Origin of the sequence: Neorhizobium galegae (assembly GCF_017877135.1) — a bacterium.
Lineage (GTDB): Bacteria > Pseudomonadota > Alphaproteobacteria > Rhizobiales > Rhizobiaceae > Neorhizobium > Neorhizobium galegae_A.
The window spans coordinates 1-226,846 of record NZ_JAGIPH010000005.1 but is presented as its reverse complement, the minus strand read 5'-3'; the positions used below and the strand labels follow the sequence as shown (position 1 = coordinate 226,846).

The window sequence follows — 226,846 nt, the reverse complement described above, 5'->3', positions numbered from 1 at the left end:
TGCTTGCCAATCATTGGCCCCGTTCGACATGCGCCTTGAAGGCCTCGGCATAATCCTTGTGCCAGCGCGACAGCGGCGGGCGGTTCTCGATGATGTCGCCGGCGGCCCAGGCGATGCGCTTTTCGTCGAGCGCCCGGTCCACGTCGTTGTCGGGGCACAGAATGTAGAAATCCCCGCGCGAAAGGCTTTCCAGCATGAAGTCGACGGTCTGCTCCGGCGTCCAGGCGGCGGCCGGCTTTTCGGTGCGGCCATTGGCGGTGAGGCCGGTATAGACAAAGCCCGGGATCAGCAGATGGGCGGTCGCATTCGCGCCCTCTGTGTTGCGCAACTCGTGCTGCAGCGCCTCGGTGAAGGCTTTGACGCCGGACTTTGCGACATTGTAGGCCGGATCGCCGGGCGGCGTGGTGATGCCCTGCTTGGAGCCGGTATTGATGATGAGAGCCGGATCGCGGTGCGCCACCATGCCCGGGCCAAAGGTGCGCGTGCCGTTGATGACGCCCATCAGGTTGACGGCAAACACGCTGTCCCAGTTGGCCTGCGGGCCGAAGAGCGCGCTGCCGGGCTGGATGCCGGCATTGTTCATCAGCACATGCACGCGCCCGAAACGCTGGATGACGGCCCGCTCCAGTGCTTCCAGCTCGTCGAGGCGTGCGACATCGGCGCCGATGGCCACGACGTCGGTCTCGCCGTTTTCCGAAACGGCCGCCACGTCAATGGCTGCCTGCGCCAGTCGGTCGCCTTCGAGATCGACGAGGACGACGCAAAGGCCGAGACGGGCGAAAGCCTTTGCCGCGGCAAGTCCGATGCCGGAAGCCGCGCCGGTAACGACGGCCACATGGCCCTTTGCCAGTGCGGGGTGCTGAAGTGTCATGGCCGAACTCCTCGATGCGTTTCTTCTAACGTCGTGCGGGATATGGTATCGTGGCCCTATGTCGTCAACACGACGCCACAGGATGAGGACGATCATGGGCAGGGTTGCAACGATTACCGTCGATGAGGAACTGGCTCAGTTCATCGACCACAAGGTCAGCGCCGGCGACTACGCCTCGGAATCCGATGTGGTTGCCGCAGCCCTTGAGCTGCGCGAGCAGGAGGAGGAAGGCTTTGCCGCCATTCGCGCCGCAATAGACGAAGGGGAGGCGTCGGGCGAGCCGCAGCCTTTTGATCCGGAACGGTTTCTCAAGCGAATGCACGGCAAATATGGCGCCTGACGCGCGCACCTATCGTCTCTCCCCAGGGCCGAGAGAGACTTGGAAGACATCTGGCGTTTCTCATTCAAAAAATGGTCCCGAGCGCAAGCCGATGCCTACTATGGAAATCTGATCGAGGCTTTCGAGAGCCTGGCAAAAGGCGATCGCAAAGGTCGACCCATCAATGGCATAAAGCCCAGGTATCTGAGCCTTGCCTGCGGTTCCCATTTCATCATTCATGTTGAGCGTGGGCGCAGGATCGAAATCATCCGCATCCTCCACCGCCGCATGAACATCGGCCGTAACCTCTGACGTTTTGGCGACCGCCCCGCCCTTGCGCCGCGCGGCAAACTCGCTAAAAGTGCCGCCATTCAAGATCTCAGGCGGGTTTTCGGCCCGCACTCCCAGACGGAACTCATTGCCATGGCTCTCCCCAAAGACGTGAAGAAAGTCGTTCTCGCCTATTCCGGCGGTCTCGACACATCGATCATCCTGAAATGGCTTCAGACCGAACTCGGCGCCGAAGTCGTCACCTTCACCGCCGATCTCGGCCAGGGCGAAGAGCTGGAGCCGGCGCGCAAGAAGGCCGAGATGCTCGGCATCAAGGAAATCTTCATCGAGGACGTGCGCGAGGAATTTGTGCGCGATTTCGTCTTCCCGATGTTCCGCGCCAATGCCGTTTATGAAGGCGTCTACCTGCTCGGCACTTCGATTGCCCGTCCGCTGATTTCCAAGCACCTGATCGATATCGCCAAGAAGACTGGCGCCGATGCGATTGCCCATGGCGCGACCGGCAAGGGCAATGACCAGGTTCGTTTCGAACTGTCGGCCTATGCGCTGAACCCCGACATCAAGATCATCGCGCCGTGGCGCGACTGGGCCTTCAAGAGCCGCACCGATCTTCTGGCCTTTGCCGAGCAGAACCAGATCCCCGTCGCCAAGGACAAGAAGGGCGAGGCACCCTTCTCCGTCGACGCCAACCTTCTGCACTCCTCGTCCGAGGGCAAGGTTCTCGAAGATCCGTCCCAGGAAGCTCCGGAATACGTGCATATGCGCACGATTTCTCCGGAAGCGGCTCCCGACAAGGCCACCGTCATCAAGGTCGGTTTTGAAAAGGGCGATGCCGTCTCGATCAACGGCGTGCGCATGAGCCCGGCCACGCTGCTTGCCGAACTGAATAATTATGGCCGTGACAATGGCATCGGCCGCCTCGATCTCGTGGAAAACCGCTTTGTCGGCATGAAGAGCCGCGGCGTCTACGAAACCCCCGGCGGCACGATCCTGTTGTCGGCGCACCGCGCCATCGAATCCATCACGCTCGACCGCGGTGCTGCCCACCTGAAGGATGAGCTGATGCCGCGCTATGCAGAACTCATCTATTACGGCTTCTGGTTCTCGCCGGAGCGCGAAATGCTGCAGGCGCTCATCGACAAGAGCCAGGAACATGTCGAAGGCGAAGTGACGCTGAAGCTCTACAAGGGCAATGTCATGGTCATCGGCCGGGAATCAGCAAAGTCGCTCTATTCCGACCAGCTCGTCACCTTCGAAGACGATCAGGGCGCCTATGACCAGAAGGATGCGGCCGGCTTCATCAAGCTGAACGCGCTGCGCCTGCGCACGCTCGCCAAGCGCAATCTCGGCAAGTAACAGGCCTTTTTCGTAAAAGCTTCGACAGCCCGTCTGCCCCCGGCAGGCGGGTTTTTTGCGTGCGTCAGGCGCGCCGTTCCAGCATGTGCAGCGCAATGAAACCGGCAACGGCTGTCAGTTCCATGATCGGGATAATCGTTCCGAAGGCGGTCAATGGGTCGCCTATGGCAGCGGCTGCAAGGCCGCCGAGAAAGCCCGCCGTCATCTGGATGAAGCCTGTGAGCGCCGAGGCGGAGCCTGCGACATGCGGGAAGGGCGCCATGCTCGCCGTCACCACATGCGGGGTGAGGAAGGCCAGGCCGAAGGTGCAGATCGCGACCGGTCCCATGATGGACAGGAAGAACGGTGGCACGAAGGCGACCGACAGCGCCATGATGACGCCGCCTGTGCCGCAAAGGCTGATGCCGGTGAGGGCCGCCCGCGGCCCGCCAAGGCGCTTCACGACGAGTTTGAGCGTCAACGAGCCCAGAAGATAAAAGCCGGATTGCATCAGCATGCCCACGCCGAACTGGGTGGGCGAGAGCCCGACCTTGTTGATCAGCACGAAGGGCAGCATGGTGGCCTGCGCATAAAGTGCCCCGATGGTGCCGGCCAAAACCACGCAGGCTGCGAGAAACTGTAGATTGCCGGCAACTTCCGCGTAAGCCCGCAGAAGCCGTGCCGGCTGGAGGCGCTGAAGATCCGGCACGACGGTCTCGCGCAAGAACAGCAGCGTGCACAGCCCCGCCAGCACGCCGAAGCCCACCATCAGCAGAAACACCGCATGCCAGTTGAAGGCGGCTAGCGTCAGGCCGCCAAGCGTCGGCCCCATGGCCGGCCCGACCGCCAGAAAAATGCCGATCGTATTGAGGATGCGCGCCGCATCCGCCCCGACGAAGAGATCGCGGACAATGGCGCGCCCGACAACGACGCCCACGGAGGCACCGATACCCTGCACGAGGCGCGCGGCCAGGATGAACTCCACGGACGGCGCAAGCACGGCCAGCATCGAGCCAATCAGATAGATCGAGAGGAAGATCAGCGTTGCCGCCTTGCGGCCCAGCGCATCCGATAATGGTCCGGCCACAAGCTGCGCCAGCGCAAAGCCGGCAAAGAACATCGACAGGCTGAGCTTGATCGCCGCTTCCGTCGTTCCGAAGGCGCGCACCAGTTCCGGCATCGCGGGTGTATAGATCGCCATCGAGATGGGGCCGAGCGTGGTCAGAAGCGCGCCGAGAAAGGTCGTGCGCCCCTCGCTCATGCGGCGGGCGAGGAAAGGCTTTGGCATTACGGACATTCCGGGGTTTCGGGAAGAGGGGCGGTTTCCCCTTGGAAACTGGCGTTCATGCGTTCCAAGAGGCGGCACAGCAGCAATGCCTCGTCGGAGCCCATGCCGGTTGTGGCCTTCAGGATCACGCTATCCAGCTCCTTGCGGATGGCAAGAATGAGCGGAGCGCAGGACGGCGTCAGCGTCACCCGCTTGGCGCGGCGGTCGGCCGGGTCCGGCTGTCGTTCGATGAGGCCAAGCGCCTGCAGCTTGTCGAGGAAGGCGCAGACCGTCATCGGTTCGATGCCCATGCGGGCGGCGATGTCGAGTTGCCGGCAATCTTTCAGGGCATGGATGTTGAGAAGTGTGCGCGCTTCGGCGGGCGTGATGCCAAGGCCGGCATCGGCAATGCGCCGTTCGAAAGCTGCGCGCAGGAGGCGCGCACCGTCGGTGACGAGAAATCCCAGTCTGTGGATGTCCGCTTCTTTATCCATGATGCCCTGCCGCTTGCTAAGGCACCCTTACTATCTTTCCCGCGCGAGGCAACTGCCAAGAGAGGGATTGGCGGGGCGTGGAAGGGCCGGGCTGAGGATTTGTCGGATCCTCGCCGTCACGCCTCGATGAAGTCGAGCACCGAGGCGAAGGTGAGCGCCTTGTCCTCGTCGCCCAGCGACTGGGCCAGATCGTGCTGCTGGCGGAAATAATCCTGGAAGTCGAATTCGGTATCGTCGGTGACGCCCGAGAGATCCAGCACGCGGCCGCTGGTATCAACCGCCTGAACGGGCAGTTCCTGGGCAAGGGCGATATACACGTCCTGTTGGATCGCGCCGGAAATATATCTCTGGAGGGCAAGTTCACGCAGAAGACGCGGTGAAATGGCGGAAAAGTCGATGGCGCCTGCAGACACGTCGATGCGATCGAAAACGCGCTGCGCTTCCGGGCTCGGTATGAACTGCGGTTTCTCATGTCTGGTATTGAAACCCTGCTCTTGTTGAAGCAAGCTCCCGGACCAGTTGAAGGAAGTGATTTCCACGGCCACTATCCACGCTCATCGGATATGGTTGCAGAAAATAACGAATGGTTGCAGGGCGTCAATTATCAATAATAAGCTAATACTTCTTGTAGTTGAGGGTTAGCCTTCACAGACCCGCCATCTTCCCCTGCTCGGATGGCGCTCTATCAATGACCCAGAGGACAGTGAGATGACAGTGCAGACGACAATCACCCCGGCGCTCGTGGACTGGAACGGACAGAATGGACTGCCGATGTTCGAGCGCGTCGAGGACGGCGATTTCGCAGCCGCATTCGATGCTGCCCTGACGCTGCATAATGCGGAAATCAAAGAGATTTCCGAAAATCCCGAAGCACCGGACTTCAACAACACCATCGTTGCTCTGGAAATTGCCGGTGATGAACTGTCGCGCATTTCAGCACTGTTCTGGAACAAGGCCGGTGCCCATACCAATGACGTGATCCAGTCTCTGGAGCGTGAGATCGCGCCGAAAATGTCGCGCCATTACTCGCGCATCGCCATGAACGTAGACCTCTTTGCCCGCGTCGATACGCTGTGGCAGGCCCGCGAAACGCTCGAACTGACGGTTGAGCAGGTCCGTGTCCTGGAGCGGCACTGGAAAGGTTTCGTGCGGGCAGGCGCCAGGCTTTCAAGGGACCAGCAGGAGCGGCTGGCGAAGATCAACGAGACGCTCGCAGGCCTCGGCGCCCAGTTCGGCCAGAATGTCCTGTCGGATGAAAAGGCCTGGTCGCTGATCATCGCCGACGAAGCCGAGCTTGCAGGCTTGCCGGCCTTCCTGCGGGACGCGATGGCCTCTGCCGCGCGTGATCGGGGCGAGCCGGAGGGACATTTCGCCGTCACCCTGTCGCGCTCGATCATCGAGCCTTTCCTCACCTTCTCCAGCCGTCGGGATCTGCGCGAACAGGCGTTCCGGGCCTGGGTGAAGCGCGGCGAAAATGGTGGCGCGACCGATAATATTGCCATCGTGCGCGAAACGCTGTCGCTGCGCGCCGAAAAGGCAAAGCTGCTCGGCTATGACAGTTTTGCCGCTTACAAGCTGGACGAGACGATGGCCAAGACCCCGGCGACCGTCAACGACCTCTTGATGAAGGTTTGGGAAAAGGCCCGTACCAAAGCGCTGGAAGAAGAAGCAAGCCTTGCAGGCCTGATTGCCGAAGAGGGCGCCAATCATCCCGTCGCCCCGTGGGACTGGCGCTACTATGCCGAAAAGCTGCGCGAACGAATGTTCGATTTTTCCGAATCCGAACTGAAGCCCTACCTGCAGCTCGAAAAGATCATCGAGGCCTGCTTCGACGTCGCGAACCGCCTGTTCGGCGTCACCGTCACCGAGCTGAAGGGCGTGACGGCCTATCACCCCGATGTGCGGGTGTTTGAGGTGCGCGATGGCGAGGGCAGTCTGAAGGCGATGTTCCTCGGCGATTACTTTGCCCGCTCCTCCAAGCGTTCCGGGGCCTGGATGAGTTCGTTCCAGAGCCAGCACAAGCTGACGCTGAAGAACGGCCTGGTGGGCGAACTGCCGATCATCTACAATGTCTGCAACTTTGCAAAGCCTGCTGCCGGAAAGCCGGCTCTTCTGTCGCTCGATGACGCGCGCACGCTGTTCCATGAGTTCGGCCACGGCCTGCATGGCATGCTGTCGGATGTCACCTATCCGTCCGTATCGGGCACCGGTGTTTCGCGCGATTTCGTCGAACTGCCCTCGCAGCTTTACGAACACTGGCTGACGGTGCCGGAAATCCTCACCCGCTACGCCGTGCATTACGAGACGGGCGAAGCCATGCCGAAGGCGCTGCTCGACAAGGTTCTGGCGGCGCGTACCTTCAATGCCGGCTTCAACACGGTGGAATTCACCTCCTCCGCGCTGGTCGACATGGCGTTCCACACGCGAAGCGAACCGGTGGAGGATCCGATGGCGGTGCAGGCAGAGGTGCTGTCGAGCATCGGCCTGCCGTCCTCCATCGTCATGCGCCACGCCACGCCGCATTTCCAGCACGTGTTCTCCGGCGACGGCTATTCGGCCGGCTACTATTCCTACATGTGGTCGGAAGTTCTGGATGCCGATGCCTTTGCAGCCTTCGAGGAAAGCGGCAATGCCTTCGATCCGGTCATGGCGCGCAAGCTGAAGAACAACATCTATTCGGTCGGCGGCTCCATCGATCCGGAAGAGGCCTATGTGGCCTTCCGCGGCAAGCTGCCGGATCCGTCCGCCATGCTGAAGAAGAAGGGGCTTGCCATGGTGGCGGAACTGTCGGGCAGCGACGCCTGAGCGGATAGGGGCGGCCTTCGCCCTCCACCCCTTTCGTGGTGGGGGGCGTCGCAGGAATGGATGGTCGTCTGAGCGGGTGTCGCATAAGCTTCATGCGACTCTCCTAGGGAGGTTCTTCTTGAGGGGCATCCGCCATGACTGCGATCATCCGCGCCGAACATGTTGCCAAAATATTTCGCCAGCAGGTGCGCCGGTCTGGCATGCTCGGGCCGCTCAAGGACTTCGTGATGCCGGTCACGCGTCCGGTCAACGCTGTCGATGGCATTTCCTTTGATATCGAACCGGGAGAGGCCGTCGGTTACCTCGGGCCGAACGGCGCCGGTAAATCCACCATGATCAAGATGCTGACCGGCATCCTGGCGCCGTCTGCCGGCACGGTCAGCGTTCTGGGGCGAAATCCGCAGGCGCAGCGCGTGCTCAATGCCCGCCAGATCGGCGTTGTCTTTGGTCAGCGCACGCAGCTCTGGTGGGAGCTGCCGCTCATCGAAAGCTTCGAGCTGCACCGGCGCATGTACCGCGTGCCAGCGTCTGTCTATCAGCGCAACCGTGCCGATCTGGTCGAGATGATGGAGCTATCGGCCTTCATCGAGAGACCGGTTCGCCACTTGAGCCTTGGTCAGCGCATGCGCGCCGAGATCGCCATGGCGCTGATGCATGACCCGAAGATCCTGTTTCTCGACGAGCCGACGATCGGTCTTGACGTGGTGGCCAAGGATGTGGTGCGCAAGTTCCTCTCCCGCATCAACCGCGAGCGCGGCACCACCATCATCCTGACCACCCACGACCTGCAGGATATCGAGGAGATCTGCCCGCGCCTGATCATGGTGGATGACGGCAAGCTGCTGTTTGACGGAACGATTGCGGCGCTGCGCGTGACCTTTGGCGCAAGGCGCCGGCTGACGCTGGAATTCGCCCAGGACCCCGGCCATGTCGAACTGGACCGGGCCGAACCGGCCGGCGGCGAGGGCGTGCAGCGCCTGTTCCTGCTGCCGGATGATCAGCGACCGCTGTTGCACATCCTCTCGGCGCTGAAGGCGGGGGCCGATCTGCGCGATGTGCGGCTGCATGAACCGGGCATCGAGGAAATTATCCGCACCCATTACCAATCCAAGGTCTCGGCATGAGTGCTTTTCTGGCGCTCGTCACGGCGGCGTTCCGGCGCGAGGCCGAGCATCGCTCCCGCATCCTCATGCGCATCCTGGGCGGCCTGGTCGAAATCCTTGCGCGCATTTCCATCTGGAAGGCGGCTTTTGGCGGGCATGGCACGCTCTCTGGTATCAGCCTTGATGAGATGATCACCTATTCGCTGATCGGCGGCACGATCCTGTCCAGCTGGGATGCCACGATGATCGTGCGCGATGTCGGTGCCACCATCCGCACCGGTGCCATCGGTAGCTCGCTGCTTCGCCCCATGCACTATCCGGTCATGCTCCTGGCCGAGCAGATCGGCGTGCGCCTGTTCGACTGGCTGCTGATTTCGCTGCCCGTCATTGTGATCATGGGTTCGATCTACGGGCTGCAGCCGCCGGAAAGCCTTGCCCATGCGCTGCTGTTTGTGGGTTATGTCGTGGTGTCGCTTGCCATCCTGATGGGGTTTGCCATTCTCGTCGGGCTCCTGTCCTTCTGGGTCTTCGATGCCCATGCACTCGAATGGTTCATGCGCGGTCTTCTGGCGGTGCTATCCGGCGGACTGGTGCCAATCTGGTTCTACCCGCAGGGGCTGGCGGAGGTGGCGCATGCTTTGCCTTTTTCCTGGATCGCCTATCATCCGCTTGCAGCTTATCTCGGCCAGCGCGATCTTACGGAAGAGCTGTTAATTCTGGCAGCCGGCGCCGGATGGGCCGCGGTTCTCGCTTTCGCCGTCGCCTTCGTCTGGTCGCGTGCCTGCGCCCAGGTCGTCGTGCAGGGAGGCTGAGATGCGCGACACCCTCTCGCTGCTCTTTTATCTCATGCGGCTTCGGGTGCGCACGCGGCTGGAGTTCCGCGCGGCGCTTCTGATCACCTGGCTCGCGCAGGCCTTCGGCTATGCCGGCATCTTCGCCTCCATCTGGCTGATCCTCACCCGGTTTGGCACAATCGGCGGCTGGACCTGGCCGCAGATGGCCTTTCTTCTCGGCTTTCACACGCTCGGCTATGCGCTCGGCGCCTGTTTCACGCTGGTCCAGCTGCGCCGCATGGAGGACATCGTTCTCGGCGGCGAGTTCGACACACTGCTGGTGCGGCCGTTGAACCCATGGGCCTACCTGGTCTTTTCCGGCTTCAACATCGAATATGGCGGCCATATCGCGCTCGGGGCAGGTCTTGTCGCCTGGGCCTGGCCTCAACTGTCCATTGCCTGGACCACCGATACCTGTCTGCTGCTGGCCGGCGGGCTGGTCAGCGCGGCCCTCATCACCGCCTCCATGATCACCATCATCGCCGCCTGTGCCCTCGTGCTCGGTCGCGCCCGCTATCTGTTCGGCATCTATTTCGACTTCTGGGAACTGTCGCGCTATCCGGCAAGCATCTTTGCCGCGCCGTTCCAGGTGGCTCTGCTTTCAATCATTCCGCTGGGCTACATGGCCTATGTGCCCGTCGCCGTCCTGCTTGGACGGCCCGTTCCCTATCTTGGCGCGTTTGCAGAAATTGCGGCCCTTTCTGCGGGTCCTCTCTCTGCCGTTGCCGCCTTCTTCTTCTGGCGTTTCTGCCTGAAACGCTACCAGGGCGGCGGCGGATGACGCGTTTTCACGGCCTCTCTCACCCCCGCGCCCTCGCTCCCCCTTTCGCGTTTGCGAAAAACAGGGTATGGGGGCGCCAACGAAAATTGGCGCGGTCTGTGGATCATGTGCGCCACAGCCCAGAGAACCCACTATGAAAATTCGCAATATCGCGATCATTGCGCACGTTGACCATGGGAAAACGACCCTTGTTGACGAGCTCCTGAAGCAGTCCGGCTCGTTCCGCGAAAACCAGCGCGTTGCAGAACGCGTGATGGATTCGAACGATCTCGAAAAGGAACGCGGCATCACCATTCTTGCCAAGGCGACCTCGGTGGAATGGAAGGGCGTGCGCATCAACATCGTCGACACCCCCGGCCACGCCGATTTCGGCGGCGAAGTCGAGCGTATCCTCTCGATGGTGGATGGCGCGATCGTTCTGGTCGACAGCTCCGAAGGCCCGATGCCGCAGACCAAGTTCGTGGTCTCGAAGGCGCTGAAGGTCGGTCTTCGCCCGATCGTCGCGATCAACAAGATCGACCGTCCGGATGGCCGCCACGAGGAAGTCATCAACGAGGTCTTCGACCTCTTCGCCAACCTCGATGCCACCGACGAGCAGCTCGATTTCCCGATCCTTTACGGTTCGGGCCGCGATGGCTGGATGAACTTCAACCCGGAAGGTCCGAAGGATGAAGGCCTTTCACCGCTTCTCGATCTCGTGCTGAAGCACGTGCCGGAGCCGACTGTCGAAGAAGGTCCGTTCCGTCTGATCGGCACCATTCTCGAAGCCAACCCCTTCCTCGGCCGCATCATCACCGGCCGCATCGCCTCCGGTTCGATCAAGCCGAACCAGGCCGTCAAGGTTCTCGGCCAGGATGGCAAGCTGATCGAAAACGGCCGCATCTCCAAGATCCTCGCCTTCCGCGGCATCGAGCGCACGGCAATCGAAGAAGCCCATGCCGGTGACATCGTGGCGATCGCCGGTCTCTCCAAGGGCACCGTTGCCGATACCTTCTGCGACCCCTCCGTCACCGAAGCCATGACCGCGCAGCCGATCGATCCGCCGACGGTCACCATGTCCTTCATCGTCAACGACAGCCCGCTTGCCGGCACCGAAGGCGACAAGGTCACGAGCCGCGTCATCCGCGACCGTCTGTTCAAGGAAGCCGAAGGCAACGTCGCGCTGAAGATCGAGGAAGCCGAAGGCAAGGATTCGTTCTTCGTCTCCGGCCGTGGCGAATTGCAGCTGGCCGTTCTCATCGAAACCATGCGCCGCGAAGGCTTTGAGCTTGCCGTCTCGCGTCCGCGCGTCGTCATGCACAAGGACGAGACGACCGGCGAGACCATGGAGCCGATCGAGGAAGTCGTCATCGACGTGGATGAAGAGCATTCCGGCGTCGTCGTGCAGAAGATGTCCGAGCGCAAGGCCGAAATGACGGAACTGCGCCCCTCCGGTGGCAATCGCGTGCGCCTGAAGTTCCTGGCCCCGACCCGCGGCCTGATCGGTTACCAGTCGGAACTTCTGACCGACACGCGCGGCACCGCCATCATGAACCGCCTGTTCCACAGCTACCAGCCGTTCAAGGGCGCCATTGCCGGCCGCAACAACGGCGTGCTGCTGTCCAACGGTTCGGGCGAAGCCGTGGCCTATGCCATGTTCAACCTGGAAGATCGCGGTCCGATGATCATCGAGCCGGGTGAAAAGGTCTATCAGGGCATGATCATCGGCATCCACTCCCGCGACAACGATCTGGAAGTCAACGTGCTGAAGGGCAAGCAGCTCACCAACATCCGCGCCGCCGGCAAGGATGAAGCCGTGAAGCTCACCCCGCCGATCCGCATGACGCTCGACCGCGCGCTCTCCTGGATCCAGGACGACGAGCTGATGGAAGTCACGCCGAAGTCGATCCGTCTGCGCAAGATGTATCTCGATCCGAACGATCGCAAGCGCTTCGAAAAGTCGCGCGTCGCCTGATCTTCCGATAGTTGATCTGCTCAAGAGCCCCGGCAAAACCGGGGCTTTTTTGTGTGCGCCATGTCTCCTGCGGGCTTGTTCGGGGCGTTAAAAAAGCGTTAACTCGGACATGGCCGGTTGCAGGCAGACGTTGTGCGCCGGGCATCCGCTCCAAATGAGCGGGTTCATCGGCGGCGAGACCAGAGTGTTGTCATGAAGACAGTGTCCATCGACGTGCGTCGTGCCACGACGGGAGATGCCCGTGAGGTCTCCGAGGTTCACCGCCTGGCCTGGCAACAGGCCTATGCAGGGCTTATCCCCCACAAACCGCTGACGGAGATGCTGGAGCGGCGGGGAGAGGCCTGGTGGCGCCGTGCGGCCAAGGGGCCGGCGACGCTGCTGGTGCTGGATGTGGAGGGCACCATCGCCGGTTATGCCACCATGGGGCTCAACCGCGCGCGGGCGCTGCCGCAGGAAGGCGAGATCTACGAAATCTACCTGCGTCCGGAATTTCAGGGCATCGGTCTTGGCCGGCGCCTGTTCGGCGAAACCCGACGCCTTTTGAAGTCGCTCGGCTGCAGCGGTCTTGTCGTGTGGTGCCTCGAAGACAGCGAGCATGCAACCCGCTTCTTCCGCCGCCATGGCGGCCTGGAACTGGCCGAGGGCATCGAGGATTTTGCCGGCGCTGAGCTTCGCAAGATCGGCTTTGTCTGGCCCTGATCACGGCTGAGCGCAGCCTGTGCCGCAGAGTGATCGTTGAGGCGAAGATGCTGATGTTCCTGGCCTTGAGGCATGTTGCAATGCACCGGTTTTCCCAGTATCGAGACGGGTACAAGCAACGCTCTTGGGGAGAAACATGCGTATCGATGCGATCAAGATCGGCAAGAACCCGCCGGACGACGTAAACGTTATCGTTGAAGTTCCGGTCGGCGGTCATCCGATCAAGTACGAGATGGACAAGGACGCCGGCGCGCTGATCGTCGACCGTTTTCTCTATACGCCGATGACCTACCCCGGCAATTACGGCTTCGTGCCGCATACGCTGTCGGAAGATGGTGATCCGGTGGACGTCCTGATCTGCAACACGCGCCCGCTCGTTCCCGGCTGCGTCATCAACGTGCGCCCGATCGGCGTTATGATCATGGAAGACGACGGCGGCAAGGACGAGAAGATCATTGCCGTTCCTGCTCCGAAGCTGACGCAGCGCTACGACAAGATCAACAACTACACCGACCTGCCGGAAATCACGCTGAAGCAGATCGAGCACTTCTTCGAGCACTACAAGGATCTGGAGCCCGGCAAGTGGGTGAAGATCGGCGGCTGGCAGGATGTGACGGTTGCCAAGCGCCTGATCGTCGAGGCCATCGAGCGCTACAACGCCCAGAAGTAAGCTGAGTGGCGAAGCCGCCTATCGGGCAGCAAGCGCGTCCAGCCTTTTCATCAGATCCTCCGGTTCGCCCTCGAGCCGGAGGATTTTTTTGCGCGCTGTTTCGCCGGACTGGAAGGATATGGAGGATTTGGGCAGGCGCAGGCTCTTGGCGAGAAGCTGGATGAGCGCCTTGTTGGCCTTGCCGTCTTCCGGCACTGCCGTGACACGCGCCTTCAGCCAGCACTCGCCCTCTGCCGACATTTCGATACCCTCGATCGCGTCGCGAGAGGCATTCGGCGTCAGGCGCACCGCCAGCCGCACATGATCGCCAAAGGGCGTGCAGGCCCGGTTCACATCAGGGCCGGAACGATCGTCGTCCACATCAGCGAGCGGATGAAGAAGATGATCAGCAGGAGAATGATCGGAGAGATGTCGATGCCGCCGAGATCCGGCATGATGCGGCGGATCGGGCGAAGCGCCGGCTCCGTCAGGTTGTACAGCATCGTGCCGATGGAGTTGACGAAGCTGTTGCTCGAATTGATGACGTTGAAGGCATAGAGCCAGGAGAAGATGGCGCTGGCGATGAGCACCCAGGTATAAAGGTTCAAGGCCAGATCGATGGTCTGAAACAGCGCGATCATCCATAACTCCATATCTTTGGTTGACAGACATGTAGACATTGGCGACTTAGGCGACAAGTGCCGTTTCAAGGCCTATGGCGAATCATGTTTAACGAGCGGCCGCCTGCCTGGCGGCACGTCGAAAGCGTCTCTAATGTCCCTGCCTGCCGCTGATGACCGTTTTGCCGCGTTCCGGCACTCCTCCTATGTGCGTTTCTTCTTCTGCCGGTTTCTCGCCGCCTTTGCCACGCAGATCGTCAGCGTTTCCGTCGGTTGGCAGATGTATGATGTCACCGGTAACGCGCTCTATCTCGGCCTGATCGGTCTCTTTCAGTTCCTGCCCTCGCTGTTGCTGATCCTCGTTACCGGTTCGGTCGCCGATCGCTACAATCGGCGCGCGATCGTGGCCGTCTGCCTGCTGCTTGCCGCTCTTTGCACGGCAGCGCTTCTGTTCCTTACGGTGACGCACAGTTTTTCGCCCTGGCCGGTATTCGGCATCCTCATCGTCTTCGGCATCGAGCGTGCGTTCATGGGGCCGGCCGTGCAGTCGCTTGCGCCGAACCTTGTCCCGGAAAAGGACCTGCCCAACGCCATTGCCTGGAATTCTTCCTCCTGGCAGACGGCCTCCATCCTTGGACCGGTGGCTGGCGGGCTGCTTTATGGCGCCAGTGCGGTGGCTGCCTATTCGGTTGCACTCGCCTTCATGCTGGGTGCCGCCGTGCTGATCGTCAGCATCCCGAAACCGTCCCAGCGGACTGCAACCTCGAAGGCCGTCAGCTGGACGACGATCCTTGCCGGCTTCCGCTTCATCTCCAGCGAAAAAGTGGTGCTGGGGGCGATTTCGCTCGACCTGTTTGCCGTCCTGCTCGGCGGCGCTGTTGCGCTGATGCCGGTGTTTGCTCGCGACGTCCTGGAACTTGGACCCTGGGGGCTCGGGCTCCTGCGCTCGGCACCGGGTATTGGTGCCATCGTGGTGGCCGTGCTTCTGGCGGCCTATCCGATCCGCAAGCATGCCGGCCTTGCCATGTTCGGCGGCGTGGCTCTGTTCGGCGTTGCCACGGTTATATTCGGCCTTTCGCAGACCGTCTGGCTGTCGATCGCCGCCCTGATGCTGATGGGCGCTTCCGACATGATTTCGGTCTATGTCCGTGAAAGCCTGATCATGCTGTGGACGCCGGACGAGGTGCGTGGCCGCGTCAACGCCGTCAACATGGTGTTTGTCGGGGCATCCAACGAGTTGGGTGAATTCCGCGCCGGCACGATGGCGCATGTGGTGGGTGCGGTACCCGCCGTCGTCATCGGCGGGTTCGGCACGCTCGCCGTGTCCATCATCTGGGCGCTCGGCTTTCCGAAGCTGCGCAAGATCGACAACCTCGACGCACCCTCCAATCCGTGACCTGGACTAACCGGCGACCGGCGCATCCAGGGTCTGGTGCTTTCCGGCGTCGCCCGCGGAGGAGCGCTCGAAGACAAGGTCGAGAAAGTCGTAGAGCCAGGCCTTCAGCGGCGCATCGAAGATCATGCGCCCTTCCAGATGTTCACGTCCCTGCTGGGCGTTGGGCATGACAAAGCGCGAGGCGCCGCGCACCACCCAGCTGTGCATCATGGCGCGCGTCAGTTCGGCGTGGAACTGCACGCCCCAGGCATTGTCGCCATAGCGAATGGCCTGATGTGGATAGGCATCGCCTTCCGCCAGAAGCTGGACCCCGCGCGGCACGTCGAAACCTTCGCGATGAAAATGATAGACCATCTTCGGCCAGCGCATCAGCAGCCGGCCATGCTCGGTGGCGCGCAGCGGGTACCAGCCGATTTCGGTGAGGCCATTGCCTTCGGCCGCAACCGTGCCGCCGAGGTTCTTCACCATCATCTGGGCACCAAGACAGATGCCGAGGTAAGGCTTGTTTTCGCGAAGCGGCACCGAAATCCAGTCGATCTCGGCCTTCACGAAAGCATCCGGATCATTGGCGCTCATCGGACCGCCAAAGATCACGGCGCCGGCATGATGGGCGAGCGTATCGGGCAGAGGATCGCCCAGCACGGGGCGGCGAATATCGAGGGGAAAGCCTTTTTCGATAAGAATTTGTCCGACGCGGCCGGGGGAGGAGCGTTCCTGATGCAGCACGACCAGGATCGGCTGTTTATTCATGTCCGTCGGGCGGCGTGAGCCATTTTGGCGGGTCTGTGGTGCAATATGGCTGGCAGGGGTCATCAGCATCCGGTTTTCCTCAGTCTCCTCCCTGATCTCCTCCGCCATCCAAACCAATCGTGCGCGCCGCAACCTTCTGGCGCTCCAGCACCCGGTCCCTTGCCGAGACGCCGAGAAGATCCGCTATCCTCCAGATCACGTGATCTTCCATCTCGCTGCGCTCGCCATCGGCATAGACGAGATCCCAAAGGACCCCCACCAGGCTCACGCAGTCCTCGGGACTGAGATGCCGCTTAAGATCGGAGGTAAAGCGATAATAGTCAACCGCTTCGGAGCCCGCCGTGCGCCCGGCCTCGATCAGGCTCGACAGATGACTGCTGTCCAATTGATAGCGATCGCGCAGCAGCAGCTTCAACTTCGACTTTTCCGCTTCCGAGACACGTCCGTCCGCTTCCATGACCTGAAAGCAGAGGGCGGCAAAGGCAACGCGCGGATCGTCCGGCGCAAACTCGTCGTCCGCCCGGTCGTCGGTCAGCGACTGGAAGAAATCCTGGATACGGTCAAACATCATCATACTCAAAAAATGCGCAGGCGCGTGGCAGGTTCCGGTTGCGCATTCTGATCCTTCACGCCGGGATCATCCGGTGGTCGACCGTTGAAGGGATCGGGTGCCGTCTGACCACCTTTGATCGGGTCTTCAGCCTGCGCCTTCGGCGCAAGGGACGGCGTGTCCACAGGCTTCAGCTTTTCGACTGAAGGCACGGGGGCTAAAGGCGACGGGCTGGGGGTCACGGTCGGTTCTGCCGCAGCCGGGCTTGATGTCACCGCAACGACCGGCTCCCGGGCCGGTGTCGGCGCTGTCTTATGAACCGGCGGCAGGCTGGCAATCGCGCTTTCGGCGGCAAGCGTGCCTTCCTCGATCGGGCCTTCCAACTGGCCGAAGGGCTGCTTCCATTCAAACGCATCCAGGCGCCCGGTCACCGGCGACATCGGCAGCCAGCGTTCGGAGACGACGCCATCGGCCACCCAGGCTGCGTCGCGCGGTGCGCGCAGCGCCTGCGCCATCCAGTGACGAATGCGCCCCTGGTCGCCCGTCTCGCTTTCCTCGATATCGGCCAGAAGCAGATAGGCACTCTCACGCGGCGCCATCCGCAGCGCAGCTTCGGCCTTCTCCCGCGCCCTGGCGAAATTCTTGGTGTCGAGGGCGGCCTGGGCAACGGCCAGCAGCGATTCCGGGTTGTTGGGCTTCAGCGCTTCCAGCTTTTCGGCACGCTTCAGGCGGTCGCTCGCGCTATCGCCGCTGCGCGCACGCACGTAAGTTTCAGCCACCTGCGGGTGCGGGGCGATTTTCCAGAGGCTTTCCAGCACGGAGGCCGCCTTGCGCAGATTGTCTTCACGCATATGGGCGCGCGCTGCAATGATGCCGGCCGGCACCAGATCCTTGGCAAGCTTCAGGGCAGCGGTTGCATCGTCGCGAGCGCCTTTCGGATCGCCCTCCAGACGCTCGGTGGCCCGCGCCGTCAACAGCACGGCCTTCCAGCGGTCTGCCTGCTTCCTGTCGATGACATTGGCGATTTTCTGCTGGTCGAGAAGCCGGATGGCATCTTCCCAGCGACCGGACTGACAGCGATATTCCAGCGTCGCCTCGGCCGCCCACGGCAGGTACGGCGCATGCTCTACGGCCGTCTCGGCATACTGGCGGGCGGCCTCATTGGCGCCGAGCCGGCGGGCTTCCATATAAAGCCCGCGAAGACCGAGTTCCCGGGTTTCGGGATCTTCCGCCATCTTTTCGAATTTTTCGCGTGCTTCTTCGTAGCGGCCTTCGATGAGCGCGGTCTGGGCTTCCAGAAGCTGGATCAGCGGTTCCTGATCGGCGCGCAGAAGGCCGCGAGCGCGGGCGCTCATCTTGCGGGCGAGCAGCGCATTGCCGGAGCCTGCGGCAATCATGCCGGTCGACAGCGCCTGGTAGCCACGATCCCGCTTGCGGGCGCGAAAATAGCGACGCACGGAATGCGGCGAGGTCCAGATCGTCTGGATCAACCACCAGACGAACATCACCGCGAAGATGAGCGCAACCATGGCCGTTGCCGCCACCATGATGCTCGTCTCGATGAGATGGTTCTGCCAGGTGATGGAGATGAGGCCGGGCCGTTCGGCAAGCCACGAAAAGCTCCACCCGAGACCAAGCGTGACGACGGCGAAGATGAACAGACGGATCATGCAGGGTTCTCCTCAACCAGCCGTGCCGGTGCTTGTCATGGCGCGGGTCAGGGTGCCGCTTGCGAGTTCGTCCACCTTGATCCGGGCATCCAGAGCGCGCCGGAAGTCCTGCGACGCCTGCTTTGCCGCTTCAGGAAGCGCATTCCATTCGGAAACGGCCGCCTGCAGATTGCCGGCCTTGACCCGATCCTCGATCCGCGCCACCACGGCTTCCGGCGTCTCACCCGCCACATCACCGACCGGGCGCACCTTGACGACGCGCATGGCGCTCGACAGAAGCCGGCTTGCAATGCCTTCACCCTCTGCCGGCTGGTGCAAGGCGTCCATCATCGCGTCGGTCGCGGCCGGCAGGCGGCGCACGAGATCGGCCCGTGTCGGCACACCGTCAACGGCAAAGGCGCGCAGGCCCTCTACGGCCGGATCATCGGCGGCAACGTCGGCAAAGGTCTGCAGTTCGGCGGCAAAGGATCCGCCGCGCTCGGTGGCGGCTTTAAGGGCGGCGGCTGCCAGCGCACGCGCGATCGCCTGTTCGGGGCCGGGCTTGTTCAGCCGGGTTTCGATGCCGGAGAGGCGCTGGCCAAGATCGGCCGCAGCTGCATCATCGTTCTTGGTCGAAGTGCGCAGGGCCTCGATGTCCCGCTGCAGGGACGAAAGACGTTCCGTCACCTCCGGGGCAGTGCCATTATTGCCGATCGAGGTTTCAAGCGCGCTCACACGGGCGGCAAGATCACTATCGGTGCCCGTAGCCGGCGCATTGCGCAAGCTTGCAAGCTGCTGGCGCAGATCGGCAATCTCGGCCGAAACAGCGCCATTGCCGTTTGAGGCGGCGGGGCCGGGCAGGTAGCCGGCATATTGCATGCTGCCGGCCAGCAGCAGGGCAACAAGGCCGCCGACGATGCCCGCTGCGGCAAGGCTTGCGCCGGAGGCGCCGCGTGCCGCTGGCGGAACTGCCGCCGAAGCCCTCGATGAAGAAGGCGAAGCCGAAGCACCGGATGAGGACGAACTAGCGCCGGGGAAAACAGAGCTTGCGGGTTTGCCGCCGGGCGGCACCGAAGTTGGGCCGGCGCTGCCGGCGATTTTCGGCGCGGGATCCTCAGGTTTTGCGTCCGTTGCACTTGTCTTGGGAGCGCCCGTTACGAAAGCCGCCTCCTTGGCTGTGTCTGTCTTCGTCGTATCCAGCTTGGTGGTGTCCGTTTTTGCCGCCGTGGCTGCCTTTTCCGCATCAACGGGCACGCTTGCAGCGGCAGAGTGCGTGATCTTGTCCGCGAGTGGCGCACCGCTTGCAGGGGATAGAGACGGCGCGGCATTGCCATCGGCCGGCACGCTCTGAGCGGGCGATTCCGCTGTCACCGGCTTCGCATTGCTTTCCCCGAGCGAAGGAGCGGCAGGCTTGGAGCCAGTCGGTGCCAGCGATCCCGCATCCGCCACGGTCTTCGGCAGTGTGTCGTCGGTATCGTCGCTGCGCACCGGCTCCGCAATCGCAGAAGGATCCGCCTGATCGACAGCCTTGTCGGCCGAAAGATCCAGTGTGACCGGTGTCTTTCCCGAACGGGAGCGGCGTGGCGGCTTGTCGGAAACCATGGCAACCTCATTTTGCGACTGTCTCTTTTGAAACTAGTCAGCCGGAAGGAGGATGGAAAGAGGCGCGACCGATTTTGGTTCCCGCCTGCGACCAAAGAAAAATCGCGTCAGCTCAGAAGCGACAGAAGTTCGGCCTCTGACGGGGCGGGCGAAATCACCCGTTCCACGGTAAAATCATCCGGAATGGCATCGGCGATGGCGCGGCTGAGGCAATAGACCCGCAGGCCCGCGAGCCCCTGCCTGCGCGCGCGGACCGCAGGATGGGTAAAGAAAAGCCGCGCTGCCTCGCGCGAATAGAGCAGCAAGCCATCGGGGGCGGGCTCAAGGAGCGCGATTTCCTTCGTCGTCCACGGCCTCGGCACCATGGCATAGCATTCCGCCACATGGCATCTCACCCCTTGCCGCTGCAGCTCGTCTTCAAAACCCGGTGAGCGTGGCGTTCCGGCAAGGTAGAGCAGCGGATCAAGGCCCGTCTCGACGATCCGCTTCGCCAGATCCTCACCGGTTCCGCTGCCTGCCGTGACACGGCGAAAACCCGCCTTGCGAGCTGCTTCTCCACTCGCCTCGCCCACGGTGAAAACCGGCGTTTCGGCATGGCGCGCAAGATCGGTGCCTGCGAGCGCGCGAATAGCTTCGGCGCTGGTAAAGACGATGGCGCGGTGTGGCCGGGCAAGTGCGGCAAGGCCCACATCCGTCCGATGCTCGGCCTGCGTCAGCGGTAGCAGCAGTGCCTCGTGACCGAGGGCTGCCAGTTTGATCGCTGTCCGGCGGGCACTTTTAAGCGGGCGCGTCACGATCACCCGCATGGCGTCAGGTCCAGTCGGCAAAGAAATCGGGGCCGGCGGCGGTGCGCACAAGCGTGCCGGCCTTGGCGCCGAGTTTTCCTGCTTCGCTGCGCAGCCCTTCCATTTCCACCGCATGTTCGCGGCTTCCGTCCGGTGTGAGGATCAGGCCGGAAAATTTCAGATGCTCGCCCTCGCAGATCGCGTAGCCGGCAATCGGCGTGCGGCAGGAGCCGTCAAGGGCTGCCAGGAACGCACGCTCGCAGGAGACCGCATCGAAGGTCGCCTGGTGGTTGACCGGTTCCAGCAGGTCGAGCACGCGGCGGTCGCCAATGCGGCTTTCGATGCAGATCGCGCCTTGCGCCGGTGCCGGCGGGAAATCGGTTGGGTCCATCAGTTCGGTTGCCACATCCGGCATGGAGAGCCGGTTGAGGCCGGCAAGCGCCAGAAGCGTTGCATCCACCTGTCCCTCTTCCAGCTTGCGCAGCCGGGTTTCGACGAGGCCGCGAAAGGTGATGACGGAAATATCCGGCCGGCGGCGGCGGATCAGCGCCTGCCGTCGAAGCGACGAAGAGCCGATGGTGGCGCCGTCCGGCAGCGCCATCAGGCTTGGCGCCGTGCGGCCGATGAAGGCATCGCGAAAATCCTCGCGCGGCAGATAGGCCGACAGTTCAAGCCCGGCCGGAAGCGCCGTCGGCATGTCCTTGGAGGAGTGCACGGCAAAATCCAGCTCGCCGATCAGCAGCTGCGCCTCCAGTTCTTCCGTAAACAGCCCCTTGCCGCCAACCTCCGACAGGGCCCGGTCCGTGATGCGGTCGCCCTTGGTCGACAGGACGACGATCTCGAACATCTCTTCCGGCAGGTCGTGCGCTGCCATCAGCCGGGCGCGCGTTTCGGAAGCCTGGGCAAGCGCCAGCGGGCTGCCGCGCGTGCCGATCCGGAAAGGTTTTGTTTGCATCTCTCGTCATCCATTGTTACGCGATAGCTTCGTAACCGGCTTTCACCGGCATCGCAATTCGCCCCTACCGTTTCAGTCACCATGACCCGCGCCTTACGCATTCTCGGCATCGAAACCAGCTGCGATGAAACCGCCGCATCCATCGTGGTTCGCCATGTCGATGGGACGGGCGAGATCGTCTCCGACGTCGTTTTGTCGCAGCTCGATGAACACAGCGCGTTTGGCGGCGTCGTGCCGGAAATTGCCGCCCGCGCCCATGTGGAAGCCCTTGACGGCCTGATCGAGGAAGCCTTGACCCGCGCCGGCGTCGGCCTGCAGGATATCGATGCGGTGGCCGCAACCGCCGGCCCTGGCCTCATCGGCGGCCTTCTGGTCGGCCTGATGACCGGCAAGGCGATTGCGCGTGCGGCAGGCAAGCCGCTGTACGCCATCAACCATCTGGAAGGCCATGCGCTGACAGCGCGGCTGACGGATAAGCTGTCCTTCCCCTACCTGATGCTGCTCGTCTCCGGCGGCCACACGCAGCTGGTGCTGGTGAAGGGCATTGGTGACTACGAGCGCTTCGGCACGACCATCGACGATGCGCTGGGCGAGGCCTTCGACAAAACGGCAAAGCTGCTCGGACTGCCTTATCCCGGCGGTCCGGCGGTCGAAAAGGCCGCCAAAGCCGGCGATCCGAACCGATTTGCGCTGCCGCGTCCGCTGGTCGGCGAAGCACGTCTCGATTTCTCCTTTTCCGGTCTGAAGACGGCGGTGCGCCAGGCGGCGACCGCCATCCAGCCGCTCACCGATCAGGATATCGCCGATATCTGCGCCTCCTTCCAGCATGCCATTTCGCGCACGCTGAAAGACCGCATCGGCCGTGGCCTTGCCCGCTTCAGGGAGCGCTATCCGGCACTTGCCGAACCGGCGCTGGTGGTAGCCGGCGGGGTTGCGGCAAACCAGGTGATCCGCGCGACGCTCAAGGATCTGTGTGACGCCAACCGGTTCCGCTTCATCGCGCCGCCCCTTCAGCTCTGTACGGATAACGCGGCGATGATTGCCTGGGCGGGTCTGGAGCGCATGGCAGCCGGCCTGCCGGACGATCCCATCTCCACCGCCCCGCGGTCCCGCTGGCCGCTGGATGCAGCAGCAGCAGCTCTCATCGGATCCGGAAAACGAGGAGCCAAGGCATGAGCGAACGGGAAAACATCGTCGTCATCGGTGCCGGAGCCTTCGGCACGGCGCTTGCGACAGTCATGGCGCTGGAGGGCAAGGCGAACGTCACCCTTATTGGCCGCGACACGGCGTTGATGGCGGATTTGCGCAATGACCGGGTGCATGATGCGGCGCTTCCTGGCGTTCCGCTTCCCGACATGCTGCAGTTTTCCGCAGAACCCGATGCGCTGGAAAAGGCAAGCATTGTGCTGTTTGCCATGCCCTCGCAGGCCCATGCCGATGCTGCGCGCCATTACGGCCCCTATCTCAGCGCTGAAGCCGTCATCGTCACCTGCGCCAAGGGCATCGAGCGCGCCTCCGGGCGCCTGCTCACGGACGTTCTGGAACAGGAACTGCCGCATCATCCGGTCGCAGTCCTCTCCGGCCCCGGTTTTGCCGCTGATATTGCCCGCGGGCTTCCCACAGCCATGTCTATTGCGGCGAACGATATGACGCTTGCCGAGCGGCTGGCGCATGCGATCTCGGGGCGCACCTTCCGCCTCTATGCCTCGAGCGACCGCATCGGCGTGCAGCTCGGCGGGGCGCTCAAAAACGTGCTGGCGATTGCCTGCGGCGTCGTCGAAGGGGCGGGGCTCGGGGAATCCGCCCGTGCCGCGCTCATCGCCCGCGGCCTTGCCGAAATGTCGCGGCTGGTGGCTGCCATGGGGGGCGGTGCCGATACGGTGCGCGGACTGTCGGGCCTTGGCGATCTGGTGCTGACGGCCACAAGTCACCAATCGCGCAACCTGCGTTTCGGTATTTCGCTCGGGCAGGGTGCGCCGGCGGATATGTCCGGTGGGTCGCTCGTGGAAGGAGCCTATACTGCCGGCATCGCAGCAAGCCTTTCCGGACGCCATGGCGTTGAACTGCCGATTACGCAAGCGGTTGCAGCCATCATGGAAGGGCGGCTTGACGTCCGCACCGCCATGGAACAGCTGATGACCCGCCCGATCACCACCGAATAACCTGAGACAGGAGACTGATGTCATGGCTCTTTTTGCCTTCGTCTGCGCCGACAAGCCCGGCCACCTCAATGTCCGCATGGACACCCGTCCAACGCATCTGGAGCATCTGAATGCTTTGAACGACAAGGGTATCCTCAAGATGGCAGGACCCTTCCTGGATGGCGATGGCAAGCCGAACGGCAGCCTTGTCATCGTTGAGGCAGAGAGCATCGAGGACGCGCGGGCGATTGCCGATGCCGATCCTTACGCCAAGGCCGGCCTCTTCCAGTCCGTCGAGGTAAAACCCTTCAACTGGGTCTTCAACAAGCCGGAGGCTTGAGGCGCGCATGGCATATTGGCTTTATAAATCCGAGCCGTTCAAATGGTCCTGGGAGATGCAGAAGGCCAAGGGCGCGGTCGGCGAGGAATGGACCGGCGTGCGCAACTATCTGGCGCGCAACAACATGCGGGCCATGAAGATCGGCGACAAGGGCTTTTTCTACCACTCCAACGAGGGGCTGGAAGTGGTCGGCATCGCGGAAGTCTGCGCGCTGTCGCATCCGGATTCGACGGCGGAAGGCGATCTGCGCTGGGACTGCGTCGATATCCGCGCTGTCTGCGACATGCCAAGGCCGGTCTCGCTGAAGGATGTCAAAGCCAATCCGAAGCTTGAAAAGATGGCGCTCGTCACCTCCATGCGGCTGTCCGTGCAGCCGGTGACGGACGAGGAATATTTCGAGGTCTGCCGCATGGGCGGCCTCGACAATCCTCCGCTCTCGCCGTCGGAATAGGGGCCCTCCCTGAAAACCGATCCGCGCGCCTTTATTCTTGCCAATACGCTGGTCACAGCGCCGCCGCATGTGCCGGAAATCCGTCTCCATCTGGCCGACGAGGCGCATGACCTCTGGCTGAAGACCGAGGAGGACCTGGAGGCAATCGGGCTTCCGCCGCCCTTCTGGGCCTTTGCCTGGGCGGGCGGGCAGGGCGTTGCGCGATACGTGCTTGATCATCCGCATCTGGTTGCCCGCAAATCGGTGCTGGATTTTGCAACCGGCTCCGGGCTTGTGGCAATTGCCGCAAGTCTTGCCGGCGCCCAATCCGTCCTCGCCGCCGATATCGATCCTTGGACGGCGTCTGCCGTCGAACTCAACGCTGAAGAAAACGGCGTGACGATCGCCTTCACGCAAGAGAACCTGGTGGGCGGACCTGTCGCGGCCGAGGTGATCCTCGCCGGCGATGTCTTCTACGATCGCGATTTTGCCGCAGCCCTCATCCCCTGGTTCAGCCGTCTGGCAGAGGAGGGCAAGCAGGTCATCGTCGGCGATCCCGGCCGCAGCTATCTTCCCAAGGACCGGCTTTTCCCGCTCGTCACCTACCAGGTGCCGGTGACGCGGGCGCTGGAGGACAGCGACGTGAAGAAGACCACCGTCTGGCGCTTCGTTTGACTGGCGGCCAATGCCATCAGCCTTGTTGAAGGATAGGCAGATCGGCCTTGGCGAATCGCAGGCTGACGCTGCGTTTTCGGCGCAAGCAGCTGCCTTTTTGCGCTGCACTCCTCAATGGCACGACGATACGGGGCGCGGCGGTGCCTCTTTGGCAGCCGTTATCCCGTCATAAGCTTCACCGTACATTAACATATTCTGTATCCAATGGGCGCTAACACGGTGAAAAACTGATATAATTTCACCTGTACAGACGAATGCGGGTCATGATGCACCCGACCGTCGTGTGATCTGGCCGGCCCCAATCGATTAAATTTAAAATCCTTCTTGATTTGGCTTGTGGTCTTGCCGCACGACGATTAAATCACCCCATGATGCAATGCACATTTCTTCGGCATCGTGCATTGCCGGACGCGCGCCCGCGTGAATGCGCCCCGAACGCCGCGAGGATATGATGGCGAATGTGACAAAGAATCGGCCCTTGTCGCCGCATCTGCAAATTTATCGTTTCGTCCCCACCATGGCCATGTCGATCGTGCACCGCATTACCGGTGGTGCGCTGTATTTCGGCACGGTGCTTGTGGCGGCCTGGCTGATTGCAGCAGCGTCTGGCGAAGAATATTTCAACCAGGTGAACTGGTTCTTCGGCTCCATCGTAGGGCAGGTTATCCTGTTCGGCTACACATGGGCCATGCTGCACCACCTGATCGGCGGCTTGCGCCATATCATGTGGGATCTTGGCTACGGCTTCGAGAAGGAATTCTCCACGATGCTGGCCAAGGCCAATCTGGTGGCCTCTGTCGTGCTGACCGTCCTTGTCTGGGCCGTCGTGCTGATCATTCGCTGAGGAGATTGTAGATGGATATGCGCACTCCCCTCGGCAAGGTTCGGGGTCTTGGTTCGGCAAAGAGCGGCACGGAGCACTTCTGGAAGGTCCGCACCACGTCTGTGGCGCTGGTTCCGCTCCTTCTTTTTTATCTCGGCTTCCTCGTCATGTATGCCGGCCGCCCCTATGCGGACGTGATCTCGGCGCTGTCGAACCCCTTCATCGCCACGATCAATGCCCTGACCATTATCGCCAGCATCGTCCACATGCGGCTTGGCATGGAAGAGATCCTTCAGGACTATATTCACTCTGAAAAGATGAAGCTGGCGCTCCTGATCCTCAACTCGTTTTTTTCGCTTCTGGTCGGCGGGCTCTGTCTTTTCGCCGCCTTGAAGATCGCATTCTGAGGTTAAATCCGTCATGGCATCGATCACACCCATCGCGCAGACCGGCAAGGCCTATACCTATGTCGACCATTCCTACGACGTTATCGTGGTGGGTGCCGGCGGCGCGGGCCTTCGCGCAACGCTCGGAATGGCCGAGCAGGGCTTCAAGACGGCCTGCATCACCAAGGTTTTCCCGACGCGCAGCCACACGGTTGCAGCCCAGGGCGGCATTGCCGCCTCGCTGAAGAACATAACGCCGGACAGCTGGCAGTGGCATCTTTACGACACCGTGAAGGGCTCCGACTGGCTGGGCGACGTGGACGCCATGCAGTACATGGTCATGGAAGCCCCCAAGGCGGTCTATGAGCTGGAACATTATGGCGTGCCCTTTTCGCGCAACGAGGAAGGCAAGATCTACCAGCGGCCCTTCGGCGGCCACATGCAGAACTTTGGCGCCGGCCCGCCGGTCCAGCGCACCTGCGCTGCAGCTGACCGTACCGGCCACGCCATCCTGCACACGCTCTATGGCCAGTCGCTGAAGAACAACGCCGAATTCTTCATCGAATATTTTGCGCTCGACCTCATCATGTCGGATGACGGCCGCTGCACGGGCGTCGTGGCATGGAACCTCGATGACGGCACCATCCATCGCTTTGCGGCAAAGATGGTCGTTCTGGCAACCGGCGGTTACGGCCGCGCCTATTTCTCGGCAACCTCTGCCCATACCTGCACCGGCGACGGCGGCGGCATGGTGGCGCGTGCCGGGCTTCCGCTGCAGGACATGGAATTCGTGCAGTTCCACCCGACCGGCATCTACGGCTCCGGCTGTCTGATTACCGAAGGCGCGCGTGGCGAAGGCGGTTATCTGGTCAATTCCGAAGGCGAGCGCTTCATGGAGCGCTATGCGCCGTCGGCCAAAGACCTGGCCTCGCGTGACGTTGTCTCGCGCTGCATGACGATGGAAATCCGGGAAGGCCGCGGCGTCGGCAAGAACAAGGACCACATCTTCCTGCATCTCGACCATCTCGATCCGGGCGTGCTGCATGAGCGTCTTCCGGGCATTTCCGAAAGCGCCAAGATCTTTGCCGGCGTGGACGTCACCCGCGAGCCGATCCCGGTCCTGCCGACCGTTCACTACAACATGGGCGGCATTCCGACGAACTACTGGGGCGAAGTGCTGAATGCCGACGCCAACAACCCGGAACGCCTGCTGCCCGGCCTGATGGCCGTTGGCGAAGCCGGTTGCGCATCCGTGCATGGCGCAAACCGCCTCGGCTCCAACTCGCTGATCGACCTCGTGGTCTTCGGTCGTGCCGCCGCCATCCGCGCCGGCCAGGTCATCGACCGTGCCTCGCCGGTACCGGCGCTCAACATTGCTGCCTGCGACAAGATCATGAATCGCTTCGACGGTCTTCGCCACGCCTCCGGCGGGACGCCGACGGCTGTGCTGCGCGACAAGATGCAGCGCGCCATGCAGGAAGATGCGGCCGTGTTCCGTACGCAGGAATCGCTGGAAAGCGGTTGCCAGCGTCTGTCGGCCATCTGGGGCGAAATGAAGGACATCAAGGTCACCGACCGTTCGATGATCTGGAATTCCGACCTCGTCGAAACGCTTGAGCTGCAGAACCTGATGGCCAATGCCATCACCACTGTCTACAGCGCCGAGGCCCGCAAGGAGAGCCGCGGCAGCCATGCGCGCGAGGATTACACCGAAGGTGCGTTTGCCGGTCGTGATGATGTGAACTGGCGCAAGCATTCGCTGGCCTGGGTCAGCGAAAACGGCGACGTCAAGCTGGACTACCGTCCGGTCCACACCGACCTCATCGCAGACGGCATCGATCCGGTAAAGATCGAGCCGAAGGCACGCGTGTACTGATCCATGGTGGCAACCTCCCTTCAAGGTGCGATGAAAAGCGTCCCCGGGGGGAGGCCTCTTGGCCTGTTTGCGATCAATCTCGACCGGTCGCCGGACCGCTGGCGGCAGATGGAACAAGGCTTTGGCGCGTTGCCCTGGCCGCTTCACCGGGTGGTGGGGGTCGATGCGCGCAAGGAGCCGGAGGCGGTTCTTGCCGTGCGCGGATCGACGCTTGAATTTCCGCCGGATGCGGTGGGATGGAACGCACACCGCAACCGCTTGTTCATGTTGACGGAGGAAGCGTGCCTTGCGGGCCATGTGATGGCCTGGCGGCAGTTTCTTGCAAGCGACTTCGACCTTGCGCTTGTGCTGGAAGACGATGCCGAGCCGCAGCCCGGCTTCGCGCACGTGGTGGAGGACCTTCTGGCGCTCGGTTTTGATGCCGATATCGTCAAGCTCGAAGGCATTTTTCGCCCCGGCGGGCGAAAGGCTCTGCCGGTGGCAGCGCTTGGTGCGCACAGACTGGTGCGGTCGCTGAGACCCTGCTCGGGTGCGGCCGCCTATATCGTGACGCGAAGGGCAGCCGAACGGCTGCTGGCGCGGATCGGGAAGGCCTGTATTCCGGCCGATGATTTTCTCTGGGCGCCGTCGTGGCATGGCCTGAGGATCGTCGACCTGTCGCCCTGGCCGGTCATGCAATCGGGCGCCGAAAGCGTGATTGCGACGGCGAAGGCCCAGAAGCGCGCACGGCGGCGGGCCCCTTTCGGGCGTGGTCTTGCCGTTGCCCTGCGCCGGGCGAGGGAACGTTTTTCTCTTCTGTGGGCGGCGGCCGATGGTCGCCCTCACGCACTCTTGAATGCGACCGTGGCGCAATGGGCGCCGGATGTTTATAACCTAGGTAACAGAACGGCGGCTGACGCCGAGGATCGAAGGTCCAGCAATGGTTGAACTTGCTCTCCCGAAGAACTCCAAGATGACCGAAGGCAAGGTCTGGCCGAAGCCGGCCGGTGCCGCCAATGTCCGTGAATTCCGCATCTATCGCTGGAACCCGGATGATGGTCAGAATCCGCGCATCGATACCTATTACATCGATATCGACAATTGCGGCCCGATGGTTCTCGATGGCCTCCTTTACATCAAGAACAATATCGACCCGACGCTGACGCTGCGCCGCTCCTGTCGCGAAGGCATCTGCGGCTCCTGCGCCATGAACATCGACGGCGCCAATACGCTCGCCTGTACCAAGGGCATGGACGATGTGAAGGGGACCGTGAAGGTCTATCCGCTGCCGCATATGCCGGTGGTGAAGGATCTCGTACCGGATCTGACCAATTTCTACGCACAGCACCGCTCGATCGAGCCCTGGCTGAAGACCGTTTCTCCGCCGCCTGCGACCGAATGGAAGCAGAGCCACGAGGATCGCATGAAGCTCGACGGGCTTTACGAATGCATCCTGTGCGCCTGCTGCTCCACCTCCTGTCCCAGCTACTGGTGGAATGGCGACCGCTATCTCGGTCCGGCCGTTCTGCTGCAGGCCTATCGCTGGCTGATCGACAGCCGTGACGAATCCAAGGGCGAGCGCCTCGACAACCTGGAAGATCCCTTCCGGCTCTACCGCTGCCACACGATCATGAACTGTGCGCAGACCTGCCCCAAGGGTCTCAATCCCGCCAAGGCCATCGCCGAAATCAAGAAGATGATGGTCGAGCGCCGCGTCTGATCGGTCTTGTGAAGGTCTTGACCTCGCGCAGATGTGTTCCATCTGCGTGGGCTCGGGGCTGAATAGGCACGGTTGACGGGCGGACCGGCTTGATTTGGCCTGTCCTTTGGCGATAATTCAGCCCTCCAGTCCAATAGCGGGATGGGCATTGAGCGGTTTTAGGAGCTTTGTGATGCAGTTCAGATATGTGGTGACCGGCGTTGTGGTTGCTCTTGCCTTGGCCGGCTGCCAGCGTACCTCCTACAATCCCTATAACGCGCTGCCCGCTCCCACCAATCCCGCCCCACTGCAGGCACAGCCGGTGCCTTCCGTCCAGTCCGGATCGCTCGATGCACCGGGCGCCGGCGGTTCGCAGTTCCCGGCCGCACCGCAGGGCCAGAACATGGCGTCCCTGCCGCCGGGTGGCGGCGATGGCCAGGCGCCGGCGACGGCTCTCGATGTGACGAAGGAATCCATGGTCGGCAACTGGCGTGTCAACGCATCGGGCGCCACCTGCGACATGTTCCTGACGCTCACCAACCTCGGCAGCGGTGCACGCGGCGGCACCCGCGGTTGCTCGGGTGAGCTGACCACGATGGGCTCCTGGGAAGTCAACGGGAAGACCGTTCTCTTCAAGAACCGCAGCGGCGATGTCATTGCCCGCGCCTATAAGAGCGCCGACAGCCGCTTCGACGGCACGACCAATTCCGGCCAGTCGATCAGCCTCAGCCGGTAAGCTGACCGCCGGGAGATGCTGTCTCCCGGCTCACCGAGGCGCCTCATGGCTTCACTTCCCGACTATAATCACAGCGTGAGCGACACGCTGAACTCCATGGCGGCTGCCGGCACCCTGCTGCTCGACACCGCTCAGATGGCGGTGGCGGCCCGTCTCGATCGCGTCCTGTCTGCCCTGCGCGACAAGGCACCGGCCAAGAAGACCAGTGCGCTCGGCTGGCTGTTTGCCCGCAAGAGCAAGCGCAGCGAAGGCGATATTCGCGGCCTCTATGTCCATGGCTCCGTCGGCCGTGGCAAGACCATGCTGATGGACATGTTTTTCGAAAAAGTGTCCGTGGCTGCCAAGCGCCGCTGCCACTTTCACGAATTCATGGCCGATGTTCATGCGCGCATCCATGTCCATCGCCAGAAGCTGAAGGCGGGCGAGACGAAGCAGGCCGATCCGGTTCCGCCGGTCGCCGCTGCCCTCTATGCCGAGGCGCAGATCCTCTGCTTCGATGAATTCTCCGTGACCGACATCACGGATGCGATGATCCTTGGACGGCTGTTTACTGAATTGTTTTCGCTCGGCTGCGTCCTCATCGCCACGTCCAACGTGGCGCCGGACGATCTCTATCGCGAAGGCCTCAATCGCAGCCTGTTCCTGCCCTTCATCGATCTCTTGAAGCAGAACGTCGATGTGGTGACCCTTGATTCACCGACCGATTACCGGATGGAGAAGCTCGCAAGCCTGCCCGTCTATCTGTCGCCGCTTGATGCGCGCAACAAGGCGGCGATGGAGGCTGCGTGGCGCAAGGTGACCGGGGGGGCGAAGGCCGAGCCGGCGGAGGTTGCAAGGCCCGGCCGCAGCATCCGCATCCCGTGCGCCCACGGACGGGCAGCGCGGTTTTCCTTTGCGGATCTCTGCGACGCGCCGCTCGGTGCTGCCGACTATCTCGCCATCACCGAGCATTACGACGTGATCTTCGTGGAGGACGTGCCGCTGCTGGGTCCGGAAAAGCGCAATCAGACGAAACGCTTCATCAATCTTGTTGATGCACTCTACGACCGCAGCATCCGCCTGTTCGTGAGCGCTGCGGCCATGCCTGACGCACTTCTGACAGAAAAGCGTGGTACCGAGGGCTTCGAGTTCGATCGCACCATTTCCCGCCTGTTTGAGATGCGCAGCCCCGATTATTTGGCTCTGCATGATGAGAAGCATCGCGGAAGCTGACTTTTTTACGACACATTGTATTACGTTTACGTAAGAATTTTGTCTTCTAACCGATTGAAAATCCTTCATCCAAAAGAATCGATTGCCATTTTTCTCCATTGGGTCTAAGCGAATGGCCGATATCGGTCGACAGCTATAATGCCGGCCGCGCATCCGAATGGAGAGGACGCTTCAATGGCTCGCAAGAAGATTGCACTTATTGGTTCCGGCATGATCGGTGGTACGCTGGCGCATCTCGCCAGTTTGAAGGAGTTGGGCGACATCGTCCTCTTCGACATTGCCGACGGCGTTCCGCAGGGCAAGGGTCTGGATATTGCCCAGTCCGGCCCGGTTGAAGGCTTCAATGCCAAGCTGTCGGGTGCAAGCGACTACGCCGCCATTGAAGGCGCCGATGTCTGCATCGTCACCGCCGGTGTTGCCCGCAAGCCCGGCATGAGCCGCGACGATCTGCTCGGCATCAACCTCAAGGTCATGGAGCAGGTTGGCGCCGGCATTGCAAAATATGCCCCGAACGCTTTCGTGATCTGCATCACCAACCCGCTCGACGCCATGGTCTGGGCGCTGCAGAAGTTCTCCGGCCTGCCGAAGAACATGGTTGTCGGCATGGCCGGCGTTCTCGACAGCGGCCGCTTCCGCCTGTTCCTGTCGGAAGAATTCAACGTTTCGGTTCAGGACGTCACGGCCTTCGTTCTCGGCGGCCATGGCGATACCATGGTGCCGCTTGCCCGTTACTCCACCATCGGCGGCATTCCGCTGACCGACCTCGTCAAGATGGGCTGGATCACCGAGGAGCGCCTCGAGCAGATCATCCAGCGCACCCGTGACGGCGGCGCCGAAATCGTCGGCCTGCTGAAGACCGGCTCGGCCTATTATGCGCCGGCCGCTTCCGCCATCGAGATGGCCGAATCTTACCTCAAGGACAAGAAGCGCGTTCTGCCCTGCGCGGCGCACCTGACCGGCCAGTATGGCGTTAACGACATGTATGTCGGCATTCCGACCATCATCGGTGCCGGCGGCGTCGAGCGCATCATCGAAATCGATCTCAACAGCGAAGAGCAGGCGGCTTTCCAGAAGTCCGTCGGCGCCGTTGCCGGCCTCTGCGAAGCCTGCACCGCCATTGCCCCCGCCCTCAAGTAATCGCCCAACGGCCTAGAGACCTAAGGACCAGACGATGAACATTCACGAATATCAGGCCAAGGCTCTTCTGAAGAGCTATGGCGCACCGGTCGCTGAAGGCGTGGCGATCTTCTCCGCCGAAGAAGCCGAGGCCGCCGCAAAGCAGCTTCCCGGCCCGCTTTACGTAGTGAAGAGCCAGATCCATGCTGGCGGCCGCGGCAAGGGCAAGTTCAAGGAACTCGGCCCCGACGCCAAGGGCGGCGTTCGCCTGGCTTTCTCCATCGATGAAGCCAAGTCCCATGCCAAGGAAATGTTCGGCAACACGCTGGTGACGGCGCAGACCGGCGAAGCCGGCAAGCAGGTCAACCGCCTCTACATCGAAGACGGCGCCGACATCGCCCGCGAACTCTATTGCTCGCTGCTGGTCGACCGTTCGGTCGGCAAGGTTGCCTTCGTCGTTTCGACGGAAGGCGGCATGGATATCGAAGCGGTCGCCCACGACACGCCGGAAAAGATCCACACCATCGCCATCGACCCGGAAACCGGTGTGACGGCTGAAAACGTCGCTGCCATCTCCAAGGCTCTCGAGCTTTCGGGTGCGGCGGCAGAAGATGCCAAGTCGCTCTTCCCGATCCTCTACAAGGCCTTTTCCGAGAAGGACATGGCGCTGCTCGAGATCAACCCGCTGATCGTCATGAAGAATGACCATCTGCGCGTGCTCGACGCCAAGGTCTCTTTCGACGGCAATGCCATGTTCCGTCACGACGACGTCAAGGCGCTGCGCGACGAAACGGAAGAAGACGCCAAAGAAATCGAAGCCTCCAAGTGGGACCTCGCTTACGTGGCGCTCGACGGCAATATCGGCTGCATGGTCAACGGTGCAGGCCTTGCCATGGCAACCATGGACATCATCAAGCTCTACGGCAAGGAGCCGGCAAACTTCTGCGACGTCGGCGGTGGCGCCGGCAAGGAGAAGGTCGCGGCTGCCTTCAAGATCATCACGGCTGACCCGAAGGTCGAGGGCATCCTCGTCAACATCTTCGGCGGCATCATGAAGTGCGACGTCATTGCAGAAGGCGTCGTTGCCGCTGTGCAGGAAGTCGGCCTCAAGGTTCCGCTCGTCGTGCGTCTCGAAGGCACCAATGTCGAGCTTGGCAAGAAGATCCTCAACGAATCGGGCCTGGCGATCACGGCTGCCGACGACCTGGACGATGCTGCCAAGAAGATCGTCGCGGCGATCAACGCCTAATCTGAAGGACCGGAAACAATGTCTATTCTCGTCAATAAAGACACCAAGGTCCTCGTTCAGGGCCTGACCGGCAAGACCGGCACCTTCCACACCGAACAGGCTCTGGCCTATTACGGCACGCAGATGGTCGGCGGTATTCACCCGAAGAAGGGTGGCGAAACCTGGACCGGCTCGAAGGGCGAAAGCCTGCCGATCTTTGCCTCGGTTGCCGAAGCCCGCGAAAAGACCGGCGCCGACGCCTCGGTCATCTACGTTCCGCCGGCAGGTGCTGCCGATGCGATCATCGAAGCCATCGAAGCGGAAGTCCCGTTCATCACCTGCATCACCGAGGGCATCCCGGTCATGGACATGGTACGCGTGAAGGCCAAGCTCGACAAGTCGAAGTCGCGCCTGCTCGGCCCTAACTGCCCGGGTATCCTGACGCCGGAAGAGTGCAAGATCGGCATCATGCCGGGCTCCATCTTCCGCAAGGGTTCGGTCGGCATCGTCTCGCGCTCCGGCACGCTCACCTATGAAGCCGTGTTCCAGACGTCCAACGAAGGCCTTGGCCAGACCACGGCTGTCGGCATCGGCGGCGATCCGGTCAAGGGCACGGAATTCATCGACGTCTTGGAAATGTTCCTCGCCGACGAAGCCACGACCTCGATCATCATGATCGGCGAAATCGGCGGTTCGGCGGAAGAAGACGCCGCCCAGTTCCTGATCGACGAAGCCAAGAAGGGCCGCAAGAAGCCGATGGCAGGCTTCATCGCCGGCCGTACCGCTCCGAAGGGCCGCACCATGGGCCATGCCGGCGCTGTCGTTTCCGGTGGCAAGGGTGACGCGGAATCCAAGATCGCGGCCATGGAAGCGGCCGGCATCAAGGTTTCGCCCTCTCCGGCGCGCCTCGGCAAGACGCTGGTTGAAGTCCTCAAGGGCTGAACCACATAAGCGTTGCATGATAAGCTTCGGGCAGGCGAGCCGTGAAAGGGTCGCCTGCTTCGGTCGCAAGGGGCAAGACTCTCTCGCGGCAAAGACACTGAAAGCGACGGTCGGCGCTTCAAGTTCCGGCCCCCCATTACGTCAGGAGGCGGGCGTCAAAGCCCGCATGAACATCATGGCACGGCAAGAAGCCAACGAGCAGTTTCTCATCACTTCGTTCCTCGATGGCGCGAATGCCAGCTATATCGAGCAGCTGTATGCCCGGTATGAAGAGGACCCGAATTCCGTCGGTCCCGAATGGCAGTCCTTCTTCAAGGCGCTGGCCGACAACCCGGAAGACGTGAAGAAGGCCGCCCAGGGCGCCTCCTGGCAGCGCAAGAACTGGCCGATTGCGGCCAATGGCGATCTCGTCTCGGCGCTCGATGGCAACTGGCCCGTCGTGGAAAAGGCGATCGAGAAGAAGGTTCAGGCCAAGGCTGAAGCCACCGCTGTGTCCGCCGGCAAGACGCTCGATCCGGCCGAAGTGCTGCGCGCCACGCGCGACAGCGTGCGCGCCATCATGATGATCCGTGCCTATCGCATGCGCGGTCACCTGCATGCCAAGCTCGATCCGCTGGGCCTTGCAGCCCCGGTCGAGGATTACAACGAACTGTCGCCGACCGCCTATGGCTTCACCGAGGCCGATTACGATCGCAAGATCTTCATCGACAACGTGCTCGGCCTCGAATACGCGACCATTCGCGAAATGCTCGAGATCCTGCAGCGCACCTACTGCTCGACGCTCGGCGTCGAATTCATGCACATCTCCAATCCGGAAGAAAAGGCATGGATCCAGGAGCGGATCGAAGGTCCCGGCAAGGGCGTCGAGTTCACGGCCATCGGGAAGAAGGCGATCCTGTCCAAGCTGATCGAGGCCGAAGGCTTCGAGCAGTTCATCGACGTCAAGTACAAGGGTACCAAGCGTTTCGGTCTCGACGGTGGTGAATCGCTGATCCCGGCTCTGGAACAGATCATCAAGCGTGGCGGCCAGGACGGTCTGGAAGAAGTCGTTCTCGGCATGGCCCATCGCGGTCGCCTGAACGTTCTGACCAACGTCATGCACAAGCCGCACCGCGCCGTCTTCCACGAGTTCAAGGGCGGTTCGTTCAAGCCCGACGAAGTCGAAGGTTCGGGCGACGTGAAGTACCATCTCGGTGCCTCCTCCGACCGCGAATTCGACGGCAACAAGGTTCACCTGTCGCTGACGGCCAACCCGTCGCACCTGGAAATCGTCAACCCGGTCGTCATGGGCAAGGCCCGCGCCAAGCAGGACATGCTGGCAAAGTCCTGGGATGGCGATGTCATTCCGCTGAAGGAACGCGCCAAGGTTCTGCCGCTCCTGCTGCACGGCGATGCCGCCTTTGCCGGCCAGGGCGTGACGGCTGAAATTCTGGGCCTCTCCGGTCTGCGCGGTCACCGCGTTGCCGGCACGCTGCATTTCATCATCAACAACCAGATCGGTTTCACCACCAATCCGGCCTATTCGCGCTCGTCGCCCTATCCGTCGGATGTGGCCAAGATGATCGAAGCGCCGATCTTCCACGTCAACGGTGACGATCCGGAAGCGGTTGTGTATGCGGCGAAGATCGCCACTGAATTCCGCATGAAGTTCCACAAGCCTGTGGTCGTGGACATGTTCTGCTACCGCCGCTTTGGCCATAACGAAGGCGATGAGCCCGCGTTCACGCAGCCGAAGATGTACAAGGTCATCCGCGCCCATCAGACGGTGACCGAAATCTACGCGGCCCGCCTGATTGCCGAAGGCCTGATCACCGACGGCGAATTCCAGAAGATGAAGGCCGATTGGCGCGCTCATCTGGAGCAGGAATTCGAAGCCGGCCAGAGCTACAAGCCGAACAAGGCCGACTGGCTGGATGGCCAGTGGTCCGGCCTGCGCTCGGCAGACAATGCCGACGAGCAGCGTCGCGGCAAGACTGCCGTGCCGATGAAGTCGCTGAAGGAAATCGGCCGCAAGCTGTCGACCATTCCGGAAGGTTTCAACGCGCACCGCACGATCAAGCGCTTCATGGATAACCGCGCGCAGATGGTGGAAACCGGCGAGGGGATCGACTGGGCCATGGCGGAAGCCTTCGCCTTCGGATCGCTCGCACTCGACGGCCACAAGGTTCGCCTGTCCGGTCAGGATTGCGAACGCGGCACGTTTTCGCAGCGTCATTCCGTTCTCTACGATCAGGATACGGAAGAGCGTTACATTCCGCTGGCGAACCTCTCGCCCACCCAGGCCCGCTACGAAGTCATCAACTCGATGCTGTCAGAAGAGGCCGTGCTCGGCTTCGAATACGGCTATTCGCTGGCCCGCCCGAACGCGCTGACCCTCTGGGAAGCCCAGTTCGGCGATTTCGCCAACGGTGCACAGGTCGTCTTCGACCAGTTCATCTCGTCGGGTGAGCGCAAGTGGCTGCGCATGTCCGGCCTCGTCTGCCTCCTGCCGCACGGCTATGAAGGTCAGGGTCCGGAACATTCGTCCGCCCGTCTCGAGCGCTGGCTGCAGATGTGCGCCGAAGACAACATGCAGGTGGCCAACGTCACGACGCCGGCCAACTACTTCCACATCCTGCGCCGCCAGATGAAGCGTGACTTCCGCAAGCCGCTGATCCTGATGACGCCGAAGTCGCTGCTGCGCCACAAGCGCGCCACCTCGACGCTTGCCGAAATGGCCGGCGAAAGCTCGTTCCATCGCCTGCTGTGGGATGATGCCGAAGTGATCAAGGACGGCCCGATCAAGCTCCAGAAGGATGCCAAGATCCGCCGCGTCGTGATGTGCACAGGCAAGGTCTATTATGACCTTCTGGAAGAGCGCGAAAAGCGCGGCATCGACGATGTCTACCTGCTGCGTCTGGAACAGCTCTATCCGTTCCCGGCCAAGGCGCTGATCAACGAGCTCAGCCGCTTCCGTCATGCGGAAATGGTGTGGTGCCAGGAAGAGCCCAAGAACATGGGTGCCTGGGCCTTCATCGATCCGTATCTGGAATGGGTGCTGGCGCATATCGATGCCAAGTACCAGCGCGTGCGCTACACCGGCCGCCCGGCAGCTGCGTCTCCGGCAACGGGCCTGATGTCGAAGCATCTGGCGCAGCTCGAAGCCTTCCTCGAAGACGCGCTCGGCGGCTGATTTCAGCCGCCCCGTCTGAAGTTCAACGATATCTGTTAGAAAACGGAAACACATCATGGCCACCGAAATTCGCGTCCCCACCCTTGGCGAGTCCGTCAGCGAGGCAACCGTCGGCACCTGGTTCAAGAAGGTCGGCGACACGGTCAAGGCCGACGAGCCGATCGTTGAACTGGAGACCGACAAGGTTACCGTCGAAGTCCCGGCTCCGGCTTCGGGCGTCCTGACGGAAATCATCATTGCCGCCGGCGAAACGGTCGGTCTCAACGCGCTGCTCGGCCAGATCGCCGAAGGTGCCGAAGGCTCTGCCGGCGCCTCCGCCCCGGCTCCGGCTGCAGCCTCCGCACCGGCCGCAGCACCTGCTGCCCCGGCTCCTGCTGCTGCTCCGGCTTCGGCTGGCACGTCGATGCCGGCCGCGCCTGCTGCCGCAAAGCTTGCTGCCGATAACAACATCTCGACCGCCGACGTCGATGGTTCGGGCAAGCGCGGCCAGGTGCTGAAGGGTGACGTGATCGCCGCCATCGCCAAGGCTCCGGCTGCTGCCGCCGCAGCGCCTGCCCCGGTTGCAGCTGCCCCGCGCGCACCCTCCGCCACCCAGGACGCCGTTCGCGAAGAGCGCGTGAAGATGACGCGTCTGCGCCAGACGATTGCCAAGCGCCTGAAGGATGCCCAGAACACCGCCGCCATGCTGACCACCTATAACGAGGTGGACATGAAGGCCGTGATGGATCTGCGCAACCGCTACAAGGACGTGTTCGAGAAGAAGCACGGCGTGAAGCTCGGCTTCATGGGCTTCTTCACCAAGGCCGTCACGCATGCCCTGAAGGAACTGCCGGCCGTCAACGCCGAAATCGACGGCACCGACATCATCTACAAGAACTACTGCCATGTCGGCATGGCCGTCGGCACCGACAAGGGCCTGGTCGTTCCGGTCATCCGCGACGCCGACCAGCTGTCGATCGCCGGCGTCGAGAAGGAACTCGGCCGTCTTGCCAAGGCAGCCCGTGACGGCTCGCTCGGCATGGCCGACATGCAGGGCGGCACCTTCACCATCACCAATGGCGGTGTCTATGGTTCGTTGATGTCCTCGCCGATCCTGAACGCCCCGCAGTCGGGTATTCTCGGCATGCACAAGATCCAGGACCGCCCGGTCGTCGTCGGCGGCCAGATCGTCATCCGCCCGATGATGTATCTCGCGCTCTCCTACGATCACCGCATCGTCGACGGCAAGGAAGCGGTTACCTTCCTGGTCCGCGTCAAGGAAAGCCTGGAAGATCCGGAACGTCTGGTTCTCGATCTCTAAGACCTGAAGAAGGAGGACGAGATGGATACGATTGCGCCGCATGCGACGCCCTATATGGCGCTCCTGGTGCTCAGCGTCGTGCTTCTCGTCTTCCAGATCATGCTGCAGGGCTTTCTGGCCACGCGCGAGCTGGGCTCCAAATGGAATGCCGGGCCGCGGGATGAGAGCCTGAAGCCAAAATCGGTTCTGGCGGGGCGCGCCGAGCGCGCCTCGGCCAATCTGCGTGAGACCTATCCGGCTTTTGTCGGCCTGGTGCTGGCGCTTGCCTTTTACAGCGATGTGAGCGGCTGGGGCCTCCTCGGCGGCTGGCTGTGGCTGCTGTGCCGGCTTGCCTATATTCCGCTCTATCTGGCCGGCATCCCCTATATCCGTTCGCTCGTCTGGATGGGCTCCTTGCTCGGCCTCCTCGTGATGATTGTCGGGTTGCTGGTATGATTGAAGCCTATCTCCTTGAGCTTGCCTCGCTGATGGCGATCTTCTCGTTCGCCATCATTTCGCCGGGCGCCGATCTTGCCATGGTCATGCGCCAGTCGCTGGTGCATGGGCGCCGTCAGGCGATCATTACCAGCTTCGGTATTGGCACGGCGCTGATGTTCCACGTCAGCTACACGATCCTCGGCCTGGGACTGATCATTTCGCAGTCCATCACCCTGTTTAACATCATCAAATGGTGTGGTGTCGCCTACCTCCTGTATATCGGGGTGAAGGCTCTGCGGGCGGGCAAGGCCGATCTGTCGGTCGCGGCGGAGGCGGATGGCAAGGATGCGCCCGGCCAGTCGGCGCTTCGGGCCTATGGGCTGGGCTTTGCCGCCAATGCGCTCAACCCGAAGCCGGTGTTTTTCTTCCTGTCGATCTTTTCCACCGCCGTCAGCGCCCACACTCCGATCCTGGTGAAGTTCAGTTATGGTGCGGTCATGGCGAGCTGCCTGATTGCCTGGTTCGTTGGCGTCAGCATCTTCATGACCACACCGCGCATCAAGGCGGGCTTTTCGAAGGCAAGCCAGTGGATCGATCGGGCAAGCGGCCTGGTCTTCATTGCGCTCGGTCTGAAGCTTGCGGTGCAGAAGGCGTCGTAAGAGAGGAAGGCCATGTCGATCGATCCAAAACCAGTCCTGCTTGTGACCGGCGCCAGCCGCGGCATCGGTGCGGCGGTCGCCGTGAAGGCGGCGAAGGCGGGATGGGGGGTTGTTATCAACTACCTGTCGAATGCCGCAGCTGCCGAGGCGGTGGCAAAGACCATCACCGAAGCCGGCGGCTTGGCGCATCTCGTTCAGGGCGACACCGGAACGGAAGAAGGCATTGCCGCGATATTTGCGGTCATCGACCGAGATTTCGGCCGCCTCGACGGTCTCGTCAACAATGCCGGCGTCGTCGACCAGACGGCCCGCGTCGACGAAATGTCGCGTGAGCGGCTGGAGCGGATGTTCGCCATCAACGTGATCGGCAAGATCCGCTGCGCGTCCGAGGCGGTGAAGCGCATGTCCACCCGCCATGGCGGCAAGGGCGGCGCCATCGTCAACATCTCGTCCATGGCTGCCGTCCTCGGCAGCGGTGGGCAATATGTCGATTATGCCGCGGCCAAGGGCGCCGTCGATACGTTCACCATTGGCCTGTCGCGCGAAGTGGCGGCCGAAGGCGTGCGCGTCAACGCGGTGCGCCCCGGCATTATCGATACGGATATCCACGCATCCGGCGGCCTGCCGGATCGTGCAAGAGACCTGGCACCCTCGGTGCCGATGCAACGCGCCGGTACGGCCGAGGAAGTGGCGGAGGCGGTTCTTTACCTCCTCTCGCCGCAGGCTTCCTACGTGACGGGCGCAATCATGAACGTGAGTGGCGGCAGATAGTCGCGCAGGAACGAAGGACTTTTTCCATGGCATATGATCTGATCGTAATCGGCACCGGCCCCGGCGGCTATGTCTGCGCCATCAAGGCGGCACAGCTCGGCATGAAGGTGGCCGTGGTCGAAAAGCGCTCCACCTTCGGCGGCACCTGCCTCAATGTCGGCTGCATCCCTTCGAAGGCGCTTCTGCACGCCTCGGAAGTCTTTGCGCACGCCAAGCACGGCATGGAAGAGCTGGGCGTAGAAGTGTCCGGCACCACGCTCAACCTTGAAAAGATGATGGGCCACAAGGACGCGACGGTGAAGTCCAACGTCGATGGTGTTGCCTTCCTCTTCAAGAAGAACAAGATCGAAAGCTTCATCGGCACCGGCAAGATCGTCGCCGCCGGCAAGGTATCCGTGACCGCTGAAGACGGCACGGTGCAGGAACTGGAGACCAAGAACATCGTGATCGCCACGGGTTCCGACGTGGCCGGTATTCCGGGCGTCGCCGTCGAGATCGACGAGAAAGTCATCGTGTCGTCCACGGGCGGCATCGCGCTTGAAAAGGTGCCGGGCCAGATGGTTGTCGTCGGCGGTGGCGTCATCGGCCTGGAACTCGGTTCGGTCTGGTCGCGCCTCGGCGCCAAGGTGACGGTTGTCGAATATCTCGACAACATCCTCGGCGGCATGGATGGCGAAGTCTCCAAGCAGTTCCAGCGCATCCTCGCCAAGCAGGGGATCGAGTTCAACCTCGGTGCCAAGGTCACCGGCGTTGAGAAGACGGAAGCGGGCGCCAAGGTGACGTTCGAGCCGGTCAAGGGCGGCGAGGCCCAGACGATCGAAGCCGATGTTGTGCTGGTTGCCACCGGCCGCAAGCCCTTCACGGCGGGTCTTGGGCTGGAAGAGGCCGGCGTCGTGCTCGACAATCGCGGCCGCGTCGAAATCGATCATCATTATGCGACCAACGTTGCCGGCATCTATGCCATCGGTGACGTCGTCAAGGGCCCGATGCTCGCCCACAAGGCGGAAGACGAAGGTGTGGCGCTTGCCGAAATCCTCGCCGGCCAGCACGGCCATGTGAACTATGACGTCATCCCGGGTGTCGTCTACACCCAGCCGGAAGTCGCCTCCGTCGGCAAGACGGAAGAAGAGCTGAAGGCAGCCGGCGCTGCCTACAAGGTGGGCAAGTTCCCCTTCATGGCAAACGGCCGCGCCCGCGCCATGCAGGCAACGGAAGGTTTTGTGAAGGTTCTGGCCGACAAGGAGACCGACCGCGTTCTCGGCGTCCACATCATCGGCTTCGGCGCCGGCGAAATGATCCACGAAGCAGCCGTGCTGATGGAATTCGGCGGCTCGTCCGAAGATCTCGGCCGCACCTGCCATGCGCACCCGACCATGTCGGAAGCCGTGAAGGAAGCGGCCCTCGCCACCTTCTTCAAGCCGATCCACATGTGATCTGAAGCGATTCTGGTCGTTATGGGGCCGTCGTCTGTGTTGTCAGGCGGCGGCCTTTTTCGTGACGCCCGTGACGGCGTGCTGCGGGGGCGGTCTGGCGATTGTTGTCGCGGGTCTGCGGCGCCGATTATAGGGTTTGGCTATGACAACAGCCGCGCAAGACGCTCTCCGACCGATCCTCTCTCCACCACAGCTGCCTCATCCGGCGCTCTTGCGGGCCGATTGGGCCGATTGTTATCGGCTGCGCGTTCCGGCCCGTGCGGATCTGACGGCTGAGGATGTCGCGCGGTTGGCGCTGTGCTGGTTTCCGCCCTGGGCCAGGCTGCTGCTGAGGCTGCGCGACACGCTGATGAAACCTTTCGGCCTGCACTCCACCCGGGAGCTCGCCGCAAGCCATGCGGATCGCATCGGCTTCTTCCCCATGATCAGCCGGACGGACCGACAGGTCGTGGTCGGCCTTGACGATCGGCATCTGGACTTTCGGCTGGTGATCGATGTTCTTGACGAAGGGGCGGGGGAGGTTTTGGTATCCTTCACCACCCTCGTTTATCGCAAGGTCCTGCTGGGACGCATCTATATCGCAGCGATCACGCCCTTTCACCGGCTGATCGTCCAGGCGTCGCTGCGCCAGGTGAGGCAATGCCTCTTGGCGCAACGGGCCTGACCCTCATCTCACACGGTTGCTGACGGTGGCTCGCCGAAATTCGGCTGCACATCTGTGATTGATCAAGTCCTTCATTAAATTCTCGACATGAACACGGGGGCCGCTTGCGTGCCGGCTGCGAAGTCTTACTGTGGGTCATTCTTAACCCTTTGAAAAGGTGACGAAATGTCTCCGCTTTCCTATTCGGTGCCGCAACGGATCCTGCATTGGGGCATGGCGTTGCTGATCTTGTTCAACCTCCTGTTCACCGATGGCATGGAGCACTGGTATCGGCTTGTCCGGCGCGGCCAGCCGGTGACGCCGGATGATGTCGCCTCCGCCAACATCCATGCCTATGTCGGTATCGCGATCCTGGTGCTTGCGGCGCTCCGCCTTGGCCTGCGGTTCGTGCAGGGCGTACCGGCCGCTTCGGAGGTGGAGCCCGCGCCGCTGCGGCTGCTTGCCCACATCACCCACGGCCTTCTCTATGTCCTGCTGTTTGCCATGCCGCTTGCCGGCATCGGGGCTTACTATTTCGGCAACACGACGGCCGGCTTCGTGCATGCCGATGTCTTGAAGATCCTGCTCTGGCTCCTGCTCGGCGCCCATGTTGCAGGAGCCCTCGTTCACCAGTTCATCTGGAAGACCGATGTTCTTGCCCGTATGACGCGCGGGGTTTGACCTTCTCCGCGTAAAGGCGGTTAAGGAACGGCCGTCACGGTAAAGCCGTCGGCCCGCAACAGGGAGACGAGGCCTTCCTCTCCCACCAGATGCATGGCCCCGACCGCCATGAAGGCGCCGCCCGCCTCCAGCAGCGGGCGGGCACGTTCGGCCATGATATGGTTGCGGGCCGTGACGATCCGCTGTTCGAATTCGGCATAGCCCTCTTCGTCGCTGCCATCGGGCGAAACGGCCTTCAGCATCGGCATGGTCAGCCCGATATCGCCGGACAGGTAAAGCTCGGTCATGGTGTACATGACATCATCCATCCGGTCGCCAAGCGCCAGCATTTCCATCAGCGATTTCAGGTGGAATTCGGTCGGGATGGAGGCCATTGCAGAGAGTTGTTCTTCCATGGTTTCCAGCCCCTTCACCGGCTGTCCGGCCCGAATGGCATCCTTGGCGAGCTGCATGTCGAGAAAGGCCGCACCCTTGGCCTTGCGCACCAGTTCGCAGGCAGGCAGTGCAACAAAGCTGGACAGCATCCAGGGCTGCATGCGCGACACGGCGCCGAGAGGAATACCGCGCGCTTTGAGCGCCGTCTGAAGCTTTTCGGTGTCGGCGGGGGTGAGATAGCTCTGGATCGTCTTGCCATCCATCATCATGGTCAGCTGTGGCTTCGTCATCAGCCTGGCCATTGCCTTCTGCTCGTCAAGGATCTCGTCCGATTCGATGATGAGGACCCTGGCCTGGGCTTTCGCCTCCGGCGCGCCTTTCGGCAGCGCAAGAACCCGGGGATCGGTCACATGCATGGTGCCAAGCAGATAGGAGGGGGCAAGCCCTGTCTTTTCGATCTTCCAGAACAGGCCCTTGCCGTTCGGCACGGCATCGCCTTCGGCAACAATCCGGCGGTAGGCGTCCGGATCATCCTTTTGCATCTCCGTGAGAAGATTGTGGCCTGCGCAGGCGCCGTCCTCAGCCCGCGCGCCCGATGCAAGGGTGACAACAACGAGGAATGACACAAGCAGCAGCCCATGCAGGCCGGCAAGCAGCCACAGACCTGCATCCACGGCGAAAGCGAGGCGGCGCGACAGGAAGGAGAAGGCGGAAATCGTCATCGGTCGGGATCCTTCAAGTCTTGATGCTTTGCGCACACGGGTCGCGTACGGTCATGCGCGCGCCGTCAGGCCCGTGGATGAGCGCGGTCGTAGACGTCGAGCAGCCGCGCCTGGTCGACGCCGGTGTAGACCTGCGTCGTCGACAGGCTGGCATGGCCGAGCAGTTCCTGAATGGAGCGCAGGTCCCCGCCAGCCGACAGCAGATGCGTGGCAAAGGAATGGCGAAGCGCATGCGGCGTGGCGCTGTCGGGCAAACCGAGGGCGCCTCGCAATTTCTGCATCTCGCGCTGGATGATCGACGGATTGAGCTTTCCGCCGCGTGCGCCGCGAAACAGTGGCTGGTCGGCCGGCAGGTCATAGGGGCAGAGCCTGCGATAGGTCTCGATCACCTGCGGAATGACCGCCAGAAGCGGCACCATCCGTGTCTTGCCGCCCTTGCCCGTGACGCGAAGCGAGGTGGCGCCGGCGGCAATATCGTCCGGCGTCAGATCGAGCGCCTCGGAAATGCGCAGTCCGCAGCCATAGAGCAGCGTCAGCACGGCGGCATCGCGCGCGGCAATCCACGGCTCTTCGTTGAGCTGCGCTTCAGCGCTCACCACGTCGAGCGCCTGCCGGTCCGACAAAGGCTTCGGCAGCGATTTCGGCTGGCGGGGCGCCCGGATGGCGCCGGCGGCGGCAGCATTCACCAGCCCCTTGCGCTCCAGATAACGCAGGAAGGAGCGCAGGCCCGCCAGATGCCGCCCGAGCGAACGGGCGCCCGATCCGTCGCGCCGGCGTTTGGCCAGAAACGAGCGCAGATCGGCCGTACGCAGCGTATGGATGTCGGAAAGCTTTGCCGGGCCGCCGAGGTGACCGGTGAGAAAAGCCAGAAACTGGCGGGTATCCCGCTCGTAGGCCTCCAGCGTATTGGCGGCCAATCGTCTCTCGGTTTCAAGACTTTGCAGCCACTGACGCCGCATTTCCAGAAGCTCCGGGCAAGCCAGGATCAGGATCTCGTTCACAGCGCGTCCGTTGAATGTGACAGGATGAGATCCACCTTGCGCAAGGAGCGTTACCAATTTGCTAAGACGTCTCTTCTCTCGCAGGTTCGATCATCATGCGCTGTGAGAAAATGCCTGTGCTTATCAGGCAGCGCCAAAATACCTTGTCTTTCCACATCCGCTCGGCACGTCTGAACAAGAAGGGCGACCTCTTCGATTTTTACCATCGGCCAGATGATCGAGCCCGACGAACGGGAGGGGATCCTGCCGAGGTGACGAAGGCGCCGGAGCAGCCTTGCATGTTTGAACCGGCCGCCGATCAGGATGTCCTGCTTCATTTCATCGCCACGGGTGGAGGTAGCGGCCTGATTTCGGTTCCCTTTTGTTCCGCGCCGAGGCATGGTCCCGCGCCATGGGAAAAGATTCGTCCGATCTCTTCGGCGCTCTCTTCGATGCGCCCAAGTTGAGCCGCGTTGTGCCGGTTCTGGTGCCGCTGCCGGTGCCGGAAGCCTATAGCTATGCCGTCCCGGATGGCATGGCGGTGGAGCCGGGCTCTGTGGTGCAGGTGCCGCTTGGTCCCCGCCAGGTAATCGGCGTCGTCTGGGATGGCGACGAGGATCTGCGGCTTGACCCGAAGAAGCTGCGCCCTATCACGCTTGCCTTCGATTGCCCGCCGCTGACGCGCGACATGCGTGCCTTCATCGACTGGGTCGCCTCCTATACGCTCTCGCCCCCGGGGCTTGTGGCGCGCATGGCCGTGCGGGCGCCGGCAGCGCTCGATCCCGAACCCATGGTGGAGGCCCTGCGCTACCGGGGCGGTGAGCCGGAACGGTTGACGCCGGCGCGTGCTCGCGTGCTGGACCTCACCCGCGACGAAATGCCCTGGACCCGCAGCGGCCTTGCCCATGCGGCGGGCGTGTCGGCAAGCGTCATCGACGGACTGGTGAAGCAGGGACTGTTCGACACCGTCTTTCTACCGCCACCGCCGGTGGTGGCCAGGCCCGATCCCGATTACACCGCGCCGCGCATCGAAGGCCCGCAAAAGCAGGCGGCCTCGGAAATCGTGGAAAACATGCAGGCCGGCGGCTTCTCCGCCTCTCTCATCGATGGCGTAACCGGCTCGGGCAAGACGGAGGTCTATTTCGAGGCGATCGCCGAAGCGCTGCGCCAGGGGCGGCAGGTGTTGATCCTGCTGCCGGAAATCGCGCTCACTGCAAGTTTCCTCGAGCGCTTCCAGGACCGGTTCGGCGCAAAGCCCGCCGAATGGCATTCGGACCTGTCGCCGCGCCTGCGCGAAAAGGTCTGGCGCGGCGTCGTGACGGGGGAGGTGCGCGTGGTGGCCGGTGCCCGCTCGGCGCTCTTCCTGCCCTTCGAGGAACTCGGCCTGATCATTGTCGATGAGGAGCATGACCCGGCCTACAAGCAGGAAGACCGCGTCTTTTACAATGCCCGCGACATGGCGGTTGTGCGCGGCCGAATTGGTGATTTTCCCGTCGTTCTGGTCTCGGCCACCCCCTCTGTCGAAAGCCAGGTGAACGGCCAGAGCGGCCGCTATCACATGGTGCATCTGCCGACGCGCTTCGGTGAAGCGGCGATGCCGGACCTCCATCTGGTCGATATGCGCCGGCATCCGCCGGACCGCGGCGGCTTCCTGTCGCCTGTCTTGCTGCGGGCGGTAAAGAAGACGGTCGAAAATGGCCATCAGGCGCTGCTGTTCCTCAACCGTCGTGGTTATGCGCCGCTGACCTTGTGTCGCGTCTGCGGCCATCGTTTCCAGTGCCCGCAGTGCTCAAGCTGGCTGGTAGAACATCGCTTCAAGGGGCAGATCCAGTGCCACCAGTGCGGTTATGCGGAAAAGACGCCGGAAGCCTGCCCGGAATGCGGCACGTTCGATCATCTGGTCGCCTGCGGTCCCGGTGTCGAGCGCATTGCCGAAGAGGTGGAAAGGCATTTCCCCGACGCCCGCACCATCGTCATGTCTTCGGATCTTCTCGGCGGCGTCAAGCGCATGCGGCTGGAACTGGAGGCGATTGCCAGGGGCGACGCCGATATCGTCATCGGCACGCAGCTTGTCGCCAAGGGGCACAATTTCCCGCTGATGACGCTGGTCGGCATCGTGGATGCGGATCTGGGCCTTGCCAATGGCGATCCGCGGGCGGCCGAACGCACCTTCCAACTGCTGAGCCAGGTGACCGGCCGTGCCGGGCGTACAGGCTTGAAAAGCCACGGACTTCTGCAGACCTACCAGCCGCAGCACCCGGTGATGCAGGCGATCGTGTCAGGCGATGCCTCGGCGTTCTACGAGCGCGAAATCGGTGAGCGGGAAAAGGCACTGCTGCCCCCCTTCGGCCGGCTTGCCTCGATCATTGTCTCGGCCGACAGCCGCGCCGATGCGGAAGGCCATGCGCGGGGGCTTCGCGCGGCAGCACCCAAGGTCTCGGGCATCGCGGTTCTCGGGCCGGCGGAAGCGCCGCTGGCTTTGGTGCGCGGTCGCCATCGCTTCCGGCTTCTGGTGCATGGCCGGCGCAACAGCGACATGCAGGCCTATCTGCGCCAGATGCTGGCCCATGGCCCGAAAGTCCGCGGCAGCGTGCATGTGCAGCTCGATATCGACCCGCAGAGTTTCCTCTGACAGCCGGCGAGCTTTGAAAAGCCGCCGCCCGCTGCTATGGCCGATCGCGTTTGAGAGACCATCCGAATCAGGAGCCCCCGCATGGAACTCTATTTTCCGACCGAACTGCCGGAGCAGCTCGCATTCCTCGGCGCGGCCCTGTCGGCGCTCGCCGGTCTGTTCATTCTGCTGCTGCCGGCCTCTGCGCTGAGGCTCTCCGGTTTTGCCATCGGCGAGGTGACGCCCGAAGGCTATGGTTCGGTCCGCTCAACCGGCGGGCTCTATCTCGGGCTCGGGGTCATCGCCATCTTCCTGGCGCAGGACTGGACCTATCTGGCGCTTGGAGTTGCGGCCGCCATGGGCGCGTTCGGCCGCCTCGTCTCCATGGTTGCAGACCGCGGTTTGACACTGCGCAATGGGACGCTTCTGCTGCTTCAGGTTGTGGTTGCGGTGCTGCCGCTCGGCTATGTGCTCGGTTACTTCTGACAGGCAAGATTGCGCCGGAAACTGTGTATAGGAGGCAATCGCACGCAAGTTGACATAAAATCGGTTCAAGCCCTTGCACAGAAGGCTCTTTCCGCCGTCACGCGTGTTGCGAGTCCCCACGTCCTATGCTAGACGAACCCCGAATTTCGGAAAAAGGCTGGAGGGGTCCTCCGGTCGAAATGAGAAAAAGAAGCAAATTCAAGTGTTTGTCTGAACTCCGAAAACAGGCGTAAGACTTGGATGATAATCAGGGAAATTGTGCCCGTGGCAGACACATCCCAGCAGACTTCCGGCATGGCTTATCGCTACGCCAGCTCGCTGTTCGAGCTTGCGCTGGAGGCCGGTTCGGTCGAGCAGGTGCGCTCAGATCTTGACCGTTTTCAGGCAATGATTGACGAAAGCGATGACCTGAAGAGGCTGATCGCAAGTCCGGTGTTTTCGGCTGAAGAGCAGAGCCGCGCGGTTTCGGCGCTCGCTGCCAAGGCTGGCATCCAGGGCCTCGTCGCAAACTTCCTGAAGGTCGTTGCGGGCAATCGCCGGCTCTTCGCGCTGCCGGACATCATTCGCTCGTTCCGTGCCACTTATGCTCGCCATCGCGGCGAGGTTACTGCCGAGGTTGTCTCGGCCCATGCGCTGTCGCAGGCGCAGGAACAAGAACTCAAGTCGGCGCTGAAGGGCGTGAGCGGCAAGGACGTCAATCTGGACGTGTCTGTCGATCCGTCGATCCTCGGTGGCCTGATCGTCAAGATCGGCTCGCGTCAGATCGATACGTCTCTTCGCACCAAACTTTCCACCCTTAAGCTTGCACTGAAAGAGGTTGGCTGATGGACATCCGCGCCGCGGAAATTTCCGCAATTCTGAAAGATCAAATCAAGAACTTCGGCCAGGAGGCTGAGGTCTCCGAAGTTGGTCAGGTTCTGTCCGTCGGTGACGGTATTGCTCGCGTTTACGGTCTCGACAACGTCCAGGCGGGCGAAATGGTCGAGTTCCCGGGCGGCATCCGCGGCATGGCGCTGAACCTCGAATCCGACAATGTCGGCGTGGTTATCTTCGGCTCCGACCGTGACATCAAGGAAGGCGACACCGTCAAGCGGACCGGCGCGATCGTGGAAGTGCCGGTTGGTCCGGAACTGCTCGGCCGCGTCGTCGACGCGCTCGGTAACCCGATCGATGGCAAGGGCCCGATCAACACGGCGCGCCGTTCGCGCGTTGACGTCAAGGCTCCCGGCATCATTCCGCGCAAGGGCGTGCATGAGCCGATGTCCACCGGCATCAAGGCCATCGATGCTCTGATCCCGGTTGGCCGCGGCCAGCGCGAGCTGGTCATCGGTGACCGCCAGACCGGCAAGACCGCCATCATCCTGGATACCTTCCTCAACCAGAAGCCGATCCACGACAACGGCCCGGACGGCGACAAGCTGTTCTGCGTCTACGTCGCCATCGGCCAGAAGCGCTCGACGGTTGCGCAGTTCGTCAAGGTGCTCGAAGAGCGCGGCGCCCTGCAGTATTCGATCGTTGTTGCGGCAACCGCATCCGATCCGGCGCCGATGCAGTATCTGGCTCCGTTTGCCGGTTGCGCCATGGGCGAATACTTCCGCGACAACGGCCAGCACGCGCTGATCGCCTATGACGACCTGTCCAAGCAGGCCGTTGCCTACCGCCAGATGTCGCTCCTGCTGCGCCGCCCGCCGGGCCGCGAAGCCTATCCGGGCGACGTTTTCTACCTGCATTCGCGTCTTCTCGAGCGCGCCGCCAAGATGGGCGATGCGGCTGGTGCCGGCTCGCTGACGGCTCTGCCGGTCATCGAAACCCAGGGCAACGACGTGTCGGCCTTCATTCCGACCAACGTGATCTCGATCACCGACGGCCAGATCTTCCTCGAAACCGACCTGTTCTACCAGGGGATCCGCCCGGCCGTGAACGTGGGTCTCTCGGTGTCGCGCGTTGGTTCTGCCGCTCAGATCAAGGCCATGAAGCAGGTTGCCGGTTCCATCAAGGGTGAGCTGGCGCAGTACCGCGAAATGGCGGCCTTTGCGCAGTTCGGCTCCGACCTTGACGCCTCCACGCAGCGCCTCCTGAACCGCGGCGCACGCCTGACCGAACTCCTGAAGCAGCCGCAGTTCTCGCCGCTGAAGACGGAAGAGCAGGTTGCCGTGATCTTCGCCGGCGTGAACGGTTACCTGGACAAGATCCCGGTTGCCCAGGTCGGCAAGTTCGAGCAGGGCCTGCTCACCTATCTGCGCAACGACGGCAAGGCCGTGCTGGATGCGATCCGCACGGAAAAGCAGGTATCCGACGATACCCGCGCCAAGCTGAAGGCTGCGCTGGAGTCTTTCTCCAAGTCTTTCGCCTGAACGGATAAGCTCAAGGACCGATAACGGATGCCTTCACTTAAGGATCTGAAGAACCGGATCGCCTCCGTCAAGGCGACGCAGAAGATCACCAAGGCGATGAAAATGGTCGCCGCGGCGAAGCTGCGCCGTGCGCAGGAGGCAGCGGAAGCCGCTCGCCCCTACGCCGAACGGATGGATCGCGTTCTGGCCAGCCTCAGTGCTGCCTACAAGGACAGCCCGGAGGCTCCCCTCCTGCTGTCCGGCACGGGCCGTGACCAGACGCACCTGCTCATCGTCGCAACGGGGGAACGCGGATTGGCCGGGGGCTTCAACTCCTCCATCGTTCGCCTCGCCCGCGACCATGCGCTGAAGCTTCTGGCCGAAGGTAAGACCGTCAAGATCCTGACCGTCGGACGCAAGGGCAACGACGTTCTGCGCCGTACCTTCCGCGATAACATCATCGACTACGTGACGTTCCGCGAAGTCAAGCAGCTTGGTTTTGCCAATGCCAGCGACGTTGCGCAGCGCGTCCTGTCTCTCTACGAGGCCGGCGAGTTTGATGTCGCGACGCTGTTCTATGCGCGGTTTGCCTCGGTGATCTCGCAGGTCGCGACGGCCCAGCAGATCATCCCGGCGAAGTTTGCCGAGACGGAAGTGCCGGCAGCGGCCGCACTCTACGAATACGAGCCGAGCGAGCAGGAAATCCTGGAAGACCTTCTGCCGCGCAATGTCGCGCTGCAGATCTTCCGCGCACTGCTGGAAAACAACGCTTCCTTCTACGGCGCGCAGATGTCCGCAATGGACAGCGCAACGCGCAATGCCGGCGACATGATCAACAAGCTGACGCTGTCCTACAATCGCCAGCGTCAGGCGCAGATCACGAAGGAACTTATCGAAATCATTTCGGGCGCTGAAGCGCTCTGAATGCCCAAGAAAGAAGGGTAAGACAACATGGCTAGAGCAGCGACCCTGAATACCTCCACGACGTCCACGAGCACGTCCGTTGGCCGCGTTACGCAGGTCATCGGCGCCGTGGTTGACGTCGCCTTCGACGGCGAACTGCCCTCGATCCTGAACGCGCTGGAAACCGACAACAACGGCAACCGCCTGGTTCTCGAAGTAGCCCAGCACCTCGGCGAAAGCGTCGTGCGCACCATCGCCATGGACTCGACCGAAGGTCTGGTTCGCGGTCAGAAGGTGGTCAACACCGGCGCACCGATCTCGGTGCCGGTCGGCGACGAGACTCTCGGCCGCATCATCAACGTCATCGGCGAACCGGTTGACGAACTTGGCCCGATCCCGACGGAAGCCCGTCGCGGCATCCACCAGCCGGCTCCGGAATATGTCGAGCAGGCAACGGATTCGCAGATCCTCGTCACCGGCATCAAGGTCGTCGATCTTCTGGCGCCTTACGCCAAGGGCGGCAAGATCGGCCTGTTCGGCGGCGCCGGCGTCGGCAAGACGGTTCTCATCATGGAACTGATCAACAACGTCGCCAAGGCGCACGGTGGTTACTCGGTATTTGCCGGCGTGGGCGAACGCACCCGCGAAGGCAACGACCTCTACCACGAAATGATCGAGTCCAAGGTGAACGTCGATCCGCATGAAAACAACGGCTCTGCCGCAGGTTCGAAGTGCGCCCTGGTCTACGGCCAGATGAACGAGCCCCCGGGTGCCCGCGCCCGCGTCGCGCTGACCGGCCTCACCATCGCTGAAGACTTCCGCGACAAGGGCCAGGACGTTCTGTTCTTCGTCGACAACATCTTCCGCTTCACGCAGGCCGGTTCCGAAGTGTCGGCTCTGCTCGGCCGCATCCCGTCGGCCGTGGGTTACCAGCCGACGCTTGCCACCGACATGGGCGCCCTGCAGGAGCGCATCACCACCACCACCAAGGGTTCGATCACCTCGGTTCAGGCCATCTACGTGCCCGCCGACGACTTGACCGACCCGGCACCGGCAACTTCGTTCGCCCACCTGGACGCAACGACGGTTCTGTCGCGTTCGATCGCCGAAAAGGGTATCTACCCGGCCGTTGACCCGCTCGACTCCACCTCGCGTATGCTCGACCCGATGGTCATCGGCGAAGAGCACTACGAAGTGGCCCGTAAGGTTCAGTCGACCCTGCAGCGCTACAAGGCCCTGCAGGACATCATCGCCATCCTTGGCATGGACGAACTGTCGGAAGAAGACAAGCAGACGGTTGCCCGCGCCCGCAAGATCGAGCGCTTCCTGTCGCAGCCCTTCCACGTGGCTGAAATCTTCACCGGTTCGCCGGGTAAGCTGGTTTCGCTGGAAGACACGATCAAGGGCTTCAAGGGCCTGGTCAATGGCGACTACGACCATCTGCCGGAAGCAGCTTTCTACATGGTCGGCTCCATCGAGGAAGCCATGGAAAAGGCAAAGAAGCTGGCCGCTGCCGCTTAACACTGATCGATGGAACGGCGCGCCCTCGTGCGCCGTTCCTTACCGCATAACGCCTTGAAGAAGTGGACCGTCATGGCCGACGCTTTCAAATTTGAACTGGTTTCGCCCGAGCGCCTCCTCGTTTCCGAACAGGTGACGGAAGTCATCCTCCCGGCAACGCTGGGTGAAATGACCGTGCTTGCCAAGCATGCCCCGACCATGACGACGATCAAGGCGGGCGTGGTCACGGTCAAGAATGCTGCGGGCCAGGTTCACAAATACGTCGTGTTCGGCGGTTTTGCCGATATCACGCCGACCGCCTGCACGCTGCTGGCGGAATCGGCCGTGCCGCAGGCAGAAGCCGATCGCAGCCTGTTCGAGAGCCGTATCGAAGCCTTGCGCGCCGATATCTCCGGCGCACCGACGGACGAGCATCGCACGCGCTTCGAGCACATGCTCGCCGACATGACGCATCTGCACAACGCGGTTCATCCGGACTGAGACGACCTCGCGCTTGAACGGTTCAAGGCGGCTTCAGCCGCCTTTTTCGTGTCCGTCATCTCCTCTTGTCGCTACGCGATATCAGACGGAGCAAGGCCCGACAGCAGATGCTGGTGCAGTTGCAAGGCAGCCGCAGGCAACGGCCGGGTACGCGGCATGCCGAGATAATAGCCATACCCCGTTTCCAGCCGATGCGAGCCAAGCGTGACCAGCGCACCGGACACCAGTTCCTCCGCAATGAGGCCGAGGCTGCCCAGTGTTACGCCTTCGCCGCGGATCGCCGCATCGACGGCCATCGAATAGGTGGAAAAGGACAGTCGTGGCTGCACCTTCATCTGTGGCGAAAGCTGCATGCGGGAAAACCACTGTCGAAACGAAATCCAGTTGGCATTGAAACGCTCGTAATCGATGAGATCGAGCCCCGCGATTTCGGCTGGAGAAACGGCATGCGGATCAAAGCCCCGCCGTGCCAGATACGTCGGCGATGCGACAGGCACCAGAACCTCCGGGATCAGCAGGCTGAGGTTCCAGCGGGGGTGGTCGCCACTGGCATAGAGGATGACGAGGTCGTTGGCCTCCGATGCAAGTTCCGCCGGCGCATCCGTCGTCAGCAGCCGCACAGACACGGTGGGACTGGCATGGGAAAAATCGCGCAGCCGCTTGGCAAGCCAGAGATGCGAAACCGATCCGCTCGCGGCAATCGAGATGATTTCGCTTTGTCCGCCCCGGAACGGTTCGAGACTTTCATCGAGATAGTCGAGCGTTGCGCGCACCCTTTGCCCCAGCCGTTCCCCCGCAGGGGTCAGTGCAAGATTGCGGCCACGACGGGTAAAGAGTTGCGTGCCGAGCTGGTCTTCCAACCCCTTGATGCGCCGGCTGACGGCGGCCTGGGTGATGTGCAGCTCGCGCCCGGCGCCTGAAAAATTCATATGGCGGCAGGCCGCATCCAGCACGCGAAACGCTTCCAGCGGAATTTTGTCCAGCATCGCATCCTCCATGATCTCAAGTCATGAAACTGCCCGATTATTCACCGGATTTGAAGATCTGGTCTTGTGATGCAGAGTGCTGTTCTTCGTAACGGATGCTCGTGCCCCATGCGCTTTTCCACCGCCTTCATTCCCGATATTCACTTTGGCGCCGGCGCGGTGGGCGAAGTGGCTATGCTTGCCAGAGCGTTGGGGCCTGTCGAGTGCGCCTTGCTGGTCCTCGATGGCTTTCTCGCGCGAGGCGGACTTGCCGAAGCGCTCGTTGCGGATCTTTCCTCCGTCGGTATCCGGTCGCGTATTTTTTCAGAGTTTTCCGGCGAGCCGAAACTTTCGCATCTGCGGGCGGCTGTTGCGGCCGCTGAAGGCTGCCAGCTGGTGATCGGCATAGGGGGAGGCTCGGCGCTGGATATCGCCAAGATTACCGCCTGCTGCGCCGCCTCCGGAAAGGATCCGCTGCATTATGCGCTGGCGGCCAATCCGCTGCCTAAGAACCCGCTGAGGAAGATCCTCGTGCCGACGACGGCCGGCACCGGATCGGAAACCTCCGCTACCACGATTTTCACCGGCGAAACAGGCAAGAAGCTCTGGATCTGGGGGGCGGAGACAAAAGCCGATCAGGTGATCCTCGATCCGCAGCTGACCGTGACACTGCCGCCGTCGCTTACCGCCTGGTGCGGCATGGATGCCTTCATCCATGCCTTTGAAGCGGCCACGAACCGCAACGCCCATGCCGGTGCGGCCCTTTATGCGCATCAGGCCATGCGGTTGATCATTGAAGGCCTGCCCGTCGCCGTCGCAGACCCGAGCAATCTGCCGGCGCGGGAAAAGCTGCTCCTGGGTTCCTGCTACGCCGGAATTGCCATCGACAATTGCGGTACGGCGATTGCGCATAATATGTCCCATGCGCTTGCGGGCCTTGCGCCGGTCCATCACGGGCTTGCGACGGCACTCGCCTTCGAGGCAACGCTGCCTTGGCTCGTTCAAACGGAAACACCCGATCTGCAGGCCGCGGCCCGCGCCTGTGGTCTGGAGCAGATACAAGACTTGCCGGCCTTTATCTCGGACCTGATGGATCGCTGCGGCATCCGGCGGGCGCTTCCGGCCGCCTTTGCCGCCTTCACGGCTGAGGATCTCGCTGCTGAAATGAAAGCGCCGGAAAACCAGCCTATGCGCCGGGCGACCATTTTCGAGGTCACGGATGCCGATCTCGACCGTTTTGCCGAAAGCCTGATGGCCCTGCCGAGGACACTTTGATGACCAGGACCCGTGCCGACTGGGAAGCGCTCGATGCACGCACGGTGCCGGAGGGGCGGCATTTCATCGACGGCGGTTTTCGTGCTGCTCTCTCGGGGAAGACCTTTACCCGCACCCGCCCGATGGACGGTCGCCTAGGGGCAAGTCTTGCCCGCGGTGATGCGGCCGATGTCGATGCTGCCGTGAGCGCTGCACGGTTAGCCTTTTCGAGCGGCGTCTGGCGCAAGAAGGATCCGTCGGACAAAAAGAGGATCATGCTCGCCTGGGCCGATCTCATCCGGCGCAATGGCGAGGAACTGGCGCTGCTTGAAACGCTGGATGTCGGCAAACCGGTGCTTGCCTCGCTCAATGTCGATGTGAGGCTGTGCGCCGACGGCATCCAGTTCTACGCGGAAATGATCGACAAGCTCTATGACGAGATTGCGCCGACCGGGCCGATGTCGCGGGCGCTGGTGCGCAAGGTGCCGCTTGGCGTCATCGGGGCCATCACGCCGTGGAACTACCCGATGATCATCGATGCCTGGAAGATCGGACCGGCCATTGCTGCCGGCAATTCCGTCGTGCTGAAGCCGGCAGAGCAATCCTCGCTGTCGGCCTTGAAGCTTGCGGAACTTGCGGTGGAAGCAGGGCTTCCGGCAGGCGTCTTCAATGTCGTGACCGGTTTTGGCGAGGAGACAGGCAAACCGCTCGCCTGCCATATGGATGTCGACATGATCGCCTTCACCGGCTCGACCGAGGTCGGCAAGCTGATCATGACCTATGCCGCACAATCCAACGTCAAGCGCGTGGCGCTGGAGCTTGGCGGCAAGTCGCCACTGGTGGTGTTTGCCGATGCGGATCTGGATCTCGCGGCATCAGCCGCCGCCTGGGGCTGTTTCTACAATTCCGGCGAAACCTGCCATGCCGCCACCCGGTTGATCGTCGAGCGGTCGGTCGAGGCGGACCTGATCGAGCGCATTCGCAAGGTGACCGAGAACGAGATCATCCTTGCACATCCCTTCGATCCAGAAGCCCAGATCGGCGCGCTGATCGAGGAGGCGCATATGGACAAGGTGCTGTCCATGATTGCCGCCGGTGAGAAGGAGGGGGCCCGTCGCGTGTTCGGGGCCGAGCGCGTGCTGTCGGAAACCGGTGGCTATTATGTGTCTCCCGGCGTCCTCAAGGGCGTAACGAACGACATGAACATTGCCCGCGACGAAATCTTCGGACCGGTGCTTTGCTCGCTGTCCTTCGAGACGGAAGAAGAGGCGCTCGCCATCGCCAATGACACGATCTATGGCCTGGCGGGTGCGGTGTTTACGCGCGACATGAACCGGGCGCATCGGTTTTCGGAAAACCTTCATGCCGGCACGGTATGGATCAATACCTATGACATGGCCAGTTTCTCCACCCCCTTCGGTGGCTTCAAGCAGTCCGGCTTCGGGCGGGACCGCTCGGTGCACGCCATCGACAAATACTGTGATTTCAAGACGATCTGGCAGCAGTTCAGTTAAGGTGGGTGTGCGATGAAGATTGCCTCGATCGAGATCAGCCATCACCGCCTGCCGCTCGATCCGCCGTTCAAGGCGAGCTGGGATGGCCGCCCCCGGCATCATTTCGATGCCACCGTGGTGCGCGTGCGCGACACGGATGGTCGCGAGGGCATTGGTTCCGGTGATCTGATGAAGGGCTTCGAAGGGCACGAAGACCTGTTTGTCGGGCATGATCCCCGCTATCTGGAGCGGCACTACGAAGTGCTCTCCCATATCAACTTTCATTATGGCCGCTGCTGGCCGCTGGATCTGGCGCTCTGGGACCTTTCGGGAAAGATCACCGGAGAACCGGTCTGGCGCATGCTGGGGGGGCGGGCAGACACGGTGCGGCTTTACGCGTCCTCCGGCGTGCTGCGCGATGCCTCTGCCATGGCCGATCAGGCGGAACGTTATCTGGAGGAAGGCTTTTCAGCCATGAAGGTGCGCTTTTCCTCCTCCGCCGGCGGGCGGGCGAGCTGGCGCGAGGATGTGAAGGCCCTGGAAGCAATCCGCGCCCGGCTGGGCTCTCGGCTTGAACTGATGGTCGACTGCAATCAGGGCTGGCGCATGCCCTGGGATACGACGCTTGCCTGGACCTTCAAGGACGCGCTCATGGTGGCGCGAGAACTGGAAAGGCTGGACATCTACTGGATGGAGGAGCCGCTGCACCGCGCCGATTTGAAGGGCATGCGGCTTCTCAAAGAAGCAACGGCGGTGCGCATCGCCGGCGGTGAGATGACGCGGGAACTGAGCGAGTTTCGCCAGATCATCGAGGAGCGGGCGCTCGATGTCATCCAGCCCGACGTGGCGCTGGTGGGGGGCATTACCGGCTGCCGGCGTCTGGTTTATCAGGCGCGCGAGGCGGGCATGACCTTTACCCCGCACAGCTGGACCAATGGCATCGGCGTGCTGGCGAATGCGCATCTGACGGCGGGCGTCGGCGATGCGCCCTTCCTCGAATATCCCTATGACGGGCCGGAGTGGAGCGAGGCCCGCCGTGATTTTCCGATGGCAGAACCCTTGCAGCACCGCAATGGCTGGCTGGACCTTGGCGAAACGCCGGGGCTCGGCGTGCACCTGGATGAGGAGCGGCTTGCAGCCACGCGCCTCTGAGGAGGCGGCCCCGCAAGGGAGCGGCGGCCATGCCTTGCCTTAAATCAATTTCCGCCTTGCCCTGAACGTGTAGAGTGGTCCTGTCATTCAACAGGAGTTGCGCATGAAGGTGGGGATCGTAGGCGCCGGCATGGTCGGCAGTACGGCAGGCTATGCGCTGGCGCTGACGGGCACGGCAAGCGAAGTGGTGCTGGTGGATAAGAACGGCTCGCTTGCGCTGGCGCAGGCGGAGGATATCGCCCACGCCACGCCCTTTCATTCCGCCACCAAGGTGACGGCCGGCGGTTATGAGGCGCTGGAAGGGGCAGGCGTGGTCATTCTCGCCGCCGGTGTCAGCCAGAAACCCGGCGAAGACCGGCTCTCCCTCCTGGAGCGCAATGCCGATGTTTTTCGAAGCATCGTGACGTCTGTGCTGTCCGTGGCGCCTGACGCCATTCTTCTGGTCGCTTCCAACCCCGTCGATATCATGACCGATATTGCCACCCGCCTGTCCGGCCTTGCGCCGCAGCGGGTGATCGGCTCGGGCACGATCCTTGATACGGCGCGGTTTCGCACGCTGCTTGGGCGCCAACTTGGCATTTCCGCTCAGTCCGTCCATGCCTATGTGCTGGGTGAGCATGGCGACAGCGAAGTGCTGACCTGGTCGAATGCCCTGGCCGGGTCCGTCTCCGTCGCCTCCTTTGCCGAACAGGTGGGCAAGCCGTTGACAGCGGAGATCCGCGCCTTGATCGACGACAACGTGCGCAACGCCGCCTATCGCATCATCGAAGGCAAGGGCGCCACCTATTATGGCATCGGCGCCGGCCTGCAACGGATCGTCAAGGCAATCGCGCTCGATCAGCGGGCAGTCCTGTCGGTATCCATGGTGACACAGCTTGTGGAAGGTGTGGCCGACGTTGCGCTGTCTGTGCCGCGCGTCATCGGGGCGGCGGGTGTGCTGGCGGATCTTTTCCCGGATCTTGATGATGGGGAACACAAGGCGCTCGCCCGCAGCGCTCACATCATCAAGGAGCGGACCGGCTCGATCCGCCTCTGATCTCAGCCATGGCGCAGCTGATCGGTCGACAAGGTGTAGCGAAGGCCAGACGGAACATAGGCGAGCAGGGCTGTTCCGCCGAAATCATGCGGAACGACACGCTCCATCAGCGTTGTCCCGAAGCCGCGGCGCGAAGGAGGTGCGACCGTAGGGCCGCCATTTTCCTGCCAGGTGAGGCGGAAGCGACCAAGACCGTCACCCTCCCAGGTAATCGCCACTGTCCCGTTATCGGCATGCAGCGCGCCGTATTTGATGGCATTGGTCGCCAGTTCGTTGATGGCGAGCGACAGCGAAAGCGCCTGCTTTTCATTGAGCATCACCTGAGGGCCGCTCATCAGGATGCGCTCGGCCGTCATCCGGTGCGGGGCAAGGCCGATGTCCAGAACCTGGCGCACAAGCACGTCGCCCTTGCCGGTTTCGGTGAGGAGCGCATGGGCGCTCGCAATCGCGGAAAGCCGCTGCAGGAGCAGCGGTCGGATTTCCGCAAGAGGCCGTTCCGAGCGCAGGGTCTGGCTGACGATCGAATTGACCGTCGCAAACATGTTCTTGATCCGGTGCTGCAGTTCCGACGTCATCAGCCGGGCCTGCCGCTCGCTCGCCACCCGCTCCGTTGTCTCGATTGCGGTCGCCAGAAGTCCGGCAATCTGGCCGGCATCGTCGCGCAAAGGATTGTAGCAGAAGGTGAAACAGGCCTCTTCTGGATAGCCTTTGCGCGACACCGTCAAGGGCACGTCTTCCCTATAGGAGGCTTTGCCCGCCTGCGCTGCGGCGGCGATCGGCCCCATTGTATCCCAGACGTCCGACCAGACGTCCGAAAATGGCCTTCCCATGGATTCCGGTTTCCCACCGAGGATCGGGCGAAACGGGTCGTTATAGAGGGTGATCAGTTGCGGCCCCCAGGCAATGGCGGCTGGAAAGGCCGAGGTGAGAATGGAGGCAGCAATGGTGCGCAGCGAAATCGGCCAGGTCTCGAGCGGCCCAAGCGGTGTGGACGTCCACTTGGTATCGCGGATCAGCGCGGCCGAAGCACCGCCGCCTTCCAGGAATGAGAATGTATCCTTTATCGTCACGGTTCCTCCCGCCACTGCCTCCGAAAAAGTCGAGACGCCGCGCCCCGATGTTCGCATCTAGGGCAGGAAGCGAACGAGACAACTTTGTCGTGCCTCTTTCGTATACCGCGTCGGTTGCCATCCGGGCCAATGGTTGACCTTTGCCCCCGCAATTGGCCACAAGAGAGGGTGCGAGTGCCGACAGGGAATGTCGGCGCCCAAATCTTTCCGCGAGGGCGCCATGATCGACAAGCTGGAATTCTTCATTGCGCTTGCCGGGGCCGGTCATTTCGGCCGTGCGGCGGAAGAATGCGGCATTTCGCAGCCGACGCTCTCGGCCGCGATCCGCCAACTGGAGGATCAGCTCGGCGTGGTGCTGGTGGTGCGCGGCTCGCGTTTCCAGGGGCTGACGCCGGAAGGGCAGCGCGTGCTGGAATGGGCGCGCCGCATCGTCGGCGATACCCGCACCATGCGTGAGGAAATGCGCGCCGCCCGCAAGGGCCTTGCCGGCCATATCCGGCTGGCGGTCATCCCGACCGCGCTTGCCATGGTGCCGCGGCTTACCGAACCCTTTCAGGCCCGGCATCCGAACGTCACCTTTTCCGTCACGTCGCGCACCTCGCTGCAGGTTCTGAGCCAGCTGGAAAATCTCGAGATCGATGCCGGCATCACCTATCTCGACAATGAACCGCTTGGCCGCGTCACGACAGTTCCCCTGTATTCAGAGCGCTATCACCTGATTGCCGCTGCCGGCACGCCGCTTGCGGATTGTCAGAGCGTGACCTGGAAGGAAGTCTCGGATCTTCGGCTTTGTCTATTGACCCCGGACATGCAGAACCGCCGGATCATCAACAAGCACATGGCCGAAGCCGGGGTCCGGGCCAAGCCGACGCTCGAATCCAACTCCATGATCGTGCTGTTTTCCCATATCCGCACCGGCCAGTGGGCCTCGATCATGCCGCGTAACGTTGCGGAATCCTTCGGTTTTCCCGAGGAGATCCGGATGATCCCGATCAGCGAGCCGGAGGCCGAGCATCTGGTGGGCCTCGTTGCCACGCATCGCGAACCACACACGCCGCTCGTCTCCGCCCTGATGCACGAGGCGCGATCCCGCGTTGCAGCATCCGCGTTTGATAGTTTTTTTCTATCGCACAACGAGACGGCGATATTGACCTGATGTATGCATCTTCGTCATCCTTCACGAACAGGCAGCGTTGCCGTTTCGGATGACGGCGCCCGGATCGCTTGCGATCCATGACAGCAACCGGCGATTTGTGCCGGAAGCGTGCCGGGTGTCGGTTTGGGAGGACTGACCATGAATGTTCGGGTGGTTGCCGTGGATGAGGCAACCCGTATTGCGGCCATCATCGAGGACTGTCGGCATCTGGAAGGTCCGATGCTGCCGATCCTGCACAAGGTGCAGGCCGAATTCGGCTATATTCCCGAGGGCGCCAAGCAGATCATTGCTGAGGCGCTGAACCTGTCGCGCGCCGAGGTGCACGGCGTCGTCACCTTCTACCATGATTTCAAGGATCATCCGGCCGGCCGCCACACGCTAAAACTCTGTCGCGCCGAAGCCTGCCAGTCAATGGGCGGCGATGCGCTGGCCGAGCGGGCGAAGGCGAAGCTCGGCCTCGGCTGGCATGAAACGGCGGCAGATGGCTCGGTCACGCTCGAACCGGTCTTCTGTCTCGGGCTCTGTGCCCAGGCGCCGGCAGCCATGTTCGACGGTGAACTCTATGCGCGTCTCGACGAAGACTGTCTGAACGATATTGTCGCGGAGGTGCGTGCATGAGCGTGCCCGAAACCATCACTGTTTTCGTTCCCCGCGATGCGGCAGCGCTTGCTGTCGGTGCCGACAAGGTCGCCGCCGCGATCGAGCGCGAGGCAAAGGCCCGCAATCGCGATGTGCACATCGTCCGCAACGGCTCGCGCGGCATGCTGTGGTTGGAAGTGCTGGTCGAGGTGCGCACTGATCACGGTCGCGTCGCCTATGGCCCCGTCAGGGCTGCCGACGTGCCGTCGCTGTTCGAGGCCGGCTTCCTTGCCGGCGGCGATCACCCGCTCTGTCATGGGCTGACCAGCGAGATTCCCTTCCTCAAGAACCAGACACGGCTTACCTTCTCCCGCTGCGGTATCACCGATCCTCTGTCGCTGGAGGATTACCGGCACTACAAGGGCCTCACGGGTCTTCAAAAGGCCGTGGCCATGCCGCCAGCCGACATCGTCAAGCAGGTCACCGACAGCGGGTTGCGCGGTCGCGGCGGCGCAGGCTTCCCGACCGGCATCAAGTGGAAGACGGTCGCGGACGCGACGGCCGACCAGAAATACATCGTCTGCAATGCCGACGAGGGCGACAGCGGCACCTTCGCCGACCGGATGATCATGGAGGGCGATCCTTTCGTCTTGATTGAGGGCATGGCGATTGCCGGCATCGCGGTCGGCGCCACAAAGGGCTATGTCTACACCCGCTCCGAATATCCGCATGCCATTGCCATCATGGAAGAGGCGATCGCCATCGCCCGCCGGGAAGGCATTCTCGGTCCGTCCGTGTTGGGGTCGGCTTACGCATTCGACATGGAAGTGCGCATGGGTGCCGGCGCCTATGTCTGCGGCGAGGAAACCTCGCTGCTGAACAGCCTGGAAGGCAAGCGCGGCATCGTGCGCGCCAAGCCGCCGCTGCCGGCGCTGCAGGGCCTGTTCGGCAAGCCGACGGTGGTCAACAACGTCATGTCGCTCGCCTCCATCCCCGTCATCATGGACCGCGGCGCTGAGTTTTATCGCGATTATGGCGTCGGCCGTTCGCATGGCACGATCCCGATCCAGCTTGCCGGCAATCTGAAGCATGGCGGGCTCTATGAAACCGCCTTCGGCCTGACGCTCGGAGAACTGGTCAACGAGATCGGCGGCGGCACTGTCAGCGGCCGCCCGGTCAAGGCGGTGCAGGTCGGCGGCCCGCTCGGCGCCTATTTCCCGCCGGCGCTGTTCGACACTGTGTTCGATTATGAGGCCTTCACGGCCGCCGGCGGTCTCATTGGCCATGCGGGCATCGTGGTGTTCGACGACAGCGTCGACATGCTGAAGCAGGCGCGCTTTGCCATGGAATTCTGCGCCGTGGAAAGCTGCGGCAAGTGCACGCCCTGCCGCATCGGCTCGACGCGCGGCGTCGAGACCGTGGACAAGATCGCCCGTGGCATCGAGCCGGAGAAGAACAAGGTGCTGCTGGAAGACCTCTGCAACACCATGAAGTTCGGCTCGCTCTGTGCCCTCGGCGGCTTCACGCCCTATCCGGTGATGAGCGCCATGACGCATTTTCCGCAGGATTTTGCGCCGGCCCCCGTGAGGGAGGCTGCGGAATGAGTGTCAGAGAAAGACCCCTCCCGCTCGCTTTGCTCGCCGCCCTCCCCACAAGGGGGAGGGCTCGGCGCGCGGCACCGTCCCGCCCAACGCAAGCGAATAAGGCAGCTGCACCGTCGCTAACCCACTCGTTTGGCTACCGGGAGCACACGGCCGCCACGAGTTATCTCCCCCCTTGTGGGGGAGATGGCCGGCAGGCCAGAGGGGGTCTCATCTCCCGTTCGTCCCGCGTTCTCGCCCATTGCGCACAGGAGGCCCTTCATGCCCCTCGTTCCTGAAATCGATTACGGCACGCCCGCCTCGCGTGCCGAAAAACTGGTGACGCTCACCATCGACGGCCGGCAGATCACCGTGCCCGAGGGCACCTCGATCATGCGCGCCTCGATGGAGGCCGGCATTCAGGTGCCAAAACTCTGCGCGACCGACATGGTCGATGCCTTCGGCTCCTGCCGTCTCTGTCTGATCGAGGTGGAGGGCCGCAACGGCACCCCGGCCTCCTGCACCACACCCGTTGCGCCCGGCATCGTCGTCCACACCCAGACGGAGCGGCTGAAGGCGATCCGCAAGGGCGTGATGGAGCTTTACATCTCCGACCATCCGCTCGACTGCCTGACCTGCGCCGCCAATGGCGATTGCGAGCTGCAGGATATGGCCGGTGCCGTCGGCCTGCGCGATGTGCGCTACGGCTATGAGGGCGAGAACCATGTGAAGGCGCGGTCTGCCGAGGGCGGGATCAATGCGCAGTGGATGCCGAAGGACGAGAGCAATCCCTATTTCACCTATGACCCGTCGAAATGCATCGTCTGTTCGCGCTGCGTGCGCGCCTGCGAGGAGGTGCAGGGCACGTTTGCGCTGACCATCGAGGGCCGCGGTTTCGACAGCCGCGTCTCGCCCGGCGCGCATGAGGCCTTTCTCTCTTCCGAATGCGTTTCCTGCGGCGCCTGCGTGCAGGCCTGCCCGACGGCGACGCTGACGGAAAAGTCGGTGATCGCCATCGGCCAGCCGGAGCATTCGCTGGTGACCACCTGCGCCTATTGCGGCGTCGGCTGTTCGTTCAAGGCGGAAATGCGCGGCGAGGAGCTGGTGCGCATGGTGCCCTGGAAGGATGGCCAGGCCAATCGCGGCCATTCCTGCGTCAAGGGTCGGTTCGCCTATGGTTACGCAAGCCACAAGGACCGCATCCTCAACCCGATGATCCGCGAGAAGATCACCGATCCCTGGCGCGAAGTGACCTGGGAAGAGGCCTTTGCCCATGTCGCCTCGGAATTCCGCAGCATCCAGTATCAGTACGGCCGGGAATCGATTGGCGGCATCACCTCGTCGCGATGCACGAATGAAGAAACCTATCTCGTGCAGAAGCTGATCCGCGCCGGCTTCGGCAACAACAATGTCGATACCTGCGCCCGTGTCTGCCATTCGCCGACCGGCTATGGTCTCGGCCAGGCCTTCGGCACCTCGGCCGGCACGCAGAATTTCGATAGCGTCGAGCATTCGGATGTGGTGCTGGTCATCGGCGCAAACCCGACGGACGGGCATCCGGTGTTCGGTTCGCGGCTCAAGAAGCGCCTGCGCCAGGGCGCGAAGCTGATCGTCATCGATCCGCGCCGTATCGATCTGGTCAAGACGCCGCATGTGGAGGCTGCCTTCCACCTGCCGCTGAAGCCCGGCACCAATGTCGCGGTGCTGACGGCGATTGCTCATGTCATCGTCACCGAAGGCCTGTTTGACGAGGCCTTCATTCGCACCCGCTGCGACTGGTCCGAATTCGAGGACTGGGCGGCTTTCGTCGCCGAGCCGCAGCACAGCCCGGAAGAAACGGAAAAGTTCACCGGTGTTCCGGCGGAAGACCTGCGCGGCGCGGCGCGTCTCTATGCCAGGGGCGGCAATGGCGCGATCTATTACGGCCTGGGTGTCACCGAACACAGCCAGGGCTCGACCACGGTCATGGCGATTGCCAACCTGGCGATGGCGACCGGCAATATCGGTCGTCCGGGCGTCGGCGTGAACCCGCTGCGCGGCCAGAACAATGTGCAGGGCTCCTGCGACATGGGCTCCTTCCCGCACGAACTGCCGGGCTATCGCCACATCTCGGATGATGCGACGCGCGAAACCTTCGAAAAGCTCTGGGGTGTCACGCTCAACAACGAGCCGGGGCTTCGCATTCCCAACATGCTGGATGCCGCCGTCGAAGGCTCGTTCAAGGGCATCTACATCCAGGGCGAGGACATTCTCCAGTCCGACCCGGACACCAAGCATGTCTCCGCCGGTCTGGAAGCCATGGAATGTGTCGTGGTCCACGATCTCTTCCTGAACGAGACCGCCAATTACGCGCATGTCTTCCTGCCGGGGTCCACCTTCCTGGAAAAGGACGGCACGTTTACCAATGCCGAGCGTCGCATCAACCGCGTGCGCAAGGTCATGACGCCGAAGAATGGCTATGCGGATTGGGAAGTGACCCAGAAGCTGGCGCAGGCCATGGGCTTGGCCTGGACCTATGGCCATCCGTCCGAAATCATGGACGAGATCGCCGCAACGACACCGAGCTTTGCCGGCGTGTCCTACGACTATCTGGAGAAGAAGGGTTCGGTGCAGTGGCCCTGCAACGAAAAGTTCCCGGATGGCTCGCCGATCATGCATATCGACGGCTTTGTGCGCGGCAAGGGTAAATTCATACGAACGGAATATGTCGCGACTGACGAACGCACCGGCCCGCGCTTCCCGCTGCTGCTCACCACCGGCCGCATTCTCAGCCAATACAATGTCGGCGCCCAGACGCGGCGTACGGAGAATGTCGTCTGGCACGAGGAGGACCGGCTGGAAATTCATCCGCACGATGCCGAACAGCGCGGCATCAAGGATCGCGACTGGGTGAAGCTCGCAAGCCGCGCCGGCGAGACGACCCTGCGCGCGCTGATCACCGATCGAGTGGCGCCGGGCGTGGTCTATACCACCTTCCACCATCCGAACACGCAGGCCAACGTCATCACCACCGACTTCTCCGACTGGGCGACGAACTGCCCGGAATACAAGGTGACGGCTGTGCAGATCTCGCCCTCCAACGGTCCGACCGAATGGCAGGAGGATTACGAGGAACTCAGCCGTCGCTCCCGCCGCATTGCCGGCAAGCTGGAAGCGGCGGAGTAGGGCAGGTTAATGGCAGAAAACACCAGCCGCACGGTTCGGGAATGGCGCTTCCGGCAGGGGCAGATGGTGGATGGCCATCGCATCGTGCCGGAAGAGGTGCCGATCGCCTTTTCCTATGGCGGTTCCACCCATGCCGTGATGATGGCGACACCGGCCGATCTCGTTGATTTCGCCTACGGCTTTTCGCTGGCCGAGGAGATCATTGTGTCGGCCGCGGATATTCTGGATGTTGAACCGGTCGAAGCCGGTGCCGGCATCGATGTGCAGGTGACGCTGAAGGATCAAAGCGCGGACGCTCTCACGGCGCGGCGTCGCCGCATGGCGGGGCCGGTCGGATGCGGCCTCTGCGGCATCGAATCGATCGAGCAGGCGGCGCGGGCCGTGGCCCGCGTGCCGGAGGGGCGCCTTCATCTGACGCCGGCCATGGTGGCGGATGCGGTGCGTGAGCTCGGCGACGGCCAGACCCTCAACCGCGAAACGCGCGCCGTGCATGCCGCCGGCTTCTATCGTCCCGGCCGGGGCATCGCCGCGATCCGCGAGGATGTCGGCCGCCACAACGCGCTGGACAAGCTCTGCGGCGCCGTGATCCGCGCCGGTCTCAAGCCCGCGGACGGCGTGGTGGTCGTCACCAGTCGTCTCTCGGTGGAAATGGTGCAGAAGACGGCGCTGCTCGGCTGCTCCTGTCTCGTGGCGGTCTCCGCCCCGACCGCGCTTGCCATCGAGACGGCGGAGGAGGCGGGCATCACGCTGATCGGCATTGCCCGCGGCGATGAATTCGAAGTCTTTACCAGGCCTGATCGTCTGACGACGGGAGAAAGCAGCCATGTCGCTTAGCCACACCGATGAAAAGCTTGTCCGCATGGCAAACCAGATTGCCACCTTTTTCGGCTCGCAGCCGGAGGCGGTACGCGTGGATGGCGTTGCGACCCACATCAACAAGTTCTGGGAGCCGCGCATGCGGCGTCGTTTCTTCGAGATGATCGATGCCGGCATCGGTGGCTTCCTGCCGCTGGTGGTTTCGGCTGCGGCAAAGATCAGGCGCCCGGAAAACCCGACGACGGAGGACGTCGGTCTCGGCGCGGATGCAGCAAAGGGCGCGCCGGGCGGCAAGGGCCCGGTCGCCGGCGAATCCCTGTCGGAACCCAGCGTTCCGGCCGGCGTCACGTAAACGACGCTTGGTTCGGAACAAGCCGGATCGGTCCGTTTCTGCCTTGCATGACCAGAAAGCCGCCGATGGGGAGATCGTCGGTCTTCTGGAGTGTGAAACCGCGCTTCCGTTGCGCGGGCAATGAATTTCATTTTCCTGACAGCCCAAGAGGAGGAGTTCGTCCATGGCAGTTGCAGGTGTAAGTGGAGGGGATCTTGCCGGCATCGGCCTCCTCGACCGGGAGCGCATCATTGCGAGACCCGGCTTCAATCGTTGGCTGGTTCCGCCGGCCGCACTCGCCATCCATCTGTGCATCGGCATGGCCTATGGCTTCAGCGTGTTCTGGCTGCCGCTTTCCAAGGCGCTGCCGGCCACGGATCCGAGCTGCTCGAGCCTGACGCTTGCCGGCGCCTTGTTCACAACCGCCTGCAACTGGCGCGTGGCGGATCTGGGCTGGATTTATACACTCTTCTTCGTGCTGCTCGGCTGCTCGGCCGCCATCTGGGGCGGCTGGCTGGAACGGGTTGGGCCGCGCAAGGCGGGCTTCGTGTCCGCCTGCTGCTGGTGCGGCGGCATTCTCGTCGCCTCGGTCGGCGTCATGACGCATCAGCTGTGGCTGATGTGGCTCGGTGCCGGCGTGATCGGCGGCATCGGCCTTGGTCTCGGCTATATCTCACCGGTGTCCACGCTGGTCAAATGGTTCCCCGATCGGCGCGGCATGGCGACCGGCATGGCGATCATGGGCTTTGGCGGTGGCGCGATGATCGGCGCACCGCTTGCCAATCTGCTGATGACCTACTTCAAGACGGATGTCTCGCCGGGTGTGTGGCAAACCTTCGTGGTGATGGCGCTCGTCTATTTCGTCTTCATGATGGGCGGCGCCTTCGGCTATCGCATCCCGCCGTCCGGCTGGCGTCCGGAAGGCTGGACGCCGCCGGTGGCAAAAAGCAACATGATCACCCACCGCCACGTGCATCTGCGCGATGCGCACAAGACGCCGCAGTTCTGGCTGATCTGGGCCGTGCTCTGCCTTAACGTGTCTGCCGGCATCGGCGTCATCGGCATGGCCTCGCCCATGCTGCAGGAGATTTTTGCGGGCTCGTTGATCGGCCAGCCGGGTGTCGCGTTTGCGCAGCTCGATGCCGGACAGAAGGCGCAGATCGCCGCGATTGCCGCCGGCTTCACCGGCCTGCTCTCGCTGTTCAATATCGGCGGTCGCTTCTTCTGGGCCTCGATGTCCGACAAGCTCGGCCGCAAGAACACCTATTTCTGCTTCTTCATCCTCGGCATCGTGCTCTATGCGCTGGCGCCCACGCTCGCGCTGATGGGCTCCAAGGCGCTCTTCGTGCTCGCCTTCGGCATCATTCTCTCGATGTATGGCGGCGGCTTTGCGACCATCCCGGCCTATCTCGCGGATATTTTTGGCACGCAGTTCGTCGGCGCAATCCACGGCCGGCTGCTGACGGCCTGGGCGACGGCCGGCATCGCCGGGCCCTTCGTGGTGAACTATATCCGCGAGGCACAGATCGCCGCGGGTGTTGCACCGGGACCGGCTCTCTATACCAGCACGATGTACATCCTTGCCGGCATGCTGGCGGTCGGTCTCATCGCCAATGCCTTCGTCAAGCCGCTGTCGGACAAGTGGTTCATGTCGGATGCGGAGGTTGCGGCGCTGCAGGCGAAGACCGCCGCCGCCAATGCCGGCCCGACGGGCTCTTTTGGTATTGGCAAAGGCGGGTTCGATGCGAAGGCTGCCCTTGCCTGGGCCGTCGTCGGCATTCCGCTTATTTGGGGCGTCTGGGTAACCTTGAGAAACAGTCTCGCGATCTTCGGTTGATCACTGCTGAAAGCCATGGCTCCATAATGTGAAAGGCGGTCTTCGGGCCGCCTTTTGTCTTTCCGGCCTCCGGCCGATGCGGTCAGTTCAGCCAGAGATGAATAAGGGCTGCTTCCGGCGTTTGGCGTCCACCGTTTTCAACGCCCGTGCTCCAAAGGCCGGCACCGGCTGCATAGGCGCCGGGCTCCAGGCCGCCGGCCTCGCACTGGCTGACGGCCCGGATGCGCTTGCCGGATGCCACGGCCTTCTGGAGGGCAGACAGGATCGCCGGATTGTTCATGGCGGTGCCCGATCCAAACACCCTGAGCACGGCGCCATCGAGAACGGAGAGTGAGGCGGCAATGAGGTCAGCCGGCATGCCCGGCGAAAGCGTCAGTACGCCGAAGCGGCGGGTGTCGAAGCGGCGCGAAAGGGGAGGGACGGCTGCGTCCTGCGGCAGCGATCGGAAGGCGTCATGGGCATGGCTGTCGTGCTTTACAAGCCCGCCTGCCGGCATCAGGCGTCCGGCAAAGGCAAGCGTGACGCCTGAGCCTCCCGCACAGGCGGCCGTGATTGCAAGCGTCAGGTTCTCCTCTGCATCGCCGCCCTCTCCAAGCGGGACCATCGAGCCGCACAGAATGATGCACCGGTTCTCGCCTGCCAGAGCCTGAGCCAGGGCCGCACCGGTAAACGCCATCGTATCGGTGCCATGCGTGATGATCACGGGAAGGTCCGGATGGGCGGAAATCACGTCCAGCATCTCGTTCCAGTGCTGAGGGCCGACATCGGCGCTGTCGAGGAGGGGGCTGAACACATGCGTCAGGAGCGTCGTTGCCTCTGGCAGGCGATCGGCCACGGCCGCCTCCACGATACCCGGCTGCGGTTGAAGTCCGTCCGGCCCTTCTGCCATGCCGATCGTTCCGCCGGTGTGGATGAGGAGCAGGCGCATGGGATGTCCCTGAACTTTGAAAGATGATCCGTCTGGTAGTTCAGCCGTCCGCCAAGATCAAGAAGTCTGGAGCGCGGCGTGGCGGGCGATCATGCAAAAGGGCAGCCGCGGTCTCCCGCGCTGCCCCTGCAAAGACGTACCTGCTGCCTGAAAAAATCAGGCGGCCATATCTTCCAGATCGCTGCCCTTGAACATCTTGGAGAGGTTCAGGAAGCAGATCATGCCGTTTTCATTGGCAATGATGCCTTCCGAAAAAGACTTGTCGAAGGAGGCCGAAACTTCCGGCACAGGCTGCACCTGATCGGACGGAATCGTCAGAATGTCGGAGACGCGGTCGACCAGCATGCCGATGACCATGTTGTGCACTTCCGCAACGACGATGGCCGAACGCTCGTTGGCAACCGTGCTCTTCATGCCGAGCTTGTAGGCGAGATCGATGATCGGAATGACCGAACCGCGCAGGTTCATCACGCCGATCACGTCGGACGGGGCATGCGGGATCGGCGTGGACGGTGCCCAGCCGCGGATTTCGCGGATCGTCGTCGTCTTCACGCAGAATTCCTGATCGTGGAGGCGAAACGCGATGATCTCGAGCATCTCACCGCTGTAGCTTGTGGAATTGATCATCGTCGCCATCAAAATTCTTCCCAACTTTCCGATGCCTGAGCGGCCGCGGCACCACCGGAATTGGTGCGTGCAACCTTCGCCATGAGTGAGCGTGCCGGGGATGCGACGGGGCGTGCATCGGGTCGCGCAAGACTTACCTTAGCGGAATATTGTTTCCCAAAACTGAATCGCGAAATCAGATTTCTGAGCGATTCTGCCTCGCGTGCCAGATTGTGGCTGGCGGCGGAAGACTCCTCCACCATCGCCGCATTCTGCTGCGTGTTCTGGTCCATCTGGTTCAGTGCCTTGTTGATTTCTTTGAGGCCGCCTGCCTGTTCGCGGCTGGCTTCGACGATGGCGGCCACATTGCCGTTGATGTCGCCTACCTCTGCGATGATCGATTGCAGCGCCTTGCCGGTTTCGTCGACTAGGGAAACACCCTGGAGCACCTGCTGGCTGGACGTATTGATCAGGGCCTTGATTTCCTTGGCGGCTTTTGCCGAACGCTGGGCAAGCTCGCGCACTTCCTGGGCGACGACGGCAAAGCCCTTGCCGGCTTCGCCGGCACGCGCGGCCTCGACGCCGGCATTTAGCGCCAGAAGGTTGGTCTGGAACGCGATATCGTCGATGACGCCGATGATCGAGGAGATTTCGCCGGCGGAGTTTTCGATCTGCCCCATGGCGGATATGGCGTTCGAGACGACTTCCCCGGAACGGGTTGCGCCGGCGGTGGTGCGGCTGACCAGCTGACCGGCCTCTTCCGCCCGCTTGGCGCTGGTTGCCACCGTCTGTGTGATCTGGTCAAGGGCGGCTGCGGTTTCCTCGACGGCAGCGGCTTGCTGTTCCGTGCGCTTGGCAAGGCTGTCTGATGCCTGACGGATCTGTTCGGAACCGGCAGCGATCGCTTCGGCATTCTCTCCCACCACCTGCATCGCCAGGCGCAGTTTCTCCATCGACTCGTTGAAGTCGGTGCGGATCTGTTCAAGGCTCGGGATGAAGGGCTGTGTGATGCGGTGCGTCAGATCGCCCTGCGACAGCGCGGTGAGGCCGCCTGCGATATCGTCCACGGCGCGCACACGCTCGGTAATGTCGGTGGCAAACTTGACGACCTTGAAGACGCGCCCGTTGCTGTCGAATATCGGATTGTAGGAGGCCTGGATCCAGACAGCCTTGCCGCCCTTGCCGATGCGCTTGAATTCCGCCGCAATGGCCTCGCCTGCGGCCAGCTTCTTCCAGAAGGTGGTATAGTCCGTGCTGTCGCGAAAGGCTGGCTCGACGAATAGGCTGTGATGGCGGCCGGTGATCTCGCTGAGGCTGTAGCCAAGACAGGTGAGGAAGTTCTCGTTGGCGGTGAGGATGTCGCCGGTCGGTGTAAATTCGATGACGGCCTGGATCTTCGAGATCGCAGTGATCTTGCCGGCGTCTTCAACCGCCTTCAGCTTGGCGGCCGTGATATCGGTCGCGATCTTGACCACTTTGACGACCTTGCCCCGCACCGTGACAGGATTGTAGGAGGCCTGGATCCAGACCTCCTTGCCGCCTTTGCCGATACGCTTGAATTCGGCAGCCTGGAACTCGCCGCGCGCAAGCTTTGCCCAGAAATTCTTGTAATCCTCGGACCGTGTATAAGCGCCCTCGCAGAACATGGCGTGCTGCTTTCCCTTGATCTCCGCCAGTGTATAGCCGAGCGCACGGCAGAAGTTCTCATTTGCCGAGAGGATCCGGCCCGTAAGGTCGAATTCGATCAAGGCCTGCGAACGGCCGATCGCTGAAAGCAGGTTGCTGGCGTTGCTTGTCGGCAGGAAACTGGGGGGCATTCTATTACCTCTATCGGATCGAAAGACAGCGCTGCGTCTGCAGCGGTCACTGCCCAGCGCACGAGCAATTGCACTGAATGTAGCTGTCGTCCGTTAAAGATACGTCAAATCTAATAGGCCGGTGAACGCACCAGATATCCGTGAAGGCGGATCAGATTTCGGGGCTGCTGGGGCGTGATCTGATGAACGTGCCGAGGGGGCTGTCGCCTAACGTGTCAACGCTCTTAATATTCGCGCTCGTAGAACACGCCGGCAGAGCCGCCCTCGCTTCCGGCCGATCCTTTGAGCTTTACGCCGCGGCCGACATCGAGATTGATCGAGGCCTTTGCGCCGCCACTGCTGCCACCCTGTTCCAGCTGGAAATAGGTTCGGTTGTTGATGTAGCGCCCAACGGAGACCGATGTCTGGCCGCTCTCATCCGTGTTGATGTCAAGATCATCGACGCCGAGGCCGCTGCGCAGCGTCTGCAGGAGGGAGTTGGAGCCACCGCCGGCAAGCTGGGTGACCGCATCGGCAAGCTGAGCGATCTGCAGGGCCGAAAGGCGGGACATCGACTGGCCGAAAATCAGCCGCGCCAGAACCTCGTCCTGCGGCAGGGAGGGAGAGGAGCCGAAGCCGATGTCCGGATTGTTGGCCGGTCCTGTCACCGTGATATTGATCGTCGTCTGGTCGGAGGCGGTGCTCGCCACCAGATCAAGAACCGGCACGAGACTGCCGCCAAAGGTGATCTTGCCGGTCGAAAAATCGAGCCGCTTGGTCAGAATGATGATCCGGCCGCGGCGCATTTCAAAGCCTCCGGTCACCACCGGTTCGGCGGACGAACCGCGAATGGTCAGCGAACCGCCAAGCTCCGCGTCAATGCCGCGTCCGCGCACGAAAATGCTGTTTCGGGCGGTCATCGTCAGATCGAGCGCGATCCCGGCACTGGTCTTCGACCCCTCCTTCGGCTGAAGGCTCGCAAGGAGGGCTCGCACATCGGCAGGCGCGTTGCGATGCTTGACGTTGAGTTCGGCCAGCGACGAGGGAAGGCTGGCGGGAACCGTGATATCGGCTTTCAGCAGCGTCACATTGCCGGACAGTTTCGGGCCTTGCAGCAACGGGCCTGACAGGTTGAGCGCACCGTTGACCGTTGCCGTCACCAGGTTGCCGTCGACATAGGTGGCATTGGCAAGGGCAATATCGAGGTCTGCCGCAAAGCCCTCGTTAAGCCCGACGGAGCCGTTGACGGTGACGGTGCCTCCGGTCGACAACGTGCCTGACAGACGAGAGATGACGGCCCGGTCACGGCTGAACTCCACCGAGCCGGCAATGCCGTTCACCGCAAGATTGCGCGTCACATCGACGAGCCGTGCGGCAGAGGTCGAGGCCCTGCCGGTCACGGAGGGAGCGGCGGCTGTTCCGCCGACGGCCACGTTCACATTTGCATTTCCCTCCAGCACCAGTCCCTGCGCGGAGAGCTGCGCGGCAAGTAGAGCAAAGGGCACGGTGCCATCGACGCGCAGATCGAGCGGCCGGTTGCCCGTAAGCCCTATGCTGCCGCTTCCGCGCAGGGAAAGGCCGCTTGCGCCGCCAAGCTGTGTTTCGAAGGCGACCCGATTGTTTTCAAACGTGCCGTTTGCGGTGATGCGGAAAGGCGGAACCCCGGCGCTCGTCGTCTGGGCAAGGGCCGCGTCGGCCCAGGTGAGATCGAAGCGCGCGCCGTTTGCACCTCCGCCGGGCAGGGCGGACACCTTGCCGGACACTGTGCCTGCGGCACCAAGACCCGGAACAAAGGCATTGGCAAGGCGTGCGGGAACGGCGGCAATATCGGCGTTCAGATTGAGGATCGGCGGCGCATTTTCATTGGTGGTGACGGTGCCGCTCGCGCTGATCGACAGGCCCTGCGGTCCGGTCAGGCGGGTCGTGCCGAGGGTCAGGCGGCCGCCCTCGAAGCTGCCGGCAGCCTTCAGCGTCAGGTTGGAGATCCCGGCATCGCCCTGGCGGCGGATGACGCCGTCTGCCCATTGCAGATCGTATTTGACCGCGGGTGCCGCGACCGTGCCGCTCAAGGCTGCTGTCCCCGACAAAGTGCCGCCTGCATCGACATCCGGAACAAAGCCGCTGATCAGGCTTGCCGGCAGCGAGGCGATGGTTGCCGAGACATCAAGCGCCTTGTCACCGGAGAGGCCGACCGTGCCGCTTGCGGAGACGGCGAGACCGGAGGGGCCGGTCAGGCCCGCCTGCTGAAGGGTGAGGATATTGTTGGCAAATGTGCCGCGTGCCGCAACTTCCAGGCCGGCAAGGGCGGCGTTTCGTGTCTGCCGCGTCTGGGCATCCTGCCATTTGAGATCAAACCGGGTGGCCGGTGCCTGCGGAGAACCGGTGGATGCCACGGTGCCCGAGATCACGCCACCGGCGTCGAGGCCCGGCACGAAGGCATTGGCCAAATTGGCGGGCAGGGCGCGGATATCAGCGTTGAGATCGAGCGCCGGCGCCTGCGGTCCGGTGAGGATCACCCGGCCCGATGCGGTGAGCGAGAGGCCGGAGGGGTCGCTGAGCTGCGTCTGCTCGAGCGTCAATACGCCGTTTTCGTAGCGACCAAGAGCGCGAAGATCCAGCGCCTTGACGCCCGCGCTTCGGCTTTGGGTGGTGGCGATATCGGCGACGGTCACGTCATAGGTCGCAACCGGTGCTGCGAGCGTGCCGCTTGCCGAAATCGTCCCGCTCGCCGTACCGCTTGCAGCAAGTCCCGGCCGGGCAAGATTGGCAAGTGCTGCAGGCAGGGCCGCAAACTGTGCCGACAGGGCAAGCGCGCCGTCGCTGCCCAGCCCAACCGTGCCGTTGGCGGCAGCCGAAAGCCCGTTTTCGCCGGAAAGCCTGGCCTCTGTCAGGGTCAGAAGCTGATCGGCATAGCGACCGCGCGCAGAAACGGTGAGTGGGCCGACACGGGCTTCCCGGGTGGCTTCGGCGGATGCTCCGGAGAGCTGAAGATCGAAATCGGCCTGTGGTGCCGCAAGCGTTCCGCCGGCGGCCAGGGTGCCGGACAGAGTGCCTTCAGCCTGTAAGTCCGGGCGCACGGCATTGACCAGACCGGCCGGAACATTGGTAAGCGTGGAGCGAAGCGTGACCGGCTGGCCGCCATCGAGACCGACTGTGCCGGCGGCCGTCACGGAGAGGCCGTGCGGGCCGGAGATCGACAGGTCGCCGATGCTGAGAAGCCGCTGCTCGAAATGGCCGCTCATCTGACCGGCAAGATCGCTCAGACCGGCGCTTCGGGTTTCAGCCGTCGATGCGCCGCCGAGCGCGAGGTTGAAATCGGCAACCGGCTCGCTGATCGTGCCGGTCACCCGGCCGCTGCCCTTCACGGTGCCTTTGGCGGCAAGCTGCGGGCGAAGGCTGTTGGCAAGCGCTGCCGGCAGCGAGCCGATTTCCGCCTGCATGACGATACGGCGCGGCTCGTTGACGGCGACCGTACCATTTACGGATACATCCAGCCCGTCCTGGCCCTCGAGGCCGGCGTGATCGATGGTGACGGTCCCGTTCTGGAACTGTCCACGCGCGGAGATCGATAGCGGGGCAATGCTGCGGGCACGGGTCTCGGCAAGCTCTGCCTCTTCCCAGTTGACGCTGTAACGAACGATCGGGGAAGCGGCTGTTCCGCTGACCGTTGCGGCGCCGCCCATGCGCCCCGAGGCTCCCAGTCCTTCGACAAAGCCATTGGCCAGTTGTGCCGGCAGGTCACTTGCCCTGACGGCAATGTTCAACTGCTGGCCGGCGCTGCCATCGACGAGGACGGTGCCTGCACCGACGGCAAGCTTGACGGAGCCGATTTCGGTTCGGCCTCCAGCGATGCGCAGCGAGGCCGGCTCCTTCAGGTGAAGATCGACACCGCCCGGTGCCGCCGAAAACCGATCCATGGCAACGAGCATGGCGTTGCTGTCGGACCGATCCACCCGTGCGGCAAGCGCAAGCGGCGCCCCGGCATAGCTGGCGGCAAGATCAAGCCCGGTCAGCGCCCCGTCCTGCTTCAGGGTCACCACCGCATCGGAAATGGCCTGCGCACCAAGGGCAACGCGGGCTGCGCGAAGCGTGCCATCGGCCGCAAGCGTCTTCACATTGCTGCTGGACAGCGCAAGAACCGGCTTCTCCAGCATAACACCCTGTGCAGTGAGAGACTGGCCGGATGCGTCCAGCTTGGCGGCCAAGACGCCGTTTGAATTGGAGAGATCAAGCGTGCCGGACAAATCGCCGCTTGCCGGCTGGCCGGCAAATGCCGTGAGAAGCCCGACATCCGGAAGCGCAAACTCCAGCCGGCCGGCGGGCAGATAGTCGCGGGAAAACGTCAGAGATCCGCTCACACGGTTGCTGCCGGCTTCCAGCAGCATGTCGCCCAGCGAAACGAGCTCGTCCTTCTGGCGGATCTGGGTCTTGAGATTGATCGGCTTGCCATCCACCCGGCCCGTCGCCTGCAGGGCGCCATTGGGCTCCTTGCCCGTCACGACCCCCTGGAATGCAAGGCTGATGCCCTCGAACAGATGGCCGCTGAAACGGGCTTCCGCCGCATTGATGGCGGCCTTGGCGCCAAGTGCCTCGATCGGTCCGGACAGGACCACGTCATAGCCGGCCGCGCCCTTGGCGTCCGGCCGCAGCTTGGAAAGATCCGGCGCGCGCCCGGCCAGGTGCGCTTCCAGCTTGCCGTCCTTCAGCAGAATATTGCCGTGACCTTCCAGCAGGCTCGACTTGACGACGAGGTTCTCCAGGCTCATGCGCCCGCCGATGACGGCGTCAATGTAACCCTCAACCCCGACCATGCCGTCGAGATACTGCCCTGCCACCTCCGGCAGTCCGTCAGGATTGAGTGACATGCGGACATTGCCGGTGACGGATTGCTGCGATAGGTTGTAGGCGCCGCTGATGGTACCGGAAATATTGCCGCTTTCGAACGTCGAGGCATCAAGGCCGATGGCCGGCAGCGCAAGCCGGATCGGCGCATCGAGCCGGATCGGTCCGTCGATCAACCGGTCGAGATCAGGATCGGTGAAATTGGCCTCTGCTGCGGACAGGCGCGTGCGGACGCTGCCGGCCCACTGGCGCAGATTGAGGTCTTCGCTTTCCGCCTGCACCCGCACCTGTCCGAAACGCGCATCCGCGGTGGAAATGGACTTCAAGGCGGCCGTCGCATTGAAACGGGAGGATTCGGCCGGTCCGGTCAGTGTGAAATTCAGGTTGTCGAGCGCAAAGCGCAGCGGCTCGTCTTCCAGTGGCCATTCCATCGCAACCGCGCCGTTGATGGCTGTCGCGCTGCCCATCAGGCTGTTGTCGCCGGACGGATCGAGCGCGCCGGAGGCGGCAACCCGCATGGCACCGGTCGTAAGCTCGCTCTTGCTGATTTCGATACGGCCATTCGGGCTGATCAGCGCACCGACATTGATATCCGTGCGGCCGGCAAACAGCGGGCGAAGCGTTGGCGGCAGCAATTGCGCCAGCTGCCCGCCACCCGAGATCTGCAATTGATGGCGGCCCTCTGCCGTCAGCGTGTGCCGGCCGTCCATGCTGATCACCGGCTGGCCGTTCACCGTGCCGCGCAGCTGTCCGCTCCAGCTCGACAGCGGTCCCTGGCCGTCCAGCGCCAATGCCAGCGATGGGGCGCCGGGAAGGTGCAGCAGCCGCGCCAGAAGCCCGCCCTGCGGCTCGGCCACCAGAGCCTGCAGTTTCAGTTCGTTCTGTCCCGGTGCAAAGACAAGGTCAGCCTTGGCAAGCGCATTGGGAGCATCCTTGCGGTTGGCCGACAGTTTGAGGGCCACGCGCTCGCCGGTCGCATTCGCCGAGCCTTCCGCCGCAATCTGGAAGCTGCGCCCGGTGACGGCCGGCGCAAGGATGATGTCGGGAAGGCTGATGCGGTCGATATCGATGGCGACGGGCAGCGAAAAACCGCTGCCGGAATTCTGGCGGGTCTGCTGGCGCGGCGCCTTGACCGGCACGGGCGGACGCGAGACCTCGACGCCGGCGATTGCAATGGTTCTTGCGTGGAAGGTCCGCTTCAGGAGCGACAACGGCGACCAGTCGACATCGATGTCATGCGCCTGCGCATAGACGCCTTTGACATCGGATACCGTCAGGTTGTCGATCCTCAGGCGGCCGGTCAGCAGGCCGCGCGGCGGGGACATGCTGATGGTCTGGCCCGGCGAGGACAAGAGCGAGGAGGCAAACTGCCCCGCCAGACGGTTGCCGGCAGGCACGAAACCGAGGAACATCACGAAGCCCAGCGCAGCCACGAGCAGAAGCGCTGCCAAAAGCAGCACTGCGCGCGCTATTCCAGCCGTCTTGCGGGACGATGATGTCATGGACCCGGGTTCATCCTTGTTCCTTCGGGACGTGATTATCCTGAACTTTCCGTTTGCGCGACATCAGAATGATTGTCCTATGCCGGCATAGATACCGTATTGGCTGCCGCCATCATAGCGGTTCAGCGGAAGAGCAACGTCAAGTCGCAACGGGCCGAAGGGTGTTGCATAGCGCACACCGATGCCGGCGCCCATGCGGATATCGGAGAAATCGGGCACGATTTCGGTCGAGACGCTGCCGACGTCGAAAAATGGAACGATCCCAACCTTTTCGGTCACCTTCAGCCGGGCCTCGAACGAGGCGAGCGCATAGGACTTGCCGCCAAGCGCCTCGTTGTTGCTATTGTAAGGAGAGATTTCCCGAAAGGCGTAGCCTCGTACCGAGCCGCCGCCGCCGGCAAAGAAGCGGCGCGTCGTCGGGATGTCGACAAGACTGTCTGCGCCGATCACCGAGCCGCCGGCCACACGCGCGGCCAGCACCAGCCGGTCGCTGTCGCCAAGGCCGAGATAGCCCGAGAGCGAGCCTTCGAAAGACGAGAAGAGTGTGCCGCGATAGGCCTCATAGCTCGGCGTCGCATTGGCCGTCAGGCGGTAGCCTTCCGTCGGCTCCAGCTTATTGTTGCGGCCATCGCGCTCGAAGGTAAAGGGCGTTGAAAATGTCAGGTATGTGTTCCGGCCGAACGCGTCCTCAGCCTCGGTCCAGGCCACTTCGCCGCCGCCGCTCACCGTATCGCGGTCGTTCAGCTCATAGGATAGTTTGGCAAGCGCCGTGACCGAGTTGGCGGTATAGGCATCGGGCGTCTCGCGTTTGGCCACAAGGCTTGCATCGAACGTGATCCGGGGCAGGTAGGCGCCCGGCTTGGTGAAATAGATGCCGGCTGTGTAGTCGAAGGTCGTGTAATCGGTCGTGGCGCCGATGCCGGACACATTGCCTTCGATGCGCAACTGCTCGGCCTCGCCGAACAGATTGCGGTGGCCCCAGTAGCCGGACAGTCCCGCGCCGTCGATCGAGGAATATTCGGCGCCTGCACCAAAATAGCGGAACTTGCCTTCCGAAACCTCGATGGTCAGCGGCAGGGAACCGTCCGGGGCAAGCGTGTCGCTCTCGCGCACGGTGACACTTGCCAGCGCGCTCAGTTCGCGAAGACGCTCCGCCGCCTTGCGCAACTGCTCGGGAGAATAATCCTGACGCTCATCGAGGCGCGAGTAGCGCCGGATGAAATCGGAGGAGACGGCCCGCGATCCCTTGACGGTAATTGTGCCCAGTGGCGCAATCGGTCCGCTTTTGGCGCTCATCGTCACGGCCACCGTGTGGGTGGCGTGATCGGCGATGACATCGCGCCGGGTCAGTTGTGCCAATGGCCGCCCCTGCGCCTTCAGGTCCCGCACGATGCGCTCGCCAGCCTTGATGAGGCGCAAAGAGCCTGCGGGTCCTCCGGTCTTGAGATCGTAGACCTCCGGATCAAGGCCTGCGGCATCGCCCTCAAGCAAAATGCTGCCGAGCGTGAAGACGGGACCGGGCTCCACGGTGACAGTGACGGGCACCGGTTGGCTATGGTCGAAACTCGGCGTGGGCGGCAGGCGGTCGAGATCGGTGCCGGCAATGGTAATGCGCACCACGCCGCCATAGCGGGCTTCCTCGTAGAGCACCGCCACCAGGCGCTCCCGGTCTTCGCGCGCCTTGATGACCAGGCCAAGATCGCCCGAGACGGGCTGCTTTTCATCGTTGACCAGGGCGGTTGCGGTGTTGAGCCTGTCTTTGAGGTTGCCGTCGGCGGAGGTCGTGTCGAGGCTTGCCGTATAACGGACGGGGTCGATGACATCGACCTTGTCCTCGTCGCTTTCGAACAGGGTCAGGCCGAAGATCTTCAGGGCGAGCGCCTCAGGGGCGAATCCCGGCCATGCCGCAATCATCGCTGCCAGGAAAGCTGCGACGCCGGCCTTTCGATACGCCACTGCGCGTCGCGGCCCGGGCATGTCGTTACTCGTACTCAGTTTGGCGTCCCACCCTGCGGGGCATCATCGCCCGTTCCATGTTCTGCTAATTTAACTGAAAAATCAATCGGCGGTACTGATTTTATGTCACATTCTGTACCGAAAAGCCCCGGGGCACAGGCCCGGGGCATCGCGTGTTCACCTGGTGAAGGCGTGGCGCTTCAGCGCGGGCAACGGTCTACGTAGCGGTTGCCATAGCGGTCACGGTAGTAGCACTGGCCCGGCTGTTCCGAGACCGAGCCGATCACCGCGCCGGATACGCCACCGATGGCGGCACCGACTGCGGCGCCCCGCACATTGCCCGTCGCCAGGCCGCCAATGATGGCGCCTGTGCCGGCACCGATACCGGCACCCTTTTCCGTCTGCGTGCAGCCAGCCACCGACAGGCCGACCAAAATAAGCACCAAAGCCTTTTTCATTACTCTCTCCACATTGTCACTTGCGCTGGTCGTTCCGAAGCTTGTCTTCGCCCTCCCGGCCAGCCGGGTTAACCCGCTGCAGGTGAGAGTAGGATTCGGGATCTGGAAGTCCAGCCGCACACTTTAGCTTTATTTAACAAAGTGGCAATCTCATGCTCTCGCAAACGCCTTTGCGCAAAAAGTATCGGTTGATCGGCGGTCAAAAAAGGCAAATGATGCGGCAACGTGTTTGAGGAGACACGTCAGTGCTTGAGGAGGCGCAGGGAGGACATCATGACGAAAGTGACGTTGACGGTGAACGGCCGGGCGATGTCGGGGGAGTGCGACGATCGCACGCTGCTCGTGCATTTCATCCGCGAGAAACTGGGGCTGACCGGAACGCATGTCGGCTGCGATACCACGCAGTGCGGTGCCTGCGTGGTGCATCTGGATGGTCGCTCGGTGAAGAGCTGTTCCATCCTGGCGGTTCAGGCCGCGGGCTCCACCGTCACCACGATCGAAGGGATCGCCGGGCAGGGTGAACTGCACCCGGTGCAGGCCGCCTTCAATACGCATCACGGATTGCAGTGCGGCTTCTGCACGCCGGGCATGGTGATGACCGCCGTCGACATGATTGCCCGCCATGGCGGTGATCTGGACGAACACACGGTCCGCCACGAGCTGGACGGCAATATCTGTCGGTGCACCGGCTACCACAACATCGTCAAGGCGGTGCTGGCGGCCAATGAAGAGATGCAGGGCGCAGCGCGCCAGGCGGCTGAATAGACAGAAGCGAATAGGATGTAGCGAATAGTCGGCTGCTGGGCGGCCCGTCGCGTTCCCTCTCCCCTATTCGCTATTCGCTACTCACTATTCGCTCGTTTCGGGAGGAGACGATAATGGGAATGGAAGGCATTGGTGCGCGCGTCGCCCGCAAGGAAGACAAGCGATTTTTGACCGGCAAGGGCCGTTATACCGACGATATGGTCGTGCCCGGCATGAAGTTTGCAGCCTTCGTGCGCAGCCCGCACGCGCATGCGAAAATCAACGGCATCGACATCGAGGCCGCACGCGCCATGCCCGGCGTCATCGACGTGCTGGAAGGTCGCCAGCTGCAGGCGGACGGCATTGGCAATCTCATCTGCGGCTGGATGATCCATTCCAAGGACGGCACGCCGATGAAGATGGGCGCCTGGCGTCCACTCGCCATCGATATCGTGCGTTATGTCGGTGATGCGGTGGCAATCGTCGTGGCAGACAGTGCGGGCGAAGCGCGTGACGCAGCGGAAGCCGTGGTTGTCGATTACGAGGAGCTGCCGGCCGTGACCAGTGCCGTGGCAGCGCTTCAGCCCGGTGCCCCGCAGATCCATCCGGAAGCGCCCGGCAACCTCATCTTCGACTGGCAGATCGGCGATCCGGCCGCAACCGATGCTGCGATTGCGCAGGCAGCCCATGTCACCGAAATCGAGATCCTGAACAACCGCCTGTCTCCGAACCCGATGGAGCCGCGCGCCACGCTTGGCATCTATGACGCCGCGGAAGACCACTTCACCTGCTACACCACCAGCCAGAACCCACATGTGGCGCGCCTGGTGATGAGCGCCTTCTATAATGTCGCCCCGGAAAACAAGCTGCGTGTCATCGCACCCGATGTCGGCGGCGGCTTCGGCTCCAAGATCTATATCTATCCGGAAGAGATCGTCTGTCTCTGGGCGTCCAAGAAAACCGGCGTGCCGGTCAAGTGGACCTCGGACCGCACCGAAGCCTTTCTCACCGATGCCCATGGCCGCGACCATGTATCGAAGGTGAAGATGGCCTTCGACAAGGACCATCGCATCATCGGCCTGAAGGTCGACACGATCGCCAATCTCGGCGCCTATATGTCGCTCTTCTCCTCGGCGGTGCCGACCTATCTTTATGCGACGCTTCTGTCTGGCCAGTATGACATTCCGGCGATCCACGCCAATGTCCGCACCGTATACACGACCACCGTGCCCGTCGATGCCTATCGCGGGGCCGGGCGCCCGGAGGCGACCTATCTCCTGGAACGCACCATGGAAGTGGCCGCCCGCGAGCTTGGCCTGTCGCCGGCAGAGCTTCGGCGCAAGAATTTCATCCGCAGCTTCCCGCACCAGACACCGGTCATCATGAATTACGATGCCGGGGACTATGATGCCTCGCTGAATGCCGCCCTTGCGGCGGCCGATTGGGACGGTTTTGCCGCCCGGCGCGCCGAGGCGGAGAGCCGGGGCATGAAGCGCGGCATCGGCATGAGCTGCTATATCGAGGCCTGCGGGATTGCGCCGTCACAGGCGGTCGGTTCGCTCGGCGCCGGCGTCGGTCTCTGGGAATCGGCGGAAGTGCGGGTCAACGCTGTTGGCACGATCGAGGTGCTGACCGGCTCGCACAGCCACGGCCAGGGTCATGAAACCACCTTTGCCCAGCTGATTGCCGATCGATTGGGTGTGCCGATTGCGAGCGTCAACATCGTCCATGGCGATACCGACAAGGTGCAGATGGGCATGGGCACCTATGGCTCGCGTTCCGGAGCCGTCGGCATGTCGGCCATCGTCAAGGCGCTCGACAAGGTGGAGATGAAGGCGAAGAAGATCGCCGCCCACCTGATGGAGGCGGATGAGAGCGACATCGTCATCGAAAACGGCGATGTCAAAGTGGCCGGCACCGACAAGAGCCTGCCGTGGTTCCAGGTGGCGCTCGCCGCCTATACCGCCCATAACCTGCCCTCGGGCATGGAACCGGGCCTCAAGGAAACCGCCTTCTACGATCCCTCCAACTTCACCTTCCCGGCCGGCTGCTACATCGCAGAAGTCGAAATCGACCCGGAAACCGGCAAGACGGAGATCGTGCAGTTCGTCGCAGCGGATGATTTCGGCAACATCATCAATCCGCTGATCGTCGAGGGGCAGGTGCATGGCGGGCTTGCCCAGGGCATCGGCCAGGCGCTTCTGGAAGAGGTGCGTTATGACGAACAGAACGGCCAGCTTCTGACGGCAAGCTACATGGATTATGCCATGCCGCGCGCCGACGACCTGCCCTCCTTCACGCTCTCGCACCAGAATACGCCGTGCCCGGGCAATCCGCTCGGCATCAAGGGCTGCGGCGAGGCCGGCGCCATCGGCTCGCCGCCGGCACTGATCAATGCCATCACCGACGCCATCGGCATCAACCACCTGCACATGCCCGCCACGCCGCTCAAGGTGTGGAGTGCCTTGCAGGATGGGCAGATGCGCCAGGCGGCCGAATAGGGACGGGGAGATTACGACCATGTATGCCACCAGCTACCACCGCGCCTCCTCGGTCGATGAGGCGGTCAACCTGCGCTCCTCTCATGACGAGGGGCGCTACCTCTCCGGCGGCATGACGCTGATCGCCACGATGAAGCAGCGGCTTGCCGCTCCCTCGGACCTCATCGACCTGCGCCATATCGCTGCCCTGAAGGGTATCACCGTGGACGGCCACACCGTGCGCATCGGCGGTGCCACGCCGCATGCGGATGTGGCCTCGTCTGCGGCCGTTCGTGCGGTCTGTCCGGCCATCTGCGAGCTTGCCGCCATGATCGGTGATCCGCATGTGCGCCACATGGGCACGATCGGCGGATCGATTGCCAACAACGATCCGGCGGCCGATTATCCGGCCGCCATGCTGGCACTTGCGGCAACGATCATCACCGACCGCCGCGAAATTCCGGCCGAAGAGTTCTTCACGGGCCTCTTCGAAACAGCGCTTGAAGAGGGCGAACTGGTGACGGCCGTCTCCTTCGAGGCGCCCGAAAAGGCAGGCTATGCGAAATTCCGCAACCCGGCCTCGCGCTATGCGATCACCGGTGTCTTTGTTGCAAAAGCGGCAGGCGGTGTGCGGGTTGCGGTGACGGGGGCCGGATCGAACGGCGTGTTTCGCGCCGAAACGATCGAGGCGGCCCTTGCGGCCGACTGGTCGCCCGAATCACCCAAGGCGGCTTCGATCGACCCGGCGGACCTCATGTCGGACATGCATGCGAGCGCCGAATACCGCGCCAATCTGGTGCGGGTCATGGCCAAACGCGCCGTCATCGCGGCCGGCTAAGCTTCCAAGGCGAGCAACTGGGGCGGCTTCGGCCGCCCCCTTTTTGCGTTCTCTTGATGCAAATCAACTTTCTCTTATCGATGGTTCTATAAATTCAAATTGGAATAATTCAAAAAAACGGTCCAATTGCCGCAGGTAGTACGGAATCGTACCCGCCGGGGTTGACGCAAAAGCGCCGAGGACCGAAAAACAATGCCAGATTCTGGAGTGTGAGAATGGATTTCGAGGCATTTTTCAAGGGCGAGCTGGACAGCCTTCATCAGGAAGGCCGCTACCGCGTGTTCGCGGACCTCGAAAGACACCGCGGCGCATTTCCCCGCGCCACCCGCCATACGCCGGAAGGCAAGCGGGACGTCACCGTCTGGTGTTCGAATGACTATCTCGGCATGGGCCAGCATCCGGCCGTGATCGAGGCCATGAAAGAGGCCATCGATCACTGTGGCGCGGGTGCGGGAGGCACCCGGAATATTTCTGGCACCACGCACTACCATGTTCTTCTGGAACAGGAACTGGCCGATCTCCATGGCAAGGAAGCCGGCCTGATCTTCAATTCCGGCTATATGTCCAACTGGGCAACGCTTGGCACGCTGGGCCAGAAAATCCCCGGCCTCATCATTTTTTCCGATGCGCTGAACCATGCTTCGATGATCGAGGGCATTCGCCACGGCAAGTGCGAACGCGTCATCTGGAAGCATAACGATCTGAACGATCTGGAAGCAAAGCTGAAGGCTGCCGATCCGAAGGCGCCTAAGATGATTGCCTTCGAAAGCGTCTATTCCATGGATGGCGATATCGCGCCCATTCGCGAGATCTGCGATCTGGCCGACCAGTACGGCGCCATGACCTATCTCGATGAAGTGCATGCCGTTGGCATGTATGGTCCGCGCGGCGGCGGTATTGCCGAACGCGAAGGCCTGATGGACCGCATCACCATCATTGAAGGCACGCTCGGCAAGGCCTTTGGCGTGATGGGCGGCTATATCGCCGCTTCGCATGCCGTGTGCGATTTCATCCGCTCCTTTGCCTCCGGCTTCATCTTCACCACGGCCCTGCCGCCGGCGCTTGCCGCCGGTGCCGTCGCCTCAATCCGCCATTTGAAGAACAGCCCGTTCGAGCGCGCCCGCCATCAGGACCGCGTGCGCAAGCTGCGCTCGTCGCTCGATGCCCGCGGCATTCCGCACATGACCAATCCAAGCCATATCGTGCCGGTCATGGTGGGCGATGCGGCCAAGTGCAAATGGATCTCGGACCTGCTGCTGGATCATTCCGACGTCTATGTGCAGCCGATCAACTACCCGACGGTGCCGCGCAAGACAGAACGCCTGCGCATTACCCCGACGCCTTTGCATTCGGATGCCGATATCGAGCATCTGGTCGGCGCCCTGCACCAGCTCTGGTCGCGTTGCGCACTGGCCCGCGCCGTCGCTTAAGAGCAACATTCTCTGCTTGAACTCAAGGGACGGATCATGGAGACATGATCCGTCCTTAGTTTTTTGCAGGAGTGTCGGCCATGGCCATGGATCGTGTACATCGTCTTCTCGACCAGGTGACAGCCAGCGGCCGCATCACCGGTGCGGTGGTCCTGATCTTTCGCGATGGTGTGCCCGTTCTGGAGCGCGCCGTCGGCTATCAGGACCGCGAGGCCGGTGTGCCGGTCGGCATCGATACGATCTTCCGCTATGCCTCGGTTACCAAGCCTATCGTTGCGGCGACCGCCCTTGCCATGGTCGAGCGGGGTCTGCTGACGCTGAATGATGCGGTGGCGGATCACCTGCCGTGGTTTGTGCCGCTCGATCCGGATGGAACGCCGGCTGATCTTCGTGTCCGGCACCTCATCACCCACACATCCGGCCTTGCCTATGATGCGAGCCTGGAGCGGCTTGCGCCCGATCGCGTCGTCAATCAGGGGCTTAGCGATACCAACGTGTCGCTGGAGGAAAATTTTTCGCGGTTGAGCGGCGCAAAGCTTGCCTTCCGCCCGGGTGAACAATGGGCCTATTCCACCAGCATCGATGTTCTGGGCGCCGTCTTGGAGCGGGTGCATGGCGCAACGCTGGAAGATGCCGTCGTCCGCTACGTGGCTGAGCCCCTGCAGATGCGGGATGCGCGTTTCCGTGTCACGGATCTTTCGCGGCTGGCGGTCGCCTATGCCGATGCACCCGATGGCCCGGTGCGCATGCCCGATCCCTGGCATGCGCAGAACGATACCGGCTTTGAAGCCTACTTTTCACCCTCCCGCATCTTCAACGATCGGGCCTTTCAGTCCGGCGGTGCCGGCATGGCGGGGACGGCGCGCGATGTGATGCGGCTTCTGGAGACGGTCCGCACGGGTGGCGATCCGCTGTTTTCCCGCGAGATGGCCGAGGCTGGCCTTTCCAACCAGATCGGCGATGTGCCCGGCAATCCCGGCCAGCGTTTTGGCTATTTCGGCGCGATCATCACCGATCCGGCGGCGGCCATGACGGCGCTTCCGGCGGGTGCGGTGCAATGGGGCGGCGTTTACGGCAATACCTGGTTCATCCTGCCGGATCAGGGTGTGACGGTCGTCAGCCTCTCCAACAATGCCATGGAAGGCTGCAACGGCGCCTATGCGGAAGATCTGCGTGCCGCCGTCTGCGCCGATCTTGCCGCATAAGGGGCTGCTGTCCGGGGCGTGGACATCGGTGCCGCAGGCACTCCGGGCTTGCGGATTTGACCGACGTCAAGTCTGCGGTAGCCGCGAGAGGGCCCGTTTTGCCGGCCGCTAGCCTATTGACCTACAACTATTTTCCAGCTTCCTTGACCGCGCGGCAAGCGGTAGCGATAAGAGGCTGAAGCCGGGAGGGATCATGCGCGCAGTTTTGAATGAGGTCGAGGTGCGTCGCGCCGAAGCGCGGCTCGGGGGCGGACAGAAACGCATCGATGCCCAGCATGCCAAGGGCAAGCTCACGGCGCGCGAACGGATCGAGGTGCTGCTCGATGAGGGCTCGTTCGAAGAATACGACATGTATGTGACCCACCGCGCCGTGGATTTCGGCATGGCCGAGCAGAAGGTGGCCGGCGATGGCGTCGTCACCGGCTGGGGCACGATCAACGGCCGCCAAGTCTATGTGTTTTCCCAGGATTTTACCGTGCTCGGCGGCTCGCTGTCGGAAACCCATGCACAGAAAATCTGCAAGATCATGGATATGGCGGTGCGCGTCGGCGCGCCGGTGATCGGACTGAATGATTCCGGCGGCGCCCGCATCCAGGAGGGGGTTGCCTCGCTTGCCGGTTATGCGGAAGTCTTCCGCCGCAACGCCGAGGCCTCCGGCGTCATTCCGCAGATTTCCGTGATCATGGGCCCCTGCGCCGGCGGCGCTGTCTATTCGCCCGCCATGACCGATTTCATCTTCATGGTGCGCGACACCTCCTACATGTTCGTGACCGGTCCTGACGTGGTCAAGACCGTGACGAACGAGATCGTGACCGCCGAAGAACTCGGCGGTGCCTCGACCCATACGAAAAAATCGTCGGTGGCCGATGCGGCCTATGAGAACGATGTCGAAACGCTGGAGGCGGTGCGCCAGCTATTTGATTTCCTGCCTCTCAACAACCGCGAAAAGCCGCCGGTGCGTCCCTTCCACGACGATCCGGCCCGCATCGAGACGCGGCTCGACACTCTGATCCCCGACAGCGCGGCCAAGCCTTATGACATGGCGGAGCTGATCCGGGCCGTGGCCGACGAGGGCGATTTCTTCGAGATCCAGGAGGCCTTTGCCCGCAACATCATCACCGGCTTCATTCGCCTGGAGGGCCAGACGATCGGGGTGGTTGCCAACCAGCCCATGGTACTTGCGGGATGTCTCGATATCGATGCCTCGCGCAAGGCGGCCCGCTTCGTGCGCTTCTGCGATGCCTTTTCGATCCCGCTTCTGACGCTCGTCGATGTGCCGGGCTTCCTGCCGGGTGTGGCGCAGGAATATGGCGGCGTCATCAAGCATGGCGCAAAGCTGCTGTTTGCCTATTCGGAGGCGACAGTACCTATGGTGACGCTGATCACGCGCAAGGCCTATGGCGGCGCCTATGACGTGATGGCATCCAAACACATCGGTGCCGATGTGAACTATGCCTGGCCAACGGCCGAAATTGCCGTGATGGGCGCCAAGGGCGCGACCGAAATCCTCTATCGTTCCGAGCTTGGCGATCCGGACAAGATTGCCGCGCGCACGAAAGAATACGAGGAGCGGTTCGCCAATCCCTTCGTCGCGGCCGAGCGCGGCTTCATCGATGAAGTGATCATGCCGCATTCCTCGCGCCGTCGCATCGCACGCGCTTTTGCAAGCCTTCGAAACAAGCAGGTGACGACGCACTGGAAGAAACACGATACCATTCCGCTGTAAGAGCCGGGCGATGCCGAAGGTCTTCGAATGGAAGGGCTGGCGGTTCGAGTTCTATAGTCTTGACCGGGACGAGCCACCGCATATCCATATCCGCAAAGACCGGAAGGAAACCAAGGTCTGGCTGGAACGTCTGGCCATCGCGCGCAACCAGCGCTGTACGGATCAGGAACTCAATGCCCTGTTGAATGTGGTAGAAGACCATCGGGATGAATTTCTGGAGAAGTGGCATGAACACTTTGGAGATTGAACACGACCTCCTCGAGCCCGTGAGTGCTTACTGCACTGACGCCTCGCTTGTGGTTGAACTTGCCGACGGGGCCATGCTGGTGACGCCGCTGTGGTGGTATCCACCGCTTCTTTCGGCGCGGCCGGAGGAGCGTAACCAGATCGAGTTGTCGCCTTACGGGCTGCACTGGCCTGACCTGGATGAAGATCTCAGCGTGGAAGGAATGCTGAAGGGCAAAAAATATCCCGGCGCCAAGCCGCCGGCAGAAGCCGCCGAATGAATTCGCACGGCGCATAAAAAAATGATGCCGGCTCTACAGCGGCGGCCGATCCGGTTCCTATATCCGGATGGGCGCCTGCAGCGCCGGGTTTGAAACAAGGACAGAATTTCATGACCGATACGAAATTTCCCCCCGAAAACAATTTGCCCGCAGGCTACCAGCCGCCGAAGGTCTGGACCTGGGAGCCGGGCAATGGCGGCCAGTTCGCCAGCATCAACCGTCCGACAGCCGGCGCGCAGACCGAGGTGGAACGCAAGGTCGGCAAGCATCCGCTGCAGCTTTATTCGCTGGCGACGCCGAACGGCCAGAAGGTGACGATCCTGCTCGAAGAGCTGCTGGCGGCCGGTCATTCCGGTGCCGAATACGATGCCTGGCTGATCAATATCGGCAAGGGCGAGCAGTTCGGCTCCGGCTTTGTCGAGGTGAACCCCAATTCCAAGATCCCGGCGCTGGCCGACCACGCCCCGAAGGATGGCGGCGCGCCCATCCGTCTGTTCGAGTCCGCCTCGATCATGACCTATCTGGCGGAAAAGTTCGGCGCCTTCCTGCCGACCGACCCGCGTGCCCGCGCCGAGACCTTGAACTGGCTGTTCTGGCAGATGGGTTCCGCCCCGTTTGTCGGCGGCGGTTTCGGTCACTTCTTCTCCTATGCGCCGATGAAGATCCAGTATGCGATCGATCGTTATGCCATGGAAGCAAAGCGCCAGCTCGACGTGCTGAACCGCCAACTGGCCGACAACGAGTTCGTCGCCGGCAGCGAATACACCATCGCCGACATGGCGATCTGGCCCTGGTATGGGCGCTTGGCGCTCGACCAGTCCTATCCGGATGCCGGCACGTTCCTGTCCACCCACGAGTATGCGCATGTGCTGCGCTGGGCAAAGCAGCTTGCCGAGCGTACGGCCCTGAAGCGCGGCATCATGGTCAACAAGACCTCCGGCCCGCTTTCAGAACAGCTGCATGAACGCCACGACGCCTCCGACTTCGACACGAAGACGCAGGACAAGATCGCTGCGGCGTAAGGAGACGAAGCATGGCCCGCCCACCCGAAATGACCAAGCATCGCGGCTTCCCTTCCGGGTTGCCGGGCCATGGCCATCACTTCACCATTCGTCGCGCCAATGAAAAGGGCGCGACACCCTTGAAACCCCTGCAGCGTCTCGCCCGCCCGAACACGATCGAGCAGAAGGTGGATGCGGCCTTTCTGCATGCGCTCTGGCACCATTTCGGGCCTGAACCCTTTGAACGGGGCAATCTGGATGCCGGGCGGCTGAACCTGCTCTTCGGACGCGAGGTCGTGCCGGCGGAACACCCGTTCGACCCGACCTCCTATGATGCGCTGCTGCGGATAGACGAGAAGGTCGCACGCAAGAGCTTTCCGGAATCCTTCGACGACGTATTCGAGGTCTGATGCTATGGCAAAAGAGCCTCTGATGCCAAAACACCAGGGCTTTCCGGCGGGCCTGCCGGGAACGCAGTGGCAATATACGCTGCGCCGGCCAAACCCGAAGGTGACACCGCTCACCAACTGGCCGCGGCACCGCACGATGGACCAGACGGTGGCGCTCGCCGACCTCGGTTTCGTCCAGGCGCTCTGGCAGTTTTTCGGCACCGAGCCCTTCGAGCGCGGCAATCTGGATGGCGAACGCCTGTGCCGCCTCTTCGGACGGGAAGTGATTGCTGCCGAGCGCGGCTTTGATCCGCAATCCTATTTCGCCAAGCTGAAGCTCAATGAACCCTTGGCGCGGAAAAACTTTCCCGATGCGTTCGGCGACGTGAAGAACGAGCAGAGCGTGGCCAAGGGGCTGAAGAAGCAGGCGCGAGACTAGCGAGGGGAGGCACTGCGGATGGTGGGAGGACATTCAATGACGGGTGAAGCAACACGCACCGTCTCTCTGGCCGCCAACAGAGCCGGAGCCCCCGACGACGTGCCACCACGTCATCTTACCATCAACGAAACGCCGGTTGCGGGAGGCAATCACCAGTGATCTCCAAAATACTCATTGCCAACCGTGGCGAAATCGCCTGCCGGGTCATCAAGACGGCGAAGAAGATGGGCATCAAGACGGTTGCCGTCTATTCGGATGCCGATGCCAATGCGCTGCATGTCGCCATGGCGGACGAGGCGGTGCATATCGGGCCTGCACCGTCGAACCAGTCCTATATCGTCATCGACAAGATCCTGGACGCGATCCGCAAGACCGGGGCCGACGCGGTGCATCCGGGCTATGGCTTCCTGTCCGAAAACCCGCTGTTCGCCGAGGCGCTGGAGAAAGCCGGCGTCATCTTCATCGGCCCGCCGGTCGGTGCCATTCAGGCCATGGGCGACAAGATCACCTCGAAGAAACTTGCCGCTGAAGCGGGCGTCTCCACTGTGCCCGGCCATATGGGGCTGATCGAGGATGCCGAGGAGGCGGTGAAGATTTCCTCCGCCATCGGTTATCCCGTCATGATCAAGGCCTCGGCCGGCGGTGGCGGCAAGGGCATGCGCATTGCCTGGAACGATGCGGAGGCCCGCGAAGGATTCCAATCGTCGAAGAACGAGGCGAAGAACTCGTTTGGCGACGACCGCATCTTCATCGAGAAATTCGTCACCCAGCCGCGCCATATCGAGATCCAGGTTCTGGGCGACAAGCACGGCAACTGCCTCTATCTAGGCGAGCGTGAATGCTCCATCCAGCGGCGCAACCAGAAAGTCATCGAGGAGGCGCCATCGCCTTTTCTTGACGAAAAGACCCGCCGCGCCATGGGCGAGCAGGCCGTGGCGCTGGCAAAGGCGGTGGGGTACCACTCGGCCGGCACGGTGGAATTCATCGTCGATGGCGACCGTAATTTCTATTTTCTGGAAATGAACACCCGCCTGCAGGTGGAGCATCCGGTGACGGAGCTGGTGACCGGCATCGATCTGGTCGAACAGATGATCCGGGTGGCCTCCGACGAAAAGCTGTCCTTTGGCCAGGAGGATGTGACGCTGAATGGCTGGGCGGTCGAGAGCCGGCTCTATGCCGAAGATCCGTTCCGCAATTTCTTGCCCTCGATCGGTCGCCTGACCCGCTATCGTCCGCCGGTCGAAGGAACGACGCCGGAGGGCACCGTGGTGCGCAACGATACCGGCGTCTTCGAGGGCGGCGAGATTTCGATGTATTACGATCCGATGATCGCAAAACTCTGCACCTGGGCACCGACGCGGCTTGCCGCCATCGATGCGATGTCGGCAGCGCTTGACGATTTCGAGGTGGAAGGCATCGGCCATAACCTGCCCTTCCTGTCGGCGGTGATGAACCAGGAGCGGTTTCGTTCGGGAAAGATCACCACGGCCTATATTGCCGAGGAATTCGCAGACGGCTTCTTGGGCGTGTCGCCCGATGACGCCGCCGCCCAAACGCTTGCGGCGGTGGCGGCCGTGATCAACCGCATCCTGCAACTGCGGGCCGCCCAGATTTCCGGCACCATCGGCAATCACGCCCGCGTGGTCGGCGCCGACTGGGTCGTGTCGCTGGGGGAGAGCGAGCATGTTGTCAGCCTGTCGGGTGCCAAGGATGCATATCTGGTGGCCTTCGAAGATGGCGATACACTGTCCGTGGTTGCGGCCTGGCAGCCTGGCCAGAGCCATGCGCATTTCACCGTGGCGGGTAAAACGCTCGGCGTAAAGGTCGATCTCGTCGGTTCGGCCATCCGTCTTCGCCTGCGCGGCATGGATGTGATGGCGCGCGTGCGCTCTCCGCGCGTGGCGCAACTGGCGCGGCTGATGCCCGTCAAGCTGCCGCCGGACACGTCGAAAATGCTGCTTTGCCCTATGCCCGGTGTGATCACGTCCGTGACGGTTTCAGCCGGAGAGACGGTGGAGGCCGGCCAGACGCTGGCAACCGTCGAAGCCATGAAAATGGAAAACGTGCTGAAGGCCGAACGGCAGGGCGTCGTGAAGCGCGTCGCGGCCACTGCCGGTCAAAGCCTCGCGGTCGATGAACTCATCATGGAGTTCGAGTAGTGGGGGCTTCTCTGCGAAAGGAGCTGCGCATTCTTGGAGCCCGGTTTTCGGCGGGGGGTGTCCTGACGGTTCTGGACGCCATCTCTGTTGTAACCGGGAAGGCGCTCGATCCAATCGCCGATCATCCGCATCCAGTTGGGGGGGTGACCAAGGCTCGAATGGCAGATGGGTCATACGTCCCTTCCATGCTGGCTCAGCCGCTTCAGCATGTGGCGCCTGTGGTCCTGGCCGCCGAAGAAAATGGCAAGCACGTTGACGGTGCTGTTTTCCTCATCGATCTGAAAATAGAAGATCGCCCGGTCCTTGGTGACATGCCGCAGGTCGGGTTGAAGGTCGTTGTGCAGAGTTCCCTGATAGGGATGGTGTGCAAGATTTTCCAGATCTTCGGAGATAGCGGTCACGCGGGCAGCCGCGCGTTCATAGGCTTCTCCGACGGAATCGCCCATCCCCAGATAGGCACCGAGCAGATGGTCGAAGATGCGATCGAAGTCGCTGCCAACCCCCGCGGCAAGCTTGATTCTATAAACCAAGAGCGGCCTTCTTCCTGGAAAGCATGTCCTGAATCTGTTGTTTGCTTTCTTCCATCGTCAGGAATGGCCCCTGGCGCCGCTCATCCAGAAGAGCCCGCAGCGCCGCCAGGTCAGCCTCTTTCATCTCGGTCTGTTCACGCAGCAGTTCCAGCCCCTGCTGCACCACGGCGCTCACACTGGAATAGCGGCCTTCCTCAACCAGTCGGCGGGCGAATGCATCCTGCTGGTCGGACATGGAAACGGATGCTTTTACAGTCATGGCTCAAGGCTCCCGTGAGGAATAGGCCTAATATGCTACTGAGTAGCAATCTCGTCAAACTCAATGCCGCGCCGATCATGGCCGTAGCACCCGGAGGATCAGCCCGATGACCAGAAAGACCGTTGCAGACTGGCAGGCGCTTGCTGAAAAGGAGCTGAAGGCATCCCCCGACAGCCTCATCTGGAACACGCCGGAAGGCATTGCCGTGAAACCGCTCTATACGGCAGAGGATCTGGCGGGCATCGACCATCTGGAGACGCTGCCAGGCTTTGCTCCCTTCGTCCGCGGCCCCCGCGCCACCATGTATGCCGGCAGGCCCTGGACGATCCGGCAATATGCCGGCTTCTCGACCGCCGAGGAAAGCAACGCCTTCTATCGGAAAAATCTCGCCGCCGGCCAGAAGGGGCTTTCCGTCGCCTTCGACCTGGCAACCCATCGCGGCTACGACAGCGATCATCCACGCGTCGAGGGCGATGTCGGCAAGGCCGGTGTCGCCATCGATTCGGTCGAGGACATGAAGATCCTGTTTGACGGCATTCCGCTGAAAGACATGTCGGTGTCCATGACCATGAACGGCGCGGTCATCCCGATCCTTGCCAATTTCATCGTGGCGGGTGAGGAGCAGGGCTGTTCGCGAGCGGAGCTGTCCGGCACCATTCAGAACGATATTCTGAAGGAGTTCATGGTCCGCAACACCTATATCTATCCGCCGGAACCCTCGATGCGGATCATTGCGGATATCATCGCCTATACGGCAACGGAGATGCCGCGCTTCAACTCCATCTCGATTTCCGGCTACCACATGCAGGAAGCCGGCGCGACACTCACCCAGGAATTGGCTTTTACGCTGGCCGACGGGCGCGAATATGTGCGCGCCGCGCTCGCCAAGGGCCTGAACGTTGATGACTTTGCCGGGCGCCTGTCCTTCTTCTTTGCCATCGGCATGAACTTCTTCATGGAAGCGGCAAAGCTTCGCGCCGCTCGCCTGCTCTGGTCGAAGATCATGGCCGAGTTCGAGCCGAAGAAGCCGGGTTCGCTGATGCTGCGCACCCATTGCCAGACTTCGGGCGTCTCGCTTGCCGAGCAGGACCCTTACAACAACGTCATCCGCACGGCCTATGAGGCGCTGTCGGCGGTGCTCGGCGGCACGCAATCGCTGCACACCAATGCGCTGGATGAGGCGATGGCACTGCCGAGCGAATTTTCCGCCCGCATTGCCCGCAACACGCAGCTGATCCTCCAGCACGAGACGGGGGTGACCAAGGTGGTCGATCCCTTGGCCGGCTCCTATTATGTCGAAAGCCTGACCAAGGAGCTTGCGGACAAGGCCTGGGCGCTGATCGAGGAGGTGGAAAGCCTGGGCGGCATGACGAAGGCTGTGGCCGACGGCCTGCCCAAACGCCTGATCGAGGAGGCCGCCACCCGCCGTCAGGCCGCCGTGGACCGGGCGGAAGAAATCATCGTCGGGGTCAACAAATACCGCCTCGAAAACGAGGAGCCGATCGATATCCTGGCCATCGACAATACGGCGGTGCGGGAAGCCCAGATCCGCCGGCTGGAGACGCTGCGCCGGCAGCGCGATCCGTCGCGTGTCGCCGCAGCCCTTGCGCTTCTGACCGAAGTTGCCAAAACCGGCGAAGGTAATCTTCTGGCCGCTGCCGTGGACGCGGCGCGTGCCCGCGCAACGGTCGGCGAGATCTCGGACGCCATGCGCCAGGTCTTTGGCGATCATTCCGCAACGCCCGACGTCGTCCATGACATCTACGGTGCCGCCTATGACGGCGATCCGGAATACCAGATGTTGGCGCAGCGCTTGTCACAGTTTGCCGAGGCAACCGCCCTCAAGCCGAAAATGCTGGTCGCCAAGCTCGGTCAGGATGGACACGACCGCGGTGCCAAGGTGATTGCATCCGCCTTCGGCGATCTCGGCTTTGAGGTGGTGGCGGGACCACTGTTCCAGACGCCGGAAGAGGCGGCGGATCTTGCCATTGCGGAAAAGGTGCAGGTTGTGGGCATGTCCTCGCTGGCGGCCGGCCACAAGACGCTTGGCCCGCAACTGGTGGAGGCGCTTAGGGCCAAGGGGGCGAAGGATATCATCGTGGTGATCGGCGGCGTCATTCCCCGCCAGGATTACCAGCACCTGCTGGATGCCGGCATTGCCGCCGTCTTCGGTCCCGGCACCAATGTGCTCGACGCCGCCCGCGCCATTCTTGATCTCATGGAAGGGCGGCGACGCAACGCCTGAGGAGAGGGCTGAGGAACGATTGCCGGGATCAGGCCCGCACGAAGGCGCGGACGGTGATCCCCATGCCGCCGGAAAGATCCATGGGCCGCGCCATGTCTGCATCTGCTGCTGCGAATTCAAATGTGTCGGCGCTGAGCGTATAGATGGCGGGCAGGCGTGCACCGGCATCCGCGCCCGTGGTGTCGATCCAGTCTATGCCCTTGGGCGCTGTCGCGGAGTGCAGGATAAAGCATCCAGCGACAAGGGGTTCGCCACCGGGAACGGCGACATGAAAACCGGTGCCCTCAATCGTGAGGATTGCGCCCGGGGCGCCGTGGCTGTCGGGAGGGTCCACGAGACCATTCTCTTCGAAGCGTATCTGTCGCCATGTCCCCTGCAGCAGCTCCAGATCCGATGCCATGCCTTGTCCTGTCGTGGTGTGTATAAAGGCTTCTTGCCCCTTTTGAGCGTCGTCAGTCTAGCAGGCGACGGGCGGCGTGGCGGGCTTCTGCGTCCGCCTCGAACACCTCGTCCATGGTGGTGGCCGGGGGCAGGTGAGCGAGCTCCTCCATCACTGCCTCGGTGACCTCGGCCATGGTGAGGAACCCGGTCGTGCCCGAAATGAAGGCTTCAAGCGACACTTCCTTGGCGCCGTTCAGCACGGCACCCTGCACGCCACCGCGGACCATCGCCAGCCGTGCCAGACGAAGGGCCGGAAAGCGCGTCTCGTCCGGAGCCTCGAAGTCGAGCCGTGCCAGTTTCGCAAAATCCAGTCGCTCGACCGGAAGCTGTGCGCGGCGAGGATATTGCAGGGCATAGCCGATGGCATGGCGCATGTCCGGCGCGCCGAGCTGGGCGAGTACCGATCCGTCCGCATAGCCGACCATGGAGTGGATGATCGATTGCGGATGCACGATTACCTCCACCTGATCGGGCGTCAGGTTGAACAGGTGTTTCGCCTCGATCATCTCCAGCGCCTTGTTGAACATCGATGCGCTGTCGATGGAAATCTTCAGCCCCATCGACCAGTTGGGATGGGCGCGTGCCGTCTCCAGCGTCACATCGGCCATCTGGCTGCGCGAAAAGGTGCGGAACGGGCCGCCGGAGGCGGTCAGGATGACACGCTCCACCGCATGGCGCTGGTTTTCTTCCAGCACCTGGAAGATCGCGTTGTGCTCGCTGTCGACCGGAAGCAGCCGGCCGCCGCCCTGCCGGATGGCCCCCAGAAAGAGATCGCCGGCGGACACCAGGCATTCCTTGTTGGCGAGCGCAATGTCGGCGCCGCGGCGGGCCGCGGCCAGTGTCGGCGCAAGGCCGGCCGTGCCGACGATGGCCGCCATGACCACCTGCGCTTCCGCCTCCGCCGCTTCCAGAAGTCCGCTCTGGCCGGCCGCCACTTCAATGCCGGTGCCGGACAAGGCGTCCTTCAGCGCGATATACTGGCTCTCGTCGGCGGTCACTGCAAGCCTTGCGCCATGGCCGATGGCCTGCTCGGCCAGCAGCGCGATATTGCCGGCACCCGTCAGCGCCACCACGTCAAAGGCCTCGCGTCCGCCCAGATGGCGCACCACGTCCAGCGTATTGGTGCCGATGGAGCCGGTGGAGCCCAGGATGCTGATGCTGCGCTTTTCAATGGAGGTCATGCGTGAACGATCCGATGTCTGGTGTCGGTGATGTACAGGGCAAGCCTCTCGCTCACAAGCCGATTGGCCGCATTGATTTTGCGCCCCGCAGCCGCCACTTCAAGGCTATGATGGCGCGCCATGGTGCGCGCGGGAGATGCGAATGACCGACAGAACAATCAGCACCGCCTGCGCGATTGCCGGAGGCGGCCCGGCCGGCATGATGCTGGGCCTGCTTCTGGCGCGCGCCGGCGTCGATGTGACGGTGGTGGAAAAGCACCCCGATTTCCTGCGTGATTTTCGCGGCGACACCATCCACCCCTCGACGCTCGAAATCATCTACGAACTGGGTCTTGAAGAGGCTTTCCTGAAACTTCCCCATACGCGTGCGCCAAAACTCTCGGCGGAAATCGGCGGTCGGCCCGTGACTATTGCGGATTTTTCGCGGCTTCCCGTGCGCAACAGGTTTATCGCCTTCATGCCGCAATGGGATTTTCTGGATTTCCTGGCGGGCGAAGCACGGCGCTATCCGAATTTCCGGCTGCTTCTTCAGGCAAAGGTGACCAACGTCCAGACGGTGGGCGAGCGGGTGACGGGACTTTTCCTGGAAACGCCGGACGGACCGGTCCGCCTGGATTCGACCTTGGTCGTTGCCGCAGATGGGCGCCACTCGGTGGTGCGTGAAAAGGCGGGGCTTGAGGTGGAAACTTTTGGCACGCCCAGCGAAGTGGTCTGGATGAAGCTTTCCAAGCAGGAGGGCGATCCGGCCGAGACGATGGGCCATGCCGGGCCGCGTCAGGGCTTCGTCCTCATCGACCGCGGTGATTACTGGCAGTGCGGCTACATCATCCGGCGCGGCACCTTTGCCGACTTGCGGGCAGGCGATCTGGAAGCCTTTCGCGACAAGGTGCGTGCGGTCTCGCCGCTGCCGGCCGATCGCATGGCGGAAATTCAGAGCTGGGAGGATGTCAGCCTGCTGCAGGTGCGCATCGACCGGCTGAAGACCTGGTGGCGGCCGGGGCTGATTGCGATTGGCGATGCGGCGCACGCCATGTCGCCCATCGGTGGCGTCGGCGTCAATCTGGCCATTCAGGATGCGGTTGCGGCCGCCAATCGGTTGGCGGTGCCGTTGCGCGAAGGGCGGTTGACGGATGCGGATCTTGCTGCCGTGGAACGACGCCGTCTGTTTCCCACCCGCGCCACGCAAAAGCTGCAGTTGATGATGCGCTCCAGTCGCCGCAAGGATCAGGCCGTGGAGGAGAAAAGCAAGGGACCTCCCGCCTTCATCCGCGGCCTTGCGCGTTTTCCGCTTCTGTCGCATCTCGCCGGCCGGCTGATCGGGCTTGGCTTTCGCCGCGAACATGTCCGAGAGGTCCGCTAGAGCGACTGCCGCGCGCTGATATGGGACGCGCCCGCGCATTGATCGCCCGGCGGGATGGCGAAAGCCTCGCTCCTGTTTTCTGCCGTAGTGTTGCCATCATCCTTCCAGATGCTAATGTCATTCAAATAAATTTGATCAGGAGATGAAGCCGTCCGGCGTTTCCCGGTTCGCATCGAACAGCGACACCCGAACCCATCTCGGACCTTTATTTTGCAAAAGACAGGCTGCTTGAAATCCAACACTTCTTGGCAGGGAATGGCCATGACATTACACCATGTGGACGAGACCCTCGTCCGAAACCTCGCCGCCACCTGTGACTGGCGCGACGCCCTGTCGCTGCCCAAAGCTCTCTTTGACTATGTGGCAGGTGTCATCGATGCACGAGAGCCGAGCGTCTATCTCATCGATCTTCTGCCATCGCTGACAGCGGCGATGCAATCCTTCCTCTCCGGGGTCGGCGCCTTCAACATGTCGCCGCTGCCGGAGACGGAAGTGGCCATCAGACGGAGCCGTCTGGTCGATTGCCTGGACGCGTTCATGGACGAGGCCCGTCTCAGCCGGCAGAGTGTCGTCTTCCTCGATACGCTGCGCAGCGGCGATCGAACTTAGTCCATTATGTTAGCGCTGTCTTTTGCAGCGCGTTCGCCAGATCGGGACCGGCGCGGCAGGCAAGATGCCCGCTGTCGGTACAAGCGCTGACGATTTTGTGGAGGCGCCGGCCTTCGCTTTTCAGGGGAACGTCCCATATCAGGGCTGCATTCGCGCGTTTTGCCGCGCCTTGCCAGATATGGGCGAAGAGCTCCCCGGCCGCGAATCACCATCCTGACGCTGCCCTGGCAGTTCTCGCCATGCCAACCGATGGACGCTTTTGAATGACATCAGCCCCCGGCCGTCCGGCTTCTCCCTTGAACCGCCTGCGATCCGGTTCCGCCGATGAGTGAACCGGGCGAGGAGGGCCGCAAGCCGAGCCTTGCTGAGACAATCGAGGCGCTTCCCCTGAAGCTTGAGGCAGAGCGGACGACGCTTGGCCAGTTGCTGGCAGTGCTCGGGGATCACGCGACGGCGCTGGTCTTGCTGGTCTTTTCCATCCCCGCCATCATCCCGACGCCGGGAATTCCGGCAGGCTTCGTCTTCGGTACGGCGCTTGCACTTCTGGCGGCGCAGCTCGTCATCGGCGCTGATCGGTTTTTTCTTCCTGCAAGACTTGCGCGCGTCAATGTCCCACACCGTCTGTTGCAGGCCATGGCCGTGCGGCTTGGGCCAAAGCTTGGCAAGCTGGAAACCTGGCTCAGACCGCGTGGACAGATGCTGAGCGGCAAGCGGGCGCTCAGACCACTTGGCCTCTTCATCTTCGTGATGGCGGTGCTGATCGCCCTGCCGATCCCGTTCGGCAACGTGTTGCCGGGCCTTGCCATCTTCTTCATCGCGCTCGGCCTTGCCCAGCGGGACGGCCTGGCCATTGGCGGCGGCCTTTTCTTCGGTGTTGCCGCCATGGCCTTCAGCGCCTTCATCCTGCTGGGTGGCTGGTGGCTGATCAGCGACTGGCTCGGATGGGGCAGTGGCCCGGCCGCGGGGGTGTAGGCGGCAAGGGAAGACCCCGCCGACCGCAAAGCAAAGCCCCTTGAGAGAGCCTGCTTGCATATACCTGCAGCAAAGAAAATGGTGTCCACGAGAGGATTCGAACCTCCGACCCCAGGATTCATACCACTTCGACTTTCGCCGCCGCTTGCGCGTTCGTGGTCTGGACTGTCCCTTCACCATGGACCTTTCGGCCTTTAGGTGCTGCCCATCCAGTCTCTACACCTTCACCGGACTTTCGTCCGGAGCTTGGCTCGGGATTGGCAAGCTGGAAGCCCAGCGTAGCGTTCCCCGACTTTGAGCAGATCAATTACGGCGTTTCCGACCGCAACTCCCAATTGCATTCAGGAATCCTGTGCTCTATCCTGCTGAGCTACGTGGACAATTCGGGTGGCGGTTTCATAACCCAGCCTTTGCCGTCGGGCAAGGGCGAAGGCGGTCAATCGTGCCGAACTCTCGCCCTCTTCCGGCCGCACCTCAATCGGTCAGCCGCTGCTCGGCAAGCTTCACCCAATAGGAAATGCCGTAGCCCAGCGCCTCGTCGTTGAAGTCGTAGGCGGGGTTGTGCAGAGGGGCGGTCTGGCCATTGCCGATCATGATATAGGCGCCGGGGCGGGATTGCAGCATGAAGGCAAAGTCCTCGCCCGCCATGCTGGGATCGACCTCGGTGTTGACGTTCGGCGCCCCGACGATGTCGACTGCGGCACGCGCCGCATGCACGGTTTCCTCGGGATGATTGACGGTGACCGGGCAGGCGCGCTCGTAATCCACTTCGGCGACCGCTCCATTCGCCAGCGCAATGCCTTCGGCGATCTGGCGAATGCGCTGTTCGGCCAGGTCGCGCACGGCCTCGTCGAGGCTGCGCACGGTGCCGGTCAGAAGTGCCTCTTCCGGAATGATGTTATGGGTGGTGCCGGCGTGAAACTGCGTGATGGAAACGACCACCGAGCGCAGCGGATTGGCATTGCGTGCGGCAATCATCTGCAGGCCGCCGACGATCTGCGCGCCGATGACGATGGGATCGGCCGTCCGGTGCGGCTCCGCCGCATGGCCGCCGCGACCCTTGATGGTGATCGAGAACTTGTCGGGCGCGGCCATGATGCCGCCCTTGCGGATGGCAAACGTGCCGAGCGGCATGCCCGGCATGTTGTGCATGCCATAGACCTCGGCAATGTTGAAACGCTCCATCATGCCGTCTTCGACCATGGCAAGCGCCCCGCGCCCGCCTTCCTCCGCCGGCTGGAAGATCACGGCGACGGCGCCGTTGAAGTTGCGTGTCTCGGAGAGATATTTGGCCGCCCCGAGCAACATGGCGGTGTGGCCGTCATGGCCGCAGGCATGCATCTTGCCTTCATGTCTGGAGGCCCAGGGCTTGCCGGTAATCTCTGACAGCGGCAGGGCATCCATGTCGGCGCGAAGGCCGATCACGCGGGTGCTTTCGCCGTGTCCGCGGATGATGCCCACCACGCCGGTGCGGCCGATCCCGGTCACGATCTCGTCAACGCCGAATTCCCGAAGCCGGGCTTCCACGAAGGCTGCGGTTTCCTCAACATCGTACAGCAGGCCCGGATTCTCATGGATATGGCGCCGCCACGCACTGACTTCCTCATGCATTTCGGCGGCTCTGTTCAAGATCGGCATTGCAGCTTCCTGTCGCGTCTCTGGGCTTCGGCATCGGTGCGGGCGAATACCCGTCCGGCGATATTGCGCTGCGGAATTGACGGAATCAATGATCTTTGCCATTGCTTTGCCGCAGAGGCGATATAACCGCCGCAGCTTCCCCGCGATCACCACGAGGCCGCGCCTTGCTTTCCAGCCTGAACCGTTCCCCTGCCGTTTCAAGGTCATGCGCCGCGCTTGCGGCTGCCGTGCTTGCGCTCGGCGCCTTTTCCACACCCGCTTCGGCCAACCCGAAAATGGTGGTGGATGTGCGCAGCGGCCAGGTTTTTGCCCATCAGGAAGCCTTCCGCAAATGGTATCCGGCCTCGCTGACCAAACTGATGACGGTCTACGTGACCTTCAAGACGCTGAAGGAAGGGCGGCTGTCGCTCGAAACGCCGGTGGTGATGAGCCGCAAGGCCGTCGATCAGCCGGCCAGCAAGATGTACCTGAAGCCGGGCGCGACGATGTCTCTCGACAGCGCGCTGAAGATCCTGATGGTCAAATCGGCCAATGACGTGGCTGTCGGCGTTGCCGAAACAGTGGGTGGCTCGACGGACCAGTTCGTTGCGATGATGAACGCGGAAGCGGCGCGGCTTGGCATGTCGTCCTCGCATTTCATTAACCCGCATGGACTGCCGGGCAAGGGGCAATTTACCACCGCCCGCGATCTTGCTGTTCTGGCCGTGCAGCTTCGCCGGCAGTTTCCCGAATATGCCAGCTATTTTGCGCTGGAAGGCATCACGACAGGCGCCAAGGACTATCCCAATTACAACATGCTGATCGGTCGCTTCGAAGGGGCGGACGGCATGAAGACCGGCTTCATCTGCGCCTCCGGCTTCAACCAGGTGTCGTCGGCCACGCGCAACGGTCGCACGCTTGTCTCTGTCGTGCTCGGTTCTGACAGCCTTGCCGGACGGTCCGACGAATCCGCCGATCTCCTGCAGGCGGCGTTTACCGGCGCGCAGACGCCCTCGGGCACACTGTCGAGCCTTGCGCCCTACGGGCCGGATCGGGACGCGGTGGTGGATGTGAGCGCCGAAATCTGCAATCCCAAAGCCGCCAAGGTGCGCAGCGAAGGTCGCGATGAGGCCGGCCGCATGGTGCTGCATTCGCCCTATATCAAGGAAATGACGCGGCCGCCGGCGTTCAGCCTTGCCGATATCACCAATCCGGCAGCGCCCGTCGAGGCTGCGGCGAGCAAGGCCGGCACCGGCCAGGCGGCTGCGGGCCAGATCCTCAACGTGCCGCTGCCCATTCCGCGCCCGACCTTCTGATCGGCAGGCCCTTTCGGCCGACATCGACCGGGAGCGTCACCACCACGAATCACGAGGACGAAGAGATGCCCTCTCCAGCCGAACGCATTCCCGTCTCCATCCTCACCGGATTTTTGGGAGCGGGCAAATCGACACTGCTCAACCGGATCCTGAAGGATCCGGAAGCCCGCGATACGGCCGTCATCATCAACGAGTTCGGCGAGGTCGGCATCGACAATTTCCTGGTCGAAACGTCCGGCGATACGCTGCTGGAACTCTCCAACGGTTGCCTCTGCTGCACCGTGCGCGGTGAACTGGTCGAAACGCTTGCCTCGCTGGTCGATCAGATCCAGACCGGCCGCCTGAAGCCGATTCGCCGGGTGGTTATCGAGACGACCGGCCTTGCCGATCCGGCTCCGGTCATGCAGGCGGTCATGGGCAATCCCGTCATTGCCCAGAGTTTTGCGCTGGATGGCGTGGTGACGGTGGTCGATGCGGTCCACGGCCTTGCGACACTGGCGCGCCACCCGGAAGCGCTGAAGCAGGTGGCGGTGGCAGACAGGCTGGTGCTGACGAAGCAGACGCTTGCCGCAAAGGAGGAGGTGCCGCTTCTGCTGCAACGTCTCCACGCGCTCAATCCGCGCGCAAAGCGTGTGGATGGCGACAGCCCTGAAGCCGGCGCAGCCTCGCTTCTCCTCAACGGGCTCTACGACCCGGACACGAAGATTGCCGATGTCGGACGCTGGCTGAGCGAGGAGCAGGCGCTGGAGAACGACGCGCACCATCATCACGACGATCATCACCACCATGATCACGATCACCATCATGGCGACCATGACCATCACGCCCATAATCACCATCATGCTCCTCATGATGTCACCCGCCACGGCGCCGATATCCGCTCCTTCTCGCTCGTCCATGACCGGCCGATCGACCCGATGGCGCTCGACATGTTCATCGACCTGCTGCGGTCGGCGCATGGAGAAAAACTGCTGCGCATGAAGGCCATCGTGAACCTTTCCGACAATCCGGAGCGGCCACTGGTGCTGCATGGCGTGCAGAGCATCTTTCACCCGCCGGAACGGCTGGCGCGCTGGCCGGAAGGCAGCGATCGGCGCAGCCGCATGGTGTTGATCACGCAAGGTCTGGCGGAAGGCTTCGTGAAAGATCTTTTTGCCGCCTTTACCGGCGAGCCGCGCATCGACCGGCCGGATCGCGCAGCACTCGAGGACAATCCGCTCGCGGTTCCGGGATTCCGCTTCTGAGGTCTTCTTTACGCGCGGTCAGGAACTGTCGGCGCACTGTCGGCCGCATCCACATCCTTGCGGATGAAAAAGCGATGTCCGTCTGCGGTCTTTTCCTGGGAGAGGAGCGTATGGCCATCCTCCCGGCAGAAGTGGGGGATGTCGAGCCCTGCGAGCGGATCGGTGGTGTCGACCACGAGCACTGTTCCAACGGGCAGCAGGCCGAGTTTCCGCCGGGTCTTCAAAACAGGCAGGGGGCATTTAAGCCCCCTGAGATTGTAGAGTTGGTGATCGTAGACCTGGTCGGGCATTTGATGCCCTACCACAATTTCCAGAACGGCTTCTTCTTCTCGTCCGTCGAAGGGTCCTGGACCGTTTGGACCGAGGCATAGGCCAAGGGGTTGGGCGCCGGAACGGGAATGGCGCCGGCCGTGGCGGGCGGGATGAACGCCGTATGCTGCGCGCCGGCATTTCCGGCATTCATCGCAGTCGTCACAGACATGCTGCTGCGGCCACCCGGCATCACCGCCGCCGTCTGCGAACCGGTGGCGGCAAGGCGATCCTGCTTTGCCGCAGCGCCGGAAGCCGTCGGGCCGGGACGTGCCGAGGCGAGCATGGTGCCGGCGGCCGGCTTTGCCTGCTTGTTCAGGCGCTGCGCCATCAGAGCTTCGAATTCGTCCTGCTTCACCAGCTTTCCGGCCTGCAGCGAGGAGCCGGTCGGCGCATAGGCAATGTCGCGGCCCTTGCGCTTGTCGGCAACAATCGCCTTGCGCTCGGCCTCGGTCGGCTCATACCAGACCTTGCCGTCCAGCTTGTCGACAGCCTTGGAATAGGCAAGCTTGTAGTCCTTGTCATAGGTGGCAAGAGAGGCTGCAAGCGCCGGCGGCGTCGTCATCGGCGGGCAGGCGGCGGCCGCTGAGGGCGTGCCGGAAATCTGCTGGTTGAAGACATACTTCTTCTCGCAGACATTGACCTCGGGCGGACGCTTGGTCACCTCGAAGTTGTCGTAGCCGACCTTCAGCATGTTCCAGAATTCGATGTTCTCGCTGTTGCGGTGGCGCGCCATGTTTTCCGCCGTCATGCGGAACGGCAGCGCCTGCAACTGCACGGTGGACTGGCCGCCCTTGAAGGCGTCGCGCGCAAAGGCGTAGATCTCCAGAATCTGCTCGTCCGTCATCGAATAGCAGCCGGACGAAGAGCAGGCGCCATGGATCATCAGGTTCGAACCGGTCCGGCCATTGGCGGCATCGTAGCGGTTGGGAAAGCCGGTATTGATGGCGAGGTAATATTTGGAGTTGGGATTGAGATGCGCCGGCGTCAGGCTGTAGAAGCCTTCCGGCGCCTGTCGATCGCCTTCCTTCACCTTCGGGCCCAGCTTGCCGGACCAGGCGCAGATGTCGTATTCCGCGATCTTGTCGAAGCGGTTGTCCGCCTTCGCCTTCCAGATCTCCATCTTGCCTTCTTCCTTGAAGACGCGAATCATGATCGGCGAATTGCGCGGCATGTCCTTCTTCTGCATTTCCGCGACAATGCGGTCGGGAAGCGGCTGCTCGACCTTGTTCTTGACTTTGGAGAGGTCAACGGCGGTATCGAGCGTATCGTTGCAGCCCGCAAGAGCGGTGGCCATCAGAAGGATATAGGCGATGTTTTTCAAGCGCATCGGGACAATCACGTTCAACGATCAACGGACAGGCTGATCCGGTGGGTATCAGTCTAATCGTAAATAAAGCGGTAAGCTTTACATTCTCTTAAGTGCAGGCATGCCTGCACGAAATCGTGAAGACTGGCGCAGTTTGCGCCACTCCAAGCGACAGTTGATCAGAGATTGCGGCCGATTTCCAGAAATTTCTGCCGGCGGGCCTTGCGCACGTCGTCCGGCGACAGCTGTCCCAGTTCCTGCAGCGTGCTTTCAATCAGTGCGCCGGTGGCATCGATGACTGTTTCCGGTTCGCGATGCGCGCCGCCAAGCGGTTCGGGAATGATGCCGTCAATGACGCCAAGACCCTTCAGGTCTTCGGCCGTGATCTTCATGTTGGTGGCGGCTTCGCGGGCGCGGGTTGAATCGCGCCACAGGATGGACGCAGCCCCTTCCGGCGAAATGACCGAATAGATGGCGTGCTCGAGCATGAATACCTTGTTGCCGGTCGCAATGGCAATCGCGCCGCCGGAGCCGCCTTCGCCGATGACGATCGAAATCATCGGCACCCGCAGGCCAAGGCAGGCCTCGGTGGAACGGGCAATGGCTTCCGCCTGGCCGCGCTCTTCGGCCCCCACGCCGGGATAGGCGCCGGCCGTATCAACCAGCGAGATGACAGGCAGGCCGAAACGATCGGCCATTTCCATCACGCGGATGGCCTTGCGATAGCCTTCCGGACGCGGGCTGCCGAAATTGTGCTTGATGCGCGACTTGGTGTCGTTACCCTTTTCCTGGCCGATGATGGCAACAGGCTGGCCGCGGAAACGGGCAAGCCCGGCCTGGATGGCGGCATCCTCACCAAACGAGCGATCGCCGGCAAGCGGCGTGAAATCGGTAAACAGGCGCTTCTGATAGTCGATGAAGTGGGGGCGCTGCGGATGGCGGGCCACCTGCGTCTTCTGCCAGGCGTTGAGCTTGGAATAGATTTCCAGCATCGCCTCGCGCACGCGCACTTCCAGACGCTGGATCTCGTCGGAGGTATCGATGCTCTCATCTTCCGTCGCGAGTTTCTTCAACTCGTGGATCTTGCCCTCCAGGTCGGAGATTGGCTTTTCGAAGTCGAGATAGGTCTGCATGAGCTCCGTTTTCCGATCGTTTTGGCGGTGTCACCGCCCTCCCGCACGCGCTCTATTCGGGGTTTTTGCTGCTTTTTGCAAGGGGGTGATGCATTTCCACCACGTCTCTCAGCCTTTCCTCCAGCACATGTGTATAGATTTGTGTCGTGGAAATGTCCGAGTGACCCAGCAGTTCCTGCACCACGCGCAGATCCGCTCCGTTCTGCAGGAGGTGGCTGGCAAAGGCATGGCGCAGCACATGCGGCGAGATGGCGGAGGTCCGGATGCCGGCGCGGGCAGCCAGGTCCTTGAGGTCGCGGGCAAAGACCTGGCGGGGCAGAAATCCCTGCTTGCCGCTGGAAGGAAAAAGCCAGGCGCTGTCAGCGTGTCTTTCGTCTTCGCCGGCCCGCGCCCGGGTGTCCCGGTAGAGCGCAAGCGCTGAAATGGCCGATCGCGACAAGGGAACAAGCCGCTCCTTGTTGCCCTTGCCCCGGATCATCAGGAAGCGGCCTTCGTGATCCAGCACCTTGGCCGGCAGCGAAACCAGTTCGCTCACCCGCATGCCCGTCGCATAGAGCAGTTCGAGGAGCGCCAGCATCCGCACGCGCCCGACGGCACCCGGCTCAGGGCTTTCCGCCTCTGCGGTCGCCTGTGCCAGCAGCCGGCTGACATCCGCTTCGCTCAGCGTCTTCGGCAGGGCGCGGGATTTTTTTGGCGCGTCCAGAATGGATGTCGGGTCGTCGCCGCGCAGGTCTTCGGCATAGAGGAACTTGTAGAACTGCCGCATGGCCGACAGCCGGCGTGCCTGCGAGGAGGCGGCAAAGCCCTGCTTTGTCAGATGCGCAAGATAATCGGTGAGGTCGGTCGTCGTTGCGGCAAGCAGGCTTGTCTTGCGGGTCGACAGGAAGCCATCGAGATCGTCGAGATCACGCTGGTAGGAGGCAAGCGTATTGTCTGCCGCGCCCCGCTCGGCGCTCATCATTTCCAGAAAGGCTTCCGCATGGGCGCGGGAGAGATCGGCCATCGGGCCCTGTCCTCTTAGGGTTGCGGCGGGTTGAGGCGCTCGGAGGGAACGCGCACCGTGACGTCGCGCTCGCGCGGTTCCACCAGATAGACCAGTGCCACCAGGCTCCCGTAGATCAGGCCGCAGAGGACGGCGATGATGAACAGGAAACGAAAGAGAGTTGGCATTGGCTGCTCCGCATCAATTGGGGCCATCTTATGAGGAAAGCCGAAGGCAAGCGCAAGAACCCAGGGCCGGCCGGCATGTTTCAAGCCGCTGCGGCTTGACGCTGCGGCGCCATTTGTCGATACGGTTTGCATGCAGGGAGCGCCAGAGGACAGTGTTGACACCGCGATGCCCGATCTTGTGACACAGCAGACAGTGGCGAGCACGCTTGCCGAACGGGCGCGCGCTGCCCTGGGTGGCCGCAATCTGATTTTCGTCGGCCTGATGGGAGCCGGCAAATCGGCCGTCGGTCGCGTCGTCGCCCAGCAGCTTGCCTTGCCCTTCATTGATACGGATGCCGAGATCGAGCGTGTGTCGCGCATGACCATTCCTGAACTCTTTGCCAACTACGGCGAGCAGGAATTTCGTGCTCTTGAGACACGCGTGATGGAGCGCCTGGTGCGGGGCGGACCGCGGGTGATTTCCACTGGCGGTGGCGCCTTTATCAACGAGCGCACGCGAGCCGCCATTCGCGCTGGCGGCCTGTCTTTGTGGTTGCGCGCCGAGCTGGAGATCCTCTGGGAGCGCGTCAACAAGCGTGACAACCGACCGCTTCTGAAAACCGAGAACCCGAAGCAGACGCTGGAAAACCTGATGCACCAGCGTTACCCGATCTATGCGGGAGCCGACCTCACCGTCGAATCGCGCGACGTGCGCAAGGAGGCCATGGCACAGGAAGTGCTGGCCGCCATCGCCGCACTTTCCAAGGAAGGCAGAGAGAATGACTGAGCAAGCACCCCGCCACGACGAACGCCTGGTGCATGTGCCGCTGGGTGATCGGGCCTACGACATTCTCATCGGACCCGACCTGATTGCCCATGCCGGTGGCGAAATCACCGCGCGCCTGAAGGGCCGCCGCGCCGCCATCGTCACCGACGAGCATGTCGCCCCGCTCTATCTCGAGCCGTTGATGGACAGCCTGCAGACCGATGGCATCGAGGCCGTGTCGCTCACCCTGCCGGCCGGTGAAAAGACCAAGAGCCTCGAGCCGCTGGCCGCTGTCTGCGACATGGCGCTTGCCGCCCGCATCGAGCGCAACGACTGCATCATTGCGCTCGGCGGTGGCGTGATCGGCGATCTCGCCGGCTTTGCTGCCGGCATCGTGCGCCGCGGCGTGCGCTTCGTGCAGATCCCGACGACACTGTTGTCGCAGGTCGATTCCTCCGTCGGCGGCAAGACCGGTATCAACAGCCGCCACGGCAAGAACCTGCTCGGCGTCTTCCATCAGCCGGATCTGGTCCTTTCCGATACCTCCGCCCTCGATAGTTTGAGCGAGCGTGAATTCCGCGCCGGTTATGCCGAAGTTGCCAAATACGGGCTGATCGACAAGCCGGAGTTTTTCGACTGGCTGGAAAAGAACTGGACGGACGTCTTTGCCGGCGGCCCCGCCCGCGCCGAGGCAATTGCGCTGAGCTGCCAGGCGAAGGCCGATGTGGTGGTGGAAGACGAGCGCGAAACGGGCCGCCGGGCGCTCCTCAATCTCGGCCACACCTTTGGCCACGCGCTGGAAGCGGCCACGCAGTATGACAGCAGCCGGCTTGTTCATGGTGAGGGTGTTGCAATCGGCATGGTGCTGGCGCATCGTTTCTCCGCGCGCATGAACCTTGCAAGCCCGGACGACGCCAGGCGCGTCGAGGCGCATCTGAAGGCGGTAGGGCTTCCGACGGAAATGTCAGATATCCCCGGCGAGCTGCCGCCGAGCGACGTTCTGATGAACGCCATTGCCCAGGACAAGAAGGTGAAAAGCGGCAAGCTCACCTTCATCCTGACGCGCGGCATTGGCCAGTCCTTCGTCGCTGATGATGTGCCGGCCTCCGAGGTTCTGGCTTTCCTCGAAGAAACACGGCAGGGGTGATGCAGGAGATTTTGACCTTTCTCTCCGATTACTGGCTCACACTGTTATCCGTGCTGCTTCTGATCGTGCTGTCGGCTTTCTTTTCCGGCTCGGAAACGGCGCTGACGGCGGCCTCGCGCGCCCGCATGCACACGATGCATGCCAATGGCGATGAGCGGGCGGGCCTTGTCGGGCGGCTGATCGAGCGACGTGACCGGCTGATCGGCGCGCTTCTGATCGGCAACAACCTTGTCAATATTCTGGCCTCGTCCTTGACCACCAGCCTGTTTCTCGGGCTGTTCGGCCAGACGGGCGTCGCCTTCGCCACGATCGTCATGACGGTCCTGCTGGTCGTCTTTTCCGAAGTGCTGCCGAAAAGCTGGGCGATTTCAGCACCTGACCGGTTTGCCATGGTGGTGGCGCCGGTGGTGCGCGTCTATGTCGGCATTGCCGGGCCGCTTTCGAGCGGCGTCAATGCCGTGGTGCGTTTCATCCTGTCGATCTTCGGCATCAACCTGTCGGAAGGCACGTCGATGCTGTCGGCGCATGAGGAGCTGCGCGGCGCGCTTGATCTCCTCCATCGCGAAGGCTCCTTCATCAAGGCCGACCGCGACCGGCTGGGCGGGCTTCTGGATCTCGAGGAACTAGAAGTCTCCGACGTGATGAAGCACCGCACGGTGATGCGGGCAATCAATGCCGACGATGCACCGGACGTGGTGGTGCGCGCCGTGCTGGAAAGTCCCTTCACCCGCATGCCGCTGTGGCGCAACACCACCGAAAACATCATCGGCATCGTGCATGCCAAGGATCTTTTGCGGGCGCTGGCCGAACCGGATATGGAGCCGCGCGATCTGGATATCGTGAAGATTGCGCAGAAACCCTGGTTTGTGCCGGACACGACCAGCCTCAAGGACCAGCTGAATGCCTTCCTGCGGCGCAAGATGCATTTTGCCGTCGTCGTCGATGAGTATGGCGAGGTCCAGGGCATCGTGACGCTGGAGGATATTCTGGAAGAAATCGTCGGGGACATTGCCGACGAGCATGATCTGGAAATCCAGGGTGTGCGCCAGGAAGCCGATGGCTCCATCGTGGTCGACGGCGCGGTGCCCATCCGTGACCTGAACCGTGCCCTCGACTGGACGCTGCCGGATGAGGAGGCAACCACCATTGCCGGCCTCGTCATCCACGAATCAAAGCTGATCCCGCAGGAGCGCCAGGCGTTTACCTTCTATGGCAAGCGCTTCATCGTGATGAAGCGCGAAAAGAACCGCATCACCAAGCTGCGCATTCGCCCGGCAGAAGACATGCCGCTGCCGGGCTGATTGATTACCAGCGGGTCGGCTCGCCGGGGGCTGCGGCCTCGACGGCGAGCGCATGCAGGCCCGCATCCAGTTCCGCCTTCAGAAGATCATTCACCATCCGGTGGCGCTGCAGCCGGGTCAGGCCGGAAAAACGCTCCGACACGACACGAACCCGCATATGGCTCTCGCCGGTGCCGGTCATGTCCGGCTGGTGGCCGGCATGATGATGGCTCTCATCGATCACATCCAGCCGTTCAGGCGTGAGATGGTGCAAGAGTGTGGCTTCGATGCTGGAACGAACGGACATTTTCAGGGTTCCTGGGGCTGTCGCGGAGGGCGTCCCAGAAACCAGTAACAAACCGCTTTGTCAATTCTTGTCCTGCCCCGTCCGGCACCCCATAATGGGCTTACATGAAATTGGATTCCAAATATTTTGACCGTATCCGGACGCGCCGGAAAAGGGAGCAGGACGCCGTTCCTGAGGCCCCGACGTGCCAGTGGGACGGTTGTGACAAGCCGGGTGCCCATCGCGCCCCCGTGGGTCGCAATGCCGAGGGCCAGTTCTTCCTGTTCTGCTTTGAGCATGTGAAGGAATACAACAAGGGCTACAACTACTTCTCCGGCCTCTCCGACAGCGAGATCGCCCGCTACCAGAAGGAGGCGATCACCGGTCATCGTCCCACCTGGACAGTCGGCGTCAACAAGTCGGCCAAGGATGCGCCGCTGCAGCAGACCATGCGGTCCGGCTCGGCGGCCAGCTTCAACCGGGTGAAGGATCCCTTCGGTTTCGTGCGGGAAGGGCGCGCCAGTGCCCAGGCCCAGCCGGCCGTGCGCAAACTAAAGACGCTGGAAGCCAAGGCTTTCGATACAATGGGCTTGACCGCAGGCGCCACGGCGGCTGAAATCAAGAGCCGCTACAAGGAACTGGTGAAGAAACATCACCCGGATGCCAATGGCGGCGATCGTGGCTCGGAGGAACGTTTTCGCGCCGTGATACAGGCCTACCAATTGTTAAAGCAGGCAGGTTTCTGCTAAGTCGTTGCCATTCATGGCAGCAAGAATTGCGGCCGGACCGGCAAGGTGCGGCATGGAGTGGTGATGAGCAAAATCGATCTTGATATTTCCAACCTGCCCGACACGACGGTTTCCGTTCGGGATGTCTTTGGCATTGATTCGGACCTGCGCGTTCCGGCCTACAGCAACAGCGACCCCTACGTTCCCGAACTGGACCCGGATTATCTGTTCGACCGGGATACGACGCTGGCGATCCTGGCAGGCTTTGCCCACAACCGTCGCGTCATGGTCTCCGGCTTTCACGGAACCGGCAAGTCGACCCATATCGAGCAGGTCGCTGCCCGCCTCAACTGGCCCTGCGTGCGCATCAACCTCGACAGCCATGTCAGCCGTATCGACCTCGTCGGCAAGGACGCCATCGTCCTCAAGGAAGGCAAGCAGGTCACCGAATTCAAGGATGGCATCCTGCCCTGGGCCTACCAGCACAATGTCGCGCTCGTCTTCGACGAATACGATGCCGGTCGTCCGGACGTGATGTTCGTCATCCAGCGCGTGCTGGAAAGTTCCGGCCGCCTGACGCTTCTCGACCAGAGCCGCGTCATCCGTCCTCACCCGGCCTTCCGCCTGTTTGCAACGGCAAACACGGTCGGTCTCGGCGATACGACGGGCCTCTATCACGGCACGCAGCAGATCAACCAGGCGCAGATGGACCGCTGGTCGATCGTCACGACGCTGAACTACCTGCCGCACCAGAAGGAAGTCGATATCGTTGCCGCCAAGGTCAAGAGCTTTGGCAAGACGGCCGAAGGTCGCGACACGGTGTCGAAGATGGTGCGCGTGGCCGACATGACCCGCTCGGCCTTCGTCAATGGCGACCTGTCGACCGTGATGAGCCCGCGTACCGTCATCACCTGGGCGGAAAATGCGGAAATCTTCGGCGATGTCGCCTTCGCCTTCCGCATCACCTTCCTCAACAAGTGCGACGAGCTGGAACGCACGCTGGTGGCCGAACACTATCAGCGCGCCTTCGGCGTCGAGCTGAAGGAAAGCGCCGTGAACATGGTTCTTGGCGCCTGAGGCAGGACGGCAGACGGACAGGATAAGCGATATGGCAGGGCGCGGCGACAATTCCACAGCAAAGGCTGGTACACCGGTGGACACCGAGCCGTTGCGCCGGGCCATTACCGGATGCGTGCGCGCGATTGCCGGCAGCGCCGAGGTGGAGGTCTCCTTCGCCAACGAGCGGCCGGGCATGGCGGGCGAACGCATTCGCCTGCCGGAAATCTCCAAGCGTCCGACCGCCTATGAGCTGGCAGTGACCCGCGGGCTCGGCGATTCCATGGCGCTTCGCCTGGCCTGCCATGACAGCAACATCCATGCAACGATGGCGCCGCAGGGCAGCGATGCCCGCGCCGTCTTCGATGCGGTGGAACAGGCGCGCGTGGAATCGCTCGGCTCCATCCGCATGGCCGGCGTTGCCAGCAATATTTCCACCATGAACACGGAAAAATACGCCAAGGCGAATTTTACCGGTGTCGAGCGGCAGGAAGATGCGCCGATCGGCGAAGCCATGGCCATGCTGGTGCGCGAAAAGCTGACCGGCGAAAAACCACCGGCCAGCGCCGGCAAGGTGCTCGATCTTTGGCGCCCCTTCTTCGATGAGAAGGTGGCTGGCGATCTCGACAATCTGAAGACCGTGATCGAAGACCAGCAGGCCTTCGGCAAGCTCGTGCGTCACATGCTCTCCTCCATGCAGATGGCGGAAGACTATGGCGATGACGAGAGCCAGCCTGAGGAGATGGAAAACGAGAACGAGGAAGAGCAGCCGCGCAGCAACGAGACCGAGAACGACGAGGTCGAAGAAGACGCGGGCTCTGATGCCGCCCCCGCCGAAGAAAGCCAGGCCGCGGAAGAGCAGCTGGACGATGGCGAGATGGACGGCGCCGAAATGTCGGACGACGAGATGTCTGACGATGACGACGACCAGTCCGAAACGCCGGGCGAAACGCGCCGGCCCAACATGCCTTTTGACGATTTCAACGAGAAGGTGGATTACCACATCTTCACGCAGGAATTCGACGAGGAGATTCTCGCTGAAGAACTGTGCGATGAGGCCGAACTCGATCGTCTGCGCGCCTTTCTCGACAAGCAGCTGGCGCATCTGCAGGGTGCCGTCGGGCGCCTCGCAAACCGCCTGCAGCGTCGCCTGATGGCGCAGCAGAACCGCTCCTGGGATTTCGATCTGGAAGAGGGCTATCTCGATCCGGCCCGCCTCGTGCGCCTTGTCATCGATCCGATGCAGCCTTTGTCGTTCAAGCGCGAGCGCGACACGCAGTTTCGCGATACGGTCGTGTCGCTGGTCATCGACAATTCCGGTTCGATGCGCGGCCGGCCGATCACGGTTGCCGCCACCTGCGCCGATATTTTGGCCCGCACGCTGGAACGCTGCGGCGTGAAAGTGGAAATTCTGGGCTTTACCACCAAGGCGTGGAAGGGCGGGCAGAGCCGCGAGCAGTGGCTGGCCGGCGGCAAGCCGCCGACACCCGGTCGTCTCAACGACCTGCGCCATATCGTCTACAAGTCGGCCGATGCGCCTTGGCGCCGCTCGCGCCGCAACCTTGGTCTGATGATGCGCGAAGGCCTGCTCAAGGAAAACATCGATGGCGAGGCGCTGATGTGGGCGCATAACCGCCTGATCGCCCGCCCTGAGCAGCGCAAGATCATGATGATGATTTCCGACGGTGCGCCGGTCGATGATTCGACGCTGTCAGTTAATCCGGGCAATTACCTGGAACGCCACCTGCGCGCCGTGATCGACCAGATCGAGAACCGCTCGCCCGTCGAGCTTCTGGCGATCGGCATCGGCCATGACGTGACGCGCTATTATCGCCGCGCCGTCACCATCGTGGATGCGGATGAACTGGCCGGTGCGATGACGGAACAGCTGGCTTCGCTGTTTGACGAGAAGGCCGCAGGCGGTCCGGGCGCCCGCGCGCGCCGCGCAAGCTAGCGCGTCCACAAATGCTGCGTCGCGCGGTCCGTGCCCTCTGCCTTTGCACGGCGCTCGGGGTTTATCTTGCGCCGGAATCCGGGGCCGCTCCGAGCATTATCTCGGAGAGCCTGCCTGCACCGGTGGTCGCAAAACCCATTACAAGCTTCAAAGCGGGTTCGGACCAGACACGGTTCGGCGCCTTCGAGTTTGTGGGCGGCCTGCAACTCACCTCCAGCGAGCCGCTGTTCGGCGCTTGGTCCAGCTTCCGCCTGCGTGCTGATGGCGTGCATTTCGTTGGCGTTGCGGACACCGGCCACTGGCTGACAGGACGGCTCGTGCGGGATGCCGTGGGGCGCCTGTCGGGGCTTGCCGAGGTCAGCATCACCCCCATGCGCGATGCGCGCGGCGAAGAACCGCGGGTCAAGGGGGATAGCGATGCCGAGGGGCTTGCCCTGCGACGGGGCCAGGCCATCGTCAGCTTCGAACGTCGTCATCGCGTCGATGTCTATCCTGATCCGGGCTTCGAGCACGCAAGGCCGGAGCGCAGCCTTGATATCCTGATCCCGAAGCGGGAATTGCGCAGCAATGGCAGCCTTGAAACCGTGCTGGTTGCGCCGCTCGAAAGCGCCCTGAAAGGGGCCGTCATCACCATTGCCGAACAGAGCGTGGACGCAGACGGCAACCTTTATGCCGCCATTCTGGAAGGGCCGCTGAAGGGCCAGTTCAAGGTGGTGCGCAACGATCCCTTCGACGTGACGGATGGCGCTTTCCTGCCCAATGGCGATCTCTTGCTGCTCGAGCGCCGCTTCAGTATTCTCGGCGGTGTCGGGATGCGCATCCGCAGGATCGCCGGCAAGAGCCTGAAGCCCGGCGCGCTGGTCGACGGACCTGTTCTGCTGGAGGCGGACATGGGCTTTGAGATCGACAATATGGAAGGCATTGACGTGGTCGCTGGCCCCGATGGTCATGCCCATGTCATCCTTGTATCGGATGACAATCACTCGATCCTCCAGCGCAACCTGATGCTGGAGTTCAGGCTGGTCGAGTAACAGATAACCGGGAGGGGAGCGATGCTGCGGGTTCATGTCATGGGCGCATCCGGCTCCGGCACCACCACACTCGGACGTGTTCTCGGGGTGCGGCTTGCCCTTCGCCACCTCGATACGGATGATTTCTTCTGGATGCCAACCGATCCGCCCTTTACGACGCTGCGGCCCGTTTCCGAACGGCTTGAACTGGTGCAGGCGGAAGTGTCGATGTCCCCGCAAGGATGGGTGCTGACCGGTTCGGCACTCAAATGGGGAACGCCGCTCGAACCGCTCTACGACCTCATCGTTTTCCTGACGATTGATCCGGCCTTGCGCATGGAGCGCATCAGGAGGCGGGAGACGGAGCGCTATGGCGCGCGCATCCTGCCGGGTGGCGACATGGCCGAAACGAGTGCAAAATTTCTCGACTGGGCGGCAAGCTATGACACGGCAGGGCCGGATCAGCGCAGCCTTGTCGCCCATGAAGCCTGGCTTCTGACCCAGGCCGCACCCGTTCTGCGGCTGGATTCCGCCCGTCCGGTCGATGAACTTGTGGATGCGGTTCTGGCGCATCAGGTCGTCGAGGGCAGTCGTCTGGACGGCTGACCCCTGTCTTCCGACTTGCTCAGGCAGCCTTTGCCGGCGGCATCGGCTTCACCACGCTCATCAGCGCCCCATAGGGCAGCAGCATGACGAGGCCGACGATGAGTTTCACGACGAAATCGCCGATCGCCCAGGAAATCCAGCGCGGTGCTTCGGTTGCAAACACGCCGAGGATCGGGGCAGAGCCGATGGCAAAATCGTCATTGGCGCCCAGCAGAGCAAAGGCGGGTGCGAAGGACAGCGAGAAGAAGATGACCGTGTCGAGTGCCGAACCGAACAGCGAGCCGGCCAGCGGCGCGCGCCACCAGGTCTGCCGGCGCAGCGTGTTGAAAACCGAGATATCGACGAGCTGGCCGACGAGATAGGCGGTGCCGGACGCCATCGCGATGCGCGGCATGGACGTATAGAGCGAGATGGTGACGCCAACGAGAAAGCCGACAAAGACGACGCGGCGGGCGATTTTGGGGCCGAACTGGCGGTTGGTCAGGTCGGTGACCAGGAAGGCTGCCGGATAGATGAAGGCGCCCCAGGTCAGAAGATCGCTCAGTTGGATGCCGAAAACGGAGCCGATGACCGGAAACTGAACCAGAAAGTTCGAGGCCACGACGACCAGCGTCATGAGGGCCACGTAAAGGATGGTCGTGCGCAGAATGAGCATTTTTTTACCCTGGGTGATGCCACCAGCAAGAGGAACAGGAAACAACAGAAAAGGCTTGAACGGCGAAGCGATCAAGCCTTGACTGGTATCGGATAGGATGTCGAAAACTTAAGCGGCTGCAGCAGCAGCTTCAGCGGTCTTCTTGGCAATCTGGCGGCGCAGCAGGCGGGCGCGCATCGACAGTTCGCTCTCGTCAGCCTTCAGCAGGAAGGCATCGAGGCCGCCGCGATGTTCGACGGAGCGCAGGGCGTGAGCCGAAACGCGCAGACGATAACGCTGGCCAAGCGAGTCGGAGATCAGCGTGACGTGGCACAGGTTCGGAAGGAACCGACGCTTCGTCTTGTTGTTGGCGTGGCTGACATTGTTGCCCGACTGGACGCCCTTGCCGGTCAATTCGCACATACGGGACATGTGTACACCTTTGTTCTTCTTAGCAATTGAACGGGGCACTGGGCAAAGCCCCGCCTGCCGATCCAACTGGTCATGATTGGAAAGTTGCGGTTCTATAGTCAGTGAGACCGCGCGCGTCAAGCCAAACATCGCCGCTCTCCCGAGATTCCGCCGATCCGCCTCACGATCTTGCTATTTTATTGCCACAGTGCGCAGGCTATAACCCTTGGTCTCCACTCCAATCGCAGGGGAAGTCCATGCTCCGCCGGAGCCGTTCCGCCATCCTGTTTGCGGCCCTCCTCGGGCTGTCAGCCACGCCTGCCGTCCCGGCCGGCATTCGTCACGTCAGCGAATACAATATTTCGCTTGGCGTGCTGCCGATCGCGCGTGCGTCATTTGCAAGCGAGTTCGACAGCAATGATTACAGGATCACCGGGTCGTTCCAGTCGTCGGGCATTGTGAGCCTGTTCAGCCGGATTTCCGCCGATACCAATGTCAATGGCGCCATCCGCGGCAAGAGGCTGCAGGCCAACAGCTATTCGCTCATCTACACGCAGGACAAGAAGACGCGTCGTTACGATATCAGCTATCGCAACGGCAATGTCGTTTCCACCACGATCAAGCCGGAGCCGAAGCCGCGGCCGGCAAGCTGGGTGCCGGTGAGCGACGGCGACCTGCAGTCGGTTCTCGATCCGCTCTCGGGCCTCATTTTTCCCGATGGCGCCCAGGTGTGCCCCAGCCGGCTGCCGATCTACGACGGCGAGTCGCGCATGGACCTCGTCCTGTCGAACAAGGGCACGAAACCGTTCTCGACCGATGGTTTCAAGGGCGATGCGGTGGTCTGCGAAGTGCGGTACGTGCCCAAATCCGGTTTCCGGAAGGGCCGCAGCGATATCGAATTCCTGAAGTCGACCCGCATGGAAGTGTGGTTTGCCAAGGCCGCGAACATCAATGTATATGCACCTGTCTACGCCCGCATTCCGACGCGGGTGGGCGATGTCTATGTGACGGCGGTGAAATACGGCGGCTGAGCAGCGAATGCTGCGGCCCCGTCAGATGAGGGGGCTGATCGTGAAGGTCAAGGGTACGCTGATCGGCTTTACCGCCATCCTGATGTGGTCGCTGCTGGCTTTGCTGACCGCAGCTTCCGGCACCATGCCGCCGTTTCAGCTTTCCGCCATCACCTTTGCCATCGGCAGTCTTCCCGGCGTCCTCCTGCTGATTGCCCGCCCCAAGCGGCTTGCGCTTCTGAAGCAGCCGGCAAAAGTCTGGCTGACCGGCATCGGCGGGCTGTTCGGCTACCACTTCTTGTATTTCACGGCGCTGCGCAATGCGCCGGCGGTGGAGGCCGGGCTGATCGCCTATCTCTGGCCGCTGTTTATCGTGGTCGGTTCGGCGCTTTTGCCGGGCGAACGGCTGCGGTGGCATCACGTGGCAGGCGCGCTGTGCGGGCTTGGCGGAACCTTTGCCATCATCTCGCGCGCCGGTATCGCCTTTGATGACGCCTATCTCATCGGCTATGGCGCGGCCTTTCTCTGCGCCTTCACCTGGTCCGGCTATTCGCTTCTGACGCGCCGCTTCGAGGCGGTCTCCACCGATGTCGTCACCGGCTTTTGCCTGGCAACCTCGCTTCTGTCGCTGCTGTGCCATCTGATGCTGGAGGTCAGCATCTGGCCGTCTGCGCCAACGGAATGGCTGGCGATTATCGGCCTTGGCCTCCTGCCGGTCGGTGCTGCCTTCTACGCCTGGGATTTCGGCGTCAAGACCGGCGATATCCAGATCCTCGGCGCTGCAAGCTATGCGGCGCCGCTTTTGTCCACCCTGATCCTGATGCTGTTCGGCTTTGCCGAGCCGAGCCTGCGTATTGCGCTCGCCTGCCTGCTGATCACCGGCGGTGCGGTGCTGGCCGCCCGCGACATGATCTTTCGTGCAAAGACATCGAAAGCCGTCGCGGCTGAATAGCGGTCAGCCGGCCGGTTCCCAGCCCGGCGGCGCCATTTCGAACTTTGAAAATTCGAAACCCGGCGCAACCGTACAGCCCACCAGCGTAAATGCCCCAAGGCTTTCTGCCGACTGCCATTCATTGGCGACGACGACGGCCTGCGGGCGCTCGCCGTTCTTGAGATCGAGCCCGAGAATGATCTCCCGGCCTTCTTCGCCGTCTTTCGCAAGCCTCAGCTTCAGCGGACTTCCGGCGTAGAAATGCCAGACCTCGGCGGCATCCGTCACCCGGTGCCAGTGCGAACGCTCGCCGGCTTTCAGAAGGTAATAGATCGCCGTGGAATGGCCGCGCGCATCTCCATCCCCATCGCGGAAGGTCTGGATATAGCAGCCACCTTCCGGATGTGGCTCAAGCTTCAGCGTCTCGATGATCTCGTCGGCGGTCACTTGAAATTGTCCTTGCGCTTGCGGATTTCGGCAAAGACATCTTCGTTTGTGGCGCCTTCCATGACCAGGTGTTTGCGGATGGCGGGATCGGCCACGCGCAGGAACGGATTGGTTTCCTTCTCCAGCCCCATCATGGTGGGGATGGTAAAGCGGCCTTCTGCCCGCAGCGCTTCGATCTGGGCCACGCGCCTTTGCAGCGCCTCGTTGTCGGGGTCGATGCTGATGGCAAAGCGGGCATTGGAGAGCGTGTATTCGTGGCCGAAATAGATGGCCGTCTCATCCGGCAGCACGGCGAGCTTCTGCATGGAATGCCACATGTCGCTGGCCGTGCGCTCGAACAGGCGCCCGCAGCCAAGCGCAAACAGCGTATCGGCCGCAAACAGGATCTTGTCCTCGGAAAAATGGTAGCAGACGTGGCCGGCGGTATGCCCGGGCGTTTCGATGACGCGCACCGGATGGTCGCCGAAGAGGAATTCGTCACCGTCTGCCACGGTGCGATCAAGGCCCGGAATGGCGACCGCCTCGTTGATCGGGCCGATGATTTGCAGCCCGTAGCGCTCCTTCAGCGCAAGATTTGCTTCCACATGGTCCGTGTGGTGATGCGTGGTGAAGATGTGGGTCAGCGTCCAGCCGCGGCGCTCTGCGGCCTCCACGATCGGCTTTTCCTCGGGCGCGTCGATGGCGGCGGTGAGGCCGGTTTCCGGATCGTGAAGCAGCACGCCAAAATTGTCGCTGCGACACATAAAGACTTCAATTGCCAGAGTTTTCATCGCCATTGCCCATTGTGCGTCAACCGTATCGGCACAATGTAGAGAGCCGGGCTTTGAAGTCCAACCACCCTCTGATAGCTTTTCGCCATGCACGCCGATATCGTCGACCTTCGAGAGTTCTACCATTCGCCGCTCGGCCATTTCGCCGAGCACTCGATCACGATGGCGCTTGCATCGCTCTGGGCGCGGTTGCCGGAGGAGCGGCTGGTGGGGCTTGGTTATGCGGTTCCCTATCTCGACCGGTTTCGAAAGGATACGGAGCGGACCTTTGCCTTCATGCCGGCGGGCCAGGGGGCGGTGAACTGGCCGGTCGGCGAGCTGTCGTCCACGGCGCTGGTTTTTGAAGAGGAACTGCCGCTGCCCGACAGTTCCGTTGATCGCGTGCTGATGGTGCATTCGCTGGAATTTGCCGAAAATCCGCGCGAGACGCTGAAGGAGCTTTGGCGGGTGCTGGCGCCGGGCGGACGTCTCGTCATCGTCGTGCCCAACCGGCGCGGCGTCTGGGCGCGCATGGAGCATACGCCCTTCGGCTCCGGCCGCCCTTATTCGCGCAGGCAGCTGACCAACCTGTTGCGCGAAACCAATTTCACCCCGGCCGCCAGCGCCGAAGCGCTATTTTTCCCGCCCTCCAAGATCCGCGCTGTCCTAAAGCTGCGCCACGGCCTGGAGCGGATCGGGCGGCGCCTATGGCCGGCTTTTTCCGGCGTTATCGTTCTGGAAGCGCAGAAGCGCCTCTACCAGGGCCTGCCGGTGGCCGCGCGTGCCTCGCGGCGGGTTTTCGTCCCCGTCCTGGCAGGGCAGGGCGTTCCCACCACCCGAACACCGCTTGAACCCCTGTTCGGCCTCGACAAAAGCGTGCAGCGGGATTAAGGGCGAAGGGTCGTTTTTACCCAAAGGTCTTGCCCCATGGATACCGCAGTGCTGAAGCCCGTTCCCCGTCCCGGAATTCTGGATATCGCAGCTTACGTGCCGGGTAAGGAACATGCGCCGGGCGTGGCGCGCGTCTTCAAGCTGTCGTCCAACGAGACGCCGCTGGGTGCCAGCCCCAAGGCCATCGATGCATTTCGCCAGGCCGCCGGTCACCTTGAGCTCTATCCCGACGGGCAGGCCCATGAACTGCGCGCGGCCATTGCCGCCACCCATGGCCTCAATCCGGCAAACATTCTCTGCGGCAACGGCTCTGACGAGCTGCTCGGCCTTCTCTGCCACGTCTATCTTGGTGCCGGGGACGAGGCGATCATCACCGAGCACGGCTTCCTCGTCTACAAGATCCAGATCATGGGCGCCGGTGCGACACCGGTCACCGTCAAGGAGCAGGATTGCCGCGTCGATGTGGACGCGATCCTTGCGGCCGTGACGGAAAAGACCAAGCTGGTGTTCATCGCCAACCCCGGCAATCCGACCGGAACCTATGTGCCGGCCGCCGAAATCCGCCGCCTGCATGCCGGCCTGCCGAAGAACGTCATCCTCGTGCTCGATGCCGCCTATGCGGAATATGTGCGCGAGAACGATTACGAAGCCGGTGTCGAGCTGATTTCGTCGAACCAGAACGTCGTGATGTGCCGCACCTTCTCCAAGGCTTACGGCCTTGCAGCGCTGCGCATCGGCTGGATGTATGGCCCGGCCGATATTCTGGATGCGCTGAACCGCGTGCGCGGACCGTTCAACCTCAATGCGCCCGCCATTGCCGCCGGCAGCATCGCCATGCGCGACCAGGAGTTCATTGCCCGCGCCGTCGAGCACAATACGCTGTGGCGCGACAAGCTGACCCATGCCTTCACCACGCTTGGCCTGAAAGTGACGCCCTCCGTCACCAATTTCCTCCTCATCCATTTCCCCGATGTGGACGGCAAGCGGGCGCCGGAAGCCGATGAGTTCCTGACCAGCCGCGGCTTCATCCTGCGCGCGGTCAAGGGCTATGGCTTTCCCAATGCCCTGCGCATGACGGTGGGCTCCGAAGAGGCCAATCGCGGGGTGATCGAAGCGCTCGGCGAGTTCATGAGCCGGGCATGAGCATTCTGTTTGATCGCATCACGCTGATCGGCATTGGCCTGATCGGTTCCTCCATTGCGCGCGATATCAAGGAGCTTTGCCTTGCCGGCGAACTGGTGATCTCCACCCGCAGCGAGGCGACCTTGCAGCGCGCCGAGGAACTGGGCCTCGGCGACCGTTATGTCACGTCAGCGGCAGAGGCGGTGAAGGATGCGGATCTCATTATCGTCTCGGTGCCGGTCGGATCGTCCGGCGCGGTTGCCGAGCAGATTGCGCCGAACCTCAAGGCCGGTGCGATCCTCACCGATGTCGGCTCCACCAAGGCGTCCGTCATGGCGCAGATGGCGCCGCACGTGCCCGAAGGCGTGCATTTCATTCCCGGCCACCCGCTGGCGGGCACGGAAAAGTCCGGCCCAGATGCCGGCTTTGCCGGCCTGTTCAAGGGCCGCTGGTGCATCTTCACGCCGCTTCCCGACACCGATCCCGTGGCGCTTGGGCGCCTGCGCGGTTTCTGGGATGCGCTCGGCTCTCGCATCGACGAGATGGACCCGCAGCACCATGACAAGGTGCTCGCCATCGTCTCGCACCTGCCGCACATCATCGCCTACAACATCGTCGGCACGGCAGACGATCTGGAAACGGTGACGGAATCGGAAGTCATCAAATATTCCGCCTCCGGTTTTCGCGATTTCACCCGTCTCGCCGCCTCCGATCCCACCATGTGGCGGGATGTGTGCCTGCACAACAAGGATGCGATCCTGGAAATGCTGGCGCGGTTTTCGGAAGATCTCGCCTCCCTGCAACGGGCGATCCGCTGGGGCGAGGGGGACAAGCTGTTCGAGCTTTTCTCGCGCACCCGCACCATCCGCCGCTCCATCGTGGAAGCAGGCCAGGATGTCGACGCACCGGACTTCGGTCGCCACGCGCTCGATCCCAAGGCCTGATCAGGCGCTGGCAGCGCCTGTCTTCAGATCGGCGGAATTTCACCCAGCGGGATGAAACCGCCGACCAGGATCTTGCCGCGGTTGAGGGTCAGATCCAGCGTTGCCCGATCGCCACCGCCGGTCAGCGCCGAGAGCATGCTCGAGGCCGTATCGATGGTGCGGCCGAGCTGCGGAAAGCTGGTCTTCAGCCGGTCGCGCCATGCGCCGATCTTTTCCACCTCAAGACGCAGCTTGCCCGACAGGCGCCCCTGCGCATCCACCGACACCGGGCCGCTGATGCTGAGGATTTCGCCGTCCCCGAGGTCGATGCCGAGCTGGCGGATCTGGCCGGTGCTCCCATAGAGCCCCGTTTCGTCCCGGCCTTCCAGCAGCTCCGCCTTGCCGGCAAGCGTGATGTCGGCAATCGCCGTGAAGCGCGGCAGAAGCGGCGGCAGGCCCTTGGCGGTGAGATCCGTGTTGCGAAGCGTCATGGCGGCATCGAGATCCGGCCCGTTCTGGCGCAGATGCGTTTCCGCATGCTCCACTTTGAGGTCAAACGCCTGTCCGGTCTGCGATGACAGGATCGCCGATGTGAGGCCGCCGATCACGGTGGAGCTGCGCTCCACGCCGCCGGACGCGGTGACGAGGCTCGATTGCAGGGTCTGCCATTGCGAGGAAACCGAAAGGCCGTGGCTGGTGCGCACTTCCGAAGGGCCGTCGAGTTCCCACACGATGTGGCTCGGCTGATAGACCTGTGCTGCCGAGCGCAAGGGGCCGAACACGGCCGAAATGCCGTTTGCGCGATCATCGATCGAGACTTTCGAGCAGAACAGGCCGATGCGGAAGGGATAGCCGCGATAGGTGGCATCTGCGCATTCGGCGCTGACATTGTTCTCTTTCTGCTTTCCCAGCAGCGCAAGCGTATTGGCCTTCAGCGCGGCTGCGGCATAGAACCAGCCGCCCGTATAGACGGCAATGGCCAGCACGATCGCGGCTGCCAGCGCCCAAATTTTCGCAGAGACGCCGCTTCGGCTTGACGCTGCCATGATGATCTCCAATGGTGCTCGTTCGAGTGCGTGCGGTTTGGCGTGGGATATGGACGAATTTTGGGTCTTTGGCTACGGCTCCCTGATGTGGAATCCGGGCTTTGTCTTTGAAGAGCGCCTTGGCGCGCGGGCTTTCGGTTATCGGCGGTCGCTGTGTATCCGTTCCTTCGTACATCGGGGAACACCGGAACGGCCAGGGCTGGTCCTCGGTCTCGATCGTGGCGGTTCCTGTCGGGGTGCCGCTTTCAAGGTGAACGCGGACGACCGCGAAGAGGTTCTCGATTATCTGCGCAAACGCGAACTGGTGACGAACGTCTACCTGGAGCGCCACCTGCGGCTGGAGCTTGAGGACGGGCGGGAGGTGCGCGCCATCGGCTATGTGGTTGATCGCAGCCACCCGCAATATGCCGGCGCGCTGGATATCGCCGAGGCCGCACGGATCGTCGGCATGTCTGAGGGGCAGTCGGGTCCGAACGAAGCCTATGTGGTCAACACGGTCGCGCATCTGAAGGAGATGGGCATTCGCGATGCCTGGCTGGAAGGTGTTGCGGCGCGTGTTGCCGCCATGACGGCTCAGGCTGTGGCCTGAGCCTTGATTTCGGCGAGCCTGCGGGCCGCTTCCGGCGGTACGGGCAGGTGGGGGTTGGCGGTCAGCGTTTCGATCAGAAGCGCGTCGCTTGCTTTTTCCAGCGTCTCGGTCAGCTGCGCGAAGAACACGTCCGGATCGAGCCCCGGCTGGATGGGCGGCAGGATCCGGATCTTGAAGTGCCCGCCATAGCGCAGGGTGCTGCGGCGTGGCCAGAACAGACCGGGATGCATGGCAATCGGCACGACCGGCACCTGCATGTCACGGTAGATGCGCGCGATGCCATAGCGGTATTGTGCTTCTGCGCCGGGCGGACGGCGGGTGCCCTCGGGATAGATGATCAGCTGGCGGCCGTTCTCCATCTCCTGCTTTGTCCGGCGCATCATTTCGACGATCACTTTGCCGCGGGCGCTGCGGTCCACCGGGATCATGTTCTGCTTCATCAGGTACCAGCCGAAGATCGGGATCCAGGTGAGTTCCCGCTTCAGGATGTAGACCGGATCCTCCACCCAGGGCAGCAGCGCATAGGTATCCCAGATCGACTGGTGCTTCGGGGCAAAGATGCAGCCCGTCGTCAGCAGGTTTTCCAGCCCTTCGATTTCGAACGTGGTGCCCACCATCTTGCGCATCAGCCAGTGGTTGGAACGCGCCCAGGATTTCGGCACCCACAGAGCCTTCTTGCGCGGCAGGATGAAATAGATAGGGGCCAGGATGATCATGCGCAGGATCAGATTGGCATAGAAGGCGATGTTGAACAGATTCGAACGCAGGAAAAGCATGAAGTCCGGTTCCGGTGACTGGGCAAGGCGTCCCTACACCATCCCGATCCTCGACGGAAGCATTGTCTCAGCGGGCCGGCCGTGCGCTTTCCTGCTGGATCTCTTCCTCGCTGCGCAGACCATTGCCCTGCTGGATGCCCATCAGCGAACGCAGGCTTGCTGCTGCCATCTTGGCATATTCGGCGAGCATGATGCGCAGCACGTCCGGTTCGGTAAACCAGGCCTTGCGCTTCAGATCGGCATTGATGACGGGATAGGCGATGAAGTCCGTCTTCCGGTCGATCAGGCGCAGTTCGAGCAGGCTGCGCGGCATGTGGTAGTTGTTGGTGACGACGAGAACCGAATGGTAGCCGTGATCATGGATCCAGCGGGTGATCTCGTTGGCATTGCCGATGGTGTCGATCGCCTCGTAGCCCACATCGACACAGCACTTGAAAAGGTCGGCCGAGCTTTGCGTCGTGCGCCGGATCTGCTTGGGAGAGGTGGAAGGATGGGCGCCTGAAATCAACAGCCGGCCGCCGGCACCATCCCGCAGAAGCCCCAGCGCCTGGTCGATCCGCTGGTATCCGCCCGTCAGCACCACGATGGCATCCGCCTTCACGCCGTCTGGCGCGCGAAGGGATGTCACCGCATCGGCAAACCACAGGAAGCCTGCAAAGACGCAGGCGATGACCAGCATCGCGAGCAGTCCCAGATAGCGCAGGCAGCGCCGCACCGGCCCGCTACGGCGAAACCAGCCGCTGCCGCCGTTTTGCCGCGGCGGGCGAGCCATTCCGGTGGTGCGCGTCTGGCCAAGGGTCATGACCTCGTCCTTAGCCCGTGTTTTGCCATGAGAACAGATCTAATTCCCGCTCAGCTGCCCGGCAAGCCGTCGGAGCGCGAGGGATCGGAGCGGATAAGATCGATTTCGTCGATGGTGCGCATGACGGTAAAGCGTGCCGTCAGCGTCGTCAAAAGCGCAATCACGATCATCGTGGCGAGAATGCCGAGATATCCCATGAAGTTGATCGTGAAAGTGCCGAACAGGGCGGTCGCCTGGTCAGTCTGCGGCGTGGCGCGGGTATTGCTCTGTAAAATGCCGGCGGTGGCAAACAGAAGAGCGGCAAGAATGCCGCCGGCCGCCGAGCCCTTCAGGCTGATCTTCAAGAAATGCTTCTGGAATTCGGTGGCGACAAAGCCGCCTTCGGCGCCGACGAAATGCAGCACTTCGACGATATGCCGATTGCCGGAGAGCGCGCCGCGCGTGGCAAAGATCACGGTGAGGATCATGGCGGTAAAGACGAGGATCAGCACGCCGGTGCCGATGAGGACGGTGGTATGGGCCATGGAGACGAGACGGTCCACCCAAGTCCGGTGGTCATCGAGAAAGGCCTGCGGCACTTCGGTGCGCAACATGTCGCGCATGGCAGCAAAATCCGGCGGGTGCGTCTCATCGATGGTGATGATGACAAGGCGCGGCACCGGCAGTTCCTTGAGGTCCAGTCCGGCGCCCAGCCACGGCTCCAGAAGGCGCGCGGTCGCCGCGTCGTCCATGATCATGCCCTCCTTCGTGCCAACGAAGGTGAGCGCGAGGTCCCGTGCCTTTTTCAGCGTCGCATCCATGTCCAGCCCGTCATCGGGTTTGACCTGGATGGTGATCTCACGGGAGATCTGGCTTTCCCAGGAGGCGGCCGTCGAGCGTACCATGCTGACGGCCCCAAGCGTCAGACACGCCAGAAACGACATGATGGCGATGACCACCAGAAGCGCATTGCCCTGGATATTGGTGGGCGGCAGGATCGGACCTGTCGGGCGCACACGCATTTCCGCCCGGCGCGGCTGGACGGGCTGAGGCGTCGGTGTGCTATCCTTTGGACCGGCTTTCTGGCCGGGCACGGGGCGGCTGATATCATTCATAGATGTCGAGCCGCCCTTCGGTGAGGATCATCCGGCGCGCATCCACCTGGTCCATCAGGCCAAGATCATGCGTTGCAATCACCACGGCGGTTCCAAGCCGGTTGAGTTCGAGGAAGAGGTTGAGGAGCCGGCGCGCCATCGGTGGATCGACATTGCCGGTCGGCTCGTCCGCCAGCAGGATTTCCGGCCGGTCCATCAGGGCGCGCGCGATTGCGGCACGCTGCTTTTCACCGCCGGAAAGGACCGGTGGCAAGACATTGATGCGCTCGCCAAGTCCCACCCATTTTAAAAGTTCGATCACATCCGTCCGGTAGCTCGTCTCGTCCTTGCCGCGCACGCGTAAGGGCAGCGCCACATTCTCATAGGTGGTCAGGTGGTCGAGCAGGCGAAAATCCTGAAACACGATGCCGACGCGTCGGCGCAGCATCGGCAATTCATTGCGCGGGATCTGCGACAGGTCGCGATCGAACATGCGGATGAGACCGCGCGTCGGCTGCAGCGACATGAACAGCAGGCGCAGCAGCGTGGTCTTGCCCGCGCCCGAGGGGCCGGTGAGGAACTGGAAAGAGCGCTTGGGAATGTCGAAGGTCATATCCCGCAGGATTTCGGGCCCCATCCCGTATCGCAAACCGACATTTTCGAAATGGATCAACGCGTCGTCCAGTCGCTTGGGAAGTGATGTGGCGCTCTTGGTAAAGGCCAAGGGTTGACAGTTTCTGAATCATGCGCGGGAAACAAGGCGTTTCCGGGGAGATTTTGCGAAGCATTAACCATTTGAATTTACGACTGAGCGGGTTCCGTTTCAATGCCCGAAATTTCATCTTCATGTGGACGGGCGGGAGAGAACCATGCACGCATTCCGCTCGCGCCGTCGAAAGCTTGCCGAAACCTATGACATCCTGCCGCCGCAAAGCCGGCCCCCGCGCCCGCAAGCTCCGGCCAGAGGCCCCGTGGATGTGGTGGACGTGGACTTCGTCACCGTGCGCACACCGGCGCAATCCGGGCGGCCGCAGGGTTACGGCAATGACAATGCCGTTCATAGCGCACGCCCGTCCTTCGCCGGCCAAAGACCTCAGGGTGGCCTGATCGGCGAACCGGCCTCTCGTATCGCGCGGCTGGTGGAGCGATGCGAGGCAATGCTGTCGCGCATGTCTGCCGATCTCTTTTCCGCCGTGGTTGCTTTTGTCTTTGTCGTCGTCTTTGCGCTTTGCGGCGGCTTTTCTCTTCTCTCCGGCGGTGCAGCCGATGCGCATCCGGCGCCGGGTCTAGACATCACCCATGTGACGCTGACGCCGCAGGCGGGCGGCAGCACTTTGACGATCAATGGCGTGGTGGAAAACCGTGGCCCTGGTTCGCTACCGGTTCCCGCCATCCATGCCGAGCTTCTGGTGGATGGCGCCGTCGTTGCCGATGCGCTGATCGATGCGCCCGTCGCCGCCATGGGCGGCCATCATAGCCACGGATTTTCCTTTTCCATGCTGCATCCGGGTGGAAAAAACCCGCGGCTTAGACTTTCCTTCGCAAGGGCTGGTGCATCCGGCTCCTGATCTGTGCTATCGCGGGCGTTTGGAAACAGCCCGGAGACGCTCCATGCCCATCGTGCGCGGCAAAATCATCGAACCGCTTTACACTGCCGAGCAGATCGCCGAGCGCAATCATGACATTGCCCGCCGCATCGCCGAAGGCCCTACCAAGGATCTGCTGGTCATTGCGGTGCTGAAGGGCTCGTTCATTTTTGCCGCCGATCTCTTGCGGGCGCTGCACGACACGGGGCTCGCACCGGAAGTGGAGTTCATCACCCTGTCGAGTTACGGCGCAGGCACCGTCTCCAAGGGCGTACGCATTGTCAAGGATATCGATTCGGACGTGAAGGATCGCGATGTCCTCCTGATCGACGACATTCTGGAATCCGGCCGCACGCTGAAATTTGCCAAGGAACTGCTTTACGAGCGCGGTGCCCGCAACGTCTCCATCGCGGTTCTCCTCGACAAACGCGTCAAGCGCCAGGAAGCGCTGGAGGCCGATTACGTCGGTTTCGAATGCCCCGATTACTTCGTTGTCGGCTATGGCATGGACGTGGCCTATGCCTTCCGCGAGCTGCCCTTCGTCGGTGTGGTTACCGGAGATGCTGAAGGGTGAGCGCGAAGGTGAGCCCTGCTCACCGTGCGTTAACCATTTAGGATCAGCAGGTCGCGCCGTTTACTCCTCGCAAAGGAAATCCGGGTCATCTGGATCCCGATTTGATGCATGATGCATGGGAGACAATGACAGCCATGGCCAAGATCCTGATTACCGAGGACGAAGATTCGTTGCGTTCGTTCGTGGCACGGGCGCTGCGTCTGGATGGGCATGAGACGCATGAAGCGGCTGATGGCGCAGAAGGATTGCAGCTTTTGGGGGAGGGGCCGTTCGACCTGCTTCTCTCCGATATTCGCATGCCGGTGATGGACGGCATCGAGCTTGCCCACAAGGCAGCCGCTCAATTTCCCGCCCTGAAAATCCTGCTGATGACCGGCTATGCCGAACAGCGCGAACGGGCGGACGACCTGATGAGCAAGGTCATTGATGTCGTCGACAAGCCCTTTGCACTTCCGGACATCCGCCGCGCCGTAGCCCTTGCCCTGTCTGCACCCAAGGCTGCCTGATCGTCGCCAGTCCGCGTCAGTGCGTGTGCTGAAGCTCAGCACATCGCATGGGATCGGCTATCGCACCGGTTGATGCCGGATTCCGCGATCAGCGGATATCGAGCAGGCGCTCCAGATAGCGCCGCTCCGCTTCACCCGACAGCGTATTGCCGAGGCGTTCCCGGATGGCGTCGAGGATTTCACGCGCCCGCTGGACGTCGATCTCGTCAGGCACCTTCACCTGATCGCCGAATTCCGGGCCGGAATTAGCGCGCGGGCGACCGAGCGGGTCGCGGCCGTTCTGTCCGCCCTGCGAGGCCATGCCTTCGCCGGGGTTCTGGCCTTCGCCCTGCTGCCCCTGGCCCTGCTGCATGGCCTGCATCATCTGCTGCATCATGCTCTGGGCGCCCTGGCGCAGTGCATTGAGGGCATTGCCCTGGCCTTCCACGGCCTGTTCGCCCTGGCTTTGACCCAGCGCCTTGCCGGCATTGCCCATTTCCCGTTCGGCCTGGCCAAAGCCTTCACCGGGCTGCATGCCGAGGTCCTTCAATCCTTTTTGCAGGTCCTTGAGTTTCTGGCCAAGGCCATCCTGCTGGGCGCGCAGCTGTTTCAGCGCCTCGCGCAACTGCTCGGCCGTCATCTGGTCTGTCGGCTGCTGGCCTTGCTGTTGCTGGCCCTGTTGACCCTGCTGCTGCTGACCTTGCGGGTTCTGACCCTGCTCATAGGGCTGATCCGGGTCGCCGCGCTGCATGCGGTCGCGCAGGGCCTGGTCCAGCTGGAATGTCTGGTCCATCAGGCGCTGCTGTTCCTGCATGATCTCGCCGAGCTTGTCGATCTGCTGGCGCATCTGGCTGTTCTGCTGCTGCTGGCCCTGCTGCGGGCGCTGCATGCGCCCGGCCTGCAGATTGTTCATCATGCGCTGCAGATCCGACAGCATCTGCTGGGCGGCATCGCGGTTGCCGGAGCGGGCCAGGTTTTCGATCTGGTCCATCATGTTCTGCAAATCACGCTGGCGCAGCATGTTCTGCGCCTGCATATTCTGCTGGCCCTGCGGCATGTTCTGCATGCGCTGCGCCAGTTCCGACATGAAGTTCTTCATGGCCTCGCGCAGTTCCTGCATCAGGCGGGCGATTTCCTGGTCGGAAGCACCATTCTGCAGGGCTTCGGAGAGGGCGTCCTGCGCATCGCGCAGGCGGCGTTCGGCCTGCGACAGCTGTCCGTCCTCGATGCCGAGCGCGATCTCCCAGAGATAATCGGCCGTGTCCTTCAACTGCTCTTCGGAGCGCGCCAGCTTCATGCGCTCCAGCGCCGAGCGGATCAAGAGGAAGTGGCTGAGATTGGGGATGGTTTCGTCGGGGCGTAGCGCCAGCGCCTCGTTGAGCGCGATCGCCCGCGGCATCTGGCGGGTATCGAGCGAAAACACCTGCCGCTCTTCGGCAACGGCAGCGGCCAGCGGTTCAGAGAAGCGGCGGGCAGGCAGCACCATTTCCACCGGCGCACTGCGGCCTTCCTGGCCCGCGCCATCGGTTGCCACAAGCGTAATGCGCACGCGCTTGCCCGACAGCGGATGTTCGGTGAGGTTGCGGCTCGTCAGCCCCTTCACCTCGCGGGCATTCTGGCGCGGCAGATCCAGCTTGTATTCGGGAAGCGGGTAGAGGGGCGTGGCTTCGGCCCCTTGCTGTTCCACCGGCTCGATGACGGCGATTGCCTTCTGGATCCCGTAGTCGTCCTTGCCGGTAAAGCCGATCTCCAGCGCCCCGTTTACGGCGCGGCGCGGCGGCTTGTCGAAGGCGATTTCCGGCGCGCGGTCGGCAATCACGTCGAAGAGCCATTGCTGGCCGTTGACGGTGAGGTCGCCGCTTTCGGTAACCTTCATCTTGTAGGTGCGCGGCGCAAGCGGTTGGCCCGCAGCAGCGGTCTGCCGTCCTTCGGACGGCCCCGTGCCGGCGTCCTTCGTCTCGGCCTCGTCGGGGACAAGGCTGCGCGGAGTGCCCGCCTGCTGCGGGGCAAAGCGGACGGCTTCACCGCCCTCGCCGCCGGTCACGCGAATGGTGAGGTCCGAATATTGCGGAAACCGGACCGTTTCGGTGACGGGCGCTTCGCGGCCGGTAAGGAAGATCGGCGCCCGGCCCGTATAGGCAGGGGGCGTCAGCCACGCATCGATACGCAGGTCCGGATTGATGCGGGCAGCCGGCGCAGACGGCGCCACCGCATCGCTGAGACGGCCGCCGGAATTGGAGAAGGAGTAGCCGAAGGCCGCCACCAGCAGCAGGGCTGGCACGGCGCGCAGGCCGAAACGGTCGTGGAGGGCAATGTCGGGGCGCGGCAGGCCGGCGTCCAGTGCGGCAATGCGCCTGGCCATGCGGATCTGGTGTTCCTTCCAGAGCGCGCGCGCAAAAGGCGTGTCGAAGGCCGGTTCTTCCTCCTGCACGGCCACCGGTTGGTGCGGCAGGTTGTTGCGCGTCTCAAGCAGGCGGTCGCCATCGGCCGGTGCCGGCCAGCGAAGGCGACCGAGCGGCAGGATGGACATGAGGAAGGCAAAGACGAAGACCCCGAGCGCCACCCAGCGCATCAGGTCCGGCATCAGGCGGAACAGGCCGAACCAGGCACCAGCGAAAAACAGCGCGAGGATGCCAAGCGGCATCAGGAGAAGCGGTGCAAGCCGTTCGCAAAACAGCACGACGCGGGCGACCGACCGTTTCAGTGCGACGCGCCGCGCCAGGTCGGGATGGCCTTCGAAGGCGCCTTTGCGGTTCAGGCTCATGCGGTCCGTCTCCTGTGGGGTGGCGGCGTCAACCGACGTCGGGCACGGCAGCACGCGAACCCGTAGCCCTCAAGGATACCAGTGTTTGTGGCGAAGACGAGGGGACAAGGCCGGATTGTCCGCGGTTTTTATTCGGTTCGCCGAATTGTGAACGGCGGGAGACGCTTCAGGTACCCCGCCGCCGCCTGCTCAGGCGAGCCAGTCCGGCACGGAATCAAGTCCGATCAGTTCGTCATAGGTGCCGCGCGGGCGGATGACGTGGAACCGGTCGCCCTTAACCAGCACTTCCGGCACCAGAAGCCGCGAATTGTAAGTGCCGGCCTGGACGGCGCCATAGGCGCCTGCGGAGGCGATGGCAAAAAGGTCGCCGGCCTTTGGCTGCGCCATTTCGCGCTCAAGTGCCAGGTAGTCGCCGGTCTCGCAGACGGGGCCGACGACATCGGCCTTGATGCGCGGTGCATCGTCTGCGGGAACCACCACCGGGCGAATGCCGTGATAGGCCTCGTACAGCGTCGGGCGGATCAAATCGTTCATCGCACCGTCAACGATCACGAAGATCTTGTTGCCGGCATCCTTCACGTAGATGACTTCGGTAACCAGAATGCCGGCATTGCCGACGATGAGGCGGCCGGGTTCCGTCACGATCCGGCAGTTGAGGCTCTTAAGCTGCGCCTTGACGGTTGCGGCATAGGCATCCGGCAGCGGCGGCGGGCTGTTGTCTTCGCGGTAGGGAATGCCAAGTCCGCCGCCAATATCGACGTGATCGATGACATGACCATCGCCGCGCAGCGTTTCCACCAGCTCGCGCAGCAGCCGGAACGCATCCTCGAAGGGCTGCAATTCGGTAATCTGGCTGCCGATATGCATGTCGATGCCGGTCACTGCGATGCCTGGAAGCGTCGCTGCATGGGCATAGACTGCCCGCGCCCGCTCATAGGAAATGCCGAACTTGTTTTCCTTCTTGCCGGTGGAGATCTTGGCATGGGTGCGCGCATCCACATCCGGATTGATGCGGAAGGAGACATGCGCCTTCAGGCCCTTCTTCACCGCGCGGCTGTTGAGAACCTCAAGTTCCGGCTCGGATTCGACGTTGAAGCAGTAAATGCCGGCGTCAAGTGCCAGATCCATCTCCACCGGCGTCTTGCCGACGCCGGAAAACATGATGCGGTTTGCCGGAATGCCGGCGGCCAGTGCCCGGTGCAACTCTCCGCCCGAGACGACATCGACGCCCGCGCCAAGCTTTGCCAGCGTCTTCAGCACGGCCTGGTTGGAATTGGCCTTCATGGCATAGCAGACCATGGCATCCACATCGGCAAAGGCTTGCGCGAATACCTTGTAGTGACGCTCCAGTGTCGCCGTCGAATAGACGTAAAAGGGCGTGCCGACCGCTTTGGCAATCTCCGGCACGGGAACGTTTTCGGCGTGCAGCACGCCGTCGATATAATGGAAATGGTTCACGGGCGTGCTCGGATCAGAGAAGCGGGTCGAGAAGGAACGGCTTTTCGGCAACCGGATCGGGTTTCTGGTTGCCGGTCTTGCGGATGTTCTGCTGCTCGACCGGCGTGCTCGGCTTGTCGAGCTTGCCCTTGCGTCCGCAGCCGGTGACGGCAACGCCTGCGATGCAGAGCACGATCGTGATGCGGGCGAGTGTGCGCAAGGTGGACATTCCTATTCCTTTGTCAGAAAGCGGTGAGGCCTGTTCATAGCGAAGTTCCGCCCGCTTGTGCAGTCAATTCTCGTGAACGATCGGCGGGCGCCGTTTATCAGTTGCGACCGCGCCACCAGGCAATCTGCTTGCGCACTTCGCTCGGCGCCGTGCCGCCAAAGCTGGTGCGGCTTGCCACCGAGGCATCGACCGACAGCACGTCGAAGACGTTTTGCGTGATGGACGCATGGATCGACTGAAGCTCTTCGAGCGAAAGGCCGGAGAGGTCGCATCCCTTTTTTTCCGCCAGCGCCACCGCGCGGCCCGTCACATGATGGGCATCCCGGAAGGGAAGGCCTGCTTCGCGCACCAGCCAGTCGGCAAGGTCGGTTGCCGTCGAATAGCCGGAGCCTGCAGCGGCGCGCATGCGATCGGTGCGGATTGTCATGTCGCGCACCATGCCGGCCATGGCGGCAATCGCCAGCTCAAGGTTTTCGGCCGCGTCGAAGACCTGTTCCTTGTCTTCCTGCATGTCCTTGGAATAAGCGAGCGGCAGGCCCTTCATGATAGTCAGAAGCGCCACCAGCGAGCCGTTGATGCGGCCGGTCTTGGCGCGCACCAGTTCGGCGGCGTCCGGGTTCTTCTTCTGTGGCATGATCGAGGAGCCGGTCGAAAACGCATCCGACAGGCGGATGAAGCCGAATTGCGGGGTCGACCAGATGACGATTTCTTCGGCAAAGCGCGACAGATGGACGGCGCAGATGGCCGCGACCGACAGGAATTCCAGCGCAAAGTCGCGGTCCGACACGGTGTCGATGGAATTGCGTGTCGGCTCGCGGAAGCCAAGCGCTTCAGCGGTCATGTGGCGATCGATGGCAAAGCCGGTGCCGGCAAGTGCGGCCGCACCGATCGGGCTTTCGTCCAGATGGTCGATGGCGTGGCGCACGCGGGCGCGGTCACGGCCGAACATTTCCACATAGGCCATGCAATGATGGCCAAAGGTCACCGGCTGCGCGGTCTGCAGATGCGTGAAGCCGGGCATGACGGTGTCGGCATGCTCGTCTGCCTTGTCGAGGAGGGCTGCAATCAGGTCGCTCAGCATCGCTTCCGTCTTTGCCAGTTCTTCCTTGACCCAGAGGCGGAAATCGAGCGCCACCTGGTCATTGCGCGAGCGGGCCGTGTGCAGGCGCCCAGCCGCCGGGCCGATCAGGCTTGCCAGCCGTGCCTCGATGTTCATGTGAATGTCTTCGAGCTTGCGCGAGAATTCGAAGCGGCCTTCTTCTATGTCTGACAGGATCGTGTTCAGCCCGTGTACGATCTTGTCTTTATCCTCGCCGGAAATAATGCCCTGTTTCGCCAGCATGGTGGCGTGAGCAATCGATCCGCGGATGTCCTGGGCGTAAAGTTTCTTGTCGAAGCCGATGGAGGCATTTATCTCCTCCATGATGGCATCGGGACCGGAAGCAAAACGTCCGCCCCACATCTGGTTGGAGGAAGCCTGATCCTTCGTGCCGTCGCCCATGAGTATCCGCCCTGGAGTATGAAATGTCGAACAAGAGACCGCTGGGTCTGCCGTCCGTGCGCCTGATCATGATTGCCGCCGTCGCGGGTATTCTCGCCGGCGCCGTGGCGGTATACGTGAAGGGGGGGCTGTCTGGCAATGGCCCGGATGGCGCTGCCGCCGTTGCGGATGCCCGCTGCGCAGGAGCCGTCGCGCATGCCAGAACCGTCTCCGAACTGGCCAAGGGGCAGATCGCGGCGCTGGTCGCAACGCCGCAGCCGCGTCCTCTGCAGCCGCTCTCCTTCAAGGGGCCGGATGGCGCTGCGCTTTCGCTCACGAGTTTTGAAGGAAAAACGGTTCTTTTGAATCTCTGGGCCACCTGGTGCGTGCCCTGCCGCGAGGAAATGCCGGCGCTGAACGCCCTGCAGGCGGCCAAGGGCGGCGATCGCTTCGAAGTGGTGGCGATCAACATCGATACCGGCGGTGATGAAAAGCCGAAAGCGTTTCTCGATGAGACCGGCGTTCACAAGCTTGCCTATTACCGCGACAGTTCCATGGGCGTGTTCAATGCGCTCAAAAAGGAAGGCCTTGCGTTCGGCCTGCCGGTCACGCTTGTGCTCGACAAAAAGGGCTGCCTCATCGGCTCGATGAACGGCCCCGCCGCCTGGGATAGCGACGAGGCAAAGGCCCTGGTCGAGAAGGTGTCCGCGCTCTGAGGGAGCGCCGCCGTTAGCGTGTCGGAACCGGCACGTCGCCGCGGTAATCGTAAAAGCCGCGGCCGGATTTGCGGCCGAGCCAGCCGGCCTCGACATATTTGACCAGCAGCGGGCAGGGGCGATATTTGCTGTCGGCCAGCCCGTCATGCAGCACCTGCATGATCGACAGACATGTGTCGAGCCCGATGAAATCGGCAAGCTGCAGCGGCCCCATCGGGTGGTTGGCCCCAAGCTTCATGGCCGTGTCGATGGCATCGACGGAGCCGACGCCTTCATAGAGCGTGTAGATCGCCTCGTTGATCATCGGCAGAAGGATGCGGTTGACGATGAAGGCGGGGAAATCTTCCGCAACGGTGACGGTCTTGTCGAGCGAGGCGACGAAATCCTTGGCGGTCTTGAAGGTCTTTTCACCGGTGGCTATGCCGCGCACCAATTCCACCAGCTTCATCACCGGCACCGGGTTCATGAAGTGGATGCCCATGAACTGCTCGGGCCGGTCGGTGGAGGCGGCAAGGCGGGTGATCGATAGCGACGAGGTGTTGGTGGCCAGAAGCGCCTCCGGCTTCAGCACCGGGCAGATCTGGCCAAAGATCTTGCGCTTGACGCTTTCGTCTTCGGTTGCAGCCTCGATGACGAGATCGGTCGGGGCCAGATCGTTGACATCGATGCTGCCGGAAATGCGCGACAGCGTGTCGCGCCGCTCCTGGTCGCTCAGCTTGCCATTGGCAACCTGGCGGGCAAGATTGCCGTTGATGGTGGCAAGGCCTGCCTCGATGCGTTCGCTGGAAAGGTCGTAGAGCGTCACCTTGTAGCCAGCCTGCGCCGACACATGCGCGATGCCGCAGCCCATCTGTCCTGCACCGACAATTCCAACATTCGTGATCATAACGCCCTGTTTCCTATCGAGAGGTGATCCGGCTCGGCCGGAACGTGCGGCCTTCAGCCGTCTATCGCAACCGCAAACGAGAAGCCTGCGCCTACCCGAGATTGATAATGCCCGGCACTGTAATTTTCCAGTCCTTAATCGAAGATGACCGCCGGTCCCATGATCCGTGACACTGTAATTTTAGCCTATTCTTAAGCGTGCCACGGCACCATGGCGCCCAGAGGGACGGCAGGACGGATCGAACCATTCGTCCGCTGCCGCCTGATCTCATGGAGACGGTCGCTGATGCGCATTGCCCGTAAGTTGCCCCTGTTCGTCACGGTCGTGACAATTCTGTCCATTGGTGCGGCAAGCTTTGCCGGATTTGTGAAAAGCGGCGAGGTTCTGCGCGAACAGGTCATGGAAAAGCTTGAGGCGACTGCGGACGGTCGGCGCAACGAGGCGCAGCTTTACTTCGAGACCATGGTGACGAACCTTCGCGCCCTCTCCGGCACCGCCACCACCGGCGAGGCGCTTAACAAGTTCCGCCGCGATTGGCGCTATCTGGGCGACAAGCCGAAGGAGACGCTCACCGAGCGCTACATCACCAACAATCCCAATCCTGCCGGAAAGCGGCTCGACCTCGATACGGCCCGCATCGACACCTATGACAGCAACCACAACCTCTATCATCCGGCGCTCCGGGCCTCGCTGAAGCGCTACGGCTATTCGGATATCTTTCTCGTCGATGGCAAGGGTACGGTTGTCTACTCCGTGCAGAAGAACGGCGAATACGGCGCCAACCTCGGCGATGCGGACTTGAAGGATACGGCGCTTGCCGAGGTCTTCCGCAAGGTGGCCGACAGCGAGGACCGCGAGCTGTATGCGCTGTCCGATTTCACCCTTTATGGGGCCGCAAAACAGGCGACCGCTTTCCTCGCCGCGCCGCTTTTCATGGGGGATATCAAGGTTGGCGTCATCGTCGTTGCAGTGCCGGCCACCCGCCTCAACACCATGTTTGCCAACCGGACCGGCCTTGGCGAGACCGGCGAGACGCTGCTGGTGAATGCCGGCGACCTGCTGGTCACGGATTCGCCGCTTGCTGCGGAAAAGAACCCGCTGTCGCAACGCCTCGCGTCGCCGCTGGTGAAACGTGCCGTAGAGGGCACGGATGCGACGGGCCTTATCGAGGGCTATCGTGATGCCAGCCATTACGCCGCAGCCTCACCGCTGGCCTTTGCCGGCCATCGTTGGGCCGTGGTGGCTTTGATGTCGGAAAACGAGGCGCTGGAAAGCCTGGTCGGTCTTCGCAACACCATTCTGGGCCTTGCCGCGGGTATCCTGCTTCTCGCCGTCATCGCCGCCATTGTGGTGTCGCGCGGCATCACCCGTCCCATTCATGATCTGGTCGAGGCAATGAGCCGGCTTGCCGGTGGCGATACGACGATTGCGCTGAAGGGTGAGGCGCGCAGCGACGAGATCGGCGACATGGTGCGCTCGGTTGCCGTCTTCCGTGATGCCGCGCTCGAGAAGATCCGTATGCAGTCGCAAGCCGACCGCGACCGGCAGATGTCGGATGTCGAGCGTCGCGACCGCGAGGCTGCCCGCGCTGCCGAAACAGAGCGCCTGCAGCAGACGGTTGACGTGCTGGGCGCCGGCCTGCGCCGCCTTGCCTCCGGCGATCTCACCACCACGATCGATACACCCTTCATGGAGGGTCTCGACCGGTTGCGGGTGGACTTCAACGATTCCATCCGCAATCTCGCCGCCACGATGCAGCAGGTATCCGGCAACACCGCCTCCATCAACGCTACCGCCGCCGGCATGATGGCGGCAACCGATGACCTGTCGCGCCGCTCCGAACAGCAGGCGGCCGCCATCGAGGAAACCTCCGCCGTCATCACCCAGATCATGGAGGCAATCCGCACCTCGACGGAACGGGCCGCAAGTGCCCGCGAGATGGTGTCCGCAACGAAGCTGTCGACGGATCGCTCCGGTGCCATCGTCAATTCCGCCGTGGAGGCGATGAGCCACATCGAGCAGGCTTCGCACGAGATTTCGCAGATCATCAACGTGATCGACGAGATCGCCTTCCAGACCAATCTTCTGGCGCTCAACGCCGGGGTCGAAGCCGCCCGCGCCGGGGAGGCCGGCAAGGGCTTTGCCGTGGTGGCCCAGGAAGTGCGCGAGCTTGCGCAGCGCTCGGCCAATGCCGCCCGCGAGATCAAGCAGTTGATCGGCAAGTCCGGCGAAGCGGTGAAAACCGGGGTCGGTCTCGTGCAGAACACCGGCTCGGCGCTGGGCGAGATTGCCGGTCAGGTGGCCAAGATCAACCACCAGATCGCATCGATCGCCGAAGCCGCCGGCGAGCAGTCGGAAAGCGTCCGGGAAATTTCCACTGCCATCCGCCAGATGGAAAACACCACCCAGCAGAACTCGCAGATGGCCGAGCGCACCAACAACGACATGGCGCGGCTGACCGGCGATGCGCAGGGATTGTCGGAGCTCGTGTCGCGTTTTCACCTGTCGGAGGGGCAGATGACGGCATCCGCCTCCATGACCTCGCGGCCAAGCGCGCCGGACCGGCCGCTGCCCGTTTCTGTGCCCGCACGACCGGCAAAGGCCGCACTAAGCCGCTTTGCGCCGGTCAAGCCGGCCGGCGAGGGCAGCCGTCACGTCGCGTCTCCGGCACGGGCACTGATGGGCAAGCTGACGGCGGGCCTGTCGCAGCCGTCAGCGCCTGCTGCTCCGTCCGGCAGTGAGAACTGGGAAGAGTTCTGAACGGATTTTTTGGCAGTCGGATCGTTGCGGCGATCCACCGCAACAAAAAAGGGCCACGCTCCTCAAGGCGCGGCCGTTTTTCAGTCAATATTGATGAGGCTCAAAGAGCCTTTTCAAGCTCCGGCAGGATCTCGAAGAGATCGCCGACCAGGCCGTAATCGGCCACCTGGAAGATCGGCGCTTCCTCGTCCTTGTTGATCGCGACGATGACCTTGCTGTCCTTCATGCCGGCAAGATGCTGGATGGCACCAGAAATGCCGACAGCGATGTAAAGCTGCGGCGCGACCACCTTGCCGGTCTGGCCGACCTGCCAGTCGTTGGGCGCGTAACCGGCATCCACCGCAGCGCGCGAGGCACCGACGGCGGCACCCAACTTGTCGGCGAGCGGCAGGATGACCTCCTTGAACTTGTCCGAGGAGCCAAGCGCGCGGCCACCCGAAACGATGATCTTGGCCGAGGTGAGTTCCGGCCGGTCCGAGGAGGAGAGCGCATCGCCGACGAAGCTCGAAAGGCCGGGATCGGCAGCGCCCGCCACGGCTTCCACGGAAGCAGAACCGGTTGCCTCGACGGCGGCAAAGGCTGCCGTGCGCACGGTGATCACCTTCTTGGCATCCTTCGACTGAACCGTCTGGATGGCGTTACCGGCGTAGATCGGCCGCTTGAACGTATCGGCCGAGATGACCTCGGTGATTTCCGAGACCTGCATCACGTCGAGAAGTGCTGCCACACGCGGCATGACATTCTTGGCAGAAGCGGTTGCGGCGGCAAGAATGACGTCATAGGCGCCAGACAGCTTGACGATCAGATCGGCGAGCGGTTCTGCAAGCCCATTGGCAAGGCCTGCGTCGTCGGCAACCAGCACCTTGGCAACGCCTGACAGCTTGGCAGCAGCGTCCGCCGCCGCCTGAACGCCCGCGCCTGCAACCAGCACATGGATATCGCCGCCGATCTGGGCGGCAGCCGTCACGGCCTTGGCGGTCTGATCAGACACGGCTGCGCCGTCATGTTCCGCGAGAAGAAGAATAGCCATTATCGTTATCTCCCTGTCGTCCGGTTACAGTACGCCGGCTTCGGTTTTCAACTTTTCGACCAGCTCGGCCACGGACTTGACCTTGATGCCGGCCTTGCGGCCACCCGGTTCCTCGGTCTTGATGACCTTGAGGCGCGGGGCAATATCGACGCCGAAATCGGCCGGCGTCTTCTTGTCGAGCGGCTTCTTCTTGGCCTTCATGATGTTGGGCAGCGAGGCATAGCGCGGCTCGTTGAGGCGCAGGTCCGTCGTCACGATGGCCGGAAGCTTGACCTCGACGGTCTGCAGGCCGCCATCCACTTCGCGGGTGACCTTTGCTGCGCTGTCGCTGATTTCGACCTTGGAGGCAAACGTCGCCTGGCCCCAGCCGAGCAGCGCTGCCAGCATCTGGCCCGTCTGGTTCGAATCGTCATCGATCGCCTGCTTGCCGACGATGACCAGCCCCGGAGCTTCCGCTTCGACAACGCCCTTCAGGAGCTTTGCCACGGCAAGCGGCTCGACCGCCTCGTCCGTCTCGATGAGGATGCCGCGGTCGGCGCCCATGGCGAGGGCGGTGCGGATGGTTTCTTCGGCCTTGGTCGGCCCGATGGAGACGATGACAATTTCATCCGCCTTGCCGGCTTCCTTCAGCCGCAGCGCCTCTTCCACGGAAATCTCGTCGAAGGGGTTCATCGACATCTTCACGTTGGCGAGTTCCACGCCCGAGCCATCCGCCTTGACGCGGATCTTCACGTTGTAATCAACCACCCGCTTAACAGGCACCAGGATTTTCATGACGTTCTTCCTCAGATCGAACCAATTGGGAACATGCGGCTTCTGCGGCGCCGCTGATTGTCAATGGGCGACATGGATACGCATTTTTAGGCCGAATACAAAACCTTTTCCGATGTCGCATCGTGCGATTTGGTCATGTCCCCATTCCGGTCCGACACAGCGTCGCAGACCCCTTAGCGGTTCTTGCCGGGGACCCAGAGGATATCGGCCCTGCCGCATTCATTGGCGTGGCGGGCGGCAACGAAGAGAAAGTCCGAGAGGCGGTTCACATATTTGAGCGCCGGCGCGCCGACCACTTCGCCTTCCATCTTCGACAGGTCCACCATCAGCCGCTCGGCGCGGCGCGAGACGGTGCGCGCGACATGCAGATGCGCGGCCGCTGGCGAGCCACCCGGCAGAACGAACGAGGTGAGGGGGTCTAGCTCCGCGTTCAGCGTGTCGATTTCGCTTTCCAGCCGGTCGACCTGCGACTGCACGATGCGCAGCGGCTCCCATTCCACCTTTTCCCCGGTATCGGGGGTCGCAAGGTCGGCCCCGAGATCGAAGAGGTCGTTCTGGATGCGAAACAGCATCTGGTCGAGGACGCTCATCCCTTGCGTATGGAGGCGCGCAACGCCGATAACCGAATTGGTTTCGTCGATCGTGCCATAGCACTCGACGCGCAGGTCGTGCTTCAGGCGCCGCGGCCCGGTGACAAGCGCCGTGGTGCCGTCATCGCCGGTGCGGGTATAGATCTTGTTGAGCTTGACCATGATCAGCGCCCTCCGCCGGTGAGCCAGAGCGTCAGCATGATAAGCGCAATGGCTATGGCCTGCAGCAGCACGCGCAGCTGCATCAGCTTGTTGGATTTGTTGCCGTCCGTGCCCTTCAGCATATTGAAGAGGCCGCGGATCAGAACCAGAACCACAAGCCCCATGACGACAAGGGCCAGTATGGTGGTGAAACTGGACATGGAGTGAATGCCTTTTCTGAAGTGATGTCAGTCCAGCTTACGCAACAGCCGGTAGAGCAGATCGGCGGGCAGCAGACGTTTCAGCAACGCTCCCTGCTTTGCCGGTTTGGTGACGAGATAATGCGGACGCGGACGCTTTGCGGTCAAGGCGTGGGAGAGAACCGTATAAACCGCTTCCGGTCCCAGTTTGTTTCGGTTCACCGGCCCGCTTCCGTCAAGGCGTGCGAGCTGGCGTGTGTATTCGGCGGCGTGGGCGGAGTTTTCAATGTCGATATGGTCGCGCACGGCCGCCAGCGCATTGGCGGTGAAGCGCGAGGCAATCGGGCCGGGCTCGATCAGGCTGACAAAGATGCCGGAGCCGTCGAGTTCCATGCGCAGCGTCACGTTCAAGCCTTCGATGGCGTGCTTGGATGCATTGTAGGCGCCGCGATACCGATAGGGCACGAGGCCAAGAATGGAGGAGCATTGCACGATGCGGCCATGGTCCTGCGCCCGCATCAGGGGAATGACCTGCCGCGTCAGCTCGTGCCAGCCGAAGACATTGGTCTCGAACTGCAGGCGCAGCACGTCCGTGCTTAAGTCTTCCACCGCGCCGGGCTGGCCATAGGCGCCGTTGTTGAAAAGGGCATCGAGCCGCCCGCCGGTGCGCTGTCGCACATCGCAGACAAGCGCATCGATCGTGTCCTGACGCGTATAATCCATCAGAAACGCCTCGATACCGTCGGCTTCGAGGGCGTGAAGATCCTGCGGCTTGCGAACGGTTGCAAACACCCGCCATCCATCGGCCTTCAGGGCTCGGGCGCAATAAGCGCCGATGCCGGATGAACAGCCGGTAACGATGATGGAGCGCGTTTGCGTCATTCTTCCTCCCGACAGGCTCTCTCCCTGTACAATGGCTTTGCGTTTCCCATATTTGAGCGGACGTGACAACGGAGATCACATTGGCCGAAGACCTGCCAAAAACCCGCTGGTACCAGTTCGTCTACAAGGTTTTCTTCGACGCCTATGGTCATTTCAACGATGACGACGGGTGGGCGCTGGCAAGCCATGTGGCGCTGTCGGGGCTTTTGGCGCTGTTTCCCTTCCTGATTTTCGGCACGGCACTTGCCGGCTTTCTTGGCGCGAGCAGCTTTTCCGAAACGGCGGTGCATCTGCTCTTCGACACATGGCCGACAGCGATTGCCGAACCGCTGGCCGCGGAAATTCGCCGCGTGCTCGAAATCCCGCGTGGCGGGCTGCTGACCATTTCGGTTCTGGCGGCCGCCTATTTTGCCTCCAACGGCGTCGAGGCGCTGCGCATCTCGCTCAACCGTGCCTACCGCGTTCCGGAAAACCGGCCCTGGTATGTGACCCGCCTCGCAAGCCTTGGCTATGTGATCGTCGCCGTGGTGATTTTTGCCGCCATCAGCATCGTGCTCGTGGCGCTGCCGATCGCGGTGCGCTTTGCCGGCTCGCACATGCCGTGGCTCCGCGACGAACTGGACAATATCTCAAGCTTCGGGGTGATCGGCACGGTGGTCGTGCTCGTGCTCGGCCTGATCGTCTGCCACAAATGGCTGCCGGCGGGCTCGCGCCGGCTTATCGACATCTTGCCGGGCATCTTACTGACGATCCTCTGCTGGAGCGTTTTTGCGCTGATCTTTGCGTCCTATCTTGCGACCTTCGCCAATTATGCCGCGACCTATGCGGGTCTTGCTTCGGTGATGATCGTTCTGGTGTTTCTCTACATGGTCGGCGTGATTTTCATGCTTGGCGCGGAGGTGAACGCCGCCCTGATGAAATACCGCGTGCTGTCGGCGCTTTCCAAATCGCGCTTCGTCACTCGCCGGCGTCGCAAGCGGCAGGATGCCGGCCCGTCAGAACCCGAGCAGGTGGCGAATATCCGCCGGTGAGTGGTCGGCAGCCCGCAGCGCTGCAATCCCCGTCGATCCTTCGCTCTTGGAGAGCTTGCGCCCATCCGCCCCCAGCACCAGCCGGTGGTGGTGATAGACGGGCACCGGAAGATCGAGCAGTTGTTGCAGCAGGCGATGCACGCTGGTTGCATGAAAAAGATCAAGCCCGCGCACCACGTGGGTCACGCCTTGCAGCGCATCGTCCACCACCACGGAGAGATGATAGCTGGACGGCGCATCCGAGCGGGAGAGGACCACATCGCCCCAGACGGAAGGATCCGCTGTTATCTCGCCCTTTTCCCCATCACCTGTTTCCTGGAAGATGAGTGGCCCTTTCACCAGTGACAGCGCCTTTTGCATATCGAGGCGCAGCGTGTGCCGGAGGCCGTTCTTCAGGAGATGCGCCCGTTGCGATGCGGGGCGCAGACGGTCTTCCGGCGGATAGAGGGGAGCGCCATCGGGATCGCGCGGCCAGGGTATTCCGCTTGCTTCGCCCGCGGCAAGCCTTGCCTTCACTTCGCCGCGCGTCAGAAAGGCAGGATAAATCAGCCCGAGGTCCTCAAGGCGGGAGAGGGCTTCCTGATAATCCGCCACATGCTGCGACTGGCGGCGCACCGGGGTTTCGAACTCGAGGCCGAGCCAGGCGAGATCGCGAAAGATTTCGTCCTCGAATTCGGCCCGGCAGCGCGTCTGGTCGATATCCTCGATGCGCAGCAACAGGCGGCCGCCCTGCTCCTGCGCCATCTTCTGGTTGGTCAGCGCGGAAAGCGCATGGCCCAGATGCAGGAAACCGTTCGGGCTCGGGGCAAAACGGAAAACGGCTTTTTGACGGGACGGACTGTGCATGCTCTTTACTACGACGACTCGGAGAAAATGACGATGGCGAAGATCAAGAGCGATGCAGATATTGCGGAGGGGCTGACCGCTCTCTGTCTGCTCGACCCTTGCCTTGTGCGCGTGGTGGATGCCGCAGGGCCGGTGCCGCTGCGTCTTGCCGAGCCGGGTTTTGCGGGCCTTGCCCATATCATCGTGTCGCAGATGGTGTCCAAGGCGAGTGCCTCTGCCATCTGGCGGCGTATGTCAGCGCAAGGGACGGTCGATGCGGCCAACTATTTGGCGCATACGCCAGACGTCGTGGCCGGCTTCGGCCTGTCGCGTGCCAAGGCCAGAACGCTGGAAACGCTGGCCCGCGCCGTGGTCGAGGGGCACCTTGATCTTGATGGGCTGGCTGATCTCGAAGACGAAGATATCCAGGCAAGGCTCGTGGCGCTTCCCGGCATCGGCCCATGGACGGCAGAGGTCTACCGGATGCTGTGCCTCGGCAGCCGCGATATCTTTCCAGCCGGCGATGTCGCGCTGCGTGCAGCCGTCGGCCACGCCTTCCAGTGGTCGCAGCGCCCGACGGCGGACGAGGTGGCCGAGAGAGCGCTCTTCTGGCGCCCCTGGCGTGCCGTGGCCGCCCGCCTGTTCTGGGCCTATTATGCCAGCGTGCTTCGCCGCGATGCGCTGCCGCTCGGTTGATTCACAGGGACTGCGCCTGCGGCATCAAGGGGGCTTCACATTCCTGTAACAACAGACCTAATATAGAAAGGACATAAGCCGAATCGGTGAGGAGCGTCCGTTGACGATTGCAGTCTCCCCGCAGGCCCTGCCGGCGCTCGTGTTGAACGCTGACTACCGGCCGCTGAGTTATTACCCCTTGTCGCTCTGGTCCTGGCAGGACGCGATCAAGGCGGTCTTCCTTGACCGTGTGAACATCATCGCGGAATACGATCACTCGGTCTCCTCGCCCACCTTCTCCATGCGCCTGCCGAGCGTCGTCAGCCTGAAGACCTACATCCAGCCGACGCGCAACCCCGCCTTCACACGTTTCAATGTCTTCCTGCGCGACCGTTTCGAATGCCAGTATTGCGGCTCGCACGAGGATCTGACTTTCGACCATGTGATCCCGCGCGCCCATGGCGGCGAAACCACCTGGGAGAATGTCGTGGCCGCCTGCTCGCCCTGCAATCTGCGCAAGGGCAGCAAATTGCCGAAGCAGGCCGGCATGCACCCGGCGCAAAAGCCTTACCAGCCCACCGTGCAGGACCTGCACAACAACGGCCGGCTGTTTCCGCCGAACTATCTGCACGAAAGCTGGATGGACTATCTCTACTGGGATACCGAACTTCAGCCCTGAGCCCTGAGCCCTGAGCCCTGAGCCCTGAGCCCTGAGCCCTGAGCCCTGAGCCCTGAGCCCCTCGGACGTGGAAAAGCTCAGGCGCGGCGCGTAAAAGCGCCCTTGAAGGCGATGGCGGCGAGAATCACGCTTGCAATGACGTTCCAGCCGGCAAAGGAGAGACCCAGCACGCGAAGGGCTGCTTCCGTGCAGGAGGGGCCGTGAACGGTATTGAGATCTGAGAGAAGATTGCCGGCATTGGTCGTCATACCGTTGGCGCTGGTGGAGCAGGTGGCGGGACCCGCCCAGAAGCCCCATTCGACGCCCGAATGATAGACGCCCATGCCAGCCCCGATCAGCATCATGATGCCGATGAGGCCGAGAAGGCCGCGGGTGACCGCCGGCGGCAGGCGGAAAGCGGCGGTCGCAAGCGCTCCGAGCGCTACCGGGATCGCCCAGTAATACGGCTCGCGCTGCAAGAGGCAGAGCGCGCAGGGAATATAGCCGCCGATATGCTGGAAGCCGAGCGCCGTTCCCACGGTCCCCGTCATGCCAAGCGCCAGAACCAGCGAATAGGTCATCAGTGGCTGGCGGTGTTGCTGGGCGGCAAGCATGGGTTTCTCCTGGGCGCGACACGATTGATGGCCATGCTCTAGAGCCGGTCGCTTCCTCTGTAAATGCCGTTCCCCGTGCCGCCGCTGCTCCGCGGGCCACATTTGCGTGACCTGCATTCCGGCATTTACCCGCACAGGCAGCGCTTGCGCAGGCGCGCATCGCTGTGCTAGATCCCCTGCCACCACTTTCGATGCCCCGTTGGCGGAATTGGTAGACGCGCCTGACTCAAAATCAGGTTCCGAGAGGAGTGCTGGTTCGATTCCGGCACGGGGCACCACTTTACGAATTCGACTTTGTTTTCGTTGTGGAATTTTCGTTTTTTCCCGCACTAGAATTTAGGTGCGGGGAAAGTTCGATCTCGATCTGTTCTGCAACCAATTTTGAAGCGCGAATTCCAAGCCTCTTTCGGTCTGCTTTTTTCGTGTAGACCTCGGCCTGTCGAGACGTCGCCCACCCATACTGCGCCATCAATTCGTGAGACGAAGCGCCTGCGTTTGCAGCAAGCGTAGCGGATAATTTCCGCAGTCCATGCGCGCTCTTGGTGACGCCTGCAGCGGTGCAGTGTTTCCGAAACCAGTTTCCAAAAGACTCGACTGTGAAGGGCCGGCCATTCTCTCCGACGACAAAGGCAAGATCGCCGGTCTTCGTTTCCTCAATCACCTTCATAAGGCGATCGGGAAATTCCACAGTGATGTCGGCGCCCGTTTTGCGGGTGCGCATAGAGAACACATTCCCCGTCATATGCTGACGGCCGGCGCGAACGATGTCTGAGCGTCGCAGGCCTGAGCAAAGCAGCAGTTCCATCGCCAAGCGCTGCGCTGTGCCGATCTGCCACGTCCTGCAGAAGAGATGCACATCTTCTGACGTCCACGGTTCGAAGCCGTCCGTTTTGTAGGTGAGCCGTTCTACGCCGTGCGTTGGATCGAATTCCGCAAGATCAGATTTGATGGCCCACTCGAACACGCCACGCAAAGCCTTCAGAAGGGCATTGGCTTGGCCAGGAGTTGAGGAGCGGGCTTCAAGTGCAGCCTCGACGTCCTTCTTTGAAATGTCGGCATAGAACGCGTCGCCTGCGTTCTTCAGCATCTGCAAAAACAGATTGCCGCGCGCTCGTCGCGTCGAGATGGATAGCTCCGCCCATTTGCGGCTTTCCATGTACTGGCCAAAAAGCCACTTCAAGGTTCTGGTGTCGCCTCTCTGTCTCGTGCGAGCCGGTTTTTCGGCGGCTATGGCATCTCGATACGCTGCCTTAAACTCTTCGGAACCTGGCACGCCACGAAGCCTGGTGCGTGGGCCCTTGCCGACGCGATAATAGAACACCACCGTTCCGTGGCGGTTTCTTTCCTTGATCACATTGAGCGGCAGCTTGCGTGGCATGGTTTCCATCAAAGTCGTACTCCGCCTCGCGGAGCAAGTTGATTTTGTGACGGCATAGCAGATGCGGCTGGCGCCACTCGGATTGTGCGGCCGGCTTCGGTCACCTCTACCGTGACATTCTGTTCTGTTGCGATGGCGGCCATTCGTTTCAGGTCCGCGCTTTTAATCCAGGCGACTGCTGTCATATCTCATGTACTCACAGCGGCCGCGTTGAGGCGCGGCGCTAGACGGTTGACGATGGGCCTTGCCGATTTCCCATGCGCCAGTAGCCGCATTTATATTACTCGGCTGGTGCCGGTATCGGAGAGCGCCTCAAAGTAGCCTGTGACTACCTACAATGTCAACGGATTTAGGTAGGTTAAAACTACATCAAAAAATGCTGGACTTCTCCTTTTGTATGGATGGTATATGAGAACATATCAGGAACAGGAGATTGCTATGGCTACGTATTTTGTCGTTCAGACATTCCAGCAGGGCAACAAGGGCATGCTCATCCCTGACCAGGCGAGGCAGGCTCGCGATCTAAACCACTGCAGAACCCTGGCTGAGAGGATGGCAAAAACCAGCGCCAGCGTTGTGGCGTTTTCCCGTGATGGAGATCCGGGTACTGGAGATTGGGATGATGCCGTGGTGGTGGCAAAGTATGGAGATGTGCCGGCCGAACTCTTGGAATTGGATGGCTAGCGGGCGTCGTATCGTCCGACGACGCGATGGCAGATCGGCCATTCCTGCCGAAACTCCGTGAACTCCCTGAAGGGGTTCCATTGTTGCAGGTGCCATTCCCGATCATTCCAGCCGTTGAGTTGCTTGATGATCGCTTCAACATCCCCGCCGTGGGGCGGGGTGTGGTATAAGATAACGTTCTTCTCGCGCGATGGGGGTAGGTGAGGGTTCACCAACGCCATATCGCCTCCTCGGAAAGCCGGAACCATCGAATCGCCTGCCACAAGTAGGCCATAGCCACCGCGGACGCTTTCCAGCTCTGCTGGCCGTTTCACGTAATCCACCGCGTCGAACGAAACGATGACGTGTCCGTCTCCGCCTTGTGCAGCGGCGTACACGGGCATCTTTTCCGGGCTGATAAGCTGTTGGCCTGGAATGATCCGGCTCACAGGTTTGTCGGCCTGCTTGCCGGGCTTGGCTGGCTGCGGATCTTCCCCGGATCTGCTGAGCAGCCAGCTCTCCGTTACGCCGAGAAGTGTTGCAAGCTCCGGCAGTCGTTTGGCTTCGGGTTTTGTTTGATCCGCTTCCCACTGGGTGATGTTCACGCGCGCAATGCCGAGGTGGGTGGCCACCTGCTGCTGCACGAGTCCTCGCGCCTTGCGCGCGTAGCGGATTCTTTCCCCAAGTGTTTTCATGCATCTGTTGTAGCCAATGCCTACCAAAATGCACCTACCAAGACGCTTGACATAAAATGTAGGTTTAAACTACCTTTGCGCCCATGATTGAAATCGTTCGCAAAGGGGCCGAGCAGGCCGGTGGTGTGGTGTCCTTGGCTCGCAGGCTCGGAATCAAGCACACGTCGCTTTATCGCTGGTCTCGCGTGCCGGCAGCACGCGCTCTCGATTTCGAGCGGATTACCGGGATTTCCAGACACGATCTTCGGCCGGATGTTTACGGGGCGAAAGAGCTCCCCGAATGACCGCTCCCCAAACACCCCCTTCGCGCGGCCACTCCTCCCGGCCTGCTGCGACCCGCGCCGGTGCGATTGACCTGGTCTTTCCCGGCGCGGGTATTTTTCATTTTCCATGCGGGCCTCCTTTGGGGTCGTAACCGCTTCAATCTCACAATTTTGGTCACTTCCCACCACGGGAAAAGCGCTGGGTCATTCCCGGCGCGGGAAAGGTTTTGTCTCATGATTACAAACGCATGGTTCCACCGCATCAAGGCGGCACAGCGGGATCTAATCCGGCTGGTTGGCGGGATTGAGCGGGCGGCACAGGTGTCGTCGATTTCCAAGAGCCATATCGGCCGGATGAACAACGCCACCGACCCGGAGCTGATGCCGCTTCATGCGGTCTATGCGCTGGAAAGCGAATGCGGGGTGCCGGTGGTGACGTCTGCCATGGCGGAACTGAACGGCCGCCGCCTGTCGGACCCCGAGAGCGAGCGCGTTGTCGAGCAATGCGTTGTGGCGGCCTATTCCGACATGGTGCGCAAGGCCGGCGACCTGATCTCGGGCGGGGCGGTTGCCATCTCGGATATGGTGGTAACGCCGGCCGAAGCGACCAAGATGGATCGCGATGCGGCAGAACTTGAGGCAGGGCTTGGCGAACTGCGCCGGGCGCTTGCCGGAGTGAAGGCACGCGGCGGCCAGAGGCTTGGCCTGAGCGTGGTTGGGAGCGGCCGATGATCCGCGTCGCTCCATCACAGCCTGCGCAGACGGCGCGCGACCAGGAGCGGGCACGCCTGGCACGCCTCAGCGACATTGCCGAGCGCTGCGGGCGTGACCAGTGGTCGATCACGGCCGAGGCGCGTGAGGTCCACATCACGACCAGGCGCTCGACCGGCGAGGATGCCAAGCTCTGCACGATCCACGATGGCGCCCTTGCCGACGAAATCGAACTGATCAGCGCTGCCCTGGAGAATGTCGTGCTGTTCCTGGCGCTTCGCCAGCGTGCGGTCATTGCGTTCAACGAGCTACAGCGCCAGAGCAACCCCGCGCCGCAGACGCCTGCACCGCATAAGCTGAAGGCGGGCGATTTTGCCGCAAACGCCGCGATGCTGCTGACACGGCAAGAATTCCACCGCTTCCTGGAGCGCAAGGATGCCAGCCGGGTGATCCACACGAATGAGCATGCCGACACGGTGCTGAAGGCGCTGCTTGGCATCACCAGCAAAAGCCAGCTCAACACCCAACGGCAGGCGCAGGGCGCCTTCCTCCAGCTGCGGGCTGATTTTGAGACCTGGGTGCAGCGGGGGTGCCGATGAGCATTCGCATCTTCCCGGAAGTTTCCATTCCGTTCGGCACCAATCAGGCCACCAAGGCGATGCGCATCACCTGCGCTCACTGCGGTGGCCTTGCCTATTTCCCGGTTGCAGCCGGGGTCAACCTTCAGCCGCCCATCGGGGCGGTTCAACATTTTGAGAGCAAGGGCTGGGTGGTCGGCGGCGATCCGGAGATGGATTTTTGCCGCAAGCATTCGACGCCTGCCAAACGCAAGGGACCAAAAGCCATGACGAACACCGCGCCGATGGCCGACAAGCCGCGTGAGCTGGGCCGTGAGGATCGCCGCATCATCAACGACAAGCTCGATGAGGTCTATGGCCGCGAGGCGTACAAGGCGCCGTGGACGGATGCAGCCGTTGCCAAGGATTTGGGCGTGCCGCGTGATTGGGTGGTGCAGGTGCGCGAGCAGTTCTTTGGCCCTGCCTGCTCCAACCCGCTGTACGACCAGTTTCTTGGCGAGACGGAACACCTGGAGAAAACCTTCCGGGCCTATGCCGATAGCTGCGCGGCGGCCGAGCAGGCGAGTGCGGCACAACGCCAGGCGCATGCCGAGTTGAGCAAGCAGATGGACGCCTATCGGGCGCTTGCCCGCAAGGTCGAGCGGGAGATCGTGCGATGAGCGATATCACGCCTATTTTGGAAATCCTGATGGATTGCCAAACGGATGCCGAGCGGGCTGACTGGCTGCTGCGGGCGCCGAAAGGCATCCTGTTTCGTGACTACGGCACCATCCGCCGGATCTTGGCGGCGGCACAGTTTGCACGTGGCGTCGATGCGCTCGATGTGGAGTTTGCCGCCATCAACGCCACGCGCATGGCCGATGGCGAGCTGCCGGCGGCGATCCTGTCGGGCGTCGAGACGGCGCGCTCCTATCTGCGCGGCAAGGCCGAGACGCTTGTTGTCGGCCAGGCCGAGAATGGAGGCGTGTGGTGATGGAACCGGATCACGGCGCAACCTCGCGTGCCTGGTCATGGCGGCATGCGGTCGGCAAGTCGGGCCTGCCACCGATCACGCGGCTGGTGCTGCACACGCTCGGCCTCAAGATGGATGCGACGGGTGGCTCCTGCTATCCGCCGATCTCCGAGCTTGTGGAGCTGACGGGCCTCGACAAGAAAACCGTGCTGAAGCACCTGGAAATCGCGCAAGGCGCTGGCTGGATCGAAGTTGGCCAGCACGGCTTTCGCGGCCAGAAATGGAAGCGTAACGAGTATGTGGCGCGCTGGCCTGGTCGTGACCTCACGGGCGAGCCGGCACCTTGTGACGGCCATGAAGGTGGTGGAGGAGTTCCACCACGTTCGAACACCTGCCGGACCCTTGAAGGTGGTGGAGGAGCTCCACCGCCTTGCGGGGAAAAGGTGGTGGAACTGGTTCGCGAAGGTGGGGGAAATGACGACCTGAAGGTGGTGGAGGAGCTCCACCAAGATAAGATATTTCCAACTAACATTCCAAATAACTCTCCAACCGCCGGCCAAAATGCCGGCCCAACCGCTGTCGCGGAGGAGGGAGCTTTGCGACGGGCTGATCGGAAGAGAAGCGAGCATGCGTTCACGCTGTGGTTTGCGACGTGGAGGAAGGGCGATGTGGATTTTGCTCGCAATGCCTGGTTCGCCTTGTCGCCAGAAGAACGCGGCGAATGCATCGAGCACACGCCAGCCTATCTTCGCTTTGCCAAGCCTTCGGAGCTGATGGCAGCGGCGGTCTATCTCAAGAACCGCCACTGGCGTGATCTGCCGGAACACCTGCTCGGCACCCCGGAAAAGACCCATGGCGTGGCAAAGCCCTGCGGGAAGCTCTGGATGGGAACGCGGCTTGAGACGCTGTCGAAAGACCCGACAGGCCCGATCCACATCACGGCTTTTGACGAGACGCGGATTGTGAAGGGCATGATCTCGCGAGAGCAGCTGATGCACGACAAGCGGCGCGACAATGGCTGGCCGCTGGTCAACGCCATGCGCGATCTCGCCCGCCGTCGCGAGCCGTTCACCACCTCGCTGGCACTCCTGGCGCATGTGGCAGGCTTCCATCCGATCCACCGCGACAGTGCGGTGTTTGCCGCCTGGAAGGCGCTGCATGAGGCCCGCGGTTGGCCGTTCATCGAGCACGCGCCGGAATGGATCTACTTCCCCGCGGTCGATGCCGAGGCCGAGGATTTGAGCGTTGCCGTCGAGGCAGCACTTGCCAGTTTCCTGTCAGCCATTCGCGAGGGCCTTTCCGATGATCCAGTTTAAGGCCAACCCCTTGGAAAACGACGTGAGCCACGACGCCAAACGCGAGATCTCCCCGAGCGGGCTTGTGAAGCTGCAGCGCATTGCTGATCGGCAAGCTGGCCACAAGCGCTGGCTCGGGATGGCAGGAAGGCGCATTGCCGCCGTCTATCCCGAGCATGCTCGCTGGATCTGCCTTCGGGTGATGACGGGACGGGAGAAGGCGGTCGAGGCAGCGCTTGAGGCGCTCGATATCGAGGCGATGGTGCCGACGCGCAAGGGGCCGGAATATCGCCGCCGTGGCCGTGTCATCCCGCCGGCCGATATCCCGGTGCTGATCGGCTACACGCTGGTGCGCTGCGTGCCGTCAGCCACCGCAATGGCGGGCTTGAACACCGTCGAGCATGTGATTGGGGTTCTCGGCGGCTGGGAAGCGCCGGCTGCCATCAATGCCGAGTTCATCAAGCGCTACCGGCAGAAGGCGGCAGAGGGCGGTTATGATTACGATCGACCGGGCATTGCCGTTCGCAAGGGCCAGAAGGTGACGATTGCCGAGGGACCGTTCGGCGGGATCGAGGGAGTTGTGATCACCGCACCGACAGGCACGATTGGCGATGCCGTGGTCGAGTTCTCGATGATGGGGCGCACGGTTGCGATGGTCGTGCCTCTTGCAATTCTCGAATCGGTGTGAATATAAGCGTTCACGGACACGCTGATGATCCTGAAGTGAGCCTCTGAACACGCAGTAGCATGCGGGGAGTAATCCTCCCGAGGTCGGTACACCGGTCAGCCCCCACCCTGACGCTCTCGCATCCGAGAGACCGCTTCAGGGCCAGTGCGCAAGCTATGTCCGGATCTTCCCAAGTTTCTTGAAAAGGCGATCCTTCGGGGTCGCTTTTTTCGTTTTAGGGTTATGCGCGATCAACGATCAGACGAGGCAAGGGCCTGGCGTGGCTGGTATGGGCTGGCGCGCTGGCGCAAGACCCGCAAGCACCAGCTGACCATCGAGTCGCTGTGCCGCATGTGTCGGCTGCAGGGCAAGATCACGGTGGCCACCGTCTGCGACCACGTCGAGCGCCACAACGGCAATCCGCAAAAGTTCTGGGGCGGGCCATTCCAGTCGCTGTGCGCGACCCACCACGATGCAACGAAGCAGGCCGAGGAGCACAGAGGTTTTTCCACTGCTGCTGGTGCCGATGGTTGGCCGATTGATCCCCGTCACCCGGCGAACCGATGATCAGATGATGATCGACGGCGCATCGGCCGAGGGGGAGGGCGGGTCAAAAGTCAAACGCCCTCTTTGCCGCACACCGGCTCCCACCCTTTCTTCGCAGGGAGCGGGAATTGGAGGCAAAAAGCCACTGCTTTCTAGAGGTATCCATCCATGAAGGGCCGAAAGCCTTTGACCGAAAACGTCGTGCCGCTCACCGAAGACGAGGGACGCGGCGCAAATTTTGAGGCCCGCGCGCTTCAGCGGGCACGCGAGCTGAAGCCGGAAGGCCTGCCGTTTACGGTCTCTGTGATCTGGGACCGGCTGTCACCGTCGCTTTGCGATCCGCGCAAGAACCGGCTGAACGACACCAACGTCTTCATGTTCGAGCAGCTGTGCTGGACGGTCGAGCGCCATGAGCGGCTGCGTGTCGATATCGCCGACAATGGCGAAACCTATGAGACCGAGACCCGCAACGGCAAGCAGCAGAAGAGCCGCCCCGAGGTCGGGCAGCTTAACGAGACATGGCGGCAGATCCGGGCGCTTGCCAGCGATTTTGGCATGACGCCATCGGCTGAACGCGGATTGCAGGCGGGCGGGCAACTTGGCTTCAGCTTCACAGACAATGAAGGGTTCGATTGACGTCGAGATCCCGGATGTCAGCTACGACGACGATCCGGTGACCGCCTGGGCCGCCGACGTGTTGCGCGGTGTCGTCATTGCCGGTCCCCATGTGCGCAACACCTGCCGGCGCCATCTGCTCGATCTTCGTGACGGGCCGGATCGCGGTCTCGTCTGGGATCTCGATGAAGCTAAGAAACGGATCAAGTGGTTCCACGACAAGCTTCGCCTGAATGGCGGCCAGTTCGAGGGCCGTCCGTTCAAGCTGCATCCAAGCCAGGCGTTTCGTGTCGGTTCGCTGTTTGGCTGGAAATGGGCCGAGACCGGGCTTCGCCGCTTCCGTCGCTTCTATGACGAAGAAGGCAAGGGCAACGGCAAGTCACCGCTGCTGGCTGGTATCGGCATTGCGATGATGGTGGCCGATGGCGAGCCGCGAGCGGAAGTCTATGCGGCGGCCGCCAAAAAGGACCAGGCGCAGGTTCTCTTCCGTGACGCGGTTGCCATGCGCGACCAGTCGCCGGAACTGGCCAAGCGCATCAAGCCATCGGGCATCGATCCGGTCTGGCAGCTGACCTACATCAGCACCAAGGGCGACAAGCGGTTCTTCAAGCCGATCTCGTCCGACAGTGCACAATCTGGTCCGCGTCCGTCCTGTGCGCTTTGCGATGAGGTGCATGAGCATCCCAATCGCGACGTCATGGAAATGCTGGAGCGCGGGTTTAAATTCCGCCGGCAACCGCTCCTGGTCATGGCGACCAATTCCGGCTCCGATCGCAAGTCTGTCTGCTGGGAAGAGCACGAACATGCGGTGAAGGTGGCAGCCGGCATCATCGAGGACGACACGACGCTGTCGTTCGTCTGTTCGCTCGATGAGGGTGACGATTGGGAGAACGATCCGTCCTGCTGGGTGAAGGCAAACCCGCTCCTCGATGTCACCGTCACGACGGAATACCTTGAGGGCGTCGTCAAGCAGGCACGCCAGATGCCGGGCAAGCGCAACGGCATTGCCCGGCTGCACTTTTGCGAATGGACGCAATCGGTCAATGCCGCAATCAAGCGCGAGGCGTGGGTCGCCTGCCGAAAAGATCTCGATCTGCCGGCGCTGATTGCCGGTGGCTATCCCTGTTACGGCGGGCTTGATCTGTCTCGCACGCGCGACTTTACCGCGTTCACGCTGACCTGGGTGCTGGATGCGACGAAAGATGCCGAGCGGCTTGCGTCAAAGACATGGTTCTGGACGCCGGCCGATACGCTGAAGGATCGCGCCAACACCGACCAGGCGCCCTATGAACTCTGGGTCGACCAGGACCATATCGAGGCCGTGCCGGGTCAGCGGCTCAAATACTCTTGGCTCGCCGAAGCGCTGGCCCGGCTTTGCGCGCTTTATGCCCCGCTCGAAATCGGCGGTGACCAGTACGGGCTTGAGCAGCTCCAGGAGCATCTGTCGGGTGATGGCGTATCCTTGCCGATCACCATCCACCCGCAGGGCTTCCAGAAGCGGATCATCGACCGTGACAAGCAAGCCCCCGAGGGCGAGCAGGAGCTTTACCTCTGGATGCCGCACAGCATCAACATGTTCGAGAATGCGCTTTACGAGCAGCGGATGGAGATCGATCCCAACCCGATGCTCGATCTTTGCGCGGCAAGTGTCGTCTATGCGGAAAACCGAACCGGCCACCGCATGTTCGACAAGGAAAACGCTTTTGGGCGCATCGACGGCATGGTCTCGACGGCGATGTCGGTCGGGATCGCGCTCTGTCGTCAGCGCCCGGAAGAAAACCTCGACGACTTCCTCTCCAACCCTGTCATGGTAGGTCTTTGATGGCGAACAAGAAGAAAAGGGGCTCTGCCTCCGCGCCATCCCAGGTGACGCGGGAAGAGCTGGTTGCGAAGGAAAGGCGCCTCAGCCTGAAGGACAGCGCCGGATGGGCGGCCGCCTTTGGCACCAGCAATCACGCCGGCAAAACGGTGACGCTCAACACGGCCATGCAGCTGGCGACCGTCTGGGCCTGTGTTCGGCTGACGGCGCAGGCGGTGTCCTGCCTGCCGCTGTCGATCTTTGAGAAGAGGGGCGACAATAGCCGGGTGAAGGTCGAGGCCGACGATGCGCTGGTCGATGTCTTGTGCGAAAGCCCGAATGAAGACCAGACGCCGCTCGAATTTTGGGAAACCATGGTCGCCTGGCTGATGACCACGGGCAATGCCTATGCGGAAAAGGTCGAGATCGGCACGCGATTGAGTGCGCTGCAGCCATTGCCCAGCACGCATTGCCACCCGTTCCGTGATGCCGAGGGCTTGCTGAAGTTCAACGTCATCGATCGCGGGAAAAGCGAGATCCTGCCACGCGAGAAGGTATTCCACCTGAAAGGCTTTGGCTTTGGTGGTGATGTTGGCCTGTCGCCCATCCAGTTCGGTTCGCAGACCTTTGGCTCGGCGATTGCGATTGACGAGGCGGCCGGCCGGCTGTTCGGGAAAGGTCTGCAGGCAAGCGGCATCCTGTCGTCGGAAAAGATCCTCGACAAGACGCAGCGGGCTGACCTTGAGGGGATCATGAGCCGGTTTGTCGGTTCTTCGAATGCCGGCAAGCTGATGATCCTGGAAGCCGGCCTCAAGTACGATCGGCTGTCGCTGTCGCCGGTGGATGCGCAGATGCTGGAAAACCACCGCTTCTCGGTCGAGGAAATGTGCCGCTGGTTCGGCATGCCGCCAATCATCATCGGGCACGCCGCGCAAGGCCAGACGATGTGGGGCTCGGGCGTCGAGCAGATCCTGCTGGCCTGGCTGACGCTTGGCATTGATCCGCTCTGCGACCGCATCGAGGCGCGGATCAAGAAACAGCTGATCCGCCCGAGCGGCAATCGGCGGCGTTATGCCGAGTTCAACCGCGAGGCGCTGTTGCAAATGGACAGTGCGGCAAAGGCCTCGTTCCTGTCGGTGATGACGCAAAACGGCCTGATGACGCGCAATGAAGGTCGGGCAAAGCTCAACCTTCCCCGCGTCGATGGCGGTGATGATCTGACGGCCCAGACGAACCTTGCGCCGCTCTCAGTCCTGGGCGCCGCAAGTGATAGCAATACGGCCCGCGCCGCAATGCGCGCCTGGCTGCAATCTGAGACAGACAAGGTGGCCGCATGACCCTTCGTATTCTCCCAAGTGCTGCCGTCGGCATCCGCCCTGGTCTGCATTCGAAAGTGACGGCACGGGCGTTCGAGAACTGGAACCCGGATATCCGGCAAGTAGGCGGCACGGCTGAGACAGTCGAGAACACGATCTCGGTTCTCGATGTGATTGGCAATGATGCCTGGGGCGAGGGGGTGACAGCCAAACGTGTGGCGGCAGCCCTTCGTTCGATCGGCGACCAAAATGTCGTCGTCAACATCAACTCGCCCGGCGGCAACTATTTTGAGGGTCTGGCGATCTACAACACGCTTCGCGAACACAAGGCGAAAGTGACGGTCAAGATCCTCGGGGTGGCAGCCTCGGCGGCGTCCGTCATCGCCATGGCGGCCGACGAGGTGCAGATCGCCCGCGCCGGCTTTCTGATGATCCATAATGCCTGGGTTGTGGCCGAGGGGGACCGTCATCAGCTGCGCGAAGTGGCAGACTTCCTGGAGCCGTTCGATGCAGCCGCCGTCGATATCTATGTGGCGCGATCGGGCATGGATGCCAAAGAGGTGGCAAAAATGCTCGATCGGGAAACATGGATTGGCGGGGCGGAAGCGGTCGAAAAGGGTTTGGCCGATGCGCTTTTATCCTCTGACGAGATCGCCGCCTCGCCGCAAAACTCGGCCGCTGCCAAGACGCGGGTCGCTGCCCACCGCGTCGATGATCTTCTGGCGCAACTCAACGTGCCGCGTTCCGAGCGGCGCGATCTGATTGCGGCTTTAAAAGGGGGCATGCCTGGCGCTGCCTCAACCGGCATGCACGACGCTGCCGTCCTCACGGAGGTCAACGACCTCCTCAAATCCACGCTCAACACCTTCAAAACGTCCGTCTAACGCCCGGACCCAAAGGACACTCCCCATGAAACTCTTCGCTCTTTGCGGAGCGATCGCGCTTGCCGTGATCGCCACCGCCTGCTTTGCCATGCCTGCATCCGACATGGCTTTCGACCTGGTCGCGCACCTTACCTCGGCCGCCACGACCCATCCGCCCGTAATGGCGATGGTCATGATGGCCGGCGCTCATCCTGCCCACATGCGAAAGGCCCGCATGCCTTCCTTGCCGGCATCGCTCCTGATGACCGCGCTTCCCTCCGGCGTCATCGGCTCGGTTCGCAACGAGGCCAATGTCGAAAGGCTGCTGGCTGACGTGAAGGCGTCGCTGAAGGAAGTCTCCGACGGCGTCAAACAGACGGCCGAGGAGGCGCTGCGCCAGGCCAAGTCTGCCGGCTCGGTCTCCGACGAGATCAAGCAGAAGGCCGACAAGCTTTTGTCGGACCAGGCCAAGCTTGCCGAGACCCAGAACAGGCTGACGGAAAAGGTCGAGCAGCTCTCGACCCGCAACACCGATCTCGAACAGCGCCTGGCATCGCGCCGTGGCGGCACACAGGATGAGCCAAAGTCGCTTGGCCAGATGGTTGGCGAGCATGCCAACGTGAAGGCCTTTGTGGCAGCCGGCGCCAAGGGCACGGTCAACGTCTCGGTGCAGAACGCTATCACCACTTCGGCCGGTTCGGCTGGCGCGCTGATCACCCCGCAGCGGGACACGGAAATTGTCGGCATGCCGCGCCGGCAGTTCTTTATCCGTCAGCTCCTGCAGGTCGGCACCACCACGTCGAACAGCATCGAATATGCCCGCATGGTGGCGCGGGTGAATGCGGCAGCCATGGTGGCGGAAGGGGCTCTGAAGCCGGAATCGAATTACACCTATGAGCCGGCCGATGCGCCGGTGCGCACCATTGCCCATTGGGTGCCGGTGTCGCGCCAGGCGATGGACGACATTCCTCAGCTGCAGAGCGAGATCGATGGCGAGCTGCGCTATGGTCTGGATTTTGTCGAGGAAGCCCAGATCCTGAAGGGCGACGGTCTCGGCCAGAACCTGCACGGTCTTGTGCCGCAGGCAACCGACTATGCAGAACCGGCGGGCATTACGGTTGCGGCCAAGACCAAGATCGATGTGCTGCGCCTGGCGCTGCTGCAAGCCTCGCTCGCGGAATATCCGGCCGATGGCATTGTGCTCAATCCGATCGATTGGGCCGATATCGAACTCACCAAGGATGGCGAGAACCGCTATCTGTTTGCCACCATCATTCAGATGCTCGGGCCGCAGCTCTGGGGCCGGCCGGTGATCTCCACCCAGGCAATGGCGCAAGACGAGTTTTTGGCCGGTGCCTTCAAGATGGCCGCCAAGGTCTGGGATCGCATGGATACGGAAGTCGCCATCTCCTCGGAAGACCGCGACAACTTCGTCAAAAACATGCTCACCGTCCGCGCCGAAAAACGCCTGGCGCTTGCCGTCAAACGGCCGAAGGCGCTGGTTGCCGGCGACTTCACCACGGCGCTTGCCGCCTGATCAACCGCGATCGGCGGATGACGGCGGGCAGCATTGTTCTGCCCGCCGCACACGCCGCTCGATGACGCGATGGAGAACCGAGATGGAAATCAAAGCAAAGCGCAGCTCGTATGGCGAATACGGTAATGTGCGCCGGGGCGAGGTGATCACGGTCGATGACCGTCTGGGCAAGGCGCTCCTGCAGAAGGGCAATTTTGTTGCCTATGACGCCAAGGCTGAAGCCAAGGCCAAGGCCGAACGCGAGGCCGAGCTGCAGGCGCGGCGAGAGGCGGCCGAACAGGAGAGGGCGGCGGCCAAGGGCTCTCAGGCGGCCGAGCTCGAAACTCTGCGATCGGAGCTGGCCGAGAAAACCGTTCGCATTGCCGATCTGGAAAAGCAGCTCGACGCCCGGACTGCGGCCGACGCAAAAGGCAAAAAGTAATGGCGGCCGATCTCAGGGTCGTTGAGCCGCCAACGCCGATCGTCACGCTTGATGATGCCCGCCGCCACCTGGCCGAACTGCCAGAGGAAGACGAGGCCTATGTCGAAGGCCTCATTCTGGCCGCCACGACCTGGATCGACGGGCCGACCGGCTGGCTCGGGCGGGCGCTCGGCATCCAGACGCTCGATTATGCCATGGAAGATTTTTATGCCGATGCTGACGGCTACATCCACCTGCCGTTCAGTCCGGTGCTGGAGCTGGTGTCTATTCGGGTTCGCGCCAGTGCCGACAACTTCGAAACCATCCCACCCGGCGACTACGAAATCGACGCGGGCGGGGTCTACCCCTTGTCCGGCGCCTGGCCGTTCGTGTCCGGGCGCAATCAGCGTGTCGTCATCCGCTACCGGGTCGGCTGCGCCAAGACCGTCGGCACGCCGGCTGTCTGGGTGGCGAATGTGCCGGAACCCATCCGCTTTGCCATCCTGCTACTCGTTGCGCACTGGTATCGGAACCGCGAGGCCGTGGTGATCGGCCAGAGCGCTGTCACTCTCCCCTTTGCGGTCGATGCGCTTTTGCAGCCCTACCGCATCTATCGATAGGAGCGACCATGGCCCGTGTCCGGTTCCTCAAGGATTTTGACTACCGGCCGCCCGTGTTCGGCGTGACCATCGCTTACACGGCCGGTCAAACCTACACGGTGAAACGCGACTGCGCCGACCAGGCCATTGCCGCCAAAGCCGCTGTCACGGTGAGAGCGCCGCGATCTGCGCCAAAGGCAGGCGGCAATGATTGACGCCGGTTCCCTGAAAGAGCGTGTCGCTCTCGACAAGCGGGCGCGTGTCAGTGACGGCGCCGGCAATTATCGCTCAGACTTTGTCGAGCAGTTCCAGCGTCGGGCGGCCTTCATCTATGCCGGGGGTAGTGAGGCGGTGGTGGCCGAGCGTCTGCAGGGCCGCGCCATCCTCAAAGTGCGCCTGCGCAAGGATGTTTTGTCCAAAACCATCGGCACGGATTGGCAGCTGCGCGATGTCAGGCGCGGCACGGTTTATGCCATCCGCGAGGCGGATGTCGTCACCGATCCGCTTTGCGTCTTTCTCACAGTGATCAGCGGGGTTGCCTCATGAAGTTCATTGGCCTCGAAAAGATGCGCCGGCGCCTGGAGCGGATACCGGCCGAGGTGCGCAAGCGTGCCAAGGCCGAGCTGATGTTGCAGGGCCGCGAGATCAACATGCTGCAGCGCTCGTTGGTGCCGAAGGATGATCTGACCCTTGCCGGCACCATCCGTTCCGAGCCTCTGCCAGACCCGGAAATCGGCGTCGTCATCCGTGCCGGTGGTGCCGCGACCACAAAGCCGGTGCGCGACAGCGACTATGCCGTCCCGGAATATGATTATGCCCTTGCCCAGGAGTTCGGCCGCGAGGGCATGCCGGCAAACCCGTTCTTCCTGCCGGCAATCCGGGTCCGCAAGAAAAAGGCCAGGGCGCGTGTTCGGGCCGCGGTGCGGCGGGCGCTGAAGACGGCGGGCAAGGGATGAGTGATGATCCGAGCCTGGCCATTCAGGTGGCACTTGTGGCGCGCGTGACTGATCTGACGCGCGAAGCGGTCGCCGGCCGTGTTTATGACGATGTGCCGGCGGCAAGTGAGCGCATTGCCGATACCGGTGCGGACTTTCCTTATATCTCGATCGCCGACGGCCAGCTCGTGCCGATCGATGAGGAATGTTTTGACCGCTCGACCACCTTCATCAACCTCAACGTCTGGTCACGCGCCATCGGCTTTCCTGAAGTTAAGCGCATTGCCGGTCTTTTGCGCATTGGCCTGCACGAACTGGACCTGACGATTGCCGGTCACGTGCTCGACCGCATGCGCGTCGAAAACATCACCTTCAGCCGCGATCCCGATGGCGTCACCCGCCGCGCGCGCCTTGAACTGTCGGTTGAGACCCAGCCGGCTGACTGACTGCAAAATCCCTTCATCCCCTCAATATGGAGACCATCGTCATGGCGACGACTAAGAAACTATTGGTGCAGTTTGGCGACGGCGCCGATCCGCAGGCCTTCTCGCATGCCTGCACCATCAACACCTCGCAGGATTTTACCGTCGAGGCGACCACCACCGATGCCACCGACCCCAATTGCGAAAACCCCGATGCGCCGGGCTGGGTGCTGCGCTCCGTCGATACGCTCTCTGCCAGCATCAATGGCGCCGGCACCATGGACCCCATGAGCTACGGACGCCTGCGCGACCAGCAGCTTTCTGGCGAACCCATCGATGCCCGCGTGCTGATCGATCTGCCGGCCTCCCAGGGTGGCGGCCACTATGCCGGGCGCTATGTCATCACGTCGCTTGGTATTGCCAAGGAAGGCAAAGGCTATGTGTCGTGCACCATTGCCCTGCAGTCTGACGGTGAAGTGGTCTGGGTCGGTGCGGCATGAGCGCGCCACTTTCCCTTCCGTTCGCTGGCAAGAGTTTGCCGTTCCGCCTCGCCATCGGCCAGTTGCAGGAGCTGCAAATGGCCTGCAATGCCGGACCCGCGACGATCCTTGCCCGCCTCATGGCCTCGCAGCCGCAGGCCGCCAATGCCAAGCGGCCGGACCCGGAACACTATCCCCTCGGGGCGGCCGATCCGGACTTTCTGGCGGACTTCAATGCCTATGCCCTGTTGCGCGGCATTGGCGGTGATTGGCGGGTCGAGGATGTGCGCGAGACCATCCGGCTTGGGCTGATTGGCGCCGGCATGACGCCGACAGACGCCTTCGGCATGGTCACCCGCTATGTCGATGATCTCGCCCGGTCTCCGCTGGTCGACAATGTCGGGATTGCGGCCGCCATTCTGCATCATGCGCTGACGGCCCCGGAGGGCGAAAGGCCGGGAAAGCCGTAGACCGGGAAGACGAGGGCGACGGGCGCCTGGTCTTCTCGGACTTCTACGGCCTTGGCGCCATCATGGGGTTTGCCCCGTCTGCCGTCGATCAGATGATGTTATGGGCGTTTGCCGCCTGTGCCGATGGTTATGCTAAGGCCAATGGGGCGGAAGAGGTGCCGGATGCGCCGAGCTTTGAAGAGCATCAGGAGATGTTGAGGAGATTGGCGGTGTAGGGGGCGCTAGCGGCGGTGACGACGACGATTATCGTGAGCGGGGCGATCCGCGTCGCTAACATCGCCTCTTGCCAAAACCATCTCCTAAAAGGCAGTCTTGAATCACGCTTCGAGCAAATTGGGAATCGGCCGCAGGGCTAAATAGATGGCGAAATCGACAGTCAACGATACCACGTTACCACGCGTAGACTGCTCGACTTGGGCCGAGGTTGAAACGACTATCAGCGGTCTTGCCGCTGAAACCCCAGGCCTCGCACAGGATACATTCGAAAACGCAAGGCATTTCGCTAGATTTGCCTCGGGGCGATATCAGACACCCGACGAGATCGGATTGGGGTATTGGCCTACAATCCGACTTATATGGTCGTCGACGACTCCGCCCATAGAGATCGAGATATGCCAAGATCACTACGAGTTTTATCGATTTCCTGAGGGAGCCACCGACATTCAGCATGTGACCCCTACGTCGGGCCAATTTCCCGAAGCCCTAAAACTTCTCCTCGACACGGCTATATCCCAGACGCTCGCACGTGACATCAATAGCTAACTACTTTGTCAACAGGGCCTAAGGCCATAGACTTGAGGACACACAGAGCTGTTCCGCTGCGTTCGCCGCGAGGTCATAGTGCTTGATGATAACACACGGCCCATTGTCGCCATAGCTAGGCCGTGAACTCATAAACGGGTGGCGAGGCAATTATGGGCGGCGGTCCGCCTGTAAGTACCAAATAAAGCATATGCTGTCGCGGACGTTGCCACCGGTCGCTTCGTAAGCAGCAAAATGGCCTGCGAATGCTTTGCGCCCTTCTGCGATAAAGTCGTAATATCGCGTGATATCAACCATCTGCCGTCGTGCGTTTTTGGCGGAAAGCGCTACGCGCTCGCTCCAAGTTAACCCGACTGGCTCGCCTTCCAACGCATTTACCTCAACCCAATAACATTCGCAGGTGGCTTCTGGCATAAGGAATTGCAGTTGCCGCGCCAACGTTGAGAAGGCCCAATTTCTCGGCTTCATCGATCACCAGAGGTATTGTTTCAGTTTTCCAACCCCACTCACCGTAAGCGGTGTGCCCATCACACTGACCACCAAGACGGGGGATCGTTTTGAAGATTGGCCTTCAGACCCAAGGCCAGTGTGCGTTGATCGCGGCCACACCGCAAATTCACATTCTGTCGATATGGGGGCGTTGGACGAGAACCCATTCGTCAGGATATGGCTCGTGATCCTGGCGGTGCTCCGTCTGGTACTCACCCCAGCCCTGCAGCTTCCAGTATTTCGTCATGACATCGAAATGGCTATGCCCAGTTATCTCGCCAACCTTAACAGCTCCCTTATTAAGGAGCGCTCTGAAGCCGTCTCCCATTGGGCCAGCAGGACAAAGGCCGGGGAGCAGTTGACCGTCTGGCTCAGGATCGAGCCAGATTTCGTGGACGAGTTCGTTTTTCATTGAAGTGTTTTACTTCACAAACCATCCTTCCGAAAGAGGCGGTCGGACGCAGGGACTACGAAGTGCTGCAGTTGCTTGTCATGCCCGGATAATTCCGCGGCAAAAGCTCATCGACACGACTCTGCTTGTGACCGTTGACGATGCCGGTGAGCGTCGCTGTCAGATAGGCCAGCGGATCGACAGCATTGAGCTTGCAGGTCTCTATGAGCGAGGCGATAATCACCCAGTTCTCCGCTCCTGCATCGTGCCTTACAAAGAGCACATTCCTCTAAGGAACTGAGGGCGTACTTCTCAATTGCCGGAGAAGGTAGGCTCCTGAGGGTGTTCTTCCCTCACGTGGACATCTTCCGCGTCATCGACGAGATGCATACCCCGTCGAATTCCGGCAAAGGAATTCTCAAGCGATCTGTGAACTCGATCCCGTTCAACTTTTCACCCTGCAAATGTTACATGGTAGATATTGCCGAGCCGATTGGATCGCCGCAAATTCCATCCGAATTTGCCTTCCCAGCGAACACCCAGCGCCTAGTACGCGCCTACGGCCCTGAAGTAATCACCTGCCGCGCTTACATGAGCTTCAATAGCGACTGTTTCCCCCGGGGCAAACTCCCACTCTTCATAGTCTGGAAGCTCCTGGGGTAGGATAATGAAGCGCCCATTGCCGAGTGCTTTGGCCTTGACAGGTCGCCATACGGGAACTGGCTCATCTAGGAGGCGAACGTGGATCGTGTGGACTTCAAACTCTTCAGATGATGTCATGACATGCTCTCCTTCGCTCGTCTCAGAGGTTAGATTGCCGACCAAGGCATGCAATGACTGTATTGCTGTCATGTCACCTGTCGGCCCAATGCTGTCGTTCCGCAGTTGCAAGAAGATGGCCGCTGAGCAATTGTGCCTACGTCATCACGGTATCCAAATGAAAGTCTCTCTTACCAAATATGCTTGTCTAGCCTGCCAGCGGGTTTTCAAACGCCCCGCTGATGCGACGCAGAAAACCTGCCCGCGATGCGCTGGCGTCACGTACAGGACTGGCTCAGATTTCCGCCCACCGTCAGCAGATGACAAGAAGGGTTGGGAGGTCGCATCATTCCTGATCTTAAGCGGTTTCCCGTACTATCGAATTGGTGTGCGGTACCCGACAACCCTGAAGGAGGCACGACGCTTTGTCGAAGTGAACTCTTCTAAGACCATAAACAGGACAACACAGGGCTGTTCCGCTGCATTGGTCGCGAGATCATTGTGCCTGATGACAACAAGCGGCCCGAAGCGGGCGAAAGCGGTTAAAGACGGACCTGCTCTGCAGCGCCGCCGTTGCCGTCGTCCCAAGCGTCCACCATCATGAGAACTTGATCGAGCGACTCATGTAGAATGAGCTTTGGGGCGAAAGGCATGGATAATAGACTTTCTGCGTGAGGACCTCAATTGCCTTGAAGCTGACTTTGGTCAGGGCGTTCAATGTCGTTTTGTTCATGCTCGAACGCCTTGGTCACAACTATCTTTCCCACAATTGCTGCGTTAAATTTTTCGAGCTCTTCAGCTGGTATCCAATATTCCCTCAACGCTTGGCCGCCTGCATCTTGCGGAGCGTAGGCAGCAAGAAACGTTCTTAGAACTTCGAACGATGTAACGTAACCGGCACCGTCACGACTGACATTCCAATCCCTCGCAATCCGAACTGCGTAATCTTCAGAAAGCACTGGATAGAAGATAGGTTGGTCGGGCAGTCGAGGAGGGAATTCCTTCATGCCGCTCTTCTTTATTAACTCTAGTTCGACAGGACCTACAGGTCGCCAAAGGGTCACAGTCTCCATTGCCATCTCCGCAAAAACGCCGATCTCGTAGCTTCTACACGCAGTTGAAGGTGGTACGGAAGCCCGTTTATGGTGCAAAGGCGACATAGCCTCTGCCAATGCGATGTCCGCGATAGGCCCGGCTTGACGACGCGCCCATGATCGACTTCGGCAGCTCTGCTGCCAAAGCGGGCTTCACCATTTTCCATTAAACCTGATCAGGACCCATCATGGCCGTCACCCTTGATGAGCTTCGCGCTGTCATGCGCATGGAGCTCAACCCCTTCATGAAAGACCTGCAGAAGGTCAACGGCGTTACGGCGCAGACGGCGCGCAAGGTCGAGACAACGTGGCTGGCGACGAACAAGCGGCTCGACAATATCGGCCGCAACATGGCCCACAGCCTTGCAACGCCGCTGCTCGGGATTGGCGCGGCGCTGTCTGTTGATGCCGTTCAGCGCTATGCCGATGCCTGGACGACGGCGAAGAATAGCCTGGCCGTGGCCGGCGTCGTTGGCGACAACCAGACGGCGGTGCTCGATCGCCTATATCAGTCGGCACAGGATAATGCCGCGCCGATTGGGGCGCTGGCCGACCTGTTCGGCAAGGCGTCGCAGGCGTCCGACGTCCTGGGCGCAAGCCAGGGCGAGTTGCTCAAATTCTCGGATGGCGTGGCAACGGCACTGAAGGTGGAGGGCAAGAGTGCAGGGGAAGCTTCCGGCGCGCTGACCCAGCTCGGGCAGCTGCTTGGGCAAACGCGCGTGCAGGCGGAAGAATTCAACTCGATCAACGAAGGTGCGCGGCCGATCCTGATGGCGGTTGCCAATGGTCTCGATGAGGCCGGCGGATCGGTATCGAAGCTGAAACAGCTGGTCAACGACGGCAAGGTGTCGGGACAGCAGTTCTTTCAGGCCTTCCTCAAAGGACTGCCGAGCATTCAGGCCATGGCCGCCAATGCCACGCAGACCATCGAGCAGGGCATGACGAAGGTGAACAACGCCTTCACCAAATATATCGGCCAGACCGACGAAAGCCTTGGCGCCAGTGCGCGCCTGGTCGCCGGCCTCAATGCGCTCGCTGACAATTTCGAGCAGACGGCGGATGTGGTGCTGAAGGTTGCGGCAATCATTGCAGGCGCCCTGGTCGGCCGTTCCATCGCCGGGATGATCGCAAGCCTCGGGCTCGCCACCACGGCGGTCTTCCGGTTTGTAGCCGCCATTCGTGCCGCCGGCACAATCGCCGGTCTCGCAACCGCCATGAGTGGCCTCACCGTCGCCGCAGGTCCGATTGGTGCTGTGATCGGTGCGACGGCTGTCGGGGCGCTGGCGCTGTTCTATTCCGGCTCCACGGAAGCCAGTGAAGGGGCGGCTCTGTTTGAGGAGCGCCTGAAGCGCATGGGGGCGGCGGCCAACGAAGCTGCCCAGAAGACGGAAGATGCCGGCGGCCGCATCAATGCGGTGCTGGTCAACAAGCTGAAGAAGGAAGTGGCTGCCACCACCGACGCGGCAGCCGAAGCCTCTGCGGCGGTTGCCGACCTATTCGAAAACCTGTTCAGGAACGTCGATCGCGATACCATCTCGCCGGCACAGCTCGCCCAGCTCGAAGAGCTGAAGGTTGGTCTCGACAATGGCAGTGTCAGCGCAGCCGGTGCCAAGAACGCCCTTTACGCGCTGGCAAATTCCAACCCTGATTTTCAGGGGGTGGCGGATGCGTTTGCGCCGCTGCTCGATCGTCTCAAAGAGGTCGTTGAAGGCGCCAAGGCGGCGCGCGCAGAATTGGCGGGCACGACAGGTTCGGCGCTCTCGGAACAACAGATTGTCGGCTACAAGCAATATGCCGCCTCTCGTGCGCAAGGTGAGGAGATGCTGCGGATCGGCAAGGCCTATTCGGAAGAGGCGCAGCGCCAGAATGGCTTGAGCCGTGAACAGTTGGCGATCGAGAAGGAAATCGCCTCGATCCGCAAGGATCTGACGGAAAAGGGCGGCTTCCTGCCGGAAGATCAGATCAAGGCGCAGGCGGCGGCCAATGTCGCGGCATCCGAAGGCCGGAACAAATCCGGACGCTCGGGCGCAAGCTCCATCAAGCCAACGGCTGACAACCGGTTTGACGGTGATATTCAGGCGATCCGTGACCGCACGGCGGCATTGATCGAGGAACAGAATATCGTTGGTCAATCCTACCGGGAACAGGAAAGGCGGCGCCTGGCACTCGACCTCGAACAGTCGGCGCTTGCCGATCTGCGCGAGGAGGCGCGCCGCAAGGGGGCAACGGATCTGGAAAGCATCCAGCTTTCCGCCGAGCAGCGCCAGAAGATCGATGAAGCCTCAGACGCTTATGCGCGCCAGGCCGATGTCTTGCGGCAAGTCACTGAAGCGCAAGACCGCGCCGACGATGCCGCCCGCGAGTTCTACGATAACTTCAAGAGCAATACGCTTGATGCGATCACGGGTGCCAAGAGCCTTGGGGATGCCCTTGCCAATCTCGCCCAGCAGCTTGGCAACATGCTGCTCAGCAGCGCCTTCGATTCATTGTTCAAGCCGCCCTCGGGCGGCTCGGGTGGTGGAATATTCGGCAGTCTGTTTTCTGGTATCGGCAACATGTTCCGCGCCACTGGCGGGCCGGTGCGCAAGGGGCAGCCCTATGTCGTCGGGGAAAACCGAGCGGAATTGTTCGTGCCGGATCAAAACGGCAAGATCGTCCCGCGCGTGCCATCGATGCCAAAGCTGCCCGACATGTCGCAGATGCGGGCATCGACTAGGGCGATGAGCATGACCTTCGCGCCCGTGATCGATGCCCGAGGCGCCGACGTCGAGGCGGTGAAGCGGATTGATGAAAGTCTGAAGCGAACGCAGCGAGACCTCAAGGCAACTATCCTCACCACCGTGCGGGAGGCACCGGGCAGGAATGTGAAGTTGCGGTGAGTGGATGGCCCAAACGCGCCAATTGCGGACATTGTCACAGGTGGGTTGCTTTGTTACCCATTCCCAATGACCCATGGCCGTTCACTTCCATCGTTTTCCGTTCTTGAGCTATTCAAGAGATCGCCGCTCCAAGCAATTCGGCCGGATGCGCCGTTCTTTTCGGTGGGACGTGCGCTTGGACCACCGACTTGGTGGGACTTCAGCGGGGACGCTGTCACGTTTGATAGCCTGCTCGACTACTACGGAAACCTCCAAGTCGGGCTGTGGGTTCGTGGAGAGCAGGTAAAGGTTCGGCGGGTTGGCATCCGGATGTGGACCCTGTCAGACGGAGTTCCCGTGCCCGAGGTCGGTAAGCTTAAATATGCCTCGCGGCGCTATGTAAATTTCGATGGTTTTGAACCTGGGCTATCTGTTGGCGACGCGAAGAGCCTGCTTGAAAACGCGCGTCTCGCTTATACGGAGAAAGCGGTCGCTAACGCGTCAGAGACTGTGGTCGAGTTGAAGCTTGAAAACAACAGCTACCTACAATTCTTCATGATGGAGGGACGGCCGTCTTTGGCATCGGTGCAGGCATACTCTGAACACGTAGGCGCTTAACAATGTCCGCAACGGGCCGATTGCAGTTGCAACGCTGATGCACAATGGTGATTATCGCTTTAGCCTGAGAACTACGTACATCGCCACAGTAAAATATACTGCAAATGCAGGCAAAAACCCCAGCACCAATACATCTTCAAGAGAACGAAGGTAGTCGCCTCGGGCTGTCGACATAGCTTCGAAAGCTTCTGACACTCGGTTATCGGCGGTCGAAACTGAGCCGATGGTCGACGTAAGATCGAAATGTACAAGCCAGAGATCGCGATACACCGCTCTCAGAGTCAATGTACGCAGAAGCCCCGAAAGCAGTGCCACCCATGCTAGCGGCAGCATTAAAAGCACAGTTTTGACATATCTTCTCATTCAAATATCCAGCTACATTCGCGTTGTTCTTTCTATGTTTGTTTAAGGATATCTGCCGATGTCCGCAAAGGGCCGAAGGCCGTCTTCGGCTTCGCGCCAAAAGGAGACATTGTCCTCGGTGGCGGATATCTGCCGGAAGGCCGGGATCAGCCGGGCATCGAGAGATTGTTGCCTCGGAGCGCGGGCGGAAGTCCCGTCCATCGCGTGACTCCGCGACAGAATTTCCTCCCTAGCTAGTCCTGGGGAGTGATCAGTACCTTGTATTCCGGTCCATCGTCCCCGTACATCACGGCTCCGTCGATCAAGATGATATGCGGATCGCTCAGCCGTTCAAGCTGTGATGATTGATGTCGAAACTCGTAGTGACAAGTCGGACACTTCGGATTTGCTCCCGGTACAAATTTGCCGCTGCACTCGCAGCTGGGAAGTGACGATGCAATGACTTGCAAAACCTCCAGGCTTTGGTCGTTCCAGACGGTGCATCGGTCTTTCTGACGATGTATGGCATTGTTACAATTAGAGCAGTAAAAATGTGGGCACATCTGGCTCATTCCAGACGATCTCCATGCCGGTATTTCCACCTTACAATTGGGGCATTTTAGCTTTCCAACGCAGGCAAACTCGACCGTTTTCAACTTAGTTTCCCCATCGATCGTTATAGGCAAAAACGCAGACTTGCAGGCCGCTAAGGCTACAGCCTGAGTATCAAGAAGGCCGGTTTAGGCCCGACGCCGGTTATCAGATGGTCCTGGTCATTTCCGAGCCGATTTTCTCTGCTGCCGTTCGACGAGCAGGGTCTGTTCGGCTTCCTCCCATGATGGCAAAGGGCGCTCTGATCTCAAGATATGAAATGCGCCGCAGTTTTCGTCAGGGCAACCACAGGAAACCACGTCCACATGGTACTTAGTTTTTCCCGCTCGCTTCTGCACGGCATTCATGCGTTCCTCGCTCTTGATGGTGTCAATGATCGCACCACGCTTCAAGAATTTTCCGGTCATTGCTGTGCGGCCTCGAAGTTTTGTCGTCCGTGCTAAAATGACAGCACGATCGAACGTTCGCAATGGGCCGAGAGGCGTCCGCCGCTCGGCGCCGATCGCGGTCGTCAGTTTCCATCCGTATAGGCTACCCACCTCAATCAGAGCCGGCCCCCCATGACCATCACCTATCCGCTCGATAAATCCTTCCTGACAAACCTTCCCGGCATCACCACGGATTTCGATCTTCTCTGGCGCCAGGAGCAATCCCGCACGGCCGGCGGTCGAACCGTGGTGAAGGATTTCGGCTCGCCGCTGTGGCGTTTGTCAGCCCAGACCCGCAGCCTGAAGCCGAATGATCTGGACCACTGGCGCGCCAGGCTGACGGCCTTGGAGAACGGCCTGAAGACATTTCGGGCGTTTCCAAAGATCCGCTGGTTTCCGATTGCCTATCCCAAAGGTTCATGGCCGACAGGAGACGCCTTTGCTGGCGTCGGTTCGATCGCCACGATTGCCGCCAACCACAAGGCGGTCTCGGTGTCCGGCTTTCCTGCCGGCTACCGGTTCTCGATCGGGGATTATCTGCAGATCGGGGAGAAGGATCTGCACCAGGTCGTCGAAGCGGCCGTGGTCGATGAGAATGGCGTGTCGCCGCAATTCGAGATCCGTCCGCATCTTTGGCCGGGCGTGACAGCGCCTGTGGCCGTCACCGTCAAACAACCGGCCTGCCTGATGACGGTGGTGCCGGGTTCGGTCTCGTCTTCTGCCGATCTTGGCACCGGGCGCGGCGCCATCAGTTTCCAGGCGATCGAAGCAAGGTAACACCCATGCGTAACATCTCGGCTCAGAACCTTGCCGCCCTTGAGGCGCGCGAGCTGGTCGCCCGTGACTTCATCTGGTTTGTCGTTCGTGACCGGGCAACCGGTGCACCGGTGACCGATGGCGTCTGGTCGGATGTCGGCAATATCTCGGCCGCCGTCATCCATCCCGATACCGGCATCCCCGTCACCCGCGACTGGTATGGATCGGGAACGCTGATCGGTGTCGATGACATTCCGCTCGTTGCCAATCTCTCGGTGCAGAACGTCACCATCCGCATGTCGCAGGTGAGCGAACACGTCCAGACGCTTGTTCGGCTCTACGATTGCAAACAGGGCAGGGTGGAGATCTATCGCGGCCTGTTTGATCCCGACACGCGCCAGATGGTGGCGCCGGCAGAATGCCGTTTTGTTGGTGTCATCGACCAGGTGGTGATCAAGACGCCCTCGGAGAACGAGGTGGGCTCTGTCACGATGACCTGCGCCAGCCACACACAGGAGATGACCCGCTCCAATCCCGCCACCCGCAGCCATGCCACGCAGATCCTGCGCCAGGCGGGTGACATGTTCTACCAGGATGCCGACACGGTCACAGAATGGGAGTTCTTCTGGGGCTCGGAAAAAGGCGTCGTTCCCACCCAGAAGAAGCGCAAGAAGTTTCTGGGGATCTTCTGATGAGCGTTCGTCATGCTTCCCTCGATGACCGCGACCGCGTGGTGGCGCTCCTGCGCGAAAGCCATGCGGCGGCCGGCTTCACCTTTCCGTTTCAGGCCGCCTTTGCCGACCGGCTGTTTCAACAGCATCTGGCCTCGCCCTTGGCCTGTGTTCTGGTCGCGGGCGATCCCGTTCTCGGCATCCTCCTGGCCGTTGCCTATGAGCATCCCTTTGGCGCCGGCCGCATGGCCAAGGAAACCGTGTGGTTCGTCTCGCCCAAAGCCCGCGGCCGATTGGGTCTTGCCATGCTCGATGCCTATGAGGCCTGGGCCAAGAGTATCGGCTGCACGTCTGCCGGCATGGCGTCTCTCGCCAGCAATGACGTCTCGCGGATCTTTAAGCGGCGCGGTTATGCGCCGATCGAAACCCATTTCGCAAAACCGCTCGTTATCTGATTTCCGCAGCGGCGCTTAAATCCTTCAGGAACATCAATGGCTATTTTCTCCGGCGCTGCTGCCCTGATCAGCGGTGCGATCTCGGCTGTCTCGACCTTTCTCGGCGGCCTTGGTGCGATCGGCTCCCTTGTCCTCAAGGCAGCCGTGGGTCTTGGCACCAGCCTGCTGGCGCAGTCGCTCGCCGGCAAGCCGCAAGAACCGACGTTCTCGATCAATGGCACGCTGCAGGGCGGTGGCGACCTGTCGCGGTCCTTCCTCCTCGGCCGTGCCATGACGGCGGGTTCGCTTACCTGGGTCAACACCTGGGGCCGAGATGGCGATACGCCGAATGCCTTCCTCACGCAGGTCATCCCTGTGTCCGATCTGCCGGTGCGGGGCCTGGCGGATATCTTCGTAAACGGCGAGAAGGTGACGCTTGGGGCGCTGTCCGAGCGCGGCTATGCCATCAACGAATATCCCGATTGCCTCTGGGTCAAATTCTACGACGGCACACAGACCACGGCCGATGGCTTTCTGTTCAACTCGGCCTCGAACAATAACCGCTGGTGGAACCCGGATCGCATCGGGCGAGGCGTCGCCTATGCCATTGTCACGGCGCGTGTGTCGCAGAACATGTTCAGCGGTGTGCCGTCCTTCAAGTTCGTCATCGATGGTCTGCGGCTTTACGATCCATCGCGCGACAGCACGGTCGGCGGCAACGGTCCGCAACGGTATGCCGATCCCACCACCTGGGGCGGTGATGGCGACTTCCTGCCGGCTGTGCAGATCTACAATCTGCTGCGTGGGCTCACCTTCAACGGCCAATGGTTCTACGGCCTGCAGAACATGCCAGCCGCGCGACTGCCGGTCGCAAACTGGATTGCCCAGATTGAGAAGAACCGAGCCGGCATTCAGGAGGCGGGCGGCATCGTCGCCACTTTCCGAAGCGGTGGCGAAGTGCAGGTGCAGGCGCCGCTCACCGCAGCGCTCGAAGCACTGCTCACCGCCTGCCACGGCAAGATCTCGGAAGTCGGCGGGGTCTACACGCTGCATTGCGGTGCACCGGATGCCCCGGTGATCGCCTTTACCGACGACGATATCCTCTCGACCGAAGAACAGGAGTTCACGCCGTTCCTCGGCTTGGCCGATACCATCAACGGTGTTTCGGCCACCTATCCGTCGCCGGCCGATGGCTGGGTCGTCAAAACTGCACCGCCGCTCTACCGGCCGGATCTTGAAGCCAATGACGGCAACCGCCGTCTGATGGCCGATGTCGAGCTGACCTTTGTGCCTTATGCCGAACAGGTGCAGCGCCTGATGAAGTCGGCGCTGGAGGAGGCACGGCGGTTTCGCCGGCACACGATCGTGCTGCCGCCAAAGTTCTGGGCCTATGCCACGCCGTGCGCGGTGCTCTCCTGGACGTCGGAGCGCAACGGCTATGTGAACAAGCTGATGCGGATCGATGGCGCTGTCGATCGCGGCAACCTCGATGTGATGATCGATATCACCGAAGTCGATCCCGCCGACCATGGCTGGACGTCATCTGAGGAGTTCAAGCCGCCGGTCGATGGTGCGGTCGGCATCATTCGCCCGGCACCACAGGCCCTGGTCGATTGGTATGCGGAGCCGGCGACGGTGAAGGACAGTGTCGGGCGCGATCGCCGGCCGGCCATTCGCCTCACCTGGGATAATTCCGATGGCCGCCTCGATGACGTGATCGGCATCGAATACGAGGTACGCCTGCAGGCAAGCCTTGACCGTATCCACGAAGGCCGCACCGACCAGCCACAGGCGGGGTCGCTGCTGATCTCGCAAGGGCTGTTGCCGCTGGAAGCCTATGTGGTGCGTGCCCGCTATATCCCGCGAGGGGACAGGCCGGTGCTGTGGTCGGGCTTCATTCCGGTCATCACGCCGAATGTCCTGCTCACCGACAAGGATGTGTATGTCGATATCGATCTAACCGGCATTGACGATGCGCTCGGCTGGCTGCGCGATGGCGTGAGAACCGCAAAGGACGCCATCAACGGCCTGATTGCCGGCCAGATGGAATTGACCACGCAGGCGTTTACGCAGTCCCAAGAGATCCGCCGTGAGCTGTCGGTGTCTCTCGGTTCGGCGCGGGCGGAATATCGCGAGAAGATCGAGGTCGGTCTGACGGCAACACAGGCGGTGGCCACCCGGCTCGAAACGCTTGAGGTGAGCTTTGGGGCGGCCACTGCGCAGCTGAGTGACGATATCGAGATTGTTGCCAATGCCAATGCGGCGCTGAGCGGCCGGGTTCAGAACCTGAGCGCGGCGCTTGGCGGCAACAACGCCAGTGTCAACGTCGCCTGGTCAGCGGTTGCAGCACCATCAGGCTATGCGGCGCGCTACGGCATTCAAGCAGCCGTCAACGATGGGCGATACCGAGCGGCATCCTTCCTGATGGATGTGCCGGCCAATCCCGCTTTGCCCTCGCGCATCATCATGCGGGCAGGGCAGGTGGTTATGGTGAGCGATGACGACGCCACCGTGGCACGGCCCTTCGTGTTTCAAGAGGGCGTGCTTTATCTCGACCAGGTCAAGGTCAACAGCCTGTCTGCGCTGTCGGCCAATCTCGGCAATGTCGATATCTCGAATGCCTATATCGGCGATCTGGTGGTGGGCACGTCGAACATTGCCGCCGGTGCTGTCACGGCTGTCGAGTTTGGCGAAACGACCGTCACCCTTAATCACGGGGTGGGGTCGCCTCGCGTGCGGGTGGACATCACGTTTTTTGCTGGCGGCAATAACTACACGTCTTGCGTCGTCAGAAACGAAACAGATGGCGTAGTGCTGGAACAGTTCACCGTCGATGGCACGGACAGCACCACTCGACTGGCCGGGGCAGTTACCCGGTTTTACCGCTTTGATCCGCCAGCCGGGCGGGCAGCAACAACCTTCTCCCTCAACGTCAACACATCAGGTGCACTGCGCATCTCGGGGCGGGCCATCTGCGCTTCAGCCTACAAAAGGTAATCCCATGACAACAGGCAACAGCATGCAGGTCGAGCCACTGGTCGCCCTACAGGAGGCCGCCGCGCGCGAAGAGTTCTTCAAGCAGCGCAATCTCTTTCTCGCGCAATCGCTTCGCGTGGCGTCCGAGGAAAACAGGAAACTCTCGGAAACCATCACCGGCCTTCAGGCTGATTTGAAGCTGCTGCGCACCGAAGGTGCCGGCTCGGATGAGGGGAAAGCGTGATGGCAGGCTCTGTCTATTACAGCACCGGCACGGCCTCGGTCGTGCAGGGCGAGCGTATCGTGACCGGCTTTGGCACCGGATGGCTGACAGAAGATGGTGGCCTGTCCCCGATCAAGGCCGGCGACAAGTTCGGCCTTCATGTCGGTCGCCCCATCCTCATCGAAAGCGTCGATAGCAATACGCAAATCACTCTTGCAGACGCCTGGCCTGGGCCATCGCAACAGCAGGCGTCCTACAAGGTCGAGCTGACCAGTCCGCAGATCATTGCCATTGATGCCATGCGCCGGCTGTTTGCCAGCCTTTCCAGCGGCAACCTCACAAGCCTTGCAGAGCTGCAGCTCGATGATGAGCAGATCCCGATTGCCCTCGGTCCCGGCGTCTTTGGCACGATCGCCAAGGATGATCTCGTCCAGGCGGTGAAGTTCGATGCGGAAGTGGCAGCCCTTGCCGATCGCGCCGCCTATAATGGCGAGGCCAAAGGGTTCCGGGTGCTGGTCGCCAATGCCGGCAACAACCGCTCGGCCTTCTACACCAAGAGATCAGCGACAGCGGCCGACTGGAGCGCGCCGTTCTATGTCTCCGGGGCACAAGGCGTGCCTGGCCCCCTGACGGAACTGACCTTTGGTGCCGTGACGACCTTGGCTGCCGGGCAGCCGGCATCCGTCAACGTCGTGCAGGTGGATGCCGATACTGTCCGGCTTGATCTGTCATTGCCCAAGGGCAAAGACGGCACGGGAGCCGGGGATGTGGTCGGCCCTGCCGGTGGCGTTACAAGCAGCCAGGTCGCAGGCTTTGACGGCAATGGCGGCAAGGCGCTGAAGGGCCTGTCGGCCGCAGATGTGCTTGCCGTGGTCAAAGCGGCGGGAGCCTATGCCAAAGACAATATCCTCGGATCGGTTGCGCAAGCTGCTGGCGTTCCAACAGGGGCCATTATCGAGAAGGGAGGCAATGCGAATGGGGATTTTGTACGCTATGCCGACGGCACGATGATCTGCTGGGCCAAAAGCCCCACCTTGTCGACACCGACTGCCGCCTACGGGGCGTTCTATATCCTCGCGAGCCCGGTATCGATGGTGTTTCCATCGGTGTTTGCGGCCCCGCCTTTTGTCGTTCCGGTCGTCGCTCGAACGTCTACCACAACGGGCGCGGTGTGGCCTTTTCTCGCCAATCAAAACACGACAACCCAAGCCACCGCTTTGCAGATGGTCTCGCTTGGGCAAACCGAAACTGGCTATCCCGGCTATATCGCCATTGGGAGGTGGTTCTGATGGGCATTCGTCTTTATCAAACACCGCAGCGCCGTGACGATGCCTTGACCATCGAGTGCAGCACGCACGGCGAAACGCTGACGATCAACGGCCACGCCTTTGATCTTTCCGCAGTTCGCACGCAGGCACAGATCGACAGCGATCTCATCGCTGCACCCGTCTTCAGACAGGATGGTGACGTGCATGTGCAGGTCATCGTGCCCTATGGGCCGGATGAACAACCCTGCGCTCATGACGTCATGCCAGACTACGTTGCGCCACCGAGCCTTGATGATTACCGGGCCGCCATTCAGGCCGCCGTCGATCGCACGGCGCAAGCCCGCCTCTATGACAGCGGCAACAGCCTTGCCTCTTATGCCAACTCCACCAACCCGCGCTGGGCCGCCGAGGCGCAAGCCTTCATCGCGTGGCGCGATAGCGTCTGGGCCTTTGCCTATGACGAACTGGCAAGGGTCGAGGCCGGGCAGCGTCCCCAGCCTACCGTCGAGCAGATCGTTTCCGAACTCGCGCCGATCCGGTGGCCGGTGAACGCGCGTTAACACCGACACCCCGCGCATACCGCGCACAATCCCCAATCTAAATCTCAAGGAGGCATCTGTGCCCGTTACCGCAATCTCCGCACCGGGGAGGGCTTTCGTGCGCCTGCACGAAGGCAACCCGCTAACCTGCTATCTCGATGCCCGCAAAATCCCGACCATTGGCACCGGCTTTACGATGGGCAGCAAAAGCTGCCGGCGTGAACTGGCGAGGATCGGCATCACCAAGCTCATCCCCGGCAAGACCAGGATCACCGCCGCGCAGTCTGACGCCATTCTCGATGCTGTCATGGCCTCGGAGTTCGTACCGGCCGTGGCCGCAAACAGCCCGAGCGATCGCACGCAGTACCAGCTCGATGCGGCCGCTTCTGCGTGCTTCAATCTCGGCGTCGGCGCCATGAAGTGGAAGTGGGCAGATCTCTGGCGAGCCGGCAAGCTGAAGGCAGCGAGCGACTACCTCGCCAGCCATTACAACACGGCAGGCGGCCAAAAGCTTGCCGGCCTGGTGCGACGGCGCAAGGAGGAGGCGCTGCTGTTTTCCACCGGCATCTATACCGGCGTCTCGGCCGTGTTGCCGGAAGGTGCGCCACGCACGGCAAGCGACGCGAAGCCGGCCGGGCAAGATCCTGTCGTGCGTGAGGCGCAGGAGCTGCTGACGGCCGCCGGCCTCAATCCCGGCGCGATCGACGGCTGGATGGGCGAGAAGACCAAGGCTGCGGTCATCGCCTATCAGCAAGCTCATCCGCACCTGGTGGCCGATGGCATCATCGGGCCGGCCACGTTGGCGCAGCTGCGGCGCGATGGTTCGGCCGCCCGCGAGGCGCTGACGAAAGCCGGCAGCAGCGGGGCAGGGACGGCAGCTGCGGCATGGGCGGCAGGTCTGCCGTGGGGATGGATTGCAGCTGGTTCGGTCGTCATCGCCCTTGCCTATGTGGCCTATCGCAACCGCGATGTGATCGCCCGCCGCTTCAACACATGGCGCGGCAAAACAGTCGAGGTGTGACATGCGGGCGACCGTCAAAATCATTGCCGTGTTTGCGGCTCTCTCAATAGTTGGCGCCTTCGGGATCTGGTTCTGGAAACAGGCCGGTAATGACGCGCGCATCTCCATCGAAAGGCAGGACAATGCAGCAGGTAACAATGCCGATGATGCTCGCGCTCGTTTCGACGCTTGCCCTGTCGGCCTGTGGGACTACGGCGCCGGCAAGTGTCGCGGGGCTCAGGCGTGTGGTCGGAACTGATCTCATCGGCGCGCGTGGGGCAACGCCTGCCGATCAACGCAAGATCGACCGCACCGTCGTTGGTCTCTGTGCCGCTGACGTCTGGTCAAAGCCAGAATGTGCTGCCCATGGGGAGGGGAGGCCATGAGCCAAGGCTATCTCGGCCCCGGCATCTGGATACGTATTCGCCACCGCTTTGGGCCGCGCATGATGGAATGGATGATGGCCGGCCACATGATCATGTTCGGCTGGGTGCTGCTGCTGCCGGCCGAGACATTCAACCAGCCGCAGTTCTGGTCCTTCCGGGATCTTGTGCCGTCTGAAGACTGCCTCGGCTGGTCGATGCTGCTCATCGGTTGCCTGCGCATCATTGGCCTTGTCATCAATGGTGCGCGCGAACGGGTGACACCGCAGATCCGGCAACTCTCGGCCGCCATCGGTTGCGTCATCTGGTCGGGCATTTCCTATGGCTTTGCCTCTTCCGATGTCGCCAGCACCTGGCTTGCCGTCTACCCGCTGTTTGCCCTTGGCGAGCTGATCAACATTCATCGCGCAGCCCGCGATCAAGGGGAAATTCGCAATGGAACAACTGGCTAATCTGCCGCCACTTGCTCTCATGACATTCGGCGCAACGATCGCCATTATCTTCGCTGTTCGCCACCTTGGCCTTCTGGCCGGTTCGCGGGCCTCGCCAGCAACCTCGCCAGCCGCCGCCCAAGTAGCGGCCGTGATTGTTGATCCGACCGCACTTAACCGGGCAACCGCCGTCCTTGAGGATCACACCGCCGAAATGCACCGCGTGGCCGAGATCGGTGAGCGCCTGGCGCGGGCTCATGAAATCGTTGGTATTGAACTCGGGCGGGTTCGTGAAGAAATGCGGCTGGAGCGGGAGCTACGGAGGGCGCAACGGCGCGATGATGCGTAAAACTGGCGCACACGCGCCATCAACAAAATGTATGGAGATGATGGCAACTCAATTGATTGCTAAGGGTGTTGGTGCTGCTGCCTCATTGGCTGAGCTTATATTGGCTGCGGGTGAGGCAGCGTCTATGGCTTTGCTTCCATAAATCAACGGTACTGACCCAGTATTCTAAAGGCAGATCATCATCAAGAGGTGCAGGGATCGCCTTACCACTAACAGCCCGACGTGTGCTGGAATACTAGAAGCGTGCCAATTAGTTGAGATCTTGAAGCGGGCGTCCAACAAACTCGCAAGATGAAACCCAAGCCTGTTTAAGCTTGCCGTCCGAGGGATCGCGGTAGAACGCTTTAGGCACCATCAAGCCCATGTTCCATTCCCATGAGACAAGCTGGCCTCGTTCGTACCAGTTTAGGGTGGTAGGGAAGATTCTATGTTCCAGAGGGCGACCTTCACTGCGGGTCTCTAGCCGCACCCCCCTGATCCCGTCCTGCAATGGCACTTTGCCTTCCGCGTCTGCATAAACCTCAACAAGGTCATTCACCCTGTTTTCCTCTATGGGGTAGCTGCTCAATGCCTCAATTAGAGAAAGTGCGATATCTATCGCCCGTCTTACGTCTTCTTCCGAAACTAGCCTGCTTTCGTGAATAATTCTGTTCCGAAGGTGGGAGAACTGCTCGACTGTCTTGAGGAGATCGCGGCTAGTCCAATCTTGCGGCATTCGGGAGAACCCTTCGCGAACGGAAAACTTTCGCCTCCCTTCATGCCACCCGGTTCTTGCCATAACCTGATTGACCATCAGCTCAAGATCGCTTGATGCTCGAAGGAATGCTCCAAGTGGTGAGTGCTTGGCCTCCGCAAATATCCGCTCTCGATAAGATGACGACTTACTATTTGTCTCTTGTTGCGCTGCATTTGGTACTGTCTCAACCACCGTCTCGACTGTACTCTCAAGCTGTGCAATCTCCTCGGCCAGTTCTATTTCCTGGCCCAAAAGTTTGCCCTTGCGCAATCGACCAATGAGCTTTTTGATGTCGTCTTGGAGCACATAGAAGGCGTAGAATGCTACTGCCGGCCACGCCAAGGAGGCCAAGGCAGTAAGTAGGTTGGATAAACTCTGCATGATCCGACCTCGTTGGAGGTTAACAACCTATCGATGTCTTCTTGTCGGGTCAACGATCCTATCACTTTGACACATCGGTGGCCGGAAGGGGTTTTCCTTTCCGGCTAAGGTCTGCCGCCCGGGCACGGGTGGTCGCAGCCGTCATGGCTGCAACAGCGGGTTCTGATTGGCGTCGTACCCCGCTCGACAATCGCGAACGATCATTGCCGCACCCGCTGCCTGCGCAGGCCGGGGCGGTTTGTCAGAAAATATGGTCGTACACAATGCAAGATAGCTTTCACTTTTCCGAGGTTCGTCCCGTCTCTCCTCCTGCTGCCTATCTCGGTGGCAAGAAGCAACTCGCGGCGCGGATCGCCTCGATGCTCGAACAAATCCCCCACGATCTCTATGCTGAACCCTTCACCGGCATGGGCGGCGTGTTCTTCCGTCGTCGGCTTGTGCCGCGTGCCGAAGTCATCAACGACGTGTCCGGTGATGTCACCACGCTGTTTCGCATCCTGCAGCGGCACTATCCCCAGCTCATGGATGTGCTCAAATTCCAAATCACATCACGCCGGGAGTTCGAGCGCCTGGCGTCGCTTGATCCGAGCACGCTCACCGATCTGGAACGGGCTTCGCGGTTTCTCTATCTGCAGAAGCTTGCCTTCGGCGGAAAGATCACCGGCCGCACCTTTGGCGTCGATACCACGGGCGGCGCCCGCTTCAACCTCACGCGCCTGGCACCGATCCTCGAGGAAGTTCACGAACGGCTTTCCGGCGTCGTCATCGAATGCCTGGACTGGCGCAAGTTCATCGACCGCTATGATCGCCCCGGCACCATGTTCTATCTCGATCCGCCCTATTACGGCTGCGAGAACGACTATGGGAAGAACGTCTTCAGCCGGGATGACTTTGCCGAGATGGCCGAGCGCCTAGCCTCGGTCAAAGGCCGCTTCATGATTTCCTTGAACGACACGCCGGAGGTTCGGGAGATCTTTGGCCGCTATCCGATGGCGCAAGCGGCGCTCACCTACACGATCCGTGGTGGCGCCGGCAAAGAGGTGGGGGAGGTGATCATTATGGACGGCAGGCACCCGTCGATTGCAAACCTGCCGCTGATTTGATGTGCGCCGATTGACGATTCATCGATATTAGAACAAAAGAAGAACATGAAGCACCGGCGCGGGATCAATCTTCGGCCTGACGATTACAGCCGTATTGTCTTTGACAGGCCGGCGACCTTTGAGACTGTGCCGGAATGGTATGTGTTGCGGGCGGTCTGCAGCAGGTGCGGGAGGAGCGGCGGTGTTGACCGCCGGGCGCTGGAACGCCGGTTTGGCTCCACGAAGCAGCTTGAGGAGATCCGGTTGAAGCTGAGGTGTCGCAATTGCGGGAATGTCGGGACGAATGAGTGGGTGATGACCAAGGCGGCGCGGTAGTGGCTGATTGGGATGCGTCGCCTATGGCGTTGCGACTGAATGGCGGCTTCGCGCTTTCATGTCAGTCGTAGCGTTCATCATTGCCTGCAGCCGAATGCGGAAGCCACCGGCATAGTGTAATATCTCCTGCGCGCCAGAATCGGTTACGGTTGCCATGTCATAAGTCATCCATGGCAACCTTGAACAACAGCCGCCTACGGGATCTCATATTAACCAGTGAGAAACCATTGACCTGCTACTTAAGTCACTGGCTTCGTACAGGTTCAGGCGAGCTTTGTCCTGGACACTCTAGTGCTAGTATGAGATGCTGGAAGAATGAGTCCAACCTGCGTTGATCTTTTCGCCGGATGCGGCGGGCTGTCGCTCGGCCTCGGAGCTGCAGGGTTTTCTACGCTGTTAGGCGTGGAAGCTCATGCGGATCCCTTCTCGACGTATAAACTCAACCTCCTCGATCGTAAAGGCGACAGGCATCTGTGGCCTTCGTGGCTTGAAAAGCAGCCTTGGAAGGCCGAGGAGCTACTCCGTTGCCATCGCGACAAACTTGCCGAACTCAAAGGATCTGTGGATCTCGTCGCAGGAGGTCCTCCATGCCAGGGCTTCAGCATGAACGGCCTCCGGCGTCCTGACGATCCACGGAGCCAGATGGTAGACGTCTACTTGGATTACGTACACCTTCTGCGGCCGCGTTTGGTTTTGCTTGAAAACGTAGTCGGGTTTCAGTCGATGAAGCACCGCGCTGGTGGCACCTACCGCGACTACGCAGTCCGTGAGTTGGTTCGTCTAGGATACGACTGCTGGACCGACGTCGTCAGGTCTTCTGACTGGGGGGTGCCTCAGCGTCGGCCGCGTTTTGTTCTCATTGCAGCCTTGAAGGGTACGCTTCCTGGCATTGACCCAATCCAGAGGCTGAAGGTTGCCCGCCGGGCGTTCCTCCACGAACGCGGTCTCGGGCCAGGAACCACCGACAGCAAAGCGGCATTGTCGGATCTTGAGGGTCTCTCAGACCTACGAGCAGACAAGGAATGGGGAAGCAAGGGCTTTTTTGCCCTGAGCAGAGCGGCGAAGGCGAAGACACCGTACCAGTCGCTCATGCGGCTAGGCAGCCGAGGTCAGCCGGAAGATCTGCGTTTGCCGCGCCACGGGGCAGCAACCGTTCGGCGTATGCAGGAGATCCTCGACAACTGCGAGCGCGGCGTATGCCTGCGACCGCAGGATCGGGCGCGCCTTGGTATCAAGAAACGGAGCACCACTGCACTGGATCCGAACGACATCGCTCCGACGATCAGCACCTTGCCCGACGATCTGATACATTATTCGGAGCCTCGCTCCATGACCGTTCGTGAACACGCACGGCTGCAGTCGTTTCCGGACTGGTTCTCGTTCCGTGGGCCGTATACGACGGGCGGATCTCGCCGGAAGGATGCGTGCCCCCGCTATACTCAGGTGGGAAACGCAGTGCCGCCGCTGCTCGCTGAGGCACTGGGAGAGACGTTGATCGGCCTACTTGCGGTCCAGCAGCAGAACCAGATCGCTCATTTCCCGGATAGCGTCGATGTGCGTCGCAAATCCTCGCCTGATTTCCGCGAAATCGCCGACGCTGATCTCGTCGCTACCTTGTAGAACCCATCCATCTTTGCCTTGGACCTCGGTGACGTGCCCAAGGATATTCCGCTTCTTCAAGACCATCTTGTCGTATTTGGCATTCATGTTCCTGAGTTCGCGAAGTCGGTCCACCTGATCCTCTTCCAGCCCGAACGATGCCGGGTTCGAGGTGACTATCTGGGTCAGGCGACGGAAGTGCTTGAAGAGCTTTGTGCTGTCAATTGCGCGGGTATCGAAGCGTTCCTGCATGCCTGATGGTACGGCGGCCTCATACTTCCCTTTCATCTCGCTCAAGAATGTGAAGACGTCGTCGTCCATCTCTGCCACCTTGGCCGCGCATTTCGGCTCGCGTAGCGTCATCCTTAAGACTGCGTTTTTCATCAGGTCGTCGCATTCCGCAACGACCTTCATTGCAAGTCCCCGCATGCCGGACAACCGGTCAAGGGCTCGCGCAGTTTGATCGATTAGCGTGCCGGTCCGTTCGATGAAACGATTTCGGTGACTGCAGTAAACGCCTTCAACCTCTTTCGCTGCGATCAACTTCCGCAGTTCAGCCTCCTCTACGCTGCCAGAATAGAAGAGTATGGTGACCGAGGGAAACAGTGCTCTAACAGTCGGAGCGAGCTCGTCCCCGTTCTCGTTTTTGAGGCGATAATCGAGAAGAATTAGGTCGAAGCGATGGTACAGGTTGTGGAGTCGTGCCAGTTCATCGATGTCGCTGCTATTAGGGATGACGTGGATCCGCGCGACGAAACCTGCCTCGTAGATGCGACGCCTAAGGCTAGATTCTTCTTCCGGGCTGAACGAATCCTCGATCCAGAGGATGCCAAGATCGAGGTTCATGCATCCTCCGCTGGGATCACAATTTCGAAGTCTGCTCGGGTTCCATCTCCTACCAGCGCGACGCTTCCATTCATTTCCGCAAGGATATGGCGCACGCTGTACAGACCCAGTCCGGTTCCCGTCGTCGAGCCAGAATAACCTCGCTCAAACAGCTTGGTTACATCTACCCGCTGGGTATCGATCCCAAGCCCGTCGTCACTGACGATGATCGCAATCGCTTTCGAACCTTTTGCCGAAGCCTTGAAGTTAACTTTGGTAGCCTTGGCTTTTCTGGCGTTATCCATCAGGTTGTCGATCAGCACGGCTATATCTACGGGAGAAAACTCTCGCTCGAGCGTCAGGTCCGAAGCATCGAGGGCCGCTTTCGGCATTCCGGGGATCCCTGCGACACGTACATTGAGGTACTCGTCAAGGAACCGAAGGAGGTCGCCGCTCATCTTGTCGGTCTGAAGATCGACACGGATGTTGGGGGCAAAGGAGAGCACTGCGCCAAGCCTGTCGCTAGACAGGTGGGCGCCTGCAATAGAAGCCGATGCTCTTCGTGCCGACTGCCTAACGGTCGCAAGCAGGTCCGCGACTTCCTCGCTGTCGACCTCTCCTGTGGTCGATGCGATGGAAAGCACGTTTCTGACTTCATGGGCAGCGTTCGTAATTGCCGACCGAATATGGCCGAGGTGGATGATAGCTTGGTGCATCAACAGCTGTACCCGCTCCACATCTACGTCTCGGCTGCTGCCGAGAAACCGCGCCTGCTGTTCAAGCCTCGCGATCATCGCGTCGGCGCGGTTCCGCTCTTCGACAGCCCGTTCGGCCTGCTGGCGTGCTTCCAGACGCGACGATTTCAGTTCTTCGATGCGTCGCCGCGCGTCCTCGATCTGCCTCAGGAGCGACGTGTCGCCCCGACGCTCCGCCAAGTCAGACATTGCCTTCAGTGCGCTGTCCGTTATCTGGTCAGGATCATCCGATATCCGGACGATCTCCTTGTCATAGTATATGACTTCCACATCCTTGGAGCGAGCTAGTCCCCCGATGATCGAGAGGATCCGATCGCGCGACGTGTCGTTCTCGAGCCCTTCAGGAGTATCGCGGTTCTGATCGAAGGAGTCCTTCCAGTTCACCCCGACGACATAGCGCTCGAGGCGCAAGATCATGTGTTTCAGGATCGCCTCGTATAGAGCTCGACTTCGGGCGTCCTCAACCAAGCCGGCGTCACGGCTCGATACCTCGCGGAATACCTTGGGCCTGGCCGTAACGTCAACGCGACCGATGATGTCGCGGGTTCCGAGGTAGCGGGACGTACCTTGCTGTTTCCGCCGGTTCAGTCCAAGCGTATCGTCGAACTCGTCCCCGATAGGGGAGATCCGGAAGCGGTTGAGGAACAGGAAAACGCTGCCGAACTCTACCGGGCGAACCCCCATCCGTCCCGTGAATGTCTTTTTTGCAGAGCGGTTGAGGAAGAAGATCTGTCCCTCGACCTCGCAATCCTCCAGCTCTTCGTACGGCGAACGTTCCCTGATCTCATAGATTTTTCTCCCGCGGTCGAAAAGAATCGTACTTATCTGTCCGTCCGCGATCGTGACCTCGATCCTGCTAGTCTTTTCCCGGAGGAGATCGGCTATCTGATTTCCGACAGGCCCGTCGACGTCCTTGATCCGGATGTCGGTTCCATCCACTAGCCACGTCGAGACGGCGACGTTGGTGGTGGTGCCGAACGGATCTATGAGCTTTGCCAGGTCTTTCCTGAGCCTCTTGATACGTTCAATATCCCATTCGTGACGCGTATCCCTTATCAGTAGGACCGTACCGTGCTCACTTGGTGTGGAGGCGTTCACGATTTCGGGGAATGCCGCAATCCGGTCGATCTCCACGGTTACGTCCTTGAATTCCTTTCGGCTGCTCTGCTCGAATCGCGTCCAATCGATCGAAAGCATTTCGACTCTCGCTTCCCCCCGCACTCGAGAGTAGAGCGACAGCTTCTCTCCGAGAGTGTCGCAGGCGAAGCGGCCGATACCCTTGCTGCCGGCATACTGGCCAGCTGACCTGATCTTGTCGCGATAGGAGTCTGGCTCCGACTGTGCCTTTTCAGAATACGCGACGAACAGCCACTTCGTCTTGATGTCGTTCTGCGTCATCCCTTTGCCGTCATCAACAATCGCAATTGTGCGTTCGGAAGGATCGAATTCGATATCGACCCGCGTTGCTCCGGCATCGAAAGAGTTCTTTACAAGCTCGAAGATCGCAATGAACTCGTTCGTCACGAGGTCACGCCCAATGATGTCCTTGAGGTGCGAGCTGATTCTGAAGGTTTCTTTGATCAACATTCGATCCTTATACAAGAGAATCACGGACGCGCGAGAGTGTGGAACACTTCTCGACAAAGTTTTGTCGTAATCCTATTCGTCGAAGTCAGCATCTATTTCCAGACTTTTGACAGGGTGCTTAGGGTAGATTTCTTGAATGCCGCCGAGAGGTCCCAAAGAATGTCAAGGATTCGTTCGAAGGATACGAAACCTGAAGTTATTCTTCGACATTCTCTGCATGCTCGGGGCCTGAGATGCCATCTTGACGGCACTGGTCTGACCGGAAGGCCGAACATCGTATTCTCTCGGCGCAAGGTTGCACTTTTCGTACACGGATGTTTCTGGCATGGCCATGGAGGCGCCGTCGCTAACATACCGAAAACAAATTCGGAGTTCTGGCTCGCAAAGTTTGAACGAAACAAAGCTAGGGACAAGAGGGTGATTGATGAAATCGACAAGCTTGGCTGGCGGCCGATGGTGGTACGGGAATGCGAAATCATCACGAAACAGGCACTGGAACTGAGGTCGAAAACTCTCGACCAAGTGATCCGAACTGCACCGGTATGGTACGGCGAATCAGCGATGATCTTGGGTTGTCGTAATGTTCGCTGGATTGTGCAACGAGCCGATAAACGATCACCCGACCTCAAACCTGATCGCGGGCCACTTTCTGAGCTGCACACTGTTTCTACTCCGGCTGCGCAGAGATCGAGCGAGTCCGACACTCAGCATCCATAATCAGAGTGAGATTAACCACTTCCTTACAGGCTGCAATGAGGTCGGTAGATTAAAGGTGGCTATGTCGCCGCTTCCGGCGAAATCGGCCAGTCCGCATCCGGCCCCATTCGCGACATTCAAGCCGATGCAGTGAGGCGTATTGTCGGTCGCAGTTTTATCGAAGGCGCAGGCTTATGGCCGAGATAGGGCTTTCGGTCTTGCGGCTGGTTTGACCGAGAACCATTAACTAGTCCTGAATCGCGATCGATAATAATCTCAGGTGCGGTAGGTTGTGCAGATCGTTGAAATAATCCAACTGCCACGGTATGGCGGTGAGGGATGCTCAAGCACCTGAAATCACAGTCGTATTCTACGGCGGCACGGGGCACCACTGTTGGCTTTTCTCCCAATCCAGGCTGACTAGAACTATGCGCTCGCGCTGCCTATGGCGTGTGCTCGCGAACCAGAATCACCGGCCGTTCCTTGCACGCAGCCGGTCGGTCGCGTCTCGTTTTCCCGCCGTGAGCTCTGCCTCGTCACGACAGCGACGAAGTTCATCTATTGCGTGCATATTCCGGGTTGAAGGGCGCGTCAGGCAACTCCTGCGACAGGACACCATGATTTATGCACGATGAGATCTGCTAGTTCGAAACCGTGAAAGTAAGCACGGCCTTAACCGGTAGTAACATATGATATTTTAGAATGCGTGCGGATAAGGACCCGGCGCTTTCCGCGCCACGCCACAGACACTCATATGGAATATCAAATGATGATCTTCGACAATATGAAAATCATAACTAAGATTTCGACCGCCATCATCAGCCTGATTGCGGTGAGCCTGGTGGTTGCATTCGTCAGCTACCGCTCCAGCTCCGTTCAGGCGCAGAATGCCGATATGACGGACCATACGCATGTCGTCCTGTCCAAGGTCTCCAACATGATGTCTGCCATGGTGGACCAGGAAACCGGGATGAGAGGCTACCTGATTGGAGGGGATCCGAAATTCCTCGAGCCGCAGATCGCCGGCGAAAAAGCCTTCAAGCAGAACCTCGCCGAGGCCCAGCAACTGACGGCGGACAATCCTGCCCAGCAGGCTCGCCTCAAGGAGGTGGCTTCCCTTGCCGAAACCTGGGCTGCCAAGGTCGTGAAGCCGGAAATGGAATGGATGAAGGACCCGTCCACCTGGGACAAGGCCCGCCAGGTCGAAATTTCGGGTGCCGGCAAGACGTCGATGGATGGCATCCGGGCCAAGGTGAAGGAACTGGCCGACGCGGAACTGTCTCTGCTGGGAATCCGCAAGGCCGCAGCCGATGATGCTGCCGAGATGGCTCAAGCGTCTGCCTTGATCGGCGGTATTGTCATGCTGCTTCTGTCGGTCGCCGGCCTGCTCGTTCTTAACCGCTCCCTCGTCAAGCCGCTGCGCAATCTGAATGCCTGCATGCTGGTGCTTGTGAACGGCCAGAACAACGTGGAGGTGCCCGGCCGCGGGCGCAAGGACGAGCTGGGCGATATGGCCGCAGCCGTCGAAACATTCCGCCAGACCGCCATCAGCAAGCTGGAAAGTGATCGCCAGGCGGCCGAGTCGAGAACATCGTCCGAAGTGGAACGCGCGCGTGTCGCGGAAGCCGAGCAGGCCCGGGCCGCTGCCATGGCCGAAGCAACAGCCGGTCTGGCCGAAGGCTTGAAGAACCTCTCCAACGGCAACCTCACCTTCACCTTGTCACGGCCGTTTGCCACCGATTTCGAGGGTCTGCGCCACGACTTCAACACGGCTGTCGCGCAATTGCGCGAGACGCTCCACGAGGTTTCGATCTCGACCGGCGCAATCGACGCGGGCTCACGTGAACTGAGCGGCAGTGCCAATGACCTGTCGCGGCGCACGGAGCAGCAGGCAGCTTCGCTCGAGGAAACGGCAGCAGCTCTTGATCAAATCACCGCAAACGTGACGAATTCGGCCAAACGCACCGAAGAGGCCCGCGCTGTCGCCATGGACGCCAACAAGTCGGCTCGCCAGTCCGGCGAGGTTGTGGCCACCGCCGTCAATGCGATGCAGCGCATCGAGCAGTCTTCGAACCAGATCTCCTCGATCATCGGCGTCATCGATGAAATCGCCTTCCAGACCAACCTTCTCGCCTTGAATGCCGGCGTGGAAGCGGCGCGCGCCGGGGAAGCCGGCAAGGGCTTTGCCGTCGTTGCCCAGGAAGTGCGCGAACTGGCGCAGCGCTCCGCCCAGGCGGCCAAGGAGATCAAGGATCTCATTCGCACCTCGGCCGGTGAAGTGGAAAGCGGCGTCAAGCTGGTTACGGCGACCGGCGAAGCGCTGAAGGTGATCGAGGAGCACGTGGTGTCGATCAACACGCAGTTGGATGCGATTGCGACCTCTGCGAAGGAACAGTCGGTTGGTCTTGCCGAAGTCAACACGGCCGTCAACCAGATGGACCAGACGACGCAGCAGAACGCCGCCATGGTGGAAGAGGCAACCGCTGCCACAACGAAGCTTGCCAGTGAAGCCGACAAGCTGCGCCAGTTCGTCGGGCGCTTCCAGCTCGAAGGAGGGGCTTCCAGCGGGCGCGTGGCTGCCGTTTCGCCATCTGTCCGTCAGGCTCCGGTCGCCTCGCCTGCGCGCAAGCTGGTCAACAAGATCTCCCGCAGCCTGGGTGGCGGATCTGCCGCGACGGCCGAGAGCTGGGAAGAGTTCTGATCAACGGCTGCGGGGCGGATGCTGTCTGCCCCGCAGCTTTCTTATGCATTTCGACGTGACGTTCCCTCCGTGCGGCGGGTTCTACTAACGCGGGGCGTTGGCTTTGGTCCCCGGAAGATTCAATCTCGTCCTTGTCGCCTTTGCTCGGGATGATCTTTCTTCTGGGGCAAGAGGACTGTCCTGATCAGGCGGCCACCGGGCCGCTCGATGAACACGTGTGACATCGCAGCGATCCATACGGCACCTGAAATTCCAAGGAGCCAGACTGCCCATGATGGTGTGCCTGCCCATGCCAGGAAGCCGATGAGCGGCGAATGAAGCAGATAAAGGGAGAAGGAGATATCTCCCAACCAGCGCGTGACGGAGTTTCCGAACAGGCGCTCTGCAGCCGAAGAACTTTGAGCGCACCATACGAGGGTACAGACCACGATCATGCACATAGGATCACGCCAGGTATCCAAAAGGGCTGGCGGCTCAAGGCCAAACAGCGGTCGCATCTGGGGCAGTGAAAGCCAGTAGAGGGCGAGTGCTCCCATAAAGAGCGGGCCGGAAAATTTCTCTGAAGGAGGGTTGATCAGCCGGATGGTCACGCCGAACAGGAAATAAGGAAGACATCTGACAAGCGTTGGCAGGGCATCCGCCGAGACCGACAGGCTCAGTATGACCGCAGCAATTGTCAGGGTATATATCGCGATCGGCATATGAGACAGAGCCCATATGATGAGGAACAGCACATAGAACTGGATCTCAACAGGCACCGTCCAGATGATGCCATCTCCCCTTATGAACATGAGATGCGACAAAAGGTTGCCGGTCGTGACGTTATACCCGTAGAGCTGATTTTCTGTCACGAGACCGAAAACGAACGCGACAACGATCACCAAGACATACAATGGTAATATTCTTGCGGCGCGCCGAGTTGCATATCTGCCCGCATGCTGCCAATCCAAAGGCTCGCCCGCGTGGTTGTGCGCCATGAGGAAGCCGGAGAGAGCAAAAAAGAGCATCACGCCAAGTTGCCCGGCACCGTTGCCAAGAGGTTGAACGAGTTGCGTCAAGTTTGACAGGTGAGAAAGCAGCACGGTCAGTGCCGCCATTCCGCGTAACCCGTCCAGCGCTGCGATGCGTGCTCCCGACAAGATCGTCCTCCGGAGGGTGGATGTATCATCTGGGTGCGCTTGTGGCAGAGCAAACGCGCATCGTCTACCGGTCAGTTATGTCGGTGCGTCCTGGTCCCGGGTCCATGAACCTGCGGATCATGGCAGGAGCGTCCAAATGCGCTCCTTCTTCATTCCTTCAGCTCTGCGCGCCCAGAAGTTTCTGGCGTACCTGTTCGGCCGTGCCGCGGACGTAGAACTGGAAGTGGCTGCCGTTATGGGGAATGGCAAGGGCAACGACCGTGACCTGATCCTCGAACCGGGCGACATAGACCACGTGCTGCGGGTTGATATAGATCTGCTGATCGTGGGTGTTCTTGAAGCTGATCAGGTCCCTCATGGTGTATCCTCAAGCTGTCGTCTTATAAATTTCCGGCAGAATTTATGCTGCCGGCTTGCCTTCGCACACCATGCCGATGGCGGGAGATGCCGGCTCGCGTGCGCGCGGTTCAGGCGATGGCATTTCGATATCAGAATGACCTGCAAAAACCGTTAAAGTGCTGAGGCTGCGCCGCCAACGCCACAGGATCATTCGTCACGGATCCGCAATCCGAGGATCTTTTCGCGCAGCAGGCGGGCCACGGAGCGGGTGTTGCGGTAAAGGTGCAGCTGTGTTGCCACCTGGCGGGTGTCGCGGTCGAGGCTCTCCTGCAGGCCGATCACCAGTGTGCCCATGGCTTCGCGCTCGCGCCAGAAGCGGCTCATGATCGGATGGTCGGATGCCGCACAACTGTCGGAGCGGGTGATGTTGGCATCGTCCAGATGCCATTCCGTGAGCTTCATCATCAGGAGTTTGCCCGGAGAAAAGCCCGCATAGGCCTCATCATACGCCGTCTTCCAGGTATAGGCGTCGCCGGCCATCAGGAAGACGACGAGCGAGGCGATGGCGCGGCCATTAAGGTTCAGCGTATGGATGCGCACGGCATCCACTTCGGCAAGGTTGCCGATGGCTTCACGCGCAAAGGCTGCGTGGTACCGGTCATTGATCAGAGCGGAGCGCTTGCGTCCCTTCCATCCGCTGGCTTCCAGGGCGAGAAACTCTTCCGTGCCGCGTCGGATATCCGCCGGCTGGCGGGCAACCTCATGCGTCAGGCTTCCCGTGGCCGAAAGTCTGCGCCACTGGCGCCGCATGTCGCGCAGGTGGTGCGGCGACAGCGCCTGTTTCAGATAGGCCTCGCCATCCAGTTCGCTGTGCAGCATCGGGCGCTGATAGGTGCCGGTGACGGTGACCGGCAGGTTACGGCCAACGGCGACGGCCCGGATCAGCTGGGCGAAACGACCGTTGAGCCTCAGATCCGGCAGCACCAGAACCTTCGGCAGCCCGGTGTCCCGGCGCCCTAAGGCATCGAGAAGGTTGTCGAGTGTTTCAGCCGCGCCCTCGGCATCGACGAGCGGCGTCCCCAGCGGCCCGAACGGGTTCGCCCAGGCGCGAAGGATCGGCGCGCCAAGGGCAAAGCCGGGCTTTTCGACGGAAAATGGCATGAGAAAGCGCATGCGGCTGGAACGCTCCCGCTCGTCGCGGATGAGCGCCAGCTGGACCTCCCGATCTTCGACACGCGGCATCGCAGGGGCAAGCAGGCGGCCGGAAAAGAAGACGTTTGGCTCCATGACCCGGTTGGACAGGAAATCGAGTTCCTCCTCCAACTCGTAGCCCATATGGCCTGGATAGATTGCAAGCGTGCGACCGGCACGCGCGGTGTCCATGGTGATCGGTGCTGCGGGACTGTCCAGCCGTCTTTGCGGGGCAGCCATTTTGGAGGATGCAGGCATGCCTTGTCCCAAGGACTTTGCCGTGTTCGGCGCGGCCTCTAACAGAGGTTTCGTCAGCGGCAGATGCTCAGCCATGATCGTCCGGCCTTTCCTGTTGAAGCGGCGCGTTGATTGGTCGTGCAAAGGCGAAAATCACGATGCCGAGCGTGTGGCGCACTGCGATATGCAGCAAGATCGCCTCAAGGAGCATGGCAGAGGCGGTCGCCGTTGCAGCCCCCAGCAGGCCGAGAGGCGGGATGAGGGCGACGTTGAGGATGATGCAGGCGGCAAGCACGGTGCCGTAAAGCATCACGCAGAGCGACTGCCGTCCCGCCATGTTGAGCAGGACTTCGCCCGGCCCGACACTGGCTTTCGCCAGAATGCCGCAGAGCAGCACCAGCATCAGCGGGTAGCCCTGCGAAAAGGCCGGCCCGAACATCTGCAGCAGCAAGTGGCCAAGGGCTGCCACGCCAAGGCCAACGGCAAGCGCCGGCCAGAAACTCCACCGGGCCGCCTGTCCCGCGAATGTGGCAAGCTCGCCTCTGTCACCGGTCGCCATGATGGCGGAAAAGCCGGGAGCGGCGGCGGCCTTGACGGAAAAATACACGAACTGCACCAGCGCGATGGTCTTGGCCGCCGCATAATAGATCGCCACTTGGTCCGGCGGCAGGTAGAGCCCCACCACCACCACATCGGAATTGGTGAGCAGGAAGCCGATACCATCGACCAGGAAAAGGGGAAGCGCAAAGCGCGTCCAGGGGCGGACGTCAAAGGCCAGGGCACCGGAGCCGAGATGGCGGCGCAGACGAAGGGTGACGCGGATGAACTGGACGAGCGTCGTGAGGTAGGTTGCGGCAAGAGCCGCCATCATTGCGGTTGTCGCATTGCGGGGCTCGCCAAGCCGGATGGCAAGCACCATCAGAGCAAGGATCAGCAGCGGGCGGATGATATAGGTGGGGCTGAGCGCCATCACCGCCCAGCCATTGGCGCGGGCCGTGCCTTCCAGAACGTCGCCAAGGGCGATCATCGGCAGGGTAAACAGGCCGAGAAACACCGGTATGCGCCAGTAATCCGCGACGGCATTGTCGAAAAGAGCAAGGAAGGTAAAACCGACGCCTGCCAGCAGGCTTGCCGATAGAAGTGCAAAGACCCGCGCTGACCAGTTGAGGCCGCGGACCAGGTCATCTTCACCCCGTGCCTGATGCTGCGGCAGGAAGCGGATGACGGTGGTGTGGAAGCCAAGGCAGGAGAGATTGCCGAAGACCACGACCAGCACCCAGACGAAGGCAAAGATGCCGTAATCGAACTCGCCCATCAGTCGCGCCATGACGATCTGGGCGACAAAGGCGATGGCGGCGCTGAGAACACGGATGAAAAAGGCAATGAGGGCCATGCGTTGGGCGCGTGCTGTCTCATCGCTGCCGGCAAGGATCGGCTCCAGACCACGCAGCACGGGTGACAGCCGCGTCTTTACGCTGAGCGGCAGCAGTTTCTGCGCTGTGTCGATGACCGTCATGAAGGGCACGTTCTGCTCGGGCGGGGATCCGGCCGGCATCATGCGGTTGCGACCGTTAAGAAACGATTGCGCCGGCTCGCAGCCAGGCCTGCTTCCCCCGGCTTTGATCCCCTCATCCACGAAAAAGGCCGCCCCGAAGGGCGGCCGCGATGGTTTGCAAAGGGAAGGCTGGTTTCAAGCGATCAGCGCGCCGTGGCAGTGCTTGAACTTCTTGCCGGAGCCGCAGGGGCAAAGCTCGTTGCGGCCGATGCGACCCCAGGTGGACGGATCGTTCGGATCGCGATCCTCGGGCGCCGTGAAGGGGGCGAGCGCTGCCATTGCAAACTCGTCCTCGCCGGTCGTCGCATCCACATGGTGCGCCTCCATGACCTGCGGCGGTTCAGGCGCCGGCGGCGTGTCGCGCACCAGTTCGACGCGCATCAGTTGCGACGTGACGACCTCGCGCATGTTGGCGAGCAGCGCCTGGAAGAGTTCGAAGGCTTCCGCCTTGTATTCCTGCAGCGGATCGCGCTGTGCATAGCCGCGGAAGCCGACGACGGAGCGCAGATGGTCGAGGTTGACGATATGTTCGCGCCAGAGATGATCGAGCGTCTGCAGGAGCACGGAGCGCTCGACATAGGTCATCACTTCGGGGCCGAAGCGTTCGGCACGGTCCCTGGCGGCGGCATCGGCAGCTGCGATCAGGCGCTCGCGGATGTCGTCCTCGGCAATGCCTTCTTCCTGCACCCAGTCATGGATCGGCAGGTCGAGATTGAGCAGGCGCTCCACACCTTCCTTCAGGCCATTGGCGTCCCACTGTTCGGCATAGGCGCGCTCGGGGATATGCTTGGTCACCAGCATGTCGATGACTTCGTGGCGCATGTCGGTGACGGTATCGGTGAGGTCCGGCGCATCCATCAGCTCGATGCGCTGCTCGAAGATCACCTTGCGCTGGTCGTTGGTGACGTCGTCGTATTTCAGAAGGTTCTTGCGGGTGTCGAAGTTGCGGGCTTCGACCTTCTTCTGGGCCCGTTCCAGCGCCTTGTTGATCCAGGGGTGGACGATCGCTTCCCCTTCCTTCAGGCCGAGCTTCTGCAGCATCGAATCCATCCGGTCGGAGCCGAAGATGCGCATCAGGTCGTCCTGCAGAGACAGGTAGAATTTCGACCGGCCCGGGTCGCCCTGACGACCGGAACGGCCGCGCAGCTGGTTGTCGATGCGGCGGCTTTCGTGGCGTTCGGTGGCAATCACGTAGAGACCGCCGGCTTCGAGCGCCTTTGCCTTCAGCTGCTTGACCTCTTCGCGGATCGCCGCTTCCTTGGCATCGCGCTCCGGACCGGGTTCCATGCCCTCCAGCTCGCGCTCCAGGCGCATGTCGATATTGCCGCCGAGCTGGATGTCGGTGCCGCGGCCGGCCATGTTGGTGGCAATCGTCACACCGCCGGGAACGCCGGCCTGGGAGACGATATAGGCTTCCTGCTCGTGATAGCGGGCGTTCAGAACATTGAAGTTCTCAAAGCCGTCGTTGCGCAGCATGGTGGCGAGCAGTTCGGATTTTTCGATGGAGGTGGTGCCGACGAGAACCGGCTGGTTGCGCGCATGCGCGGCCTTGATCTCCTCGATGATCGCCTTGAACTTTTCCTCGCCGGTTCGGTAGACCTCGTCATCCTCGTCGATACGCTGGATGGGCAGGTTGGTCGGCACTTCCACGACGTCGAGGCCGTAGATGTTGGAAAACTCTTCCGCTTCGGTGGACGCCGTACCGGTCATGCCGGCGAGCTTTTCATACATGCGGAAATAGTTCTGGAAGGTGATCGAGGAGAGCGTCTGGTTCTCTGGCTGGATCTGTACCTTTTCTTTGGCTTCCAGAGCCTGATGCTGGCCTTCCGAATAGCGGCGGCCGGGCATCATGCGGCCGGTGAACTCGTCGATGATGACGATTTCCCCGTTGCGGACGATGTAGTCCTTGTCGCGCTGGAACAGCTTGTGAGCCTTCAGCGCGTTGTTGATGTGGTGGACGATCGCGACGTTCTCGACGTCGTAGAGCGATTCACCCTTCAGGAGACCCGCGCTGCGCAAGAGGTTTTCGAGCTTTTCGGTGCCGGCCTCGGAAAAATTCGCCGAGCGCTGCTTTTCGTCGATCTCGTAATCATCGGCCGTCAGCGCCGGGATGAAGGCGTCGATCGTGTTGTAGAGCTCGGAGCGGTCGTCCAGCGGGCCGGAGATGATGAGCGGCGTGCGCGCCTCGTCGACCAGGATCGAGTCCACTTCGTCGACGATCGCGTAGTTATGGCCGCGCTGCACCATCTGGCCGCGGTCGTATTTCATGTTGTCGCGCAGATAATCGAAGCCAAGCTCGTTATTCGTCGCATAGGTGATGTCGCAGGCATAGGCGGCGCGGCGCTGGTCGTCGTCGAGGCCATGCATGATGACGCCGGTGGTGAGGCCGAGGAAGCTGTACAGCCGGCTCATGATGGCGGCGTCGCGGCTGGCCAAGTAGTCGTTGACGGTCACGACATGGACGCCCTTGCCGGAGAGCGCGTTGAGATAGACCGGAAGCGTGCCGACGAGCGTCTTGCCTTCGCCGGTCTTCATTTCGGCAATTGCGCCGTCGTTGAGGATCATGCCGCCGGTCAGCTGCACATCGAAGGGGCGCATGCCGAGAACGCGGCGCGAAGCCTCGCGCACGACGGCAAAGGCCGGCACCACCAGATCGTCCAGCGTCTTGCCGTTGGCGAGCTGCTCGCGGAACTCTACCGTCTTTGCAGCAAGCTGCTCATCGGAGAGTGCCTTCGTCTTTTCTTCGAGCGCGCCGATCGCCTCGATGCGGGAACGATAGGCACGGACGCGGCGGTCATTGGCCGAACCGAAAAACTTGCGGGCTATCCCACCGAAGCTGACCATACGAGTGGTCCTTTCCAAACTGATGTGGCATCCCTCGAAAGTATCGTCCGGCAGGTTGATCTGCGCCCTCTATTCGACAGGCAAAATACAAACGCCGGCCCGGAAACTCTTCTGGACGCGAAGTAGCGTGACAGATAAGAGGGGGGTCGAATGATGTCAACGGCTCCCGCCGTTACAGAATGGCCACAATCCGGTGTTTCTGACAGTGTTCCGGCCGGTCTCGACATCCGGGGCCGGTGCCCAATTCGAAAGGTAGTTCCTTATGTTTCGCCATAAATTCCTCGCGACTGCCGCCGTGGCCGTGGCCGTCTTTTTCCAGGCGCCCGCCTTTGCACAGGCCGATGCCGTGGTCGCCAAGGTTGGCGGCGTGGAAATCCATCAGTCGGAACTGGATGCGGCCATTGCCAATCTGAGCCAGCAGTACCAGCAGATGCCCGACGACCAGAAGAAGGTCGCGGCACTCTCGCAGATCATCGACATCAAGCTCGTCTCGAAGAAGGCCGAAGAAGCCGGTCTTCAGAACAGCGACGACTTCAAGAAGCGGATGGCCTTCCTGCAGGAGCGCGAGCTGCACAATGCCTATCTTCGCCAGCAGTTCGAGACGCTGAAGCCGGAAGAGGTCAAGGCCCGCTACGACAAGGAAGTCGCAGCCATGCCGAAGGAAGAGGAAATTCACGCCCGCCACATCCTGGTGAAGACCGAGGATGAAGCCAAGGCAATCATCAAGCAGCTCGACGAAGGCAAGGACTTCATCGAACTGGCCAAGGCCAAGTCGGAAGACACCAGCAAGTCCGACGGTGGCGATCTCGGCTACTTCACCAAGGGCCGCATGGTTCCGGAATTCGAGGAAGCCGCCTTCGCACTCGACAAGGGCGCCTACACGAAGACGCCGGTAAAGTCGCAGTTCGGCTACCATGTCATCAAGGTGGAAGACAAGCGTGACGCCCAGCCGCCGGCCTTCGACCAGGTGGAGCCGCAGGTTCGCCAGATCGTCATGCAGGAAAAGTATTCTGCCATCATCGATGCGGCCAAGGCCGACCAGAAGGTCGAAATTGTCGACGAAACCCTGCGCAAGGGTTATGAAGACATGACCAAGGGCGAATAAGCCGCTTTCGATATTTCATCAACCGGCCCGCATCTGCGGGCCTTTTCTTGTCCAGGTTTTTGCCAAATGTCCGCCACCGTTTCCCCCCTTGCTCCGAAATCCTATCCCGACATGCCGGCCGTGAAGGGCCTGCGCATGGCAACGGCTGCCGCCGGCATCAAGTACAAGAACCGCACGGACGTGCTTTTGATGGTGTTCGATGAACCGGCATCGGTGGCGGGCGTGTTCACGCGCTCGAAATGCCCTTCGGCACCGGTGGATTTCTGCCGCGCCAACCTTGCCAATGGCAAGGCGCGCGCGGTTGTGGTCAATTCCGGCAATGCCAACGCCTTTACCGGCGTCAAGGGTCGGGCCTCGACGGAACTGACGGCGAAATCGGCGTCCGAAGCCGTCGGTTGCGATGTGGGCGAAGTCTATCTCGCCTCGACGGGCGTCATCGGCGAGCCGCTGGATGCGACGAAATTTGCGGGCGTCCTGGGTGACATGCAGGCGGCCGCAACCGGCGATTTCTGGCTGGAGGCCGCCAAGGCGATCATGACCACGGATACCTATCCGAAGGTTGCGACGCGCACCGCAGACATCGGTGGCGTCACCGTCACCATCAACGGCATCGCCAAGGGCGCCGGCATGATCGCGCCGGACATGGCGACCATGCTGTCCTTTGTCGCAACGGATGCCGATATCGCCCCGGCCGCCCTGCAGGCGCTGCTGTCTGAGGGCGTCGGCCCGACCTTCAATTCGGTCACCGTCGACAGCGATACCTCCACCTCCGACACGCTTCTTCTGTTTGCAACCGGTAAGGCCGAAGGCCAGGTCCGGGTGGAAGCGGCGGACGATACGCGCCTGGATGGCTTTCGCGCCGCCCTCAACGACCTCCTGAAGGACCTGGCGCTCCAGGTCGTGCGCGACGGTGAAGGTGCGCGCAAAATGGTGGAAGTCACCGTCACCGGTGCCGAGAACGATGCGGCTGCCAAGCGTATTGCGCTCTCCATTGCCAATTCTCCGCTGGTCAAGACGGCCGTTGCGGGCGAAGATGCCAATTGGGGTCGTGTGGTGATGGCTGTCGGCAAGTCCGGCGAGATGGCCGACCGCGACCGTCTGGCGATCTGGTTCGGCGACGTCAGGGTTGCGGTCGAGGGCGAACGCGATCCGGCCTATTCGGAAGCGGCAGCGACGGCTGTCATGCAGCAGGAGGATATCGTCATCCGTGTCGATATCGGCCTTGGCCAGGGAACAGCAACCGTCTGGACATGTGACCTCACGAAGGAATATGTCGCCATCAATGGCGACTACCGGAGCTGAACTTTTGATGCAGGCAATTTCTCCCCACGGCAATCTTCCGCTTGTCCGGCGTCTGGAAGCTGTCGGCTTCCGCGCCTGGCCGGCGGCCTCCGTGGTCTATGACGGCAGCTGGCAGGTGCGGCTGACGGGCGGGCACCCGTCCAAGCGGCTGAACTGCCTTGTGCCGCTCGATCCGTCGGATCATCGCGACGTCGACCTGCGCATCGAAAAGGCCCGCAAGCGGTTCGAACACTATGGCCGCCCGCTGCTGGTGCGCGAAACGCCGCTGTCGCCAAAACCGCTTCTCGACCGGCTGGCCGGCCAGGGATGGCGACCGTTCGAAACGGTCAACGTCATGGTGGCGGATCTGGCGGGGCTCGAACTGCCCGACACGCTCGGCCACCTGCCGAGCCATGACATCGGCCGCTATATCGATGCCTCGCTTGCCGTTCATGGCGAGGATGCGTCGCTGAAGCCGGCGCTCGCCGAAATCCTGTCGGCGATCAAGCCGGTCAGCGGCCTTTTCATTGCGGAAAATCCCGGCGAAGGCCCGGTTGCCGTTGCGCTCTGCGTACAGGATGCGGATCTCGCCGGCATCCTGTCCTTTGCCGTTGCCGCCGACCGCAGGCGGCAGGGGGCGGGCACGGAAATGCTGACGGCCGCCCTGCGCTGGGCCCGTATCAGTGGAGCCCGCACCGCCTGGCTGCAGGTGCATGACGACAATGTTGCTGCGCTTTCGCTCTATGGCCGCTTCGGTTTTCGCCAAGCCTACCAGTATCGCTACTGGCGCCAGGAGACCGGCGCATGAGCGGGGTCGACGAGACGCCAAAGCCTCGCTCCATTCTTCTGGTCGCCGCTTGCGCGCTGATCGATACGGATGGCCGCATTCTTCTGGCGCAGCGTCCTGAAGGCAAGAGCCTTGCCGGCCTCTGGGAATTTCCCGGCGGCAAGGTGGAGCCCGGCGAGACGCCGGAGGAAACGCTGGTGCGCGAGCTTCACGAGGAACTGGGCATCGTCACGCGCGTACCCTGCCTTGCGCCGCTCACCTTTGCCAGCCACACCTATGAGACGTTTCACCTGCTGATGCCGCTTTACGTTTGCCGGCGTTACGAGGGTATACCGGCGGGTCGGGAAGGGCAGGCGCTGAAATGGGTGCGGCCCGCGGCCCTTCGCGATTATCCCATGCCGCCGGCCGACGAACCGCTTATTCCCTTCCTGCAGGACCTGCTCTGAGCCTCCGGCGGATCCCGTAAAAGCCAGGCGTTGCCATTTATCCACAGTTTTTAAAATTCGCCGGGCACGAATGAATCGGCGTTAACAGATCCTTTAACCCGATGGGGCAATATGCAGCTTCGATAAAGTAATTGCGTAACGAGGCTCTCATGGATGAGGAATTCTGGAAGACTGTTCGTGCCCAGCAAAGGGTCACGCTCAGGTCCGGCAGAACCGGCGTTCTGAACATCGCCCTGCTGTTCGGTACCGCAGCGATCGCGCTTTCGCTTATCGTCACGCCCATGTTGATGAAGCGATCCGACCCGCGCCATCTGGCCAATGTGCAACAGGAAATCGATCTGATCACCACCGGATCGATCAAGCCGGACGCATCAGGCACCAAGCATTACACGATTCGCCGCAGCGTGCTGCAGCAGACGCCGGGCTCCGTCTGCGTCACGCAGGGCTATGACGGCGAGAGCGTGTGCTGAGCGCGGTAACCTGCCGGTAAGTGAACGGATGCTATGCATCCCGGGATGGAACCCGGGGGCACGATGTCGATCCTCAAGAAATTCGCCGCGGACAATCAGGGGGCAACGGCTGTGGAGTACGGCCTTGTGGTTGCCGTCCTGTCTGCCGTGGTGCTTGCCGGCTTCACTACATTTTCCGGCATATTGCAGGATATGCTGACCTTCCTTGCGGACACGCTTGCGGGCCAGTGACGGTGTTTCGACGCCTATTCGGGGCTGTCGGTGACGCGGAGCGCATCGGCCAGCCGCATCTTTGCCGAGCCTGGCTTCAGAGGCTTCTGCTGGCTTTCATGCGGCGCCCAGCCGGATGCGTAGACGATGGTGAAGGTGGCGCGGATGCGCCCGTCCGGATCGGCATAGCGCTCTGCATAAATCTCCGCCGCCCGCACGAAGAAGGCCCGCGTCAGCGGTGTCCTGCTGCGCCCGGCCAGCGGATTGCTCATGCCCATGGCGCGCAGGTCTCGCATCAGGTGAAACAGCGTATCATAGCGTACGGTATAGGTTTCCGCATCGATCACCGGCAGCGCAAAGCCTGCCCGCTGCATCAGGCCGCCGATGTCGCGCACATCGGCAAACGGAATCACGCGCGGACTTGCGCCGCCAAAGAGTTCGGCTTCTGCTGCCAGAAGCACGTCGCGCAGTTCGACGAGCGTTCCGGCACCGGGAATGGCGGCCATGAACAGCCCGTCCGGCTTCAGGGCTCGGCGTATGCGGATCAGCATGCCCGGCGTATCATTGGTCAGATGCAGCGACAGGGGCGAGAGGACGAGATTGACCGATTGGTCGGCGAGCGGCATGTCCTCGAGTGCTGCCGGCGAGATGTCTTCGCCGGGTCCGGCGAAGGCTGCACTCGTTTCGATGCGCGTCAGATGGCCGATCTTGCCGGTCTTGAGCGCCGCGCGTGCGGCGTTGCCGCCGCCGCCATGCAGTTCCACGGCCTCCTCGAAATGGCGTTCCACCACGCCGACGCGCTCGGCCAGTTCATTGGCTGCAATGTCGAGCAGGAAGTCACCACCCGCAACGGCCCGCGCAATGGCGCGTTCGCGCCGTGCAGTTACCAAAGGCAGGTCGAAAAGGATGTCCATGCTGTCTGTCCGTCTTCGTTGAGGTGGGGTGTGTCGGCAGGCGGAACCCCTTGCATTTTGGTGTCGCATGGGCGCTGACGAGCCGCTAATGTCAAGACATGGTGGATGAGGCGGAGAAAATCGAGGGCGTCGCGCGATCGTTTTCGCCGCGCGCCCTGCTGCGGCCTCTGCTCGATCTGGTCTATCCACCCTGCTGTGCAGCCTGCGGCGTGCGCACGGCCGGTCACCATGCGCTTTGCGGCGCCTGCTGGTCGCGCATGCGCTTCATCGAAAGACCCTATTGCGACATCCTGGGCTTGCCCTTTGCCCATGATCCGGGAGAGGGCATGGTTTCGGCACTGGCCATAGCCGAGCCGCCCATCTTCGACCGCTTGCGGGCGGTCGCTTTGCATGAGGGGCCGGCGCGCAATCTCGTTCATGGGCTGAAATACCGGGACCGCACCGATCTTGCCCCGATGATGGCCGCCTGGATGGCCCGCGCTGGCGGTGAACACCTGGCGCTGTGCGATGCCATCATCCCTGTGCCCCTCCACTGGACGCGCCTTCTCAAGCGGCGGTTCAACCAGTCGGCGGAACTTGGCCGCCATCTCGCCCGCCTCAGCGGCCGCCCTTTTTTGACGCGCACCCTCACGCGCCGCAAGCGCACCGGCCGGCAGGTGGGGCTGACGGCGAAGGGCCGGGAGGAAAATGTGCGGGCGGCCTTTCGTGTCCGCAAGGGCGAGGAGCATCAGGTTTTCGGCAAGCGGCTGGTGCTGGTGGACGACGTGTTTACCACAGGTGCCACCGTGTCGTCCGCGACGCGTGCCCTGAAGCGGGCGGGAGCCGCCGAGGTCACGGTTTTGACCTTTGCAATGGCGCTGACCGAGCCTATATGACGATCAGTATCGCGATTGCGGTCAAGCGCGATCGCTCTTCATGGAGATCATCATGGCAGACGTCGTTATCTATACCCGCCAGATGTGCGGCTACTGTGCCCGCGCCAAGGCATTGCTGCAGTCGAAGGGCGTGAACTTCACGGAACATGACGCCACGTTCTCGCAGGAACTGCGCCAGGAGATGATCCAGAAGGCGAACGGCGGTTCGACCTTCCCGCAGATCTTCATCGATGGTCGTCATGTCGGCGGTTGCGACGATCTGCACGCGCTCGACCGTGACGGCAAGCTCGATCCGCTGCTTGCTGCGTAAGGTGTGACATGACGGTGAAGGTCGCAGCCATCCAGATGTGTTCCGGTGTTGATCCGCAAAGGAATGCGGATGCCATGGCGCGGCTTGTACGGGACGCGGCGGCGAAGGGCGCCGTCTATGTCCAGACGCCTGAAATGACCGGCGCGCTGCAGAAGAACCGCACCGAGCTGCGCGCCATCCTGCGAAATGCAGAGAACGACATCATCGTGTCCCGGGCGGCAGAGCTTGCACGCGACCTCAAGATCCATGTGCATGTCGGCTCCACGGCGATTGCGCGTGATGACGACAAGATCGCCAATCGCGGTTTCCTGTTCGGGCCGGATGGGGCGCGCATCTGCAGCTACGACAAGATCCACATGTTCGACGTCGATCTCGACAATGGCGAGAGCTGGCGCGAAAGCGCCGCCTATCAGCCGGGATCGGAGGCGCGTGTTACGGATCTCGGATTTGCGAATTTGGGTTTTGCCATCTGCTACGACGTGCGCTTCCCGCAGCTGTTTCGTGCCGAAGCGGTTGCCGGTGCCGAGATCCTGACGGTTCCGGCCGCCTTCACGCGCCAGACGGGCGAGGCGCACTGGGAAATTCTCCTGCGCGCCCGCGCCATCGAAAACGGCGCCTTCCTCGTTGCGGCAGCGCAAGGCGGGGTTCACGAGGATGGCCGCGAAACCTATGGCCATTCGATGATCATCGATCCTTGGGGGCGCGTGCTGGCATCGGCCGGCGGCGCAGGCGAAGCCGTAGTCATGGCCGAACTCGATATCGCAGCGGTCAAGGCCGCCCGCGCAAAAATCCCGAACCTCAAGAATGCGCGTGACTTCACGCTTGCACAATCGCAGGCCGTGGCGCCTGCCGGAGGCGAGGCGGCGTGATCCGTTATTCCCTCATCTGTGACAATGCGCATCCGTTCGAAGGGTGGTTTTCGCAAAGCGCCGATTTTGATCGCCAGGTGGAAAGCGGATTTCTGACCTGCCCGGTCTGCGGATCCGCGGCCATTTCCAAGAGCCTGATGGCCCCTTCCGTTTCCACCGCCCGCAGCAAGCAGGAGCGCCAGCAGGTGGCAATGGACGTGGCGCGCCAGGAGACCATCACCAAGTTGAAGGAGATGGTCGCCACCATCAAGGCGAATGCCGAGGATGTGGGTGAACGCTTTCCCGAAGAGGCGCGAAAAATCCATTACGGCGAAGCCGATGCCCGAGGCATCATGGGCAAGGCGAGCCTTGCCGATGTGAAGGACCTGATCGACGAAGGCATCGAGATCGCGCCGCTACCGGTGCTGCCCGACGAGACGAACTGACGTCTGCCGCGCCTTGCGCTGCGGGCCTCAGCCCTCGCGCCTGGCGAGCATCATGTAGTTCACGTCCATGTCCTTCGACAGGTTCCAGCGGTCCTGCAGCACATTGTAGAACACGCCGGTGCGGTGGGTGACGGTGAGGCCCGACGCGTCGAGCGGGCGTTCTATTTCTTCCGGCCGCACCAGCTTGTCATACTGATGGGTGCCCTTCGGCAGCCAGCGCAGGATGTTTTCCGCCGCAAAGATCGCCAGCGCATTGGCCTTCAGGGTGCGGTTGATGGTGGCCACGAACATCAGGCCGCCCGGGCGCAGCATCGAGGCGCAGGTGGTCATGAACAGGTTCACGTCCGCCACATGCTCCACCACTTCCATGTTGAGGATGACGTCGAAGGTTTCGCCGGCGGCTGCCAGCTGTTCGGCCGTTTCAGCCCGATAATCGACGGAGACACCGCTTTCTGCCGCATGGGTCTGGGCGATGCGGATGTTCTTTTCCGACGGATCGGCGCCGACAACGGTTGCGCCCATCCGGGCCATCGGTTCCGACAACAGCCCGCCGCCGCAGCCGATGTCGAGAAAGCGCAAGCCTTCGAACGGTCGGTTGCTTTTGGGGTCGCGGGCAAAGTTTTCGCAGACGCGGTCGCGGATATAGGAAAGCCGCACGGGATTGAACTTGTGGAGCGGCTTGAACTTGCCGGTGGGGCTCCACCATTCCGCAGCCATGGCGGAAAAGCGGTCCACTTCCGCCTGGTCAATTGTCGTGCCGGAGGCATCGGTCATGGTTCGGCTCCCTGTCAATATGTGTCTGAAGTCGGGCCACGGGCCGCGCTTGTCAAGCCTCTCACAATGTCGCAGTGGAAAAACCGGGGACGGGTCCGGCTCCATATATGCCCCCGCGACATGAAAAAACCAAAATCCGCACGACCTGTGGCGGGCGAAGGGACGTTGCGCCGAGTATCAAGAATTCCCAAGGAGGAAACCAGTGAAACGTCATATTTACAAAGCTTTGGCGGTGGGGGCGTTGCTCGCCTTCCCCTCGCTTGCGTCTGCGGCAACGCAAGGTTTTGCCACCGCAAACGTCAACATGCGCTCCGGCCCGAGCACGCGTTATCCGGCCGTGGTGGTCATCCCGGTCGGCGCCCCGATCAGCATCAATGGTTGCCTCGATACGGTCAACTGGTGCGACGTGTCGTTCTCGCGCGGCCGCGGCTGGGTGTCGGGCAACTACATCCAGACGACCTATCGGCAGAACCGCATCTACGTTGATCGCCAGTATTACCGTCCGCTCGGCATTCCGACGATCACCTTCGACGTCGATACCTACTGGCGGCGCTATTACAGCGGTCGTGACTTCTACCGCGAGCGCGACCGCTGGCGTGGCTGGGATTATCGTCGCGATACCCCGCCCCCGCCGCCGCCCCGTTACGACAGCCGCCGCGATGATCCGATTCGCGATCCGAACCGCTACCGCGAGGACGGCCGCTATCGCTACGAAGACCGCAACGGCATGAGCGACCGCTATCGCTGGGACGATAACAACCGCCGCGATGACAGAAACCGGCCCGACGATCGCAACCGCTATGACGGCCGCCCGGGCTTCGATGGTCGCCCAATGCCTGATGGTCGGGATGGCAACCGCAACTGGGATGGCGGTCGCCGCGGCAATGACCAAGGCTGGCGTCCGGATGACAACCGTCGCCCGGACGACAACCGCCGCCCCGATGACGGCAGGCGTCAAGAGCAGGCACGCCCGGGCTTCGACGGGGATCAGAACCGGGATCGCCCGCGCGGCCCGCAGGGCAGCTGGACGCCTGGCAACCGCTGCACGCCGGACAATCCTTGCCCGCCGCCCGGCCAGTAAGCACGGACTATCTTCGACAGAGACAAACGCGGCGCCCGCAAGGTGCCGCGTTTGCGCGTTACGGGCCGCCTCTTGCCCATTGCACCGTGGAACCCTTTTCGCTAAGAGGACGCCGCAAGCCTTTCCCCTATGGCATAAGGCTTTTCATATTTTCAGCCGCGCGGGGTCCAACGCCTTGCGCGATCAGGGTGGTTTTGGTCGGATATGGCTCGCATTGTCATGAAGTTCGGCGGCACGTCGGTCGCCAATCTCGAACGCATTCATAATGTGGCGCGCCATGTAAAACGTGAGGTCGATGCCGGTCATGAAGTGGCCGTGGTCGTCTCCGCCATGTCTGGCAAGACCAACGAACTGGTCGGCTGGGTGCAGGATACACCCAAGGTCAACGGCGCAAGCTCACCCTTTTACGATGCGCGCGAATATGATGCCGTCGTGGCCTCCGGCGAACAGGTGACCTCCGGGCTGCTGGCGATTGCGTTGCAGTCCATGGGCATCAATGCCCGCTCCTGGCAGGGCTGGCAGATCCCGATACGCACGGACAACACCCATGGTGCCGCTCGCATCGTCGATATCGACGGGGCAGAGCTTGTGCGCCGCATGGGTGAGGGGCAGGTGGCCGTGGTCGCCGGCTTTCAGGGCATCGGTCCCGATAACCGCATTGCAACACTTGGCCGTGGCGGCTCCGATACCTCGGCGGTCGCGATTGCCGCTGCCGTCAAGGCCGACCGCTGCGACATCTATACCGACGTCGATGGCGTCTATACGACCGATCCGCGCATCGTGCCCAAGGCACGCCGCATGAAGAAGATTTCGTTCGAGGAAATGCTGGAAATGGCATCCCTCGGCGCCAAGGTGCTGCAGGTGCGTTCCGTGGAGCTTGCCATGGTCCACAAAGTGCGCACCTTCGTCCGCTCCAGTTTCGAGGATCCCGATGCGCCGGGCATGGGTGACCTCATCAATCCGCCCGGCACGTTGATTTGCGACGAGGAAGAAATCGTGGAACAGGAAGTCGTCACCGGCATCGCCTATGCCAAGGATGAAGCGCAGATTTCGCTGCGTCGCCTCGCCGACCGGCCGGGCGTTTCGGCAGCCATCTTCGGGCCGCTCGCCGAAGCGCATATCAATGTCGACATGATCGTGCAGAACATCTCCGAAGATGGCTCGCGCACCGACATGACGTTTACGGTTCCTTACGGCGATGTCGAAAAGGCCATGAAGGTTCTGGAAGACAACAAGGCCAAGATCGGCTTCGACGTGGTGCAGAACGAGACGGGCCTGTGCAAGGTGTCGGTCGTCGGCATCGGCATGCGCAGCCATGCGGGCGTGGCTGCGACCGCGTTCAAGGCACTTGCCGAAAAAAGCATCAACATCAAGGCCATCACCACCTCCGAAATCAAGATTTCGATCCTGATTGATGGCGCCTATTCCGAACTCGCAGTTCGGACTTTGCATTCTGCCTACGGTCTGGATAAGAGTTGATCTTGAACCGGTTGGTTGTGCCGCCTCAGGCTTGAGTCGGTGCAACGTCTTCCGGATGGGACAGAGCCGAATTCGGGAGCGAACATGCCGATGAGAGACCTGTCGGCGGGCCCGCGCGTCCTGCTGAAGAGACTGCGGGAACTGATGGCCGAGCCGCTGGAGCCGCAGGAGCGGCTCGACCGGATCGTGCGCCAAATCGCCAGCAATATGGTGGCGGAGGTTTGCTCCGTCTATGTGCTGCGGTCCGATGGCGTACTGGAGCTTTATGCCACCGAAGGTCTCAACAAGGATTCTGTGCATCTGGCGCAGCTGAAAATGGGGCAGGGCCTTGTCGGCACGATTGCCGCCTCCGCCCAGCCGCTCAATCTGTCCGACGCGCAGGCGCATCCGGCCTTCCGCTATCTGCCTGAAACCGGAGAAGAAATTTACCACTCCTTCCTCGGCGTGCCGATTTTGCGCGCCGGCCGCACTTTGGGCGTGCTCGTCGTCCAGAACAAGGCGCAGCGCAATTACCGCGAGGACGAGGTCGAGGCGCTGGAAACCACCGCCATGGTAATTGCCGAGATGATTGCGACCGGAGAGCTGAAGAAAATCACCCAGCCGGGGTTGGAGCTTGACCTGACGCGCGCCATCACCATCGAGGCGGACGGCTATAACGAAGGTATTGGCCTTGGCCATGTGGTTCTCCATGAGCCGCGAATCGTCGTCACCAATCTTTTGAACGAGGATGCCGACAAGGAAATCGTTCGGCTGGTGGAGGCGATCGGCTCGCTGCGCCTGTCGATCGACGACATGCTGTCGCGCCGCGAAGTCTCCCAGGAGGGGGAACACCGCGAAGTTCTGGAAACCTACCGCATGTTTGCCCATGACCAGGGCTGGGTGCGGCGCATGGAAGAGGCGATCCGCAACGGTCTCACCGCAGAAGCGGCTGTCGAAAAGGTGCAGAGCGATACCAAGGCGCGCATGATGCGCCTCACCGATCCTTATCTGCGCGAGCGGATGCATGATTTCGACGATCTCGCCAACCGGCTGCTGCGCCAGCTGACCGGCTTTTCCGGCCGCGCCTTCGATGAGGGCTTTCCGACCGATGCGGTGATCTTTGCCCGCGCCATGGGCGCCGCCGAACTGCTCGATTATCCGCGCGCCAATATCCGCGGCCTTGTTCTGGAAGACGGTGCCGTCACCAGCCATGTAGTGATCGTGGCGCGCGCCATGGGCATTCCGGTCGTCGGCCAGGCGGCCGGCATTGTGGCTCTTGCGGAAAACCGTGATCCGGTCATCATCGATGGTGATGATGGGCAGGTGCATCTGCGGCCGATGGCTGACCTCGTCAAGGCTTACGAGGAAAAGGTCAAGCTGCGCGCCCGCCGGCAGGCACAGTTCCGTGCCCTGCGCGATGTGGATTCGGTCACCAAGGATGGCCAGCGCATCAGCCTGATGATGAATGCCGGCCTGATGGTGGACCTGCCGCAGCTGGTGGAATCCGGTGCTGATGGCATCGGGCTGTTCCGCACCGAACTGCAGTTCATGATCGCCTCCACCATGCCCAAGCTCGAGGAGCAGGAGGCATTCTATCGCAATGTGCTGCGCCAGGCGGCCGGCCATCCGGTGACGTTCCGCACGCTCGATATCGGCGGCGACAAGGTGGTTTCCTATTTCCGCAATCAGGAAGAGGAAAACCCGGCGCTTGGCTGGCGCGCCATCCGGCTTTCGCTGGACCGGCCGGGATTGTTGCGCACGCAGCTTCGGGCGCTTCTGCGCGCCTCTGCCGGCGCAGAGCTCAAAATGATGCTGCCGATGGTGACGGAAGTGTCGGAAATCCGCGCCGTGCGCGACCTGATGCAGAAGGAAGTGCAGTATCTGTCGAAGTTCGGCCACCCGCTGCCGCGCAAGCTGCAATTTGGCGCCATGCTGGAAGTGCCCTCGCTGATGTGGCAGCTGGACGAGCTGATGGCACATGTGGATTTCGTTTCTGTCGGCTCCAACGATCTGTTCCAGTTCTCGATGGCGGCAGACCGCGGCAATGCCAGGGTGTCGGATCGTTTCGACATGCTGGGCAAGCCCTTTCTGCGGATCCTGCGTGACATCGTCCGGGCTGCCGAGCGCAACAAGACGCCACTGACGCTTTGCGGGGAAATGGCCGGCAAGCCGCTCTCGGCGATGGCGCTGATCGGGATCGGCTTTCGCGCAGTGTCGATGACGCCGACGGCGATCGGTCCGGTGAAAGCCATGCTGCTGGGGCTCGATGCGGGGCGATTGAGTTTCGAACTCAATGCGGCGCTGGATGATACGGCGTCCATCACACCTGTACGCGAGCTTCTTGTGGCCTTTGCAGCGGCACACAATATTCCCGTCTAGAACAACAACAAGAACAAGCGGAGTGTAAGACGGTGGCGAAGCTTCCTGTCGAAAAGATGCGTGAGCTGGAGCGCCGCTTCGGCGAGATCGAGGCCCGCATGTCGGAGGGCCCGGCGGCCGATGTCTATGTGAAGCTCGCCTCGGAATATTCCGAGCTTCAGCCGGTTGTGGCCAAGATCCGCGAATATGAAAAGGCCGTGGCGGAGGAGGCGGATCTGCGTGCGTTGCTGGCCGACCGCACGACGGATCGCGAGATGCGCGAGCTTGCCGAAATGGAGCTGCCCGAGGCCGAGAAGCGGATCGAGACGCTCGAAAAGGACATGCAGATCCTGCTTCTGCCAAAGGATGCTGCGGACGAGAAAAGCGCTATCGTCGAAATTCGCGCCGGCACGGGTGGATCGGAAGCCGCCCTTTTTGCCGGTGACCTGTTTCGCATGTATGAGCGTTTTTCGGCCGCGAAGGGCTGGAAGGTCGAGGTCCTGTCGGCAAGCGAAGGGGAAGCCGGCGGCTTCAAGGAAATCATCGCAACGGTGACCGGGCGCGGCGTCTTTTCGAAGCTCAAGTTCGAATCCGGTGTCCACCGCGTCCAGCGCGTGCCCGAAACCGAAGCGAGCGGCCGCATTCACACCTCTGCCGCAACCGTTGCCGTTTTGCCGGAAGCGGAAGAGATCGATATCGAGGTGCGCCCCGAAGACATCCGCATCGATACGATGCGCTCTTCGGGTGCCGGTGGCCAGCACGTCAACACCACCGATTCGGCGGTGCGTATCACCCATCTGCCGACAGGTCTTGTCGTCACAAGCTCGGAAAAATCGCAGCACCAGAACCGCGCCAAGGCCATGCAGGTTCTGCGCTCGCGCCTGTATGACATGGAACGCCAGAAGGCCGATAGCGAGCGTTCGGCCGACCGCAAGAGCCAGGTCGGCTCGGGCGACCGCTCGGAACGCATCCGTACCTATAATTTCCCGCAGGGGCGCGTGACGGATCATCGCATCAACCTGACGCTCTATAAGCTTGACCGCATGATGGTGGGTGAAATCGATGAAGTGGTCGATGCGCTGATCTCCGATTATCAGGCCGGCCAGTTGGCGCAACTTGGCGAGCAGCAGCCGTGACACAGACCCTTGCTGACGCACTGGCAGGGGCGCGCGCCACGCTTGCGGCTGCGGGCTTTGCCGATGCGCCAACCGATGTGCGGGTTCTGGTCTGTGGCCTTTTTGATCTGACGCCGACCGACCTCGTGTTGCGGGGCGACCGCGTGCTGTCGAGCGAGGAGATGGCGCGGCTTGACGCAGCCCTCGCGCGCCGATTGGCGCATGAGCCGGTCCACCGCATCCTCGGAGAACGGGATTTCCACGGCGTGCGCCTGCTTCTGTCGAAAGACACGCTGGAGCCACGCCCGGATACCGAGATCCTGGTCGATGCGATGCTTGCGCCTCTGAAGCGGATCGTGGCGCAGAAAGGCTCGGCGCGTCTTCTCGATCTCGGTACCGGAACCGGGGCGATTGCCATTGCTCTCCTGTCGGAAGTCCCGCAGCTTTTTGCCATCGGCGCCGATATTGCGCCCGGTGCCCTTGAAACGGCCCGGCGGAATGCCGACCTGAATGGTGTGGGCGACCGGTTTACGGCTGTGGAAAGCCATTGGTTCGACAGGATCGAGGGATTGTTCGACATAATCGTGTCAAATCCCCCCTATATCAACAGCAGTGTGATCGCTGACCTTTCGCCGGATGTTCGAGATTTCGACCCGATGCTGGCTCTGGATGGCGGGACGGACGGGCTTGATGCCTATCGCGCGATCGCTGCCGGTGCGAGCGCGTTTCTCGCAGCAGACGGTGTGGTTGGCCTGGAGATCGGTTTCGATCAGAAGTCTTCCGTCTCCACCTTGTTTGCAGCGCATGATTATACTTTGATCGAGGCGCTAAGCGACTATGGGGGAAATGACCGCGCATTGGTTTTTGCGCGGAAAAATCATTATCCCGCCGAGCCTTAAGCCGCTTTTGCAGACGCGAAAGAAAAGGCTTGGATTTGGAGATGAAGCGGGATAGGTTGCGGGCACACACTGGGCGGCTGGGAATGAACGGAGATTCGTTCAGGTTAAGCTCAACCGGAATGCGGCCTTCTTTGGGAGGCCTCACGGGTTGAACGTTACCTAGTGTGTGATTCAGATAAACTGACTTCCACTAGCGGCGGGACGGATGGATCGACCCTGTCCGCGGCACGTGAAGCCTTGTTCCGGCAGATGCCGGCTGGCCGCGTGGCCCTTAATCAGCAAAGCACAAAGAATTCAGGTGAAAGATCGATGAGGCCAGGACAGCAAAACAAGCGTGGTCGGGGGCGTGGCAATAACAACAATAACAACAATGGCGGCGGCGGTGGCGGCGGTAACAACTTCAACCGCAAGGGCTCCAATCCACTGACCCGGACCTACGACAGTTCCGGTCCAGATGTGAAGATCCGCGGCACGGCCCAGCATATTGCGGAAAAATATTCGACCCTCGCCCGTGATGCGCAGAGCGCCGGCGACCGCGTCATGGCCGAAAACTATCTCCAGCACGCTGAACATTATAACCGCATCATTGCCGCAGCCCAGGCGCAGATGCAGGAACGCGTCCAGCGCGACGATCGCCAGGACTATAATGATCGCGACAACGAGCGCGACGGCGACGAGATGGACATGGGCGATACCGACGACAACGCTTTTTCGTCGCAGTCCCAGCAGTACCACGCGCCGCAGCAACATCAGCCGCAGCCTCAGGTCTCGCAGCCCCAGCCCCAGCCGCAGCCGGCCCCGCGCCAGCAGGCGCCGCGTCAGCCTGCACCGCCGAAGGTTGCAGCAGCGCCTGTGGTCGTTGCCGAAGCAGCGCCGGTCATCGATGGCAGCGGTCCGCAGCCGGTCATCGAAGGCACCCCTGCCGAGGTGGCAATCGAGGAAGAGGGCGGTGCAGTGCGCGAGCGCCAGCCGCGCCGCCGCAATGCCAGCAACCGTCCGCGCCGTCCGCGTCGCACGGCAGAGGGTGAAGGCGAAGCATCGGCGGAGAGCGAGCCTTCGCTTGCCGATGCGGCAGGCGAATAAACCCCTGATCCCGCAGGATCTGACGATCATCAAGCCCCGGTCTTTTGGCCGGGGTTTTTCATTTTGCGGTCTTTAAACCGGCAAAAAGCCCCACCATATCTGCGTCAGGATGCTTGGTTCCAAACCACTCGGGACAGAAGCACGGGCTCGCCTTTGAGGGAGCTCAATCTCAATTGTCGGTCTGCGCCTTATAAGGGCAGGACGATCCATGGAGGTCAGTCATGAACATCGAAAAATACTCCGAACGCGTGCGCGGTTTTCTGCAATCGGCACAAACCCATGCCCTTTCGGAAGGGCACCAGCAATTCGCCGCCGAACATGTGCTGAAGGTTCTGCTGGACGACGAGCAAGGCATGGCCTCGTCGCTGATCGAACGCGCCGGCGGCAGCGCCAAGGACGCGCGCATCGCCAATGACGCAGCCCTTGCCAAACTGCCGAAAGTCTCCGGCGGCAATGGTCAGGTCTATCTGGCGCAGCCTCTTGCCAAGGTTTTCACCACCGCCGAAGACGCCTCCAAGAAGGCTGGCGACAGCTTCGTCACCGTGGAACGCCTGCTGCAGGCGCTGGCCATCGAGACATCCGCCTCCACATCGGCAACCCTGAAGAAGGCCGGCGTCACCGCGCAGGCGCTGAACCAGGTGATCAACGATATCCGCAAGGGCCGCACCGCCGATACCGCCAATGCCGAGCAGGGCTTTGACGCGCTGAAGAAGTTCGCCCGTGACCTGACGACGGAAGCCCGCGATGGCCGGCTGGATCCGGTGATCGGACGCGACGATGAAATCCGCCGCACGATCCAGGTGCTTTCGCGCCGCACCAAGAACAATCCGGTGCTTATCGGCGAGCCGGGCGTCGGCAAGACGGCGATTGCCGAAGGCCTGGCGCTGCGCATCATCAATGGCGACGTGCCGGAAAGCCTGAAGGACAAGAAGCTGATGGCGCTCGACATGGGCGCGCTGATTGCTGGCGCAAAATATCGCGGCGAGTTCGAGGAGCGCCTGAAGAGCGTGCTCAACGAAGTGCAGTCGGAAAATGGCGAGATCATCCTGTTCATCGACGAGATGCACACGCTGGTCGGCGCCGGCAAGGCCGATGGCGCGATGGATGCCTCCAATCTCTTGAAGCCGGCACTTGCCCGCGGTGAACTGCACTGCGTCGGTGCCACCACGCTCGATGAATATCGCAAGCATGTGGAAAAGGACCCGGCGCTTGCCCGTCGCTTCCAGCCGGTGATGGTGGATGAGCCGACGGTCGAGGATACGATCTCGATCCTGCGCGGCCTCAAGGAAAAATACGAGCAGCACCACAAGGTGCGGATCTCCGATTCCGCCCTGGTGGCAGCAGCAACGCTGTCCAACCGCTACATCACCGACCGTTTCCTGCCGGACAAGGCCATCGACCTGATGGACGAAGCGGCTTCGCGGCTTCGCATGCAGGTGGATTCCAAGCCCGAGGAACTGGACGAACTCGACCGCCGCATCATCCAGCTGAAGATCGAACGCGAAGCCCTGAAGAAGGAAACCGACGCGGCCTCCGCCGACCGGCTGACGCGTCTCGAAGGCGAACTGACTGCGCTCGAAGAACAGGCCGATGCGCTGACGGCCCGCTGGCAGGCGGAAAAGCAGAAGCTTGGCCTTGCCGCAGACCTGAAGCGCCAGCTGGACGAAGCCCGCAATGATCTCGCCATTGCCCAGCGCAAGGGTGAGTATCAGCGCGCCGGCGAGCTGACCTATGGCGTTATTCCGAACCTGGAAAAGGCGCTGAAGGAAGCAGAGGAGAGGGATAATCCCGCCTCCTCCATGGTGCAGGAAGTCGTCACGCCGGATGCGATCGCCCATGTCGTCTCCCGTTGGACCGGCATTCCGGTCGACAAGATGCTGGAAGGCGAACGCGACAAGCTGTTGCGCATGGAAGACGAACTGGCGAAGTCGGTCGTCGGGCAGGGTGATGCGGTGCAGGCCGTCTCGCGCGCCGTGCGTCGCTCGCGCGCCGGCTTGCAGGATCCGAACCGGCCGATCGGCTCATTCATCTTCCTCGGCCCGACCGGCGTCGGCAAGACGGAGCTGACCAAGTCTCTCGCCCGCTTCCTCTTTGACGACGAGACGGCGATGGTGCGCCTCGACATGTCGGAATACATGGAGAAGCATTCGGTCTCGCGTCTGATCGGCGCGCCTCCCGGCTATCTCGGTTACGACGAAGGGGGTGCTTTGACGGAGGCGATCCGCCGCAAGCCCTATCAGGTCGTGCTGTTCGATGAAATCGAGAAGGCGCATCCGGACGTGTTCAACGTTCTCCTGCAGGTGCTCGATGACGGGCGGCTGACGGACGGGCAGGGCCGCACGGTCGACTTCAAGAACACGATCATCATCATGACCTCGAACCTCGGTGCGGAATATCTCACCAGTCTCGGCGAGGGGCAGGATGTCGATAGTGTTCGCGAACAGGTGATGGACGTGGTGAAGGCCTCGTTCCGGCCGGAATTCCTGAACCGCGTCGACGAGATCATCCTGTTCCATCGTCTCGCCCGCAGCGAGATGGGCGCCATCGTCGATATCCAGATGGTGCGCCTGTTGCAGCTCCTGGCTGATCGCAAGATCACGCTGGAACTCGGGTCGGATGCCCGGGAATGGCTGGCTGACAAGGGCTATGACCCGGTCTATGGGGCACGTCCGTTGAAGCGGGTGATCCAGAAATACGTTCAGGATCCGCTCGCCGAGCAGATCCTCGGCGGTACGGTACCGGATGCCTCGACGGTGAAGGTCAGTGCCGGTTCCGACCGGTTGCTCTTCTCCGTGAAGAAGCATCTTGCCGAAGCGGCATGACGATCAGGGGCCATCCTCCGGGGTGGCCCTCTTCTTTACGCTGGGAGCGCCGGAGAATTTGCCCGGCAGGTTCTTACTTGGATGCGACCTGCTCGCTGCCATTGCTGGTCAGCAGCGCATCGATGCGCTTGCGCTCTTCCTCGAAACGGGCAAGCGGCGTGCCCGAGAGCGATTTTCCGCCCGGCAGTCGCACCTTCATCGAATCCACCTTGGTATCGTTGACGATCAGTTCGTAATGCAGGTGCGCGCCGGTTGACGATCCGGTGGAGCCGACATAGCCAATGACTTGGCCCTGCGTCACGCGCGCGCCCTCCCGCACGCTTTTCACGATCGCGCTCTGGTGGTTATAGGAGGTTTCATAGCCATTGGCATGGCGGATGATCGTCTGGTTGCCATAGCCGGAGGCCCAGCCGGCCCGTTCCACGATGCCGTTGCCGGTGGCAATGATCGGCGTGCCGCGGGGGGCTGCCCAATCGGTGCCGGTATGCATGCGCGAATAGCCGAGGATCGGGTGCCGTCGCATGCCGAATCCGGAGGTCAACCGGCCGTTCGGGACTGGATTGCGCAGCAGGAACTGGCGAATGCTCTTGCCGTCCTGGTCGAAATAATCGACCGAATTGTCCTCGAGGTTCTGGTAGCGGTAGAAGCGTGTGACCGTATCGCCGAATTTTGCGCTGACATAGAGAAGTTCGGAGCGGGGACCGGCACGACCCTGTTCGTCGGCGGCCGAAAAAAAGGCTTCGATCGTGTCGCTCGGTTTCAGCTGGGCCTGCAGGTCGACGGTGCTCGCCAGAAGCTTCACCATGGTCGCCGTCATGTCGGCGGTCATTCCGTAAGACAAGGCTGCCCTGTAGATCCCGTCATAGACACTGGGCAATTCGCGGCCAGACAGGATCGTCGGCGCGTCTTCGGAAAACGCACTGTCGACTGCATCGAGATGGATCGGTTCGGCGCCGTTGACGAACCGCCCGCGATCATCGACGGCAATCGTCGCCACATGCTCACCCTTGCGGTACAGGCTGGCGCGGATGATCGATACCATCTCGCCTTCCTGGATGAGGCCGATGCGCAGCACGTCGCCCTGCTGCAATTGCGGGGTGCCGAGCTTTTCGGCAAAATGGCTTGCGATATCGCTCGCCTGTTCCTTCGGATAGCCGACGGCGGCCATGGCCTCGACGACGTCGAGCGGCTGGCGCAGCGGGATGACGTCCTCGGCATAGTCGCGCGTCTTGGCGGTTGTCGGCTCCGGCGCCGACACCGACATGTTCTCTTCCACCACGCGTGCCGACAAGGGGCCGCCGAGCGACGGCAGCGCATCGGCGTCGCCATCAAAGCGCTGCGGGTCGACATAGGTGAGGGCAGAAATCTGCGCAGTCCCGTCAGTCAGGATCGACCCGTTGGTGCGAACATTCTCTTCCACCTCGTCGAGCGACATGCCCGGCGCAAAGGGCAGTTTCGCAGACGAGACGGGAAAGGGGACCGTCTGAAGGCTGACATCGGTCTCCACTTCGGAGCCGTAGATCATGCCGGTATTCGAGGGGGCGCCGCTATCGCCCTCGCCGCTGGAAAAGATCGTCAGCGGATCGAAGGGCGGGTAATTCTCCGTGGCCACATGGTTTGCCGCGAGCGCCATCTTCACATGCGAGAACGGCTGGCGACGAACGACTTCCTTGGCGCCTTCCTTGACGACGGTTGCCACTTCCAGAACCTTACGGTCCGTCGGCATGGCGATCACGTTGTTGGAGAGCAGGCGCCCGCCGCGTGATACCGCATCCGCCTTGCCACTGACGGGAAGTGCTGCAAAGGCTTCCGCCGGGATCGCCAGCTGCTGGCGCCCGTCAAGGGCTGCAAAGAGCGCCACGCCCATCAGGATCGAAGAGGTGATGCCGGTCAGAAACGTGCCCGACAGCCAGCGCAGTGAAATCTCGCGTCGATCGGGCGCACGTCGCCCATCCGCAAGGATCGGCGCCTCGTTCCCCAGAGAAGACAGCAAGCTGCGAGGCGTCGTCATTCCTGTGGTGCTCTCCCCTGTTGCGCGGTCTTAGGCGTGCATCGGCGCAAGGATGTGCCGAATTAGAGCCTAAGAGTCAAATTTTAGAAACCGGACGCGCCGGCCTGTCCCGCCCCCTCGGCGTCCGGATGCCCTTACGCTCGGATTGTGGAATTGTAGGGGCGCGCGCCACGGATGCGTATGGGGAAGAGCAGGCATCCACCGTTTTTCCTTTCGTGCGCACCCGAAAGAGTTGCGAGCGGGAGGCGAGTCAGGGTGCATCATGAGCAAGACGCATGCATGCGAAGCTTTAATCCGCATTCCCCGACACGGGCGGGGACGTCGGCGCTTAAAATGCCGACCCGCAAAGGGCGAGGAGGGGTCTCGAACGCCGCCGTCCGAAGCCGAGCAAGTGTCATGCTCTTCCCGCTGCCGAAATTTCCCCCATAAAATCAATGTCTTGCGAGATTTTGTGAGATTTATGATTTTTGAGTGTTGACGTTTTGGGGGTGGTGGATCTATAAGCCCACTCACTGACGAG

219 protein-coding genes, 1 tRNA gene and 1 pseudogene are annotated in these 226,846 nt (G+C 61.8%); 150 read left to right on the top strand and 71 right to left on the bottom strand.

The annotated features are described in order from the left end of the window. Window positions 1-10: 10 nt before the first annotated feature. Complete coding sequence (locus J2858_RS16285) at window positions 11-871, bottom strand: SDR family NAD(P)-dependent oxidoreductase (RefSeq protein WP_210105876.1); 861 nt, start codon at window positions 869-871, stop codon at window positions 11-13. Window positions 872-965: 94 nt separating this feature from the next. On the opposite strand from J2858_RS16285, the gene J2858_RS16280 reads away from it, so the two are divergent. The 3 genes from J2858_RS16280 (at window position 966) to J2858_RS16270 (ending at window position 2,837) form a co-directional block, all read left to right on the top strand. Next, window positions 966-1,211 carry a type II toxin-antitoxin system ParD family antitoxin gene (locus tag J2858_RS16280; protein ID WP_210105875.1) on the top strand — a complete coding sequence of 82 codons (246 nt, stop codon included), beginning with the start codon at window positions 966-968 and terminating at the stop codon, window positions 1,209-1,211. 39 nt (window positions 1,212-1,250) lie between these two features. Continuing rightward, window positions 1,251-1,502, top strand: a complete 252-nt coding sequence (locus tag J2858_RS16275; protein WP_210105874.1) for a type II toxin-antitoxin system RelE/ParE family toxin — start codon at window positions 1,251-1,253, stop codon at window positions 1,500-1,502. Between the two features lie 111 nt (window positions 1,503-1,613). Further along, complete coding sequence (locus J2858_RS16270) at window positions 1,614-2,837, top strand: argininosuccinate synthase (RefSeq protein WP_210105873.1); 1,224 nt, start codon at window positions 1,614-1,616, stop codon at window positions 2,835-2,837. 64 nt (window positions 2,838-2,901) lie between these two features. Here the strand turns inward: J2858_RS16270 and J2858_RS16265 are convergent, their stop codons facing one another. The 3 genes from J2858_RS16265 to J2858_RS16255 form a co-directional block, all read right to left on the bottom strand. Then, window positions 2,902-4,077, bottom strand: coding sequence for a multidrug effflux MFS transporter (locus tag J2858_RS16265; RefSeq protein WP_210106048.1), 1,176 nt, complete (start codon window positions 4,075-4,077; stop codon window positions 2,902-2,904). Between the two features lie 26 nt (window positions 4,078-4,103). Beyond that, window positions 4,104-4,577, bottom strand: coding sequence for a MarR family winged helix-turn-helix transcriptional regulator (locus tag J2858_RS16260; RefSeq protein ID WP_210105872.1), 474 nt, complete (start codon window positions 4,575-4,577; stop codon window positions 4,104-4,106). Window positions 4,578-4,693: 116 nt separating this feature from the next. Next, complete coding sequence (locus J2858_RS16255) at window positions 4,694-5,116, bottom strand: hypothetical protein (RefSeq protein ID WP_210105871.1); 423 nt, start codon at window positions 5,114-5,116, stop codon at window positions 4,694-4,696. Between the two features lie 169 nt (window positions 5,117-5,285). Between J2858_RS16255 and J2858_RS16250 the strand changes: the two genes are divergently transcribed. From J2858_RS16250 to ppa, 7 genes are all read left to right on the top strand, one after another. Continuing rightward, window positions 5,286-7,382, top strand: a complete 2,097-nt coding sequence (locus J2858_RS16250; RefSeq protein ID WP_210105870.1) for a M3 family metallopeptidase — start codon at window positions 5,286-5,288, stop codon at window positions 7,380-7,382. A 134-nt stretch (window positions 7,383-7,516) separates the two neighbouring features. Further along, entirely contained in the window at window positions 7,517-8,506 is a 990-nt protein-coding gene (locus J2858_RS16245; protein WP_210105869.1) for an ABC transporter ATP-binding protein, read from the top strand. Continuing rightward, the gene (locus J2858_RS16240) at window positions 8,503-9,297 is read left to right on the top strand and encodes an ABC transporter permease (RefSeq protein ID WP_210105868.1); all 795 of its coding nucleotides are present in this window, start codon (window positions 8,503-8,505) and stop codon (window positions 9,295-9,297) included. Before J2858_RS16245 ends, J2858_RS16240 begins: the two co-directional genes overlap by 4 nt. Before the next feature lies 1 nt (window position 9,298). Further along, the gene (locus J2858_RS16235) at window positions 9,299-10,099 is read left to right on the top strand and encodes an ABC transporter permease (RefSeq protein ID WP_210105867.1); all 801 of its coding nucleotides are present in this window, start codon (window positions 9,299-9,301) and stop codon (window positions 10,097-10,099) included. A gap of 133 nt (window positions 10,100-10,232) precedes the next feature. Continuing rightward, window positions 10,233-12,053, top strand: a complete 1,821-nt coding sequence (gene typA / locus J2858_RS16230) for a translational GTPase TypA (protein WP_210105866.1) — start codon at window positions 10,233-10,235, stop codon at window positions 12,051-12,053. Window positions 12,054-12,245: 192 nt separating this feature from the next. Further along, window positions 12,246-12,752 (top strand): GNAT family N-acetyltransferase, encoded by a 507-nt coding sequence (locus J2858_RS16225; protein ID WP_210105865.1) that lies wholly within the window; start codon window positions 12,246-12,248, stop codon window positions 12,750-12,752. 136 nt (window positions 12,753-12,888) lie between these two features. Next, the gene (ppa, locus tag J2858_RS16220; RefSeq protein WP_210105864.1) at window positions 12,889-13,422 is read left to right on the top strand and encodes an inorganic diphosphatase; all 534 of its coding nucleotides are present in this window, start codon (window positions 12,889-12,891) and stop codon (window positions 13,420-13,422) included. A gap of 18 nt (window positions 13,423-13,440) precedes the next feature. Here ppa and J2858_RS16215 read toward each other — a convergent pair whose 3' ends face one another. After that, window positions 13,441-13,755 (bottom strand): DUF167 domain-containing protein, encoded by a 315-nt coding sequence (locus J2858_RS16215; RefSeq protein WP_210105863.1) that lies wholly within the window; start codon window positions 13,753-13,755, stop codon window positions 13,441-13,443. After that, window positions 13,752-14,042: a YggT family protein gene (locus J2858_RS16210; RefSeq protein WP_210105862.1), complete on the bottom strand. Its 291-nt coding sequence runs from the start codon at window positions 14,040-14,042 to the stop codon at window positions 13,752-13,754. The genes J2858_RS16215 and J2858_RS16210 overlap by 4 nt, the downstream gene beginning before the upstream one ends. Window positions 14,043-14,175: 133 nt before the next feature. On the opposite strand from J2858_RS16210, the gene J2858_RS16205 reads away from it, so the two are divergent. Further along, a complete protein-coding gene (locus J2858_RS16205; RefSeq protein WP_210105861.1) occupies window positions 14,176-15,417 on the top strand; it encodes an MFS transporter in 1,242 nt (413 codons plus the stop codon). Window positions 15,418-15,423: 6 nt separating this feature from the next. Here J2858_RS16205 and J2858_RS16200 read toward each other — a convergent pair whose 3' ends face one another. The 6 genes from J2858_RS16200 to hemC all read right to left on the bottom strand — a co-directional run bounded on the left by J2858_RS16200 (window position 15,424) and on the right by hemC (window position 21,708). Further along, on the bottom strand, window positions 15,424-16,167 hold the full coding sequence (locus J2858_RS16200) for a glutamine amidotransferase (protein WP_210105860.1): 744 nt from the start codon (window positions 16,165-16,167) through the stop codon (window positions 15,424-15,426). Window positions 16,168-16,246: 79 nt separating this feature from the next. Continuing rightward, window positions 16,247-16,735 carry a TerB family tellurite resistance protein gene (locus J2858_RS16195; protein WP_210106047.1) on the bottom strand — a complete coding sequence of 163 codons (489 nt, stop codon included), beginning with the start codon at window positions 16,733-16,735 and terminating at the stop codon, window positions 16,247-16,249. 8 nt (window positions 16,736-16,743) lie between these two features. Continuing rightward, window positions 16,744-18,387 (bottom strand): heme biosynthesis protein HemY, encoded by a 1,644-nt coding sequence (locus J2858_RS16190; RefSeq protein ID WP_210105859.1) that lies wholly within the window; start codon window positions 18,385-18,387, stop codon window positions 16,744-16,746. Between the two features lie 12 nt (window positions 18,388-18,399). Next, window positions 18,400-19,968, bottom strand: coding sequence for a COG4223 family protein (locus J2858_RS16185; RefSeq protein WP_210105858.1), 1,569 nt, complete (start codon window positions 19,966-19,968; stop codon window positions 18,400-18,402). 107 nt (window positions 19,969-20,075) lie between these two features. Beyond that, on the bottom strand, window positions 20,076-20,774 hold the full coding sequence (locus J2858_RS16180) for a uroporphyrinogen-III synthase (RefSeq protein ID WP_210105857.1): 699 nt from the start codon (window positions 20,772-20,774) through the stop codon (window positions 20,076-20,078). A 4-nt stretch (window positions 20,775-20,778) separates the two neighbouring features. Then, complete coding sequence (gene hemC / locus J2858_RS16175; RefSeq protein ID WP_210105856.1) at window positions 20,779-21,708, bottom strand: hydroxymethylbilane synthase; 930 nt, start codon at window positions 21,706-21,708, stop codon at window positions 20,779-20,781. An 81-nt stretch (window positions 21,709-21,789) separates the two neighbouring features. Between hemC and tsaD the strand changes: the two genes are divergently transcribed. The 23 genes from tsaD to J2858_RS16060 all read left to right on the top strand — a co-directional run bounded on the left by tsaD (window position 21,790) and on the right by J2858_RS16060 (window position 44,367). After that, window positions 21,790-22,884 (top strand): tRNA (adenosine(37)-N6)-threonylcarbamoyltransferase complex transferase subunit TsaD, encoded by a 1,095-nt coding sequence (gene tsaD / locus J2858_RS16170; RefSeq protein WP_210105855.1) that lies wholly within the window; start codon window positions 21,790-21,792, stop codon window positions 22,882-22,884. Beyond that, window positions 22,881-23,870: an NAD(P)H-dependent glycerol-3-phosphate dehydrogenase gene (locus J2858_RS16165; RefSeq protein ID WP_210105854.1), complete on the top strand. Its 990-nt coding sequence runs from the start codon at window positions 22,881-22,883 to the stop codon at window positions 23,868-23,870. Before tsaD ends, J2858_RS16165 begins: the two co-directional genes overlap by 4 nt. 22 nt (window positions 23,871-23,892) lie before the next feature. After that, entirely contained in the window at window positions 23,893-24,189 is a 297-nt protein-coding gene (locus tag J2858_RS16160) for a YciI-like protein (RefSeq protein WP_210105853.1), read from the top strand. A gap of 7 nt (window positions 24,190-24,196) precedes the next feature. Then, window positions 24,197-24,640, top strand: coding sequence for an EVE domain-containing protein (locus J2858_RS16155; RefSeq protein ID WP_210105852.1), 444 nt, complete (start codon window positions 24,197-24,199; stop codon window positions 24,638-24,640). A gap of 9 nt (window positions 24,641-24,649) precedes the next feature. After that, on the top strand, window positions 24,650-25,294 hold the full coding sequence (locus J2858_RS16150; protein WP_210106046.1) for a class I SAM-dependent methyltransferase: 645 nt from the start codon (window positions 24,650-24,652) through the stop codon (window positions 25,292-25,294). Between the two features lie 451 nt (window positions 25,295-25,745). Then, window positions 25,746-26,138 (top strand): succinate dehydrogenase, cytochrome b556 subunit, encoded by a 393-nt coding sequence (gene sdhC, locus J2858_RS16145; protein WP_210105851.1) that lies wholly within the window; start codon window positions 25,746-25,748, stop codon window positions 26,136-26,138. An 11-nt stretch (window positions 26,139-26,149) separates the two neighbouring features. Next, window positions 26,150-26,524 carry a succinate dehydrogenase, hydrophobic membrane anchor protein gene (gene sdhD, locus J2858_RS16140; RefSeq protein WP_210105850.1) on the top strand — a complete coding sequence of 125 codons (375 nt, stop codon included), beginning with the start codon at window positions 26,150-26,152 and terminating at the stop codon, window positions 26,522-26,524. A 13-nt stretch (window positions 26,525-26,537) separates the two neighbouring features. After that, the gene (gene sdhA / locus J2858_RS16135; RefSeq protein WP_210105849.1) at window positions 26,538-28,379 is read left to right on the top strand and encodes a succinate dehydrogenase flavoprotein subunit; all 1,842 of its coding nucleotides are present in this window, start codon (window positions 26,538-26,540) and stop codon (window positions 28,377-28,379) included. A gap of 30 nt (window positions 28,380-28,409) precedes the next feature. Then, window positions 28,410-29,306 (top strand): glycosyltransferase family 25 protein, encoded by an 897-nt coding sequence (locus J2858_RS16130; RefSeq protein ID WP_210105848.1) that lies wholly within the window; start codon window positions 28,410-28,412, stop codon window positions 29,304-29,306. Continuing rightward, a complete protein-coding gene (locus J2858_RS16125; protein WP_210105847.1) occupies window positions 29,299-30,078 on the top strand; it encodes a succinate dehydrogenase iron-sulfur subunit in 780 nt (259 codons plus the stop codon). Before J2858_RS16130 ends, J2858_RS16125 begins: the two co-directional genes overlap by 8 nt. 172 nt (window positions 30,079-30,250) lie before the next feature. Beyond that, window positions 30,251-30,793, top strand: a complete 543-nt coding sequence (locus J2858_RS16120; RefSeq protein ID WP_210105846.1) for a protease inhibitor Inh/omp19 family protein — start codon at window positions 30,251-30,253, stop codon at window positions 30,791-30,793. Between the two features lie 45 nt (window positions 30,794-30,838). Beyond that, the gene (gene zapE / locus J2858_RS16115) at window positions 30,839-32,005 is read left to right on the top strand and encodes a cell division protein ZapE (protein WP_210105845.1); all 1,167 of its coding nucleotides are present in this window, start codon (window positions 30,839-30,841) and stop codon (window positions 32,003-32,005) included. A 174-nt stretch (window positions 32,006-32,179) separates the two neighbouring features. Beyond that, window positions 32,180-33,142: a malate dehydrogenase gene (gene mdh, locus J2858_RS16110; protein ID WP_210105844.1), complete on the top strand. Its 963-nt coding sequence runs from the start codon at window positions 32,180-32,182 to the stop codon at window positions 33,140-33,142. A gap of 34 nt (window positions 33,143-33,176) precedes the next feature. Beyond that, window positions 33,177-34,370, top strand: a complete 1,194-nt coding sequence (gene sucC / locus J2858_RS16105; protein ID WP_210105843.1) for an ADP-forming succinate--CoA ligase subunit beta — start codon at window positions 33,177-33,179, stop codon at window positions 34,368-34,370. An 18-nt stretch (window positions 34,371-34,388) separates the two neighbouring features. Then, window positions 34,389-35,291, top strand: a complete 903-nt coding sequence (sucD, locus tag J2858_RS16100) for a succinate--CoA ligase subunit alpha (protein WP_210105842.1) — start codon at window positions 34,389-34,391, stop codon at window positions 35,289-35,291. A 175-nt stretch (window positions 35,292-35,466) separates the two neighbouring features. Further along, window positions 35,467-38,463: a 2-oxoglutarate dehydrogenase E1 component gene (locus tag J2858_RS16095; protein WP_210105841.1), complete on the top strand. Its 2,997-nt coding sequence runs from the start codon at window positions 35,467-35,469 to the stop codon at window positions 38,461-38,463. 55 nt (window positions 38,464-38,518) lie between these two features. Then, complete coding sequence (gene odhB / locus J2858_RS16090; protein ID WP_210105840.1) at window positions 38,519-39,763, top strand: 2-oxoglutarate dehydrogenase complex dihydrolipoyllysine-residue succinyltransferase; 1,245 nt, start codon at window positions 38,519-38,521, stop codon at window positions 39,761-39,763. Between the two features lie 21 nt (window positions 39,764-39,784). Further along, window positions 39,785-40,198, top strand: coding sequence for an MAPEG family protein (locus J2858_RS16085; RefSeq protein WP_210105839.1), 414 nt, complete (start codon window positions 39,785-39,787; stop codon window positions 40,196-40,198). Then, a complete protein-coding gene (locus J2858_RS16080) occupies window positions 40,198-40,839 on the top strand; it encodes a LysE family translocator (RefSeq protein WP_210106045.1) in 642 nt (213 codons plus the stop codon). The genes J2858_RS16085 and J2858_RS16080 overlap by 1 nt, the downstream gene beginning before the upstream one ends. Before the next feature lie 12 nt (window positions 40,840-40,851). Continuing rightward, window positions 40,852-41,610 (top strand): SDR family oxidoreductase, encoded by a 759-nt coding sequence (locus J2858_RS16075; RefSeq protein WP_245366323.1) that lies wholly within the window; start codon window positions 40,852-40,854, stop codon window positions 41,608-41,610. 26 nt (window positions 41,611-41,636) lie between these two features. Then, window positions 41,637-43,043: a dihydrolipoyl dehydrogenase gene (lpdA, locus tag J2858_RS16070; RefSeq protein ID WP_210105838.1), complete on the top strand. Its 1,407-nt coding sequence runs from the start codon at window positions 41,637-41,639 to the stop codon at window positions 43,041-43,043. A gap of 142 nt (window positions 43,044-43,185) precedes the next feature. Continuing rightward, on the top strand, window positions 43,186-43,707 hold the full coding sequence (locus J2858_RS16065) for a DUF2867 domain-containing protein (protein WP_210105837.1): 522 nt from the start codon (window positions 43,186-43,188) through the stop codon (window positions 43,705-43,707). A 165-nt stretch (window positions 43,708-43,872) separates the two neighbouring features. Next, the gene (locus tag J2858_RS16060) at window positions 43,873-44,367 is read left to right on the top strand and encodes a cytochrome b (protein WP_210105836.1); all 495 of its coding nucleotides are present in this window, start codon (window positions 43,873-43,875) and stop codon (window positions 44,365-44,367) included. A 20-nt stretch (window positions 44,368-44,387) separates the two neighbouring features. On the opposite strand, the gene J2858_RS16055 is transcribed toward J2858_RS16060, so the two are convergent. Both J2858_RS16055 and J2858_RS16050 read right to left on the bottom strand, forming a co-directional pair. Further along, window positions 44,388-45,464, bottom strand: coding sequence for a TraB/GumN family protein (locus tag J2858_RS16055; protein WP_210105835.1), 1,077 nt, complete (start codon window positions 45,462-45,464; stop codon window positions 44,388-44,390). A gap of 65 nt (window positions 45,465-45,529) precedes the next feature. Continuing rightward, window positions 45,530-46,465 (bottom strand): tyrosine recombinase XerC, encoded by a 936-nt coding sequence (locus tag J2858_RS16050; RefSeq protein WP_210105834.1) that lies wholly within the window; start codon window positions 46,463-46,465, stop codon window positions 45,530-45,532. A 391-nt stretch (window positions 46,466-46,856) separates the two neighbouring features. On the opposite strand from J2858_RS16050, the gene J2858_RS16045 reads away from it, so the two are divergent. The 7 genes from J2858_RS16045 (at window position 46,857) to J2858_RS16015 (ending at window position 54,778) form a co-directional block, all read left to right on the top strand. Further along, window positions 46,857-49,076, top strand: coding sequence for a primosomal protein N' (locus J2858_RS16045; RefSeq protein WP_210105833.1), 2,220 nt, complete (start codon window positions 46,857-46,859; stop codon window positions 49,074-49,076). Window positions 49,077-49,157: 81 nt separating this feature from the next. Beyond that, window positions 49,158-49,541, top strand: a complete 384-nt coding sequence (locus J2858_RS16040; protein WP_210105832.1) for a DUF4345 domain-containing protein — start codon at window positions 49,158-49,160, stop codon at window positions 49,539-49,541. Between the two features lie 258 nt (window positions 49,542-49,799). Next, complete coding sequence (locus J2858_RS16035; RefSeq protein WP_210106043.1) at window positions 49,800-50,366, top strand: F0F1 ATP synthase subunit delta; 567 nt, start codon at window positions 49,800-49,802, stop codon at window positions 50,364-50,366. Continuing rightward, a complete protein-coding gene (atpA, locus tag J2858_RS16030; protein ID WP_210105831.1) occupies window positions 50,366-51,895 on the top strand; it encodes a F0F1 ATP synthase subunit alpha in 1,530 nt (509 codons plus the stop codon). Before J2858_RS16035 ends, atpA begins: the two co-directional genes overlap by 1 nt. Before the next feature lie 27 nt (window positions 51,896-51,922). Beyond that, the gene (locus J2858_RS16025; protein WP_210105830.1) at window positions 51,923-52,798 is read left to right on the top strand and encodes a F0F1 ATP synthase subunit gamma; all 876 of its coding nucleotides are present in this window, start codon (window positions 51,923-51,925) and stop codon (window positions 52,796-52,798) included. A gap of 27 nt (window positions 52,799-52,825) precedes the next feature. Next, window positions 52,826-54,298 carry a F0F1 ATP synthase subunit beta gene (gene atpD, locus J2858_RS16020; protein WP_210105829.1) on the top strand — a complete coding sequence of 491 codons (1,473 nt, stop codon included), beginning with the start codon at window positions 52,826-52,828 and terminating at the stop codon, window positions 54,296-54,298. 72 nt (window positions 54,299-54,370) lie between these two features. Then, entirely contained in the window at window positions 54,371-54,778 is a 408-nt protein-coding gene (locus J2858_RS16015) for a F0F1 ATP synthase subunit epsilon (RefSeq protein WP_210105828.1), read from the top strand. A 71-nt stretch (window positions 54,779-54,849) separates the two neighbouring features. On the opposite strand, the gene J2858_RS16010 is transcribed toward J2858_RS16015, so the two are convergent. Beyond that, window positions 54,850-55,764, bottom strand: a complete 915-nt coding sequence (locus tag J2858_RS16010) for a LysR substrate-binding domain-containing protein (protein WP_210105827.1) — start codon at window positions 55,762-55,764, stop codon at window positions 54,850-54,852. Between the two features lie 108 nt (window positions 55,765-55,872). On the opposite strand from J2858_RS16010, the gene J2858_RS16005 reads away from it, so the two are divergent. The 4 genes from J2858_RS16005 to J2858_RS15990 all read left to right on the top strand — a co-directional run bounded on the left by J2858_RS16005 (window position 55,873) and on the right by J2858_RS15990 (window position 60,678). Next, window positions 55,873-57,018 (top strand): iron-containing alcohol dehydrogenase, encoded by a 1,146-nt coding sequence (locus J2858_RS16005; protein ID WP_210105826.1) that lies wholly within the window; start codon window positions 55,873-55,875, stop codon window positions 57,016-57,018. After that, on the top strand, window positions 57,018-58,511 hold the full coding sequence (locus J2858_RS16000) for an aldehyde dehydrogenase family protein (RefSeq protein ID WP_210105825.1): 1,494 nt from the start codon (window positions 57,018-57,020) through the stop codon (window positions 58,509-58,511). Before J2858_RS16005 ends, J2858_RS16000 begins: the two co-directional genes overlap by 1 nt. A gap of 12 nt (window positions 58,512-58,523) precedes the next feature. Further along, window positions 58,524-59,642 (top strand): mandelate racemase/muconate lactonizing enzyme family protein, encoded by a 1,119-nt coding sequence (locus J2858_RS15995; protein WP_210105824.1) that lies wholly within the window; start codon window positions 58,524-58,526, stop codon window positions 59,640-59,642. 103 nt (window positions 59,643-59,745) lie between these two features. Further along, window positions 59,746-60,678, top strand: a complete 933-nt coding sequence (locus tag J2858_RS15990) for an L-lactate dehydrogenase (RefSeq protein WP_210105823.1) — start codon at window positions 59,746-59,748, stop codon at window positions 60,676-60,678. 2 nt (window positions 60,679-60,680) lie between these two features. Here J2858_RS15990 and J2858_RS15985 read toward each other — a convergent pair whose 3' ends face one another. Further along, entirely contained in the window at window positions 60,681-61,748 is a 1,068-nt protein-coding gene (locus J2858_RS15985; RefSeq protein WP_210105822.1) for an HWE histidine kinase domain-containing protein, read from the bottom strand. A 220-nt stretch (window positions 61,749-61,968) separates the two neighbouring features. Here J2858_RS15985 and J2858_RS15980 point away from each other — a divergent pair, with 220 nt between their 5' ends. The 7 genes from J2858_RS15980 (at window position 61,969) to J2858_RS15950 (ending at window position 71,212) form a co-directional block, all read left to right on the top strand. Beyond that, on the top strand, window positions 61,969-62,904 hold the full coding sequence (locus tag J2858_RS15980; RefSeq protein ID WP_210105821.1) for a LysR family transcriptional regulator: 936 nt from the start codon (window positions 61,969-61,971) through the stop codon (window positions 62,902-62,904). 138 nt (window positions 62,905-63,042) lie between these two features. Continuing rightward, window positions 63,043-63,522 (top strand): formate dehydrogenase subunit gamma, encoded by a 480-nt coding sequence (locus J2858_RS15975; RefSeq protein ID WP_210105820.1) that lies wholly within the window; start codon window positions 63,043-63,045, stop codon window positions 63,520-63,522. Further along, a complete protein-coding gene (locus J2858_RS15970; protein WP_210105819.1) occupies window positions 63,519-65,087 on the top strand; it encodes a formate dehydrogenase beta subunit in 1,569 nt (522 codons plus the stop codon). The genes J2858_RS15975 and J2858_RS15970 overlap by 4 nt, the downstream gene beginning before the upstream one ends. A 258-nt stretch (window positions 65,088-65,345) precedes the next feature. Then, window positions 65,346-68,228 (top strand): formate dehydrogenase subunit alpha, encoded by a 2,883-nt coding sequence (gene fdhF / locus J2858_RS15965; protein WP_210105818.1) that lies wholly within the window; start codon window positions 65,346-65,348, stop codon window positions 68,226-68,228. 9 nt (window positions 68,229-68,237) lie between these two features. Continuing rightward, entirely contained in the window at window positions 68,238-69,062 is an 825-nt protein-coding gene (fdhD, locus tag J2858_RS15960; protein WP_210105817.1) for a formate dehydrogenase accessory sulfurtransferase FdhD, read from the top strand. After that, on the top strand, window positions 69,052-69,396 hold the full coding sequence (locus J2858_RS15955) for a formate dehydrogenase subunit delta (protein WP_210105816.1): 345 nt from the start codon (window positions 69,052-69,054) through the stop codon (window positions 69,394-69,396). Before fdhD ends, J2858_RS15955 begins: the two co-directional genes overlap by 11 nt. 163 nt (window positions 69,397-69,559) lie before the next feature. Next, window positions 69,560-71,212: an OFA family MFS transporter gene (locus J2858_RS15950; protein WP_210105815.1), complete on the top strand. Its 1,653-nt coding sequence runs from the start codon at window positions 69,560-69,562 to the stop codon at window positions 71,210-71,212. An 82-nt stretch (window positions 71,213-71,294) separates the two neighbouring features. Here the strand turns inward: J2858_RS15950 and J2858_RS15945 are convergent, their stop codons facing one another. The 6 genes from J2858_RS15945 to J2858_RS15920 all read right to left on the bottom strand — a co-directional run bounded on the left by J2858_RS15945 (window position 71,295) and on the right by J2858_RS15920 (window position 83,300). Further along, entirely contained in the window at window positions 71,295-72,140 is an 846-nt protein-coding gene (locus J2858_RS15945) for an asparaginase (protein ID WP_210105814.1), read from the bottom strand. Window positions 72,141-72,296: 156 nt separating this feature from the next. After that, the gene (locus J2858_RS15940; RefSeq protein WP_210105813.1) at window positions 72,297-72,776 is read right to left on the bottom strand and encodes a chemotaxis protein CheW; all 480 of its coding nucleotides are present in this window, start codon (window positions 72,774-72,776) and stop codon (window positions 72,297-72,299) included. Continuing rightward, window positions 72,776-74,563, bottom strand: a complete 1,788-nt coding sequence (locus J2858_RS15935) for a methyl-accepting chemotaxis protein (protein ID WP_210105812.1) — start codon at window positions 74,561-74,563, stop codon at window positions 72,776-72,778. Before J2858_RS15935 ends, J2858_RS15940 begins: the two co-directional genes overlap by 1 nt. Before the next feature lie 224 nt (window positions 74,564-74,787). Further along, window positions 74,788-80,886, bottom strand: coding sequence for a translocation/assembly module TamB domain-containing protein (locus J2858_RS15930; protein ID WP_210105811.1), 6,099 nt, complete (start codon window positions 80,884-80,886; stop codon window positions 74,788-74,790). Window positions 80,887-80,949: 63 nt separating this feature from the next. Beyond that, entirely contained in the window at window positions 80,950-82,863 is a 1,914-nt protein-coding gene (locus J2858_RS15925; RefSeq protein ID WP_210105810.1) for an autotransporter assembly complex protein TamA, read from the bottom strand. A 179-nt stretch (window positions 82,864-83,042) separates the two neighbouring features. Next, window positions 83,043-83,300, bottom strand: a complete 258-nt coding sequence (locus tag J2858_RS15920; protein ID WP_210105809.1) for a YMGG-like glycine zipper-containing protein — start codon at window positions 83,298-83,300, stop codon at window positions 83,043-83,045. Between the two features lie 273 nt (window positions 83,301-83,573). On the opposite strand from J2858_RS15920, the gene J2858_RS15915 reads away from it, so the two are divergent. The 12 genes from J2858_RS15915 (at window position 83,574) to J2858_RS15860 (ending at window position 96,217) form a co-directional block, all read left to right on the top strand. Then, window positions 83,574-84,065, top strand: a complete 492-nt coding sequence (locus tag J2858_RS15915) for a (2Fe-2S)-binding protein (RefSeq protein WP_210105808.1) — start codon at window positions 83,574-83,576, stop codon at window positions 84,063-84,065. A 113-nt stretch (window positions 84,066-84,178) separates the two neighbouring features. Continuing rightward, complete coding sequence (locus J2858_RS15910; protein WP_210105807.1) at window positions 84,179-86,545, top strand: xanthine dehydrogenase family protein molybdopterin-binding subunit; 2,367 nt, start codon at window positions 84,179-84,181, stop codon at window positions 86,543-86,545. Between the two features lie 19 nt (window positions 86,546-86,564). Continuing rightward, complete coding sequence (locus tag J2858_RS15905) at window positions 86,565-87,362, top strand: FAD binding domain-containing protein (protein WP_210105806.1); 798 nt, start codon at window positions 86,565-86,567, stop codon at window positions 87,360-87,362. 215 nt (window positions 87,363-87,577) lie between these two features. After that, window positions 87,578-88,792, top strand: coding sequence for a 5-aminolevulinate synthase (gene hemA / locus J2858_RS15900; RefSeq protein WP_210105805.1), 1,215 nt, complete (start codon window positions 87,578-87,580; stop codon window positions 88,790-88,792). Window positions 88,793-88,872: 80 nt separating this feature from the next. Next, window positions 88,873-89,997: a serine hydrolase domain-containing protein gene (locus J2858_RS15895; RefSeq protein ID WP_210105804.1), complete on the top strand. Its 1,125-nt coding sequence runs from the start codon at window positions 88,873-88,875 to the stop codon at window positions 89,995-89,997. A gap of 193 nt (window positions 89,998-90,190) precedes the next feature. After that, entirely contained in the window at window positions 90,191-91,723 is a 1,533-nt protein-coding gene (locus J2858_RS15890; RefSeq protein WP_210105803.1) for an acyl-CoA carboxylase subunit beta, read from the top strand. A gap of 10 nt (window positions 91,724-91,733) precedes the next feature. Beyond that, window positions 91,734-91,970: a DUF4160 domain-containing protein gene (locus tag J2858_RS15885; protein ID WP_210105802.1), complete on the top strand. Its 237-nt coding sequence runs from the start codon at window positions 91,734-91,736 to the stop codon at window positions 91,968-91,970. Beyond that, window positions 91,951-92,229: a DUF2442 domain-containing protein gene (locus J2858_RS15880; protein WP_210105801.1), complete on the top strand. Its 279-nt coding sequence runs from the start codon at window positions 91,951-91,953 to the stop codon at window positions 92,227-92,229. Before J2858_RS15885 ends, J2858_RS15880 begins: the two co-directional genes overlap by 20 nt. Window positions 92,230-92,339: 110 nt before the next feature. Further along, complete coding sequence (yghU, locus tag J2858_RS15875) at window positions 92,340-93,251, top strand: glutathione-dependent disulfide-bond oxidoreductase (protein WP_210105800.1); 912 nt, start codon at window positions 92,340-92,342, stop codon at window positions 93,249-93,251. An 11-nt stretch (window positions 93,252-93,262) separates the two neighbouring features. Then, window positions 93,263-93,640: a hypothetical protein gene (locus J2858_RS15870; protein ID WP_210105799.1), complete on the top strand. Its 378-nt coding sequence runs from the start codon at window positions 93,263-93,265 to the stop codon at window positions 93,638-93,640. A gap of 4 nt (window positions 93,641-93,644) precedes the next feature. After that, window positions 93,645-94,058 carry a hypothetical protein gene (locus tag J2858_RS15865; protein WP_210105798.1) on the top strand — a complete coding sequence of 138 codons (414 nt, stop codon included), beginning with the start codon at window positions 93,645-93,647 and terminating at the stop codon, window positions 94,056-94,058. A gap of 155 nt (window positions 94,059-94,213) precedes the next feature. Next, window positions 94,214-96,217, top strand: a complete 2,004-nt coding sequence (locus J2858_RS15860) for an acetyl-CoA carboxylase biotin carboxylase subunit (protein WP_210105797.1) — start codon at window positions 94,214-94,216, stop codon at window positions 96,215-96,217. Window positions 96,218-96,387: 170 nt separating this feature from the next. Here the strand turns inward: J2858_RS15860 and J2858_RS15855 are convergent, their stop codons facing one another. Both J2858_RS15855 and J2858_RS15850 read right to left on the bottom strand, forming a co-directional pair. Then, window positions 96,388-96,747 carry a type II toxin-antitoxin system RelE/ParE family toxin gene (locus J2858_RS15855; protein ID WP_245366311.1) on the bottom strand — a complete coding sequence of 120 codons (360 nt, stop codon included), beginning with the start codon at window positions 96,745-96,747 and terminating at the stop codon, window positions 96,388-96,390. Next, window positions 96,737-97,006 carry a type II toxin-antitoxin system ParD family antitoxin gene (locus J2858_RS15850; protein WP_210105796.1) on the bottom strand — a complete coding sequence of 90 codons (270 nt, stop codon included), beginning with the start codon at window positions 97,004-97,006 and terminating at the stop codon, window positions 96,737-96,739. The genes J2858_RS15855 and J2858_RS15850 overlap by 11 nt, the downstream gene beginning before the upstream one ends. 106 nt (window positions 97,007-97,112) lie before the next feature. Here J2858_RS15850 and scpA point away from each other — a divergent pair, with 106 nt between their 5' ends. After that, complete coding sequence (gene scpA / locus J2858_RS15845; RefSeq protein WP_210105795.1) at window positions 97,113-99,251, top strand: methylmalonyl-CoA mutase; 2,139 nt, start codon at window positions 97,113-97,115, stop codon at window positions 99,249-99,251. 28 nt (window positions 99,252-99,279) lie between these two features. Here the strand turns inward: scpA and J2858_RS15840 are convergent, their stop codons facing one another. Then, window positions 99,280-99,651, bottom strand: a complete 372-nt coding sequence (locus tag J2858_RS15840; RefSeq protein ID WP_210105794.1) for a TIGR03067 domain-containing protein — start codon at window positions 99,649-99,651, stop codon at window positions 99,280-99,282. 52 nt (window positions 99,652-99,703) lie between these two features. Beyond that, window positions 99,704-100,873, bottom strand: coding sequence for a 1-deoxy-D-xylulose-5-phosphate reductoisomerase (gene dxr, locus J2858_RS15835; RefSeq protein ID WP_210105793.1), 1,170 nt, complete (start codon window positions 100,871-100,873; stop codon window positions 99,704-99,706). Between the two features lie 142 nt (window positions 100,874-101,015). On the opposite strand from dxr, the gene J2858_RS15830 reads away from it, so the two are divergent. From J2858_RS15830 to J2858_RS15820, 3 genes are all read left to right on the top strand, one after another. Next, on the top strand, window positions 101,016-102,233 hold the full coding sequence (locus J2858_RS15830; protein WP_245366309.1) for an FAD-dependent oxidoreductase: 1,218 nt from the start codon (window positions 101,016-101,018) through the stop codon (window positions 102,231-102,233). A gap of 261 nt (window positions 102,234-102,494) precedes the next feature. Then, window positions 102,495-102,842, top strand: a complete 348-nt coding sequence (locus tag J2858_RS15825; RefSeq protein WP_210105791.1) for a hypothetical protein — start codon at window positions 102,495-102,497, stop codon at window positions 102,840-102,842. 324 nt (window positions 102,843-103,166) lie between these two features. Then, entirely contained in the window at window positions 103,167-103,814 is a 648-nt protein-coding gene (locus J2858_RS15820) for an exopolysaccharide biosynthesis protein (RefSeq protein WP_210105790.1), read from the top strand. 474 nt (window positions 103,815-104,288) lie between these two features. Here the strand turns inward: J2858_RS15820 and J2858_RS15815 are convergent, their stop codons facing one another. Then, window positions 104,289-105,452, bottom strand: a complete 1,164-nt coding sequence (locus J2858_RS15815; RefSeq protein WP_210105789.1) for a M20 aminoacylase family protein — start codon at window positions 105,450-105,452, stop codon at window positions 104,289-104,291. A 164-nt stretch (window positions 105,453-105,616) separates the two neighbouring features. On the opposite strand from J2858_RS15815, the gene J2858_RS15810 reads away from it, so the two are divergent. Both J2858_RS15810 and J2858_RS15805 read left to right on the top strand, forming a co-directional pair. Next, window positions 105,617-106,747 carry a D-alanyl-D-alanine carboxypeptidase family protein gene (locus tag J2858_RS15810; protein ID WP_281067742.1) on the top strand — a complete coding sequence of 377 codons (1,131 nt, stop codon included), beginning with the start codon at window positions 105,617-105,619 and terminating at the stop codon, window positions 106,745-106,747. A 65-nt stretch (window positions 106,748-106,812) separates the two neighbouring features. Then, window positions 106,813-107,991, top strand: a complete 1,179-nt coding sequence (locus J2858_RS15805) for a CobW family GTP-binding protein (RefSeq protein ID WP_210105788.1) — start codon at window positions 106,813-106,815, stop codon at window positions 107,989-107,991. Between the two features lie 8 nt (window positions 107,992-107,999). On the opposite strand, the gene J2858_RS15800 is transcribed toward J2858_RS15805, so the two are convergent. The 5 genes from J2858_RS15800 to J2858_RS15780 all read right to left on the bottom strand — a co-directional run bounded on the left by J2858_RS15800 (window position 108,000) and on the right by J2858_RS15780 (window position 111,912). Continuing rightward, complete coding sequence (locus tag J2858_RS15800) at window positions 108,000-108,281, bottom strand: sulfurtransferase TusA family protein (RefSeq protein WP_210105787.1); 282 nt, start codon at window positions 108,279-108,281, stop codon at window positions 108,000-108,002. Window positions 108,282-108,289: 8 nt separating this feature from the next. Further along, on the bottom strand, window positions 108,290-109,630 hold the full coding sequence (locus J2858_RS15795; protein WP_210105786.1) for a L,D-transpeptidase family protein: 1,341 nt from the start codon (window positions 109,628-109,630) through the stop codon (window positions 108,290-108,292). A 158-nt stretch (window positions 109,631-109,788) separates the two neighbouring features. Next, a complete protein-coding gene (locus J2858_RS15790) occupies window positions 109,789-110,742 on the bottom strand; it encodes an acetyl-CoA carboxylase carboxyltransferase subunit alpha (RefSeq protein ID WP_210105785.1) in 954 nt (317 codons plus the stop codon). A 52-nt stretch (window positions 110,743-110,794) separates the two neighbouring features. After that, window positions 110,795-111,745 (bottom strand): site-specific tyrosine recombinase XerD, encoded by a 951-nt coding sequence (xerD, locus tag J2858_RS15785; RefSeq protein ID WP_210105784.1) that lies wholly within the window; start codon window positions 111,743-111,745, stop codon window positions 110,795-110,797. 14 nt (window positions 111,746-111,759) lie between these two features. Next, window positions 111,760-111,912 carry a hypothetical protein gene (locus J2858_RS15780; protein WP_210105783.1) on the bottom strand — a complete coding sequence of 51 codons (153 nt, stop codon included), beginning with the start codon at window positions 111,910-111,912 and terminating at the stop codon, window positions 111,760-111,762. Between the two features lie 166 nt (window positions 111,913-112,078). Here J2858_RS15780 and J2858_RS15775 point away from each other — a divergent pair, with 166 nt between their 5' ends. From J2858_RS15775 to J2858_RS15765, 3 genes are read left to right on the top strand one after another with little or no spacing between them, the layout of a single operon-like run. Continuing rightward, window positions 112,079-112,678 carry a shikimate kinase gene (locus J2858_RS15775; protein ID WP_210105782.1) on the top strand — a complete coding sequence of 200 codons (600 nt, stop codon included), beginning with the start codon at window positions 112,079-112,081 and terminating at the stop codon, window positions 112,676-112,678. Further along, complete coding sequence (gene aroB / locus J2858_RS15770; RefSeq protein ID WP_210105781.1) at window positions 112,671-113,804, top strand: 3-dehydroquinate synthase; 1,134 nt, start codon at window positions 112,671-112,673, stop codon at window positions 113,802-113,804. Before J2858_RS15775 ends, aroB begins: the two co-directional genes overlap by 8 nt. Beyond that, entirely contained in the window at window positions 113,804-115,105 is a 1,302-nt protein-coding gene (locus J2858_RS15765; protein WP_245366307.1) for an HlyC/CorC family transporter, read from the top strand. The genes aroB and J2858_RS15765 overlap by 1 nt, the downstream gene beginning before the upstream one ends. A 4-nt stretch (window positions 115,106-115,109) precedes the next feature. Here J2858_RS15765 and J2858_RS15760 read toward each other — a convergent pair whose 3' ends face one another. Further along, window positions 115,110-115,391 (bottom strand): BolA family protein, encoded by a 282-nt coding sequence (locus tag J2858_RS15760; protein ID WP_210105779.1) that lies wholly within the window; start codon window positions 115,389-115,391, stop codon window positions 115,110-115,112. Window positions 115,392-115,495: 104 nt separating this feature from the next. On the opposite strand from J2858_RS15760, the gene J2858_RS15755 reads away from it, so the two are divergent. From J2858_RS15755 to J2858_RS15735, 5 genes are all read left to right on the top strand, one after another. Beyond that, window positions 115,496-116,119, top strand: coding sequence for a J domain-containing protein (locus J2858_RS15755; RefSeq protein WP_210105778.1), 624 nt, complete (start codon window positions 115,496-115,498; stop codon window positions 116,117-116,119). A 63-nt stretch (window positions 116,120-116,182) separates the two neighbouring features. Next, on the top strand, window positions 116,183-117,175 hold the full coding sequence (gene cobS / locus J2858_RS15750) for a cobaltochelatase subunit CobS (RefSeq protein ID WP_210105777.1): 993 nt from the start codon (window positions 116,183-116,185) through the stop codon (window positions 117,173-117,175). A gap of 31 nt (window positions 117,176-117,206) precedes the next feature. Then, complete coding sequence (gene cobT / locus J2858_RS15745; RefSeq protein WP_210105776.1) at window positions 117,207-119,108, top strand: cobaltochelatase subunit CobT; 1,902 nt, start codon at window positions 117,207-117,209, stop codon at window positions 119,106-119,108. An 11-nt stretch (window positions 119,109-119,119) separates the two neighbouring features. Further along, window positions 119,120-120,139 (top strand): esterase-like activity of phytase family protein, encoded by a 1,020-nt coding sequence (locus tag J2858_RS15740; protein WP_210105775.1) that lies wholly within the window; start codon window positions 119,120-119,122, stop codon window positions 120,137-120,139. Window positions 120,140-120,160: 21 nt separating this feature from the next. Continuing rightward, window positions 120,161-120,724 (top strand): AAA family ATPase, encoded by a 564-nt coding sequence (locus J2858_RS15735; RefSeq protein WP_210105774.1) that lies wholly within the window; start codon window positions 120,161-120,163, stop codon window positions 120,722-120,724. Between the two features lie 19 nt (window positions 120,725-120,743). Here J2858_RS15735 and J2858_RS15730 read toward each other — a convergent pair whose 3' ends face one another. Both J2858_RS15730 and rpmB read right to left on the bottom strand, forming a co-directional pair. Next, a complete protein-coding gene (locus tag J2858_RS15730) occupies window positions 120,744-121,379 on the bottom strand; it encodes a queuosine precursor transporter (RefSeq protein ID WP_210105773.1) in 636 nt (211 codons plus the stop codon). A 108-nt stretch (window positions 121,380-121,487) separates the two neighbouring features. Then, window positions 121,488-121,790: a 50S ribosomal protein L28 gene (gene rpmB / locus J2858_RS15725; RefSeq protein ID WP_210105772.1), complete on the bottom strand. Its 303-nt coding sequence runs from the start codon at window positions 121,788-121,790 to the stop codon at window positions 121,488-121,490. Between the two features lie 236 nt (window positions 121,791-122,026). Here rpmB and J2858_RS15720 point away from each other — a divergent pair, with 236 nt between their 5' ends. Together J2858_RS15720 and yddG are read left to right on the top strand one after the other, a co-directional pair. Next, a complete protein-coding gene (locus J2858_RS15720) occupies window positions 122,027-122,800 on the top strand; it encodes a DUF3108 domain-containing protein (RefSeq protein ID WP_210105771.1) in 774 nt (257 codons plus the stop codon). 40 nt (window positions 122,801-122,840) lie between these two features. After that, window positions 122,841-123,731 carry an aromatic amino acid exporter YddG gene (yddG, locus tag J2858_RS15715; RefSeq protein ID WP_210106040.1) on the top strand — a complete coding sequence of 297 codons (891 nt, stop codon included), beginning with the start codon at window positions 122,841-122,843 and terminating at the stop codon, window positions 123,729-123,731. Between the two features lie 3 nt (window positions 123,732-123,734). On the opposite strand, the gene J2858_RS15710 is transcribed toward yddG, so the two are convergent. Together J2858_RS15710 and gloB are read right to left on the bottom strand one after the other, a co-directional pair. Beyond that, window positions 123,735-124,157, bottom strand: coding sequence for a cupin domain-containing protein (locus J2858_RS15710; protein WP_210105770.1), 423 nt, complete (start codon window positions 124,155-124,157; stop codon window positions 123,735-123,737). Beyond that, on the bottom strand, window positions 124,154-124,927 hold the full coding sequence (gene gloB, locus J2858_RS15705) for a hydroxyacylglutathione hydrolase (protein WP_210105769.1): 774 nt from the start codon (window positions 124,925-124,927) through the stop codon (window positions 124,154-124,156). Before gloB ends, J2858_RS15710 begins: the two co-directional genes overlap by 4 nt. A gap of 87 nt (window positions 124,928-125,014) precedes the next feature. On the opposite strand from gloB, the gene J2858_RS15700 reads away from it, so the two are divergent. Genes J2858_RS15700 through J2858_RS15690 form a run of 3 tightly spaced genes read left to right on the top strand, consistent with a single transcriptional unit; the run spans window position 125,015 to window position 127,863 of the window. Then, a complete protein-coding gene (locus J2858_RS15700) occupies window positions 125,015-125,797 on the top strand; it encodes a class I SAM-dependent methyltransferase (protein ID WP_210105768.1) in 783 nt (260 codons plus the stop codon). Window positions 125,798-125,833: 36 nt separating this feature from the next. Further along, window positions 125,834-126,940, top strand: coding sequence for a histidinol-phosphate transaminase (hisC, locus tag J2858_RS15695; protein WP_210105767.1), 1,107 nt, complete (start codon window positions 125,834-125,836; stop codon window positions 126,938-126,940). Further along, complete coding sequence (locus tag J2858_RS15690) at window positions 126,937-127,863, top strand: prephenate/arogenate dehydrogenase family protein (RefSeq protein WP_210105766.1); 927 nt, start codon at window positions 126,937-126,939, stop codon at window positions 127,861-127,863. Before hisC ends, J2858_RS15690 begins: the two co-directional genes overlap by 4 nt. Window positions 127,864-127,886: 23 nt before the next feature. Here J2858_RS15690 and J2858_RS15685 read toward each other — a convergent pair whose 3' ends face one another. Further along, the gene (locus J2858_RS15685) at window positions 127,887-128,888 is read right to left on the bottom strand and encodes a DUF2125 domain-containing protein (protein WP_210105765.1); all 1,002 of its coding nucleotides are present in this window, start codon (window positions 128,886-128,888) and stop codon (window positions 127,887-127,889) included. A 49-nt stretch (window positions 128,889-128,937) separates the two neighbouring features. On the opposite strand from J2858_RS15685, the gene J2858_RS15680 reads away from it, so the two are divergent. After that, entirely contained in the window at window positions 128,938-129,477 is a 540-nt protein-coding gene (locus tag J2858_RS15680; RefSeq protein ID WP_210105764.1) for a gamma-glutamylcyclotransferase, read from the top strand. On the opposite strand, the gene J2858_RS15675 is transcribed toward J2858_RS15680, so the two are convergent. From J2858_RS15675 to ftsE, 4 genes are all read right to left on the bottom strand, one after another. Continuing rightward, window positions 129,462-130,253: a lysophospholipid acyltransferase family protein gene (locus tag J2858_RS15675; protein ID WP_210105763.1), complete on the bottom strand. Its 792-nt coding sequence runs from the start codon at window positions 130,251-130,253 to the stop codon at window positions 129,462-129,464. The genes J2858_RS15680 and J2858_RS15675 overlap by 16 nt on opposite strands. 67 nt (window positions 130,254-130,320) lie before the next feature. Next, on the bottom strand, window positions 130,321-131,055 hold the full coding sequence (locus J2858_RS15670; RefSeq protein WP_210105762.1) for a YdcF family protein: 735 nt from the start codon (window positions 131,053-131,055) through the stop codon (window positions 130,321-130,323). Between the two features lie 50 nt (window positions 131,056-131,105). Further along, window positions 131,106-132,056: a cell division protein FtsX gene (locus tag J2858_RS15665; RefSeq protein WP_210106039.1), complete on the bottom strand. Its 951-nt coding sequence runs from the start codon at window positions 132,054-132,056 to the stop codon at window positions 131,106-131,108. A gap of 85 nt (window positions 132,057-132,141) precedes the next feature. Beyond that, on the bottom strand, window positions 132,142-132,801 hold the full coding sequence (gene ftsE, locus J2858_RS15660) for a cell division ATP-binding protein FtsE (RefSeq protein ID WP_210105761.1): 660 nt from the start codon (window positions 132,799-132,801) through the stop codon (window positions 132,142-132,144). A gap of 196 nt (window positions 132,802-132,997) precedes the next feature. Between ftsE and J2858_RS15655 the strand changes: the two genes are divergently transcribed. The 3 genes from J2858_RS15655 to J2858_RS15645 all read left to right on the top strand — a co-directional run bounded on the left by J2858_RS15655 (window position 132,998) and on the right by J2858_RS15645 (window position 134,794). Then, window positions 132,998-133,696, top strand: a complete 699-nt coding sequence (locus J2858_RS15655; protein WP_210105760.1) for a hypothetical protein — start codon at window positions 132,998-133,000, stop codon at window positions 133,694-133,696. A 43-nt stretch (window positions 133,697-133,739) separates the two neighbouring features. Further along, window positions 133,740-134,288 (top strand): hypoxanthine phosphoribosyltransferase, encoded by a 549-nt coding sequence (gene hpt, locus J2858_RS15650; RefSeq protein ID WP_210105759.1) that lies wholly within the window; start codon window positions 133,740-133,742, stop codon window positions 134,286-134,288. Between the two features lie 134 nt (window positions 134,289-134,422). Continuing rightward, the gene (locus J2858_RS15645) at window positions 134,423-134,794 is read left to right on the top strand and encodes a response regulator (RefSeq protein WP_210105758.1); all 372 of its coding nucleotides are present in this window, start codon (window positions 134,423-134,425) and stop codon (window positions 134,792-134,794) included. Between the two features lie 88 nt (window positions 134,795-134,882). On the opposite strand, the gene J2858_RS15640 is transcribed toward J2858_RS15645, so the two are convergent. The 4 genes from J2858_RS15640 to argH all read right to left on the bottom strand — a co-directional run bounded on the left by J2858_RS15640 (window position 134,883) and on the right by argH (window position 140,704). After that, window positions 134,883-137,537, bottom strand: a complete 2,655-nt coding sequence (locus tag J2858_RS15640) for a TIGR02302 family protein (protein ID WP_210105757.1) — start codon at window positions 137,535-137,537, stop codon at window positions 134,883-134,885. A gap of 189 nt (window positions 137,538-137,726) precedes the next feature. After that, window positions 137,727-138,995 carry a diaminopimelate decarboxylase gene (gene lysA, locus J2858_RS15635; protein ID WP_210105756.1) on the bottom strand — a complete coding sequence of 423 codons (1,269 nt, stop codon included), beginning with the start codon at window positions 138,993-138,995 and terminating at the stop codon, window positions 137,727-137,729. Window positions 138,996-139,008: 13 nt separating this feature from the next. Continuing rightward, window positions 139,009-139,203 carry an LPS translocon maturation chaperone LptM gene (lptM, locus tag J2858_RS15630; RefSeq protein ID WP_210105755.1) on the bottom strand — a complete coding sequence of 65 codons (195 nt, stop codon included), beginning with the start codon at window positions 139,201-139,203 and terminating at the stop codon, window positions 139,009-139,011. A 97-nt stretch (window positions 139,204-139,300) separates the two neighbouring features. After that, window positions 139,301-140,704, bottom strand: a complete 1,404-nt coding sequence (gene argH / locus J2858_RS15625; RefSeq protein WP_210105754.1) for an argininosuccinate lyase — start codon at window positions 140,702-140,704, stop codon at window positions 139,301-139,303. 23 nt (window positions 140,705-140,727) lie between these two features. Here argH and tlpA point away from each other — a divergent pair, with 23 nt between their 5' ends. Next, window positions 140,728-141,399 (top strand): thiol:disulfide interchange protein TlpA, encoded by a 672-nt coding sequence (tlpA, locus tag J2858_RS15620; RefSeq protein ID WP_210105753.1) that lies wholly within the window; start codon window positions 140,728-140,730, stop codon window positions 141,397-141,399. A 13-nt stretch (window positions 141,400-141,412) separates the two neighbouring features. Here tlpA and J2858_RS15615 read toward each other — a convergent pair whose 3' ends face one another. After that, window positions 141,413-142,285: a 3-hydroxybutyryl-CoA dehydrogenase gene (locus J2858_RS15615; RefSeq protein ID WP_210105752.1), complete on the bottom strand. Its 873-nt coding sequence runs from the start codon at window positions 142,283-142,285 to the stop codon at window positions 141,413-141,415. Window positions 142,286-142,570: 285 nt separating this feature from the next. Here J2858_RS15615 and J2858_RS15610 point away from each other — a divergent pair, with 285 nt between their 5' ends. Then, a complete protein-coding gene (locus J2858_RS15610) occupies window positions 142,571-145,045 on the top strand; it encodes a methyl-accepting chemotaxis protein (protein WP_210105751.1) in 2,475 nt (824 codons plus the stop codon). 100 nt (window positions 145,046-145,145) lie between these two features. On the opposite strand, the gene J2858_RS15605 is transcribed toward J2858_RS15610, so the two are convergent. From J2858_RS15605 to J2858_RS15585, 5 genes are all read right to left on the bottom strand, one after another. Further along, window positions 145,146-146,075 carry an electron transfer flavoprotein subunit alpha/FixB family protein gene (locus tag J2858_RS15605; RefSeq protein WP_210105750.1) on the bottom strand — a complete coding sequence of 310 codons (930 nt, stop codon included), beginning with the start codon at window positions 146,073-146,075 and terminating at the stop codon, window positions 145,146-145,148. A 24-nt stretch (window positions 146,076-146,099) separates the two neighbouring features. Further along, entirely contained in the window at window positions 146,100-146,849 is a 750-nt protein-coding gene (locus J2858_RS15600; protein WP_210105749.1) for an electron transfer flavoprotein subunit beta/FixA family protein, read from the bottom strand. Between the two features lie 173 nt (window positions 146,850-147,022). After that, the gene (locus tag J2858_RS15595) at window positions 147,023-147,601 is read right to left on the bottom strand and encodes a cob(I)yrinic acid a,c-diamide adenosyltransferase (protein ID WP_210105748.1); all 579 of its coding nucleotides are present in this window, start codon (window positions 147,599-147,601) and stop codon (window positions 147,023-147,025) included. A 2-nt stretch (window positions 147,602-147,603) separates the two neighbouring features. Next, window positions 147,604-147,801, bottom strand: coding sequence for a twin transmembrane helix small protein (locus J2858_RS15590; protein ID WP_210105747.1), 198 nt, complete (start codon window positions 147,799-147,801; stop codon window positions 147,604-147,606). Window positions 147,802-147,828: 27 nt separating this feature from the next. Next, window positions 147,829-148,662, bottom strand: coding sequence for an SDR family oxidoreductase (locus J2858_RS15585; RefSeq protein WP_210105746.1), 834 nt, complete (start codon window positions 148,660-148,662; stop codon window positions 147,829-147,831). 92 nt (window positions 148,663-148,754) lie between these two features. On the opposite strand from J2858_RS15585, the gene J2858_RS15580 reads away from it, so the two are divergent. Then, window positions 148,755-149,693 (top strand): YihY/virulence factor BrkB family protein, encoded by a 939-nt coding sequence (locus J2858_RS15580; RefSeq protein ID WP_432443367.1) that lies wholly within the window; start codon window positions 148,755-148,757, stop codon window positions 149,691-149,693. Here J2858_RS15580 and gluQRS read toward each other — a convergent pair. Continuing rightward, a complete protein-coding gene (gene gluQRS / locus J2858_RS15575; RefSeq protein ID WP_210105745.1) occupies window positions 149,658-150,539 on the bottom strand; it encodes a tRNA glutamyl-Q(34) synthetase GluQRS in 882 nt (293 codons plus the stop codon). The two genes, J2858_RS15580 and gluQRS, sit on opposite strands and share 36 nt — an antisense overlap. A 33-nt stretch (window positions 150,540-150,572) precedes the next feature. On the opposite strand from gluQRS, the gene J2858_RS15570 reads away from it, so the two are divergent. Continuing rightward, window positions 150,573-151,214 carry a DNA-3-methyladenine glycosylase family protein gene (locus J2858_RS15570; protein ID WP_210105744.1) on the top strand — a complete coding sequence of 214 codons (642 nt, stop codon included), beginning with the start codon at window positions 150,573-150,575 and terminating at the stop codon, window positions 151,212-151,214. A gap of 100 nt (window positions 151,215-151,314) precedes the next feature. Beyond that, the gene (locus J2858_RS15565; RefSeq protein ID WP_210105743.1) at window positions 151,315-151,872 is read left to right on the top strand and encodes an HNH endonuclease; all 558 of its coding nucleotides are present in this window, start codon (window positions 151,315-151,317) and stop codon (window positions 151,870-151,872) included. Window positions 151,873-151,949: 77 nt separating this feature from the next. Here the strand turns inward: J2858_RS15565 and J2858_RS15560 are convergent, their stop codons facing one another. Beyond that, window positions 151,950-152,465, bottom strand: coding sequence for a disulfide bond formation protein B (locus tag J2858_RS15560; protein ID WP_210105742.1), 516 nt, complete (start codon window positions 152,463-152,465; stop codon window positions 151,950-151,952). Between the two features lie 193 nt (window positions 152,466-152,658). Here J2858_RS15560 and J2858_RS15555 point away from each other — a divergent pair. Further along, window positions 152,659-152,743, top strand: a tRNA-Leu gene (locus J2858_RS15555). A gap of 2 nt (window positions 152,744-152,745) precedes the next feature. On the opposite strand, the gene J2858_RS15550 is transcribed toward J2858_RS15555, so the two are convergent. Continuing rightward, on the bottom strand, window positions 152,746-153,852 hold the full coding sequence (locus tag J2858_RS15550; protein WP_210105741.1) for a tyrosine-type recombinase/integrase: 1,107 nt from the start codon (window positions 153,850-153,852) through the stop codon (window positions 152,746-152,748). Between the two features lie 429 nt (window positions 153,853-154,281). On the opposite strand from J2858_RS15550, the gene J2858_RS15545 reads away from it, so the two are divergent. Next, window positions 154,282-154,527 (top strand): hypothetical protein, encoded by a 246-nt coding sequence (locus tag J2858_RS15545; protein WP_210105740.1) that lies wholly within the window; start codon window positions 154,282-154,284, stop codon window positions 154,525-154,527. Here J2858_RS15545 and J2858_RS15540 read toward each other — a convergent pair. Beyond that, complete coding sequence (locus J2858_RS15540) at window positions 154,524-155,201, bottom strand: XRE family transcriptional regulator (protein ID WP_245366294.1); 678 nt, start codon at window positions 155,199-155,201, stop codon at window positions 154,524-154,526. The genes J2858_RS15545 and J2858_RS15540 overlap by 4 nt on opposite strands. Window positions 155,202-155,284: 83 nt before the next feature. Between J2858_RS15540 and J2858_RS15535 the strand changes: the two genes are divergently transcribed. The 22 genes from J2858_RS15535 (at window position 155,285) to J2858_RS15430 (ending at window position 171,313) form a co-directional block, all read left to right on the top strand. Continuing rightward, window positions 155,285-155,485 carry a transcriptional regulator gene (locus J2858_RS15535; protein ID WP_210105738.1) on the top strand — a complete coding sequence of 67 codons (201 nt, stop codon included), beginning with the start codon at window positions 155,285-155,287 and terminating at the stop codon, window positions 155,483-155,485. Between the two features lie 213 nt (window positions 155,486-155,698). After that, window positions 155,699-156,196 (top strand): hypothetical protein, encoded by a 498-nt coding sequence (locus J2858_RS15530; RefSeq protein ID WP_210105737.1) that lies wholly within the window; start codon window positions 155,699-155,701, stop codon window positions 156,194-156,196. Continuing rightward, window positions 156,193-156,774 (top strand): hypothetical protein, encoded by a 582-nt coding sequence (locus J2858_RS15525; RefSeq protein ID WP_210105736.1) that lies wholly within the window; start codon window positions 156,193-156,195, stop codon window positions 156,772-156,774. Before J2858_RS15530 ends, J2858_RS15525 begins: the two co-directional genes overlap by 4 nt. Beyond that, a complete protein-coding gene (locus tag J2858_RS15520) occupies window positions 156,771-157,412 on the top strand; it encodes a hypothetical protein (protein WP_245366292.1) in 642 nt (213 codons plus the stop codon). Before J2858_RS15525 ends, J2858_RS15520 begins: the two co-directional genes overlap by 4 nt. Continuing rightward, window positions 157,409-157,726: a hypothetical protein gene (locus tag J2858_RS15515; RefSeq protein ID WP_210105735.1), complete on the top strand. Its 318-nt coding sequence runs from the start codon at window positions 157,409-157,411 to the stop codon at window positions 157,724-157,726. Before J2858_RS15520 ends, J2858_RS15515 begins: the two co-directional genes overlap by 4 nt. Then, complete coding sequence (locus J2858_RS15510) at window positions 157,726-159,021, top strand: helix-turn-helix domain-containing protein (RefSeq protein ID WP_210105734.1); 1,296 nt, start codon at window positions 157,726-157,728, stop codon at window positions 159,019-159,021. Before J2858_RS15515 ends, J2858_RS15510 begins: the two co-directional genes overlap by 1 nt. Then, window positions 159,008-159,688 (top strand): transcription termination/antitermination protein NusG, encoded by a 681-nt coding sequence (gene nusG, locus J2858_RS15505; protein ID WP_210105733.1) that lies wholly within the window; start codon window positions 159,008-159,010, stop codon window positions 159,686-159,688. The genes J2858_RS15510 and nusG overlap by 14 nt, the downstream gene beginning before the upstream one ends. 222 nt (window positions 159,689-159,910) lie before the next feature. Next, window positions 159,911-160,234, top strand: a complete 324-nt coding sequence (locus J2858_RS15500) for an HNH endonuclease (protein WP_210105732.1) — start codon at window positions 159,911-159,913, stop codon at window positions 160,232-160,234. A 147-nt stretch (window positions 160,235-160,381) separates the two neighbouring features. Next, window positions 160,382-160,849 carry a P27 family phage terminase small subunit gene (locus tag J2858_RS15495; protein WP_210105731.1) on the top strand — a complete coding sequence of 156 codons (468 nt, stop codon included), beginning with the start codon at window positions 160,382-160,384 and terminating at the stop codon, window positions 160,847-160,849. Next, window positions 160,833-162,650 carry a terminase large subunit gene (locus J2858_RS15490; protein ID WP_210105730.1) on the top strand — a complete coding sequence of 606 codons (1,818 nt, stop codon included), beginning with the start codon at window positions 160,833-160,835 and terminating at the stop codon, window positions 162,648-162,650. The genes J2858_RS15495 and J2858_RS15490 overlap by 17 nt, the downstream gene beginning before the upstream one ends. Continuing rightward, entirely contained in the window at window positions 162,650-163,963 is a 1,314-nt protein-coding gene (locus J2858_RS15485; RefSeq protein ID WP_245366290.1) for a phage portal protein, read from the top strand. Before J2858_RS15490 ends, J2858_RS15485 begins: the two co-directional genes overlap by 1 nt. Then, on the top strand, window positions 163,960-164,826 hold the full coding sequence (locus J2858_RS15480; RefSeq protein WP_210105729.1) for a head maturation protease, ClpP-related: 867 nt from the start codon (window positions 163,960-163,962) through the stop codon (window positions 164,824-164,826). The genes J2858_RS15485 and J2858_RS15480 overlap by 4 nt, the downstream gene beginning before the upstream one ends. 25 nt (window positions 164,827-164,851) lie before the next feature. Next, window positions 164,852-166,342, top strand: a complete 1,491-nt coding sequence (locus J2858_RS15475; RefSeq protein ID WP_210105728.1) for a phage major capsid protein — start codon at window positions 164,852-164,854, stop codon at window positions 166,340-166,342. Window positions 166,343-166,424: 82 nt separating this feature from the next. Further along, on the top strand, window positions 166,425-166,763 hold the full coding sequence (locus J2858_RS15470) for a hypothetical protein (RefSeq protein ID WP_210105727.1): 339 nt from the start codon (window positions 166,425-166,427) through the stop codon (window positions 166,761-166,763). Further along, the gene (locus tag J2858_RS15465; protein WP_210105726.1) at window positions 166,763-167,362 is read left to right on the top strand and encodes a head-tail connector protein; all 600 of its coding nucleotides are present in this window, start codon (window positions 166,763-166,765) and stop codon (window positions 167,360-167,362) included. Before J2858_RS15470 ends, J2858_RS15465 begins: the two co-directional genes overlap by 1 nt. 8 nt (window positions 167,363-167,370) lie before the next feature. Beyond that, entirely contained in the window at window positions 167,371-167,556 is a 186-nt protein-coding gene (locus J2858_RS15460) for a hypothetical protein (RefSeq protein WP_210105725.1), read from the top strand. Next, on the top strand, window positions 167,549-167,887 hold the full coding sequence (locus J2858_RS15455; RefSeq protein WP_210105724.1) for a phage head completion protein: 339 nt from the start codon (window positions 167,549-167,551) through the stop codon (window positions 167,885-167,887). Before J2858_RS15460 ends, J2858_RS15455 begins: the two co-directional genes overlap by 8 nt. Then, the gene (locus J2858_RS15450; RefSeq protein WP_210105723.1) at window positions 167,884-168,297 is read left to right on the top strand and encodes a hypothetical protein; all 414 of its coding nucleotides are present in this window, start codon (window positions 167,884-167,886) and stop codon (window positions 168,295-168,297) included. Before J2858_RS15455 ends, J2858_RS15450 begins: the two co-directional genes overlap by 4 nt. Continuing rightward, entirely contained in the window at window positions 168,294-168,722 is a 429-nt protein-coding gene (locus J2858_RS15445; protein ID WP_210105722.1) for a DUF3168 domain-containing protein, read from the top strand. Before J2858_RS15450 ends, J2858_RS15445 begins: the two co-directional genes overlap by 4 nt. A gap of 41 nt (window positions 168,723-168,763) precedes the next feature. Then, window positions 168,764-169,198 (top strand): phage tail tube protein, encoded by a 435-nt coding sequence (locus tag J2858_RS15440; RefSeq protein WP_210105721.1) that lies wholly within the window; start codon window positions 168,764-168,766, stop codon window positions 169,196-169,198. Continuing rightward, the gene (locus J2858_RS15435; RefSeq protein ID WP_210105720.1) at window positions 169,195-169,647 is read left to right on the top strand and encodes a gene transfer agent family protein; all 453 of its coding nucleotides are present in this window, start codon (window positions 169,195-169,197) and stop codon (window positions 169,645-169,647) included. The genes J2858_RS15440 and J2858_RS15435 overlap by 4 nt, the downstream gene beginning before the upstream one ends. A gap of 1,435 nt (window positions 169,648-171,082) precedes the next feature. After that, a complete protein-coding gene (locus J2858_RS15430) occupies window positions 171,083-171,313 on the top strand; it encodes a hypothetical protein (protein ID WP_210105719.1) in 231 nt (76 codons plus the stop codon). Between the two features lie 52 nt (window positions 171,314-171,365). On the opposite strand, the pseudogene J2858_RS15425 reads toward J2858_RS15430, so the two are convergent. Together J2858_RS15425 and J2858_RS15420 are read right to left on the bottom strand one after the other, a co-directional pair. After that, window positions 171,366-171,578 (bottom strand): annotated as a pseudogene (locus tag J2858_RS15425) (transposase domain-containing protein); the annotation flags it as partial. A 1,150-nt stretch (window positions 171,579-172,728) separates the two neighbouring features. Beyond that, window positions 172,729-173,121 carry an ADP-ribosylation/crystallin J1 gene (locus J2858_RS15420; protein ID WP_348635499.1) on the bottom strand — a complete coding sequence of 131 codons (393 nt, stop codon included), beginning with the start codon at window positions 173,119-173,121 and terminating at the stop codon, window positions 172,729-172,731. A 209-nt stretch (window positions 173,122-173,330) separates the two neighbouring features. Here J2858_RS15420 and J2858_RS15415 point away from each other — a divergent pair, with 209 nt between their 5' ends. Continuing rightward, window positions 173,331-176,021, top strand: a complete 2,691-nt coding sequence (locus tag J2858_RS15415; RefSeq protein WP_210105717.1) for a tape measure protein — start codon at window positions 173,331-173,333, stop codon at window positions 176,019-176,021. Window positions 176,022-176,357: 336 nt separating this feature from the next. After that, window positions 176,358-176,618 (top strand): hypothetical protein, encoded by a 261-nt coding sequence (locus J2858_RS15410; RefSeq protein WP_210105716.1) that lies wholly within the window; start codon window positions 176,358-176,360, stop codon window positions 176,616-176,618. Between the two features lie 1,115 nt (window positions 176,619-177,733). Here J2858_RS15410 and J2858_RS15405 read toward each other — a convergent pair. Then, window positions 177,734-177,979, bottom strand: a complete 246-nt coding sequence (locus J2858_RS15405; protein ID WP_210105715.1) for a hypothetical protein — start codon at window positions 177,977-177,979, stop codon at window positions 177,734-177,736. A gap of 153 nt (window positions 177,980-178,132) precedes the next feature. On the opposite strand from J2858_RS15405, the gene J2858_RS15400 reads away from it, so the two are divergent. Genes J2858_RS15400 through J2858_RS15365 form a run of 8 tightly spaced genes read left to right on the top strand, consistent with a single transcriptional unit; the run spans window position 178,133 to window position 185,888 of the window. Then, window positions 178,133-178,777 (top strand): hypothetical protein, encoded by a 645-nt coding sequence (locus J2858_RS15400; protein ID WP_210105714.1) that lies wholly within the window; start codon window positions 178,133-178,135, stop codon window positions 178,775-178,777. Window positions 178,778-178,782: 5 nt separating this feature from the next. Next, on the top strand, window positions 178,783-179,448 hold the full coding sequence (locus J2858_RS15395; RefSeq protein ID WP_210105713.1) for a hypothetical protein: 666 nt from the start codon (window positions 178,783-178,785) through the stop codon (window positions 179,446-179,448). After that, window positions 179,448-179,882, top strand: a complete 435-nt coding sequence (locus J2858_RS15390) for a GNAT family N-acetyltransferase (protein WP_210105712.1) — start codon at window positions 179,448-179,450, stop codon at window positions 179,880-179,882. Before J2858_RS15395 ends, J2858_RS15390 begins: the two co-directional genes overlap by 1 nt. Window positions 179,883-179,918: 36 nt before the next feature. Then, window positions 179,919-182,858 carry a phage tail protein gene (locus J2858_RS15385; protein ID WP_210105711.1) on the top strand — a complete coding sequence of 980 codons (2,940 nt, stop codon included), beginning with the start codon at window positions 179,919-179,921 and terminating at the stop codon, window positions 182,856-182,858. A 4-nt stretch (window positions 182,859-182,862) separates the two neighbouring features. Beyond that, window positions 182,863-183,081 (top strand): hypothetical protein, encoded by a 219-nt coding sequence (locus J2858_RS15380; protein ID WP_210105710.1) that lies wholly within the window; start codon window positions 182,863-182,865, stop codon window positions 183,079-183,081. Beyond that, complete coding sequence (locus J2858_RS15375; RefSeq protein ID WP_210105709.1) at window positions 183,081-184,349, top strand: hypothetical protein; 1,269 nt, start codon at window positions 183,081-183,083, stop codon at window positions 184,347-184,349. The genes J2858_RS15380 and J2858_RS15375 overlap by 1 nt, the downstream gene beginning before the upstream one ends. After that, window positions 184,349-184,888 carry a hypothetical protein gene (locus J2858_RS15370; protein WP_210105708.1) on the top strand — a complete coding sequence of 180 codons (540 nt, stop codon included), beginning with the start codon at window positions 184,349-184,351 and terminating at the stop codon, window positions 184,886-184,888. The genes J2858_RS15375 and J2858_RS15370 overlap by 1 nt, the downstream gene beginning before the upstream one ends. Before the next feature lie 58 nt (window positions 184,889-184,946). Further along, the gene (locus tag J2858_RS15365) at window positions 184,947-185,888 is read left to right on the top strand and encodes a glycoside hydrolase family protein (RefSeq protein ID WP_348635498.1); all 942 of its coding nucleotides are present in this window, start codon (window positions 184,947-184,949) and stop codon (window positions 185,886-185,888) included. Window positions 185,889-185,931: 43 nt separating this feature from the next. Here the strand turns inward: J2858_RS15365 and J2858_RS15360 are convergent, their stop codons facing one another. After that, window positions 185,932-186,132, bottom strand: coding sequence for a hypothetical protein (locus J2858_RS15360; RefSeq protein ID WP_210105707.1), 201 nt, complete (start codon window positions 186,130-186,132; stop codon window positions 185,932-185,934). Between J2858_RS15360 and J2858_RS24125 the strand changes: the two genes are divergently transcribed. Genes J2858_RS24125 through J2858_RS15350 form a run of 3 tightly spaced genes read left to right on the top strand, consistent with a single transcriptional unit; the run spans window position 186,035 to window position 187,030 of the window. After that, on the top strand, window positions 186,035-186,253 hold the full coding sequence (locus tag J2858_RS24125) for a hypothetical protein (RefSeq protein WP_245366413.1): 219 nt from the start codon (window positions 186,035-186,037) through the stop codon (window positions 186,251-186,253). The two genes, J2858_RS15360 and J2858_RS24125, sit on opposite strands and share 98 nt — an antisense overlap. Next, window positions 186,250-186,702 carry a hypothetical protein gene (locus J2858_RS15355; RefSeq protein WP_210105706.1) on the top strand — a complete coding sequence of 151 codons (453 nt, stop codon included), beginning with the start codon at window positions 186,250-186,252 and terminating at the stop codon, window positions 186,700-186,702. Before J2858_RS24125 ends, J2858_RS15355 begins: the two co-directional genes overlap by 4 nt. After that, entirely contained in the window at window positions 186,686-187,030 is a 345-nt protein-coding gene (locus tag J2858_RS15350; protein WP_210105705.1) for a hypothetical protein, read from the top strand. The genes J2858_RS15355 and J2858_RS15350 overlap by 17 nt, the downstream gene beginning before the upstream one ends. 250 nt (window positions 187,031-187,280) lie before the next feature. On the opposite strand, the gene J2858_RS15345 is transcribed toward J2858_RS15350, so the two are convergent. Then, a complete protein-coding gene (locus J2858_RS15345) occupies window positions 187,281-188,147 on the bottom strand; it encodes a hypothetical protein (protein ID WP_210105704.1) in 867 nt (288 codons plus the stop codon). 263 nt (window positions 188,148-188,410) lie between these two features. Here J2858_RS15345 and J2858_RS15340 point away from each other — a divergent pair, with 263 nt between their 5' ends. Together J2858_RS15340 and J2858_RS15335 are read left to right on the top strand one after the other, a co-directional pair. Further along, entirely contained in the window at window positions 188,411-189,250 is an 840-nt protein-coding gene (locus J2858_RS15340) for a DNA adenine methylase (RefSeq protein ID WP_210106034.1), read from the top strand. 630 nt (window positions 189,251-189,880) lie between these two features. Continuing rightward, window positions 189,881-191,185: a DNA cytosine methyltransferase gene (locus J2858_RS15335; protein WP_210105703.1), complete on the top strand. Its 1,305-nt coding sequence runs from the start codon at window positions 189,881-189,883 to the stop codon at window positions 191,183-191,185. On the opposite strand, the gene J2858_RS15330 is transcribed toward J2858_RS15335, so the two are convergent. Further along, window positions 191,066-192,010: a response regulator gene (locus J2858_RS15330; protein WP_210105702.1), complete on the bottom strand. Its 945-nt coding sequence runs from the start codon at window positions 192,008-192,010 to the stop codon at window positions 191,066-191,068. The genes J2858_RS15335 and J2858_RS15330 overlap by 120 nt on opposite strands. Then, complete coding sequence (locus tag J2858_RS15325) at window positions 192,007-194,331, bottom strand: sensor histidine kinase (RefSeq protein WP_245366282.1); 2,325 nt, start codon at window positions 194,329-194,331, stop codon at window positions 192,007-192,009. The genes J2858_RS15330 and J2858_RS15325 overlap by 4 nt, the downstream gene beginning before the upstream one ends. On the opposite strand from J2858_RS15325, the gene J2858_RS15320 reads away from it, so the two are divergent. Together J2858_RS15320 and J2858_RS15315 are read left to right on the top strand one after the other, a co-directional pair. Beyond that, complete coding sequence (locus J2858_RS15320; protein WP_348635497.1) at window positions 194,296-195,048, top strand: very short patch repair endonuclease; 753 nt, start codon at window positions 194,296-194,298, stop codon at window positions 195,046-195,048. The genes J2858_RS15325 and J2858_RS15320 overlap by 36 nt on opposite strands. A 763-nt stretch (window positions 195,049-195,811) precedes the next feature. Beyond that, window positions 195,812-197,728 carry a methyl-accepting chemotaxis protein gene (locus tag J2858_RS15315; RefSeq protein ID WP_245366271.1) on the top strand — a complete coding sequence of 639 codons (1,917 nt, stop codon included), beginning with the start codon at window positions 195,812-195,814 and terminating at the stop codon, window positions 197,726-197,728. Between the two features lie 119 nt (window positions 197,729-197,847). On the opposite strand, the gene J2858_RS15310 is transcribed toward J2858_RS15315, so the two are convergent. The 5 genes from J2858_RS15310 to secA form a co-directional block, all read right to left on the bottom strand. Continuing rightward, window positions 197,848-198,867 (bottom strand): acyltransferase family protein, encoded by a 1,020-nt coding sequence (locus J2858_RS15310; protein ID WP_281067740.1) that lies wholly within the window; start codon window positions 198,865-198,867, stop codon window positions 197,848-197,850. Between the two features lie 157 nt (window positions 198,868-199,024). Further along, complete coding sequence (locus J2858_RS15305; protein WP_210105698.1) at window positions 199,025-199,225, bottom strand: hypothetical protein; 201 nt, start codon at window positions 199,223-199,225, stop codon at window positions 199,025-199,027. Between the two features lie 188 nt (window positions 199,226-199,413). Then, entirely contained in the window at window positions 199,414-200,655 is a 1,242-nt protein-coding gene (locus J2858_RS15300; protein ID WP_210105697.1) for a GNAT family N-acetyltransferase, read from the bottom strand. A gap of 67 nt (window positions 200,656-200,722) precedes the next feature. Beyond that, a complete protein-coding gene (locus J2858_RS15295; RefSeq protein WP_210105696.1) occupies window positions 200,723-202,150 on the bottom strand; it encodes a lipopolysaccharide biosynthesis protein in 1,428 nt (475 codons plus the stop codon). Window positions 202,151-202,324: 174 nt separating this feature from the next. Continuing rightward, entirely contained in the window at window positions 202,325-205,033 is a 2,709-nt protein-coding gene (gene secA / locus J2858_RS15290; protein WP_210105695.1) for a preprotein translocase subunit SecA, read from the bottom strand. A gap of 262 nt (window positions 205,034-205,295) precedes the next feature. Between secA and J2858_RS15285 the strand changes: the two genes are divergently transcribed. The 6 genes from J2858_RS15285 to J2858_RS15260 all read left to right on the top strand — a co-directional run bounded on the left by J2858_RS15285 (window position 205,296) and on the right by J2858_RS15260 (window position 209,353). Then, the gene (locus J2858_RS15285; RefSeq protein WP_210105694.1) at window positions 205,296-206,138 is read left to right on the top strand and encodes a peptidylprolyl isomerase; all 843 of its coding nucleotides are present in this window, start codon (window positions 205,296-205,298) and stop codon (window positions 206,136-206,138) included. 66 nt (window positions 206,139-206,204) lie between these two features. After that, window positions 206,205-207,440, top strand: coding sequence for a bifunctional glutamate N-acetyltransferase/amino-acid acetyltransferase ArgJ (argJ, locus tag J2858_RS15280; RefSeq protein ID WP_210105693.1), 1,236 nt, complete (start codon window positions 206,205-206,207; stop codon window positions 207,438-207,440). Further along, on the top strand, window positions 207,421-208,227 hold the full coding sequence (locus J2858_RS15275; RefSeq protein WP_210105692.1) for a GNAT family N-acetyltransferase: 807 nt from the start codon (window positions 207,421-207,423) through the stop codon (window positions 208,225-208,227). Before argJ ends, J2858_RS15275 begins: the two co-directional genes overlap by 20 nt. After that, window positions 208,224-208,652 carry an 8-oxo-dGTP diphosphatase MutT gene (gene mutT / locus J2858_RS15270; RefSeq protein WP_210105691.1) on the top strand — a complete coding sequence of 143 codons (429 nt, stop codon included), beginning with the start codon at window positions 208,224-208,226 and terminating at the stop codon, window positions 208,650-208,652. Before J2858_RS15275 ends, mutT begins: the two co-directional genes overlap by 4 nt. A gap of 149 nt (window positions 208,653-208,801) precedes the next feature. Further along, window positions 208,802-209,122, top strand: coding sequence for a hypothetical protein (locus tag J2858_RS15265; RefSeq protein ID WP_210105690.1), 321 nt, complete (start codon window positions 208,802-208,804; stop codon window positions 209,120-209,122). A 63-nt stretch (window positions 209,123-209,185) separates the two neighbouring features. Continuing rightward, window positions 209,186-209,353, top strand: a complete 168-nt coding sequence (locus tag J2858_RS15260) for a Flp family type IVb pilin (protein WP_210105689.1) — start codon at window positions 209,186-209,188, stop codon at window positions 209,351-209,353. Between the two features lie 14 nt (window positions 209,354-209,367). Here J2858_RS15260 and J2858_RS15255 read toward each other — a convergent pair whose 3' ends face one another. Next, window positions 209,368-210,246: a methyltransferase domain-containing protein gene (locus tag J2858_RS15255; RefSeq protein WP_210105688.1), complete on the bottom strand. Its 879-nt coding sequence runs from the start codon at window positions 210,244-210,246 to the stop codon at window positions 209,368-209,370. A 98-nt stretch (window positions 210,247-210,344) separates the two neighbouring features. On the opposite strand from J2858_RS15255, the gene J2858_RS15250 reads away from it, so the two are divergent. Genes J2858_RS15250 through J2858_RS15235 form a run of 4 tightly spaced genes read left to right on the top strand, consistent with a single transcriptional unit; the run spans window position 210,345 to window position 212,725 of the window. Further along, the gene (locus J2858_RS15250; protein ID WP_210105687.1) at window positions 210,345-211,121 is read left to right on the top strand and encodes a ComF family protein; all 777 of its coding nucleotides are present in this window, start codon (window positions 210,345-210,347) and stop codon (window positions 211,119-211,121) included. Between the two features lie 52 nt (window positions 211,122-211,173). Next, on the top strand, window positions 211,174-211,431 hold the full coding sequence (gene grxC, locus J2858_RS15245; protein WP_210105686.1) for a glutaredoxin 3: 258 nt from the start codon (window positions 211,174-211,176) through the stop codon (window positions 211,429-211,431). Between the two features lie 8 nt (window positions 211,432-211,439). Next, window positions 211,440-212,300, top strand: a complete 861-nt coding sequence (locus J2858_RS15240) for a carbon-nitrogen hydrolase family protein (RefSeq protein WP_210105685.1) — start codon at window positions 211,440-211,442, stop codon at window positions 212,298-212,300. Next, the gene (locus J2858_RS15235) at window positions 212,297-212,725 is read left to right on the top strand and encodes a DUF1178 family protein (protein ID WP_210105684.1); all 429 of its coding nucleotides are present in this window, start codon (window positions 212,297-212,299) and stop codon (window positions 212,723-212,725) included. Before J2858_RS15240 ends, J2858_RS15235 begins: the two co-directional genes overlap by 4 nt. A 27-nt stretch (window positions 212,726-212,752) precedes the next feature. Here the strand turns inward: J2858_RS15235 and ubiG are convergent, their stop codons facing one another. Further along, entirely contained in the window at window positions 212,753-213,499 is a 747-nt protein-coding gene (gene ubiG / locus J2858_RS15230; protein ID WP_210105683.1) for a bifunctional 2-polyprenyl-6-hydroxyphenol methylase/3-demethylubiquinol 3-O-methyltransferase UbiG, read from the bottom strand. 202 nt (window positions 213,500-213,701) lie between these two features. Here ubiG and J2858_RS15225 point away from each other — a divergent pair, with 202 nt between their 5' ends. The 7 genes from J2858_RS15225 (at window position 213,702) to clpB (ending at window position 224,315) form a co-directional block, all read left to right on the top strand. After that, window positions 213,702-214,580 (top strand): SH3 domain-containing protein, encoded by an 879-nt coding sequence (locus J2858_RS15225; protein WP_348635496.1) that lies wholly within the window; start codon window positions 213,702-213,704, stop codon window positions 214,578-214,580. A 204-nt stretch (window positions 214,581-214,784) separates the two neighbouring features. Beyond that, window positions 214,785-216,059: an aspartate kinase gene (locus tag J2858_RS15220; RefSeq protein WP_210105682.1), complete on the top strand. Its 1,275-nt coding sequence runs from the start codon at window positions 214,785-214,787 to the stop codon at window positions 216,057-216,059. A gap of 90 nt (window positions 216,060-216,149) precedes the next feature. Continuing rightward, window positions 216,150-218,417 (top strand): phosphoenolpyruvate--protein phosphotransferase, encoded by a 2,268-nt coding sequence (ptsP, locus tag J2858_RS15215; RefSeq protein ID WP_210106031.1) that lies wholly within the window; start codon window positions 216,150-216,152, stop codon window positions 218,415-218,417. Window positions 218,418-218,449: 32 nt separating this feature from the next. Continuing rightward, on the top strand, window positions 218,450-219,532 hold the full coding sequence (gene prfA / locus J2858_RS15210; protein WP_210105681.1) for a peptide chain release factor 1: 1,083 nt from the start codon (window positions 218,450-218,452) through the stop codon (window positions 219,530-219,532). Continuing rightward, window positions 219,529-220,410: a peptide chain release factor N(5)-glutamine methyltransferase gene (gene prmC / locus J2858_RS15205; protein WP_210105680.1), complete on the top strand. Its 882-nt coding sequence runs from the start codon at window positions 219,529-219,531 to the stop codon at window positions 220,408-220,410. Before prfA ends, prmC begins: the two co-directional genes overlap by 4 nt. 309 nt (window positions 220,411-220,719) lie before the next feature. After that, entirely contained in the window at window positions 220,720-221,493 is a 774-nt protein-coding gene (locus tag J2858_RS15200; protein ID WP_210105679.1) for a DUF4167 domain-containing protein, read from the top strand. A gap of 221 nt (window positions 221,494-221,714) precedes the next feature. Then, window positions 221,715-224,315, top strand: coding sequence for an ATP-dependent chaperone ClpB (gene clpB, locus J2858_RS15195; protein ID WP_210105678.1), 2,601 nt, complete (start codon window positions 221,715-221,717; stop codon window positions 224,313-224,315). A 73-nt stretch (window positions 224,316-224,388) separates the two neighbouring features. Here clpB and J2858_RS15190 read toward each other — a convergent pair whose 3' ends face one another. Next, window positions 224,389-226,326 carry a M23 family metallopeptidase gene (locus J2858_RS15190; RefSeq protein WP_210105677.1) on the bottom strand — a complete coding sequence of 646 codons (1,938 nt, stop codon included), beginning with the start codon at window positions 226,324-226,326 and terminating at the stop codon, window positions 224,389-224,391. Window positions 226,327-226,846 lie beyond the last annotated feature (520 nt).

Coding starts and splice junctions, on each gene's coding strand:
- J2858_RS15495 (WP_210105731.1), top strand. CDS start 160,382: ATGAAGGGCCGAAAGCCTTTGACCGAAAACGTCGTGCCGCTCACCGAA.
- sucC (WP_210105843.1), top strand. CDS start 33,177: ATGAACATTCACGAATATCAGGCCAAGGCTCTTCTGAAGAGCTATGGC.
- ppa (WP_210105864.1), top strand. CDS start 12,889: ATGCGTATCGATGCGATCAAGATCGGCAAGAACCCGCCGGACGACGTA.
- J2858_RS15905 (WP_210105806.1), top strand. CDS start 86,565: ATGTATGCCACCAGCTACCACCGCGCCTCCTCGGTCGATGAGGCGGTC.
- J2858_RS15685 (WP_210105765.1), bottom strand. CDS start 128,888: ATGGCAGCGTCAAGCCGAAGCGGCGTCTCTGCGAAAATTTGGGCGCTG.
- J2858_RS15525 (WP_210105736.1), top strand. CDS start 156,193: ATGATCCGCGTCGCTCCATCACAGCCTGCGCAGACGGCGCGCGACCAG.
- J2858_RS16270 (WP_210105873.1), top strand. CDS start 1,614: ATGGCTCTCCCCAAAGACGTGAAGAAAGTCGTTCTCGCCTATTCCGGC.
- scpA (WP_210105795.1), top strand. CDS start 97,113: ATGACCAGAAAGACCGTTGCAGACTGGCAGGCGCTTGCTGAAAAGGAG.
- J2858_RS15980 (WP_210105821.1), top strand. CDS start 61,969: ATGATCGACAAGCTGGAATTCTTCATTGCGCTTGCCGGGGCCGGTCAT.
- J2858_RS15200 (WP_210105679.1), top strand. CDS start 220,720: ATGAGGCCAGGACAGCAAAACAAGCGTGGTCGGGGGCGTGGCAATAAC.
- fdhD (WP_210105817.1), top strand. CDS start 68,238: ATGGCAGAAAACACCAGCCGCACGGTTCGGGAATGGCGCTTCCGGCAG.
- J2858_RS16265 (WP_210106048.1), bottom strand. CDS start 4,077: ATGAGCGAGGGGCGCACGACCTTTCTCGGCGCGCTTCTGACCACGCTC.
- J2858_RS15265 (WP_210105690.1), top strand. CDS start 208,802: ATGGATGAGGAATTCTGGAAGACTGTTCGTGCCCAGCAAAGGGTCACG.
- J2858_RS15790 (WP_210105785.1), bottom strand. CDS start 110,742: ATGCAGACCTATCTCGACTTCGAAAAGCCAATCTCCGACCTGGAGGGC.
- rpmB (WP_210105772.1), bottom strand. CDS start 121,790: ATGTCCCGTATGTGCGAATTGACCGGCAAGGGCGTCCAGTCGGGCAAC.
- J2858_RS15930 (WP_210105811.1), bottom strand. CDS start 80,886: ATGACATCATCGTCCCGCAAGACGGCTGGAATAGCGCGCGCAGTGCTG.
- J2858_RS15440 (WP_210105721.1), top strand. CDS start 168,764: ATGGCGACGACTAAGAAACTATTGGTGCAGTTTGGCGACGGCGCCGAT.
- J2858_RS15550 (WP_210105741.1), bottom strand. CDS start 153,852: ATGGAAACCATGCCACGCAAGCTGCCGCTCAATGTGATCAAGGAAAGA.
- J2858_RS16250 (WP_210105870.1), top strand. CDS start 5,286: ATGACAGTGCAGACGACAATCACCCCGGCGCTCGTGGACTGGAACGGA.
- J2858_RS16025 (WP_210105830.1), top strand. CDS start 51,923: ATGCCTTCACTTAAGGATCTGAAGAACCGGATCGCCTCCGTCAAGGCG.
- J2858_RS15700 (WP_210105768.1), top strand. CDS start 125,015: ATGCACGCCGATATCGTCGACCTTCGAGAGTTCTACCATTCGCCGCTC.
- J2858_RS16045 (WP_210105833.1), top strand. CDS start 46,857: ATGGGAAAAGATTCGTCCGATCTCTTCGGCGCTCTCTTCGATGCGCCC.
- J2858_RS15825 (WP_210105791.1), top strand. CDS start 102,495: ATGACATTACACCATGTGGACGAGACCCTCGTCCGAAACCTCGCCGCC.
- J2858_RS15870 (WP_210105799.1), top strand. CDS start 93,263: ATGGCCCGCCCACCCGAAATGACCAAGCATCGCGGCTTCCCTTCCGGG.
- J2858_RS15490 (WP_210105730.1), top strand. CDS start 160,833: ATGAAGGGTTCGATTGACGTCGAGATCCCGGATGTCAGCTACGACGAC.
- J2858_RS15480 (WP_210105729.1), top strand. CDS start 163,960: ATGACCCTTCGTATTCTCCCAAGTGCTGCCGTCGGCATCCGCCCTGGT.
- J2858_RS15345 (WP_210105704.1), bottom strand. CDS start 188,147: ATGCAGAGTTTATCCAACCTACTTACTGCCTTGGCCTCCTTGGCGTGG.
- J2858_RS16000 (WP_210105825.1), top strand. CDS start 57,018: ATGACCAGGACCCGTGCCGACTGGGAAGCGCTCGATGCACGCACGGTG.
- J2858_RS15890 (WP_210105803.1), top strand. CDS start 90,191: ATGCGCGCAGTTTTGAATGAGGTCGAGGTGCGTCGCGCCGAAGCGCGG.
- J2858_RS15640 (WP_210105757.1), bottom strand. CDS start 137,537: ATGAGCCTGAACCGCAAAGGCGCCTTCGAAGGCCATCCCGACCTGGCG.
- J2858_RS16015 (WP_210105828.1), top strand. CDS start 54,371: ATGGCCGACGCTTTCAAATTTGAACTGGTTTCGCCCGAGCGCCTCCTC.
- J2858_RS15935 (WP_210105812.1), bottom strand. CDS start 74,563: ATGCCCCCCAGTTTCCTGCCGACAAGCAACGCCAGCAACCTGCTTTCA.
- J2858_RS15895 (WP_210105804.1), top strand. CDS start 88,873: ATGGCCATGGATCGTGTACATCGTCTTCTCGACCAGGTGACAGCCAGC.
- J2858_RS16095 (WP_210105841.1), top strand. CDS start 35,467: ATGGCACGGCAAGAAGCCAACGAGCAGTTTCTCATCACTTCGTTCCTC.
- atpA (WP_210105831.1), top strand. CDS start 50,366: ATGGACATCCGCGCCGCGGAAATTTCCGCAATTCTGAAAGATCAAATC.
- J2858_RS16120 (WP_210105846.1), top strand. CDS start 30,251: ATGCAGTTCAGATATGTGGTGACCGGCGTTGTGGTTGCTCTTGCCTTG.
- J2858_RS16155 (WP_210105852.1), top strand. CDS start 24,197: ATGGCATATTGGCTTTATAAATCCGAGCCGTTCAAATGGTCCTGGGAG.
- J2858_RS24125 (WP_245366413.1), top strand. CDS start 186,035: ATGCTCGCGCTCGTTTCGACGCTTGCCCTGTCGGCCTGTGGGACTACG.
- J2858_RS16260 (WP_210105872.1), bottom strand. CDS start 4,577: ATGGATAAAGAAGCGGACATCCACAGACTGGGATTTCTCGTCACCGAC.
- sdhD (WP_210105850.1), top strand. CDS start 26,150: ATGGATATGCGCACTCCCCTCGGCAAGGTTCGGGGTCTTGGTTCGGCA.
- J2858_RS15940 (WP_210105813.1), bottom strand. CDS start 72,776: ATGGCGACGATGATCAATTCCACAAGCTACAGCGGTGAGATGCTCGAG.
- J2858_RS15820 (WP_210105790.1), top strand. CDS start 103,167: ATGAGTGAACCGGGCGAGGAGGGCCGCAAGCCGAGCCTTGCTGAGACA.
- J2858_RS15315 (WP_245366271.1), top strand. CDS start 195,812: ATGAAAATCATAACTAAGATTTCGACCGCCATCATCAGCCTGATTGCG.
- J2858_RS15680 (WP_210105764.1), top strand. CDS start 128,938: ATGGACGAATTTTGGGTCTTTGGCTACGGCTCCCTGATGTGGAATCCG.
- J2858_RS15595 (WP_210105748.1), bottom strand. CDS start 147,601: ATGGTCAAGCTCAACAAGATCTATACCCGCACCGGCGATGACGGCACC.
- J2858_RS16210 (WP_210105862.1), bottom strand. CDS start 14,042: ATGATCGCGCTGTTTCAGACCATCGATCTGGCCTTGAACCTTTATACC.
- J2858_RS15300 (WP_210105697.1), bottom strand. CDS start 200,655: ATGCCTGCATCCTCCAAAATGGCTGCCCCGCAAAGACGGCTGGACAGT.
- nusG (WP_210105733.1), top strand. CDS start 159,008: ATGATCCAGTTTAAGGCCAACCCCTTGGAAAACGACGTGAGCCACGAC.
- hpt (WP_210105759.1), top strand. CDS start 133,740: ATGCCCATCGTGCGCGGCAAAATCATCGAACCGCTTTACACTGCCGAG.
- J2858_RS15400 (WP_210105714.1), top strand. CDS start 178,133: ATGACCATCACCTATCCGCTCGATAAATCCTTCCTGACAAACCTTCCC.
- J2858_RS15570 (WP_210105744.1), top strand. CDS start 150,573: ATGGCGAAGATCAAGAGCGATGCAGATATTGCGGAGGGGCTGACCGCT.
- J2858_RS16055 (WP_210105835.1), bottom strand. CDS start 45,464: ATGACGATTTCCGCCTTCTCCTTCCTGTCGCGCCGCCTCGCTTTCGCC.
- J2858_RS15515 (WP_210105735.1), top strand. CDS start 157,409: ATGAGCGATATCACGCCTATTTTGGAAATCCTGATGGATTGCCAAACG.
- J2858_RS15885 (WP_210105802.1), top strand. CDS start 91,734: ATGCCGAAGGTCTTCGAATGGAAGGGCTGGCGGTTCGAGTTCTATAGT.
- J2858_RS15780 (WP_210105783.1), bottom strand. CDS start 111,912: ATGCCAACTCTCTTTCGTTTCCTGTTCATCATCGCCGTCCTCTGCGGC.
- J2858_RS15850 (WP_210105796.1), bottom strand. CDS start 97,006: ATGACTGTAAAAGCATCCGTTTCCATGTCCGACCAGCAGGATGCATTC.
- J2858_RS15360 (WP_210105707.1), bottom strand. CDS start 186,132: ATGAGATCAGTTCCGACCACACGCCTGAGCCCCGCGACACTTGCCGGC.
- J2858_RS15285 (WP_210105694.1), top strand. CDS start 205,296: ATGTTTCGCCATAAATTCCTCGCGACTGCCGCCGTGGCCGTGGCCGTC.
- J2858_RS15415 (WP_210105717.1), top strand. CDS start 173,331: ATGGCCGTCACCCTTGATGAGCTTCGCGCTGTCATGCGCATGGAGCTC.
- J2858_RS15535 (WP_210105738.1), top strand. CDS start 155,285: ATGATTGAAATCGTTCGCAAAGGGGCCGAGCAGGCCGGTGGTGTGGTG.
- J2858_RS15805 (WP_210105788.1), top strand. CDS start 106,813: ATGCCCTCTCCAGCCGAACGCATTCCCGTCTCCATCCTCACCGGATTT.
- J2858_RS15690 (WP_210105766.1), top strand. CDS start 126,937: ATGAGCATTCTGTTTGATCGCATCACGCTGATCGGCATTGGCCTGATC.
- grxC (WP_210105686.1), top strand. CDS start 211,174: ATGGCAGACGTCGTTATCTATACCCGCCAGATGTGCGGCTACTGTGCC.
- J2858_RS15220 (WP_210105682.1), top strand. CDS start 214,785: ATGGCTCGCATTGTCATGAAGTTCGGCGGCACGTCGGTCGCCAATCTC.
- J2858_RS15380 (WP_210105710.1), top strand. CDS start 182,863: ATGACAACAGGCAACAGCATGCAGGTCGAGCCACTGGTCGCCCTACAG.
- J2858_RS15840 (WP_210105794.1), bottom strand. CDS start 99,651: ATGGCATCGGATCTGGAGCTGCTGCAGGGGACATGGCGACAGATACGC.
- sucD (WP_210105842.1), top strand. CDS start 34,389: ATGTCTATTCTCGTCAATAAAGACACCAAGGTCCTCGTTCAGGGCCTG.
- J2858_RS15590 (WP_210105747.1), bottom strand. CDS start 147,801: ATGTCCAGTTTCACCACCATACTGGCCCTTGTCGTCATGGGGCTTGTG.
- tsaD (WP_210105855.1), top strand. CDS start 21,790: ATGACCCGCGCCTTACGCATTCTCGGCATCGAAACCAGCTGCGATGAA.
- J2858_RS15815 (WP_210105789.1), bottom strand. CDS start 105,452: ATGCCGATCTTGAACAGAGCCGCCGAAATGCATGAGGAAGTCAGTGCG.
- J2858_RS16180 (WP_210105857.1), bottom strand. CDS start 20,774: ATGCGGGTGATCGTGACGCGCCCGCTTAAAAGTGCCCGCCGGACAGCG.
- yghU (WP_210105800.1), top strand. CDS start 92,340: ATGACCGATACGAAATTTCCCCCCGAAAACAATTTGCCCGCAGGCTAC.
- J2858_RS15455 (WP_210105724.1), top strand. CDS start 167,549: ATGATTGACGCCGGTTCCCTGAAAGAGCGTGTCGCTCTCGACAAGCGG.
- gloB (WP_210105769.1), bottom strand. CDS start 124,927: ATGAAAACTCTGGCAATTGAAGTCTTTATGTGTCGCAGCGACAATTTT.
- J2858_RS15330 (WP_210105702.1), bottom strand. CDS start 192,010: ATGAACCTCGATCTTGGCATCCTCTGGATCGAGGATTCGTTCAGCCCG.
- J2858_RS15540 (WP_245366294.1), bottom strand. CDS start 155,201: ATGAAAACACTTGGGGAAAGAATCCGCTACGCGCGCAAGGCGCGAGGA.
- J2858_RS15800 (WP_210105787.1), bottom strand. CDS start 108,281: ATGCCCGACCAGGTCTACGATCACCAACTCTACAATCTCAGGGGGCTT.
- dxr (WP_210105793.1), bottom strand. CDS start 100,873: ATGACCTCCATTGAAAAGCGCAGCATCAGCATCCTGGGCTCCACCGGC.
- hemC (WP_210105856.1), bottom strand. CDS start 21,708: ATGCAAACAAAACCTTTCCGGATCGGCACGCGCGGCAGCCCGCTGGCG.
- atpD (WP_210105829.1), top strand. CDS start 52,826: ATGGCTAGAGCAGCGACCCTGAATACCTCCACGACGTCCACGAGCACG.
- J2858_RS15865 (WP_210105798.1), top strand. CDS start 93,645: ATGGCAAAAGAGCCTCTGATGCCAAAACACCAGGGCTTTCCGGCGGGC.
- J2858_RS16125 (WP_210105847.1), top strand. CDS start 29,299: ATGGTTGAACTTGCTCTCCCGAAGAACTCCAAGATGACCGAAGGCAAG.
- lptM (WP_210105755.1), bottom strand. CDS start 139,203: ATGTCCACCTTGCGCACACTCGCCCGCATCACGATCGTGCTCTGCATC.
- J2858_RS15735 (WP_210105774.1), top strand. CDS start 120,161: ATGCTGCGGGTTCATGTCATGGGCGCATCCGGCTCCGGCACCACCACA.
- argJ (WP_210105693.1), top strand. CDS start 206,205: ATGTCCGCCACCGTTTCCCCCCTTGCTCCGAAATCCTATCCCGACATG.
- J2858_RS15585 (WP_210105746.1), bottom strand. CDS start 148,662: ATGACGCAAACGCGCTCCATCATCGTTACCGGCTGTTCATCCGGCATC.
- argH (WP_210105754.1), bottom strand. CDS start 140,704: ATGGGCGACGGCACGAAGGATCAGGCTTCCTCCAACCAGATGTGGGGC.
- J2858_RS15775 (WP_210105782.1), top strand. CDS start 112,079: ATGCCCGATCTTGTGACACAGCAGACAGTGGCGAGCACGCTTGCCGAA.
- J2858_RS15665 (WP_210106039.1), bottom strand. CDS start 132,056: ATGCGTGTGCGCCCGACAGGTCCGATCCTGCCGCCCACCAATATCCAG.
- J2858_RS15305 (WP_210105698.1), bottom strand. CDS start 199,225: ATGAGGGACCTGATCAGCTTCAAGAACACCCACGATCAGCAGATCTAT.
- J2858_RS15465 (WP_210105726.1), top strand. CDS start 166,763: ATGGCGGCCGATCTCAGGGTCGTTGAGCCGCCAACGCCGATCGTCACG.
- J2858_RS16240 (WP_210105868.1), top strand. CDS start 8,503: ATGAGTGCTTTTCTGGCGCTCGTCACGGCGGCGTTCCGGCGCGAGGCC.
- J2858_RS15755 (WP_210105778.1), top strand. CDS start 115,496: ATGAAATTGGATTCCAAATATTTTGACCGTATCCGGACGCGCCGGAAA.
- J2858_RS15260 (WP_210105689.1), top strand. CDS start 209,186: ATGTCGATCCTCAAGAAATTCGCCGCGGACAATCAGGGGGCAACGGCT.
- cobT (WP_210105776.1), top strand. CDS start 117,207: ATGGCAGGGCGCGGCGACAATTCCACAGCAAAGGCTGGTACACCGGTG.
- J2858_RS15990 (WP_210105823.1), top strand. CDS start 59,746: ATGAAGGTGGGGATCGTAGGCGCCGGCATGGTCGGCAGTACGGCAGGC.
- J2858_RS15995 (WP_210105824.1), top strand. CDS start 58,524: ATGAAGATTGCCTCGATCGAGATCAGCCATCACCGCCTGCCGCTCGAT.
- fdhF (WP_210105818.1), top strand. CDS start 65,346: ATGCCCCTCGTTCCTGAAATCGATTACGGCACGCCCGCCTCGCGTGCC.
- J2858_RS16065 (WP_210105837.1), top strand. CDS start 43,186: ATGACAACAGCCGCGCAAGACGCTCTCCGACCGATCCTCTCTCCACCA.
- J2858_RS15350 (WP_210105705.1), top strand. CDS start 186,686: ATGGAACAACTGGCTAATCTGCCGCCACTTGCTCTCATGACATTCGGC.
- J2858_RS16195 (WP_210106047.1), bottom strand. CDS start 16,735: ATGTTTGACCGTATCCAGGATTTCTTCCAGTCGCTGACCGACGACCGG.
- J2858_RS16130 (WP_210105848.1), top strand. CDS start 28,410: ATGAAAAGCGTCCCCGGGGGGAGGCCTCTTGGCCTGTTTGCGATCAAT.
- lpdA (WP_210105838.1), top strand. CDS start 41,637: ATGGCATATGATCTGATCGTAATCGGCACCGGCCCCGGCGGCTATGTC.
- typA (WP_210105866.1), top strand. CDS start 10,233: ATGAAAATTCGCAATATCGCGATCATTGCGCACGTTGACCATGGGAAA.
- J2858_RS15615 (WP_210105752.1), bottom strand. CDS start 142,285: ATGATCACGAATGTTGGAATTGTCGGTGCAGGACAGATGGGCTGCGGC.
- J2858_RS15925 (WP_210105810.1), bottom strand. CDS start 82,863: ATGCCCGGGCCGCGACGCGCAGTGGCGTATCGAAAGGCCGGCGTCGCA.
- J2858_RS15385 (WP_210105711.1), top strand. CDS start 179,919: ATGGCTATTTTCTCCGGCGCTGCTGCCCTGATCAGCGGTGCGATCTCG.
- ptsP (WP_210106031.1), top strand. CDS start 216,150: ATGAGAGACCTGTCGGCGGGCCCGCGCGTCCTGCTGAAGAGACTGCGG.
- J2858_RS15975 (WP_210105820.1), top strand. CDS start 63,043: ATGAATGTTCGGGTGGTTGCCGTGGATGAGGCAACCCGTATTGCGGCC.
- J2858_RS15250 (WP_210105687.1), top strand. CDS start 210,345: ATGGTGGATGAGGCGGAGAAAATCGAGGGCGTCGCGCGATCGTTTTCG.
- J2858_RS15530 (WP_210105737.1), top strand. CDS start 155,699: ATGATTACAAACGCATGGTTCCACCGCATCAAGGCGGCACAGCGGGAT.
- J2858_RS15920 (WP_210105809.1), bottom strand. CDS start 83,300: ATGAAAAAGGCTTTGGTGCTTATTTTGGTCGGCCTGTCGGTGGCTGGC.
- J2858_RS15955 (WP_210105816.1), top strand. CDS start 69,052: ATGTCGCTTAGCCACACCGATGAAAAGCTTGTCCGCATGGCAAACCAG.
- J2858_RS16010 (WP_210105827.1), bottom strand. CDS start 55,764: ATGCTGGACAAAATTCCGCTGGAAGCGTTTCGCGTGCTGGATGCGGCC.
- J2858_RS15390 (WP_210105712.1), top strand. CDS start 179,448: ATGAGCGTTCGTCATGCTTCCCTCGATGACCGCGACCGCGTGGTGGCG.
- J2858_RS16280 (WP_210105875.1), top strand. CDS start 966: ATGGGCAGGGTTGCAACGATTACCGTCGATGAGGAACTGGCTCAGTTC.
- J2858_RS15605 (WP_210105750.1), bottom strand. CDS start 146,075: ATGGCTATTCTTCTTCTCGCGGAACATGACGGCGCAGCCGTGTCTGAT.
- J2858_RS15945 (WP_210105814.1), bottom strand. CDS start 72,140: ATGCGCCTGCTCCTCATCCACACCGGCGGAACGATCGGCATGGCAGAA.
- J2858_RS16200 (WP_210105860.1), bottom strand. CDS start 16,167: ATGAATAAACAGCCGATCCTGGTCGTGCTGCATCAGGAACGCTCCTCC.
- J2858_RS15325 (WP_245366282.1), bottom strand. CDS start 194,331: ATGTTGATCAAAGAAACCTTCAGAATCAGCTCGCACCTCAAGGACATC.
- J2858_RS16205 (WP_210105861.1), top strand. CDS start 14,176: ATGTCCCTGCCTGCCGCTGATGACCGTTTTGCCGCGTTCCGGCACTCC.
- J2858_RS15830 (WP_245366309.1), top strand. CDS start 101,016: ATGACCGACAGAACAATCAGCACCGCCTGCGCGATTGCCGGAGGCGGC.
- J2858_RS15405 (WP_210105715.1), bottom strand. CDS start 177,979: ATGACCGGAAAATTCTTGAAGCGTGGTGCGATCATTGACACCATCAAG.
- J2858_RS15450 (WP_210105723.1), top strand. CDS start 167,884: ATGAAGTTCATTGGCCTCGAAAAGATGCGCCGGCGCCTGGAGCGGATA.
- J2858_RS15460 (WP_210105725.1), top strand. CDS start 167,371: ATGGCCCGTGTCCGGTTCCTCAAGGATTTTGACTACCGGCCGCCCGTG.
- J2858_RS15730 (WP_210105773.1), bottom strand. CDS start 121,379: ATGCTCATTCTGCGCACGACCATCCTTTACGTGGCCCTCATGACGCTG.
- hisC (WP_210105767.1), top strand. CDS start 125,834: ATGGATACCGCAGTGCTGAAGCCCGTTCCCCGTCCCGGAATTCTGGAT.
- J2858_RS16005 (WP_210105826.1), top strand. CDS start 55,873: ATGCGCTTTTCCACCGCCTTCATTCCCGATATTCACTTTGGCGCCGGC.
- odhB (WP_210105840.1), top strand. CDS start 38,519: ATGGCCACCGAAATTCGCGTCCCCACCCTTGGCGAGTCCGTCAGCGAG.
- J2858_RS15420 (WP_348635499.1), bottom strand. CDS start 173,121: ATGGAGACTGTGACCCTTTGGCGACCTGTAGGTCCTGTCGAACTAGAG.
- J2858_RS15795 (WP_210105786.1), bottom strand. CDS start 109,630: ATGCGCTTGAAAAACATCGCCTATATCCTTCTGATGGCCACCGCTCTT.
- J2858_RS16040 (WP_210105832.1), top strand. CDS start 49,158: ATGGAACTCTATTTTCCGACCGAACTGCCGGAGCAGCTCGCATTCCTC.
- J2858_RS15470 (WP_210105727.1), top strand. CDS start 166,425: ATGGAAATCAAAGCAAAGCGCAGCTCGTATGGCGAATACGGTAATGTG.
- J2858_RS15445 (WP_210105722.1), top strand. CDS start 168,294: ATGAGTGATGATCCGAGCCTGGCCATTCAGGTGGCACTTGTGGCGCGC.
- J2858_RS15910 (WP_210105807.1), top strand. CDS start 84,179: ATGGGAATGGAAGGCATTGGTGCGCGCGTCGCCCGCAAGGAAGACAAG.
- J2858_RS16185 (WP_210105858.1), bottom strand. CDS start 19,968: ATGGTTTCCGACAAGCCGCCACGCCGCTCCCGTTCGGGAAAGACACCG.
- mdh (WP_210105844.1), top strand. CDS start 32,180: ATGGCTCGCAAGAAGATTGCACTTATTGGTTCCGGCATGATCGGTGGT.
- J2858_RS15395 (WP_210105713.1), top strand. CDS start 178,783: ATGCGTAACATCTCGGCTCAGAACCTTGCCGCCCTTGAGGCGCGCGAG.
- J2858_RS15675 (WP_210105763.1), bottom strand. CDS start 130,253: ATGCTTTTCCTGCGTTCGAATCTGTTCAACATCGCCTTCTATGCCAAT.
- clpB (WP_210105678.1), top strand. CDS start 221,715: ATGAACATCGAAAAATACTCCGAACGCGTGCGCGGTTTTCTGCAATCG.
- J2858_RS15275 (WP_210105692.1), top strand. CDS start 207,421: ATGGCGACTACCGGAGCTGAACTTTTGATGCAGGCAATTTCTCCCCAC.
- J2858_RS15435 (WP_210105720.1), top strand. CDS start 169,195: ATGAGCGCGCCACTTTCCCTTCCGTTCGCTGGCAAGAGTTTGCCGTTC.
- J2858_RS15190 (WP_210105677.1), bottom strand. CDS start 226,326: ATGACGACGCCTCGCAGCTTGCTGTCTTCTCTGGGGAACGAGGCGCCG.
- J2858_RS15655 (WP_210105760.1), top strand. CDS start 132,998: ATGCACGCATTCCGCTCGCGCCGTCGAAAGCTTGCCGAAACCTATGAC.
- J2858_RS16165 (WP_210105854.1), top strand. CDS start 22,881: ATGAGCGAACGGGAAAACATCGTCGTCATCGGTGCCGGAGCCTTCGGC.
- J2858_RS16060 (WP_210105836.1), top strand. CDS start 43,873: ATGTCTCCGCTTTCCTATTCGGTGCCGCAACGGATCCTGCATTGGGGC.
- J2858_RS15355 (WP_210105706.1), top strand. CDS start 186,250: ATGAGCCAAGGCTATCTCGGCCCCGGCATCTGGATACGTATTCGCCAC.
- sdhA (WP_210105849.1), top strand. CDS start 26,538: ATGGCATCGATCACACCCATCGCGCAGACCGGCAAGGCCTATACCTAT.
- mutT (WP_210105691.1), top strand. CDS start 208,224: ATGAGCGGGGTCGACGAGACGCCAAAGCCTCGCTCCATTCTTCTGGTC.
- J2858_RS15370 (WP_210105708.1), top strand. CDS start 184,349: ATGGGCATTCGTCTTTATCAAACACCGCAGCGCCGTGACGATGCCTTG.
- cobS (WP_210105777.1), top strand. CDS start 116,183: ATGAGCAAAATCGATCTTGATATTTCCAACCTGCCCGACACGACGGTT.
- J2858_RS15545 (WP_210105740.1), top strand. CDS start 154,282: ATGGCTACGTATTTTGTCGTTCAGACATTCCAGCAGGGCAACAAGGGC.
- J2858_RS15600 (WP_210105749.1), bottom strand. CDS start 146,849: ATGAAAATCCTGGTGCCTGTTAAGCGGGTGGTTGATTACAACGTGAAG.
- J2858_RS15950 (WP_210105815.1), top strand. CDS start 69,560: ATGGCAGTTGCAGGTGTAAGTGGAGGGGATCTTGCCGGCATCGGCCTC.
- J2858_RS15915 (WP_210105808.1), top strand. CDS start 83,574: ATGACGAAAGTGACGTTGACGGTGAACGGCCGGGCGATGTCGGGGGAG.
- aroB (WP_210105781.1), top strand. CDS start 112,671: ATGACTGAGCAAGCACCCCGCCACGACGAACGCCTGGTGCATGTGCCG.
- J2858_RS15880 (WP_210105801.1), top strand. CDS start 91,951: ATGAACACTTTGGAGATTGAACACGACCTCCTCGAGCCCGTGAGTGCT.
- J2858_RS16190 (WP_210105859.1), bottom strand. CDS start 18,387: ATGATCCGTCTGTTCATCTTCGCCGTCGTCACGCTTGGTCTCGGGTGG.
- zapE (WP_210105845.1), top strand. CDS start 30,839: ATGGCTTCACTTCCCGACTATAATCACAGCGTGAGCGACACGCTGAAC.
- J2858_RS16245 (WP_210105869.1), top strand. CDS start 7,517: ATGACTGCGATCATCCGCGCCGAACATGTTGCCAAAATATTTCGCCAG.
- J2858_RS15295 (WP_210105696.1), bottom strand. CDS start 202,150: ATGACGGTCATCGACACAGCGCAGAAACTGCTGCCGCTCAGCGTAAAG.
- J2858_RS15520 (WP_245366292.1), top strand. CDS start 156,771: ATGAGCATTCGCATCTTCCCGGAAGTTTCCATTCCGTTCGGCACCAAT.
- J2858_RS16075 (WP_245366323.1), top strand. CDS start 40,852: ATGTCGATCGATCCAAAACCAGTCCTGCTTGTGACCGGCGCCAGCCGC.
- J2858_RS16085 (WP_210105839.1), top strand. CDS start 39,785: ATGGATACGATTGCGCCGCATGCGACGCCCTATATGGCGCTCCTGGTG.
- xerD (WP_210105784.1), bottom strand. CDS start 111,745: ATGGCCGATCTCTCCCGCGCCCATGCGGAAGCCTTTCTGGAAATGATG.
- tlpA (WP_210105753.1), top strand. CDS start 140,728: ATGTCGAACAAGAGACCGCTGGGTCTGCCGTCCGTGCGCCTGATCATG.
- gluQRS (WP_210105745.1), bottom strand. CDS start 150,539: ATGCACAGTCCGTCCCGTCAAAAAGCCGTTTTCCGTTTTGCCCCGAGC.
- J2858_RS15760 (WP_210105779.1), bottom strand. CDS start 115,391: ATGTCCGTTCGTTCCAGCATCGAAGCCACACTCTTGCACCATCTCACG.
- J2858_RS15335 (WP_210105703.1), top strand. CDS start 189,881: ATGAGTCCAACCTGCGTTGATCTTTTCGCCGGATGCGGCGGGCTGTCG.
- J2858_RS15740 (WP_210105775.1), top strand. CDS start 119,120: ATGCTGCGTCGCGCGGTCCGTGCCCTCTGCCTTTGCACGGCGCTCGGG.
- J2858_RS15240 (WP_210105685.1), top strand. CDS start 211,440: ATGACGGTGAAGGTCGCAGCCATCCAGATGTGTTCCGGTGTTGATCCG.
- J2858_RS16285 (WP_210105876.1), bottom strand. CDS start 871: ATGACACTTCAGCACCCCGCACTGGCAAAGGGCCATGTGGCCGTCGTT.
- J2858_RS15510 (WP_210105734.1), top strand. CDS start 157,726: ATGGAACCGGATCACGGCGCAACCTCGCGTGCCTGGTCATGGCGGCAT.
- J2858_RS15500 (WP_210105732.1), top strand. CDS start 159,911: ATGCGCGATCAACGATCAGACGAGGCAAGGGCCTGGCGTGGCTGGTAT.
- J2858_RS15670 (WP_210105762.1), bottom strand. CDS start 131,055: ATGACCCTTGGCCAGACGCGCACCACCGGAATGGCTCGCCCGCCGCGG.
- J2858_RS15610 (WP_210105751.1), top strand. CDS start 142,571: ATGCGCATTGCCCGTAAGTTGCCCCTGTTCGTCACGGTCGTGACAATT.
- secA (WP_210105695.1), bottom strand. CDS start 205,033: ATGGTCAGCTTCGGTGGGATAGCCCGCAAGTTTTTCGGTTCGGCCAAT.
- J2858_RS15475 (WP_210105728.1), top strand. CDS start 164,852: ATGAAACTCTTCGCTCTTTGCGGAGCGATCGCGCTTGCCGTGATCGCC.
- J2858_RS15255 (WP_210105688.1), bottom strand. CDS start 210,246: ATGGACATCCTTTTCGACCTGCCTTTGGTAACTGCACGGCGCGAACGC.
- J2858_RS16160 (WP_210105853.1), top strand. CDS start 23,893: ATGGCTCTTTTTGCCTTCGTCTGCGCCGACAAGCCCGGCCACCTCAAT.
- J2858_RS16225 (WP_210105865.1), top strand. CDS start 12,246: ATGAAGACAGTGTCCATCGACGTGCGTCGTGCCACGACGGGAGATGCC.
- J2858_RS15560 (WP_210105742.1), bottom strand. CDS start 152,465: ATGCTTGCCGCCCAGCAACACCGCCAGCCACTGATGACCTATTCGCTG.
- sdhC (WP_210105851.1), top strand. CDS start 25,746: ATGGCGAATGTGACAAAGAATCGGCCCTTGTCGCCGCATCTGCAAATT.
- J2858_RS15375 (WP_210105709.1), top strand. CDS start 183,081: ATGGCAGGCTCTGTCTATTACAGCACCGGCACGGCCTCGGTCGTGCAG.
- J2858_RS15485 (WP_245366290.1), top strand. CDS start 162,650: ATGGCGAACAAGAAGAAAAGGGGCTCTGCCTCCGCGCCATCCCAGGTG.
- J2858_RS15340 (WP_210106034.1), top strand. CDS start 188,411: ATGCAAGATAGCTTTCACTTTTCCGAGGTTCGTCCCGTCTCTCCTCCT.
- J2858_RS15645 (WP_210105758.1), top strand. CDS start 134,423: ATGGCCAAGATCCTGATTACCGAGGACGAAGATTCGTTGCGTTCGTTC.
- hemA (WP_210105805.1), top strand. CDS start 87,578: ATGGATTTCGAGGCATTTTTCAAGGGCGAGCTGGACAGCCTTCATCAG.
- J2858_RS15720 (WP_210105771.1), top strand. CDS start 122,027: ATGCTCCGCCGGAGCCGTTCCGCCATCCTGTTTGCGGCCCTCCTCGGG.
- J2858_RS16235 (WP_210105867.1), top strand. CDS start 9,299: ATGCGCGACACCCTCTCGCTGCTCTTTTATCTCATGCGGCTTCGGGTG.
- J2858_RS15765 (WP_245366307.1), top strand. CDS start 113,804: ATGCAGGAGATTTTGACCTTTCTCTCCGATTACTGGCTCACACTGTTA.
- J2858_RS15970 (WP_210105819.1), top strand. CDS start 63,519: ATGAGCGTGCCCGAAACCATCACTGTTTTCGTTCCCCGCGATGCGGCA.
- ubiG (WP_210105683.1), bottom strand. CDS start 213,499: ATGACCGATGCCTCCGGCACGACAATTGACCAGGCGGAAGTGGACCGC.